The sequence below is a fragment of the Parashewanella sp. 2210YD4-3 genome (genome assembly GCF_056591735.1).
Genome location: NZ_JBWQOG010000001.1, coordinates 57,672 through 288,357 on the forward strand (window position 1 = coordinate 57,672; position 230,686 = coordinate 288,357).

204 protein-coding genes, 4 tRNA genes, 1 other RNA gene and 1 pseudogene (2 of these 210 only partly in view) are annotated in these 230,686 nt (G+C 40.0%); 100 read left to right on the forward strand and 110 right to left on the reverse strand.

Going from position 1 to position 230,686, the window contains the following annotated elements; translation table 11 throughout:
• The 10 genes from AC1EU0_RS00210 to glyA all read right to left on the reverse strand — a co-directional run.
• Window positions 1–581, reverse strand: partial view of a hypothetical protein gene (locus tag AC1EU0_RS00210; RefSeq protein WP_480299873.1) — the 5' portion only. The gene continues 1 nt to the left of window position 1, outside the view; only the first 581 of its 582 coding nucleotides appear in the window; it begins with the start codon at window positions 579–581; the stop codon is cut by the window's left edge — 2 of its three bases fall inside, at window positions 1–2.
• 123 nt (window positions 582–704) lie between these two features.
• Window positions 705–1,196 (reverse strand): phosphatidylglycerophosphatase A family protein, encoded by a 492-nt coding sequence (locus AC1EU0_RS00215; protein ID WP_480299874.1) that lies wholly within the window; start codon window positions 1,194–1,196, stop codon window positions 705–707.
• Complete coding sequence (gene thiL / locus AC1EU0_RS00220) at window positions 1,196–2,155, reverse strand: thiamine-phosphate kinase (RefSeq protein WP_480299875.1); 960 nt, start codon at window positions 2,153–2,155, stop codon at window positions 1,196–1,198. The genes AC1EU0_RS00215 and thiL overlap by 1 nt, the downstream gene beginning before the upstream one ends.
• A gap of 131 nt (window positions 2,156–2,286) precedes the next feature.
• Entirely contained in the window at window positions 2,287–2,694 is a 408-nt protein-coding gene (nusB, locus tag AC1EU0_RS00225; RefSeq protein ID WP_480299876.1) for a transcription antitermination factor NusB, read from the reverse strand.
• Window positions 2,695–2,781: 87 nt separating this feature from the next.
• Window positions 2,782–3,261: a 6,7-dimethyl-8-ribityllumazine synthase gene (gene ribH, locus AC1EU0_RS00230; protein WP_480299877.1), complete on the reverse strand. Its 480-nt coding sequence runs from the start codon at window positions 3,259–3,261 to the stop codon at window positions 2,782–2,784.
• Between the two features lie 84 nt (window positions 3,262–3,345).
• A complete protein-coding gene (gene ribBA, locus AC1EU0_RS00235; protein WP_480299878.1) occupies window positions 3,346–4,449 on the reverse strand; it encodes a bifunctional 3,4-dihydroxy-2-butanone-4-phosphate synthase/GTP cyclohydrolase II in 1,104 nt (367 codons plus the stop codon).
• A 38-nt stretch (window positions 4,450–4,487) separates the two neighbouring features.
• Window positions 4,488–5,144 carry a riboflavin synthase gene (locus AC1EU0_RS00240; protein WP_480299879.1) on the reverse strand — a complete coding sequence of 219 codons (657 nt, stop codon included), beginning with the start codon at window positions 5,142–5,144 and terminating at the stop codon, window positions 4,488–4,490.
• 69 nt (window positions 5,145–5,213) lie between these two features.
• Complete coding sequence (ribD, locus tag AC1EU0_RS00245; protein ID WP_480299880.1) at window positions 5,214–6,332, reverse strand: bifunctional diaminohydroxyphosphoribosylaminopyrimidine deaminase/5-amino-6-(5-phosphoribosylamino)uracil reductase RibD; 1,119 nt, start codon at window positions 6,330–6,332, stop codon at window positions 5,214–5,216.
• 29 nt (window positions 6,333–6,361) lie between these two features.
• Window positions 6,362–6,811, reverse strand: coding sequence for a transcriptional regulator NrdR (gene nrdR / locus AC1EU0_RS00250; RefSeq protein ID WP_480299881.1), 450 nt, complete (start codon window positions 6,809–6,811; stop codon window positions 6,362–6,364).
• A 101-nt stretch (window positions 6,812–6,912) separates the two neighbouring features.
• On the reverse strand, window positions 6,913–8,166 hold the full coding sequence (gene glyA, locus AC1EU0_RS00255) for a serine hydroxymethyltransferase (RefSeq protein ID WP_480299882.1): 1,254 nt from the start codon (window positions 8,164–8,166) through the stop codon (window positions 6,913–6,915).
• Window positions 8,167–8,819: 653 nt separating this feature from the next.
• On the opposite strand from glyA, the gene ettA reads away from it, so the two are divergent.
• The 4 genes from ettA to AC1EU0_RS00275 are packed head-to-tail and all read left to right on the forward strand — an operon-like array spanning window position 8,820 to window position 11,979.
• A complete protein-coding gene (gene ettA, locus AC1EU0_RS00260; protein ID WP_480299883.1) occupies window positions 8,820–10,487 on the forward strand; it encodes an energy-dependent translational throttle protein EttA in 1,668 nt (555 codons plus the stop codon).
• Window positions 10,488–10,537: 50 nt separating this feature from the next.
• On the forward strand, window positions 10,538–11,083 hold the full coding sequence (locus AC1EU0_RS00265; RefSeq protein ID WP_480299884.1) for a hypothetical protein: 546 nt from the start codon (window positions 10,538–10,540) through the stop codon (window positions 11,081–11,083).
• Window positions 11,080–11,553, forward strand: a complete 474-nt coding sequence (locus AC1EU0_RS00270) for an NYN domain-containing protein (RefSeq protein ID WP_480299885.1) — start codon at window positions 11,080–11,082, stop codon at window positions 11,551–11,553. The genes AC1EU0_RS00265 and AC1EU0_RS00270 overlap by 4 nt, the downstream gene beginning before the upstream one ends.
• 12 nt (window positions 11,554–11,565) lie before the next feature.
• Window positions 11,566–11,979 (forward strand): thioesterase family protein, encoded by a 414-nt coding sequence (locus AC1EU0_RS00275; protein WP_480299886.1) that lies wholly within the window; start codon window positions 11,566–11,568, stop codon window positions 11,977–11,979.
• Here the strand turns inward: AC1EU0_RS00275 and AC1EU0_RS00280 are convergent.
• Complete coding sequence (locus AC1EU0_RS00280) at window positions 11,936–13,465, reverse strand: putative bifunctional diguanylate cyclase/phosphodiesterase (RefSeq protein WP_480299887.1); 1,530 nt, start codon at window positions 13,463–13,465, stop codon at window positions 11,936–11,938. The genes AC1EU0_RS00275 and AC1EU0_RS00280 overlap by 44 nt on opposite strands.
• Before the next feature lie 269 nt (window positions 13,466–13,734).
• On the opposite strand from AC1EU0_RS00280, the gene trhP reads away from it, so the two are divergent.
• From trhP to AC1EU0_RS00315, 7 genes are all read left to right on the forward strand, one after another.
• Window positions 13,735–15,120: a prephenate-dependent tRNA uridine(34) hydroxylase TrhP gene (gene trhP, locus AC1EU0_RS00285; protein ID WP_480299888.1), complete on the forward strand. Its 1,386-nt coding sequence runs from the start codon at window positions 13,735–13,737 to the stop codon at window positions 15,118–15,120.
• Window positions 15,121–15,264: 144 nt separating this feature from the next.
• Window positions 15,265–15,702 (forward strand): hypothetical protein, encoded by a 438-nt coding sequence (locus AC1EU0_RS00290; protein WP_480299889.1) that lies wholly within the window; start codon window positions 15,265–15,267, stop codon window positions 15,700–15,702.
• A 92-nt stretch (window positions 15,703–15,794) separates the two neighbouring features.
• Window positions 15,795–16,220 (forward strand): hypothetical protein, encoded by a 426-nt coding sequence (locus AC1EU0_RS00295; RefSeq protein WP_480299890.1) that lies wholly within the window; start codon window positions 15,795–15,797, stop codon window positions 16,218–16,220.
• 180 nt (window positions 16,221–16,400) lie between these two features.
• Complete coding sequence (locus AC1EU0_RS00300) at window positions 16,401–16,661, forward strand: YfhL family 4Fe-4S dicluster ferredoxin (protein WP_480299891.1); 261 nt, start codon at window positions 16,401–16,403, stop codon at window positions 16,659–16,661.
• 168 nt (window positions 16,662–16,829) lie between these two features.
• Entirely contained in the window at window positions 16,830–18,170 is a 1,341-nt protein-coding gene (locus tag AC1EU0_RS00305) for an SLC13 family permease (protein WP_480299892.1), read from the forward strand.
• 43 nt (window positions 18,171–18,213) lie between these two features.
• Window positions 18,214–19,650, forward strand: coding sequence for a class-II fumarase/aspartase family protein (locus AC1EU0_RS00310; protein WP_480299893.1), 1,437 nt, complete (start codon window positions 18,214–18,216; stop codon window positions 19,648–19,650).
• 33 nt (window positions 19,651–19,683) lie between these two features.
• Window positions 19,684–21,027 (forward strand): OprO/OprP family phosphate-selective porin, encoded by a 1,344-nt coding sequence (locus AC1EU0_RS00315; protein ID WP_480299894.1) that lies wholly within the window; start codon window positions 19,684–19,686, stop codon window positions 21,025–21,027.
• A gap of 32 nt (window positions 21,028–21,059) precedes the next feature.
• Here AC1EU0_RS00315 and AC1EU0_RS00320 read toward each other — a convergent pair whose 3' ends face one another.
• Complete coding sequence (locus tag AC1EU0_RS00320; protein ID WP_480299895.1) at window positions 21,060–21,599, reverse strand: prepilin-type N-terminal cleavage/methylation domain-containing protein; 540 nt, start codon at window positions 21,597–21,599, stop codon at window positions 21,060–21,062.
• Window positions 21,600–21,948: 349 nt separating this feature from the next.
• Between AC1EU0_RS00320 and yiaY the strand changes: the two genes are divergently transcribed.
• The 5 genes from yiaY to AC1EU0_RS00345 all read left to right on the forward strand — a co-directional run bounded on the left by yiaY (window position 21,949) and on the right by AC1EU0_RS00345 (window position 24,512).
• Window positions 21,949–23,097 carry an L-threonine dehydrogenase gene (yiaY, locus tag AC1EU0_RS00325; protein ID WP_480299896.1) on the forward strand — a complete coding sequence of 383 codons (1,149 nt, stop codon included), beginning with the start codon at window positions 21,949–21,951 and terminating at the stop codon, window positions 23,095–23,097.
• A gap of 505 nt (window positions 23,098–23,602) precedes the next feature.
• Window positions 23,603–23,678, forward strand: a tRNA-Phe gene (locus tag AC1EU0_RS00330).
• 18 nt (window positions 23,679–23,696) lie between these two features.
• A tRNA-Thr gene (locus AC1EU0_RS00335) sits at window positions 23,697–23,772 on the forward strand.
• Window positions 23,773–23,817: 45 nt separating this feature from the next.
• A tRNA-Phe gene (locus AC1EU0_RS00340) sits at window positions 23,818–23,893 on the forward strand.
• Window positions 23,894–24,053: 160 nt separating this feature from the next.
• Window positions 24,054–24,512 (forward strand): hypothetical protein, encoded by a 459-nt coding sequence (locus AC1EU0_RS00345; protein ID WP_480299897.1) that lies wholly within the window; start codon window positions 24,054–24,056, stop codon window positions 24,510–24,512.
• Window positions 24,513–24,573: 61 nt separating this feature from the next.
• Here AC1EU0_RS00345 and AC1EU0_RS00350 read toward each other — a convergent pair whose 3' ends face one another.
• Together AC1EU0_RS00350 and glnB are read right to left on the reverse strand one after the other, a co-directional pair.
• Entirely contained in the window at window positions 24,574–25,872 is a 1,299-nt protein-coding gene (locus AC1EU0_RS00350; protein ID WP_480299898.1) for an NAD(P)/FAD-dependent oxidoreductase, read from the reverse strand.
• Between the two features lie 306 nt (window positions 25,873–26,178).
• Window positions 26,179–26,517: a nitrogen regulatory protein P-II gene (gene glnB, locus AC1EU0_RS00355; RefSeq protein WP_480299899.1), complete on the reverse strand. Its 339-nt coding sequence runs from the start codon at window positions 26,515–26,517 to the stop codon at window positions 26,179–26,181.
• A 130-nt stretch (window positions 26,518–26,647) separates the two neighbouring features.
• On the opposite strand from glnB, the gene AC1EU0_RS00360 reads away from it, so the two are divergent.
• From AC1EU0_RS00360 to AC1EU0_RS00375, 4 genes are all read left to right on the forward strand, one after another.
• Complete coding sequence (locus AC1EU0_RS00360) at window positions 26,648–27,154, forward strand: GspH/FimT family pseudopilin (protein ID WP_480299900.1); 507 nt, start codon at window positions 26,648–26,650, stop codon at window positions 27,152–27,154.
• 146 nt (window positions 27,155–27,300) lie between these two features.
• Window positions 27,301–27,864: a GspH/FimT family pseudopilin gene (locus AC1EU0_RS00365; protein WP_480299901.1), complete on the forward strand. Its 564-nt coding sequence runs from the start codon at window positions 27,301–27,303 to the stop codon at window positions 27,862–27,864.
• Between the two features lie 94 nt (window positions 27,865–27,958).
• A complete protein-coding gene (locus AC1EU0_RS00370) occupies window positions 27,959–28,438 on the forward strand; it encodes a DUF2947 domain-containing protein (protein WP_480299902.1) in 480 nt (159 codons plus the stop codon).
• Window positions 28,439–28,521: 83 nt separating this feature from the next.
• Entirely contained in the window at window positions 28,522–29,082 is a 561-nt protein-coding gene (locus tag AC1EU0_RS00375; RefSeq protein WP_480299903.1) for a chalcone isomerase family protein, read from the forward strand.
• A 42-nt stretch (window positions 29,083–29,124) separates the two neighbouring features.
• Here AC1EU0_RS00375 and hpf read toward each other — a convergent pair whose 3' ends face one another.
• Window positions 29,125–29,481: a ribosome hibernation-promoting factor, HPF/YfiA family gene (gene hpf / locus AC1EU0_RS00380; RefSeq protein WP_480299904.1), complete on the reverse strand. Its 357-nt coding sequence runs from the start codon at window positions 29,479–29,481 to the stop codon at window positions 29,125–29,127.
• A 370-nt stretch (window positions 29,482–29,851) separates the two neighbouring features.
• Here hpf and AC1EU0_RS00385 point away from each other — a divergent pair, with 370 nt between their 5' ends.
• Window positions 29,852–30,289, forward strand: coding sequence for an OsmC family protein (locus tag AC1EU0_RS00385; RefSeq protein WP_480299905.1), 438 nt, complete (start codon window positions 29,852–29,854; stop codon window positions 30,287–30,289).
• A 61-nt stretch (window positions 30,290–30,350) separates the two neighbouring features.
• Here the strand turns inward: AC1EU0_RS00385 and AC1EU0_RS00390 are convergent, their stop codons facing one another.
• Window positions 30,351–32,141 carry a M61 family metallopeptidase gene (locus tag AC1EU0_RS00390; RefSeq protein WP_480299906.1) on the reverse strand — a complete coding sequence of 597 codons (1,791 nt, stop codon included), beginning with the start codon at window positions 32,139–32,141 and terminating at the stop codon, window positions 30,351–30,353.
• Window positions 32,142–32,530: 389 nt separating this feature from the next.
• On the opposite strand from AC1EU0_RS00390, the gene AC1EU0_RS00395 reads away from it, so the two are divergent.
• The 6 genes from AC1EU0_RS00395 to AC1EU0_RS00420 all read left to right on the forward strand — a co-directional run bounded on the left by AC1EU0_RS00395 (window position 32,531) and on the right by AC1EU0_RS00420 (window position 38,001).
• Window positions 32,531–34,084: a GGDEF domain-containing protein gene (locus tag AC1EU0_RS00395; RefSeq protein WP_480299907.1), complete on the forward strand. Its 1,554-nt coding sequence runs from the start codon at window positions 32,531–32,533 to the stop codon at window positions 34,082–34,084.
• 117 nt (window positions 34,085–34,201) lie between these two features.
• A complete protein-coding gene (gene ppnN, locus AC1EU0_RS00400; protein WP_480299908.1) occupies window positions 34,202–35,557 on the forward strand; it encodes a nucleotide 5'-monophosphate nucleosidase PpnN in 1,356 nt (451 codons plus the stop codon).
• Entirely contained in the window at window positions 35,554–36,309 is a 756-nt protein-coding gene (gene xni, locus AC1EU0_RS00405) for a flap endonuclease Xni (RefSeq protein WP_480299909.1), read from the forward strand. Before ppnN ends, xni begins: the two co-directional genes overlap by 4 nt.
• Before the next feature lie 35 nt (window positions 36,310–36,344).
• A complete protein-coding gene (locus AC1EU0_RS00410; RefSeq protein ID WP_480299910.1) occupies window positions 36,345–36,731 on the forward strand; it encodes a DUF3192 domain-containing protein in 387 nt (128 codons plus the stop codon).
• 338 nt (window positions 36,732–37,069) lie between these two features.
• Window positions 37,070–37,420: a DUF3147 family protein gene (locus AC1EU0_RS00415; protein WP_480299911.1), complete on the forward strand. Its 351-nt coding sequence runs from the start codon at window positions 37,070–37,072 to the stop codon at window positions 37,418–37,420.
• A gap of 152 nt (window positions 37,421–37,572) precedes the next feature.
• A complete protein-coding gene (locus AC1EU0_RS00420) occupies window positions 37,573–38,001 on the forward strand; it encodes a hypothetical protein (protein ID WP_480299912.1) in 429 nt (142 codons plus the stop codon).
• 98 nt (window positions 38,002–38,099) lie between these two features.
• Here the strand turns inward: AC1EU0_RS00420 and AC1EU0_RS00425 are convergent, their stop codons facing one another.
• Entirely contained in the window at window positions 38,100–40,907 is a 2,808-nt protein-coding gene (locus AC1EU0_RS00425; protein WP_480299913.1) for a S9 family peptidase, read from the reverse strand.
• Window positions 40,908–41,127: 220 nt separating this feature from the next.
• Between AC1EU0_RS00425 and AC1EU0_RS00430 the strand changes: the two genes are divergently transcribed.
• Window positions 41,128–42,135 (forward strand): isocitrate dehydrogenase, encoded by a 1,008-nt coding sequence (locus AC1EU0_RS00430; RefSeq protein ID WP_480299914.1) that lies wholly within the window; start codon window positions 41,128–41,130, stop codon window positions 42,133–42,135.
• Window positions 42,136–42,199: 64 nt separating this feature from the next.
• Here AC1EU0_RS00430 and AC1EU0_RS00435 read toward each other — a convergent pair whose 3' ends face one another.
• Window positions 42,200–45,232 (reverse strand): hypothetical protein, encoded by a 3,033-nt coding sequence (locus tag AC1EU0_RS00435; RefSeq protein WP_480299915.1) that lies wholly within the window; start codon window positions 45,230–45,232, stop codon window positions 42,200–42,202.
• 170 nt (window positions 45,233–45,402) lie between these two features.
• On the opposite strand from AC1EU0_RS00435, the gene AC1EU0_RS00440 reads away from it, so the two are divergent.
• Window positions 45,403–45,921: a DUF2799 domain-containing protein gene (locus AC1EU0_RS00440; RefSeq protein WP_480299916.1), complete on the forward strand. Its 519-nt coding sequence runs from the start codon at window positions 45,403–45,405 to the stop codon at window positions 45,919–45,921.
• Window positions 45,922–45,943: 22 nt separating this feature from the next.
• Here AC1EU0_RS00440 and AC1EU0_RS00445 read toward each other — a convergent pair whose 3' ends face one another.
• The 6 genes from AC1EU0_RS00445 to AC1EU0_RS00470 all read right to left on the reverse strand — a co-directional run bounded on the left by AC1EU0_RS00445 (window position 45,944) and on the right by AC1EU0_RS00470 (window position 52,299).
• A complete protein-coding gene (locus AC1EU0_RS00445) occupies window positions 45,944–46,351 on the reverse strand; it encodes a thioredoxin fold domain-containing protein (RefSeq protein ID WP_480299917.1) in 408 nt (135 codons plus the stop codon).
• An 83-nt stretch (window positions 46,352–46,434) separates the two neighbouring features.
• Window positions 46,435–48,567, reverse strand: a complete 2,133-nt coding sequence (locus AC1EU0_RS00450; protein ID WP_480299918.1) for a TonB-dependent receptor plug domain-containing protein — start codon at window positions 48,565–48,567, stop codon at window positions 46,435–46,437.
• Between the two features lie 664 nt (window positions 48,568–49,231).
• Entirely contained in the window at window positions 49,232–50,314 is a 1,083-nt protein-coding gene (gene rlmM, locus AC1EU0_RS00455) for a 23S rRNA (cytidine(2498)-2'-O)-methyltransferase RlmM (RefSeq protein WP_480299919.1), read from the reverse strand.
• Window positions 50,315–50,385: 71 nt separating this feature from the next.
• Window positions 50,386–50,775: a DUF423 domain-containing protein gene (locus tag AC1EU0_RS00460; RefSeq protein WP_121838764.1), complete on the reverse strand. Its 390-nt coding sequence runs from the start codon at window positions 50,773–50,775 to the stop codon at window positions 50,386–50,388.
• Window positions 50,768–51,394: an alpha/beta fold hydrolase gene (locus tag AC1EU0_RS00465; protein ID WP_480299920.1), complete on the reverse strand. Its 627-nt coding sequence runs from the start codon at window positions 51,392–51,394 to the stop codon at window positions 50,768–50,770. Before AC1EU0_RS00465 ends, AC1EU0_RS00460 begins: the two co-directional genes overlap by 8 nt.
• Complete coding sequence (locus AC1EU0_RS00470) at window positions 51,391–52,299, reverse strand: transcriptional regulator GcvA (RefSeq protein ID WP_480299921.1); 909 nt, start codon at window positions 52,297–52,299, stop codon at window positions 51,391–51,393. The genes AC1EU0_RS00465 and AC1EU0_RS00470 overlap by 4 nt, the downstream gene beginning before the upstream one ends.
• 186 nt (window positions 52,300–52,485) lie before the next feature.
• Here AC1EU0_RS00470 and AC1EU0_RS00475 point away from each other — a divergent pair, with 186 nt between their 5' ends.
• Complete coding sequence (locus tag AC1EU0_RS00475; RefSeq protein ID WP_480299922.1) at window positions 52,486–52,725, forward strand: hypothetical protein; 240 nt, start codon at window positions 52,486–52,488, stop codon at window positions 52,723–52,725.
• Window positions 52,726–52,797: 72 nt separating this feature from the next.
• On the opposite strand, the gene AC1EU0_RS00480 is transcribed toward AC1EU0_RS00475, so the two are convergent.
• The 3 genes from AC1EU0_RS00480 to thiI all read right to left on the reverse strand — a co-directional run bounded on the left by AC1EU0_RS00480 (window position 52,798) and on the right by thiI (window position 58,361).
• Entirely contained in the window at window positions 52,798–54,984 is a 2,187-nt protein-coding gene (locus AC1EU0_RS00480) for an OsmC domain/YcaO domain-containing protein (RefSeq protein ID WP_480299923.1), read from the reverse strand.
• A gap of 167 nt (window positions 54,985–55,151) precedes the next feature.
• On the reverse strand, window positions 55,152–56,783 hold the full coding sequence (locus tag AC1EU0_RS00485) for a KAP family P-loop NTPase fold protein (RefSeq protein ID WP_480299924.1): 1,632 nt from the start codon (window positions 56,781–56,783) through the stop codon (window positions 55,152–55,154).
• Between the two features lie 126 nt (window positions 56,784–56,909).
• Window positions 56,910–58,361, reverse strand: coding sequence for a tRNA uracil 4-sulfurtransferase ThiI (gene thiI, locus AC1EU0_RS00490; protein ID WP_480299925.1), 1,452 nt, complete (start codon window positions 58,359–58,361; stop codon window positions 56,910–56,912).
• Window positions 58,362–58,528: 167 nt separating this feature from the next.
• Here thiI and yegD point away from each other — a divergent pair, with 167 nt between their 5' ends.
• The gene (yegD, locus tag AC1EU0_RS00495; protein ID WP_480299926.1) at window positions 58,529–59,887 is read left to right on the forward strand and encodes a molecular chaperone; all 1,359 of its coding nucleotides are present in this window, start codon (window positions 58,529–58,531) and stop codon (window positions 59,885–59,887) included.
• A gap of 257 nt (window positions 59,888–60,144) precedes the next feature.
• Here the strand turns inward: yegD and AC1EU0_RS00500 are convergent, their stop codons facing one another.
• The 3 genes from AC1EU0_RS00500 to pomA form a co-directional block, all read right to left on the reverse strand.
• Complete coding sequence (locus tag AC1EU0_RS00500; protein ID WP_480299927.1) at window positions 60,145–60,684, reverse strand: RNA methyltransferase; 540 nt, start codon at window positions 60,682–60,684, stop codon at window positions 60,145–60,147.
• Between the two features lie 76 nt (window positions 60,685–60,760).
• Window positions 60,761–61,690: a flagellar motor protein MotB gene (locus AC1EU0_RS00505; protein WP_480299928.1), complete on the reverse strand. Its 930-nt coding sequence runs from the start codon at window positions 61,688–61,690 to the stop codon at window positions 60,761–60,763.
• 2 nt (window positions 61,691–61,692) lie between these two features.
• On the reverse strand, window positions 61,693–62,460 hold the full coding sequence (gene pomA, locus AC1EU0_RS00510) for a flagellar motor protein PomA (RefSeq protein ID WP_480299929.1): 768 nt from the start codon (window positions 62,458–62,460) through the stop codon (window positions 61,693–61,695).
• Between the two features lie 270 nt (window positions 62,461–62,730).
• Here pomA and xseB point away from each other — a divergent pair, with 270 nt between their 5' ends.
• The 4 genes from xseB to AC1EU0_RS00530 all read left to right on the forward strand — a co-directional run bounded on the left by xseB (window position 62,731) and on the right by AC1EU0_RS00530 (window position 66,788).
• The gene (gene xseB, locus AC1EU0_RS00515) at window positions 62,731–62,973 is read left to right on the forward strand and encodes an exodeoxyribonuclease VII small subunit (protein WP_121838775.1); all 243 of its coding nucleotides are present in this window, start codon (window positions 62,731–62,733) and stop codon (window positions 62,971–62,973) included.
• 11 nt (window positions 62,974–62,984) lie between these two features.
• Complete coding sequence (gene ispA / locus AC1EU0_RS00520; protein WP_480300495.1) at window positions 62,985–63,863, forward strand: (2E,6E)-farnesyl diphosphate synthase; 879 nt, start codon at window positions 62,985–62,987, stop codon at window positions 63,861–63,863.
• A gap of 8 nt (window positions 63,864–63,871) precedes the next feature.
• On the forward strand, window positions 63,872–65,737 hold the full coding sequence (gene dxs, locus AC1EU0_RS00525) for a 1-deoxy-D-xylulose-5-phosphate synthase (protein ID WP_480300496.1): 1,866 nt from the start codon (window positions 63,872–63,874) through the stop codon (window positions 65,735–65,737).
• A 412-nt stretch (window positions 65,738–66,149) separates the two neighbouring features.
• Window positions 66,150–66,788: an ankyrin repeat domain-containing protein gene (locus AC1EU0_RS00530; RefSeq protein WP_480299930.1), complete on the forward strand. Its 639-nt coding sequence runs from the start codon at window positions 66,150–66,152 to the stop codon at window positions 66,786–66,788.
• Between the two features lie 86 nt (window positions 66,789–66,874).
• Here AC1EU0_RS00530 and grpE read toward each other — a convergent pair whose 3' ends face one another.
• Entirely contained in the window at window positions 66,875–67,471 is a 597-nt protein-coding gene (grpE, locus tag AC1EU0_RS00535; RefSeq protein ID WP_480299931.1) for a nucleotide exchange factor GrpE, read from the reverse strand.
• Window positions 67,472–67,657: 186 nt separating this feature from the next.
• Here grpE and nadK point away from each other — a divergent pair, with 186 nt between their 5' ends.
• The 11 genes from nadK to AC1EU0_RS00590 all read left to right on the forward strand — a co-directional run bounded on the left by nadK (window position 67,658) and on the right by AC1EU0_RS00590 (window position 80,142).
• Entirely contained in the window at window positions 67,658–68,536 is an 879-nt protein-coding gene (gene nadK, locus AC1EU0_RS00540) for an NAD(+) kinase (protein ID WP_480299932.1), read from the forward strand.
• Window positions 68,537–68,668: 132 nt separating this feature from the next.
• A complete protein-coding gene (locus AC1EU0_RS00545; RefSeq protein WP_121838780.1) occupies window positions 68,669–68,965 on the forward strand; it encodes a c-type cytochrome in 297 nt (98 codons plus the stop codon).
• Between the two features lie 291 nt (window positions 68,966–69,256).
• Complete coding sequence (gene nosR / locus AC1EU0_RS00550; RefSeq protein ID WP_480300497.1) at window positions 69,257–71,353, forward strand: transcriptional regulator NosR; 2,097 nt, start codon at window positions 69,257–69,259, stop codon at window positions 71,351–71,353.
• 303 nt (window positions 71,354–71,656) lie between these two features.
• On the forward strand, window positions 71,657–73,552 hold the full coding sequence (gene nosZ / locus AC1EU0_RS00555; RefSeq protein ID WP_480299933.1) for a TAT-dependent nitrous-oxide reductase: 1,896 nt from the start codon (window positions 71,657–71,659) through the stop codon (window positions 73,550–73,552).
• Between the two features lie 88 nt (window positions 73,553–73,640).
• On the forward strand, window positions 73,641–75,002 hold the full coding sequence (locus tag AC1EU0_RS00560; RefSeq protein WP_480299934.1) for a nitrous oxide reductase family maturation protein NosD: 1,362 nt from the start codon (window positions 73,641–73,643) through the stop codon (window positions 75,000–75,002).
• A complete protein-coding gene (locus AC1EU0_RS00565) occupies window positions 75,002–75,964 on the forward strand; it encodes an ABC transporter ATP-binding protein (RefSeq protein WP_480299935.1) in 963 nt (320 codons plus the stop codon). The genes AC1EU0_RS00560 and AC1EU0_RS00565 overlap by 1 nt, the downstream gene beginning before the upstream one ends.
• Window positions 75,961–76,779 carry an ABC transporter permease gene (locus AC1EU0_RS00570; protein WP_480299936.1) on the forward strand — a complete coding sequence of 273 codons (819 nt, stop codon included), beginning with the start codon at window positions 75,961–75,963 and terminating at the stop codon, window positions 76,777–76,779. Before AC1EU0_RS00565 ends, AC1EU0_RS00570 begins: the two co-directional genes overlap by 4 nt.
• Window positions 76,779–77,264, forward strand: a complete 486-nt coding sequence (locus tag AC1EU0_RS00575; protein WP_480299937.1) for a nitrous oxide reductase accessory protein NosL — start codon at window positions 76,779–76,781, stop codon at window positions 77,262–77,264. Before AC1EU0_RS00570 ends, AC1EU0_RS00575 begins: the two co-directional genes overlap by 1 nt.
• 125 nt (window positions 77,265–77,389) lie before the next feature.
• On the forward strand, window positions 77,390–78,040 hold the full coding sequence (locus tag AC1EU0_RS00580; RefSeq protein ID WP_480299938.1) for a thiopurine S-methyltransferase: 651 nt from the start codon (window positions 77,390–77,392) through the stop codon (window positions 78,038–78,040).
• Window positions 78,041–78,116: 76 nt separating this feature from the next.
• Entirely contained in the window at window positions 78,117–78,827 is a 711-nt protein-coding gene (locus AC1EU0_RS00585; RefSeq protein ID WP_480299939.1) for a hypothetical protein, read from the forward strand.
• A gap of 598 nt (window positions 78,828–79,425) precedes the next feature.
• Window positions 79,426–80,142, forward strand: a complete 717-nt coding sequence (locus AC1EU0_RS00590; protein ID WP_480299940.1) for a hypothetical protein — start codon at window positions 79,426–79,428, stop codon at window positions 80,140–80,142.
• Window positions 80,143–80,179: 37 nt separating this feature from the next.
• Here AC1EU0_RS00590 and der read toward each other — a convergent pair whose 3' ends face one another.
• The 8 genes from der to rlmN all read right to left on the reverse strand — a co-directional run bounded on the left by der (window position 80,180) and on the right by rlmN (window position 89,085).
• Window positions 80,180–81,652, reverse strand: coding sequence for a ribosome biogenesis GTPase Der (gene der, locus AC1EU0_RS00595; protein ID WP_480299941.1), 1,473 nt, complete (start codon window positions 81,650–81,652; stop codon window positions 80,180–80,182).
• Window positions 81,653–81,778: 126 nt separating this feature from the next.
• Window positions 81,779–82,957, reverse strand: a complete 1,179-nt coding sequence (gene bamB, locus AC1EU0_RS00600; RefSeq protein WP_480299942.1) for an outer membrane protein assembly factor BamB — start codon at window positions 82,955–82,957, stop codon at window positions 81,779–81,781.
• A 14-nt stretch (window positions 82,958–82,971) separates the two neighbouring features.
• Window positions 82,972–83,592: a YfgM family protein gene (locus tag AC1EU0_RS00605; protein WP_480299943.1), complete on the reverse strand. Its 621-nt coding sequence runs from the start codon at window positions 83,590–83,592 to the stop codon at window positions 82,972–82,974.
• Window positions 83,593–83,603: 11 nt separating this feature from the next.
• Window positions 83,604–84,878, reverse strand: coding sequence for a histidine--tRNA ligase (gene hisS / locus AC1EU0_RS00610; RefSeq protein ID WP_480299944.1), 1,275 nt, complete (start codon window positions 84,876–84,878; stop codon window positions 83,604–83,606).
• Window positions 84,879–84,982: 104 nt separating this feature from the next.
• Window positions 84,983–86,098, reverse strand: a complete 1,116-nt coding sequence (ispG, locus tag AC1EU0_RS00615) for a flavodoxin-dependent (E)-4-hydroxy-3-methylbut-2-enyl-diphosphate synthase (protein WP_480299945.1) — start codon at window positions 86,096–86,098, stop codon at window positions 84,983–84,985.
• 72 nt (window positions 86,099–86,170) lie between these two features.
• The gene (locus tag AC1EU0_RS00620) at window positions 86,171–87,154 is read right to left on the reverse strand and encodes a RodZ domain-containing protein (protein ID WP_480299946.1); all 984 of its coding nucleotides are present in this window, start codon (window positions 87,152–87,154) and stop codon (window positions 86,171–86,173) included.
• A complete protein-coding gene (gene pilW, locus AC1EU0_RS00625; protein WP_480299947.1) occupies window positions 87,154–87,936 on the reverse strand; it encodes a type IV pilus biogenesis/stability protein PilW in 783 nt (260 codons plus the stop codon). The genes AC1EU0_RS00620 and pilW overlap by 1 nt, the downstream gene beginning before the upstream one ends.
• Before the next feature lie 27 nt (window positions 87,937–87,963).
• A complete protein-coding gene (gene rlmN / locus AC1EU0_RS00630) occupies window positions 87,964–89,085 on the reverse strand; it encodes a dual-specificity RNA methyltransferase RlmN (RefSeq protein WP_480299948.1) in 1,122 nt (373 codons plus the stop codon).
• A gap of 201 nt (window positions 89,086–89,286) precedes the next feature.
• Between rlmN and AC1EU0_RS00635 the strand changes: the two genes are divergently transcribed.
• Window positions 89,287–91,005: a hypothetical protein gene (locus tag AC1EU0_RS00635; RefSeq protein WP_480299949.1), complete on the forward strand. Its 1,719-nt coding sequence runs from the start codon at window positions 89,287–89,289 to the stop codon at window positions 91,003–91,005.
• Between the two features lie 3 nt (window positions 91,006–91,008).
• Here the strand turns inward: AC1EU0_RS00635 and AC1EU0_RS00640 are convergent, their stop codons facing one another.
• From AC1EU0_RS00640 to AC1EU0_RS00660, 5 genes are all read right to left on the reverse strand, one after another.
• Entirely contained in the window at window positions 91,009–91,386 is a 378-nt protein-coding gene (locus tag AC1EU0_RS00640) for a ribonuclease E inhibitor RraB (RefSeq protein WP_480299950.1), read from the reverse strand.
• Between the two features lie 45 nt (window positions 91,387–91,431).
• Window positions 91,432–91,656 carry a DUF3820 family protein gene (locus AC1EU0_RS00645; protein ID WP_480299951.1) on the reverse strand — a complete coding sequence of 75 codons (225 nt, stop codon included), beginning with the start codon at window positions 91,654–91,656 and terminating at the stop codon, window positions 91,432–91,434.
• Between the two features lie 74 nt (window positions 91,657–91,730).
• Window positions 91,731–93,524, reverse strand: coding sequence for a diguanylate cyclase domain-containing protein (locus AC1EU0_RS00650; RefSeq protein WP_480299952.1), 1,794 nt, complete (start codon window positions 93,522–93,524; stop codon window positions 91,731–91,733).
• A 34-nt stretch (window positions 93,525–93,558) separates the two neighbouring features.
• The gene (locus AC1EU0_RS00655) at window positions 93,559–93,771 is read right to left on the reverse strand and encodes a hypothetical protein (RefSeq protein ID WP_480299953.1); all 213 of its coding nucleotides are present in this window, start codon (window positions 93,769–93,771) and stop codon (window positions 93,559–93,561) included.
• Between the two features lie 42 nt (window positions 93,772–93,813).
• Window positions 93,814–94,605 carry an SAM-dependent methyltransferase gene (locus AC1EU0_RS00660; protein WP_480299954.1) on the reverse strand — a complete coding sequence of 264 codons (792 nt, stop codon included), beginning with the start codon at window positions 94,603–94,605 and terminating at the stop codon, window positions 93,814–93,816.
• A gap of 401 nt (window positions 94,606–95,006) precedes the next feature.
• On the opposite strand from AC1EU0_RS00660, the pseudogene AC1EU0_RS00665 reads away from it, so the two are divergent.
• Window positions 95,007–95,390, forward strand: a pseudogene (locus tag AC1EU0_RS00665) (outer membrane protein assembly factor BamE); the annotation flags it as partial.
• Window positions 95,391–95,450: 60 nt separating this feature from the next.
• Here AC1EU0_RS00665 and AC1EU0_RS00670 read toward each other — a convergent pair.
• Window positions 95,451–95,786 (reverse strand): RnfH family protein, encoded by a 336-nt coding sequence (locus AC1EU0_RS00670; protein WP_480299955.1) that lies wholly within the window; start codon window positions 95,784–95,786, stop codon window positions 95,451–95,453.
• Entirely contained in the window at window positions 95,783–96,223 is a 441-nt protein-coding gene (locus AC1EU0_RS00675; RefSeq protein WP_480299956.1) for an SRPBCC family protein, read from the reverse strand. The genes AC1EU0_RS00670 and AC1EU0_RS00675 overlap by 4 nt, the downstream gene beginning before the upstream one ends.
• 112 nt (window positions 96,224–96,335) lie before the next feature.
• Here AC1EU0_RS00675 and smpB point away from each other — a divergent pair, with 112 nt between their 5' ends.
• The 5 genes from smpB (at window position 96,336) to AC1EU0_RS00700 (ending at window position 100,066) form a co-directional block, all read left to right on the forward strand.
• Window positions 96,336–96,824: an SsrA-binding protein SmpB gene (smpB, locus tag AC1EU0_RS00680; protein ID WP_480299957.1), complete on the forward strand. Its 489-nt coding sequence runs from the start codon at window positions 96,336–96,338 to the stop codon at window positions 96,822–96,824.
• 84 nt (window positions 96,825–96,908) lie between these two features.
• Window positions 96,909–97,272, forward strand: a transfer-messenger RNA (tmRNA) gene (gene ssrA, locus AC1EU0_RS00685).
• 195 nt (window positions 97,273–97,467) lie between these two features.
• Entirely contained in the window at window positions 97,468–98,709 is a 1,242-nt protein-coding gene (locus tag AC1EU0_RS00690; RefSeq protein ID WP_480299958.1) for an integrase domain-containing protein, read from the forward strand.
• Between the two features lie 193 nt (window positions 98,710–98,902).
• Window positions 98,903–99,160: a hypothetical protein gene (locus AC1EU0_RS00695; RefSeq protein WP_480299959.1), complete on the forward strand. Its 258-nt coding sequence runs from the start codon at window positions 98,903–98,905 to the stop codon at window positions 99,158–99,160.
• A 186-nt stretch (window positions 99,161–99,346) separates the two neighbouring features.
• The gene (locus AC1EU0_RS00700) at window positions 99,347–100,066 is read left to right on the forward strand and encodes a hypothetical protein (RefSeq protein ID WP_480299960.1); all 720 of its coding nucleotides are present in this window, start codon (window positions 99,347–99,349) and stop codon (window positions 100,064–100,066) included.
• A gap of 200 nt (window positions 100,067–100,266) precedes the next feature.
• Here the strand turns inward: AC1EU0_RS00700 and AC1EU0_RS00705 are convergent, their stop codons facing one another.
• The 5 genes from AC1EU0_RS00705 to AC1EU0_RS00725 all read right to left on the reverse strand — a co-directional run bounded on the left by AC1EU0_RS00705 (window position 100,267) and on the right by AC1EU0_RS00725 (window position 103,649).
• Complete coding sequence (locus AC1EU0_RS00705) at window positions 100,267–101,613, reverse strand: ATP-binding protein (RefSeq protein ID WP_480299961.1); 1,347 nt, start codon at window positions 101,611–101,613, stop codon at window positions 100,267–100,269.
• 111 nt (window positions 101,614–101,724) lie between these two features.
• On the reverse strand, window positions 101,725–102,234 hold the full coding sequence (locus AC1EU0_RS00710; RefSeq protein ID WP_480299962.1) for a hypothetical protein: 510 nt from the start codon (window positions 102,232–102,234) through the stop codon (window positions 101,725–101,727).
• Window positions 102,235–102,293: 59 nt separating this feature from the next.
• A complete protein-coding gene (locus AC1EU0_RS00715; protein ID WP_480299963.1) occupies window positions 102,294–102,557 on the reverse strand; it encodes a Txe/YoeB family addiction module toxin in 264 nt (87 codons plus the stop codon).
• Entirely contained in the window at window positions 102,550–102,804 is a 255-nt protein-coding gene (locus tag AC1EU0_RS00720; protein ID WP_480299964.1) for a type II toxin-antitoxin system Phd/YefM family antitoxin, read from the reverse strand. Before AC1EU0_RS00720 ends, AC1EU0_RS00715 begins: the two co-directional genes overlap by 8 nt.
• A 197-nt stretch (window positions 102,805–103,001) precedes the next feature.
• Window positions 103,002–103,649, reverse strand: coding sequence for a hypothetical protein (locus AC1EU0_RS00725; protein WP_480299965.1), 648 nt, complete (start codon window positions 103,647–103,649; stop codon window positions 103,002–103,004).
• Between AC1EU0_RS00725 and AC1EU0_RS00730 the strand changes: the two genes are divergently transcribed.
• Both AC1EU0_RS00730 and AC1EU0_RS00735 read left to right on the forward strand, forming a co-directional pair.
• Complete coding sequence (locus AC1EU0_RS00730; RefSeq protein ID WP_480299966.1) at window positions 103,642–103,848, forward strand: helix-turn-helix transcriptional regulator; 207 nt, start codon at window positions 103,642–103,644, stop codon at window positions 103,846–103,848. The genes AC1EU0_RS00725 and AC1EU0_RS00730 overlap by 8 nt on opposite strands.
• Before the next feature lie 129 nt (window positions 103,849–103,977).
• The gene (locus tag AC1EU0_RS00735; RefSeq protein WP_480299967.1) at window positions 103,978–106,752 is read left to right on the forward strand and encodes an FG-GAP repeat domain-containing protein; all 2,775 of its coding nucleotides are present in this window, start codon (window positions 103,978–103,980) and stop codon (window positions 106,750–106,752) included.
• Between the two features lie 458 nt (window positions 106,753–107,210).
• Here AC1EU0_RS00735 and AC1EU0_RS00740 read toward each other — a convergent pair whose 3' ends face one another.
• From AC1EU0_RS00740 to AC1EU0_RS00800, 13 genes are all read right to left on the reverse strand, one after another.
• Window positions 107,211–109,721 (reverse strand): hypothetical protein, encoded by a 2,511-nt coding sequence (locus tag AC1EU0_RS00740; protein WP_480299968.1) that lies wholly within the window; start codon window positions 109,719–109,721, stop codon window positions 107,211–107,213.
• A 40-nt stretch (window positions 109,722–109,761) separates the two neighbouring features.
• Window positions 109,762–110,031 (reverse strand): hypothetical protein, encoded by a 270-nt coding sequence (locus tag AC1EU0_RS00745; RefSeq protein WP_480299969.1) that lies wholly within the window; start codon window positions 110,029–110,031, stop codon window positions 109,762–109,764.
• Window positions 110,031–110,384 carry a hypothetical protein gene (locus tag AC1EU0_RS00750; RefSeq protein WP_480299970.1) on the reverse strand — a complete coding sequence of 118 codons (354 nt, stop codon included), beginning with the start codon at window positions 110,382–110,384 and terminating at the stop codon, window positions 110,031–110,033. The genes AC1EU0_RS00745 and AC1EU0_RS00750 overlap by 1 nt, the downstream gene beginning before the upstream one ends.
• Before the next feature lie 30 nt (window positions 110,385–110,414).
• On the reverse strand, window positions 110,415–111,101 hold the full coding sequence (locus AC1EU0_RS00755; RefSeq protein ID WP_480299971.1) for a hypothetical protein: 687 nt from the start codon (window positions 111,099–111,101) through the stop codon (window positions 110,415–110,417).
• A 174-nt stretch (window positions 111,102–111,275) separates the two neighbouring features.
• On the reverse strand, window positions 111,276–111,941 hold the full coding sequence (locus tag AC1EU0_RS00760; protein WP_480299972.1) for a hypothetical protein: 666 nt from the start codon (window positions 111,939–111,941) through the stop codon (window positions 111,276–111,278).
• Window positions 111,905–112,285 carry a hypothetical protein gene (locus AC1EU0_RS00765; RefSeq protein WP_480299973.1) on the reverse strand — a complete coding sequence of 127 codons (381 nt, stop codon included), beginning with the start codon at window positions 112,283–112,285 and terminating at the stop codon, window positions 111,905–111,907. The genes AC1EU0_RS00760 and AC1EU0_RS00765 overlap by 37 nt, the downstream gene beginning before the upstream one ends.
• 472 nt (window positions 112,286–112,757) lie before the next feature.
• Window positions 112,758–114,194, reverse strand: coding sequence for a class-II fumarase/aspartase family protein (locus AC1EU0_RS00770; RefSeq protein ID WP_480299974.1), 1,437 nt, complete (start codon window positions 114,192–114,194; stop codon window positions 112,758–112,760).
• 134 nt (window positions 114,195–114,328) lie between these two features.
• Entirely contained in the window at window positions 114,329–115,663 is a 1,335-nt protein-coding gene (locus tag AC1EU0_RS00775) for an SLC13 family permease (RefSeq protein WP_480299975.1), read from the reverse strand.
• 323 nt (window positions 115,664–115,986) lie between these two features.
• Window positions 115,987–117,111: a lyase family protein gene (locus AC1EU0_RS00780; RefSeq protein WP_480299976.1), complete on the reverse strand. Its 1,125-nt coding sequence runs from the start codon at window positions 117,109–117,111 to the stop codon at window positions 115,987–115,989.
• A gap of 4 nt (window positions 117,112–117,115) precedes the next feature.
• Entirely contained in the window at window positions 117,116–118,642 is a 1,527-nt protein-coding gene (locus AC1EU0_RS00785; RefSeq protein WP_480299977.1) for a tripartite tricarboxylate transporter permease, read from the reverse strand.
• A gap of 15 nt (window positions 118,643–118,657) precedes the next feature.
• Entirely contained in the window at window positions 118,658–119,110 is a 453-nt protein-coding gene (locus AC1EU0_RS00790; RefSeq protein WP_480299978.1) for a tripartite tricarboxylate transporter TctB family protein, read from the reverse strand.
• A 102-nt stretch (window positions 119,111–119,212) separates the two neighbouring features.
• Entirely contained in the window at window positions 119,213–120,562 is a 1,350-nt protein-coding gene (locus AC1EU0_RS00795; protein WP_480299979.1) for an OprO/OprP family phosphate-selective porin, read from the reverse strand.
• Between the two features lie 25 nt (window positions 120,563–120,587).
• Window positions 120,588–121,559 (reverse strand): Bug family tripartite tricarboxylate transporter substrate binding protein, encoded by a 972-nt coding sequence (locus AC1EU0_RS00800; protein ID WP_480299980.1) that lies wholly within the window; start codon window positions 121,557–121,559, stop codon window positions 120,588–120,590.
• Window positions 121,560–121,826: 267 nt separating this feature from the next.
• Between AC1EU0_RS00800 and AC1EU0_RS00805 the strand changes: the two genes are divergently transcribed.
• The gene (locus tag AC1EU0_RS00805; RefSeq protein ID WP_480299981.1) at window positions 121,827–122,735 is read left to right on the forward strand and encodes a LysR family transcriptional regulator; all 909 of its coding nucleotides are present in this window, start codon (window positions 121,827–121,829) and stop codon (window positions 122,733–122,735) included.
• Window positions 122,736–122,898: 163 nt separating this feature from the next.
• On the opposite strand, the gene AC1EU0_RS00810 is transcribed toward AC1EU0_RS00805, so the two are convergent.
• From AC1EU0_RS00810 to AC1EU0_RS00825, 4 genes are all read right to left on the reverse strand, one after another.
• The gene (locus tag AC1EU0_RS00810) at window positions 122,899–124,041 is read right to left on the reverse strand and encodes an SIS domain-containing protein (protein WP_480299982.1); all 1,143 of its coding nucleotides are present in this window, start codon (window positions 124,039–124,041) and stop codon (window positions 122,899–122,901) included.
• 33 nt (window positions 124,042–124,074) lie between these two features.
• Complete coding sequence (locus AC1EU0_RS00815) at window positions 124,075–125,352, reverse strand: D-tagatose-bisphosphate aldolase, class II, non-catalytic subunit (RefSeq protein WP_480299983.1); 1,278 nt, start codon at window positions 125,350–125,352, stop codon at window positions 124,075–124,077.
• Window positions 125,353–125,852: 500 nt separating this feature from the next.
• The gene (gene agaR / locus AC1EU0_RS00820; protein WP_480299984.1) at window positions 125,853–126,620 is read right to left on the reverse strand and encodes a transcriptional repressor AgaR; all 768 of its coding nucleotides are present in this window, start codon (window positions 126,618–126,620) and stop codon (window positions 125,853–125,855) included.
• Between the two features lie 268 nt (window positions 126,621–126,888).
• Window positions 126,889–127,398: a cytochrome b gene (locus AC1EU0_RS00825; protein WP_480299985.1), complete on the reverse strand. Its 510-nt coding sequence runs from the start codon at window positions 127,396–127,398 to the stop codon at window positions 126,889–126,891.
• Between the two features lie 234 nt (window positions 127,399–127,632).
• Between AC1EU0_RS00825 and AC1EU0_RS00830 the strand changes: the two genes are divergently transcribed.
• The 3 genes from AC1EU0_RS00830 to AC1EU0_RS00840 all read left to right on the forward strand — a co-directional run bounded on the left by AC1EU0_RS00830 (window position 127,633) and on the right by AC1EU0_RS00840 (window position 132,674).
• Window positions 127,633–129,066 carry an OmpA family protein gene (locus tag AC1EU0_RS00830; protein ID WP_480299986.1) on the forward strand — a complete coding sequence of 478 codons (1,434 nt, stop codon included), beginning with the start codon at window positions 127,633–127,635 and terminating at the stop codon, window positions 129,064–129,066.
• Window positions 129,067–129,381: 315 nt separating this feature from the next.
• A complete protein-coding gene (locus AC1EU0_RS00835; protein WP_480299987.1) occupies window positions 129,382–129,852 on the forward strand; it encodes a hypothetical protein in 471 nt (156 codons plus the stop codon).
• Between the two features lie 413 nt (window positions 129,853–130,265).
• Entirely contained in the window at window positions 130,266–132,674 is a 2,409-nt protein-coding gene (locus AC1EU0_RS00840; protein ID WP_480299988.1) for a Lon protease family protein, read from the forward strand.
• A 3-nt stretch (window positions 132,675–132,677) separates the two neighbouring features.
• On the opposite strand, the gene AC1EU0_RS00845 is transcribed toward AC1EU0_RS00840, so the two are convergent.
• From AC1EU0_RS00845 to AC1EU0_RS00855, 3 genes are all read right to left on the reverse strand, one after another.
• Window positions 132,678–132,998, reverse strand: coding sequence for a hypothetical protein (locus AC1EU0_RS00845; protein ID WP_480299989.1), 321 nt, complete (start codon window positions 132,996–132,998; stop codon window positions 132,678–132,680).
• 70 nt (window positions 132,999–133,068) lie between these two features.
• Window positions 133,069–133,311, reverse strand: coding sequence for a TIGR02922 family protein (locus tag AC1EU0_RS00850; RefSeq protein WP_480299990.1), 243 nt, complete (start codon window positions 133,309–133,311; stop codon window positions 133,069–133,071).
• Window positions 133,312–133,503: 192 nt separating this feature from the next.
• Window positions 133,504–133,746, reverse strand: a complete 243-nt coding sequence (locus tag AC1EU0_RS00855) for a DUF2375 family protein (RefSeq protein ID WP_480299991.1) — start codon at window positions 133,744–133,746, stop codon at window positions 133,504–133,506.
• A 135-nt stretch (window positions 133,747–133,881) separates the two neighbouring features.
• On the opposite strand from AC1EU0_RS00855, the gene AC1EU0_RS00860 reads away from it, so the two are divergent.
• Window positions 133,882–134,607, forward strand: a complete 726-nt coding sequence (locus tag AC1EU0_RS00860; RefSeq protein WP_480299992.1) for a YebC/PmpR family DNA-binding transcriptional regulator — start codon at window positions 133,882–133,884, stop codon at window positions 134,605–134,607.
• A 162-nt stretch (window positions 134,608–134,769) separates the two neighbouring features.
• Window positions 134,770–136,014, forward strand: a complete 1,245-nt coding sequence (locus AC1EU0_RS00865) for a hypothetical protein (RefSeq protein WP_480299993.1) — start codon at window positions 134,770–134,772, stop codon at window positions 136,012–136,014.
• Window positions 136,015–136,282: 268 nt separating this feature from the next.
• Here AC1EU0_RS00865 and AC1EU0_RS00870 read toward each other — a convergent pair whose 3' ends face one another.
• From AC1EU0_RS00870 to AC1EU0_RS00920, 11 genes are all read right to left on the reverse strand, one after another.
• On the reverse strand, window positions 136,283–138,217 hold the full coding sequence (locus AC1EU0_RS00870; RefSeq protein ID WP_480299994.1) for a hypothetical protein: 1,935 nt from the start codon (window positions 138,215–138,217) through the stop codon (window positions 136,283–136,285).
• 281 nt (window positions 138,218–138,498) lie between these two features.
• Window positions 138,499–142,380 carry a phosphoribosylformylglycinamidine synthase gene (gene purL, locus AC1EU0_RS00875; RefSeq protein ID WP_480300498.1) on the reverse strand — a complete coding sequence of 1,294 codons (3,882 nt, stop codon included), beginning with the start codon at window positions 142,378–142,380 and terminating at the stop codon, window positions 138,499–138,501.
• Between the two features lie 579 nt (window positions 142,381–142,959).
• The gene (locus tag AC1EU0_RS00880) at window positions 142,960–143,901 is read right to left on the reverse strand and encodes a hypothetical protein (protein WP_480299995.1); all 942 of its coding nucleotides are present in this window, start codon (window positions 143,899–143,901) and stop codon (window positions 142,960–142,962) included.
• 49 nt (window positions 143,902–143,950) lie between these two features.
• Window positions 143,951–144,481 (reverse strand): tRNA adenosine(34) deaminase TadA, encoded by a 531-nt coding sequence (gene tadA, locus AC1EU0_RS00885; protein ID WP_480299996.1) that lies wholly within the window; start codon window positions 144,479–144,481, stop codon window positions 143,951–143,953.
• A gap of 53 nt (window positions 144,482–144,534) precedes the next feature.
• Complete coding sequence (locus tag AC1EU0_RS00890; protein ID WP_480299997.1) at window positions 144,535–146,109, reverse strand: hypothetical protein; 1,575 nt, start codon at window positions 146,107–146,109, stop codon at window positions 144,535–144,537.
• Window positions 146,110–146,249: 140 nt separating this feature from the next.
• Complete coding sequence (gene guaA / locus AC1EU0_RS00895; protein WP_480299998.1) at window positions 146,250–147,827, reverse strand: glutamine-hydrolyzing GMP synthase; 1,578 nt, start codon at window positions 147,825–147,827, stop codon at window positions 146,250–146,252.
• Window positions 147,828–147,975: 148 nt separating this feature from the next.
• Complete coding sequence (gene guaB, locus AC1EU0_RS00900; protein WP_480299999.1) at window positions 147,976–149,442, reverse strand: IMP dehydrogenase; 1,467 nt, start codon at window positions 149,440–149,442, stop codon at window positions 147,976–147,978.
• Between the two features lie 159 nt (window positions 149,443–149,601).
• Window positions 149,602–150,075, reverse strand: a complete 474-nt coding sequence (locus tag AC1EU0_RS00905) for a hypothetical protein (protein ID WP_480300000.1) — start codon at window positions 150,073–150,075, stop codon at window positions 149,602–149,604.
• A gap of 62 nt (window positions 150,076–150,137) precedes the next feature.
• Window positions 150,138–150,605 carry a hypothetical protein gene (locus tag AC1EU0_RS00910; protein ID WP_480300001.1) on the reverse strand — a complete coding sequence of 156 codons (468 nt, stop codon included), beginning with the start codon at window positions 150,603–150,605 and terminating at the stop codon, window positions 150,138–150,140.
• Between the two features lie 22 nt (window positions 150,606–150,627).
• The gene (locus tag AC1EU0_RS00915; RefSeq protein ID WP_480300002.1) at window positions 150,628–151,095 is read right to left on the reverse strand and encodes a hypothetical protein; all 468 of its coding nucleotides are present in this window, start codon (window positions 151,093–151,095) and stop codon (window positions 150,628–150,630) included.
• Between the two features lie 9 nt (window positions 151,096–151,104).
• The gene (locus AC1EU0_RS00920) at window positions 151,105–151,629 is read right to left on the reverse strand and encodes a hypothetical protein (protein WP_480300003.1); all 525 of its coding nucleotides are present in this window, start codon (window positions 151,627–151,629) and stop codon (window positions 151,105–151,107) included.
• Window positions 151,630–151,894: 265 nt separating this feature from the next.
• Between AC1EU0_RS00920 and asnB the strand changes: the two genes are divergently transcribed.
• The 3 genes from asnB (at window position 151,895) to AC1EU0_RS00935 (ending at window position 156,410) form a co-directional block, all read left to right on the forward strand.
• Window positions 151,895–153,568 (forward strand): asparagine synthase B, encoded by a 1,674-nt coding sequence (asnB, locus tag AC1EU0_RS00925; protein WP_480300004.1) that lies wholly within the window; start codon window positions 151,895–151,897, stop codon window positions 153,566–153,568.
• A 160-nt stretch (window positions 153,569–153,728) separates the two neighbouring features.
• Window positions 153,729–155,075 carry an exodeoxyribonuclease VII large subunit gene (xseA, locus tag AC1EU0_RS00930; protein ID WP_480300005.1) on the forward strand — a complete coding sequence of 449 codons (1,347 nt, stop codon included), beginning with the start codon at window positions 153,729–153,731 and terminating at the stop codon, window positions 155,073–155,075.
• A gap of 144 nt (window positions 155,076–155,219) precedes the next feature.
• A complete protein-coding gene (locus AC1EU0_RS00935) occupies window positions 155,220–156,410 on the forward strand; it encodes a hypothetical protein (RefSeq protein ID WP_480300006.1) in 1,191 nt (396 codons plus the stop codon).
• Between the two features lie 57 nt (window positions 156,411–156,467).
• On the opposite strand, the gene pncB is transcribed toward AC1EU0_RS00935, so the two are convergent.
• From pncB to AC1EU0_RS00950, 3 genes are all read right to left on the reverse strand, one after another.
• Window positions 156,468–157,628 (reverse strand): nicotinate phosphoribosyltransferase, encoded by a 1,161-nt coding sequence (gene pncB, locus AC1EU0_RS00940; protein ID WP_480300007.1) that lies wholly within the window; start codon window positions 157,626–157,628, stop codon window positions 156,468–156,470.
• Window positions 157,625–158,290: an isochorismatase family protein gene (locus tag AC1EU0_RS00945; RefSeq protein ID WP_480300008.1), complete on the reverse strand. Its 666-nt coding sequence runs from the start codon at window positions 158,288–158,290 to the stop codon at window positions 157,625–157,627. Before AC1EU0_RS00945 ends, pncB begins: the two co-directional genes overlap by 4 nt.
• Window positions 158,291–158,433: 143 nt before the next feature.
• Window positions 158,434–158,796, reverse strand: coding sequence for a diacylglycerol kinase (locus tag AC1EU0_RS00950; RefSeq protein ID WP_480300009.1), 363 nt, complete (start codon window positions 158,794–158,796; stop codon window positions 158,434–158,436).
• Between the two features lie 225 nt (window positions 158,797–159,021).
• On the opposite strand from AC1EU0_RS00950, the gene AC1EU0_RS00955 reads away from it, so the two are divergent.
• Window positions 159,022–160,236 (forward strand): hypothetical protein, encoded by a 1,215-nt coding sequence (locus AC1EU0_RS00955; protein ID WP_480300010.1) that lies wholly within the window; start codon window positions 159,022–159,024, stop codon window positions 160,234–160,236.
• 8 nt (window positions 160,237–160,244) lie between these two features.
• Here the strand turns inward: AC1EU0_RS00955 and AC1EU0_RS00960 are convergent, their stop codons facing one another.
• Window positions 160,245–163,358 carry an efflux RND transporter permease subunit gene (locus AC1EU0_RS00960; RefSeq protein ID WP_480300011.1) on the reverse strand — a complete coding sequence of 1,038 codons (3,114 nt, stop codon included), beginning with the start codon at window positions 163,356–163,358 and terminating at the stop codon, window positions 160,245–160,247.
• The gene (locus tag AC1EU0_RS00965) at window positions 163,355–164,443 is read right to left on the reverse strand and encodes an efflux RND transporter periplasmic adaptor subunit (RefSeq protein WP_480300012.1); all 1,089 of its coding nucleotides are present in this window, start codon (window positions 164,441–164,443) and stop codon (window positions 163,355–163,357) included. Before AC1EU0_RS00965 ends, AC1EU0_RS00960 begins: the two co-directional genes overlap by 4 nt.
• 602 nt (window positions 164,444–165,045) lie before the next feature.
• Between AC1EU0_RS00965 and AC1EU0_RS00970 the strand changes: the two genes are divergently transcribed.
• The gene (locus tag AC1EU0_RS00970) at window positions 165,046–166,734 is read left to right on the forward strand and encodes a ricin-type beta-trefoil lectin domain protein (protein ID WP_480300013.1); all 1,689 of its coding nucleotides are present in this window, start codon (window positions 165,046–165,048) and stop codon (window positions 166,732–166,734) included.
• A gap of 68 nt (window positions 166,735–166,802) precedes the next feature.
• Here AC1EU0_RS00970 and AC1EU0_RS00975 read toward each other — a convergent pair whose 3' ends face one another.
• Window positions 166,803–167,945 (reverse strand): DUF1501 domain-containing protein, encoded by a 1,143-nt coding sequence (locus AC1EU0_RS00975; RefSeq protein ID WP_480300014.1) that lies wholly within the window; start codon window positions 167,943–167,945, stop codon window positions 166,803–166,805.
• 13 nt (window positions 167,946–167,958) lie between these two features.
• Complete coding sequence (locus AC1EU0_RS00980) at window positions 167,959–169,311, reverse strand: DUF1800 domain-containing protein (protein ID WP_480300015.1); 1,353 nt, start codon at window positions 169,309–169,311, stop codon at window positions 167,959–167,961.
• Between the two features lie 182 nt (window positions 169,312–169,493).
• On the opposite strand from AC1EU0_RS00980, the gene azu reads away from it, so the two are divergent.
• On the forward strand, window positions 169,494–169,946 hold the full coding sequence (gene azu / locus AC1EU0_RS00985) for an azurin (protein WP_480300016.1): 453 nt from the start codon (window positions 169,494–169,496) through the stop codon (window positions 169,944–169,946).
• Between the two features lie 89 nt (window positions 169,947–170,035).
• Here the strand turns inward: azu and AC1EU0_RS00990 are convergent, their stop codons facing one another.
• The 6 genes from AC1EU0_RS00990 to AC1EU0_RS01015 all read right to left on the reverse strand — a co-directional run bounded on the left by AC1EU0_RS00990 (window position 170,036) and on the right by AC1EU0_RS01015 (window position 177,272).
• Complete coding sequence (locus AC1EU0_RS00990; protein WP_480300017.1) at window positions 170,036–170,248, reverse strand: YgaP family membrane protein; 213 nt, start codon at window positions 170,246–170,248, stop codon at window positions 170,036–170,038.
• Between the two features lie 26 nt (window positions 170,249–170,274).
• On the reverse strand, window positions 170,275–171,570 hold the full coding sequence (locus AC1EU0_RS00995; protein ID WP_480300018.1) for a hypothetical protein: 1,296 nt from the start codon (window positions 171,568–171,570) through the stop codon (window positions 170,275–170,277).
• A 5-nt stretch (window positions 171,571–171,575) separates the two neighbouring features.
• On the reverse strand, window positions 171,576–172,364 hold the full coding sequence (locus tag AC1EU0_RS01000) for an outer membrane lipoprotein-sorting protein (protein ID WP_480300019.1): 789 nt from the start codon (window positions 172,362–172,364) through the stop codon (window positions 171,576–171,578).
• Window positions 172,361–174,874 carry an efflux RND transporter permease subunit gene (locus AC1EU0_RS01005; protein WP_480300020.1) on the reverse strand — a complete coding sequence of 838 codons (2,514 nt, stop codon included), beginning with the start codon at window positions 174,872–174,874 and terminating at the stop codon, window positions 172,361–172,363. Before AC1EU0_RS01005 ends, AC1EU0_RS01000 begins: the two co-directional genes overlap by 4 nt.
• Before the next feature lie 183 nt (window positions 174,875–175,057).
• Window positions 175,058–176,257, reverse strand: a complete 1,200-nt coding sequence (locus AC1EU0_RS01010; protein WP_480300021.1) for an FAD-dependent monooxygenase — start codon at window positions 176,255–176,257, stop codon at window positions 175,058–175,060.
• Window positions 176,258–176,288: 31 nt separating this feature from the next.
• Window positions 176,289–177,272: an ankyrin repeat domain-containing protein gene (locus tag AC1EU0_RS01015; protein ID WP_480300022.1), complete on the reverse strand. Its 984-nt coding sequence runs from the start codon at window positions 177,270–177,272 to the stop codon at window positions 176,289–176,291.
• 256 nt (window positions 177,273–177,528) lie between these two features.
• On the opposite strand from AC1EU0_RS01015, the gene miaB reads away from it, so the two are divergent.
• From miaB to AC1EU0_RS01050, 7 genes are all read left to right on the forward strand, one after another.
• Window positions 177,529–178,953, forward strand: a complete 1,425-nt coding sequence (gene miaB, locus AC1EU0_RS01020; RefSeq protein ID WP_480300023.1) for a tRNA (N6-isopentenyl adenosine(37)-C2)-methylthiotransferase MiaB — start codon at window positions 177,529–177,531, stop codon at window positions 178,951–178,953.
• A gap of 106 nt (window positions 178,954–179,059) precedes the next feature.
• On the forward strand, window positions 179,060–180,115 hold the full coding sequence (locus AC1EU0_RS01025) for a PhoH family protein (RefSeq protein ID WP_480300024.1): 1,056 nt from the start codon (window positions 179,060–179,062) through the stop codon (window positions 180,113–180,115).
• Entirely contained in the window at window positions 180,105–180,560 is a 456-nt protein-coding gene (gene ybeY / locus AC1EU0_RS01030; protein ID WP_480300025.1) for an rRNA maturation RNase YbeY, read from the forward strand. The genes AC1EU0_RS01025 and ybeY overlap by 11 nt, the downstream gene beginning before the upstream one ends.
• A 28-nt stretch (window positions 180,561–180,588) precedes the next feature.
• On the forward strand, window positions 180,589–181,449 hold the full coding sequence (gene corC, locus AC1EU0_RS01035) for a CNNM family magnesium/cobalt transport protein CorC (protein ID WP_480300026.1): 861 nt from the start codon (window positions 180,589–180,591) through the stop codon (window positions 181,447–181,449).
• Window positions 181,450–182,997, forward strand: coding sequence for an apolipoprotein N-acyltransferase (gene lnt, locus AC1EU0_RS01040; protein ID WP_480300027.1), 1,548 nt, complete (start codon window positions 181,450–181,452; stop codon window positions 182,995–182,997).
• Window positions 182,998–183,526: 529 nt separating this feature from the next.
• Complete coding sequence (locus tag AC1EU0_RS01045; protein WP_480300028.1) at window positions 183,527–185,434, forward strand: DUF1800 family protein; 1,908 nt, start codon at window positions 183,527–183,529, stop codon at window positions 185,432–185,434.
• Window positions 185,435–185,436: 2 nt separating this feature from the next.
• Window positions 185,437–186,912 (forward strand): DUF1501 domain-containing protein, encoded by a 1,476-nt coding sequence (locus AC1EU0_RS01050; protein WP_480300029.1) that lies wholly within the window; start codon window positions 185,437–185,439, stop codon window positions 186,910–186,912.
• 353 nt (window positions 186,913–187,265) lie between these two features.
• Here the strand turns inward: AC1EU0_RS01050 and AC1EU0_RS01055 are convergent, their stop codons facing one another.
• The 3 genes from AC1EU0_RS01055 to AC1EU0_RS01065 form a co-directional block, all read right to left on the reverse strand.
• A complete protein-coding gene (locus AC1EU0_RS01055; protein WP_480300030.1) occupies window positions 187,266–188,618 on the reverse strand; it encodes an ankyrin repeat domain-containing protein in 1,353 nt (450 codons plus the stop codon).
• Window positions 188,619–188,718: 100 nt separating this feature from the next.
• On the reverse strand, window positions 188,719–190,044 hold the full coding sequence (locus AC1EU0_RS01060; RefSeq protein ID WP_480300031.1) for an ankyrin repeat domain-containing protein: 1,326 nt from the start codon (window positions 190,042–190,044) through the stop codon (window positions 188,719–188,721).
• A 137-nt stretch (window positions 190,045–190,181) separates the two neighbouring features.
• A complete protein-coding gene (locus AC1EU0_RS01065) occupies window positions 190,182–190,682 on the reverse strand; it encodes a zinc ribbon-containing protein (protein WP_480300032.1) in 501 nt (166 codons plus the stop codon).
• Window positions 190,683–190,816: 134 nt separating this feature from the next.
• On the opposite strand from AC1EU0_RS01065, the gene leuS reads away from it, so the two are divergent.
• From leuS to nadD, 4 genes are read left to right on the forward strand one after another with little or no spacing between them, the layout of a single operon-like run.
• Window positions 190,817–193,396, forward strand: a complete 2,580-nt coding sequence (leuS, locus tag AC1EU0_RS01070; RefSeq protein WP_480300033.1) for a leucine--tRNA ligase — start codon at window positions 190,817–190,819, stop codon at window positions 193,394–193,396.
• Between the two features lie 23 nt (window positions 193,397–193,419).
• Window positions 193,420–193,911 (forward strand): LPS-assembly lipoprotein LptE, encoded by a 492-nt coding sequence (locus AC1EU0_RS01075; RefSeq protein WP_480300034.1) that lies wholly within the window; start codon window positions 193,420–193,422, stop codon window positions 193,909–193,911.
• Window positions 193,912–193,924: 13 nt separating this feature from the next.
• Entirely contained in the window at window positions 193,925–194,956 is a 1,032-nt protein-coding gene (gene holA, locus AC1EU0_RS01080; protein ID WP_480300035.1) for a DNA polymerase III subunit delta, read from the forward strand.
• Window positions 194,953–195,576 carry a nicotinate-nucleotide adenylyltransferase gene (gene nadD / locus AC1EU0_RS01085; protein ID WP_480300036.1) on the forward strand — a complete coding sequence of 208 codons (624 nt, stop codon included), beginning with the start codon at window positions 194,953–194,955 and terminating at the stop codon, window positions 195,574–195,576. Before holA ends, nadD begins: the two co-directional genes overlap by 4 nt.
• A 307-nt stretch (window positions 195,577–195,883) precedes the next feature.
• On the opposite strand, the gene AC1EU0_RS01090 is transcribed toward nadD, so the two are convergent.
• Both AC1EU0_RS01090 and AC1EU0_RS01095 read right to left on the reverse strand, forming a co-directional pair.
• Window positions 195,884–196,834: a hypothetical protein gene (locus AC1EU0_RS01090; protein WP_480300037.1), complete on the reverse strand. Its 951-nt coding sequence runs from the start codon at window positions 196,832–196,834 to the stop codon at window positions 195,884–195,886.
• A gap of 74 nt (window positions 196,835–196,908) precedes the next feature.
• On the reverse strand, window positions 196,909–197,814 hold the full coding sequence (locus AC1EU0_RS01095) for an alpha/beta fold hydrolase (protein ID WP_480300038.1): 906 nt from the start codon (window positions 197,812–197,814) through the stop codon (window positions 196,909–196,911).
• 221 nt (window positions 197,815–198,035) lie between these two features.
• Here AC1EU0_RS01095 and AC1EU0_RS01100 point away from each other — a divergent pair, with 221 nt between their 5' ends.
• The 4 genes from AC1EU0_RS01100 to deoD all read left to right on the forward strand — a co-directional run bounded on the left by AC1EU0_RS01100 (window position 198,036) and on the right by deoD (window position 202,377).
• Complete coding sequence (locus AC1EU0_RS01100) at window positions 198,036–199,256, forward strand: hypothetical protein (protein WP_480300039.1); 1,221 nt, start codon at window positions 198,036–198,038, stop codon at window positions 199,254–199,256.
• A gap of 84 nt (window positions 199,257–199,340) precedes the next feature.
• Window positions 199,341–199,952 carry a hypothetical protein gene (locus AC1EU0_RS01105; protein ID WP_480300040.1) on the forward strand — a complete coding sequence of 204 codons (612 nt, stop codon included), beginning with the start codon at window positions 199,341–199,343 and terminating at the stop codon, window positions 199,950–199,952.
• A gap of 135 nt (window positions 199,953–200,087) precedes the next feature.
• Window positions 200,088–201,518 (forward strand): YfcC family protein, encoded by a 1,431-nt coding sequence (locus AC1EU0_RS01110; protein WP_480300041.1) that lies wholly within the window; start codon window positions 200,088–200,090, stop codon window positions 201,516–201,518.
• Between the two features lie 157 nt (window positions 201,519–201,675).
• The gene (gene deoD, locus AC1EU0_RS01115; protein ID WP_480300042.1) at window positions 201,676–202,377 is read left to right on the forward strand and encodes a purine-nucleoside phosphorylase; all 702 of its coding nucleotides are present in this window, start codon (window positions 201,676–201,678) and stop codon (window positions 202,375–202,377) included.
• Window positions 202,378–202,419: 42 nt separating this feature from the next.
• Here the strand turns inward: deoD and AC1EU0_RS01120 are convergent, their stop codons facing one another.
• Complete coding sequence (locus AC1EU0_RS01120; protein WP_480300043.1) at window positions 202,420–202,932, reverse strand: hypothetical protein; 513 nt, start codon at window positions 202,930–202,932, stop codon at window positions 202,420–202,422.
• A 171-nt stretch (window positions 202,933–203,103) separates the two neighbouring features.
• Between AC1EU0_RS01120 and AC1EU0_RS01125 the strand changes: the two genes are divergently transcribed.
• The 8 genes from AC1EU0_RS01125 to AC1EU0_RS01160 all read left to right on the forward strand — a co-directional run bounded on the left by AC1EU0_RS01125 (window position 203,104) and on the right by AC1EU0_RS01160 (window position 211,346).
• Window positions 203,104–204,303 (forward strand): ankyrin repeat domain-containing protein, encoded by a 1,200-nt coding sequence (locus AC1EU0_RS01125; RefSeq protein WP_480300044.1) that lies wholly within the window; start codon window positions 203,104–203,106, stop codon window positions 204,301–204,303.
• 91 nt (window positions 204,304–204,394) lie between these two features.
• The gene (gene rsfS, locus AC1EU0_RS01130; protein WP_121838563.1) at window positions 204,395–204,724 is read left to right on the forward strand and encodes a ribosome silencing factor; all 330 of its coding nucleotides are present in this window, start codon (window positions 204,395–204,397) and stop codon (window positions 204,722–204,724) included.
• A 90-nt stretch (window positions 204,725–204,814) separates the two neighbouring features.
• A complete protein-coding gene (gene rlmH, locus AC1EU0_RS01135) occupies window positions 204,815–205,285 on the forward strand; it encodes a 23S rRNA (pseudouridine(1915)-N(3))-methyltransferase RlmH (protein ID WP_480300045.1) in 471 nt (156 codons plus the stop codon).
• Between the two features lie 21 nt (window positions 205,286–205,306).
• Window positions 205,307–207,166 (forward strand): penicillin-binding protein 2, encoded by a 1,860-nt coding sequence (gene mrdA / locus AC1EU0_RS01140; protein ID WP_480300046.1) that lies wholly within the window; start codon window positions 205,307–205,309, stop codon window positions 207,164–207,166.
• Window positions 207,163–208,269 (forward strand): rod shape-determining protein RodA, encoded by a 1,107-nt coding sequence (rodA, locus tag AC1EU0_RS01145; protein ID WP_480300047.1) that lies wholly within the window; start codon window positions 207,163–207,165, stop codon window positions 208,267–208,269. The genes mrdA and rodA overlap by 4 nt, the downstream gene beginning before the upstream one ends.
• 18 nt (window positions 208,270–208,287) lie before the next feature.
• Window positions 208,288–209,283, forward strand: a complete 996-nt coding sequence (mltB, locus tag AC1EU0_RS01150; protein ID WP_480300048.1) for a lytic murein transglycosylase B — start codon at window positions 208,288–208,290, stop codon at window positions 209,281–209,283.
• A complete protein-coding gene (locus tag AC1EU0_RS01155; RefSeq protein WP_480300049.1) occupies window positions 209,270–210,052 on the forward strand; it encodes a septal ring lytic transglycosylase RlpA family protein in 783 nt (260 codons plus the stop codon). Before mltB ends, AC1EU0_RS01155 begins: the two co-directional genes overlap by 14 nt.
• Window positions 210,053–210,191: 139 nt before the next feature.
• Window positions 210,192–211,346 (forward strand): serine hydrolase, encoded by a 1,155-nt coding sequence (locus AC1EU0_RS01160; RefSeq protein WP_480300050.1) that lies wholly within the window; start codon window positions 210,192–210,194, stop codon window positions 211,344–211,346.
• Between the two features lie 60 nt (window positions 211,347–211,406).
• Here AC1EU0_RS01160 and AC1EU0_RS01165 read toward each other — a convergent pair whose 3' ends face one another.
• From AC1EU0_RS01165 to AC1EU0_RS01175, 3 genes are all read right to left on the reverse strand, one after another.
• Window positions 211,407–211,535 (reverse strand): hypothetical protein, encoded by a 129-nt coding sequence (locus tag AC1EU0_RS01165; RefSeq protein ID WP_480300051.1) that lies wholly within the window; start codon window positions 211,533–211,535, stop codon window positions 211,407–211,409.
• A gap of 265 nt (window positions 211,536–211,800) precedes the next feature.
• Window positions 211,801–212,223: a hypothetical protein gene (locus AC1EU0_RS01170; protein WP_480300052.1), complete on the reverse strand. Its 423-nt coding sequence runs from the start codon at window positions 212,221–212,223 to the stop codon at window positions 211,801–211,803.
• A 23-nt stretch (window positions 212,224–212,246) separates the two neighbouring features.
• A complete protein-coding gene (locus AC1EU0_RS01175) occupies window positions 212,247–212,606 on the reverse strand; it encodes a glutaredoxin family protein (protein WP_480300053.1) in 360 nt (119 codons plus the stop codon).
• Window positions 212,607–212,795: 189 nt separating this feature from the next.
• On the opposite strand from AC1EU0_RS01175, the gene AC1EU0_RS01180 reads away from it, so the two are divergent.
• From AC1EU0_RS01180 to AC1EU0_RS01210, 7 genes are all read left to right on the forward strand, one after another.
• Window positions 212,796–212,872: transfer RNA gene (locus AC1EU0_RS01180), tRNA-Trp, on the forward strand.
• Window positions 212,873–213,046: 174 nt separating this feature from the next.
• Entirely contained in the window at window positions 213,047–214,186 is a 1,140-nt protein-coding gene (locus AC1EU0_RS01185) for a hypothetical protein (protein WP_480300054.1), read from the forward strand.
• A 164-nt stretch (window positions 214,187–214,350) separates the two neighbouring features.
• Window positions 214,351–215,859: a hypothetical protein gene (locus tag AC1EU0_RS01190; RefSeq protein WP_480300055.1), complete on the forward strand. Its 1,509-nt coding sequence runs from the start codon at window positions 214,351–214,353 to the stop codon at window positions 215,857–215,859.
• Between the two features lie 119 nt (window positions 215,860–215,978).
• Window positions 215,979–217,589, forward strand: a complete 1,611-nt coding sequence (locus tag AC1EU0_RS01195; protein ID WP_480300056.1) for a hypothetical protein — start codon at window positions 215,979–215,981, stop codon at window positions 217,587–217,589.
• A 124-nt stretch (window positions 217,590–217,713) separates the two neighbouring features.
• Window positions 217,714–218,283: an alkyl hydroperoxide reductase subunit C gene (gene ahpC, locus AC1EU0_RS01200; RefSeq protein WP_480300057.1), complete on the forward strand. Its 570-nt coding sequence runs from the start codon at window positions 217,714–217,716 to the stop codon at window positions 218,281–218,283.
• Between the two features lie 77 nt (window positions 218,284–218,360).
• Window positions 218,361–219,920, forward strand: coding sequence for an alkyl hydroperoxide reductase subunit F (gene ahpF / locus AC1EU0_RS01205; protein ID WP_480300058.1), 1,560 nt, complete (start codon window positions 218,361–218,363; stop codon window positions 219,918–219,920).
• Window positions 219,921–220,095: 175 nt separating this feature from the next.
• On the forward strand, window positions 220,096–221,049 hold the full coding sequence (locus AC1EU0_RS01210; RefSeq protein ID WP_480300059.1) for a hypothetical protein: 954 nt from the start codon (window positions 220,096–220,098) through the stop codon (window positions 221,047–221,049).
• 34 nt (window positions 221,050–221,083) lie between these two features.
• Here AC1EU0_RS01210 and queG read toward each other — a convergent pair whose 3' ends face one another.
• From queG to AC1EU0_RS01230, 4 genes are all read right to left on the reverse strand, one after another.
• Window positions 221,084–222,241: a tRNA epoxyqueuosine(34) reductase QueG gene (gene queG / locus AC1EU0_RS01215; protein ID WP_480300060.1), complete on the reverse strand. Its 1,158-nt coding sequence runs from the start codon at window positions 222,239–222,241 to the stop codon at window positions 221,084–221,086.
• A 103-nt stretch (window positions 222,242–222,344) separates the two neighbouring features.
• Window positions 222,345–224,033 carry an NAD-dependent malic enzyme gene (locus AC1EU0_RS01220; protein WP_480300061.1) on the reverse strand — a complete coding sequence of 563 codons (1,689 nt, stop codon included), beginning with the start codon at window positions 224,031–224,033 and terminating at the stop codon, window positions 222,345–222,347.
• A gap of 38 nt (window positions 224,034–224,071) precedes the next feature.
• Window positions 224,072–224,533 (reverse strand): YehS family protein, encoded by a 462-nt coding sequence (locus AC1EU0_RS01225; RefSeq protein ID WP_480300062.1) that lies wholly within the window; start codon window positions 224,531–224,533, stop codon window positions 224,072–224,074.
• Between the two features lie 148 nt (window positions 224,534–224,681).
• A complete protein-coding gene (locus AC1EU0_RS01230; protein WP_480300063.1) occupies window positions 224,682–225,923 on the reverse strand; it encodes an ankyrin repeat domain-containing protein in 1,242 nt (413 codons plus the stop codon).
• A 144-nt stretch (window positions 225,924–226,067) separates the two neighbouring features.
• On the opposite strand from AC1EU0_RS01230, the gene AC1EU0_RS01235 reads away from it, so the two are divergent.
• Complete coding sequence (locus AC1EU0_RS01235; protein ID WP_480300064.1) at window positions 226,068–227,576, forward strand: S10 family peptidase; 1,509 nt, start codon at window positions 226,068–226,070, stop codon at window positions 227,574–227,576.
• Between the two features lie 93 nt (window positions 227,577–227,669).
• On the opposite strand, the gene AC1EU0_RS01240 is transcribed toward AC1EU0_RS01235, so the two are convergent.
• A complete protein-coding gene (locus tag AC1EU0_RS01240) occupies window positions 227,670–229,169 on the reverse strand; it encodes an ankyrin repeat domain-containing protein (protein WP_480300065.1) in 1,500 nt (499 codons plus the stop codon).
• Between the two features lie 198 nt (window positions 229,170–229,367).
• Between AC1EU0_RS01240 and AC1EU0_RS01245 the strand changes: the two genes are divergently transcribed.
• Both AC1EU0_RS01245 and ung read left to right on the forward strand, forming a co-directional pair.
• Window positions 229,368–229,937, forward strand: a complete 570-nt coding sequence (locus tag AC1EU0_RS01245) for a LysE family translocator (protein WP_480300499.1) — start codon at window positions 229,368–229,370, stop codon at window positions 229,935–229,937.
• A 3-nt stretch (window positions 229,938–229,940) separates the two neighbouring features.
• Window positions 229,941–230,603, forward strand: a complete 663-nt coding sequence (ung, locus tag AC1EU0_RS01250) for a uracil-DNA glycosylase (protein WP_480300066.1) — start codon at window positions 229,941–229,943, stop codon at window positions 230,601–230,603.
• A gap of 12 nt (window positions 230,604–230,615) precedes the next feature.
• On the opposite strand, the gene AC1EU0_RS01255 is transcribed toward ung, so the two are convergent.
• A protein-coding gene (locus AC1EU0_RS01255; protein ID WP_480300067.1) for a hypothetical protein crosses the window boundary here: on the reverse strand, window positions 230,616–230,686 show its final stretch. Its footprint extends 637 nt past the window's final position; 71 of the gene's 708 nt are visible here — the last part of the coding sequence; the start codon falls outside the window, past its right edge; the stop codon is at window positions 230,616–230,618.

Sequence of the window (230,686 nt, forward strand, 5' to 3'; positions counted from 1 at the left end):
TATGAATATTTCTTTTGTGCTTCACCAATACACCATAGAGCACATGCAGGGGCACACATTTCCCCTACAAATGTTACCAAGCAGTTATAGAGAAAAATTTCGCCACTTGTACCTTGAGTTAGGCAAAGTGCATCACTACATCCCACCGCAGCTAAGCCTTGACCGATCGCTTGTGCAACCACAGCTCCACAAACTGAACAGCCTAACATAGCTATTGTCCTTGCCATAATTTGTCGAAACTCAGGGTCTTTTGTGATCTGCTTTACTCCCTCCAAACCTGACTCTACATAAATGGACTTAACCAAGTTTATAATCTTAGCTTTAATCACAGTTTCGTATTCGACCGTCGAATTTTCTCCTCTAAGCATTGCTTGTGAACTAGGAGCGCTTAACATTCCGTCTATCGAATGTTTTTTATGATTTAAAAATTGGTCACTGGGCAGAGATTGGTATGTTTTCGGTGTAGAGGTGGAGTATTTACCAAAAGCCAAGTTTTCCTCATCAGAAGAAGGTGTCTTTCTTGCGTAAAGTAACTCTCTTAACCAGCTGCAGCAACCAGCTTCAACTTTTTGAACGGCCATAAGCAATAATATTCATTGGAGAATAATGACCAGAAGATACTCTTTTAATTGCAAAAAAACATTACGGCTTAATGAAATTTAATTTAGAGATAGCTTAAGGGAAAAGGCTGAGAACACAGCCTCTTATACCAATCCTGCCAAAATTTGCAGACACACAAGAGCAAAAAAACCAGCTACAACATCATCAATCATGATCCCAAAGCCACCAGAGACTTTAGAGTCTAGCCATTTAATCGGCCAAGGTTTGATAATGTCAAAAAAACGGAACAAGGCAAAACCAATCGCTAACCACGCCCAACCAGCAGGCGCGGCTATCATAGTGATCAAGAGCCCTGCCACTTCATCCCATACAATGGCTCCATGATCATGCACCCCCATATCATTGGATGCTTTGCCACAGATATAAATACCAGCAATAGTGGCGATAACGGTTACCAATAAATAAATAGGCAAGGAAAACTGACTGAGTATTAAATACAAAGGAATAGCAGCTAAAGTACCAAAAGTACCTGGTGCTTTAGCTGCTAAACCCGAGCCAAACCCTAAAGCTAAAAAATGAATAGGGTTCGTTAAGCTTAACTTTTTAACGTTTTTATCTTGAGTGAAAACAGCCATTAAAAGTGTTTAAATCCTTGCTTTACTGGATGATAATTTAATTTGCCTTGCTTAAATGTCAGCTCAGAGCCTGAGGTGATTTGTCCGATCTTGGTAAACTTTACACCCGCCTGTTTTAACGAAGTGATAAGTGAGCTTTCGTCATTATCCGAAACAGTAAATAACAATTCGTAATCCTCTCCACCTGAAATTGCATACTCAATAGCATGCTCTTTACCCACAGTATCAATCAACGCTTCTGATAATGGTAGAGTATCAACATCAATTCGAGCGCCAGTGCCTGAAGCCTTATTGATATGGTTAAGGTCAGATGCTAACCCGTCAGACAAATCAATTGCAGAACTTGCTATACCACGAATTGCCTGTCCTGCTAACACTCTTGGTGTTGGGCGATAATGACGTTTAAGTAAATAGTCTCGATGCTCTTCATTTTTGGTTTGTAGCTTATCAAGCAATATATCTAAACCTAAAGCAGAATCACCGAGTGTCCCTGTTACGTATATCCAATCACCAATCTTGGCACCACTTCGTGTCATAGCTAATTGCGATGGAACAAGCCCATTAACAGTTAAAGTTAAGCTTTTTGAACCATAAGTTGTATCACCGCCAACCAGTGCAATGCCATAATACTGAGATATTTCACACAAGCCTTTGCAATAAGCTTCAAGCCATGCTTCATCAATATTAGGCAAGGTTAACGCTAATGTCATCCAAGCAGGTTCTGCACCCATAGCGGCAAGATCGGATAGGTTTACTGCCAATGATTTATAGCCTAAATCTTCAGCTGGCATGCTGGGTAAAAAATGGGTACCCTCGACTAATGTGTCACAAGAAATAGCAATGCTATTGCCTTCGGCAGGGTTAACCAAAGCACAGTCATCTCCAATGCCTACAGCAACATCCTTGCGACTAGGGCCTAATTCGGAAAAAAATTTTTCGATAATGTGAAATTCTTTCACAACGACTTCCATTGATCTTGATAAGTTAAAAAATGATTAATCACAACTTGCATTTTTATTGTGATCTTCTTGATTGCAAAGAGGTATTAATCATAGACAAAAAAAACGGTATCGTATGATACCGTTTTAATTTATTTTTGGCTGGCAGCCAGTTTATCTAATACACCGTTAACAAACTTATGACTATCATCAGCACCGAAGGCTTTAGCCAACTCGATACCTTCGTTAATCGCGACTTTGAAAGGTACACTTTTTTGGTAAGTCAGTTCGTAAGCACCTAAGCGAACAATCGCTTTTTCAACAGGTGATACATCTTCAACTTTACGGTCTAGAAAAGGAGCAAAAAGCTCATCTAAAGCTGCTGCTTTTGTCGCAACTCCTGAGAGCAGCTCTCTGAAATAGCTCACATCAACACCTTTAACATCTTGCTCAGTTAAAAATTGATGCTCTACATCGGCAATATTATTACCGCTTAACTGCCAAGAATAAATGGCTTGAACCGCAAGACGACGTGCTTTGCGGCGTTCAGAAGGCTTCATGGGGTTTCCTATTACAATTGTTGCTCTTGGATATTCTCAATTTCGCTACTAAGGCAACTAACGTTGAATTAGATGCCTCGGCAATCATTAATCAAGAAGATTTTCCAAATCGTCTAAAACATTAACCATTTCCAGCAAACCTAGAGCAGCTTCGCCACCTTTGTTGCCCGCTTTGGTTCCTGAGCGTTCAATTGCTTGCTCGATAGTATCGGTGGTAATAACACCAAATGAAACGGGTGTATCAAACTCTAGAGATACTTGAGCTAATCCTTTATTACATTCACCAGCAACAAAATCAAAATGCGGAGTACCACCTCGAATAACGGCACCTAATGCAATGATACCATCAAACTTACCACTGGCTGCTACACGACGTGCCGCAAGTGGCAACTCATATGCACCTGGCACACGAACTACAGTGATGTTGTCATCGCTGACGTTGCCAAAACGCTTCAGGGTGTCAATAGCACCACTCAACAAGCTCTCAACTACAAAGCTATTAAAACGTGATACAACGATTGCCACCTTGGCATCTTTAGCTTCAATCTTACCTTCAACTAGGTTCATTAAATTACCTTTGACGTATTCGACGGGCTGAAAATTGGCGCAATTGTACCATAACTCCAACCCGAGTTTTCAAATTAAAATTTATTATTCTGACACATACTCAGTGACTTCTAACCCAAAGCCAGAGAGAGAATGGTAGCGCTTAGGCGAGCTTAATAAGCGCATTTTGCTAACGCCCAATTGAGCTAATATTTGCGAGCCTACACCCACTCGGCGTGATGTACCTTCCCACTTAGCTGCCGGTGGTAATTTACCTTTATCTTCCAGTTCAAAGGCTTTTACTTTTTCAAGTAAGTCGCTACCAGATTCATGATTACCTAGCAGAACTAATACACCGTTTTCCTGTGCAATTCGCTCCATAGCTTTGTCTAATGGCCAGCTACGACTTTGATTGCGCTCAGAGTAAAGCAAATCGTTAAAGGTATTTTGTAAGTGAACACGCACTAAGGTATTGTCAGTAATTTCACCTTTTACCAGCGCAAAGTGAGGTTGATTATCAATGGTGTCGCGGAACGTCACCATTTTAAACTCACCAAAACGAGTTGGTAGTTTGCATTCTGACTCGCGCACGACGGTCGTTTCTTTGGTGTTACGGTATTCAATCAAATCCGCAATGGTACCGATTTTAATATCGTGTTTTTGACTGAACACTTCTAGCTCAGGGCGACGAGCCATAGTGCCGTCTTCATTTAGAATTTCAACAATCACACCTGAAGGCTCAAGCCCTGCAAGCCTCGCTAAATCACAGCCAGCTTCAGTATGGCCTGCGCGAACTAATACGCCACCTTCTTGTGCCATCAATGGGAAAATATGACCCGGCTGAACCAAGTCAGATGCTTTTGCATTTTTTGCTACTGCCGCTTGAACCGTTACAGCACGATCATGAGCAGAAATACCAGTGGTTACCCCACGGGCTGCTTCAATAGAAACAGTAAAGTTTGTTGCAAACTGTGCATTATTATTGCTCACCATTAATGGCAAGTTTAACTGTTCACAACGTGCTCTTGTCATGGTTTGACAGATCAAGCCACGGCCGTAAGTTGCCATGAAGTTAATGGCTTCAGGAGTCACAAGTTCTGCGGCCATGATTAGGTCGCCCTCGTTCTCTCTGTCTTCATCGTCCATCAAGATAACCATTTTACCTAATCGAATATCTTCAATGATTTCTTCTATGCTGTGTAACGCCATGTTAAGACCTTTACTTCATTAGATTTTTTTGAGTGGGTTCAACGCATAAATCCAGCTTTGGCTAGAGTTTCTATGGTTAAACCGGATTCAGTTTGAGTTTCTGTAGATGCTTGCATCAATCGCTCTAAGTAGCGGGCAATCTGATCTACCTCAATATTAACTTTATCGCCTGCTTGTAAATCGATAAGTGTTGTTTCATCGGCAGTATGAGGCACTATGGTTAGCCTAAATTTTGCACCTTGCACTTCATTTACCGTCAAGCTAACACCGTCAATAGTGATTGAACCTTTATGTGCAATATATCTTGCCAACTCGCTTGGAGCTTGAAGCCAAAACTCAATGGCTTTACCACGATTCTCACGTTTAACAACATGAGCGATACCATCGACATGGCCTGAAACCATATGTCCACCAAGTCGTGTTGTTGGTGTTACTGCTTTTTCTAAATTGAGCTTTTCACCCACTTGGTAACGGTCAAAGCCTGTTAACGCCACTGTTTCGGCAGATACATCCGCAACATAACCGTTCGAATTTAATGACACCACAGTCAAACAAACACCGTTAGTTGCAATACTGTCACCTAATTTTACATCCGAAAGATCAAGCTTGCCGCTTAATACGGTAAGCCTAATATCATCACTATTACGGTCTATATGTTTAATGTGGCCTACGGCCTCGATAATTCCGGTAAACATAGTTCTCACTACTCATTTATCCCCTCAAATAAAGTGGAAGATTGGGGATTGGTGATAAATGTGTCTCGATTAATTCAGCTTAAATCGCATTCTCAAGTCTTGCCCTAGTTGCACTCGTTCTAATAAATTCAACGATGGCAATTCCGACATTATCTGAAAATCAGGTAGCTGCATCATACTTCTTCCGCAACTTCCTAGTATTTTAGGTGCTTGATATAAATATAACTCATCAGCTAACTGCTCTTTGATAAAACTGCCAATTAAGGTCGCTCCAGCTTCAATCATTACGCTATTGCAGCTTTGGCCAAGAAAATCCATTAATGCAGTTAAGCACACACGTCCGTTTTGTTCAGGCAGAACCTCATATTGGACATGGCTTGGCAGCTTATCTTTAAAATCTTGCGGGTACTCTTGTGTCGAAACTAATAATACTGGCGAGGTTATATTGAGCAACTTCGCTGTTAAAGGCATACGACAATGTGAATCAAGTACTACTCGCATAGGTTGCTTAATATCGGCACCTGTTAAATCTTGAGCTAGCAGTCCTAACTCACTATGACGAACATTAAGGCCACAATCATCTTCAAGTACGGTATTAATACCTGTGATCACAGCACAATGCTTTAAGCGTAATTTTTGTACATCTTGACGAGACTCAGTACCAGTGATCCATTTTGACACACCATTTGATAATGCTGTTTTTCCGTCTAAGCTTGCAGCGACTTTAAGGGTTACCCAAGGTCGTCCAACTTCCATTCTTTTCATGAATCCTAAGTTCAAAGCACGAGACTGTTCTGCATACAGGCCTGAATCGACCTGAATGCCCGCCTCTCTTAGGATTTTGATTCCTCGACCAGAAACTTGAGGATTGGGATCATCTGCAGCAATGACAACTCTGGCAACTTGAGCTTTCACTATAGCTACAGCACACGGGCCTGTTCTACCATAATGACTGCATGGCTCTAAAGTGACATATGCAGTAGCACCTTGAGCTTGTTCTTGCGCTTGATTAAGCGCATGAACTTCGGCATGAGGTTCGCCAGCACGAAGATGGAACCCTTCACCAACGACCATTTCACCTTGAGTGATAACGCAGCCAACATTTGGATTAGGGCGAGTGGTATATTTACCTTTAGCCGCTAGCTGTAAGGCTCTGGTCATCATTTTTCTATCAAAAGTCGACCACATGATATGGAATTCCGGTGAGTATCTTGGGGTTATTTTTCTAACTTAGCGATTGCTTCGCCAAACTCAGACACGTCTTCAAATGCTCGATATACTGATGCAAAGCGAATATAGGCAACTTTATCTAAGATCATCAATTGCTCCATCATTAGATTGCCAATCATTTGAGATTTAATTTCGCGTTCACCTGTAGCTCTTAAAGTCGATTTAATTTTTGCCAAAGCTTGCTCAATCTGCTCTACTGAAACAGGGCGTTTTTCAGCTGCAATGCTCATCCCTCTACGAAGCTTTTCTTCATCAAAAGGCTGGCGACTTCCGTCACTTTTTATAACCTTAGGCATTACAAGCTCAGCACCTTCAAAGGTGGTAAAACGCTCATGGCAACAGGTACATTCACGACGACGCCTAACTTGGTGTCCTTCTGATACCAGACGAGAGTCAATCACTTTCGTATCTGTTTTATTACAAAATGGACAATGCATTGTGCCCCCTGTGTTGCCATGACCAAAAAAAGTGGCCGAAAGGGTTCCCTTTCGGCCACAAGATTTTATCTTATTTCAAGAGCTTCTGCTACTTATGCTTTTTATTTGTAGACAGGAAAGCGACCGCAAAGCTCAAGAACTTGTTGCTTCACACGGTTAATCACATCTTCATTATGAGCATCATCTAGAACATCACAGATCCAATGCGTTAATGTTTGAGCTTCTGCTTCTTTAAATCCACGACGGGTAATTGCTGGTGTACCAATACGAACACCAGAAGTTACAAATGGCGAGCGAGGATCATTAGGCACTGAGTTTTTATTAACAGTGATGTTAGCACTACCTAACGCAGCATCAGCTTCTTTACCTGTTAGTTCGCGCCCAATCAAGTCAACCAGCATTAAGTGGTTTTCAGTTCCACCAGAAACGATTTTGTAACCGCGCTCTAGGAATACTTCCACCATAGCTTTAGCATTCTTAACAACTTGCTGTTGGTAAGCTTTAAACTCTGGTAATAATGCTTCTTTAAAGGCTACCGCTTTACCTGCGATAACGTGCATTAATGGGCCACCTTGACCACCTGGGAATACCGCAGAGTTTAGTTTTTTGTGTAAATCTTCATCTTGTTCAGCTGATAAGATGATACCACCACGAGGACCTGCCAATGTCTTGTGAGTGGTTGAGGTCACAACGTGGGCATGAGGTAATGGGTCTGGATAAACGCCTGCCGCAATTAAGCCAGCAACGTGAGCCATATCGACAAATAAATAAGCGTCAATTTTATCAGCAATTTCACGCATTTTCGCCCAATCAACAATACCTGAATAGGCAGAGAAACCACCAATGATCATTTTAGGCTTATGTTCAACAGCTAATTGCTCAAGCTCTTGATAATCAATTTTACCTGATTCGTCGATACCGTAAGGCACGATATCATACAATTTACCTGAAAAATTTACTGGTGAACCATGAGTTAAATGACCGCCGTGTGCTAGGTTCATACCTAATACTTTGTCACCTGGTTTCAGTAAGGTCATGTATACGGCCGAGTTAGCTTGTGAACCTGAATGTGGCTGTACGTTAGCGTAAACTGCACCAAACAGTTCTTTTACTCGCTCAATGGCCAAAGTTTCAACAACATCTACGTGTTCACAACCACCATAATAACGTTTACCTGGATAACCTTCTGCGTACTTATTAGTTAATACAGAACCTTGTGCTTCCATCACTCGAGCACTGGTGTAGTTTTCCGAAGCAATTAATTCAATGTGTTCTTCTTGACGTACTTTTTCTTTTTGCATCGCTTGAGCCAATTCTGGATCAAAATCAGCGATTGTTATGTCATGTTGTTGCATTATTTTCTCCGAAAAAAATAACGTAAGTGTGGGTGTAGGTTTAAATTTTTATTTTGGGCGGCATTTTACTCTTTCATGTAACATAATCCCAGTAAATTAAACCGTTTTTTCACACTGTTTTCTATTGAGAACATTCAACTCTATTCTTCATTGATAACAATAATCTCATTCAGTCGAAGTATTAATAGTGCTAAAAAGATCTTCAACGATGTTTGAACTATTACCATAGAATTACGAAATAAAAGTTAATATCGATCTTAATTGATACAACAAGTATTAGACAACGCAGGAGTTCATAAACCTTGTATTATTTAACCTGAGCTCTGTATAAAGAAATCAGCACTTTTCTAATTTTACAAATAAAATATAAATTCAATCTACAGTGCGGCTAATTTTGTGTAGTTCAAGGCTGAGCAGTTCGTAATAGCCAGCCTATTTCGAGCTGTTCTAACGCAGAAATACGCATAAGTAGCTGTGCTGTAGAGGTTTGCTTATGCAGAGCTCAGGTTATTTAGTCATAAACTATCTATTGGGCTTCTGACTTTTCACTGGTATTGATTTAGATAAAAAGTGTCAATTCGGCCTTCGGGTTTAAGTTTTCCTAGGATTACAATACAATTTAATTCACTTTACTCCTATTTTAGAAATAACCAATGGCACAATTCGTATATAGCATGTTGCGTGTGGGCAAGGTTGTTCCACCCAAAAAGCAAATCCTTAAAGACATTTCTTTAAGCTTTTATCCGGGCGCCAAAATCGGTGTTCTTGGTCTAAACGGCTCAGGTAAATCTACTTTACTTCGTATTATGGCGGGCATTGATACCGAAATTGAAGGTGAAGCTCGTCCAATGCCTGGGCTTAAGATTGGTTACCTTCCTCAAGAACCTAAGCTTGATGAAAACAAAACAGTTCGTGAAACCATTGAAGAAGCCGTATCAGAAGCGAAAAATGCGCTAACTCGCCTTGATGAAGTGTATGCCGCTTATGCCGAGCCTGATGCCGACTTTGATGCGTTAGCAAAAGAACAAGGCGAACTTGAAGCGATTATTCAATCTCAAGATGCTCATAATCTTGATGTGATTTTAGACAGAGCAGCAAATGCACTTCGCCTTCCAGATTGGGATGAAAAAATCGAGGTGTTATCGGGTGGTGAGCGTCGTCGAGTGGCGATTTGTCGTCTTCTGCTTGAAAAGCCAGAAATGCTGCTTCTTGACGAACCAACCAACCACTTAGATGCAGAATCGGTAGCTTGGCTTGAGAACTTCCTGCACGAATATTCTGGTACTGTTGTGGCGATTACCCACGACCGTTATTTCTTGGATAATGCCGCAGGCTGGATTTTAGAACTTGACCGTGGTGAAGGTATCCCATGGGAAGGCAACTACACTTCGTGGCTTGAACAAAAAGATGTACGTTTGAAGCAAGAATCTTCAGCAGAAAGTGCTCGTCAAAAAACCATTGCTAAAGAATTAGAATGGGTTCGCCAAGGCTCTAAAGGTCGTCAGTCTAAAGGTAAGGCGCGTATGGCTCGCTTTGAAGAGCTGAACACCAACGATTACCAGAAGCGTAATGAGACCAACGAGCTGTTTATTCCACCTGGTCCACGTTTAGGTGACAAGGTTATTGAAGTCAATAATCTGACTAAATCCTATGGCGACCGTGTCCTGATTGACAACCTTTCATTCAGCGTACCGAAAGGCGCTATCGTCGGTATTATCGGTGCTAACGGTGCGGGTAAATCTACCCTATTCCGTATGCTTTCAGGCTCTGAGCAACCAGATAGCGGAAGTGTCGAGCTAGGTGAAACGGTTCAACTGGCTTCAGTTGAGCAGTTCCGTGACTCAATGAATGATACCAACACCATTTGGGAAGAAATCTCTGGTGGGCAGGATATTATTCGTATCAACAATATGGAAATTCCAAGCCGTGCTTACGTGGGTCGTTTCAACTTTAAAGGTGGTGATCAGCAGAAAATCATTGGCAGCTTATCCGGTGGTGAGCGTAATCGAGTTCACTTAGCCAAGCTACTTCAAGCAGGCGGCAACGTATTGCTACTCGATGAACCAACCAACGACCTTGACGTTGAAACCTTGCGTGCACTTGAAGAAGCCATCGTCGAATTCCCGGGTTGCGCTATGGTGATCTCGCATGACCGCTGGTTCTTAGACCGTATTTGTACCCATATCCTTGATTACCGTGATGAAGGCCAAGTGAACTTCTACGAAGGTAACTACACTGAATATTCTGCATGGCTTAAAGAGCATTTGGGAACTGATGTGATTGAACCACATAGACTGAAATACAAACGTATTAGCAAGTAATTCAGATATATCAACAGAGGCCTAAGTGCCTCTGTTTTTTTAGGGACATCATGAATATTTTTGTCAGCGATATTTGGGGCATAACTCCCTATCTTCAAAATCTCGTATATGAAGTTAGCCCGGAAACCGTAATCCACGATCCTTATGATGGTCAGTTACTAACCTTTGAAAATGAGCAACAGGCATACTGCCACTTTATGGAACACTCAGGGATAGATTCGTATACGAAATCGCTTACCAAATTATTGAGTGAGTTAAAGTCTCCTGTTAACTTGATTGGATTCAGTGCTGGCGCATCAGCCATTTGGAATATTACGGATAGTGTTAATCAAGATAAAATTCAAAATGCGATTTGTTTCTATGGTGGGCAAATTAGGCATGCTTTGGACATAACCCCTAAATTTAAAACCATTCATATTATGCCAACTAAAGAAATGCATTTTGATTTAGCAACTGTTTTAGATAAGCTCAACACCAAATCCAATACTGATGTTATCCAAACGGAATATTTACATGGTTTTATGAATCAATGCTCACCTAACTTTTCTCAAAAGGGATATCAAGAATACCTAACATTCATTAAGGAGCGTATGTGAAGAAAATTGCAATTTTTGTCGATGTTCAAAATATTTACTACACCACAAGAGAAGCTTTTGGTCGCCAATTCAACTATCGTAAATTTTGGACTCAACTTAGTGAGCAAGGCGATATAACCATAGCAAACGCATATGCCATTGCGAGAGATGATGATGGTCAAATTAAGTTTCAGGACGCACTAAGACATATTGGATTTGATGTAAAACTCAAACCCTTTATTCAACGTGCAGATGGCTCTGCAAAAGGAGATTGGGATGTCGGTATAACCATAGATGTGCTAGAATCAGCCCCAGAAGTTGACGAAGTTGTTTTACTTTCTGGTGACGGAGACTTCAGCCTTTTACTCTCCAAAATATCTTCTAAGTACAATATCCAGACTAAGGTTTTTGGTGTACCATCTTTGACGGCTAAATCCCTGATTGATTCTTGTAATGAATATATAGAAATCAATAACTCACTCCTAAGGTAGCACTAGAAACACATGCACAATTTGAGTCAAACCTTTCACTTCCCAGTCCAGATTTATTACGAAGATACCGATTTTTCAGGTGTCGTGTATCATCCTAATTTCTTAAAATACTTTGAAAGAGCGAGAGAGCATGTGATCGGGGCAGCGCGATTAAAGCAACTGTGGGAACAAGAACAACTGGGCTTTGCCGTTTATAAAAGTGAAATGACTTGCCAAGAAGGTGTTGAATTTAGTGATATCATCGATGTAAGAACTCAATTTTTCATCGAAAGCCAGTACCGCACCGTCTGGCATCAAGAAATTTACCGCCCAAATGCGACTAAACCAGCGGTGATAGCTAAAATTGAAATGGTGTGTATGAACACCAAAAGACAGCTAACCGCTATGCCAGATACATTGATGGCCGAGTTAACTCAGCAATTCTAGTTTTACTGAGTTCGCCCCACTTTAATTCAAGTTCAAAAGGTTTTAGGGGTTCAGAATAAAATTTACCTTGGATTTTATTTACTCCCATTCTTAAGAGTAGCTCTCGAACCTTTTTGCTTTCAACACCTTCAACGGTCACATCTAACCCTAGCTTTTTAGGCAAGCTAATACTGGTTTCAAGGATAAAAAGTGAAGCCTTGTCATTAAAGATATCCTCTAAAAAGGAACGATCCACTTTCACTTCATCAATGGGGAGTCTTTTTAAATAGGCAAGTGAGGAATGACCAGTTCCAAAATCATCAATGGCAATCGAAATTCCTAAATCACGTAATGAATGTAGTGTTTCAGTGGCTTTTAGAGTATCTTCCATCAAACTGCTTTCCGTCAGCTCTATGCTTAAACACTCACCTGGTAAATTGTGTCTTTTTAAGGCTGATTCAATGTCCTTAACCAAATTGTCAGAACACAAATCAGAAGAAGACATATTTACACCTACTTGAGTATATAACCCTGCGCTGCGCCATAACACCTGCTGTTCCAGTACTTTCTCCAATACCCATTGGCTAACGATATCTATCATCCCCGCTTGTTCAGCCAACGGAATAAATTCCGAAGGAGAGATAAAGCCAATATCTGAATGTTCCCACCGGATCAAAGCCTCCACTTGTGAAAAACCACTGCAAGGTAATGACTCTTTAGGTTGATATACTATGTACATTTGGTCTTTTTTTAAGGCTTTTGGAATCGCAGCAATAATCGCGATTTCACGATCTTGTATTCGGTCATCACCAGCTTGATAACTTGAAAAGAGCAACGGGCTAGTTACAGATTTTTTTAAAGCAAGATCTAATCTTTTCAGCATGGTACTAACATCAGAGTGATGTTCTTCTAACCCTAAAACCGCCATTTTTAACTTTACAGTAATGGGGGTATTGTTGATTCTTATCGGTGCTTGTAACTGCTGCTGTAGTTCAAGTAACTCTTCGATTGGATAATAGTGCTCAAAATACAAAAAAAACTCAGCGCCACTCATTCTTGCCATTAGCTTAGGACGCCTTGGCATAGTTTTTAGTCTGTCTGTAAACCGCTGTAAAAGTTGATCGCCTAACGAAAAACCAAACATATTATTTACGAACCTAAAACGATGAATATCGAGTAAAACAAAGTACCCTTTTTTCACTGGCATTTGCATCGCTAAACGACTTTTTAAGCCTATACGATTCATCAAACCTGTTAGTTTATCGAGGCCTGTTGGGGGTGGAATAACTTTTAAGAAATTGTCAATTGCGGAGTAAAGTATTCTATAACGTAGGGGGACATCGTACATTTTTAATGGCGTACGATGCTCAATTTGTTGTGCTATTTTACTTGAAAGCTTACTAATGAACTCATCTTCAAGATTAGATTCTCTGTACTTGCTATATAACACCCAGCAAAGCATCACTAACGCTATGGCTAGAGTTGTAGATATCCCTAAAATTAACACGCCTATTATCCTTATTGGTCGCTGATTTTTTTATTATTTATGTGTTGCGCAAACTTTGTTCAATAAAATATGGCTCTAAACCCCTTAAATGACAAGTCGTTTTCTTAGAAAATTATCGATTTCCTCCTGAATATTTGGTTACTCGCAATGACATAAATCAAAAACCTAGTAATTTTGTCGGATTAATTTGCATACTACTGGCTGGATTAAGTAAAATACGCTCCCTCCCGCAAGTGGCGGTGTTGTTACTAGAAAATTTGAGAGTATTTATGTTTACACCTGAGCTATTGTCTCCTGCAGGCACCCTTAAAAATATGCGTTACGCTTTTGCCTATGGTGCAGATGCTGTATATGCTGGTCAGCCTCGTTATAGCTTACGAGTGCGCAACAACGACTTTAAGCTTGAAAACCTGAAAACAGGAATTGACGAAGCTCATGAGCTAGGCAAAAAACTGTACGTTGTAAGTAACATTGCCCCACATAATGCCAAACTAAAAACTTACATCCGCGATATGGAACCTGTGGTTTCTATGAAGCCAGATGCACTAATCATGTCCGATCCAGGTCTTATCATGATGGTTCGTGAAGCGTTTCCCGATCAAGAAGTTCATCTATCTGTGCAAGCAAATGCTATCAACTGGGCTTCAGTTAAGTTTTGGGAACAGCAAGGCATCAAGCGTGTGATCTTGTCTCGTGAGTTATCACTAGATGAAATTGAAGAAATCCGTCAACGCTGTCCAGATATCGAATTAGAAGTGTTTGTTCATGGCGCACTTTGCATGGCTTACTCTGGCCGTTGCTTACTTTCGGGTTACATGAATAAACGAGATCCTAACCAAGGTACTTGTACCAATGCTTGTCGTTGGAAGTACGATGCTCATGAAGCCAAAGAAAATGATAGTGGCGATGTTGTAGCGGTAAACCCTAACGGTAATGGCGTTCAAATTGAAACCCCAACCTTAGGTGAAGGAGCTCCTACTGATAATATTTATCTGCTTGAAGAAGCCAATCGCCCTGGTGAGTATATGCCTACATTTGAAGATGAGCATGGCACCTACATCATGAACTCAAAAGACTTACGTGCAATTCAACACGTTGAGCGACTTACTAAAATTGGTGTGGACTCATTAAAAATTGAAGGCCGTACTAAATCTTTCTATTACGTTGCTCGCACAGCTCAGCTATATAAACAAGCGATTGCAGATGCCGTAGCAGGTAAAGAGTTTAATCCGAGTTTAATGCGTCAGTTAGAAGGTTTGGCTCACCGTGGCTATACCGAAGGTTTCCTTCGTCGCCATGTTCATGATGAATATCAAAATTACGATTATGGTTATTCAGTCAGCGATACCCAGCAATTCTGTGGTGAACTTACAGGTGTTCGCAACAATGCTGGTCTTGCTGAAATAGATGTAAAAAACAAGTTCTCAGTCGGCGATAGTGTTGAGCTAATGACTCCGCAAGGCAATATGAACCTTAAAATTGAAGGCCTTGAGAACCGTAAAGGTGAAGCAGTAGAATCAGGTAAAGGTAATGGTCACATTGTGTATCTTGATGTACCTAACGAAGTGGATCTAAACAAAGGCATTTTGCTGCGTAACTTGCAAAGTGGGCAAGATACTCGTAATCCACAAGCTGAAAAGCAAGCCACTGTTTAGGCTTCCTCTGTAGTCAAAACTTAAGGCACTCATCGAGTGCCTTTTTTATTAAAAAGTGTTAATTAAAAGCACATGAATAGGTAATCATTGTCTAATTACTACTTGATATAGTGCTTTGAAATAAACCACTACAAAGCCAGTAAAATGTCATTTCTAAAACGTGTATTCCCACTATTGTTTTTGCTTTTATACTCAGCGTTTTCATATCCTGTTTTAGCATCAGACCGGACTAGGGATGTGTTCACCAAACAAATGCACTTCAACAATAACTTTGCCCAAAATCCACCTGAGAATGGAATGGAGCTTTGTAAAGAAGCAAACCTCGCCAGTTATAAAACTTGTATGCCAATCTTTGTTTACGGTGCTAATGATAAATTAGAGGCTCACATCGTATTTGGTATTCACGCAGGAAAAGTACACATTCAAAACAATGATGGTGTTTTATATTTCTCTCGACGATTTTTCATCCCAGAATTTGCAAAAGTGGTAAACCCAAAAACTCATAAACTACTTTTTTTAGGCTTTCTTCATAACAAACAAGGCATTATTTGTAATGATATTCAATGCCGACGTTGGAAGTGATGAGTGAGAAAATTGTTAAAGTGTATAGCATAGCTCTTTCATCAAACCTGATTTTATTATGGCTATTTCAATAAACTCATAAAGGTATCGATATGCAAAAATCAGCACTGTTAATATGCCTAACCCTATTGAGCTTTAATTCATTTCCTGCAGACAATATTCTTACTCCGCAGAACTTAGTGAATAACTTTTCTCTACACAGCATCACATCGACAACTGGAGCTGAAACCTGCAATAACGAACAAAAATCAGATCCCAACATCAAAACCTGCACCCCAATACAAAATGCGAGTAATGATATTCTTACTACTACTTGGAACGTTACTTCACCAGAGCCAGATCATATGACGTTGGATATTACCCCACAGTCGGAAAAAACATTCGGCAATGATAAAGTAGTAGAGGAAGTATCTGCAGTTGTTCTCGATAAAACGATAAACAAGCAGATATTTTCAGGCCCAATAAAAAACTGGATGGGACTCATATGTGATACTAGCCATTGTTCAGACTGGCAATAAATCCTATTAGATTTGGTTTACGGCTTGCAACGATAAACGTGTGTTATTAATTGTGTTACGCAAAATCGACTTTTATAGTAAAATACCGCTTTTCAAGGTAATCAATAGTAACCACGCTTGGTTGGTGCATATTCTCTGAAACCCTTGCTGTAACTAATTTTTTGTAGGAATATCAACAACGTGGCATTACTTATTAATGACAAATGTATCAACTGTGATATGTGTGAGCCTGAGTGCCCTAATGAAGCAATCACGTTTGGGGAAGAGATCTACGAGATCGATCCCGACCTTTGTACAGAATGCGTTGGTCACTACGATAAACCTACCTGTATTTCAGTTTGCCCGATTGATTGCATTGACCCCGATCCAAACCGAGAAGAGTCTGAAGATGAGCTTTTAGTTAAGTTCGGTATTTTGACAGGTAAAATAAAACTGGATTGATTTTATCTCTCTTGCAGTATTTACTAAATAATCAAGACTTTTTGATACTATCTAATTCCTCTAACTTAGCCGCTATTTTGTGATTATAATCACAAAATAATATGACAGAATAAAACAACATACTCCTCCCGACTTCCTCCTAAAATTGACCACCTAAAGGCTTTCTTTATGAAAAAAAGCTTCGTTGTGGGATTTGACATTTTACTGTATGCATTATTATTCAATACTCTTCCGTTTGAGCCACTGTTAGCTAAGGGGTTTAGTGAATTTATCTTTATCGCTATTCTGTGGCTGACTGAAGCGATTCCTATCAGTATTACAGCATTACTGGTGCCGTTGTGTGCAGCCGTCAGTGGGATATTCCCTCTAAAACAGGCTTTATCGAATTTTTCATCTCCAGTAATTTTTCTTTTTCTCGCGGGTTTTTCACTAGCTGCTTGCTTAAAAAAGCAAGGGTTAGACTTAGTGTTGGCCGATAAAGTCATTTTGTTGGCTAAGGGAAAACTACTCAATGCCGTCTTCTTGATTTTTATATTCACGGCTTTTATGTCGATGTGGATGTCAAACACAGCTACCGTTGCAGTTATGACTCCTTTAGCTCTGAATTTGATTGAAAGAAGCACCAAAACGCCCTCAACTAAACTTTATGTCTTTACCTTACTCGGCTTAGCTTATTCATCCAGTGCAGGCGGTGTTGCTACGTTAGTCGGTAGTCCTCCCAATGCCATTGTGGCTAATGAAATGCATTTGGGTTTTATGGATTGGATCTGGTATGGATTACCGGCTGCAACGCTTTTGCTCCCATTGGTTTTAGGAATACTTTGGCTGTGCATTAAGCCTGATCTTAATCATGAGTTTGATTTTTCTCCTCAACCATTTGAATTTACTCGCTCCCGTCAACTAACTATTTTAATTGCGCTAGCCACGATTGTACTTTGGATTTTTTCCAAACCTTTATCGGCCTTACTCGGTGGCATAAAACATATTGATGTCGTCATTGCACTTTTCTCCATTGGCATGATGGGTATTTTTCGAGTTGCAGATTGGAAGGACATAGAAAAAGAAACTGAATGGGGGGTATTAATATTGTTCGGCGGAGGTTTGGGGCTATCTGCCGTTTTAAGAGTAACTGGTGTCAGTGATTATATCGCAGGCTCAGTGAGCGCTTATCTAATTGGAACAACACATTGGGTTGTTTTTTCTGCGGTAGCCTTATTGGTTGTGTCATTGACAGCGCTCTCAAGTAATACGGCTAGCGCTGCCATTTTAATTCCAATATTCACTCCCGTCGCCAAAGCGATGGGAGTAAACCCTATGATCATGGCCGCCATGATTGGCGTCGCGGCTTCATGCGCCTTTATGCTACCCATTTCAACCCCACCTAATGCCATTGTATTTGCAACAGGCAAAGTTCCGATGAACAAAATGATGCTGTATGGACTGCTGATAAGTTTAAGTAGCATTATCTTGTTACTGCTTCTAGCTGAATTCGTCTGGAGGTTCATATGAAGCACGCTTTCTCAAAGACAATTGATCCAATTGAGGAATGATTATGAAAAAAACAATCTCAGCCGTATGTACAACCATTTTTCTTCTAGCCGGGCATTGTGGATTGGCACAAGCTAAAACATCGACGAACACCTCTGCTCCAAATGTTTCAGTGTTTGATTCTGCAATTTATCGTGACTTATTTGGCACACCAAAAATGCGCGCTATCTTCTCGGATGAAAACCAAATTAAAAACTGGTTACTTTATGAGAGAGTCTTAGCGAATGCTCAGGCAAAGTATGGTGTCATACCTAAAGCCAACGCTAAAAAAATTCAGCAGGCTGCGCAGTATAAAAACATCAATATAGAGGCTTTACGTGCCGGCACGAATAAAGTAGGTCGGCCTATTAAAACACTCATTAAACTGGTGAATAAAAAGGGCGGTCGAGCTGTCAGTAATTACCTGCACTGGGGAAGCACAACTCAAGATGTGATGGATACTGCCACAGTGTTAGAAGTCAGGGATGCTTTAAAACTCCTCGATAAACAACTGGCTGATGTTATTAAGCTTACTGCACAGTTATCGGAGAAATATAAACGAACAGTTATGGCGGCAAGAACTAATGGTCAACAAGCCACCCCAACCTCTTTCGGTTTTCGCATGGCCACTTATATGGTTGAGTTTTATCACCATAGGCAGCGCATTGCCGAGCTTTTACCTCGAGTTTCCATTGGCCAATCTACAGGAGCGGTAGGTACCTTAGCCGCTACTGGGCCTAAAGGGTTAAAAGTCGAAGCCGAAGTTAATAAACAGCTTAATTTAAACGTTCCGATAATTCCTTGGAACGCAAGCAGAGACCACTTTGCAGAAACCCTTGCGGTAGTTGGCCTGATTAATGGCACTCTTAGCCGTCTTGCTACTGACATTAATAACTGGTCTCGCATCGAAGTTGGGGAAATAAAAGAAGGCGAAGGTGGTGCAAGTAGTACCATGCCTCAAAAGAAAAACCCTAGAGCATCTGAGTTTATGAGCGGCCTCGCCAGAATGGCAAGAGTCAGAATGTCTGGCATTCTAGAAATCACGGATCACGCTGATACTCGAACGGGTTCACCATGGATTGCTGAGTGGTCTCTTATCCCTGAAATGTTCTTAATCACGTCTGAATCGCTAGATAGAGCAGAAAGAATGTTTTCGAAACTTAAAGTGTACCCAGAACGAATGAAACGCAACCTCGATTTATCTCAAGGTTATTCAATGTCTCAAGCTGTCATGCAATTTTTAGCGGTAAAAATTGGTCGAGCGAAAGCTTACAAAATGGTTAAAGCTGCGATAAAAAAAGCCAAACCCAATCAAACATTTCGTCAAGTGATCTTATCTAATCCAGAACTCAAGAAGAATATCGGCAACAACTTAGACCGGATACTTAATCCCGAAAACTATCTTGGTGCAGCACCTGAGATGGTGGATAGAGCCGTAAGGACAGTAACAAAAGGAATTTGATTGCTTTTAACCAACTGACATAAGAAGTTTGTTATGACTATCAATAAAAAAATGCTAATGAGCATAGTTTGCATTGAGCTGCTAGCGAGTCATGTAGCCTTTGCTCATTCTAGAAATGATGAAATCAATCAATTAAAACAACGCATATCGAAACTTGAAAAGAGCGCCACAAAGATAAAAACCACTGGAGGTGGGTTACGAATATCTAATAAAAATTCTGGTTCAAGTTTTAAAATCAACGGTCGCTTTCACCTCGATTACGATAACTTTGATGGCGCTTATAATGGGATGAACGAAGGAAAACGTGCCAGCGATTTGTTTATTCGACGGGCTCGAATTGGTATATCTGGCAATATGAATCCTATCTGGAGTTACAAGTTCACACTTGCTTTTGGTGGTGGAAGTCGCTCAGGAACCAACAGAGAAGACGGACGAATTCAAAATGCCATCCTTAGCTATAACGGCTTCAAAAAAATAGGCGGGCCACAAATTCAAGTTGGTAAAATAAAAGAAGACACCACACTTGAAGCCACCACCAGCAGCAATTACATCACGACGATTTCTCGCTCAACTATCGTCAATGCTGTCTCTCCTTTTTTCAACTGGGGCTTACGCGTAAACCAAAACTTTAAGTCATACGGACTTCGTTACGCTGTTGGTATGTATCAAGCTGCTGATGGCTCGAGTAATGGTCGAGAAGATGGCAACGGTAAAAACCTTTGGGCATTTACCGGCCGTGCTAATTTCGCACCAATAGCAACAAAAGATAAAGTTGTTCATTTCGGTGTTTGGGGATCGTACCGAGACAATGGTGATGCCAACTTTAGAAATCGTGCTCGAGGTGAAATCCGAAATACTAATATTAGACTGCTGGACTCTAGAATGGGTGGTCAAGATGTTGCGGTTAAAAACATTACAGAGGGAGGGATAGAATTCGCAGGTGTCTATGGGCCACTCTCGCTTCAATCAGAATATATCAAACGCAATGCCGACACGGTTGATTCAGCCGATTCTGAGCCAAAGCTTTCAGGCTATTATGTCACTGGTAGCTACTTTATCACGGGGGAATCTCGATATTATGATCAAGCTAAAGGGGTATTTTCACAGCCTAAAGGGGTTCGACATGCACTTGAGGCTTATGTCAGATTCAGTAACGCAGACAGCAAATTCGATAACGCTGAGCTGGATAACGAATCTCAAGGAACTGAGGTTGAAGTATTAACTTTAGGTATGAATTATTACGTTAATCCACAAATCAGGGTCATGTTCAATTATCTAGACACTAAGGTTTCAGGAAACAGTGATGCTTTAACTGCCTTAACAAACTCCGAAGATAAAGGCAAAGGGATTGTAGCTCGAGTGCAGTACCTATTCTAAAACACGATCAGTACTGATGAGCAGCAGTAAATTCAGCATTTGGTAGTTATAACTTCTATTTCTACAGAATTATCTGCTGTTCCAACACTATATTGAACGAAGCAACCTGTATTTTGTGGTTGTATTCCATTTGGTGCCTTACCTGATAATTCGCCAAAAGTGACATTTAATTTACCAGTTCCATTGTATACCAAATCATATATAGTATTATCGGCTCCTGTTCCATTTCCATACCCTTTAATATCATGATCCAAAAGCTTCAAAATCCCATTGCCATTTTGGTACGGATACTGGTTTATAAACCTTATTTGTGTCCCATCAATATCAACAAAACCGCTATACTCCTTGCCAATCCCTTGCATTACAGCCTTTGCATGCGCCATTTCTGCCGCACTTTTCATAGAAGCCGCTAATCCATTCAAAGTCGCAATTCTTGCATCTCGTTTAAAGTCCATAAATTTAGGCAGCGCAACAACGCTTATGATTCCTAAGATCACAATAACCATTACCAACTCTATTAGAGTAAAGCCTTTTTCTGCTCGGTTAACCGCAATTTTTAAATCAAACATCATTCTTAATCCATTCTAGAAAATGTAAAGCCATAAGCCCGTTAGTTAGAATGATATAGAATATTTACTCCACACCAAAGCACAAAAGAAAAATTTCTTAATTTGTGATTTTAAAACACACCTAATCAATAGCGTGATAACGAGTCAAATTTTCATAAAAAGCAGACTTTGCTTACATAAACTTCATCATTATTTTTAACTATTTAGAACATTTGATCTAAATCACAGCGTAGTCATTTTGACCCTGTTAATTTAGTACCCAAGAAAAGAGGCAATTCCACTAGGCTTTCGATGAAAACTTAATGGAATTGCATTTAAACATTCAATTTAAACTTTTTAAGAGGAACGCATCATGGCGGCTAAATTTTTTATTCCTTCAGTCAATGTACTTGGTCAAGGCGCAGTTGATGACGCTATTGGCGATATTAAAACCTTAGGGTTCAGACGTGCGCTTATTGTTACTGATAAGCCATTAGTCGAAATCGGCATTGCCGGTGGTTTAGTTGCTAAGCTTGCCGATGTCAGCATTGAATCTTTCGTATTTGACGGTACTCAACCTAACCCAACAGTAGGCAATGTTGAAGCGGGTTTAAAAATTCTAAAAGAAAATGACTGTGACTTTGTTATTTCTTTAGGTGGTGGTTCTCCACACGATTGTGCGAAAGGTATTGCTTTAGTGGCTACTAACGGTGGCAGCATTAAAGATTACGAAGGTGTTGATGTTTCTGCAAAACCACAATTGCCTTTGGTCGCGATCAACACTACTGCGGGCACTGCAAGTGAAATGACTCGTTTCTGCATCATCACTGATGAAGACCGTCATATTAAAATGGCAATCGTTGATAAGAACACTACTCCTATCTTATCTGTGAACGATCCTGAGCTAATGATCAAAAAACCAAAAGCACTAACCGCAGCTACTGGTATGGACGCATTAACTCACGCCATTGAAGCTTACGTTTCTATTGCGGCAAACCCAATCACCGATGCTTGTGCAATCAAAGCGATTGAACTTATCCGTGATAACTTAGAAAACGCAGTTAGAGATGGACAAAACATCGAAGCTCGTGAACAAATGGCTTACGCTCAGTTCTTAGCGGGTATGGCATTTAACAACGCAAGCTTGGGTTATGTTCACGCGATGGCTCACCAGTTGGGTGGTTTCTACGACCTTCCACACGGTGTATGTAACGCACTACTTCTGCCACACGTTCAAGAGTACAACGCACAAGTGGTTCCTGCTCGATTAAAAGATGTAGCAATTGCAATGGGCGTAGATGTAGCAGAAATGAGTGACGAGCAAGGTGCTGCAGCTGGTATTGAAGCGATTAAAGCACTTTCTGTACGCATTGATATTCCAGCATCATTGACTGAGCTAGGTGTTAAAGAAGAAGATATTCCTACTCTTGCTGATAACGCCTTAAAAGATGCTTGTGGTTTCACCAACCCTAAGCAAGCAACTCATGAAGAAATCTGCCAAATCTTCAAAAATGCACTTTAATGGATAAGTGTAGATTTAATTAAGGTCGCTCCGGCGACCTTTTTTTATTTCCTCATTATACTAGGGCCTGTAGATCTTTCAGGATTAAATTTTGTGCTATTTGAGCGCTTATCTGTTCAAGGCGTGAGCAGTGAAGCTTAGCCATCTAAGTAAGCTGGTCACAACACTGAACAGGAAGTGCTCAAAAGCATCGAAGACAGCGTAAATTGGTACTTACTTTGAAAACAGAAAGCTGCTGCGTTATCGTTTGTTTATGTGGAGTAACCACACTTTACAAACTCCGCCTTGCATAAGATAACCAATTTATCGCTGCAAAAATAATCACGAAAGTTCAATAGGCCCTAGAGACAGCTAGAAACTGTGACATTACAACAAGATTGAACACTTACTCATCAATCAAACATTCTTTTATTAAAAAGAGCTTGCGAGCTTGAACTCCCCGCTATATGATTACGCCCGCTTCCACAGAGCAGCTTTGAAAACAAAGTTATATCTAGTGAAAGAAGCCCGAATAGCTCAGTTGGTAGAGCAGAGGATTGAAAATCCTCGTGTCCCTGGTTCGATTCCGGGTTCGGGCACCATTTTTATTTAGAGAATGTGCCGACATAGCTCAGTTGGTAGAGCAACTGACTTGTAATCAGTAGGTCCCGAGTTCGACTCTTGGTGTCGGCACCATTTTTCTATTTTAAAGATATAAAGCATACTGCTTATCTCAGATAAGCCCGAATAGCTCAGTTGGTAGAGCAGAGGATTGAAAATCCTCGTGTCCCTGGTTCGATTCCGGGTTCGGGCACCATCTTTTATCTTAATTAAAGATTCCAATTTTCAATCTATAATCAATATGTTGGTTTATATTTTCACTTAATTGATACCAAAATTAAGAATACTTAACTTACCTATAATTTTTTATCCTGTAATATTTTCATGTCACTTTCCTTAAAATTTAGGAACGTCATATGAACACATCATCCAAAGCTCTTTGCTTAGTCTTAGCGACTTTTAGTATTCCGTTTGCTGTAGCGAGCACTCATGCTCCTTCACAACCACAGTCATATTTTCACCTTGATGGAATGCATATTCTTAAGAGTAAAAGTGAAAATAACTTTTCAGCCCCCGATTTACCTAAAACTGGGGCAGATCTTTGTAAAGTTGCACACCTAGCATCAGATTGTTACGTCATTAAAAATGCATCAGCTAATGAAATTGAGCTCGTGTGGGAAAATAAAACGCCTCTGTATCTCCCTCCTGAAAATCAACATGGGGAGGTTGTATTGAGCAACCCCAAATTTTTTCATCAAAAAACAACTCACATTGTCGTTACCAACACCCAAACAAAACAGGAAATTTATAACGGTGATATCAAAGATCAGGTGGGTTTAAGCTGTAGCGAGGCTACTTGTAAGGATTGGAATTAATACCACAGTGAGTCCTAACAGCAGCAATCAAAGTTGCCTCTTTAATTGCTGCTTATAAAAACTAATGTAATTTCAACTTAGGCCGTTGCCAACGAAGTAATTTTTGCGCTAATCGGTAAACCAATGCAGAAAAGTACCCGAATAAACTAGATAAATGACGTTGGTATAAAGACATGTACATTAGACGAGCTACATGTCCTTCAACGAAGAACTGTCCAGATCTAAGATTTCCCATCAAGTTACCTACCGCAGAAAATCGGCTTAATGAAACTAATGAACCATAATCTTTATATTCAAATGCTTTTTCAGCACGAGTACCGTTAAATTTACCGATGAAGTTTTTATAAAGTTGGTGTGCCATCTGGTCTGCTGCTTGTGCTCTTGGTGGAGCAAACCTACCGTCAGACAATTTTAGTTCAACACAGTCACCAATAGCATAGATATCTTCTACACCTTTCACTTTCATAAACTCATCCACTTGGATTTGATTACGCCCAGTGATAGGAAGTTGAGTAAAGTTTTGAAATACTTTAGGCCCTTGAACACCTGCCGCCCATACTTTGATATCAGAAGGAATAACATTGTCATCATGGGTAACAAAGCCTTTTTTGGTTACCTCTTTAACATGAACCCCTATATGCAGCTTCACGCCAATTCTATCAAGTAATGACTGTGCTCTTGCGCCGATTCTTTCTGGTAATTGCGGTAAGATTTTAGGTGAAGCTTCGATCAAGTGGACATCTAAATGACCATCTGAAACATTTTGATAGCCGAATTCATTAACGGTGTCGATGACATGAAATAATTCGGCAGCCAATTCCACACCTGTTGCTCCAGCCCCGACTATGCCAATACCCAGTTTTTTATTTTCACCGGATTCGCTTAACTGCAACAATGCATCTAGCAGTTTTTGATGAAACAACTCAGCACTTTGAAGATTATCAAGCAAAATGCAGTTTTCAATGGCACCCGGTGTGCCGAACGTATTCGATACACTTCCTAAAGCTAATACAAGATAGTCGTATCCAATCTCACGCTCAGCCAATAGTAACTCACCGTCTTCTGCAAATACTGGGGCTAACTGCAATTTTTTAGAGTCAACATCGCAGCCTGTCACTTCCCCACGCATGAAGCGATAACCATTTTTTAAACCATGGTCTCGATACAACAAACCATCTAGAGAGCGATCTACTGCACCTACTGCAACTTCGTGTAGTTTCGGCTTCCATATATGAATTGGACTTTTGTCTACTAGGCAAATATCAAGTTTCTTCTTTTTACCTAATTTTCGCCCTAATTTGGATGCCAAAGCTAAACCACCAGCTCCACCTCCAACGATCACCATTCGCTTAACTGTCATATCAACTCCGCATGGTAAATTGGTCTGACCTAGATTTAGAGTTACTCTAATCTACCAAAAAAAACTTAACAGTGTAAGAATAATAGAAAAAGTTACTAAAAGAGCGAATTTTGCTAGATTGTTCCAAAACACTGCTACAACTAGCTAGAATCATCGAAGTACTAGTTTTTTAAGCTGCAGACTATGAACAAAAAATAATACTTAGGATGGAAATTAAGTAAGTGTTCAAATTATAAATTGAATGCAATCACTGAAATGGGAATAACAGCCACCTACCCAGAGCATGATAGGCAGCAATTAAAATATTTAAACAGCATCGTCGTTTTCTTCACCTGTACGAATACGGATCACACGCTCGACATCGGTCACAAAAATTTTACCGTCACCAATTTTTCCGGTGTGGGCAGTATCAACAATAGTTTCGACAGCTTGTTCTAGTAATTCATCCTGCACTACGATGTCGATTTTTACTTTTGGTAGAAAATCCACCATATATTCTGCACCGCGATACAATTCTGTGTGCCCTTTTTGACGCCCAAAGCCCTTAACCTCAAGAACCGTCATCCCTGTAATACCGACTTCCGCCAGTGCTTCCCTAACATCATCAAGCTTGAACGGCTTAATGATTGCTTCAACTCTCTTCATCGAAAAACTCTCCGGTTTCGAATATTTTGAACGATTTTAACGCGTAATCTTAATATTGGTATAGGTTACTCTTTCTATTAACCCAATAAGAGGTTAAAATTTAAACAAAAGTTACCTCATGGATGATGGTATGAAATCTATACACGGATTAACCCTAGTAGAACTCGCCGTTACAATTGCTGTGGCAGCAATTCTACTTGCTATTGGTGTTCCATCTCTTACTAACCTGTATGATAACACTCGTGTTGATAGTAATATCGAACGTATTCAAAATACTTTTCACTTTGCTCGAAATCAAGCTATGTCTCTTGGTAGACCGGTAAGCATCTGCCCTTCGATTAATAATACCTGTAGCGGTGACTGGCTTAAAGGAATTATCGTTTTTATTGATGATAACCGAAACCTTAGGAAAGATGGCGACGATGCAATACTAAACCGGATTCCTTCATTTGATGCCAGTGATCACATCAAAAGCTCCCAGGCTTCCTATACATTTTTAGCTACAGGTTTTCTATCTAGTCTTGCCGGAACCCTAACCTATTGCCCTAGTAAGAAAGAGCATGAAGCGTCACAACAAATAAGAATTAATAATAATGGCCGAGTTAGACGAAATACTGAACGTGTCGATTGCAAATAACCCATTTTCGCAGGAATTTAAAAGAAACCAGCCTGTTTGTACAACTTTCAGGCTAGTAATTTAGAGTAATAGCATTATTTTGTGGTTTTAATGAACATAATCTGGATATACTAGCCCGATGTGCAGCTTTGGTAGTAAGTGTATCGATGGAAAAGACAAACGGATTTACCCTAGTGGAAATGATGGTAACCATTGCAGTTGCTGCAATTTTAATTGGTGTAGGTGTTCCCTCACTCACTTCTTTTTACCAAAACACCCGTGCAGAACAAAGTATAAAACAAATTCAATCTCTATTAACTTTTGCTCGAAATCAAGCCACTAGCTACCATCGCTCTGTAACGGTTTGCCCTAAATCAGATTCAAAGGGAACTATTTGCGGCAATGATTGGCGCAACGGAATGGCAGTTTATACTATTATTGCTCCTGCTGGTGCAGGAGGCCCTAGCGTTTCTGTAAAATCAAAAACATTACGTCAACTCCCTAAATTTGAAGATGGCGATATAATCAAGTTTCGCTTTTCGAATATCACCTATGATGCTCAAGGGCAGGTTTCTTCATTTAATCCACAAGGTATTTTTGCCGTTAACTCAGTAGACTTGATTTACTGCCCTGATAACAACGCGTCCTTAGCTAAAGGCATCAAAATTTTTACAAGTGGCCAAACTAAACTCATTGATTCAACTCTAAGTTGCTCCAATCAAACAAAGTAGCTCATATTGATAATTTGATGCCCTCAGATAACGAAACAGGTATACTCAACGGGTCTCATATCAAAGGGTCTGTGATACCCAAACGGAGTTTTTTTTGACTGCTAGCTACATCCCTCTTGAACTCTATAAACGAAAATGGATATTCAACAACCACGAAATTCCAGTTTCTGAACAAGAAAAAGCATTAATCAAGCCATTGACTGAAAAAAGCTCAATGTTGTTGTGGAATCGATTCATTAGCAATAAAAGTAGCCACTCTGAGCAATTTACCAAAGGCGATTGGGCCGCTCGCAGCAACAGCTGGAAAAAAGAAGATACATGGCAGTCAGCATGGGATAGCCAAGATACTAGCTTGCCTTTATTGTTAGCCGAAGACATTACATGGCCTGATGAGGCCTGTGTATATTTTGCCTACGATAAATACAACCTTATTGAAACTGATTGGAAGACCTTTAAAAATAATTGGAAATGCTTTTTGTTTTTCGATGACGGTCCACTACTCTTTTCTCAAGAACAAAAACAAGTAGTTTGGTTCCACCAAAACGGTGAATATCAGTTAGGTCATAGAGGCTGATTTTCTTCGATTAAATCTTGTACTATTTTAATAACCACATAAAATAGACAACTCCTAATGAGCCTTAACCTTTTGAGGTCAATATGAAAATTACAAAGTTAATCCTACCACTAACGATATTAATGAGCTCTTTCCAGCTTCAAGCAAAAACCATTGAAGGTGTAGATGTGCCTCAGCAATCGGTTATCGCTGACCATAAAATGGAGCTGAAAGGTGCTGGTGTTCGAAGTAAATTCTTTTTTGATTTATATGTTGGTAGCCTTTATCTCCCTGATGGTGACGACAATTTCGCAACAGCGTTTGAGCAGGGATCTGTGGCGATTAGACTGAATATTATTTCAGATATGATCACTCAAGAGAAAATGCAGAATGCTATAGCTGAAGGTTTTGAAGACGCGACTGACGGAAAAGTTGCACCAATCAAAGCAGAAATTGACAAATTTATGTCTTTGTTCGATTCAGGTATCAAGGTTGGCGATCAGTTCACTTTTGTTTCAAACAAAGGCCAAGACGTTGTAGCCTACAAAAATGGCACCTCGCTAGCTGACATTAAAAATCAAGCATTTACTAAGGCATTATTTGATATTTGGTTAGGTAAAAAGCCAGCTCAACGTAGCCTTAAAAAGAAAATGCTTGATCAGTAATCACCTAGTTGCATATCGCAACTAGGACCTGATAACACTAAATTAAGTCAGTTTCATTTGCTGAATATATTCGTGGGCTATTTCAGGGGTCGTACAGCTGGGTTTTTGATGTCTATCAGCCTTTAAATGACCTTTCCTATGCTTGAGGGCGGCATCCAGTTTTTTAGCCGCCTCAGCTATCGCTGGATACATAACGTCATTTTTACCCGAAGCAGAAATTGCTGCGCCTTCGTAATTCGTTCTAATTTCTACTTCGTACTCGCCGTGTTCTTGGGAGATGATCACATCAAGTGAAATAAGACTAGGGAAATGATTGGAAATTTTTGAAAACTTTTCGTTAACGTGTTCTCTTACCGACTCGGTAACATCAACGTGGTGACCGGATAAATTTATTTTCATAGAGTTTCCTTCTTACGGGTGATGTAGTCTTTGACCCATCGTTGATACGAACGTTCGTTATATCATTCAGCCAATATTTGTAATGTGATCTTGATCGACTTAAGCCATCTAGCCTTAGAAAATAAAATAACAAATAGCACTAATTCTTTTTACCTATCTCTACCTAACTCCCTTTAACTAATGCTTTTTCGCTAATATTTTTCTTATATTTGCTGTTCAAGGTATCTCGACATATTGGGTACAAAATAGCTACTCAATGTACATTACTCATAGGAGTGTTGAGCTTTAAGGATTAAATTTTGTGCTATTTAATACACGAAGTGATATAACCCTACAAAAAATAGCTAAAGCTAAAATTCGGAGTTTTGAAATGACATTTACAGTTTCAATCAATTGGGAAAAAGATAATTCAGATACTGGCGAATTTACTCGCGATCATAAGATTGAATTTGGCAGTGGTCAGATTGTTAGTGCTTCTTCTGCTCCAGAGTACAAAGGCAATCCTGAAATGGTCAATCCAGAAGAAAGTCTACTTGCCGCACTTTCTTCTTGTCATATGCTGACATTTCTCGCAATTGCGCATTTAAAACGCTTGCCTGTACATAGTTATCAAGACAAGGCTGTGGCTACTTTAGGTAAATTAGAAACTGGAAAGCTAGCAGTGACAGAAATCACTTTATCTCCCAGAGTGACGTTTATTGAAGGAACTGAAGTCAACGATGAAATCTTACAAAAGATGCATGATAAAGCTCACGCTAACTGTTTTATCGCTAACAGCATAAACAGTAAGGTGCTGATAAATGTTTAGATGATCAAAAACAGCACCACTATGGGTGCTGCTTTCACTAGAGGGCATTAACGCAAAGTCATTACTTTTTTAAGTATTTCCCTTTTGCATCAAAAGGCCAATTAATCCCTAACCATGCTTTCATGAATGCTTTTTGTGCTTTAGTGGGGTTAGCCACGGCTTTGATTTGCACTTTTCCTTCTGGTTTAGCATCTAATTTAACCTTGAAGTGTTGGAGTTTATCATCTTTAAATGCCGTCACTTTAATCGTGTCATCGGCTTTAAAATCCTCTAAACGCTTTTTGAAACCTGCTGCGGTAACTTTTAGTCCGTTAATGGCAATAATTTGATCTCCTGCCCCTATACCAGCATTCCAAGCAGGGCTATTTTTAGAGACTTTTGAAAGTGTCAAACTTCCGCTAGATAACGTCATCCCTGAATAAACTTTCTTCTTACCAAACTTCAACTTTAAGCCAGCATTTGCTAATAAGGCTTTAAAGTTCAAGGTAGAAGGCTCACTAATATGAGACTGCCACCACCTTTCATAAGACTTACCCGTTAGGTTTTTAATGATATTTTTTACATCATCATTGGTATAGCCTTTAGGCAGTTTATAATCACGATAAAGCTCACGATGAACGTCACGGTAGCTGTGCTTAAGCTTAGTATCATTCAACATCGACATATCTAACGCCAACGAGGCCATGTAGCCTTCAGAGTAGATATTCACGCTGTTATTATGAGCGTAATCACCACCTGTTGACGTCCACTCATTCGCACTCGATTGCGCCACAGACTGAACCTGCTTGCCAGGCTTATTCATGTTTGAAGTAATACGTTTAGCTAAATCAGCAAAGTACTCTTTTGGCGTCATCACTCCCGCAGTCAATAACAATTGATTTTGGAAATAGCTGGTTGAGCCCTCAGCTAACCAAAGTAACTCAGTCAGTTTTGGATGCTGGTAATCATAATTCGCAATTTCAGCTGGACGATAAGCTTTCACATTCCATGTGTGAATAAACTCATGCGAAGCTGTGCTGATAAAGCGTAAATAATCTTTACGCTCCCTAAACATAAATCGAGGCAACTGAATAATGGTCGAGTTTAAATGCTCAGTTGCCCCTCTTGCACCACTCGTTGCGTGCACCATATAAACGTATCGCTTAAATGGGTAACTATCCCACCAACGGTGAGCTTGACCACTGATCTTTTTTAGATCCGTCACAACTTGGTCAATGTTGTAGTTCCCTTCTCCCCAAATGACTAACTCATAATCTCTACCATCAGCTTTAAAGCTGCGATGGTGACTGATCCCTGTTTCAATCGGAGAATCTACTAATACGTCATAATTTGGAGCAACAAAGGCATTTTTGCCATCAGAATTTAATCCTGAATAACTTTTCCACTTTCTAGGAACCTTAAGCTCAACATTTAATTCATCATTCTTGAACTCAGGGCTATACATAAACACCGCACTAGCATCTAAATAAGCATGGGTACTGCTAATATGGCGAGTACGTGTACCTAATTCATTGGCATATAGGTTATAGCTAACGGTAACTTTAGAAGGTTTATCAAGCTCAATTTGCCAAGAACCAGTCTCTGTTCGAGTCCAATCTAACGTCTTACCCTTAGCATCTTTTGCCACAAAGTTACGAACGCCATCAGCCGTTGGCAAAACTTTGTACTTGCCTGTTCGCCATACAGGAAGATTCACAGTAAGTTCGTCAGAGTTTACTTTCGGAAAAGCCACTTCCACTTTTGCCATATGATGCTCAGGCTGAGTTAAATCTATGGTGTAAGTTACTTGGGAGAATACTGGAGCTGAAAATAGCAGAGAAACGGGAAGCCAAAACTTGTTGCCGATATTCACAAATCTATCCTTATTATTTTTAGCAAACTAATCTAGTCGCGAGTATAACAATCTTGGTTCAAATTCAATAACCAGAATCACAGTTCCGAGTAAATTAAAATGGATAGACATAAAAAATTTCAAAAAGGATACATATTATCAACATTTTTCATCAACAATGATTGACCCAAATATTCATTTCGATACCATTAGGTTCAGGTCTTTTTATGTTCTTTATAATGATTTTTTAACTAACTCATCATAAAACTTGTGACAAGGGTAACAAACTCTCATTTATAATAACGAGGAAGTTTGACAACCAGATAAGACCTACGAAAATGAATCATTTTATTCACACTCACCATCCCCGAGTATGATTTTTTAGTAGCCTTTTAGAAGGGAAGCAGAGTATGAAGGATACTGCAGTACAAATTACGACTCACGAACTAAAGCAACAACTCTTAGACTGCAAATCAGAATTAAAAGCAGTACTTCAAGACAGAGATGATAAGTACAAGCGCCTATTAAATTTTATTTCTGATCTCAGCATTGCGAGTAAAGGTCAAAACCTTGAGCTTGATAACAAGCTAGCAAAATTGCGTAGGCAGCTCACCAGATTTGAAGATATTGGCACCTATCAGCAAGACATCAATGATATTGAGCGTGCATTGCAAACCCAACACCGGCAATTAACTTTAAGCCTTGATGAAAGCCGCCATGGCTTAACCAGAGTTGCCAGCCAACTTCAACGGGTAAAGTCTTTACCTGAAAAAAATAAACGCGAGCTTATTTACTTCAAAAATGAAATGAAAAAACCTTTTCATACCGTATGGGAGTATTTACCTAAAATAGAGCAACTTATCGAGCATTATGAAAAAGTATTAGAGTTGCAATTCTCTCAAGAGCTTGAATTTGAACTTGAAGAAAAGCACATTGCTTTAGCTCGTGAGCTAGACAGTATCATTGCCGATATAGAATTTAAGGCCGAGCAACGAGATAAAGTTTGTACCATTCAAGCGGTATTGGCGAATAAAATTGATTTTAATGAACTGCTCTCTGCCTATCATGATATTTTAAGCTTGGTCGTTGATAATTTACTTCGGGAGAAAAGTTCTGCCCAAGAGTTTTTAAGCATCCTAAATCAAACGCTTTCAACGGTTGGTAACATCACTAGCACCATGCAAGTGCAAAGTGAAAACTGTCACTCCATCCAACAAGAATTGAACCAAGCGGCGAGTAATCATATAGCCAATGTGGGTGTATCTCTTTCAATTACAGACGATATTAACGAGCTAAAGCAACAAATTAGAAGTCAACTAGGCGAATTGCAGACTGTTCTTACACAAAAGCAGCGAATAGAGCAAAGAGATAAACAACAACTGCAATACTCTATAAATTCGATGCAAAATGAGTTAAGCCAGTTAACCGATGAAGTTTCGTTTTATAAAGACAAGCTACAAGAACAGCAAAAACTTAATTTACTTGACCCTCTAACTCAACTTCCTAACAGAACAGCCTTAGAGGAAAAGCTCAACATTGAGTATCAAAAAGTCAAAAGACAACATTCAGATCTTTGGATCGCGGTAGCTGATATTGATCACTTTAAGAGAATTAATGATGACTTTGGCCATAGCACTGGAGATAAAACCCTTCAAGTTATCGCTAAAGCCATTAAAAGTGCATTAAGAGACAGTGAGTTTGTTGCCCGTTATGGTGGCGAAGAATTCGTATTAGTCTTACCAAATGTTCGCAATGATAATATCCAACCGCTATTATCAAGGGTAAAAGACAGAATAAAAAGCATCCCCTTTAAATTTAAAGGTCAACCTCTCACCGTTACCCTTTCAATCGGGGCAGCCAAAGTATCATCTGGTGAAAGTGTAGACAACACGTTTAACCGTGCTGATGCATCACTCTATCAAGCGAAAGAGCAAGGAAGAAATAAAGTAATCATTGATTTCTAACCCATAATTTCAAGCTCTGACGTTGACGTTCATAACCTTCGCTCTGTATAACGAAATCAATAACATTTTGAATTTAAATACAGAACTCAGGTTAAAATAAGAAGACTTGGAGGAAATATGAGAAAGTACATCAGTCCCCGAGGAAGTATGGAGCTTATGTCTCAGTTTGAGGCTAAACGGCTCAAACACAGTGCATCCAGTGAGCTATATCAATTATTCAGACGTTGTTCTTTAGCCGTTCTTTGTGCTGGTTTACAATCAGACAGCGATGAAGACCTTTTTTCGCTCCATCAAGACTTTGATATTCATGTTATTCAACGAGCTAGAGGTGTAAAACTTGAACTCGTTAACCCTCCAGCGAAAGCTTTTGTAGATGGAAAAATTATCGCAGGTACACAAGAATTGTTATTTAGTGTACTGCGAGATATCGTTTACTTAAGCAACAAATACGACAACATTAAAAACTTAGATCTGAACAAGCCTTTTCACATAACCAATGTCGTGTTTGATATTCTGCGCAATGCTCAGGCTATAACAAAAAAACAACTCCCCAATGTTGTTGTTTGCTGGGGCGGCCATAGCATTAAACAACACGAATACCTTTACACTAAAGAAGTGGGCTATCAAATCGGCCTCAGAGGCCTAGATATCTGCACAGGTTGTGGCCCGGGAGCCATGAAAGGCCCCATGAAAGGAGCTACTATTGGCCATGCTAAGCAGCGTAACTACCAAGCTCGCTATATTGGATTAACTGAGCCAAGTATCATCGCCTCTGAGCCACCGAATCAAATCGTTAACGAGTTAGTTATTCTTCCTGATATCGAAAAACGCCTTGAAGCTTTTATGCGATTAGGCCACGGTATAGTCATATTTCCCGGTGGAGCAGGTACAGCCGAAGAATTACTCTATTTGTTAGGTATTTTATTGTCCCCGAAAAATAAACATAATCCTATGCCTGTCGTTTTAACAGGCCCAAAAGAGTCGGCTGATTACTTTAAAGAAATTGATAAATTTATAGGAAGCACTTTAGGCGCTGAAGCTCAAAGCAAATATAAAATTGTTATTGATAATCCCAAAGAAGTGGCACAATTAATGGCTAAAGGTATGGCCGAGATTAAACAGTACCGTCGCTCTTCAGGTGACTCTTACCACTTTGCTTGGGAGCTGCATATTGACGGTCAATTTCAGCAACCTTTTAATCCTAACCACAAAAATGTCAGTGAACTTTCACTCGACTTTAATATGGAAAAGTCAGAGCTTGCGGCTAACTTAAGACGAGCCTTTTCCGCCGTTGTGGCAGGGAACGTAAAAGGTGAAACCATCCAACTTATAAAAGAACATGGACCATTTCATATCAATGGAGACAAAAAATTAATGACGATGATGGACAAACTGCTTACGGCGTTTGTAGTTCAAGAGCGTATGAAACTACCAGGAAGTAAATACACACCTTGTTATCAGGTGAACAAATGAATCGTTTACTGATAATAGATGCGCTTAATTTGATCCGCCGTATGCATGCTACTCAACCGGATGAGTCAGATATGGATGCCTTAACTTTGAGGCTAGTATCAGCAACTCAAAAGCTCATTAGCTTTCATACCCCGACTCATCTAGTGTTTGTTTGGGAGGGTAGCAAAGAGTCGTGGAGAAAAGAGCTTTACCAAGACTATAAGAAAGGTCGTAAACCTATGCCAGAGGCTCTAAATCAAGGTCTCAAGCAAATAAAAACTGAGTTTAATGAAAGAGGTTGGTTTAGCCTTACCGCTGAATCAGAAGCGGATGACGCGATAGCCACCCTTGCCACCAAGTTAGCCGAACATGGTGATGAAGCAATTATAGTCTCAACCGATGCTGGCTTTACTCAATTATTGCACCCTAGCATAAAGCAGTGGGATCACTATGCTCAACAATACTTTGATGTTAAAAAACTAGAGCAAAAATATGGCGTAGAACAAAACCAATTCCTAGAATTTTGGGCTCTCGCTGGCTCCAGTGGTAATAAAATACCCGGCATTGCTGGCATAGGTCCGAAGTCTGCTGCTGAGTTATTAAAAACGTTCAGAAATATCTCTAATATCTACAATTCACTGGATACATTAGGCGAAAAGCAAGCTAAGAAGTTGGCTGACGGCAAAGATATGGCAAGAGTAAGCTACAAGCTTTCAAAAATGGTTACAAACTCACCATTGAAAGCTCGGCTGAGCGACTTTAGAATAAATTAACTTTATCTCTATATAAACAGAATACGGAAATCAAAATGAAATCAAAAGTCCCCTTAATTATCGGCATTGGTTTTGCTGTTTATACCGTCTTTGTTGCTATTGCGGTCACTAATTATGAACCCACCATCGCCGATATGGATTGGGAAGATAGACAAGCTCATAATCAACATGCCCTGACACAATTAAGCCTCGGTCAACATATTGAACTCGTCAGAAGCAAATTAGGTGCAGCCGACTTTAGCGAAGCTAAAACCAGTGATGATAAGAAAATGCTAGTACTGTTTTATCGCACTCATCATGGTAAGTCTGACGGTAAAACCACAAAAGATGAATGTACACCATTACTATTTGTCGATGATCATCTTGTAGCTTGGGGCCCCGATACCTACAAACAATATCTTGATGCCAAGTTAACAATTTAAATAAAACTAGGGCGTGTTGATCTTTCAGGATTAAATTTTGTGCTATTTGAGCACTTTTATGTTCAAGGCGTGAGCAGTGAAGCTTAGTCATCTAAGTAAGCTGGTCACAACACAGAACAGGAAGTGCTCAAAAGCATCGAAGACAGCGTAAATTGGTCACTTCTGCTGCGTTATCGTTTGTTTATGTAGAGTAACTACACCGCACAAACTCTGCCTAGCATAAGATAACCAATTTATCGCTGCAAAAATAATCACGAAAGATCAACACGCCCTAATTGAGAGTTGGTATAAAATAGTATAAAACTGCAGTTATCCTTTGATTTGTATGAACTAACGAGATGTATTGGATAATCACCAAATATTTGATCACGGCAGCAGTCATTGTTGCTGTTTCTGAAATAGCTAAGCGAAGCGATAAACTCGGCGCCCTCACCGCAGCCTTACCTATGGTTACAATTTTAGCTCTCATATGGATGTATATTGAAGGTCAAAGTACCGAAAAACTTGATAACCATGCTTGGTATACCTTCTGGTACGTTGTACCCACCTTACCTATGTTTTTGGCGTTTCCATATCTTCATGCCCGTTTTAGCTTTTGGGTGACATTGGGAATATGTGCTCTTATCTCTATTGTCTGCTTTTGGGGCTTTTCAGCTTTTGCAAAGTTGTTTGGTGTTAACTTGCTATAAACAGCAAGTTAATCATAGTTTAAGCGCTGCCACACCATGCCTTATTTAACTTATACCCATGGTTTTAAACATATTTTATGCATTTTAGTAATTAGTAATATGAACCTAATTCGCAGAGTATTAAAGACAAATTTTTAAAATAGGTAAATACAATGGCAGCGGATCTGATGACTCCCCCTGCAGGGGAACCAAATTTAGCTCAACAGATATCAGAGCAATACGACAGAAGTGAAAATCCCTATTTATTAATGGCAAAACGGTGGAGTGTTAACCTTGTAAGTCACTCATTAGCGGCCTCAACTTTTTTACCTTTACCCGTCGCTCTAGGGGCTGGAACATTTAGTAGCACAGCTCAAACGGCTATTGAGTTATTTTTTTCTCAAGAATACGAACCGCAACATGTTGCAGTTGATGCAACCAAAAGCTTTAAAGCTTCAATTGCATTCAAAACAGCTGGCGGAACAATCCTGTTCTTCTTCGCTAAATCAGCATCCCCAACTTTGCAACTTGCAGGTGCTGCTCAAGGCATCATTTCGACACTAACTACATGTGAAGTATTGGAGCGTGTTGCTAGATCTTAGCATTAACGTAATGAGCAGTTTAAAAGAACTTCCTAAGCAACGAAATAGTAGGAAAGCCCCGTCACAGAGCAATCCTACTGTTTAATTTAACCTCTAACCTAATGTTTTTTATATTCGTAGTATGGCTCACCTTGCATTAGCCATTTAGGCGCTGGTTTGCCTTTCAAATAATGATCAAAGTACTGCATCATCTTTATAGAGTAATCCAATTTATTTGGATATTGTTTAAGGTGGTGTGGTTCACCTTGATATTGAAGCATCACTACATCCTTGCCAGCTCGGCGCATAGCCAAATACATTTCAATACCTTGCTCCCATGGTACAGCGCCATCTTTATCACCAAACATGATCATCATAGGCGTCTGAATACGATCAGCATAAAACACAGGGGAGTTTTCAATGTACTTTAACGGGTCTGCATATAATGGTTTACCAATACGGCTTTGCCCTGTTTCATACTGGAACTGACGAGCCAAACCCGAGGCATGACGAATACCACTGTAGGCACTAGTCATGTTCGATACTGGCGCGCCACTCACTGCTGCGGCAAAGATATTAGTTTGAGTAACCGCATAAGCCGTTTGATAGCCAGCCCAAGAATGCCCTTGAATACCAATGGCTTTTGGATCGGCCACTCCCATATTAATTAAGTGCTGTACACCCGAAGTGAGTGCTTTAACAGATGAAGGTCCGGGGTAACCGACTTCAAAACGAATATCTGGCAAGAATACCGCATAGCCATTATCGACAAACCAAGCGAAGTTCGGTCTATGATTTAATTTCATATCTGGGAATGAATGCAACCTGTCACTCATAAATCGATAATAATATACAAGCACAGGAACACGCTTACCATCTTGATAATTTGTAGGCTTTATCAGAACGCCATCTAACTGTTTACCATCTGAGTTAGTCCAATGAACTAATTCAGCGCTGCTCCAGTTGAATGCTTCAATCTGCTTGTTCAAATTCGTTTGTTGATCGGCTTGCTGAGGATTTAAATAATCTTTTGCCGCAAAAAGATCAGGGAAGATGTCATAACGCTCTTTAGAGTAAATCAAAGTCTTGGCATCTTTACTACGCGCAAGCACTTTTAATTTCACTGGTTCAGCGGTTAACTGCTCCGTTCCACCAGCTAAGTTAAGGCGATAAAAGTCATCAGACTTAGTGCGGTCGTTATATCCTTTTAACAACACTTTTTCATCAGACTTCAACCATGTTGGTTCATCAGCTTTCGCTAAGCCAGTAACTCTATATTGAACCTTTTGTTTGCGCCCACTGGTAAGTTTAGTCATCTTACCGCTAGCAATATCTAGACGCCAAATATCGTATTTGTCATAGACTAAGAGCGCCTGTTCGCCGTCAATCCACGGTCCAAATCCATATCCAGGCGGGTTAGATGGGTAATCATGGTCTTCGTTTGCAAACCCAACTTTTAAGCCTTTAGATACATTGGTTTTGGTTTTGCTGGCAACATCATAAAGATAAATATTACCAAGATAATAGTACGCTAAGTAATTGCCTTTAGGTGACAAAGACGGCTGCCAATACGTTGGATATTGGGTTAGCACCTTAGTTTGTTTACCAGAGTCGATATCAACAAGGTAATAATCACTATAGAAACCAGCCCAAGTGATCATTTTTTGATATGGTTTATCGGTTTTGGCTAATAAGCGAGTTGGCTGCTCACTCATTTGCACATTTTTAACCTGAGTATCACCCAGCTGAACAATGTCCTGTTTATCAAGATCAAACACGGCTAAATATGTGCGCTTTAACTCTTTTTTATATTGCTTGATTTCATTTGGCTTAATGAGCGGATCATCACCATTCCACACTCTAAGTTTGCGTTCATCATCAATGATATTGACATTGTATAAGTCATCAACATTGTTAATTTTCGCTAAACTTAATTGCTGGCTGACTTCGGGGACACGACCAAAAAACAAACGCTTACTATTTTTCGAAAACGATAACTTACTATAACGGTTTATTTTCCAATCTGAATTATTGCGAATCGGAGTAACTTTGTTATCGGTTAACGACACAAGATTTAATTGATATTCTCGTCCATAAGGTAAGTCTTCGGCTTTACCTGAGGTAAAAGCGGCCCATTCACCATTATTTGATGTTGCTACGCTACCGACTTGAAGGCTATCAGACTTAAATAATGTTTGTGTTTGGTTACTCGATAAATTAATTCGGTCTAACCTATGGACTTGGCTTTTAATGTTATTAATAGCTAAAACTAGGTTTTTGCCGTATTTATCAAAATGATAAGCCGTGACATCTTTGTATTCTCTGGATTTACCTTTTGCCAAGGCAATTAGTTTAATCGTGTAGCCTTGATCAAACTTATCAACCTTTGCTTTATCATTAGAAACCGACTTATCTTTTTCAGTTTTTTTAGATTCGACAGCTTTATCGTCTTTATTTTTGTCTTTGCTAGTACCATCAAAGCGAACTAACAGATGCGACCCCGTTTTATTAAATTCGAACGATTTTACTTTTTCGAATACTTGCTGCTCACCGGTTTGCGTATCCAATACGATGAGCCCGGACTTTAATTTTTTCTTTTCTTTCGCATCAGCTGTAACCTGCTTGAGTAACGGAACAGCTTTAACCATTGCCACAAATCGGCCATCAGTACTGACTTTGGGGTTGGATGCCAGTTTTATGTCAAAATGCTTTTGTGAAGAAAGCAGCTTAACAATTACCCGGCTATCACCTCTATCAGGCTTAGCTTCTACAGCCAAAGTTATACCATTATCCGAAACCACAGGTTTGGCTAATGATTCGAATTTCATTATATCTTGGAGTGTCAGCGGCTTTGCAGCCTCACTCACTGGAACCATGACTACAGAAGCAGTCACCATTAGTGCAGCGGCGAGTTTTGAAAACTTCACGTCATCCTCTCTTTTTTCTGGGAATAGTTTTAATGAGATAATCTCACAATATTGAAAAAAGAACGATATAGCTCACTATTTTCTGTAAAAAAAAGTGAAATCTGTTTAAAATATGTGGTCATACCATAAGGTCATAAATTATTTTGGTTTGCATAGAAAATCAAAATAGTGACATTCATTTGCACAATAAATTAAAAAATAAGCTGTTGAAGGAAATTTCATGTCTAAACGTACAATTACCGTGATCCCTGGCGACGGGATTGGTCCAAGCATTATTGATTCTGCTCTAAAAATCCTAGATAAAGTCGGTTGTGATTTTGAATATGAATTTGCTGATGCCGGTTTAGTCGCTCTAGAGAAGCACGGTGAACTACTTCCGCAACAAACTCTAGATTTAATTGAAAAAAACAAGATCACCCTTAAAGGTCCATTAACGACTCCAGTTGGTGGCGGTTTTACTTCTATCAACGTAACGTTGCGTAAAAAGTTTTCTTTGTACGCAAACGTACGTCCAGTGCTTTCATTTAAAGGCACTCAAGCTCGTTACGAAGACATTGATATCATCACTATTCGTGAAAACACGCAAGGCATGTACTCAGGTCTTGGTCAAACCGTTTCTGAAGATGGTTGCACAGCTGAAGCAATGTCAGTTATCACCCGTGAAGGTGCAGAAAAAATTGCCACTTTCGCTTATGAGCTTGCTCGTAACGAAAACCGCAAGAAAGTAACCATCGTTCACAAAGCCAACATCATGAAGTCGACTTCTGGTCTATTTTTAAAAGTAGCGAAAGAAGTGGGTGAGAAATACCCAGACATCGAAACTGAAGAAATGATTGTTGATGCAACGTGCATGAAGTTGGTTATGAACCCAGAAAATTTCGACGTGATCGTTACGACTAACCTGTTCGGTGACATTCTGTCTGATCTATGTGCGGGTCTTGTTGGTGGTTTAGGTATGGCTCCTGGTGCAAACATCGGTAAAGATGCGGCTATCTTTGAAGCTGTACACGGCTCTGCACCTGACATCGCTGGTCAAAACCTAGCGAACCCTACTTCAGTGATCCTAGCTTCTATCCAAATGCTAGAACACTTAGGTATGGCTGATAAAGCAGAGAATATTCGTAAAGCTGTTGCTGATGTGATTGAATCTGGTGATCGTACAACTCGTGACTTAGGCGGTACTCACGGTACTACTGATTTCACTGATGCTGTATTAGAAAGACTATAAGCGTTTAGCTTTGAATATATTAGCCTCGATTTATTCGAGGCTTTTTTATTTAACCTGAATCCGGTTATTTATATTCTCTGGCCTTTAAGGTTTTATATATGTGTTGGAGGGTTTCTTTATTTACGGGCTTGCCAATAAAGTCGCTCCGCTTTAATCCTATCGCATAAAAGAATTCACTTAGTTCTGCATACATATCAGCATGCAATGAAATATCCAATTCGTCCGATATCTCTTGTTCAAGAAAATCTACCATTAATAGGAACATGGATTCCATCAATCGGCAGCGCAAATCATGTTTATCTTCATTAGATTTTCTATCATGTTTATAGTTGTGATACAGCCTTTTCATCAACTTGATCCCTTCTATCGTAGCTGATGTTGCGGTAACACCAATTTTGACGCCTTCGCCTGCTTGAGCCGTTACCCCTCCTAACACTAAACTTTCACCTACAATTTTTGAGATATCAAAAAATATCTTGTAAGAGTTTCGAATGATGCGCTTAGCACAAAGTATTTTAAGTTCACGGATAAGCTCATATCGTCGAGCTTCCAACATATCTTCTTCTGAAGCATCATATACCGTCCCATCACCAATCCCTTTCAATTCAATCGGCTTAGTTTTTCCTTGTTCATTAAACGCATTACCCAGTACAGGATCATCAATCAAAATATCTTTAACTCTGGTTTTCATTTCAGAAAGCACACCATAAGAATGAGCGCTATTGGCCAGATAGATTGAGCGTTGTAAAATATCAAGTAAATTAACGACAATACTAAAGCCAGGAATGGCTTTTCCCACTGCACCTGAAGCATTACCCACTAAATCTAAAATCCCTTTTGTTGCTTTTAATAAGTTCTTAACTATTTGTAACAGGCGTTTTGCGAACTCTGCCGACTTTGCGAGTACATCTTTAAGGCTAAGGTCATCTAACGAGAGTATTTCACCATCCTTATGTAAAAACTCTTTCGCTAGACCACAGATGTCAACGGTCATTTGCTGGGCTTCGTGTAAACTGGCTTGCAAGGTGTTGATAACATCACTGCTTTGCGCAACTTGAGAAGCAATTTCAGCGACGTTACCTGAAGAAAATTGAGCAGTAAGCCCAGCGCCTACTTGAGTCATATTGGCGGCTATTCCCGTAAGAGTTGAAAGTCTCTGAGTCGCCTCTGAAATAGTGTCAAATTTCCATTCTTTAATGACATCTTTACTTTCAATTAATTGAGACAAAAAGCGACTTGATTGCTCTGCAATGACAGCAGCGTTCTGAAACGTGTCCTCAAAATTTAATCGCTCTAGATGATCACACATACTGTCTAAGGTATTGTTACATGCAGTTGTCATATCAGTGCTTGACTGATTTTCCTCCTTAAACTTCTTAACTTCACTCTTCACCTGTTGAGATAACTGGGTAAATTCAGACTCCGTTTCAAACGTTAACTGTTCAAGTTCTCCCGATAATTTCTTTTCAACCAAAAACATTGTTGGGTTCCAACCAACTTGGTGCTGAGCTTTAGCCGCCTGTACTCTGGTAATCGCTTTTTTCCATTTTGTTTTATATTCGTCACAACGCTTACGATGAATTTTGTATTGCTGAGCTTCTTCGAACGAGTCCATAAAAGCGTCATCTGCAATAAGAGAGCCTGTAGGTGATGTAGGTGATGTAAGTGAGTGGACTGAATATAAGCTTGAACGTCGAGAGCTTGTCGATGAACTTGAAGAGTGACGTTCTTTTCTTCTCCTACTTTCCCTTCTTTCCCTTCTTTCCCTAATAGCATTTTTTAGTTGAATTTTTTTGGCATCTCTTAATACTTTTCTCTGTTCTGCCACCTTTTCAGTTCGGGCTTCTAGTGCCTTGCGTTTTTTTTGATGTTCCCATAAGACCCTTACTTTAGCCTTCATTATTTCTTTTTCTTTTCCTGTCATTTCTCGTATAGGTAGTAAAGATACGGGATCACCTTTAGAGGTTTTTATTAAAGGAGCTGTACGAGGGACTTCTACATTTAATAACAAAGGCTGCTTATCTTCCGGAAGTGGGCGCCTACTCAATTTTCTTTTTAATTTTTCACTGCTCACTTTTAATCGTAACTTAAGATTTGCACCCAGTTCTCTAAGTTTGTGTTTTCGGTCTTCTAGAGGTGACGGTAATGGTGATGGAAGAGGTGATGCAGACATTTCTACCGTTGTAGGTAGGTCACTTTCACTTTTCCTCAGCACGGCAGGAAGTGGTTGATACTCTTCATCAGAAACTTTAAGTTCAAATTTTGGTTTTTCTTCAACTGGTTTATGAATGTTTCTTAGACGCTCTTGGTTCTTAGGTTTATTTAATTCATCTAACTTAGAAAATGAAAAACTCCGCCTTCTAGAACTAGCCATGTAACTCTCTCGTTCTTTTTTTTCCTTTTGAGTTTCGCCTGGCAATCCTGTCACTTCTAGCTTCAAATCTTTCAAATCTTTCAAATCTTTCAAATCATGTTCACAGATGACTGCAAAATGCTCTTTTAATAGTTGATCCAGTAATTCCATCGAATACTGTTCAGCATGCTCTAACACGAACATGATTAAAGGTTCTCCTCGAATCAAACAAGTCTCACATTCAAATTGCTGGCGTAATTTATCAATCACTTCAGCACGTAGTGCAACTTGTTGATCCCACTCCGATTTTAACGCAAATTCCAAAACTAAGTGCTTTTCGCCATCGGCTCTCATCAAATCAAGATGAGATAGCAGTTTTTTCATTAACGCAATTTGATTCGGTGAAGGGTTATTAGAGTCTTGAAACAGAATATGCAACAAAGTTTGACTTTTTTCAGAAGATACAAAATCCAGATTTTTATTTCGCCTAATCATGTGATCAACAATCAGGTTTAGTTTTTCGTACTCTCTTTTCTTCGCTAAATGTATGGGCAACAGTTCATCTACCCCTGCCATTCTCATTTTAAAATTCGCTTTTGGATTACCCTGTATGTATGTGGCTAAATCATCAACACTTGAAAAAAGCACCGTTTCTATTAGTTCTTGAGCACACGAATCTTCTCTCGAAACAAGTCTATGAGTAGGCGGGGGCGGCGAGATTAAAGGAACTTTTGGTGAGGACATAGCGGCTTTTGTATTCGAAAGACCATGTTTTATCACAAAAAAACACAGAATTATTTGCCATTCTTTATCTCTGACAGCTTTTCTTCAGCTCTGTAAACACACTGCAAATCTTTTATTATTTATTGAAACATGTGAGTATTCATAAACGTTACAAGTATCAAGGATTCGATATGACCAAAAAAATGTGTATCTCAGTGTTGGTAGCTCCTCTTTTACTTTCGGGCTGCCAACTTTTTAAACCTTGGGAATGTAAACCAACAGACTGGTACTTACAGGGATTTGATGATGGCTATGCTGGTAATCCGTCATCCAGTGTTACGACATATCAAGAGGCTTGTGCCAAGACTCCAATCAAAGTCGATACTCAAGAGTGGCAACGGGGCTATAAAAAAGGGCTGACAAAATATTGCCGCGCTGATAACGGCTATCGAATAGGAAAATCAGATATAACATACCATGGTGTTTGTTCAAATTCTGACTTCATTAAGAACTTTGAATTGGGTCGACAGCAATATGAGGTTGAGCAACGTAAACAACAACTAAGAAGCGAAATCAGAGAACTTCGTAATCAAATAGCGAATGAGCCAAGTTTTAAAGAAAAAGAGCGGCTACAAGAACAAATAGACAAACTCGAAAAACGAATAGATAACTTATCTAAACCTGATGTATCTGTGCATATTGAGTTTTGACTTTTTTAACCCAAAAGAGTGCCTAGATTTGACACTCTCCCTTTGACAATAGTTTTATTGCATTTTTGAACTTATCTGGCTGAATAAAGCCTCTTCGCTTTGCGACTTCACGGCCATTTTTATCGAAGAAGATCGTCGTGGGTGAAGCCTTAAAGCCACCAATTTTTCTTAAAAAAACATTGCTGGCTTTCGCTGCAAGCAAACCATCATCGTAATGTTTAAGGCTTCTTTTTAGTTGCTGCTTAGAGCCATTGGTACCAATCAAACTGATATGAAATTGTTGTTGGCACTGTTGCTGAAGCTGAGTCAGTTGCTGTGCTTGCTTTTTGCACCAGCTGCATTCGGGTTGAAACAGCATCACCACAGATAGCTTACCTACTTGAGCAACGTCAATCTGCTCTTGCCCACCTCTAAGTGAATGCAAGGTCATATTCATTGCATGAATATTGAGCGAAAAAACACAAGTACTCAAAATGAGCACTTGTAATATTCGACTAATAACAATGGTAAACATTAAAGCTTAACTTCAACACCTGCATAGATTTCACGACCGTGAAGTGAGCCATAAATGTAGGCTACGTCATAGCCACCATTGGCATCGAAGAACAATGGTGAATCACCACGTTTGATTTGAGTTTCTTCAAAGATATTCGAAACTCCGGCATAGATTTTTGTGCTTTCAGTTAACTGATATTGCACTTTGATATCAGATGTTGAGAACGCTGGACCGTGAAGCGTTTTCTTGGTGCTCTTATCCCCTTTTTTGTTGTAACCCTCGTAACCATATTTAGCCAAATCTTTACTACCAAACCACACGGTTGACCAAAAGACTTTTAGGTTCTCTTTTTCATATTGAATTTCAAAGCTTGCACGCTCTTCGACAGGCGCAATAGAGTAAGACGAGCGAAAGTGTTTGTCGTATACGAATTTCTCGACGCTAGCATTTACTGTCCAATTATCATTGATGGTATAACCCGCTGTAATATCGAAGGTGGTTACCGAAGCACTGTCTTTCAGCTGAGTGAGTAAAGGCACACCTGCATCCGTTTCTTCGAGGCTGGCAAGGTTATCTACTTTAGAATGAGCCACCGAAGTGGTAATGGCTAAATCATCTGCGTCATAGGCTAAAGAGTAACTGGCTGACAGTGATTCTTCTAAAGAATGGATATCGATTTTATAACCTTTATTGGCATCCAAAATACCGTGATCCGTTTCAAAAAATGAAAGTGGCGCACGGTAACCACGCCCAGCTGAGAAGCGAGAGGTTAGTTCATCACTGTGAAAATAACGTATGTCTAAACGAGGAGCGATAAAGGTTTCTTCGATCTCTACTCCTGTTTTTTTAGGGTCAACAAAGTCAGCCATTACTCTATCGACACGAACAGCTGTCGCTACCTCTAGTTCATCTATCGGCGTCCATGTGCTTTGGAAAAATAGACCTTTGGTTTCATAGTCGAATGAATCACTTTGATATTGCGGGTTATTTTCTAAAGCTTTTGTAGAAGAACGCATTTTTTCATGACGAATGTCTAAACCATATGTGAGCGATAACTCATCGTTATACTCAGTATCAAACTTGGCTCGAGCATAAGTCATCTTATCATTAGCCTGATAATCAATGCCCTCATAGAATGAGTCTTGCAAATGCTTAGCATAACTCACAGCAAACTCAGCAACGGTTGCATCCGTTAATTCAGAAAGATATTTAACGTAAGCTTCATCACGAGTGGTTTTGATCCACTCTGTCGTTTCCCAAGGCTTACCAATGTATTTTTTACGAACGTCATCATCTTCAAACAAATGCTCAGATTCTTTTTTATCGTAACTGGCAATGGCTGCACCAATGGATTTCACATTCTTGCCAATAACTGGGCCACCAAAAATTTCAGACTGAACCTTAGAGAGTCGTACTTGAATATTGCTGGTATCTGCAACATCTTGGCTGATAAGTGCAGTAAGAGATTTATTTTCGATAAACGGCGCTTCACTCACACCATTATCATCATGATCTTCCTGATCTTGTTTGTCATACTGACCAACCAAAGTGAGACCCGTTGTACCATCTTCTGACACGCCCGTCGCCATTGTTTTTATTGCGGTAAAGTCATGAGAGCCTTTAGCGACATCAACAGCCACTTGATTATCATACGCTTGCTTAGTAATGATATTCACTGTGCCACCAATAGCCTCTGGCGCAATTAAAGATGCACCAGCACCACGAGCGACCTCAATTCGATCAATACCTGTTGTAGCAATGGCATCAACACCGTAGAAGCCAGAAATTAGAGTATGGGTTGGCAAACCATCAACCAGAATCGTGGTATGTTCACCTTTCATGCCGTTAAGCATAATGCGCTTAACACCACACATAGAGCACTCATTAGAAACGTTAACACCCGGTTCGTTATTAATCGCAGCAGTCAGGTTTAACGCATTCTTATTTTCAATCATTAACGAATCAAGCACTTCAGTCTGCTGAATAACATCTTTTAGGCGACCCGCTTGTTCGAGCTTACGACGCACACCTTGCACTTGAATCACTTCAATGTCTTTATCAGCAGCTTCCTTTTCTGCGGCTTCAATTAAGGTTGGAGTTGAAAAAAATGAAACGGCCAACATGGCAGAATATAGAGGTGATAACTTCATAATGGACCCATACTTTTTATTGTGGTGTCAAAAACGAGCGTTAATGTAATTCATTCTCATTAACGTTAAATTGACCAATATCAAGTTAGGGAATTATTTAGGGGCTATTTATCTTTCGAGATGATTTTTGCAGCGATAAATTGGTTATTTTATGCAAGGCGGAGCTTGTGAAGTGTGGTTACTCCACATGAACAAGCGATAACGCAGCAGAAATGAACAATTTACGCTGTCTTCGATGCTTTTGAGCGCTTCCTGTTCTGTGTTGTGACCAGTTCACTTAGATTGCTAAGCTTCACTGCTCACGCCTTGAACCTAAAAACATCAGTTGAGCGCTAAGCTAGAGTTTAACCTGATAAATGATAAAGACATTTCGTTTTTTGTTGGTTCACCCATTAGATGAATCGCTTCACGCTCACAAGCTTGCTAAAACTGCCCCTAACTGCGTTGAACCTTTTGCAAGTAGAACAACTACTTGCTACAAGTTTCGCCTTGTTATCAACAATTTTATCTAAGCCTGAGAACGTTCCCAACTGATGTTTTTAGGTTGAACAGAAAAGCGCTCAAATAGCACAAAATTTAATCCTGAAAGATAAACAGCCCCTATAAACAAAAAGCTATGATTTTCACCATAGCTTTACATGTGTCACAAAATACAACCCTTAATTTAAAATCCTTTAGAAGGGTTTAACCAAAGATGAACAGTGACTTCATCTCTGTCATGGTATAAATGCTTACATTGGATTTTAAAATCCTCTACACCATTATCACGAAGTACTTCATCCATTGTGGCTAATATTTGTTTCACTTCTTTAAAACGGCTTTTCATCGGCAATTTTAAGTTAAAAATAGCTTCTTTAAACCAACCTCTTACTGCCCAGTCTTCAATTAACTCAGCGACACGAGAGGGTTTCTCTACCATGTCGCAAACTAGCCAGTAAATATTCTTTCTTGGTGGCTCAAATTTAAAACCATCAGCACGATAATGTTTGACCTGCCCTGTATCCATGAGTTGTTGGTTCATTGGGCCATTATCAATTGCGGCCACAAACATTCCTCTGCGAACCAATTGATAAGTCCAACCACCAGGACATGCCCCTAAATCCACCGCATTCATACCGCTTCTAGCACGAGTTTCCTGTTCTTCTTTGGTTAAGAAGTGAGAAAATGCTTCATCTAATTTGAGGGTTGAACGACTTGGCGCATCAGAAGGAAACTTAAGTCTTTGGATCCCCATGAAATGAGGAGAAGTATTATAACTTAGTGAATAACCGCAATACGCTTGTCCGGGCGCGATAAAGCACACATGGATAATTGGACGTTTTGAGTGTTCTTTATTAAGAAGTGAACCAGACTTTTTTAAGCCTTGACGCAAAGGAACGGTTAACTTTCGGCAAAACGTCGACAATTCTTTGGCTTCATTGGTATCAGGGGTTTCAACTCTGAGTTCACCTGCTTTTTCAACGTCTGCCAGTGATTCAACAATTGGAGTCACTCGGTCATTTTCTGGTAAAGCTTTGAGTAATTCGCCAGCCGCAAACATTTGTCTCGCAAACACCAAGTCATTGAGCTTGATTTGCTCCATCAACTTATCAGCGCCATCGGCTTCGAAAGTCTGAAATACTACGTAGGCATCATTAGGCTTGGTTTTTACAAAGCCACCAATATGTAACTCTTCAGCACGCCATTGGATCTCAGCCGCACAGTCTTTTTCATAGCCTGCACGACAATACAATACTAAGTTCTGCATGAATCTTGTAAACGGTAAATCGAAAAGATGCGGCAGTATAACCGAAAATCACTAGACGAGCAGAAAAGTTATTACTCTGGATGAACCTCAGAATTACTCTGATAAACAGCTGCAGCAAGCATCAACCAGCCAATCAAAAAACCCATTCCCCCCATTGGCGTCAGCATGGCAAAGAACTTAGTTCCCGTCAGAACATAGCTATACAAGGTGCCAGAAAAAAGCAAAATCCCAGCGATAAAAGCATAACAGGCATAATCTAACAACTTGGATTTAACCCAATGTCCAGCTAATGCCGCAGCAAGTAGCGCAAGGGTATGATAAAAATGATACTCAACCGCCAAGCCGAAAATTTGTAACATTTCACCCGATGCCACCGTCTTTAAGCCATGTGAACCAAATGCTCCAAGAGCTGTGGCTAAAAAACCGCTTAAACAGGCTATCAAAAATATTCCTTTACGCATGAATCTCTCCGATGAATTGCTCACAATAGTCTATCGCTTGTTTTAAGTTCTGCTCCCAAGTATAGCCCGACATTTTACGAGGCTGCAGACTATGGTCGCCATCGTTCACCCACTGCATCTCAACATTTTCTGGTAAATTCCACTCTGCTACCTGTTGACGGTTACCAAACCGGTCGCGCTCGCCTTGGATGATACAAATGGGATGAGACGCTCCTTGAAGTGGCTCTAATCTTGGATTCCCTCCCTTAATAGGTATAAAGGGATAGCCCACACAAAGGATACCTAGAACAGGAACATCAAGTGCTTCTGATAAAATTGCTGCAACTCGACCTCCCATAGATTTACCCATCAAGAACACACGTTTAGGCTGGTGTTCTTCAACCACTTGCTTCAAAGTACTCTCAAAATGCGCTAACAACCTCGGCATACGCTCGGGCGGTCGCTTTTTTCCATCATCTTTATTGGCTTGCATATAGGCAAAATTAAAACGCACGACTTTGTAATTTCTACTGGCAAGTGTTTCGGCAAACTCCTGCATAAAGTCTGAGTCCATTGCGGCACCAGCACCATGAGCAAACAGTACTAGCGTATCCCCTTCACCGTTAACGATAAGATTCATTGTAACAACTCACTTCGAGATTCTTCTGCGAACATCTCCAGCATCCATTCTCGAAATGCCACTACTTTCCCCAACTCAGCTTGGCTGTTTTGACAAACTAAGTAATAGGCATTTGGACTCAATAAAGCCTCTTGAAACGGTACCACTAAACGCCCTGCTTGGATATCGGGCGCAGCAAGAACACTGTAACCTAGCGCAATACCTTGACCATGAACAGCCGCTTGTAATACTAAAGATGAATGGCTGAAGATAGGCCCTTGGTTCACATTAATATTTTTAAGGCCACTTTGCTTAACCCATCGCAGCCAATCTTCACGACTCATATCATGGAGTAAAGTATGATGCTTAATATCAGATATCGAGTCTAACGGTTTTTTTCCGTTAAGTAATGCAGGAGAACAAACGGGCATCAACACTTCATTGCGCAGTTTATCTAAGCGAACATCAGGCCAGTTTCCTTTACCATAATAAATAGCGACATCGACATCATCCGTTAAGGATTCATCATCACTGTCGACCGCTTTGATGCGCACATCAATATCAGGATTCTTTTCACTGAATTGAGCTAAACGAGGCACTAACCATTGAATCGCAAAACTCGGAGACATAGCAACAGTTAAAGCACCTGTCGCACTTCGAGCCAATAAGCGCTCTGTCGATTCGGCTAATTGAATAAAAACATCTTTGATATCGAGAAAGTAACCCTGCCCTTCTTCGGTTAACAATAAAGAGCGATTCTTTCGCCTAAATAATTTTAATCCTAAATACTCTTCTAATGCTTTTATTTGATGGCTGACTGCAGCCTGTGTAACGAATAATTCATCAGCAGCCTTAGTGAAGCTTAAGTGGCGCGCAGCCGCTTCAAAAGCCTTTACAGCGTTAAGTGGAGGAAGACGTCTTGGCATAATTATTCACTCTAAATGACCGATGATTTTAGATTAGTTTTTCTAATCCAAATTATTACATTTAATCGCTTGTGAACACCAGTATTTTCGAATAAATTTTGCGCCATCGAGAAAGGAATTCTGAAGCACCTCAAGTAGTAGCGAGGTCAATCAGGAAACAGCGACTATTATTTTGAGGCAGCAATTATGAAACAACTTACTACACTATTCGGCATCATGGCTCTTAGCTTTTCTGCAACTTCTTTTGCTAATGACATCCCAGAAACGGCCATTGACACCAATCAACTACATCAAGACATCAAAGTCGATCTTAATCGCTCAATGGACAACCTGTTTACAGGCTTGATGGATGAGTCATCATCAGCAATCTTAATTGCCAAAGTTGAAAAAAAGCAGCAAACTGACGAAACAACGTCTGAAGAATAATACTATCGGTATCTTCTTTCAGGCAAACAAAAAACCGCACATTGATGCGGTTTTTTGTTATTCAAAATGAGCCTACTCTTTAGCTTTATTTGCTCTCGCCTGATGCAACTTCTTATAGCTTTCAATTAAGCGCAAGTGCGGCTCAATCCCTTCGAGTTTCATGCTCGTAGGTGTTAAGCCGCTAAAGCTCACTTCACCAGTAATAGAGCCAACCACTTGCTCCATTACTTCTTCACCAAACATACGAGTAAAGTTATCAATAAAGTGCTCTAGCTCAAGTTCATCATCTAATACCACTTCTAATGCCGCCTGCATCGCTTGATAGAACAAGCGACGAGCCACAGTGTTATCGTTATATTGTAAGAACTCTTCTGCCAACTCAAGTGCCGCCTCAAACTCACCTAATTCGAGATAGATAAGCAATTTAAGCTCAAGAATGGTGAGCTGTCCCCACACGGTATTTTCATCAAATACGATACCAATCAAAGTTGGAATATCCGTGTTATTGTCTAGTTCACTTTCTTCTAAACGCTCAACTAACGCAGCAAGCGCATCTTCATCTAAAGCATGAATATTGAGAATGTCACTGCGGAACGCTAGGGCCTTATTGGTGTTATCCCAAATCAAATCTTCTACTGGATACACTTCTGAGTAATCAGGCACCAGAATGCGGCATGCCGAAGCACCAAGCTCGGTAAACTCAGCCACATACACTTCTTTGCCTATCTCTGACAAGATGCCAAATAAGGTTTCAGACTCTTGTTCATTAGTGCCAGAGAAATCCCATTCACAGAAATCATATTCAGCTTGGTTGCTGAAGAAACGCCATGAGATGACACCGGTTGAATCAATAAAGTGCTCAACAAAATTTTCTGGCTCTGATACCGCCATACTATTAAAGGTTGGCTTAGGCACATCGTTTAAGCCTTCAAAACTACGGCCTTGTAACAACTCAGTTAAGCTTCGCTCTAACGCCACCTCAAAGCTTGGATGCGCACCAAACGAGGCGAACACACCGCCTGTTCTTGGATTCATCAAGGTCACGCACATCACTGGGAACTGACCGCCTAGCGAAGCATCTTTAACGACAACTGGGAAACCTTGTTCTTCTAGCCCTTTTATACCAGCCAAGATACTTGGGTATTTCTCTAAGACTTCTTGTGGTACATCAGGTAATACAATTTCTTGCTCGATGATTTGACGTTTAACTGCACGCTCGAAGATTTCAGATAAACACTGCACTTCCGCTTCTTGCAGGTTATTGCCTGCACTCATACCGTTACTTAAGAATAAGTTCTCAATCAGATTGGAAGGAACATAAACCGTTTCACCATCTGATTTACGCGTATACGGGATCGCACAAATACCGCGGTCGATTCGACCTGAGTTGGTATCAATTAAATTTGAGCCTGCAAGCTCACCCTCTGGGTTGTAGATTTCTAAACAATAGTCATCCATCAAGCCTGCTGGAAGTGAATCATCTTCTTCAAGCGGGAACCACTTTTCATTCGGGTAATGAACGAATTCACTATCCGCAATCTCTTCACCGAAGAACTGGTCGTTATAGAAAAAGTTACAGTTCAAACGTTCAATGAATTCACCGAGTGCCGAGCAAAGCGCACTTTCTTTGGTCGCCCCTTTACCATTGGTGAAACACATTGGCGATGCGGCATCACGAATGTGCAATGACCAAACATTAGGTACAATATTGCGCCATGAAGACACTTCAATCTTCATTCCAAGCCCTTCAAGGAGCTCAGTCATATTGGCAATGGTTTGCTCAAGCGGTAAATCTTTACCCAGAATAAACGTGCTACTGTCACCTTCAGGTGCGCCCATTAGCATCGCATGAGAGTCCGCATCAAGGTTCTCTACGGTTTCGATTTTAAACTCTGGTTCGGTTTGCACTACTTTCTTAACAGTACAACGGTCAATAGAACGTAAAATACCTTGGCGATCTTTTTCCGATAAATCTTCTGGTAGTTCAACCTGAATTTGAAAAATTTGGTTATAGCGATCCTCAGGATCAACAATGTTGTTCTGCGACAAACGAATATTATCCGTCGGAATATCACGCGCTTTACAGTACACCTTTACAAAATAGGCGGCACATAAAGCAGAAGATGCAAGAAAGTAGTCAAATGGGCTTGGTGCTGAGCCATCACCTTTATAGCGAATAGGCTGATCTGCCGTTACGGTAAAGTCGTCAAACTTAGCTTCAAGACGAAGGTTATCAAGAAAATTTACTTTGATTTCCATTGAGTTTGTCCAAGGAAGTGCGCTTTAAAAGCGAAAAACAAGAATGAAGAGGATTATCCTTGTTTTTGAAGCAAGTGTCTTGAAGAAATTAGCATTGATGAAAAAAGCCAAGTCAGCATGATGACATGGCTTATAACAAATAGGCTTACTTAGAAGTTCGGATTGAATTACTCGCTCAGGTTTACCGCTAACTCAACCCAATCAATATAATTTTCATTGGATACTTGCTCAAAACCCAAATCATAATAATTCACTTTAAGTAAGTTATGTTTAAATGCCACTAAGTTCTCTTCTCGAGCATTTTTTCTTGTTAACATTGAATCCATTATCGCTTGCTCTAAAAGAGTCAGCACTCTTTGATTAACTGTCTTTGTTTTTTCTTTCCTTGGGGTACAATCAAAAATACTAGCAAAAGAAAACTCTAGATATGATTCAAGCCCACTTTCATATCTACCTTCTCTGATTCTTTGATTGAATTGGTAGTCCCTTTCAACCATTTGGGCGACACCTCCAAATTCATACAACAGATTTAAATCCGTAAAACTTACATTTTTTCGAGTAACCAAGTAACTTGTAATTGAGATACTATCGAGTTTATTGATTGTACGTTCTCTTGTAACATCTCGATACAAAGACTCATCCAATTCTCGAATACAAAACAAAGTCGTAAGCATCAATAAATCGAGCTTAGCCCCCTCACGAAGATTACTCACAATAGCCGTTATTCGATTGATAATTTGAATCGCTGTTCTTGCTGGAATTTTAAAGGCATACAAAATACCCGTTAAGTTTTTTGTATGATTTTCAGATGAATTAAAAGGCCAAAGTGTAATGTTGCGATTATCTTTTAATGAGACAGAATCGAGCGAATCAATATTACAATGAAGTGGTAATAGCTTTTCTAACTCAGCTTGCTTTAACGTAAATCGGCTATGAAAAAATCGTCCTAGATATCGGTTTGCATCAAACCCTGAACCATACACACTTTTCACAGTATGCTGAAGCTGTTCGGTATCCGTCGCAATTACAAAAACAATGCCTTCAATATCGAAGATATGTTTAATGACCTCAAGCATTTCTACAGCATAACTTGGACGGCAACGATCTAGTTCGTCAATTAATATAAAAGCTGGGTACTGTATTTGTTTTTTCCCAACCACAGCTTCTATCCACTCTTTTACATCAGTCTTTAAGTTTCTAATAGCTTGGGCTTTGGTTTGATGCTCCTTTAACAATGCATTCGTTAAGTCTTTCGCAACATTCCCATAATCCGCTGATTTTGATGTTTGGGATTCATCTTCTGATTTGACGTCATGTTCGGTACCAAAAAGTTCCCTTATATCAATTCCTACATATCGTTTAGTCAAAGCACCAACTAAAGCGGGCGCGGCTGCTTTACCTATCTCGAATAAGTTTTTTGATGCTTTGCTCACCGCATCATCACTAACCCCAGCTTGCTCCTTTAACTGGCTAATCATTGATGAAACAACGGTTAACAGTGGATCATCAGAGTAATCCTGCTTCCAAGCATCAATATATACAACAGGGTGAGATCCCTTGAGAGATTGATAAAATCGCTTGATAAAATAGGTTTTACCTGCGCCCCATTCCGCATTCAGGTTAAGAACGTAATCCTTTTTCTTACCTGTTTCTGAGTTATAGCCTTCGGCAGCTAAAAAGTTAGCAATAAATTCAGCGTATTTACTTCTGTCTAGGGCATCTTTCGGCAAATCTTCTTTAAGTTCTTCAAGCTCAAATTCAATAGATTGATCCCATACAAAGCATCCTTGATTTGCCATTAAAATATCCCTTTATATGTGATTCAAATTTTGGAAAATATCAGAAATAAATTGGAACAAAGATAAGGAATAAGCAGACTGAAAGCTTATCCTTATCTCTATTTTTGATGATGAATTCAGACTTAATTAAGGACGATAAACCTTAACATTCTTATACCCTTGCTCAAGTAAATAAAGAGCTTGAAGTTTACTCATCACGCCACGGTCACAGTACAGTAAATAGCTATGGCTTTGGTCTAAGTCCGCAAATTGAGTACCCAGTTTAAAAAATGGAATGTGCTTAACTTCAACACCTTCAATTTCTAATGGTTTACGCTCTTCTTCTTCAGGTGAGCGAATATCAATTACGACCTCTTGACCTTTTAGATCAGACACCACTTCGGTCTCTGTGACTTGCTCATCCATCTCAGCGGCAATATCACGAATATCCATCACAATGGCTTTTGCCACTGTTTCTTCAATAAGATTTTCGGAGAACTTTTCTTCTTCGGATTCAATTTTTGATAGAACAGCTTTAACGGTTGGCTTTTGTGAAATCACACCACAGTATTCAGGGATCGATTTAGCAAAGTCTTCAGTGCCAATTTCACGACTTTCATCAATGATGTCTTGCTTATCCATGGCAATTAATGGACGAAGGATAAGCAAGTCAGTCGAACGATCAATCACGTTCAAGTTAGTCAGGGTTTGACTAGATACCTGCCCTAAGCTTTCGCCTGTAACCAAAGCTTGGATCTTCATTCTATCTGCCACTTTAGCCGCACAACGCATCATCATACGTTTGAGTACAACACCCATTTGACCGTTATCGATTTTTTCCAAAATCTCAGTGACCACATCTTCAAACGGAATAGTAATAAACTTAACGCGATGAGATTCGCCGTAGTTCTTCCACAAATGATACGCAACTTGCTTCACACCAATTTCGTGTTGAGCTCCACCAAGATTAAAGAAGCAATAGTGAGTACGCGCCCCTTTTTTGATGAACTGGAAGCTAGAAACGCCAGAGTCGAAACCACCTGAAATCAGCGATAACACATCTTCTTGAGTCGCCATAGGGAAGCCACCCAAGCCTTTAACACGCTCAACCACCATGAACAATTTTTCTTGCTCAATTTCAAGGTTTACGGTGATGTCTGGATTCTTCAGTTTTACGCCTTTCGCTTCGGTAAACTGGTTTAAACCACCACCCACATAACGTTCAACTTCATTTGAGTTAAACTCATGTTGACCATTACGCTTTACACGTACACAAAAGGTTTTGCCAGCCAGCCGTTCTTTGTAAACTGGCAGCACTTGCTGATAGATATGATCGATAGACTCAAAGGTATACTCTTCAACCTGTAAACTATGAGCAATACCCGGAATGCAACTCAATCGAGTTTTCACTAAATCAACGATTTGTGAGTCATTTGGGGATTGAACCACAATACGATCCCACTGACGTTGCACCCGCACGTCATCATCCACTCGTTTTAAGACGTTACGCATATTCGTCTCAAGCATTTTAGTGAAACGTAGTCTCACTGAGCGGCTTTTCATCATGATCTCTGGGTACAACTTAACAATAAACTTCATCGGGGTTCCGCAAACTTAACAGGTCAAAAATAAGTGGCGGGATTATACCCAAGAAGAGTATGAATTCATAATGTAAGAAGCCAGTTTTAGAGAAAGCTCGCTTTTATCTTAATGTAATCTCATGTAATGTACTGCACCTTTTTCATCAGCTTTAGTAGGCATAAACAATGTTAGTGGGTTTTGATTACGGCAGCGCCAATTGCTCCATTGGTTACATGGTAAACAACACAGTAAAAATGGTGCCATTAACCGACAGTGGTAACTACATCATGTCGACGCTTTATGCCATGGATAGAGAACTGATTGCCGAAGCTGTATACCAAGATCTCCCTGATGCTCAAAAAGCAGAGTATGCCAAGTTACGCGCATCACAATTAAGACGAGCTAAAGCCGCTCGCCATGAACTGGACTTAGAACCGAACGAGCAAGCGGTTTTTATTGGTGAAGAAGCCTTTAATGCTTATTTAGATATGCCAGAAGAAGGGTTTTATGTTCGTTCACCTAAATCTTTTTTAGGTGCTAAAGGGCTTCGTGCAGATCAAATTGCCTTATTTGAAGACATCGTTACCGTAATGATGCAACGAGTAAAGCAGCAAGCGGAAAAGAAACTGCAAGCAACCATCACTCATGCCGTAATTGGTAGACCAGTAAACTTTCAAGCCATTGGCGGTGAAGAAAGCAACCAACAAGCCGAAGCTATTTTGAGTATTGCCGCTAAACGGGCTGGCTTTGAAGCGGTGGAATTCTTATTTGAGCCCATTGCCGCAGGTATGGATTTTGAAGCGAGCTTAAAAGATGAAAAGTCCGTTTTGATTGTCGATGTTGGCGGTGGTACCACTGATTGCTCATTGATAAAAATGAGCCCTGAGCGTTTGATGGAGACCGACCGTAACAATGACTGTTTAGGACACAGCGGTCAACGTATTGGCGGCAACGACATTGATATCTCATTGGCTATGCAAGGACTTATGCCAGAGTTTGGCTCAGAATCCTTATTAAACAATAACCGTAAAATCCCACAACAACCGTTTTGGAATGCAGTGGCAATTAACGATATCAGCGCTCAACGAGAGTTTTCGGCTTTAAGCTGTAAAACCCTACTTGCCGATTTGATGAAAGATACGGATTCTCCTGAGAAGCTGTCTAGACTGCAATGCGTGCAAGAACACAGGCTGAGTTATCAAATCGTAAAGTGTGCAGAATCAGCAAAAATAAGGCTTTCCGACGACGATAATCATATTGCTGCACTTGATTTCATTGAGCAAGACTTAACCGTAGATTTAAGCCTTGCCACCTTTGTTCAAGCGATTGAATCTCCAGTGGCTAAGATTGAAAACTTAATGAAGCTTGCCGTTGAAAAGGCTGACTGCAAACCTGAAATCATTTACGTTACCGGCGGCACAGCAAGAAGTCCGGCAATTCATGATCGCATCAAGCAAGTGTATCCAAACATCGAAATCATCGTTGGTGATCACTTTGGTTCAGTAACGGCTGGTCTAGCTCGCTGGGCGCAAAGAGTGTTTTGATAAACGTGCTTAGATTCAACCTAAAAACATCAGTTGGCTACGTTCTCAAGCGTAGAAAAAATGATTGCTAGCAAGGCGTAGCTTGCAGCAAGTAGTTGCTCTACTTGCAAAAGTTACAACGCATCTAGCGGGCATTTTAGCAAGCTTGCGGGCGTTGAGCGTTTCATCCATTCGGTGAATAATTAAGACATTGAAATTATTGCTAACTCAAATAGATATTAACTTATTGAGCGTTCAACTGATGTTTTTAGGTTCAATCAAGCCTTAACCTTAACTCGATTTCGATTATCTCGACTTTGCTTGATGAACTCATCACCAGCTTGAATCGAGTTACAATCTTTTTGCATCGCTTTTGCCAAACGATCGTAAAGTAATACATTCACAGAAGCCGCTAAGTTCATACAACCGACAGTAGGGACATAAACCACGCTGTCGGCTCTATCAATCAGCTCTTGGTCAATCGTTCCATCTTCTGGACCAAAAATGTATAACGCATTTTCAGGATGCTCGAACTCTGGTAATGGCGTCGCACCGACCACCAAATCAACACAAACAACTTTGTGATCTTTAGGCACGGTGTCAAACAACGCTTCGACACGCTTGAGAGGAATGGTTCGAGCCGCGTTTTTAGTATCGATGTTAGGCTGTTGTTTTTGCTGCTTAACCGCCCTATCGTAACGTGCGCCAGTATAGACAACCGCATCGACTTGATAGCAGCCACAGGCTCGCATTACCGCATCAACATTAATAGGCGTTTTGGGGTTTTGAAGGCCAATGGCAACATGAGGTGTTTTCATAAAAATCATTCCCAAGCTATAAAAAAGAGAGCCTACATATCTGCAAGCCCTCTTAATTATTCTATATGAGAATGGGTTATTGCCCAACGTTAATCTCGTCAGACTCCATCGCCTTTCCTTGCTCAATCGCAATTTCAACACGCCGGTTTTTGGCTCTATTAGCTGCTGAAGTATTTGGAAATAGTGGTTTTGTCGATGCCATACCAACAACTTTTAAACGAGACTCATCAAACCCTTTCGCTTTGATCATCTCATGAGCAACAGAAAGTGCTCGCTTACTGGATAGTTCCCAATTGGAACGATAAAGCTCATTACTGATTTTCGTATCATCCGTATGCCCTGAAACCGTAATAATACCCGGAATATCTTTCAGCACTTTACCAACTTTACGCACTATAGGTCTAAATCTAGGTTGTAAAAATCCAGAACCTGATGCAAATGACCCTTTCTCACGAATACGGATGATAATTTGCTGCCCTAGTGATTCCACTTCTAAAGCACCATCTTGAATTTGCTGTTCAAGTTGTTGAGCAATTTTCTTCACTTGCTCATTAATCTGATCTTGTTGCGCTTGTGCTTCTTGAGAATGTTTTGCCACTTCTACTTCTTGAGCCGTGGCAATCGAGTCACCACCACGTTTTTCACCTTGCTGCTCTTGCACACCACCAGCACTATCAGCATCACCTGGTTGGAACTTCAAGGTTTGCTGAGTCATATCATCAGTTTTTTGATTGATGGTATCAATAGGTGTTGGCTCTGGACGCCCAGGGCGAAACTCTAACGCGATAACAGAGGTACCTTTAGGAATGTCTTTCACATTCACTTGGTTTTGCACACCAAAAGCAAATTTCATTGAACCAGCTAATTGTTTAAACTTAAGCACGTCCATTTCAGAAAATGCTAACAGCAAAACGAAAAAGCACATTAATAGCGACATTAAATCGGCAAAGGTAGCCAACCACATAGGAGCACCTGGCGGTGGGCAGTCACATCCCTTCTTCGCCATGCTTATTCTCCCTCTGCGCTACTTTCACCACGCTTTTTCTCTGACAAATAACTTTTTAAGAAGCTTTCAATTACTCGTGGATTTTGACCATCTTGAATGGCTAATACCGCATCCATAATAAGATTACGATTTAAGGTTTCTTCGCCCATTCTCAGTTCTAATTTATCCGCAATAGGTATTGCCACCATGTTGGCAATAACGGCCCCATAAAGCGTGGTAAGCAATGCTACAGCCATTGAAGGGCCAATGGTTTTAGGATCATCCATAGATTGCAACATGGCAACCAGTCCAATCAGAGTTCCGATCATGCCCATTGCTGGTGCTACATCGCCCATGGCTTTAAAGATACCAACACCGATTTTATGGCGCTCGGCCGTCAAATCGATTTCTTTCTCTAGCGCAGTTCTAACCATTTCACCATCATGGCCATCTACCAGCATATCAATGCCTTTTTGCATAAAACTATTTGAAATTTGAGCTTCTTCAAGCGCCAAAAAGCCACCTTTTCGTGCTGCATCTGCCATACTAGTGCATTGTTCAATCAGCTCATCCGGTTTATCCAGTTTGAACATGAAGGCTTTAATCGCTACTTTAACAGCACCAAAAAACTGTCCAAGGTTGTACTTCATCATTACCACGAATAATGAACCACCAATAACGATAAGCAGCGACGGCACGTTAATAAAAACCCCGATACCACCACTGGTGACCATCGACGCAATTACGAAGCCAAAAGCCCCAAGAATTCCAATCAGCGTAGCTAAATCCAAAACCGTCCCTCAAATATTGCTTTTAAATCGCGTCTATAAACTGCGGCATAGTGTATCTAAAGCCAAGTGTGAAGTCGTGGCCTTGACGCACAATCTTTAACCAGTCAGATTACATTTCGCTCACATATTTATCGGTCATGGTTTCTAAAGGTTTAGAAATAATTAAATCTCTGCTCTTTATTGAGCAATTATTCCACGAGGAAATTTGACCCACATCGCCTGCTGATATACCTTGTGACAGTTTCAACGGCTGCTTAGGGAGCGAAAATTTTGGCCAAGAAATCTGAAAGTTTAACGTTCGAACAATCGTTAACTTCATTAGAAAAGATTGTAACCGAACTTGAAAAAGGTGATATACCGCTAGATGATGCGCTAAAGCAATTTGAGCAAGGCATTGCGCTTGTGCGCCAAAGTCAGCAAAAACTGGAACAAGCACAACAAAAAATTTCAATACTGCTTGATGATAACGGCCAAGAACAATTAGTTCCTTTTGACAATAATGGTGATCAGTAGTGAATCAACCCATCTTGACTGATGCTATTGCTCAATACCAAGACCGTATTAATCATTATCTAGAGCAACAATTAGCGTGCTTGCCCGATCACGCTGCAGGCTTGAAAAGTGCGATGCAACACGGTGCGCTACTGGGCGGAAAACGTATTCGTCCCTTTCTTGTTTACAGTGTTGGCGATATGCTGGGTGTGTCTCTCGATAAGTTAGACATTTGCGCTGCCGCTATTGAATGTATTCACGCATATTCATTAATCCATGACGATTTACCAGCGATGGATGATGATGATCTACGCCGTGGGCAGCCTACCGTTCACATCGCCTATGATGAAGCCACTGCTATTTTAGCTGGTGATGCACTTCAAACGTTAGCTTTTGAGATATTATCTGGCGACACCGAATTTACGCCACAGCAACAACTCGCTATGATCCGTTCAGTATCAAAAGCAGCAGGTTACCTTGGAATGTGTGGTGGTCAAGCCATTGATTTAGCATCCACAGATAAACAAATTGATTTAGAACGACTGACTCAATTGCACGCCCTAAAAACAGGAGCACTCATTTCTTGCTCTGTTGAACTGGCGATAATTGCTGCTGATGCAAATGACGTTGACCGCGCGTCTTTAATGAAATATGCACAATCTCTAGGGTTAGCCTTTCAAGTTCAAGACGATATTCTTGATATTACGTCTTCAACAGAAGAACTTGGAAAGCCACAAGGGTCGGATGAAGAATCGAATAAAAGTACATTCCCACAATTACTTGGTTTGCAAGGCGCGCAACAAACCGCAACACAATTAATTGAGGATGCACTATCCGCTTTAAGTAAATTACCCTACAATACGCAGTTAATCGAACAATTCGCCCAGTATATCGTGGCACGTCGAGTATAAGATTCAGTATAAGCATGGATATTTCGCAATTTCCGGTACTGGCAAAAGCTAATACCCCTGAAGAACTCAGGCTTCTCCCTAAAAGTCAGCTGTCTCAGTTGGCTAATGAATTACGAGAGTTCTTACTAAAATCTGTTGGTAAATCCAGCGGACATTTTGCTTCTGGCCTTGGCACTGTAGAACTAACAGTGGCACTTCATTATGTCTATAACACACCCTATGATCGTTTGGTGTGGGACGTTGGTCATCAAGCTTACCCACATAAAATTCTAACCGGTCGTCGTGACCGTATGCATACCATTCGTCAAAAAGACGGTTTGCATCCTTTTCCATACCGTGAAGAAAGTGAATTCGACACTTTTAGTGTCGGTCACTCCAGTACTTCTATTAGTGCTGCTCTAGGTATGGCAATCGCTGCGAATAAAGAGCAATCTGGTCGTAAAGTGGTTTCTGTTATTGGTGATGGTGCAATTACAGGTGGTATGGCGTTTGAAGCCCTAAACCACGCTGGTGCCCTCCACAATGACATGTTAGTCATTTTAAATGACAATGAGATGTCAATTTCTGAAAATGTTGGCGCCCTAAATAATCATCTTGCTCAAATTATGTCGGGACGCTTTTATAGCACCATCCGTGAGGGTGGTAAAAAAGTGCTCAAAGATATGCCAATGGTGAAAGAGATGGTTCGCCGTACTGAGGAACACCTCAAAGGTATGGTCGTGCCGGGCACCTTATTTGAAGAGCTGGGCTTTAACTATATCGGCCCCATTGACGGACACGATGTTAATGCTTTGGTGGAAACACTTGTCAATATGCGTCAGCTCAAAGGGCCACAATTTTTGCATATTATGACCAAAAAAGGTCGTGGTTATGCTCCTGCCGAGAAAGACCCTATTGGCTGGCATGCTGTACCTAAATTTGACCCAAGTGAATTTAAAAAACCTGCGAGTAAGGCCAGCAGCCCAAGCTTTTCTCAGGTATTTGGTAAGTGGCTTTGCGATGTTGCCACCAATGATGAGAAATTACTAGCAATTACACCAGCCATGCGTGAAGGCTCTGGTATGGTGGAATTTTCTCAGCGCTTCCCTAAACAATATTTTGATGCCGCCATTGCTGAGCAACATGCCGTAACACTAGGTGCAGGTTTTGCTGTTGAAGGCTTCAAACCAGTTGTCGCAATCTATTCGACTTTCTTACAGCGTGGCTACGATCAATTGATCCATGATGTTGCCCTGCAAAAATTACCCGTGTTATTTGCAATTGACCGTGGCGGCATTGTTGGCGCTGATGGTCCAACCCATCAAGGTGCCTTTGACTTAAGCTACTTACGCTGTATTCCTAATATAGTGATTATGGCGCCTGCTGATGAAAACGAATGTCGTCAGATGCTATATACCGGTTATCGTTACAACGATGGCCCAACGGCGGTTCGTTACCCTCGCGGCAGCGCAACAGGGGCAGAGCAGATTGAGGAAATGACGGCTCTAGAAATTGGCAAAGGCCGCATGATGCGCCAAGGTAAAAATATTGCCATTTTAAATTTCGGTACTCGTTTATCTTCAACACTTTCAGCAGCCGAAACCTTGGATACAACGGTTGCAGATATGCGTTTTGTAAAACCGCTAGATGAAGAATTGTTAAAAGACCTAGCCGCTTCTCATGATGTGATTGTGACCGTGGAAGAAAACGCCATTATGGGTGGTGCAGGTTCTGGTGTCATTGAGTTCTTTGCTAAACACAAGATACTTAAACCCACCTTGCAGATTGGTTTACCTGATGAATTTATTAAGCAAGGCACTCAAACAGAAGTTGCAGCAGAGCTTAATATTGACGCAGAAGGTATCATTAAACAAATCAACGAGTTTTTAAAATAGGAGCTGATTTTCAGCTCCTTTTTTTTATCTGTTTTCCATCCCACGGTCAGGATTAATCATAATTAACCCAATGGACTTTTAAAAAAGACTCAACTGTAAGATAGTCCTGTTTACAATTTGATCATTGCTAACTTTATTTTTCATGTCCGCTGAATCTACCTTAAATCTTGATCTAGAATATGCAGTCACAAATTACCTAGGCTCCGTTCATAGTGTAGATTTGACCACAATTGCGCAACATGAAGGAAAGCAATTGTCAATCACCGCCAATGGGATAACGAGAATCTATAAAGTCTCAGCATCGTCGACAGCCTGTGGAAGTAATTCCACTTGGTCTATACGCCCTGTAGGCTGGAAAAACTTTTTTGTCGCTTCTGAACATCAGCGGTTAATCGAAAAGGCGATTACTCAATTGGATTCAAGTGTAGAGATTATCTATTTCGTCAAATTTAAACTCGATGAAAAAGTTTATGAAATGCTTAAATTTGGTGTAAATCTAGACGTTTTTGCTCCCATAGCCCCTAATGAAACTCCTTTATGGGTCGCTGTAGATAAACAAAACTCTGCCATCGTAGCTAGGCTACTCAAAGAAGGTGCCTCCCCTAATACAGCAGGAATGAAAAATCAAATAACTCCACTCCATATCGCTGCCTACAAGGGGTACGGAGAAATAACGAAGTTGTTACTTGAAAATAATGCTGATCATTGGGCTTGTGATCAACACGGACAAACTCCAATTCAGGTTGCATACACAAAAAAACATTTTCACATTGTTGAATTACTTGATGAAAAAATACAAAAAGAGCCTAAAGCTGAAATTTCTAGTGCATTAGTATCATTGCAAAATGATAGTGTTGACAAAGATGGCGGCTGGAATTGCGTTTTCGTACCAGAGCAGAAAGCAACAATTCAAGCAAGTGAAGATGATGACAATCACACAGAAGCAATTGAAAAAATACAAAAAACTGAAAGTGGAAAAGAAGCTCAAACTGACGACCGCTTTGAGACAACAACCTTTGAAAATACTTTCGATGATCCTTTATATAGCTGAGTAACTATGATGAACGGCGACATAAAGTCGCCATTTATAATCATGATGCCTTGATTTTCATCTGCAAGTATCACAAGTACAGTAAATTAACCTTGAGACACCATCACCATTGCTGGGCGCAATAGGCGGTCATTCAACATATAGCCTTTTTGCATCACGGCCATCACAGTATTAGCAGGGTGGTCATCGCTAGGTTGCATACCAATGGCTTGATGTTGATCTGGATTGAAAGTTTCTCCGGTAGGGTCAACCACTTTCACTCCAAACTTTTCTACAGCGCTCATTAAAGTCTTACGAGTTAGGTTAACACCTTCATGCAACGCTTTCATTGGGCCTTCTTCATCTTCGATGTTTAGGCCTGCTACTGCGTGATCCATGTTGTCCATAACTGGCAAAAGCTCATTCACAAACTTCTCTAATGCAAACTTACGTGCTTTTTCAACATCCATAGCTGCACGACGACGAATGTTGTCAACTTCAGCAGCAGCACGTACAACAGAGTCTTTTTGCTCATCGACCTTAGCTGTAGCAGCAGCTAGAGCTTGTTCTAACTCTTCGATACGAAAATTAGCCTGAGTCAATTCATCCACTAATTCAGGAGACTCAACGGTTTCAGCTTCTGTTTCAGGGGTAGCCACTTCATCCATTTGTTCTTCTTGTACCTTTTCTGCTTCTTTACTCATCTTAACTCCAGCTATACAAGCTTTATTACGACCATTAGCTACGGGATACCCTAGTAATGGTATTTTATCTACTATGCGCTTATTATGGGGATCATTTTTATCGTTTCAACCCCAAATCACTGTACTCTAGTAGTTTAACGGTACTAAACTAAGTTAAATCAAGGTAACCAGAACTTTAATATCTGTATGAAGGCAAAATTTACCACCATAGGACTTATTGGCAAACCTCAACATTCTGGGGCTAATGCAACCCTAACGGCACTGAATCACTGGTTAAAATCTCGTGGTTTGAAGGTATTGGTTGAATCAAGAGTCGCTAAAGATATTGGTGAAGGCGTCGAAGCGGTTGAACTGATAGAAATAGGCAAACGTTGTGACTTAGCCATTGTCGTTGGCGGTGATGGCAATATGCTGGGAGCAGCTCGAGTCTTATCTCGGTTTGATATCGGAGTAATAGGTGTCAACCGTGGAAATTTAGGCTTTTTAACTGATATATCTCCTGATGACTTTGAAAGCACACTCGCTGCGGTTTTAGAAGGTGATTTTGAAGTTGAGCAGCGTTTTTTGCTGGAGGCAGAAGTTCATCGTCATGGTAAGTTAAAAGCCAGCAATAGCGCTGTTAATGAAACGGTATTGCACCCTAACCAAGTCGCACACATGATTGAGTTTGAAGTCTATATCGACGACAAATTCATGTATAGCCAACGTGCTGATGGTATGATTATTTCAACTCCAACTGGATCAACGGCTTATTCATTGTCCGCAGGTGGAGCGATATTAACGCCCAATTTAGATGCGCTAATTTTAGTTCCTATGTTTCCACACACAATGTCATGCCGACCTATTGTTGTGGATGCGAAAAGTACAATAAAGCTGTTGGTATCACCCGAGCATGAAGACAACTTTGAAGTAAGCTGCGACGGTCACGTACACCTATCTGTTCTCCCCGGTGATGAGATCATCATTCGAAGAAGCCCAGAAAAATTAACGCTAATCCACCCAAAAGGCTATAGCTACTTCCATGTCCTTCGTAACAAGCTAGGTTGGGGAAGTAAATTATTCTAAGCTGATCACAGTTTTAATCCTCAAACTTGTCCAAAGTCAATTTTTCTTATTTTCAACTTGTTATCATCAAAAATGTGAGAATAGGAACAAAATACTGCTCAATGTACTTTTGAACAGTTTGAGGAAAATGAAATGAAAAAAATTATACTCCTAGCATTAGCTTGTGCTGTATCGGCACCAGCACTATCTGCTGACATTGCCGCAGGTAAAGCAAAATCAATGATGTGTGCAGCTTGCCACGGTACTGACGGTATGTCGATGATCCCAATGTACCCAAACCTAAAAGGTCAAAAAGCACAGTACCTTGAAAAACAATTGAGAGACTTCAAATCTGGGGCTCGTAAAGACCCAACCATGGCACCAATGGCAATGCCTTTATCGGATGCCGATATCAAAAACATTTCAGCTTATTATGCAAGCTTGAAGTAAATTTGAGTCGCCCAAAAATTATGGAGACCCCCCCCTCTCAGGTCTTCATAATTTTGTCTTTGTATTTCCTCTAATTACTTATTCTTGAGTAAATTACTCAACTAAATTTTGATCTTCGTCAAAACCTCAGTACAAGACTCAACCAAACATTGATTTCGATCATTACCTGACTGATTCAGTCAACTTATGATGCCTCTATCAAAGTGCGACATTTTGTCGCACCCAGTGTTAGAGGACACGATTGTGGGCATTAAAGGATGGAAGTTTCAGCAATCATCATTAGCGTTAATCATGCTATTTATGTCTTTGCTGATCATCAGTTTTACGAGTCACGCACTATTTGTCAGCCCACCCAAAGATCCGATACCTATTATCGAGAAGACCTTTCCAGAAGCGACCCTAATCACCGATAAGCAAGGTGAGTATCATCTTAGAAAGATCCTCAAAAACGATACTCTGCTGGGCTATGCTTTTGAGACCAATGACATAGCAAAAATTCCAGCTTATTCAGGTGAGCCTGTAAATATGTTGGTTGTTATCGATCCACAAGGAAACTATGTCACCGCTAACGTATTAGAGCACCACGAACCCATTATTCTTGCTGGTATACCTGAAAGTAAGCTTGATGATTTTGCTGACCAATACAAAGGGCTTTCTGTCAGAGACCGTTTAAAAGTCGGTGGCAATAGCTCTGAAGGTACGATCAACATTGATGGCCTTTCTGGTGCAACCGTGACGGTAATGGTAATGAACGTTGCCATCACTAAGGCAGCCAATAAAGCCGCGATTTCTTTAGGTATTATCGAACCTAAGTCCAATGTTATCCAACCAATCTCAACCATCAAACAAGATGTGCTTGAAAAAGCCGACTGGCTGAAACTGACTGGCGATGGCTCTATTCGCAAGCTTTATCTCAACCGCGCTAAAGTCGATGACGCGTTTGTTGGTACTGAAGCCGAAGATATCGAAAAAGCGAAGCCTTCACAGAAGGAAGATATGTTCGCTGAGGTGTATTACACCGTAGCGGATATTCCAACTATCGGTCGCAACCTTCTTGGTGACGCTGAATATGAATACCAAATAAAACATCTTAAAAAAGGTGAGCACCTTATCGCCTTGCTCGGAAATGGTTATTCATTCAAAGGTTCTGGCTATGTGCGTGGTGGTATTTTTGACCGCATCCAAGTGCATCAAAATGATGAAGCCATTGCCTTTCGTGATTTAGACCATCAACGTCTGACGGATATTTATATTGCTGGTGCGCCTCAGTTCCATGAAATGTCGTTGTTCAGAGTGCAAGACCACTTTGAATTTGATCCCGGTGCACCTTGGCAATTCGAACTGTTAGTTCGTCGCCAAACAGGTCCTGTTGACAGTATTTTTACCAGTTTCAAAGGTCAGTATGACCCACTCGAAAAGTATGTTGATACGCCACCAGCAATCGTACCTGAGCCAGAGCTAACGCTCGTTCAGCAAGTATGGAAAGACCGCACGCCTGAAGTCATCGTATTGTGTGCTTTAATTGGCGTATTACTACTCGTCCTATTCTTCCAAGATGTGTTGGTTAAGCACCCAACCTTTATGCACCGCTTACGCCACAGCTTCTTAATCATCGTGGTTGTGTTTGTCGGCTGGGCTTGGGGCGGTCAGTTATCTGTGGTGAATGTATTTACTTTCTTACATTCATTAATGAGTAACTTCTCTTGGGATTTATTCCTGCTCGACCCAATCATCTTCACCCTATGGTGTGCCGCTGCGGTAACCATCATCTTATGGGGACGTGCGGTGTACTGTGGTTGGTTATGTCCATTCGGGGCGCTACAAGAGCTAGTCAACGTCGTTGGACGCTGGCTGAAACTGCCACAAATCGAATTACCATTTGCCGTACATGAACGCTTATGGGCGATTAAATACCTCATTCTTCTGGGCTTATTTGGACTGTCTTTAGACTCTCTAGCCCTTGCTGAACAGTTTGCTGAAATTGAGCCATTTAAGACCACTTTCTTACTGAAGTTCGATCGTGAGTGGCCATTTGTTCTGTACGCATCAGCCCTGATTTTAATCAACTTGGTTAACCGTAAAACCTTCTGCCGCTACTTATGCCCACTTGGTGCCGCCCTTTCAGTGGGTAATGGTATCCGTTTATTCGACTGGCTTAAGCGTCGAAAAGAGTGTGGTCAACCATGTCAAACCTGTGCCAAAGAATGCGAAATCCAAGCCATTTACCCGAACGGTGAAATCAACATGCGTGAATGTCACTACTGCTTGGATTGTCAGGTGACTTATTACGATGAGGAGAAATGCCCTCCTCTGAAAAAGAAAGCTTACAAACGTAAGAAAGAGACCCGAGAATCCCCAAAGAGCTGCGCTTCAGCGAGAATTCTTTGAGGAATAGGCAAGGCATTTAAGAGAAGGAATAGCGGGACTATTTAGAGCTTAAATAACGCAGCATATTGCTCAAAGAAACTCGCACTTCGTGGGCTTCTCAGCGTCAATTCTGCTGCATTGTGCGAGTTAACAATAGAAACCATTATTGCTGCACTCACACGCTTTGCATAATTAACGCTGAGATAGCCCTGAAGCCAGCAATTAGGGGAATCTCGGGTCTAATAAGAACAAGAAATACCAACGGTATCTGTTTAATAAAACTAATGCGGCTGCAAAGGGTAGCCAAATGATGGAGATTGCAATATGCAAGACAAAGACAACAACACGGAATTGCACCAAGAAGTGCAAAATGCCGATAGACGTCGGTTCATGGGTAAAACAGCTTTACTTGGTGCAGGCGCTGTTGCTGCTCCAATGTCAGCCGCAATGTTTGCCTCTATGGCAAAAGCTCAAGCTTCTGAAGCTGGTAAAAACAGCCCATTTGTTCACCCAGGCGAGTTAGACGAATACTACGGTTTTTGGAGTGGTGGTCACTCTGGTGAGGTTCGTATTTTAGGTATTCCTTCAATGCGTGAACTGATGCGTATTCCAGTGTTCAACACTGACTCTGCAACAGGTTGGGGTATCACCAACGAAAGTAAGCGCATCAAAGGTGAAAGTGCTCACCTTCATGCGGGTGACTCTCATCACCCTCACATGAGTATGACGGATGGTCGTTATAACGGTAAGTATGTATTCATCAACGATAAAGCCAATACACGTGTTGCACGTATTCGCTGTGATGTAATGAAAACCGATAAGATGATCACCATCCCGAACGTACAAGCTATCCACGGTTTACGAGTTCAAAAAGTACCATACACCAAGTATGTGATTTGTAATGGTGAATTCGAAATCCCAATGGACAACAATGGTAAAGAAACGTTGGAAGACGTTGGCACTTACCGCTCATTGTTCAACGTGATTGACGCTGAAAAAATGGAAGTGGCTTTCCAAGTGATGGTTGACGGTAACTTAGATAACACCGACGCCGATTACGACGGTAAATACTTCGCATCAACCAGCTATAACTCAGAAATGGGTACGAACCTAGGTGAGATGATCACCAACGAGCGTGACCACGTTGTAGTATTCAATCTAGCCCGTTGTGAAGCAGCAGTAAAAGCTGGCAAGTTCAAAAACTATAATGGCAACAAGATCCCTGTTCTTGATGGCCGTAAAGGTTCTGAATTAACACGTTATATTCCAGTTCCTAAGTCTCCACATGGTTTGAATACGTCTCCAAGTGGTAAGTATTTCGTAGCAAATGGTAAATTATCGCCAACCGTTTCAATCATTGCGATTGATAAACTGGACGACCTGTTCAACGACAAAATCAAGCCACGCGATACCGTTGTTGGTGAGCCAGAACTTGGCTTAGGCCCATTACACACCGCCTTTGATAACAGAGGTAATGCCTACACGACCTTGTTCCTTGATAGCCAAATTGCTAAGTGGAATGTTGAAGACGCGATTGCTCATTATCAAGGTAAAAAAGTTAACTATCTACGTCAGAAGTTAGACGTACATTATCAACCAGGTCACAACCACACCTCTGCGGGTGAATCTCGTGATGCTGATGGTAAATGGCTAATCTCACTATGTAAGTTCTCGAAAGACCGCTTCTTACCAGTAGGTCCACTTCGCCCTGAAAACGATCAGTTAATTGATATTTCAGGCGATGAAATGAAGCTAGTTCATGATGGTCCAACTTATGCTGAACCACATGATTGTATGATCGTGCACCGCAGCAAATTGAAGCCAAACAAACTTTGGACTCGTGATGACCCAATCTTCGCTGACACAGTAGCAATGGCGAAAAAAGATGGTGTTACTCTAGAGACTGATAACAAAGTTATCCGTGAAGGTAACAAAGTACGTGTTTACATGACATCTGTTGCACCTAACTTTGGTTTAACTGAATTCAAAGTAAAATTGGGCGATGAAGTAACGGTTGTTGTGACTAACCTTGACCAAGTGGAAGACGTTACTCACGGTTTCTGTATGACCAATCATGGTGTTCAGATGGAAGTGGGCCCTCAAGCTACTGCATCTGTGACATTTACCGCAAACCAGCCGGGCGTACAATGGTACTACTGTAACTGGTTCTGTCACGCACTTCACATGGAAATGCGTGGTCGTATGTTGGTTGAAGCATAAGCTTCTACTCATACTCAATTGCCGAAGCACCTTTGTGCTTCGGCTTTTCCCCGAACTAGTATCAACAGGGCTTAAAAATGATATGACAATGCGCTTATGTTTTTTTGATTCCAATCGACCCAATGGGCGTCGACTTTTTTCTTGCATTTCTACGACGCTAGCACTTCTTCTTACGTCTTCTTTTGCTTACAGCGCAACCATAACTGTCTCACCAAACCAAGACTTACAACAATTGCTTGATAACAGCCAAAGTGGCGATGAGATTTTACTCAAACAAGGTGAATATCAAGGCAATTTCTCAATCAAACACCCGTTAACACTGAAAAGTATTCAACCTCACAAGGCCGTTATTAATTCCGGCGGTAAGGGCAATGGCATTTATGTCAAAAGTGAGCATGTCACTCTTAAAAACTTAAAAGTGATCAATTGGGGTGACGATCTTACCGAACAAGATGCCGGAATTTTTGTCGACAAAAACAGTCACCACTTAGCGCTAATCAACAACCAGCTACAAGGTGATGCCTTTGGTATTTGGGTGGATAAATGTGACGACGTTAAAGTGATTGATAACACAGTTGTCGGCAATCCTAAATTACGCTCAGCCGACAGAGGTAACGGCATTCAACTGGCTTCTGTCACCAATGGTACTATCCGAGGCAACACCGCCAGTTTAGTGCGTGATGGCTTATACGTTATTGCCAGTAAAAATAACACGCTCGAACACAATACCATGCACGACCTACGCTATGGTATTCACTACATGTATTCCTATGACAATAAGGTGCAGTACAACCTTTCGTACAACACTCGTGCGGGCTATGCCTTAATGAGTTCGCGACGCCTTATCGTCAACCACAACGTCACTCGAAACAGTGAAGATTACGGCTTTTTACTTAATTACATTACTCAGTCAGACATCAGCTACAACATTGTTGACCACGTTTGGACTAAACCTGAAAACAAAGTCTTAGGTCGAGAAGGTAAAGGCTTATTCGTTTATAACTCAGGTTATAACACCATCAGCCACAACATTGTTGATACTGCTGAAATCGGTATTCACCTCACCGCAGGCTCAGAAAAAACCAAAGTTTTTGCAAATTCCTTCATCAACAACCCAGTACAAGTGAAGTACGTTGTGAATCGTGAAGAAGAATGGAGCAAAGACGGTGTTGGTAACTACTGGAGCAACTATTTAGGTTGGGATCTCAACCATGATGGTCGTGGCGATAGCCCATTTGAGCCAAACGATGGCATCGACAAAATGGTTTGGCAATACCCAGAAGCCAAAATGTTATTAGACAGTCCAGCCGTACTGATTCTACGCTGGATCCAAAGTCAATTCCCTGTATTAAAACCAGCCGGAGTGAAGGACAGTCACCCACTGATGAAGCCGCTTGCCGTTGACGACGAAAAAGACGCTGGCGCTATGGCAATGACGGAGAACAAATAATGATGACAACACATTCTCATCCCATTGTAGAGCTGACAAACGTCAATAAGCACTACGACAAAGTAAAGGCATTACAAGGTATCAACCTCAAGGTCATGCCCGGTGAAGTACTAGGTTTATTCGGTCACAACGGTGCCGGTAAAACCACAATGATGAAACTGATCTTGGGCATTATCAAAGCCACCAGCGGCACAGTTAATGTGCTGAACGCCGATCCTATGTCTTCACAAGCCTTTGAAAGCCGTAAGCACATTGGATATCTGCCTGAGAACGTCAGCTTTTATGATCACCTAACGGGCAAAGAAGTTCTCACTTATTTTGCTCGTCTCAAAAAAGTGCCTAAGCAGCAAATTACCGACCTTCTTGAGCAAGTGGGCATAACTCACGCCATGAATCGTGCGGTGAAAACCTATTCCAAAGGGATGCGTCAACGTCTTGGTTTGGCTCAAGCATTCTTAGGGCAACCAAAGCTATTACTACTCGACGAACCAACGGTAGGCCTTGACCCAATTGCTACTCAAGAGTTTTACCAAAGCGTAGATAAGCTCAAAAGCACAGGTGCGAGTATTATCCTTTGCTCCCATGTTCTCCCCGGTGTTGAACAGCACATTGATAAAGCCATCATTATTTCGGGCGGAAAACCGCTGGCTCAAGGCAGTTTACAAGAGTTACGTCAGCAAGCTCAACTGCCTGTTACCATCAAGACACAGGGCTTAAATGGCGCATTAGTGACTGATGAACGTTTTGGTGATTTTGTTGTTGCCGCAGACGAACTTAAAGTGCCAGAAGAGAAAAATCTTGAAGTAGTAAAACAGCTATTAGAAATGAATAACATCTCCAACCTGCAAGTATTACCAGCCGATTTAGAGCAGGTGTATCAGTATTATCTTTCACATGAGCATTTGTCTCATGAGCATCTTTCTCAAAAACCAGCCAACACTACAGAGGAGGCAAAAGCATGAGCCCAGTTTTATCTGTAGCCATTAAAGAGTTTCAAGACGGTTTACGCAACCGCTGGTTAATCTCTATTACGCTCATTTTTGCGATTTTATCACTTGGATTAAGTTACTACGGTTCGGTAGCATCTGGGGAAATTGGCTTAACCTCAATTTCTTCGACCATAGCTAGCTTATCGAGCTTAGCGGTATTTTTGATCCCACTGATAGCACTCCTGCTTGCCTATGACAGCTTTGTTGGCGAGCAAGAATCTGGCACCTTATTACTGCTGCTCACCTACCCTATCAGCCACTCACAACTGCTGTTAGGCAAGTTTGTCGGTCAAGGTGCAATTATGGCTTTAGCCACCGTTCTTGGCTTTGGCAGTGCAGCAGTACTGCTTGGCTTCCAAATGGATTTTGCCATAGTGATGCACAGCTTTGGTTTGTTCATCCTCACCGCCATTTTGCTTGGCCTTTGCTTTATCTCTATCGCTTATGTCATCAGTTTGGTTGTAAGCGAAAAATCTAAAGCTGCAGGACTGGCTTTAATCCTCTGGTTCTTCTTTATTTTGGTATTCGATTTAGGTTTATTAGCCGTTTTAGTTGGTATGGAAGATGGATTGTCACAACAACAGCTTGTTAATTTGATGCTGCTCAATCCAGCCGATATCTTTCGTATGGTAAATTTAGCGAGTCTTGATACTTCAGACGTAAACGGTGTCTTAGCCGTTGCTATTAATGGCAGTATTTCGCCATTGGGTTTACTAGGCTTGCAGCTGGCATGGATTATTACGCCACTTGTTGCAGCAGGATTGATTTTTAATAGGAAAACACTGTAATGAAATTGGCGACTAAAATCTTATTGCTGGCTATTGGCATCATGTTAGCCGCTTGCAGTAAAGAACCAGAAACCTTGTCGGCTCGTGAGGCACAAGCGATTCACGCTGGCGAAGAATGCCATCTATGTGGCATGTTCATTAAGAACTTTCCCGGACCTAAAGGTGAGCTGTACCTTAAGACGTCTGACAAGATAAATAAGTTCTGCTCAACCCGCGATATGTTTACCTTCTTACTTGATCCTGAATATAAAAAACAGGTGAAAGAAGCGTTTGTACATGACATGAGCAAAGCCCATTGGAAAACCCCCGATGACAATCATTTTATCGATGCTCGCAAAGCTTGGTACGTGATTGGCTCAAGCAAAAAAGGCGCAATGGGTAAAACCTTAGCTAGCTTCGGCACTCAGCAGCAAGCTCAAGGTTTTGCAACTGAGTTTGGTGGTAAGGTTTATTCATTTGATCAAATTACCTTAAGCATTCTTTAAATACCTTTAGGTAGCAAAAGGCTGTAAAACCTTCTGCTACCTTCTGTCGAGGTGACTGGCAATCATATTTAAAGCTAAGTTATTATAGGCACCATAAACTCTGATAACGCCACAAATAAATACCTATGCAGCAACACAACGAATGGATAAATCGCTGGAAAGAAGGCCGTATTGGCTTCCATAAAATAAACGTTAACCCCCACCTTTCCGAATTTTGGCCTAGAGACTTACCTGAAGAATCTAAGGTTTTTGTTCCTCTTTGTGGCAAAAGCGTAGATTTGGCTTGGCTGACTCAATATCACCAGCAAGTCATCGGTAGCGAGTTAATTGAAAAAGGCGTTAAAGATTTTTTTAATGAACAACAATTAGAAGCGACAATAACCCAGTCTTCAACTCACAATACTTGGTCATCTGAAAAAATTAGTGTCCTTCAAGGTGATTTTTTTAAGTTACCAGCATCATTAATTGATTGTGAATACTTTTACGATAGAGCCGCGCTTATTGCCTTACCGAAAGAATATCGACAAGCCTATGTAACTCAATTACTCAAGGTCGCACCTCAATTAAAACAAGGTTTATTAATCACTCTTGAGTATGATCAAAACATTGCTAATGGCCCTCCTTTTGCTGTTCTTGAATCGGAAGTTAATGAGCTATTTGGACATCATTTTGTAATTGAAAAACTCACTCAAATTGTCGAACCAGCATTTCCTTCTGCCGTAGAAAAAGGGATAAAAGAATTTAATGAAGTGGTTTATCGACTCTCAAAAAAATAACCTTGGACTATAGTCCTAAGTCAGAGTCAGTGAACTTTCAGCTTGTAATTTTTACCATTGAATCAAATATTTTTTGATGGTGAAAATTATGAGCGCAATTAACTCTATTACGGAAGAATCTTTAGTTCGCTTCTGCAAACTTGATTTAGCAGGCCAAAGTTCAAGCGTATTGCGAGTGCAAGGTCAAGTTTATCAAGTAACAAAACTTGATGGTTCAAAGTGGGAGCTAGAGCACTTATCAGCGCCAACAAAATCAAACGATTCACCAATATTTCGATTATTTAAAAAATCATATCATTCTGTATTTCATAACAGAGCAAGCACTGTCCTTAAAGCACTATCAAAAGAAAAAGCTATTGTGCTTGATGATCATAAACATTTTTCAGTTAAGCCTTTATCTTCGCTTTATAAAGACGCTGTCTATAGACTTGCCGCAACGCCAAGACCTAAAAGCATTCCGCAATTAGACTTCAACTTTGATTTACCTAAACATGGTGATATTTATGTTTGCCGCCTTACTGGAGAATTATTAACTCCAGAGAATGCGATATTCGTTCAGTTACCCATAAGGAGTCGAACAGGAACAATTCATTATATAAATGAAATCGTTTCAAGAAGAGGATTAAGGCTTGCTGTTCTGAATTCCTCCGAAGAGGCAAAAGAAGGCTTGGCTATGACGGCATTTTCAATAGATAGTATAAAAGAGGTGACAAGCCGCAATATTCGTGGGGCTTTACACGCTAGAGGCCGTTCCCAATTAAAGACTTTTGGATTTGTTACAGCCTAAAATTTGCAAAATCTAGGCACGAAGAATGAAATTTAGTGGACTAAATGAATGATGAGTAACGCAGAGTTTGCAAATTTTAGGCGTAACCCGAAGGGCTGAGTTTCTTTTTTGTTTAAACTGCGTTGTCAAATGTTCGTGTAGAGCAACTACACTTCACATTTTCCGCCTTGTTTAACCTAAAAAATTAACAGCAGCAAATCAAAAGTCTAATTGGGAACGGCCTCTAGGCAACACAAATACTCTTCAGTTCCAATGGCAGCCAGCTTTCGTTTAACCTAAAAACATCAGTTGGGCACGTTCTCAGGCTTAGATAAAATTGTTGATAACAAGGCGAAACTTGTAGCAAGTAGTTGTGCTACTTGCAAAAGCTTCAACGCAGTTAGGAGCAATTTTAGCAAGCTTGTGAGCGTGAAGCGATTCACCTAATGGGTGAACCAACAAAAAACGAAATGTCTATATCATTTATCAGGTTAATATCTAGCTTAGCGTTCAACTGATGTTTTTAGGTTTAAAGTTTACTTAGAACCTAAGTCAGACAATGTTAAGCATTATACTTTTACCATCAAGCGTATTGTTTTATAAATTGATGGTATAAGTCATGAGTTTTCCTACGTCGCCTCAAGAACAGGTCATTGCATCTTTCTGTGCTCTAAATTTAACCAGTCAAGCTCCAGAAAGCTTATCGTTCAAAGGGCAAAATTATCAACTTATCAAAGTTAATGATAATGTTTGGCGATTACAGCATGTGAGCCAAGTGAAAGCATCTAAATTACCATTTGGTACATTATTTAAAAGTGGATATGAATACTTTTTTACAAACCAGACTTCCACAATAAAAAATACATTAACCAAAGAAGGGCTAATCATTCCAGAAGATCGTGAGCAATTTTCTATTCCTCCCATGTCCCAAGAATATAAAGAAGTAGTGGCTGCTTTGGCTAGGACTCTAGAACCCAATAATGTATCTGAAATGTCTTACAACATTTTTTGTTCACACGGCGAGGCTTTATATAGGTGTAGGCTGTCAGGTGAAGCACTTTGTGTTGAAAATGCCGTTTTAGTTAAATTACCCACAAAAACCATAAGTGGCGGTGTAGCGCTTGCTAATGAAGTTGTTTCTAGGACAGGCATTAGACTAGCGGTACAAAAACCTAATATGTTCTTAAAATATAATATCGCTATGGGAGAATTCCACTCAAGTAGTATTCAGCAGGTGACGAAATCCAATGTTAGAAATGCAATTCACAACTCCCCATTTGATTTATCTCCGGTACCTATATCAGTTGACTTTCATCTTCCTAAAGCCATTAATTGATTCATTAAAAAAGGGACTTAACAGTCCCTTTCTTTCATTACTCTTTGTTTTTACGACTATTCAAATGTGCCATGGCACGTTTGCGTCTTCGCTCTTGGCTTAAGGTTAGCTTCTCTTTTTTACCCTCAAATGGGTTTGAGCTTTCATGGAAACGTAACTGAATTGGCGAACCCACAACGTTCAATGAACGGCGGAAATAGTTCATCATATAACGCTTGTAAGAGTCTGGTAGCTTATTTACCTGATTACCATGCACAACAACAATTGGCGGATTGTAACCACCTGCGTGAGCATATTTAAGCTTCACACGACGACCGTTGATCATCGGTGGTTGGTGATCATCTTGTGACATCTGCATAATACGAGTCAGCATAGAAGTGCTTACACGCTTAGTCGCACTGTCATAAGCCTCTTCGATAGATTCAAAGATATGACCCACACCAGTACCGTGTAGTGCAGAGATAAAGTGAATACGAGCAAAGTCAATAAACCCTAAACGACGATCAAGTTCGCTTTTAACACGTTCTCTGTCATCGTTGCTCATGTTGTCCCATTTGTTTACCGCAAGAACCAGTGCTTTACCTGCGTTCAATACGAAACCTAATAGACCTAAGTCTTGCTCACTGATCCCTTCTCTAGCATCAATAACAATCAATACTACGTTAGCGTCTTCAATGGCCTTTAGGGTTTTAATTACCGAGAACTTCTCAACAGCTTGATGTACTTTTGAGCGACGACGAACACCAGCAGTATCAATAACAATGTATTCGCGATCATCACGTTCCATTGGGATATAAATACTATCACGAGTCGTACCCGGTTCATCGTAAACGACAACGCGGTCTTCACCGAGAACACGGTTTGTTAGTGTTGACTTACCAACGTTCGGCTTACCGATAATCGCCAATTTGATCGGCAATTCTTGCAAACGCTTTTGTTCTTCTTCCGCTTCTTCTTCAGTGTACTCACGGATTTTTTCAGGATCTTCCAGCTCTTTATCACGGTCAATTCCCATGGCTTCAGCATAAGGTGCTAAAGCCTGATCAATCATTGAAGTTACACCACGACCTTGTGAAGCCGCCATTTGGTATACATTACCAATGCCTAGCCCCCAGAACTCAGCAATGGCAGAGTCACCATCAATGCCATCAACTTTGTTCGCGACTAAAAAGGTCGTTTTATCCCGCACTCGAAGATGGTCGGCTAAGGCCTGATCCGCTGCAGTTAATCCTGCTCTAGCATCTACCATGAATAAAACCACATCGGCTTCTTCAATCGCCGCTAATGACTGTTCTGCCATTTTGGTTTCAATACCTTCTTCTGTACCGTCGATACCGCCAGTATCAACCACGATAAACTCATAACCTGCCAAAAAGGCACGACCATATTTTCGATCACGGGTTAACCCGGGGAAGTCGGCAACAAGTGCATCTCGAGTACGAGTAAGACGGTTAAACAGGGTCGATTTACCAACATTCGGACGACCAACAAGCGCCACTACAGGGATCATTTTATGCCTCTATCTACTACTGGGTTTCTAAACTGGCTGTCACTGAAAAGTGCCACCTTAGAAACAAAATAAGCCCTCGGCACTTTTGAACCAAGGGCTTTAATCTAATTTTGTTCAATATAAGTCTTAAGGAAGCGTTACTTCAGCAAGAGTTCCACTTCGACCTTGAACGTATATTTTACCATCAACCACTACAGGTTGAACATACAAACCGTCACTATCAACTCTGACGCGACCTTCAATCACACCTGATGTGCGGTCGATAAAGTGTAAATAGCCTTCGTAATCACCAACGACAATATATTTATCAATAACCGCTGGAGAAGTGAGTGAACGGTTGAGTAGCTCCGAGTTACTCCATAGCTCTAAGCCGTTACGCTTATCAATTGAGTAAATTCGGCTATCGCTATCCACCATAAATAAGCTTAATCCAGACTCGGATAACTCGTGGAAACTGGAGTATTTACGTGACCATAAAATACGGCCACTACGTGCATCCATAGAGACTAAGTTACCGTTATAGCTAACCGCATAGATTTTGCCGCCAGATAACAAAGGTTTCATATCTACATCGGCTAAGCGGCTAAATTCATTGCCACCTTGAGGTTTATAAATTGGTGTTTCCCAAGCAATCTGACCGTTTTGTTGCACAATAACTTGTACTTTGCCATCAGCGGTACCAACGAAGAAACCACCACCTTCATAATTAGCCGCGCCAGTTCCACGCAAAGTAAGCGGCGGTAATGGATTATCAAGCACCCATTTTTGTTTACCTGTATCAACGTCAAACGCTTCTATCGAACCATTGCCGGTGGTTACAACAACAAGATCATCACCTACCGTTGGTGTAGAAGTAAGCTCGCCACCAGTTTGTACATGCCACAATAGCTTACCTGTTGCTTCATCAAGTGCAACCAACACACCAGACTCACCACCAGCAAACACTTTATGACGGCTTACCGTTAAGCCAGAAGCCAATAGAAAATCTTTCTCGATGCCAGCATCATTAATGACTTGATTTAAATCTTGCTGCCATAATTGCTCATGGGATTTTTGATCATAAGCAATGACTTCACCATCTCGGCTACCAGCATAGATTTTGCCGTAATTGATAGCAGGTCGTAAGCGAGAGTAATAAGCACCAACGCCATCACCAACCGAAGTTTCCCAATTAATATTTGGAGAAACTGTTTCCTGAATTTCAGGTAATGGATTAATTTTTACTTCATCATCTTTTGATGAGCAAGCCGACAAGAGCGCTACACTTAAACTCGCCGCAAGCAAATTTTTACACCAAGACTTCATGCTGTTCCTTACTATTAAGCTTTTGGTAGGTTATCCAGCTTCATTTTCAATACTGGATTGTTGGCATTTTTTTCTGCTGCTAGTGCCGATTCATAGGCTTCTTTTGCTAGCTTTACGTCACCTTGGCGTACCAACAAATCTCCCTTTAATTCATCACGCTGAGGTGCAAAAGCTTCATTGGTTACCTGAGAAAGAGTGGAAAGTGCCTCGCTTACTAATCCTTTTTCAGCTTGAATTCTCGCCAAACGTAGTGTGGCCATTTCCTCAAAGCCATAGCCAGGTTTTGCTGCAATCACACTTTTAAGAGCGGTAACCGCTTTATCAAGTTCACCGGCAGTAACTGCTGCTTTAGCCAGTTGCAGTTGCAACATGGCTTGGTAACCCTTTTGATCATGCTCTTTTGTAAATTTTGCGATGTCACCAGCTAACTTAGATTCGTCAGTGGCATCATTAACTGCTGCTTGATAGGCATTAGAAGCGTTTTGAGCCTGACCTACTTGATGGTCAGAGTAATAATTCCAACCATAAAGCCCACCTAAACCAACAACGGCACCAATAATGATCGAGTTACCGTACTCTTTCCAAAAGCGTTTGATAGCATCAACTTGTTGTTCTTCTGAGCTATAAATTTCCACGCGTTGACCTCTTAAATCCGTTCTCTAAGAAAAGCTGCCAATTCATCACGGGCAACCATTTGTTGTTCGTTTCCACCTCGAAGATCTTTTACGCCAACTTCGTTATTCGCTAGCTCATTTTCTCCGATGATTAAGGCAAACTGAGCGCCACTTTTATCCGCACGCTTCATTTGCTTTTTAAAATTACCACCACCACAGTGGCTCATTACTCTAAGGCTTGGCAATGATTCACGCAAGTTTTCAGCAATTTGCACGGCTTGCGGATAACATCCAGCCCCCATTGCCGTTACGTATATATCAACAGCAGGTGCCACATCTTGGTCTAATCCCAACTCTTGCAGTAACAAAATAATGCGTTCAATACCCATGGCAAAACCAACCGCTGGAGAGTCTTTACCGCCTAATTGACTCACCAGTCCATCGTATCGACCGCCAGCTAAGACCGTACCTTGCGCACCTAAGCTCGACGTTACCCATTCAAATACAGTGCGATTGTAATAGTCTAACCCACGAACTAATCGAGGATTCACCGTGTATTGGATACCAACAGTATCAAGTAGTTCACATAATTGTGAAAAATGTTGCTTACTATCGTCAGCTAAATAATCCATCAGTTCTGGCGCATCAACAAGAATAGCCTGAATGTCTTGATTTTTAGTGTCTAGAACACGTAATGGATTACTGTACATACGACGTTTAGCGTCTTCATCCAATACATCGATGTGCTTTTCTAAAAACCCGATAAGCGCATCTCGATAAGCTGCACGTTCTTCACTGTCACCAAGAGTATTAATTTCAAGTGAAACATGCTCTTTGATACCAAGCGTTTCCCATAGTCTTGCTGAAAGCATTAACACTTCAGCGTCAGCATCGGCACTACCAATACCATAAACTTCAACACCAAACTGATGAAATTGACGATAACGACCTTTTTGTGGACGTTCATGACGAAACATTGGTCCCATGTACCAAAGTCGTTGTTCTTGGTTATATAGAAGTCCGTGTTGGTTACCTGCACGAACGGTTGAAGCCGTACCTTCTGGACGAAGTGTTAAGCTATCACCATTATTATCGGCAAAGGTGTACATTTCTTTTTCGACGATATCGGTCACTTCACCGATAGAACGCTTGAATAAATCAGTACTCTCTACAATCGGGGTTCTTAGCTCGGTATAACCATAGCTAGCCACCGATGCACGCAGGATGGACTCTAATTTTTGCCAAAGGGGAGTTTGAGTAGGCAGAATGTCATTCATTCCGCGAATCGCTTGGATCTGTTTTGCCACAGTTAGACTCGAATGATTTAATAAAACAAAAAATAAAAAAACGCCTCATTATAGGCGTTTTTTTAGTGAAGGTGCAAAAACTTAACTAAAAGTCGGTTTGACGGTTACTCTGATGCATCTTGTACATCAATTCGGTTTGACAACATAGCCGCTTTCGCTCGGATCTTAGCTTCGAGTTTATCCACTAAGTCATCGTTATCAAGACGTTCTTTTTGACGTACACCATCTTCATAAAATCCGCTTTTACGATTGCTACCCGCTAGCCCCAAATCAGACACTAAAGCTTCACCCGGACCATTAACTACGCAACCTATGATAGAAACATCCATTGGTGTTAATACGTCTTCAAGTCGTTGTTCTAATGAATTCACGGTATTGATCACATCGAACTCTTGGCGAGAACATGATGGACAAGCAATAAAGTTAATGCCTCGGCTCCGAATGCGTAGTGATTTTAGAATATCAAAGCCTACTTTGATTTCTTCTACAGGATCAGCAGCTAATGAGATACGCAATGTATCACCAATGCCTTCAGCGAGTAGCATACCTAAACCAATAGCAGATTTAACAGAACCAGTTCTCATACCACCCGCCTCGGTAATACCAAGGTGTAATGGCTGATCAATTTTCTTCGCTAGTAAACGATAAGATTCTACTGCTAAGAACACATCAGAAGCTTTAACTGAAATTTTAAATTGGTCAAAGTTGAAACGGTCGAGATAATCCACATGACGCATGGCCGATTCAACTAGAGCTTCAGGTGTTGGCTCTTTGTACTTATCCATTAAGTCTTTTTCTAACGAACCGCCATTAACACCAATGCGGATTGGAATATTTTTATCTTTAGCACAATCAACGACACTGCGAACACGCTCTTCGTTACCAATATTCCCTGGATTGATACGTAAGCAATCTACGCCGTATTCGGCCACACGAAGCGCAATACGATAATCAAAGTGAATATCGGCAACCAACGGTACTTCAGTTTGCTTACGGATTTCTTTAAAGGCTTCAGCAGCATCCATGGTTGGAATTGATACCCTTACGATATCAGCGCCCACATTTTCTAGGGCTTTAATTTGCGCCACCGTAGCTGCAACATCGTTTGTATTGGTATTTGTCATGGACTGCACGCTGATAGGTGCGCCATCACCTACAGGTACTTTTCCCACATAAATACGTGTTGATTTACGTCTTTTGATGGGATTTTCGCTATACATAAAATTTCTCCGTACTGCCTGCAACTTGTGTAAGGGCACTCAAGCCACTCAGTGAAGTCTAGTTCACGATGATTATGGGTTCTCGGCTAATGTCATTCTGGCTGTTTTACCAGCTGGAAACCTATCCATATCCACAGTCACACCATCGACTTTAAGTTGGATTGACTCTGGCGCGCCAAAAATGGCTTTTAAAGGAGCTTCACCTTCGGCAGTGATCACTCGGCCAGATTTTTTTAGTCCAGAAACAATAACCTTTCCTGTAGCATCTTGAATATTTATCCAGCAATCTCCAGTTAAAGTTAGATTAATTTCTGTTAACTTCACTGGTTCATCACTATGATCTTCCACAGAAATAGCTGATATAGGAACGTCTGCGGCGCTTTCTAACTCTGTTAACAGACTAGGTTTTTCAGTTTTTTCTTGAATGTTATGACTGCTGTTGGAGTTTACCGTTTGAAGTTGTGGTTCTACTTTTTCAGCTTTGTCTTTAACTGTCTCAGTTTTAGGCTCAACAGAAGAACCCACATGAATTTCTGTCGATGATGATTCAGCTTGTGTGCTTTGCTTATTGACTAATTCTTGCTTCTCTTCTGGGCTAGGCTTTGATAAGTCGACTAACCCTGAGAACATTGTGGATTTTTGTATTCCCCACCAACATAACATTGCCACTAAAATGGCAACGATAAGATACGTTATCCACATCCATTGGCTATTAGCCGCTTGCATAGATGTCTTATTCGAAAAGCTTTGCATACTAGGTGATACAGGAGTCGCTAATTGCCTTTCAACACATTCATTGATTAAAAAAGGGTCGGCAGATACATAGCGCGCATAATTTTTAATATATCCTCGAACATACGTCGAAGAGGCCATGTTACTAAATTCATCGTTTTCGATATCTTCAATGATTGCAATTCGAAGATTAAGGGCTGTAGCGATATCTTCAATACTTAAGCCTTTATCTTTTCTTGCCATTTTCAATAATGAGCCAACAGTATGTTCAGGCTCGGAATTGTTTTGGTCTGTTTCAGACGCTGGATTATTTGAATCTGTCATTAGTGCATACTTGCTCGATATTGCTTAGCCTGTTGTGATTTTGGATACTTAGCTAATAATGTTAATCCATACTGCTTAACTGCATCATTGTCATTTTGCGCTCGAGCAATATCAATCCCTAGTTGTAGACTTAGAGGAGTGGCTATCGCCAGCCTATGATATTGTTCAAGTTTCGCTTTTGCCGCGGGCAGTTGCTTTAATGTTAACTGAATTCTAGCTAATTCCAAGAGTGAATTGGCTCGCCGAGGATCATATTTTAAAGCTAATTCGAAGTATTTCGCGGCTTTAGATAAATCGCCGCTGGCTTCCATGCACAGCCCTAGATTTTCGTAACTGTCTGCCGTTCGAGTGTATTTAGGCATGTTAATGGCTTTGAGAAACATGGTTTCAGAGCGGTTAAACTTCTTTTGCTCACATAAAAACACACCGAAGTTATTATACGCATCACCTGTGACATTACGACTATTTATCGCATTTTCATAAGCACGTCCAGTGCGGGCCGTATCACCAACTTTTTGATAGTAATAAGCCATGGCAATATGCACTTCTTCAAGATTTGGTGCGTACTCCATGGCTTTTTCTAAATTATATTTTGCTTGTTCGGTATTGCCGCGTTTTAAATAGGTCAAACCAAGTTGCATTCTTTCTAATGCGGCATTGTCTTTATTAAAACCAGGATCAGTTACTGGACGTTCTGTTCCCTTATAAGTCCTTTGCGTCACACATCCAGATGTGAGTACAAGCGCCGTAACCACACAGCCAATAAGCCATCCTTGTTTCATAACATACCTAATTTATTTGCAATATGATTAGGCTATTGTGACTGATATCTTATCTTGTTGCATGCGTTTTTTTGCAAGACGTTTGGTACGGTCTCGAATGTCTCCGGCCAACTGTCCACAAGCGGCATCAATATCATCACCACGGGTTTTACGAACAATAACCGTTAGCCCATACTCCATTAATACTTTTGAAAAACGGTCGATGCGAGAGTTTGAACTTCGCCCATAAGGAGAACCTGGATATGGGTTAAATGGGATTAAGTTGATCTTACACGGTGTATCTTTCATTAGCTTAGCTAATTCGTGTGCTTGATCAGTGCTGTCATTGATATGATCTAGCATTACATACTCTAGCGTCACTTTACCGCGGTTGGCATTAGATATTGCAAGATAACGACGGATTCCAGCCAAGAAACTCTCTAAGTTATATTTTTTGTTAACAGGCACCAATACATCACGTAACTCATCATTTGGTGCATGAATACTAACCGCCAAAGCTACGTCGAGTTCTTCGCCCATTTTATCCAACGCAGGCACAACACCTGACGTTGATACTGTCACTCGACGTTTAGATAAACTAAATCCAAAATCATCTAACATGACTTTAATCGCGGGGATCACATTGGCAAGGTTCAATAATGGTTCACCCATTCCCATCATTACAACATTGGTAATTGGACGTTCACCCGTTTCTTTTTGAAAACCTAAAAAGTCAGATACGCGCCAAATTTGTCCTACAATCTCTGCAACACTTAAGTTACGGTTAAAGCCCTGCTGAGCAGTAGAGCAAAAAGTACATTCCAAGGCACAGCCCACTTGTGATGATACACATAGCGTAGCTCTATCCTCTTCAGGAATGTATACGGTTTCGACTTCTTGGCCATCACCAACATTAATTGCAAATTTAATCGTGCCATCAGATGATTTTTGATAGCTGGAAATTTCAGGAGCAACAATTTCGCAGCGCGCAGCCAATTTTGCACGAAGCTTTTTATTGATATTGGTCATTTCTTCAAAATCAGACACGCCAAAGTGATAGATCCACTTCATTAACTGATCGGCACGAAACGGCTTTTCACCCATGTCGGCAAACAGTTCTCGCATCGCGTTGCGATCCAAATCCAGTAGATTGATCTTGTTATCACTCATTGTTGTCTAACCTCAAAAAACTATAAACATACCCAACACTGACGACTCAATTGTTGGGGCGCTGGATTATACTGCGTTTAGTTTTCAATCGCTACTCAGATTACTTGTATTTACTGTAAATGAAGCTTTATTAAAGAAGCTTGAGACTTTTATGTATTAGGTGAATGCTATACCTAACCAAGGCAACGTTTTGAGGTTAGCTTGCTATTCACATGGGATTTTATAAACGAACGACTTAGCCGTTGTGTCGACTTATCTTGCTACCCAGCACCTACTGATGGTCAAGAAGTCACATTTGCGGTTTGTGAGCAAAACAAAGGTTTGGTTCAGCAGTTTGTAACTTACAAAGTTAAGATAGTGAAAACAACAGAGGGAGACAGAATTAAGCTCAATGAAGTGGGTTTTGAAAGAGTGTTACAACTATTTCATATTGGAGCATCAATGAGAAATGCTATTCAACAGAAATACAATTTAACCATCACTAATACACCAAATTATTTCTATCGCTCAACAGCAAACTTAGTTCACTTTAAAAGATTAGAGCTCTATGAAGTTACTGCCGATGGAGCCTGTTTTCCTCGCTGCTTTTTAGCCAGTCACTATAGAACTCCCTATTGGTTAACTAATGGAAGCCCAAAAAAGATCTCTAAAGCATTGCTAGCCTGTAATACAAAGCCTTATTTTTTAAATGCCATTAACACTTCATTTGCCTTGGCTATCAGTCATGCCCATCAATTACCTGACTATATAGTTGAGTATTTTTCCTGCAACCCTAATTTTGCAGAGAATATTTATAATGCCACCTTTGCAATAGCCAATTTCAAACTTTTTTCGCCACTTTACGTTAGAGCTTGTTTGCATGAATTTCCACAATCGAGATCGCGTATGGATCAGGTCGCAATTCAGAGGTTTTTTATTGATTTTGTAGATGGTATTTTTTTAGGTTGTCAAAAAGGATTAGCGTTTTTTACCAACTCTTATTCACCAGAGCATCACGTTCAAAAAGGTGAACCAATTGCATTATGCGTTGCTGAAAGTGATCATTACGAGTTGCTTGCAAGCCCTGATTACTTTGAAGAAAATTATATAGCTGAACCTTTGCCTAACGTTCAAACCTCGCGCGTATTCATGCCCCAAACTTGCTCAGAAAGTTTACTTAGATGTGCAATAGCTTACAAACATAAAGACCTCAATTGGCTATTATTGGATGCCAAGAATAAAAAAGCAGTTATTGCTGAGTTTGAACGACTTGAATACAAAGGGATGTTTCTTGCTGCATTCCAAGTAGAAATAGTGAAACGTTTACAAAATAAAAAGGAAAACCCAAGTTTTTATCTTCCCTCATACATTCACTCTATTGAATTTAATGACAAAACATTTTTAGATAAAATTTTCGATACTCTATTCTTAGAAACCGGTACCGAGTCCAACCATGTATGGAAATTACAATACTTCCTATGCCTTGAAGAGCAAATTCAAAAGGAAACTCAAGCCATTACTGAAGAAAATAGATGCGATTGGGAAGAAGTTGATCTCACGTTAAAGTGTAAAGACGGAAAAAATGAAGAATGGGAGCATTTTCAATTTAGAAGAGTCAAGAATCAAAATGCAGAATATGAAAAGCCATTTCCGTTCCCAAGAAGCACTTTTGAGCAAGAAGTTTTATGCTCTATTCTTGAAGAAGTTACCAAATTGTTTTTTGAGGTTTCTGGTATACTAGACACCCCTTCAGAACAAAACGACCGAGCATTTATTTGTGGCAATAACGGAAATTATTGTATTTATGCACCTGATGATTTTTTTATAAAAGACGAATCTTCTGATCCAGCAACAGATAATGATCGCGTTGAAAACTTTACGCCCGGTATTTCTTTGGAAACCGAAGAGCAACAGGCGCAAGCTTTTTCTCAGAAACATTAGAGGTTATTCAGCGGTAACCTCATCAATAGGGCCTACGTCCATACCTTCATAAGTTTCCACATCGTAAGCTTTTACCAAGGCAAAAAACTCTTGGTTTCGTATATGCAATGTCTCTACTGTATGCTTTTCTTCCATATCTACGCGTAAATAAATCAAATCCGGATTTTCATCATCTTCAGCGGCTTCAATAAACCCAATTGGTTCGAACCCTTCACTTTCAAGGTGACTACCAAGTTTTGTCAGCTTCTGTTCACTGGTATCACCAAAAAAGTACGACCAACGACACACTTCATCAATATCAAAGTTCGCTTCTGCTTGTTGGGTAAACTCACGAGTTTCGGCAAAAAATGCCTCAATGGTTTCTTTACTGATTTCAGACATCTAATAAATACCTAATTAACCTTTAGTTCGGCGAAGAATATCATCTTATTTGGAGTGCAAAAAGCACATCAGTTCTGACTCTAATCCATTAAGCTTAATTTCATACATTAATGCTAACTGTTCACCTAACTTCCCATTAGGAAACCCTTTTTGCTTGAACCATACTAAGTAGGGTTCAGGTAACAACAACAAAGGTGTACCTGCGTACTTGCCGAATGGCATTTTTTGATTAATGGCATCGATTAATTGTTGCCCTAACGGTTCATTCATAAAAGTAAAATCTAGAAAGTGGGTTGAAGTACTTTAACCACAAAATAAAACCGATCCAACTTTAGAATCGGCTTCTATGATATTAGCTTTCCTGCGGGTCCCATTAATTTAGGGTCGATGAACTGCACAAAACGCAACTGACGAGAGCATTCTTCATTGTGAGTATCAATATCTTTAGAGTATTGAATCAATTTATTGCCGCCCAACTTTTTAGCTTCATCCAGCGCGGTGCTCGCTTGAGAAGTTGCATTATTAAACGTCTCTTTTTCTAATCCACGTTCAAGTGTGTCATACCCTATGCTTGCCCTAACTTGAAATGGTAGCTCTTTAAATCCACCATTAATTTTACCAATTTGGATAAGTACGTTCTCTAAGGACTGAGAAATTTGTTCTTGTTCGTCTAATAAAAAATACGCATAAAAACGAGCAAAGTCTTCGCGATAAACTCTGCCTTTTCCTACGGATTTTTTTAGCAAAATAGCGATATCTTTTAAGATTTCATTTCCAACATATACACCATAGTGGTCTTTAATTGGCATAATGTTATCGAGTTCAATAATAGCGATACCAAAGCTTTGTTTTGATTGATCTGAATGACGATAAACTGTCAAGCCACGCACATTGCCATCAGATGTTCTTGGCAGACCGGTGACTTTATCTTTTCGGTTATGCACAGCCAATGCAACACCAATGCCCCAACTGCCTATAAGTAACCCAGCCAAAGTAACAATTAGAATGTTCCTGTATCTTTGGCTCGACTCAAAGGTTTTGATTTGTTGACGATGCTTTAACTCAAGTCCCGATACCATATAGCTGCGACTTTCGGCAAATATAAGATCCCTTTCAAGCTCCTCGAAATTGAACTTTGCTGCTTCAATAGCTAACTTTTTAGCTTTATCATCATCATACAACCATTTGTGATAAAACTGTTCTTTTTGGGAGTGGTAATAAGCTGCCTTATAATCTTGCTTATGATGGGCTATTTTGCCTGATATTTGATGAGCAATGCGTATTGAATCATATAAGCTGATATCTTCAGGTAAGGTTAATACCGTTTTGGCTAACCCGATTGCTTTATTATGCTGCTTTAACTCTAAATATGCTTTAGCTTGGTAAACATTAACTCTTGCTATTTCAACCTGAAAATTCAATTTTTCGTAAATAGCTTTAGCTTGCTCCAGATAATCAATACCATTCAAATACTGATTACTATCAATCTTGAGTTCACCTAGCATTCGATAACTTAATCCACTAAGTACAGGAGCCGCATTTTTACCGCAGTCAGAGACAATATTAAGGAGTATACTTTCTGCTTTTGAGTCGTTGTTTTTCGCTCTGTGCGCACTGGCTAAAAATAAGTCGGTAGTACACTCTTCATTTTTAAACTTTCCATTTGAAATTTTTTTTAGTTTATCTGCATACTTAAAAACTTGCTCAAATACTTCAAAATTATTAAAAAAATTAAGCAATCTAAAATAAACACTAATTTGAATTGGAACATCTTCAATGAAACGCACCAGTTCAAGTTGCTTTTGTGCCATTTCCAAAGCTTGTTTATAATTATTTAAACTAATATAAGCAATGTATTTACTATTTAACGCATTGACTAATTGTTTTTTACTACTTTTTTCCCAGTCCACTTCAGATAAAACTTTTAATGCATTTTCAAACTTACCCGAATATAAGTTAGCTGTGGATTTTAATAATAATAACTCAATATTTTGATGCTCTGACAGCACTCTTGTTTGCAATAACTCTTCAATCTGCTTTTCTGCAGATAGCACATCCGTCTTTAACAATGATTTAATATCTAAAAGATCTTGGTCATTGACACTTTCTTTTTCAAAAGAGAAAGCTACATTAGCCATTAACACCATGACTAACATAGCTATTTTGCAAAGTTTATTCTTCATCTGATGCTTGATATATATATAAAATCCGATGGCTTGTTCTGTAAGGGAGGCGTTCTTTCAAGCTTTTTTCATCACCACTCATCATCACTGAAATATCATCTTCAGATAACCCATATTCTTCCATTACTTTTTTAGGCTCTTTCTTATAGCGTTCCAAAAATTCTGTATCTTCACCCAATTGAGCTAAAAACTTATCTAACATATTGCCTCCATACACATATAGTTTAACGATAGAAATTGAGTATCAGCCTATATCACTAGGCATTATCCCAAGCTTATTTAATACTTTTTGATTAAATTCCATTTTTTTTGCAGGCGGAATCAATAAAGTACTGATACAGGTTAAATCAGCAAAAGGAAGATCTTTTAATTGAATGCGGTCAATTCTCGGTTTGAATGTTGGCAGGTTAGCAGCTTCATAAATAACAATTTCATGATCAAGCGGATACCATTCATTTAATTGCTCAACCAAAATTTGTAAGCGATCTGAATTAGTGTGGAATTCAGTAAAAGTATGCTCTCCTGCCAATCCTATCTGCCATAACAATAAATAAATCGCAGGATCGGGAGTATGTTGATAGAACATAAATTGGGTTGCTTCGTACCCCTGATGCCCACAAGAGCCAGGATCGATACCTAAATCTGCCCACAAGCATGCTTCTGCTGAAATTCCAGGCTCCATATGCGCATCAAAGCCTTCTTTTCTCAGCTGATTGATCGCTAGATGAGAGACACAAGCAAAAACACCAGGGTGACCATAAAGCGCACAAACGACTTTTTTGCCATCTCGTACTGCTTGGCAAATAGCAGCAACCATTTCATTGTATGTATCGCGGCGATTTTTTACTTCGCCCTCTTGAGCGTAATATGGTTGCAAATTCACAACATTCGAATTGATACTTTCTAGCCAACTTTGAGCAAAACTCTCGGGCATTAACGAGAAAACCACATCGGCATGCTCAATATAACTTTTACTACGAACACTGATATGGCCAGCCAATTGTAAGCCAGTCCCAACGCAAACTAATGAGCCCAAAAATGTTACCTCTATGTACTTGTTTTTATTCTTTTGCTGCGTAACCTACCTAAAATAAAATCATTACACAACAACATTTTTTTGTAGTAAATCATAGAGTAATTCACTAGCCCACCTTGAATATTCAGTATTCATTACTGTTGAATGGGCTATAAATAGTGTCAACACTCTAACTCAACATCTTGTTAACAGCGTATCATTCTAGCTATTGTTCTAAATTACGAATTTTATTTTATCAAACTTAACTGAAATACGGAGTAATTCGATATTTAGAAAAAATGAATACTCGCATCTTATTGGAACTAATTCCCAATATATGACTCCAATGCCTCATCGCCCTTGTAATCATAAGGATAGCTTGGGTATGATTGCCCAAATAATTAGACAAAACCGTGGTTGGTATGATCAATAAAAAACAAGGATTGACCCTTTTGAGCGCAGCAGCGCTTTCAGTTTCATTGAGTGCTTGTAGTGTATTTGATTGGTTGATCTATAAACCAGATGTTGCTCAGGGCAACTACATGGATCAATTGCAAGTTGATAAACTGCGCATTGATATGACCAAAGCCCAAGCTGAATACGTACTTGGCCACCCAGTTTTACGCGATAGCTTTGCAGACAATACTTGGTACTATGTTTACCACTTCAAAAGTGGACGTGATGCCAGTGTCATTCATAAAGAACTCATTTTACACTTCAAAAATGACAAGCTTGAAAAAATCACAGGTGATTATGAATTAAGTAAAGAATTCAATACGCCTCTTGAGCAAAGTCAGTTACCTTCTCAAACTCAAAAGTAGTAATTCATGCGGCTGAAATTCAGCCGCTTTTCAAAGACTACGATATTATTTGATTTTACTGCCTGTGGTTTTATTGGCTCGTCCTTCCTGAACCGCTTTCTCAGCTCGACGACGACGTACATCTTTAGGATCGGCAATTAATGGACGGTAAACCTCCAAACGTTCACCAGCTTCCATCACTCTATCGTGCTTTATTAGGTTACTAAAAACACCTAGCTTTACATTGTCATAATCAATTTCAGGAAAAAAAGTTTGCATACCGCTTTGTTTTAGTACTTCAATAGCCGTGGTATCCGGACTCGTATTTACTGAAATTATTTTTTGTTGCTTTGGTAACGCATAAACCACATCGATCATAATGTGTTCAGGCTCGTGATTCATGATTCAACTCCATAAACAACTTTGGCTCGCTGAGTAAAGGCCGTAACCATAGACCCCATCAATTCTTTAAACACCCTATTAAAAGCAAAATCAATCAATGAACTAGAAAATTCAAAATCTAACTCAAACTCAACTTTACATGCATCTTCTGCAAGTTCTATAAACTTCCATTCACCACTCAAATACTTAAATGGGCCATTCTCTAACTCTAGCTTTATAGACTTGCCAGTAATTAAAGCATTACGCGTAGTAAATGTCTTTTTCATTCCAGCTTTACTGACATCGACCGATGCAACCATGCTTTCATCATCACAACTTATCACCTTACCACCGACACAACCGGGTAAAAATTCTTTATATGATTCAACATCGTTAACCAATTCATACATCTGCATAGCACTGTATCGAACTAGCATACTTCGAGCGATAATAGGCATGACATTCCAAAAGTAAAAATTTTGCCAAGATTTTACCACGAATCCCAAAAATCTCATCTACATCAAGTGAATCCAATTTAACAATTCATTTTAGAAGCGTATAATACGTCACATGGGAAAGAAAAAATCAAAGCAAGCCGCGCCCGGAAGTATTGTCCGTAATAAGCGCGCCACCTTCGAATTTAAAATCGAAGAGAAAATAGAAGCTGGTCTTGAACTTCAAGGCTGGGAAGTCAAATCACTCAGAATGGGTAAAGTTACCCTTGCAGACACTTATGTATTCATCAAAAACGGTGAATGCTGGATGCATGGTTGTACCGTTACGCCACTCAATACGGCATCGACTCACACTTACTGTGAACCTGCTCGCCTGAAAAAATTGCTATTAAAGCGCCGCGAGATCGACAAACTGGAAGGTTTAGTTGAACGTCAAGGCTACACCATCATTCCTCTATCTCTATATTGGAGAAAAGGCGCTTGGGTGAAAGTAGAAATCGGTTTAGGTAAAGGTAAAAAAGAACACGATAAGCGTGATGCCAGCAAAGAACGCGACTGGCAACGTGAAAAATCGCGTACTATGAAAGATTCGTTGAAGCAATAATTTGCTTGATTAACGAACACTTAAGCGTAGACCTTTTAATAACTTCTGGCTGAGTCGAGCCTAAAGGGTTATACTTCCAAGTCTGGGGGCGATTAGGATTCGACAGGATTCACGAAACCCTGGGAGCATGTCGAGGGGCGGTTGGCCTCGTAAAAAGCCGCACTGTTATACTTGCTAACCAAGATAACTACAACGCTAGAATAGCTGCTTAAACCCAGCGCTAGCCCATCCTGCTTACGTTTATCAAATGGGCAGAGTATTTGGATGGTCATCTAACATTTGATAGCGAGGGAACCTTGTTTGGGGGTGAACCGCGAAACAGTACCAAACTCGCCTGACGGTATCCTGTCTTTCGGAGACCCAAAGGTTAACTAAATGAAAGACTAAACATGTAGCGCCTTGGATGTAGGCTTTCTGGACGGGGGTTCAAATCCCCCCGCCTCCACCAAATTTAGTAACAAAGACGTCTTCGGACGTCTTTTTTATTGCCTAAATCAATATAAATTTAATCACTTAGCGTCTATTAACATCCAGTAACTTCCACCTAGTTTTTATTACAACCATTAAATTTAGTATTCCTTGTGGTATTCACTCACAACTAGGAGTAATTTCTGTAATACACGTTTCTACTAAGGTGATGAAAATGGGTAACAAAGTAACTCGACTCACCGATAAGGAAATCAAGGGAGTCAAACCTTCGTCCAAAGATAAAGTGCTATGTGATGGTGATGGACTGCAACTCAGAGTACGTACAACGGGTACTAAGTCTTGGAACTTTAACTATCTTCATCCGCTAACCAGAAAGCGGATCAATATGGGACTTGGTGCCTACCCCAGCGTAACTCTTGCTATGGCAAGAAAGCAAGCCATAGATGCCAGATCTATCTTGGCTCAAGGCATCGATCCTAAAGAGCATCGAAACCAACAAAGACAAATAGAGAAAGACCTTGCTTATAACACGCTAAAACGAGTGAGTGAGCAATGGTTCGAAATCAAAAAGCATAGTGTCTCTGAAAATTATGCCGAAGATGTTTGGCGTTCATTAGAGCGTTATGTTTTCCCCAAGTTTGGCAAAATACCAATTTCCACCATTACAGCACCAAACATGATCCAGCTACTGAAGCCCATCGAGGCAGCTGGACACCTAGAAACAGTCAAACGCCTTTGTCAGCGGCTCAATGAAATCATGGTGTTTGCCGTAAATACTGGGCTTATCTTTGCTAATCCACTTAGTGGCATTAACGCTGGCTTTAAGAAGCCAAAACCTGAAAATATGTTAACTCTAAAGCCAGAAGAACTACCAGAATTAATGATGACAATTGCTAATGCTTCTATTAAGCGAAGTACCCGCTGTTTAATTGAGTGGCAATTGCACACTATGACTCGTCCAGTTGAAGCCGCCATGACTCAATGGAGTGAAATTGATCTTGAAGAAAAAACTTGGACAATTCCCGCTGAAAAGATGAAGCGCCGCCGTGTGCATGTTATTCCTTTAACTGACTCTATGATTAGGATTCTACAAGTAATGCATCCTATTAGCGGTCACCGTGAATATGTGTTCCCTTCAGATCGTGATCCCAAATCTCACTGCAATAGCCAAACAGCCAATATGGCTTTAAAACGAATGGGCTTTGCTAACCGTTTAGTCAGTCATGGATTAAGATCACTCGCCAGTACCACGTTAAACTCAGAAGGTTTTAATCGTGATTTAATTGAGGTGGCATTATCACACGTGGATGATAACCAAGTAAGAGATGCCTACAATCATGCTAAATATCTCAAACGCAGAAGACCAATGATGGAATGGTGGAGTAACCGCATTGAAAATGCCTCTAAAGGCAATGTTTCTGTTACAGGTTTTAGAGGGTTTAAGGTGGTGAGTTGACTTATTTTTGGACTACTTTCTTATTCAGAATGAGGCGAGTAGCTTTTATGGAGAGGGGGAGTAAAAACATTTTTAAACATTGAGGTAATTATGACTCCTACAGAATCGATTAATCCTATATTAGCAACCTATTGCCAAACTGTAGATGGCTTGAAAATCAACGTGATAAATATTGGCGATTCCGAGCTTATTGTTGAAAAAACTGGCAGCATCATCAGGAAGAGAACATAAGTTAATCATTCCAATTCACTTATCACCCGCTCCCGAAGCCTGTGGTTCAGAGAAAGAATACACTGTTTCACTTTTTAACAACGGCAATAAAATCTGTCGAGCTAGACAAAAAAAGCTTTGTGATACATTTTATGAGAGTGTTTATCAATCAATGCTTAAATTCTTTAACGACAAAATGGATGAGCATCTAACACTCCAAGAATATATTAGAGTTTTATGATGTTGTAGTAACCGGCCACGCTGACCTCCCTTAAGTTCATCTAATGCTCAAACCAGAAGTGGGCTAGTTAGAGAGTGACGTGTAAAAAATGGCCATAAATTAATCATCATTCATTTTGTTGAAATTACAACTCAGCAAGATTTAGATTGTTACTTGAGTTTAGAGTTACTGTGTAGAAGGTTTGATATGACTACAGTGACAAATATTTGTGGCAATAAAACTGATAATTTTGCTCATTGTCTCTGGGAAAATCCTACAGAGCACCAATTTGTAGAAAATGGTAAAACTTACGAACTTAGTAACTATGCCAATATTAAGTGTTCAAATACCGACCACATATTAGTTAAAAGAGTGTCACCTTACGAGCGCAATGTTACTGGAATGCTTGAATATACAAGCGGCTTCTTTAAGGGAATAATTGCAAAAAGGAATAGAGATGAACTTCAAACAATTCTCATTGATGAAGGAATAAAAGCTGTTGGAGAAGATGGCCTTGGCTTTTGGGGTGGCTTTAATGTTGATTCAAGTTTCCACTCAAACCTTCACAAGTTTTTTCTTGAGCAACCAGATTTAGCCCGACTAGCACAAGCTAAGGTAAGAGAATTAAGAGACATTCCAGAAGCTGAAGCCGGATACTGTGAAGTTTTAAGCTATCTACCTATATGTGGAAGCACTTTATCTACCTATGGAAAAGTACTGATGGAACATAATGGTCGCTCACTCATTGTTCCTAGACAGAGAATAAGGCGCCTGCTTCTGAATGATGATAGATTATTCGGAAGAATAACCCGATACATGGTCTTACAGTCAGAGTTTAAGCAATTATCTACTGAAAACTATCGGCAAGCTAATTTTTCTACACATCTCGATAACATCCCATTATTTATAGCGTCTTTTTCGCAGTGAGCTCATAATTAAGTAATCATAATTTTGTCAACATGACTGGGTGGATTTGAGGTCGTTATAAAGACTAAATCATCACGGTGTTGATTACTTAATTGGTGTGGTGCTCCTGCTGGTACATGAATACATAGTATTGCAACGATAGCTAAATGCTTAGTGATAGACAAACAGTCTATGACTCAAAAATAATTTCTATACACCTCCTAACCTACAAACTCACCCATCACTTCAACTAGGTTATCTAGTGAGAAGCCACGGTAGGTAATCTCATAATTTTTAAGCTTTAACTTTTTAAGGAGATCATGAGATTTCTCAATGAGCTTGGCTTCTTTGTACTTTTGCTGGTTTCGTTTAACTTCGACAATGAGTATTTTCTTATCAAGATCATTAATAGCAACGATATCAATTTCATTTTTGCCTTTGCTATCCCAATAACCACCAATGCGACCGAACTGATTTGATTCCATCAAAATAGCTTCAAACAAAGATTCAAGTTCCCAGCCTGAGTAGGTTTCAAAATCTCTGGCTATGTGTCGTCTGATGTACGCGTAGTTCTCCATCTCGACAGCACTTTTATTGGCATGGATAAAGCGAAACCAGAATTTCAAAAACGGATCAGAAATTGAATATCTAACATCTCGGGATGTTTCCTTTGACGTTATTGGGCGCATCTTTGTAATAGAGTCGAAATCTTCTTCTAGCTTTTCTAAATGCACACCAACACCAATTCCTAGATAATTTTCAATTTGTGAACGACTGGTGTTTCCCTGCGAAATAGCTCCTAGAATATCGAAGTAGATACGATGCTCAGAGCCAAAGTCTTCAACTAGGCGATGTGTCCCTTCTTTTATAAAAGGTGAAAAGTCTGAAATAACCTCTTCAAAAATATTGGCGTTCTCACTCGCAAAGTTAGCTAACCATTCTAGGTATTTAGGGATACCACCAGATAAACACCACCAGTTAAGCATGGTTTCAGCATCAAATTTACCGTGGTCTTCTATTACAGAGCGAATATAAGTTGGCTTTAAAGGCTGAATTTTAAAGAAGCGATCGTCTCTGTTGAGTAGTGGTTCATCCTTACCTTTAAAGATCCGAGTCATCATGTTGTAGAGAGAGCCACAGCAGATCAAATGCATCATAGAAGACTGCTTTGATGAGTCCCATAAGTTCTGAATATCAGAGAACAAACTTGGGTTCACTCTTTGAATATCTTGGAATTCATCCACAATCACAGTGATTGGATTTGTTTTTGCGTAATCCAGCAAATACTCAAAAATATCTTTTAAACTCTGCGGTTGAAAGAACTTAGCACCGAGTTCATTTTGAATGATTGCCGCAAACTCATTAACGAGAGAGCTTTCTGTTTTACGGCTAATAAACAAGTAGAGGTACTTAACATCTTCTCCAGCAAAGGCTTCATTGAGTAGTCGAGTTTTACCAACACGTCTTCTACCCACCATAACGCTAAGCTGACCTTTATGAGTGGTAAGGTTTTGTGAGATTTTTCGAAGTATCTTTAACTCTTTTTCACGGTTATAAAATTTTTGCATTGGGCATCGACCAGTAAAAGGCTTTTACTAATCTTAAACCACAAACCTTTTACTGTAAATTTTATTACAGTAAAATAAATTACAATAATTATTTTTATTCAATAGCCTGATTCATAACTTCATCAGGAATCTATCTTTAATTACATCTTTTGCATCAAGATTTTTGTATTTTGAAAATAATAATTCTAAGTCTCGGCTACTTTCATCAGATGAGCTAACAAGTACTTCTTTCTCCTGAAAATTCACATGCAAATTTCCCATATATACTATTTTTTCAGCTTTGGCTTTAAACGGAATAGACATCGTAAGACTGACTCCTAGTTTAATTTCATGAAACTCATAGCTCCCCTCTTCCAATTCAACAACAACCAACCTTCCTTTGGGTTGATCATGCCAGTCAAACGTATCATGGATAGTCCATAGCACAATATCACCAGTGTTATTATTTCCTACACCTCGATATCGTAAAAAATAATTATCTAACAAGCCTTCATTTGTAAATGAAAAAACAACCAAGCCTTTTTTCGAATCAGGCTTGATACTGTATTCAGTAGACACATTCAGATTGGCACATGCAGTGATGAATAATAAAGGGAGAAGAAGTAGAACTCGTAAAAACACAACACGCTTCCTTTCAAAGATTTTTTAATTTTAGGAGTAGTTAATATACAAAGATGGTATTAGTAGTGATAGCGACAAGAAATAATCACAATAGCACTATCTTCAACGGCATAAACTAAACGGTTAGTATCATCAATTCGACGAGACCATAAACCCGTTAGATTTTCTTTTAAAGGTTCTGGTTTTCCTATCCCTTCAAATGGAGAACGTTTAGTATCATTAATTAATTTATTGATGCGCTTTAACGTCTTCTTATCTTGAGTTTGCCAATATAAATAATCAGACCAGGCTTCATCCGTCCATGAAAGCAATCGACTACTCATCAATCAGCTCTCTTGAAGTAACTTTACCTGCTTGATACTGGGCAATTGAGCGACTTAAACGGTTGGCATTTTCAGGAGAACGTAAAAGATGAACAGTTTCCATTAAGCTATTATAGTAATCTAAAGACATAACCACAGCGTCTTCTGAATCTCTTCGAGTGATAACCGTCGTATCAGCATCTTCAACTACATGATCTAAAACAGATTTCAAACTATTACGAGCTTCAGTGAAAGATACAATTCTCATAACAACCTCACATGTACAATTTATAGAACAAGTATAATCGAGCTTATTTCACTTGTACAGCTTAAAGAACATGTTGTTAAAATACCCTATACTCTAACTCCCGTGGGCAACGGGGTCATCGTGGGCAAGCTTTAAATATCAGTACATTACAGTGGGCATAAAAATCCCCTTGCCCCTAAAAACCACTACAACAGCGATCAATGTTCATTCAGGATACTTTTCTTCACGCAATACAAACGGGGTCTTGAACCATCCGGTAGTTTCATTTTCTTTTGTAGTTTGTCGGTATCTGAGATTAGATACCCTGCGTTTGCTAACGCCCTAGCAGCTCTGCTGGAGTTCAAACCATTTAAAACTTCACGCCAACCTTCCTTGTAAAAACAATAAACATCTTCTGTTGAATACTGGCGACGATTATCAATGACTCCTACGCAATTTTGTACAACATTGCTCCAAGTGGGCTTTAACGTAATAAATCGGCTGGTACCATATTGTTGAATGAAACTACGGACTCGCTCAATGGCTTGTAGCTCTTCACCAGAATTAGCCCCGCCTCGTCCATCAAGCCATTTGAAAAATAGTTTACGGCATGCATAAAAGCAGGTATTTGGCTCCCAGTCCAAGATATTCCATTTAATCGCCAACTCACCTGCTGCGGCAAGTAAAGCGAACTTATTGGCAACTCTCAAAACCTGTCCGTCAGCGTGTGTAGGTATATCACAGTAAAAGCGATTCCTTATCTCATGACAAAATGGACTCACCTCACTTTGACGGCTCACCAATTCATTCAACCACTCATAATAAATAAAACCATAACAAGCTTGGCAGGCCTTGCACATGGACATTATTGGATTAAAGCAAGATGCGTACGCTAACTTGGTAAAAGTGTCTCGTAAAACTATTTCTGAGATTGAAAATGACCGTGGCAATTATACCGCTGAAGTGGTCAGTAAAGTCTTTAAGCCGTTTGGTTTGAAAGTAGGTTTGATGCCAAGATCGCCTCAATTATTAGAAGCACTTTTAAATGAGCATAAATTCAATTAAATCCATCTCTTCTAAAAGTTGAATTTCAAGCTAAAACAGTGGGGTTAACAAAAAATAAACAATATGCTTTATTCTCATCGGTCAGTTAAGTAATATCAAAAAATAACCTCTAACATTGGATGTTGTTTCATGAAACAAAAGCTCCTAAGTACTTCTCTCATTCTTCTTGCTACGCTATCTATTCAGGGCTGTGGGGGTGGCGGAGGCGATGACAAAAATAATGGTAATTCGTCAAGTACCCCGCCTCCAGCTCCGATGGTAACTAACAAGGTAATTGGTAAATGGATTGAGTATAACCCTGAACAAAACTGTAAGTCAGTATATGAGTATAAAGCTGACAAAACGTTTGTTTTATCAGGAAACACTGCTGTTTTAAAGGGAACTTATGACGTTAGAGATTTAACTAATAGCAACAGTCAGTCAGTAACGCTAAAATTTACACAATATAATGGTGGCACAGACTGCGAAAATGAGACTGGTGACCAAAGTATTATTGGTACAACAAGAACATTAAATGCAACCGTTTCAGAACTAAAGCTCATCTTCAGTGAACCTTCTTCGAACGAAAAGGTTTTTGAGTTAAACAAGGCAGTAGATTTACTTAAACAAACAGCTTCTGAAACTCTTAAACCGCAAGAAGAATTCTCTATCAATCTGCTAGAAGGCAATATTAACCTCTTGCATCCTAAGGTTATTGACGGTCCTTCAAATTTAATATGGACAGAAGATGGGAAGCTGAGCTGGGTTGCTCCAGACATATTGTTTGACAAACAGCTCAATTATTCAGTTAAAGTAACGGCAGACAATACAACCGATGTATTTGATGCTGAATTTTTGGTAAAAGATGAGTCATATTCGATTCCTCAAATACGTTCATTCGACTACACCAATGAGTTTAAGCATCAGGTATCAAAAGGTGATTTTGATGGAGATGGGAAAGATGAATTTTTATTTCTTCAAGATCAAATTTTAAAACTCGTCAATATTTCAAAAAATCGGTTTGAAGTAAAATGGACTTACCCTTATAGCTTAGGATTTTTAAATGAACGATTATATGTAAGAACTGCTGACATTAATGGTGATGGGAAAGAAGATATTGTCATCAGAGAAGGTAATGGAATATCAATAATTACTGACATAACGAAAAAAGCAGAGAAGGTATTTCAACCTAAATCCGGAGAGATTAAATTTTTTGATCTTGCTGATGCTAATAATGACGGTAAAGAGGAAATTATTTATACCAATTTGGGCGTAATTAACGAAGAGCATATCGGAATTTTTGATATAGCATCACGTTCGGTATTAAAAAAAATCCCTTTCAACAAAAGGCCATTTTTAGGTTTTATAAAGGCAGGAAATGTAGATGCAGATCCACAGCCTGAAGTTATCACCTCTAACGGATATGTAATAGATACAGTTTCAGGTGAAGCGAATAAATTTTACGACTTTGATAACCTAGATATCATTAATGACATTAAATTCATTGAGTTAGAGAATAAAAGTTACAAATCAGTTCTGTTAGTCCGAAATGAAGCTTTCCATCCAAAGAACGGTAATATACAAGTTTGGGATTTAAACCAAAATCAGAAAACCTTTGATTATCGAACTGCAAAAAACCTTTGCTTTACTAAAGTAGCAAATATAACTAGTGATGCTAACCAAGAGATTATCGTTGGAGAGTGTTCAAATCATGACAGTCAAACAGGAAAACTGATAATACTGGACAATATTGATAATAAACTACAAGAGACACACTTTACGACCTTTGATGACGAATTATCTAATTTCCATCGAGTATTTATAACTGAATCAGAAATAGCTGAAGTCCATCAGCTTGTATGGACAACCAAAGAGCATTTCATGTTTAGTGACTTTAATAACAGCCTTGGTTCTATCACAAAGATAAAAACACCACAACTGAGGTCAGACGTTTATTATTTAGGTTATGGAAAAGTATCAGGGGATCACAAAAAAAATATCAGTGTATCTTCCAATGATAAAGACAATTTATTGTTGCTCCATGAAAATAATGGGCAAACCACAATTATTGAAACATCAGTAAAGGCTCCCTTAGGTAGCGAACTGAGAAAGTTAATTCTGACTGATATTGAAGAAGACGATCAAAGTGAAATAGTGTTTCATAGAGATTCAATTCAAGACCCTAGATATTCAGAAATTCTAATCCTAAATGCAAATACTGGTTCAGAACGCTTAAAAATAGAAATTCCATTCGACGACTCTGATATCACTCGTTTAGTGATAAAGGATGTTAATCAAAATGGCACCAAAGATGCTCTCATCTTTATCGACAACAAACTAATGATCTTTGACTTAATTTCAGGAAAAAAAATCACAAATTCTGAAATCGAGTTTCCAGCAAAGTTTGGAGACAAAATTCAAACTGTTGTTTCCAGTTCAGGTGAAATCAATCTTTTTGTAGGAGATTCAGGAAGTTCTAGTAATGTGCCTAAAAATGGGTTTTCCATATACAAATTAAATAAAGATTTTAGTATCGTTCAGACAAACACGTCGAACAATAAGTGCTATGACTTCGTACTGGAAAAAAGTAGCAACAAACTTATCTGCTTAAATGTAATTGATGTTACTGCCCATCTCATCACATACGACCTTAACTTGAATGTTTTGAGTAAGGTGAAGCTCCCTCTGAGTATCAGTGAACATTTAACAAAGAATGTGGATATGATTTACGAGCAAGGGAGGTTATTCATTCCTACTTTCAATAAGGTGCATGAAGTATCAACCTACAACGGAAGTATTTTGTGGGAAACCCCATATATTAACGGACACTTAAACAGCAAATTTAGCTTCCAACTTAGAAGCGAAAACTCTGAGAGAGAGCGACTTGTTTTATCGACAAGCAGAGGACTGTACACCACAAATTAATTAATGTTTAATCTGTAGGTAAGCTACCTAACTCTTTGTAGCTTGCCTACCTAAAATATTATATTGAAGGCTGAACAAATTTTAGCAGTGAGCTATATTCCTTTTTTATAATTTTATTTAATTCATTATAAATATCTTGTTGCTCTGCCGGTGAAACACTTCCGTCTTTAAATGCAACTCTCACCGAATCAAAAAATCTGGCATAGCTTCAATTAAAATTGTAGTTATATGAATTACATGTGTGCTTTTAGCGTTTTTAGTATTGCCATCATCCCCTATACTCCCTTTCTTTTTTTTCTTAAGTTTAATCATATTTCCTGTCATATCCCTGATTGTGGGCCACAAAACTCTATCAATTAAATTTCTAATATATAAATGAGTTCTTACATCAATTTTTCTTGGTCAACTAATGGCTCACCATTATCACCTGGAGTAATTACCTCAATTAAACAATCCGATTATGGACAAACATCTAGATCTGTATCTTTCGACCAATATGGTATTGAAAAAGCAATGTAGTCTACAGGAGCCATCATGTTTCTATCTAAAGTTGATTCGATATGTTTATATTCTTTTTCTTTGGAATTATCTGCGGGGTCTTTACCTTTTACTGGCTTTTGATTTAACTCTCCATTTTTATTGATAGAGTATACTGCAGCACTTAAATACATTTGAGTGCTATTTTGTAGTTCAGTATAACCATCATAATCAAACAAGTCAGTAATCCCCTTTAAAGTAGGTTCAATCTTAATATTATCTTGTGCTTCTTTAGGGAAAATTACAGGTCTTTGGTCTGAATTTGACGAACTTTGATTGCTAACTGCTAGCCCTAATTGATCATTAAAGTTTCCAGTTTGAGTACCCGAATTATTCATTGATAAATGATTACTAATTAAATTCTGTATCGCAATTACCTTTTTATAAAGTTCGATATTGGTAGCGTCTAAAAAATCTGGGTTGTTTATTAATCCTTGCTCAATAGTAATTTTGAATTCTTTGAATTTGTCATTCTCCTTCAAAAAACCCCTAACATTATAAAAAGTTGGTAAAGAATATTTTTCTATAAAGCCATTTAAAACAACAGCTTCTGCTGTGTTGTCCATATCGAAAACTAGTGAGTTTTCGCCTTCAATTAAAAATGATTTATAAATAAAAGCTTTCTCTGACTCAGAGTACACAGAAATAAGATTATATTTTTCTCTAACTATTGATATTGTACTTTTTTCAATATCACTTATATTAGAAAACTGATTATTCTGTATTGAGATACTACCATTTATGGATAAATAGCTTTCTGGAATTGTCGATGAAATTTGTATATTTTCACTTACATCAATATCCAATTCATTACTTGTTCCATATTCATTAAATACTCTTAAAACACCAGATTTCGATCCTGCAGGAAGCGTAAAATAGGCTTCAGTTTCAGAGTTTTTTTGCATTATAACTTCAATATCATTAATTTTGGCTCTTAAATCTCCTGTAAGGTTTATACCTTCTACAAAAACTTTTTCACCAATTACATTTGCTTCAGAAGCTATTTCACGTAGTAAAGGAGCATCTTCATGAGTCAAGTTCAATGTTATCTTGTTTGTTCTCAAGCCATTGTAGGCTAAAAACAAATCAATATTATTTCCTCCCTCATCAACTTTAGGGTAGTTAGGGATCACAAAATTCAGGCTATCAGTTGAGCTCTCTGATAAACTCAACTTGATATTCTTAACTGAAGGAATACTACCTGATTTAAGCAAAACTAAAACAACTTCTTGCTCAAGATCGCCTCGAAAAAGTAGCTCAGCGGGATAAAAATCCTTTACTTGGTTTATCAAATCTATATTTTGGTAGTTAGTTATAGTATTAGTAATCTTTATTTCGTTACCTAGCGGAATGGATTGTCTATCATCATTATCAAAAGAGTTAATTAAGCCATCTCCATCATCGTCAATATCTTGATAGTTTAAAATACCATCGTTATCTAGATCCTTGATAAGATTATTACCCGCCACCTCATTACTATCACTTGTTCCATTATCATCACTATCTAAGTCAACAAAACTGGGTTTTATATCAAAATCTTCGTTAATTAGTCCTTCTTGATTATCAGGAATATTATCTCCATCACTATCTTTATCAAGCCAATTTGGTATTCCATCTGAATCAACATCAACAATTAACTCTCGAATGTTTCTGTATATATAATACTCGTTACCATCAAAAATACTATCTGAATCAGAGTCTTGAATTTTATAATTACTTCCAAGAGCCTTTTCTTTTTCATCAGAGATCCCATCCATGTCCTTATCTTTGATTGCAATGACTTTGTAGATCAGATTTTCATTTGCTTTTTCATTTTTATTGCCAATTGTAAGATAGTAAATGCCAGCTTTTTTAGGCCAAAATAAGCGTGAATTCTTTATCAAGCCTACATTTTTCATATTACCATCAGATGTGTTAGTTAATTCAGCTCTTCCATCAGCATTAAGCACGCCTAATCTAGGTGATAATGTTGAATTTTCACTAAGCACAATAAAATGATAAGGAGTCCCCTTTTCAACATCAGCTTCAGTAACTAAAAATTTAAAATCATCGATATCAATGTCTAAACCAAAGCTCCCTTTTGCAATAAATGGCACTTGCCCTACATCATTAGCAACTGAAGGGTTGTTATTGAATTCCTCTTCTTCAATTGTTGGGTATGTTGATTTATCTGCATCAAATGGATAATCATCATTTTCATCAAGTACACCATCACCATCTTCGTCTTTCTTCTCCCAAGTACCAACAGGATCGGTAGGTGGGGTTACCACTGGTGGTGGAGGGGTGACCACAGGTGGTGGGGTAGAAGGCTGCTCTCCAGAGGAGCCTTTATCTTCATCTGTTAACTCTCCATTGCAGCCTGAAATACTGATTGATAAGCTTAAAATCAGTGATAACCACAAGTATTTTTTTAGGCACGGTTTATTCGTCATGTTGCTATTTCCCTATAACTAACTTCCAACTTAATTTTTATTACTTTCTAAATGGCGTTTGCATTCTTTTTATCGCTCTCGAATTGAGAGCCAAATATCTTTTTTTAGTAGTTAAACCAAGACTATTACAAGCTATTTGCTCTGCACTTGGTTTATACCATGTCGATGTTACAATCTCCTCAATGACATAATTGGCTACAGGAACAATTAATTCCTGACACCATCTGACATGGATTTGCAATAAATTTGCATCTTGTATATTCAGTTTACGAGAATCTCCTATTTCAATAAGCTCAGGGTTCCGGTACATTAGAGCATCATTTGGAATTTCATTAATTCTACCTGTTGAAGATTCAAATATTGCTGTGATAATTCGAGTAGTCGATTTAAGTCTGGTTGCATATCAGCAACACCTGCACTTTTCAGTACTGTCCTTGCATCCTGTGTATTCTCTAAGACTTCTATAATCTTCGAAAATTGTGGTTCCATTTTCAGGTTCAACTTCCGAGTTTCCTTAATAATGGTCTCCGTTTGCTGTTTAAATATCATTAGCTTATGGTAGGTATCAGCATTATTAGGCTCTGAGGTTTGTGCTTGAGCCTCAGCAAAAACAGAGAACAAGTAAATAACTGCAAACACACTACAAACTTGAATCAGGCGCATCCATTCTTCCCTTACTCATTTAGATAATCGTTATAGTTGAAATAATGTGTAAATTCCGTAGACAATTAAGCAAGAAAATATCACCGCTATAGGCATAAAGAAAAAGTTATGAAAATCTTTTGCGGGTTGCGTATCGACTTTTTCAGCGGTTAATTGGTAGTCCTCTTTTGCCAGTTTACAAAGAAGTACTTTGGAATCTAGGCAATTGGACGGGATCTCTATTTGGGTTTGATTATGCAGCTTGATAACAATCTTGAATATCGCATACGACTCTCGATAAAAAGAATAACTGGATGAGCCAAGGTACCACGTATTCCAAGGCACAGTGATTTGTTTAATGTTATTTTTAGCAACTCTTAATCTCCGCCTTGATTCAGTCAATATTGCAGGTATTTCAAGGCCATCTTCATTTACAACAAAAATAGGATCTTCGAGTAAAACATGTAAATAATGTTGATCGCAAAATGACTTTCTAAAGACAAGCACCATCACTAAACCAAATATCAATACACCTGCTGCAACTTCGGTTTGATTAAAGTAAAAGACAACCAGCAAAGCCGATATGATGGAAAGGTATATCAACATATATAACGTTAATACTTTTTGTCTTGGAAGCGGCATAAGGAATGAGCTGACTTTTAAAGTCTGCCTTGCATATTTTGCCGAGTTATCAATGAACCTAGTGCGAGTAAGCGCTTTAAATAAATTTTCATCCATGATTATTTTTCTTCAATATTATTGTTTATTGTTCAAGAGGCGCCAACATTCTCAGCAACCGGTAACTATTGTGCCAGTAAATAAGTGCTAAGCCATTTTGAATACTTCTCAGTATTTGTAGTCATCACACTAATTGGGGCAAAGCGACTTACCCCAATTAAATACGTAATTGAATCAACGATACTCCCAATGATTCGGGATTATCTCTCTAAAACTGCAACCCGTTCCGCCTTTTCCGCTATTAACATCATACTTAATAACAACACGTGCAGTCTTTGGTTTAGTATTTTTACTCATTCTAATTTGCCGCACTTTATAACCATCCCGAGAAATCTGTCTCTTTAATCTTCTAATCTTTGACCAGACAGCTTTTTCAACAAGCTTTGGTCTCTGTTTTACTTTTTCTGGGTCTAAAAAAGAAATGGCTAATGCAACATCTTCATTTTTTAATGCGCTACGCCATAGCTTACATTTTTCAATAAACAATGGAGAAAAACGGTTTTCGGCATAAAAGCCATGATTACCTTGAGGGTCGATGTGAACCTTCTGTTTTTTCTCAACACGCTTAGTCCTTGACTTAATTTTACTTAGCGTAAATTTAGTGATTTCATTGCTTACTTGGTGTTGAATTAATATTACTTTTTTCCACAATTCTTTATTCTCTATATTTAAAAACGCACTATTCGCTTCAGCTCCATTTCTAAGATATTTTTTGAAATTGTTGTAATCGACATTCGATGCAAGAAAGTGTCGAACATGCTCAAGAATTTCATATGAACGATGTTCAATGAATCCATTCATGATTAACGCTTCAGCAGTAGTACCAATATCAAAATCCATGATTTTTCATTCTCTAATACCATCGAGCTTAAAATCCAAGTATCAACCGAAGCCGAATGAAGAAAGATAATATTATATTTTTGTTTGTGAAGGAGGATTTCAGCATTATTAAGTTCGTTTATATTAGAAAACTTGTTCATCTCTATAGAAAAGGAGCCTTTTAGAGATAACAAGTTTTTAGGTATATCTTTGCCTAGTTTTACGATAACTTTTTGTTGCTCATCCTCAGAATGGTTCGATTCAGAGGCTAAAGCACTTTTTGTTAAAGTGAGTATGGTTAGAACCAATACATATAATAATTTTTGTAAGGTGCTATTGCTTTTGATTAACAACATTGTGCGCATATAAACTCTTCCCTGATGCAATATTTTGATTTATTTTTATACTAATCAGAACATCTACTCAATATCAAGAGAATGAGGAGAATTACTGTAAGTAAGACAATAATTCTCTAAAAAAAGTGGCGGCACTTACGCTAAAAATCTTATACAAACATGAATTATCAAGCTTTGAATCTCACACAATCAATTGAAAAAATTAAGAAATAATCAACTCATAGTTTCTACGCCCAGAAATAACTATCCATGTACCAAATAGAATTTCACTTTCTAGACGTTAGGTCTTGGAATACATGGTAATGCTCTTCATACTAATTAAATGTTGAAGTAGAAATTGATGCTACCTTAATCCATAGAAAGTGCCTTGATTGGATTCGAGCACAAGTGTTTCAACAAGCGATTACAGCATTACAAAAGGAGGGGATATTGAGGAAAAAAGCCGCTAAAGAAAAACTCAAGCGGCTTGAAGTTTGGAAAGTTAAACGCCTTTACGGACAACCTTAACGGCACGTTCAACCATATCTGGTGCCGCACCTAAGTAGTTATTTGGATCTAAAACCTTATCTAAATCTTTACCAATCTCTTTTTTAAGCTCAGGATTAGCAAGAATGATTTCACGTAAGGTTTGACCAGGCTCCGCCTTTTTAATCGCTGTCTTTACGGCTTTATAAGCTTTATTGCGACCAATTTTAACGGCAAGATATTGCATGACCGATTCAGACATTGAGTAACCTTCAGATAAATCAAGGTTGCGTCTCATACGCTCAGGGAAGACTTCAAGTTTAGAAAACATGCGCTCAGCACGATTTAGCGAAGCTGAAGTGATCAAGAACATTTCTGGAATTAAAGACCATTCAACGATCCATGGTGAGCCTGTGCGAGTGTCGGCATGAGCTGTGATTTCAAGAACACCAGACATACGTAAACGAGCCATTTGCGCTAACCCCCCCATAAACTCAGAAGCTCGAGGGTTTTTCTTTTGTGGCATGGTACTGCTTGCGCCGCCCTCACCTTCTTTCACTTCACCCACTTCAAGGCGTGACCAGTTATTAATATCAGTGGCTAAACGGCCAAGAGTACCGTGGATCATGCCTGTAACCGCTACGGCCTCAGCAAGGTGATCACGACTTGCGTTCCATGCCATTAAAGGCGTATTTAAGCCAAGTTGCTTCATCACTTCAGCTTGAACTTTTAAGCCTTTAGGGCCAGTTGCTGCTAAAGTACCGACAGCACCTGTAGATTGGCCAATGGTTACACGAGGCATTAAATCAGCAATACGCTTGCGGTGGTTGTGTAGTTCAACCATATAAGTGGCAATACGGAAGCCAAAAGTGGTTGGAGTCGCTTGTTGACCATTGGTTCTTGCAACCATCAGAGTACGCTTATGCTTTTCAGCCATATCAGCCGTAAGTGCAATAACATCTTTAAGCTGATTATCAATTAGCTCTAACGCCTGCTTAACTTGAAGAACTGTAGCAGTGTCCATCACATCTTGAGTGGTACTACCCCAGTGTAAATAATTGCTAACTTCCTTTCCGCCAGCTTTACGAATATTTTTTGTTAACGTTGAAATAGAACGTCCAGTCTTATTGGTGCCTTTACGAAGAAAATCTAAGTCAATGTTTTTCCATTGTGCCGCTTCGGCAATGGCTTTGGCATTTTTTTTAGGGATCACACCATATTTAGCTTGAGCGTTGGCAAGAGTGCGCTCGTATAGCAGCCAGTTTTTAATCAAATTCTCGTCGGAGAAAACTTGACGCATTTCTTTGGTGCCAAATAAGTCACGATAAATGACAGAGTCAAATACAGATACATTGGGAGCATATGGCTCAGCCATCGTTTCTGCATGAGCATAGTTGCTATTACCAGCAAATAAACTGGCGGTTAAACATAGAGAAAGAAATGTTTTTTTCATGATTGCTTCCTTTGCTACAAGTTAATTGCAAGATGTCTTTGCTCGTGATACCTGTATATAGCAAATTAAGCATCACGAATATTAGCAGCCCTTACTTATTGTTGTATTGTTGAGCAAGGGCTATGTTTCCAGTGTTATTGCCAGATGAAATGAACCATCAGTAGTAGCAACAACACGCAGAGAATATTGAGAGTGAAGCCTTTTTTAACCATTTGAGGTATCGGTACATGCCCTGTGGCATAAACGATGGCGTTGGGAGGCGTTGCAACAGGCAGCATAAAGGCACATGATGCAGCAATACCAATGGTTGCAGCCATAAATATTGCAGGAACGCCAAGGGCTTCAGCTACTGGTACAAAAATAGGCACTAGGATTGCCGCACTTGCCGTATTACTGGATAGTTCAGTTAAGAACACTACGAAAATCGCAATTGAGCCTATTACAATCCAGCTAGAAGTATCGTACAAAGAGTTACTGATAGCGGTTGCGATAAAATCACTTACACCAGTGAGCTTTAATATTGCCGATAACGCCAAGCCGCCACCGAATAAAAGTAATACGCCCCATTCGACTTCTTTTTCAATGTCTTTCCATTCGACGATTCGAGTGATCCCAATCATGGCGATGGCAAATAACGCTACCACAACATCAAAGCTAGCTATCCCACCGAATGCAGCTGAAATAGGTTTCGAGAAGCTCCAAAGGAAAATGGTGATAAAGAAGATGCTGATAGTAAGAATGCGTTCTTTAGTGAAGACGAACTTTTTTTGCTGGAATTCGAATGTGTGATTTAGATCTGGACGAATACTAAACCAAAGCACAGTCAAAATAATGGGTAGCATTATCAGCATTGCAGGAATGCCATACTTTAGCCAGCCAGTGAAATCTAGATTCATTTCAAGAGCGACAATGGCATTTGGTGGGCTACCAACTAAAGTACCGATACCACCGATACTGGCAGAGTAGGCAAGCCCCAATAACGTGAACAGATAAACTTTCGCTGATGGTTTCTCTGCGCTTTGTTTGATTAACCCTAATGCCAAAGGAGTCATTACAGCAACAGTAGCGGTATTGGACATCCACATTGACATAAAGGCGGTTAATCCAAACAGTAACAGTACAGCGTAGAGCAGCTTGCCCTTTGCTAAATGCACCACTTTATCCGCGAGTACGACATCTAACCCTTGTTTTTTTAATGCTGCGGCTAGGGTAAAACCAGCTAAAAACAAGAAGATGATTGGAGTCGCAAAGCTAGATAATGCTTGTTTTAACGGAAGGATCCCAGTAACTGTGGCACAAAGTGGAACAAGTAATGCGGTAACGCTCAGTGGAACAGCTTCGGTAAGCCAGAGAATTGCGATGAAGATGAATAAACTCAACCCTTTAACTAACATCGGATCGAAAGGCAGTGTATTGAGCATCAAAATATAACCAATGATGTTCAATACGATAATATGATTTTTTCTCATAAGGATTGCTTCTTTTAGTAATAGTTTGCGCTATTCGGAGAAGCTCTCGCTTCCTAAATACCGCTGCAAGTAAATGGCTTTTTATCTCTACTTTCTTGTGTGAAGTGAAGAGCATTTAAAAACCACCCTTAAGTGATAGCGATCACTCTAATGTTTGTTAATGCTTTTAAAAAGTGCAAAGAATGAGGTTGTAGTTGCGCAAAACGCAACAATTGGTCTGAGAGAGTGCTTTATTAGGGAGGGAATAACCTCTTTGAAATATTGATGTTTCTATGTTCAAAGAGGTTAATGGTGGTTATATTCCACACCAATACATGAGCTTATCAACTCAAAATATTTTGCTCTGACTTCGAGTTGTCTTTCTCTGAGTAAAATTTATCTAAGTTGGATTTTACCTTTTGATTATCTATTTCAAGTTCACAAAATGTGCGCTTGATCCATTTTAACGCTCCAGCAGTTAGCATGAATACTTGTGGCACGAGATACCATTCACTCACCCAAACTCCACCTTGGCGTTGATGTTGATGTAAGGTCAGTTCATTAATTTGCTCACAGTGCTGTCGAGCGAGCCGAGCAATCGCTTCTGCCATTTCTGAATTACGCTGATTTCTTTTATGGGGCATCGAAGATGATGCGCCTTTACCGCTTGAGATAACTTCTTTAAATTCGGCAATATCAGATGAAGACAGTAAATTAATATTGTGAGAAATCTTAGTTAAGGTTGAGTTGAGTAATCCAACTGAACCGATAATTTCAGCAATTCCATCTCGTGCGTTTTGCCAGTGTGGCTCTATAACATTTAACCCTAGTTCACTGGCAACCTTATTTCTTAGTGATTCTGCATGCTCACCGAAGTCGTTTGAAGCACCAACCGCACCACTTAGCTGTAACCATAAAAATTGACTTTGTACCCGCTCAATGGATTCAAGTCTTCGCTGCAATTCAGATATCCAAAGAGTGAATTTATGTGATAACTCCATTGGCATGGCGTATTGCCCATTTGTTCGAGCAATGGTGCTTGTGCCTGTAGTCGAACGCTCAAGCGGTTCAATGCTAGATATTAGCTCCGAAATGGATCTTTTGATGAAACTAAGAGAGTCTTTTAACTGAATCGCTGTACAAGTATCCATGATATCTTGAGTCGTTAATCCAAAGTGGACTTGCTCTTGCAACTCTGGCGGCACTTTACTTTTTAACTGTTTAACGAGTCCAAGTATTGGTCGCCCAACAAGTTTCATATCATCAAATAGCGCTTGATGGTTAAGGTCTGTTACTTGAATTTTATCGAGATAATGCACACAAGTTGGCGAAATCAATCCGAGTTTCGCTTGCTGTTTAGCAATAACTTTCTCTAAGTCTAACCATAGATGAAGTGTCCTATTTTCATCCCATATCGAATTCATCGCATCATCAAAAAACAGGTGGCGATAACTTTGCCAGTGAAGCATAAGGCTAGTTCCTAGTGTGATCCGCACTCGTCATTGTTGACGGTTGTCGGTTTAAAAAAACAAAGCATCGAATTAAGACTATTAAGGCACTTAATCCAATAAAGGTTAGGGCTATAGGGCGGGCTAAGATGACATCAATGCCACTTTCTGAGAGTAATTTGGTTTGCAAGAAACTTTCTTCAGCACCTTTGGTTAAGATAAATGCAATGATAAAAATAGGCGGAGAGAGTTTTGCTTTTTTCATTAACCATCCAGCTATTCCTGCAATTAGCATAATAAGAATGTCAAAACTTGAGCCTGATAGTGAGTAAACCGAAATTAAACAAATAATAAAAATGGCTGGATAAATAATAACTTTTGGGGTGCTGGCTGTGAATCTTGCAAGATAGGGTGATAGGCAATAGCCCATGATGGCATAACACAGAACACCAAGAAGCCCACAAACAAATACCTGAAGTAAAAAGTCATGGGAGCTAACTAAAAAAGCAGGACCAAAGTCGGAACCATGGATAAAAAGCGCACTTAAAAGAACTGTGCCCATGGTTGAACCGGGAATGCCCAGTGTTAATAATGGAATCATTGATGGTCCAGAAACCGCATTATTAGCTGATTCAGCACTTGCAATTCCGGCTATTTGCCCTTTTCCCCATAAGTGAGGTACTTTGGAGCGAGACTTAGAGAATGAGTAAGATAAATAAGCGGCAACCGCAGAGCCAATGCCGGGTAATAATCCAACTATTGAGCCAATAATACTTCCAGAAAGAACAGGTAATGAGCACTGTTTAATATCTTTGTTACTGATATTACAGTCTTCTTTTTTTATCGGACTTTGCACATGCTTAGGTTTAACTTTATTAGTTTTGGCATGTTCAGCTTGATTGAAAACCTCTGAAACGACAAAAACACCAATCATTAAAGGCACTAAATTGATACCATTTGCCAGTTCGCTGAAACCGAATGTCAGTCGTTCTTGTCCTGAAATTGGATCGAAGCCAATGCTAGAAACCAACATGCCTAATAAAACGCAAGCAATTGAGTTTATAGGGTGTTTATCAACAACTAAGGCAAGTACAGTAAACGTTGTAAAGTAAATCGCGAATAGCTCAGGAGGGCCTAGTTTTAATGCTATTGAAGCTAAAAATCCAATGCAAAGAAGTAAAACAAAATCACCAAACAAATCACCAGCAACAGATGACAGTACGCTAACTTTTAATGCTTTTTCAGCTTGCCCTTTTTGAGCGAGAGGATAACCATCAAGTTGAGTAACTGTCGAAGCTGTTGTTCCTGGGGTATTGAACAAAACCGCTGCAATCGAGCCACCGTATCTTCCCGCTTTCCCCATCACATATAGAAGTGCAATACCAAACAGAGGGTCGACATAGTAAGTAAGAGGTAAAGTGATCGCCATCGCCGCAGAAATAGTAAGACCGGGGATTGCTCCCACCAACATGCCAAATACAGAAGCGAGAACAATTAAAAGCAATAGCTCGGTATTCTGAAATATGTGAAAAAAAGCACTGATTATTTCCATAATTAACCTCTAAGCCTATTCAAGTAAGCCAAGTGGATCGCTGAGCGTTAAATCAAATACTTTATATAAAAGAACATAAGCTAAGCTAACAGAAATTACGGTTGCAACGGTGATGGTATAGGGGTTGCGAATACCGAAGATAAACATACTTAGCGGGCTAAAAAATAGCATCGAGACAATGAAGCCCAATTTCGGGATCAAAAAGTAAAATGCAAGGCTTAAGCTAAAGAGGAAAATTGGGCGCGCATAACAGCAAAGCTCAATAATGGGGACATGTTTTTTTTGCTTAACCCCTTTAAAAAACCAGTAACCACCAATAACGCATAAACAGATAGATAGGCTTGAAGGTAAGGTTCCCACCCAAAGTTCTTCTTTCACTATGTGTGGAATAAGCATAGATTGCCAAAGCGCGGTCAATCCAATAATAAATATTAAGATACCTTTGAGCACTACAATATACCGTTTCATATTACATTGGTGTGTCCATTTTATGTTCTTGCGTGGGTAACGTGAAGTAAAAAAAAGGGCTACGTTTTGATAGCCCTTATTAACTAACTCTTTATAGCTAATTTAGAAAGTATATTGAGCACGGGCTGTAAACCCTTTACCCGAGCTTTGAGTTCCAACTAAGCTAGTAACGGCATTATCACTGCCTTTAACTTCAGCATCTTGATAGTTCAACATGAAACGCAACTGGGAGTTCACATAGTAATTCACCCCTAAAGTCATCACGTCGATTTCGGTGCCTTGAGATTGATTACCTAAAGCTGCGTTGTTAAAAGTTGCATCTGCATTGGTTAAGCGAGCATATACTTCCCAAGCATTTTTAACGCCTTTAGGTTGTTTAAATGCACCTTTTGCTTGGTCGTAATAACGTGATTCACCTGTAAGGAAATAACTACCCGTTACGTAGTAACCAGACAATTCAGGAGCCGAATCTGCACTATTCGTTGTGTCGGCATCACGCATGATGTATTCAGACTGAATCGAAAATGGCCCTTTTACGCCAGCGAACTCTAGTCCGTACTCATTAATTTTGCTCACTGCAACGCCTTTACCACCAGCATTGGAATCAAGTAGGCGAACATTCGTATTGCGGATTTCTCCACGAGCACGATTACGAAGCTGAGCATCACCATGTTCACGAATAGAGCCCCATGCACCTAAATGAATAACGCTATCTTTAGTAGCAATTGGTGCGTAGTTAACACGACCAGTCACAGCCCACAAGTTATTGCCATTGCCATCTTTACGACCATTACTTGCGCCATCTGCAGCTTGATAAACACCAACCGCATAACGAAGACCAGTGTCTTTAAAGTTTTGGTTTACACGTAAACCCCAGTTGAAAAATGGAGATACTGCATTCACTATTGCAGAGCGTGACATTGCAGTGACGTGATTACTACTCGTCACTGCCTCTAAAGTCACGTCTTCTTTAATTTTACCGATTTGAATTTGAGGGCCACCGTTTCTTTTGAAACCGTTATAGCTCAAAATAGCATTTTGAAGGCGACCATCTTCACGGTTTTTCCCCTTGCGGTTACCACCGCCGAAAGCCAAAACCATCTGGTAACCCCAGTCTTGATTTAGATTTCCTGAAAAGCCAATACGTGCACGACGAATGAACAAGTCGCTTGAGTTTTCGCCATCTTCTTTAGCGTTATAAGCGCCATCAAAGTTGTCATAATCTAAGTGAAAACGACCATTAAGCTTAAAGCTCGTGCCTGATTTCTTATCTTTAATACGAAGACCTGCACCAGTATTTTTTACTTTAGCAGGCTTCTTTTCTAAATTTTTTTCTAGCTCGGCCAGTCGAGTTTTAAGCGCTGCAATTTCAGATTCTGTAGAATCTGCAAATACTGAAGTGCTAGCAAACATGGCAACACATAAACTACTGAGCAAAAATGTCTTTTTCATTATTATTATCTCCATAAGGATATATTTAAGGGGATATAGAAGTCTTATTTTTTTGATTTATAAGATTCGTTATCTTGATAAGCTGACTTTGAGCTTGTTTTGCATTAGCGAAAGAAGTGTTCAGCCCTTGCTTCGCTAGTCTTTCTTTAAAGGAGTGAACCTGTGATAAGTCTTGAAAAATACTTTGTAATTTCTGAGTGATGGATTCAGGTGTTTTTTTGCGTGCAAGTACTATTACAGGTGAAGATACGTTAACGTTTTTAATACCTAACTCACTAAATGTGGGTATTGAATTCATTGCTTGATCACGTGACTTTGCATTTACGGCGAGCCCTCTCAATAGTGACTCGTATCCTTTCAGTTGTTGAACGCCAATAAAACCAAAGTCCACTTGGTGGCTTATCAACGCCGCTCTTGCAGGACCTCCACCTCGAAAAGGAACATCTCGAACAGTTAAGTGGTTAGCTTTCAGAAAGTTCACACCACTGAAATGATGAAAGCTGTTTCGGCCAGAGTGTCCCCACCGCATTTTGGATGGCTTATTTCGTAGTGCCGCTATTAATTCATAAATATTTTTATAAGGGCTATCTGCTGGTACAACCAAAGCGGTATTTAACTCCCCTACTTGAGCGATAACCTTAAAATCTTTGAAGGGAGCAATATCAGGTTTACGCTGAAGAGAAGATAAAAGTAATGAACTAGCAGACACTAAAAGCAGAGTATGACCATCGGGTTTGGCTTTTTTTAATGTTACAGTCCCATTTAGGCCGCCATAACCGGCTTGATTGATAACTACAAATGGCTGAGTTTTATGGGAGAAGGGTGTAGCTGCTATCGCTCTTGCATAGCTGTCTACCCCCCCTCCCGCTTTGTAGGGTACAATCAACTTTATTGGCTTTAAAGGGAAAGGCTGGGAAGAGCCATAGGTCGGGGTGAAAATAGCACTGAATAAAATCAGCAAGGTCAATTTAAAAATAAAAAAAGTTTTAGCTTTCATTTTATAACCTCCTCCAATCAATTTAGCGCCATATGGTACAACACCATCCAAACCAATTAACTTAATCTTGGTGAAGCATTAGTTTTGAAGTAGTTCATCACAGCTAAGACCATGATTTATTCTCGTGCTTCATCTTTCTTTACTAATGCTCCCATAAAAGCACAGTTAATTGTTTTGAACGGTGTAACTCTAAAATGAACTGATGATTTCCAAAAGTGCAAATAAGTAATATACTCTTGCGTAATTTGCATACAGCTGGAGGCATCTATGAATATAAAAGCGCTGAGGGCTTTCCGTATTACTATGATTGAAGGCTCGATAGCTAAAGCTTCTGAAAAGATGCACTTAAGTCAATCTGCTATCAGTCGTTTGATTTCTTCTTTGGAAGGCGAACTGAAGCTTGAATTATTCTTACGTAGCGGCAGACGCTTAATCCCAACTCAACAAGCGATTGCATTTGACCGTGAAGCACGACGTATTTTAGATAATTTAGATGAAATTAAACGTATCGCCGATGAAATACGCACTGCTCAAACTCAGAGGTTAAGAGTACTTGCCATGCCAAGAGTTGCACCGACTCTTGTTTCTCCCACCGTAAAGAACTTTTTAACCTTGCACTCTGATGTCCATTTAAGTGTTGATGTTCGTACACGTCGAGATGCAGAGCAGTGGCTGTTGGGGAGAGAATATGACCTTGGCATTGGACCATTACCGATAAATCACCCTGATATTAATAGTGAAGTGCTATTAAAAGTTCGTGCTGAAGCAATTTTGCCCTTGAACCATCCGTTGAATGAAAAATCAGAGATCAGTGCCAGTGACTTAAAAGATGAAGCAATGATAGCTCTATTACCCAACCTGTTATTAAGGACTCAAATGGAAGATTTTTTTCATTCTGAGGGGCAAGAGAAATCATTTGCATGTGAAGTTGCCTCTTCTCAGCTAGCTTGTTTCTTAGTTGCAGATGGAGCAGGGATCACTATTGCTGATTCGTTGACGGCAAAAATTGTCGATAAACAAGTTGTAACTCGCCCAATCGTCCCTGAACGCTGGATGTCCTTCGGTATTTTATACCCAAAATCGGTACAGTTATCTCATGCCGCTAAAAGTTTTATTGAATTGCTGAAATCTGATTTGGCTCACCTTGAAAATGAGCATATTCTGATTGAAGAATAGGGAACTGCTTGGTTCCCTATCGAAAATATTGTGATAGAGACCTGCCATGCTTCACAAGATACATTCACTATTACTTAGGCAAATTGAGCATAATCTTCAGTAGGTGTTTCTCCAAGAATCAAAGAAACATAGTGATAACTTAGGATTGGGCTCTTTTATTTAGCTAGTGACATTCTTCACTATCAGAGTTTTCTAGCCTGTATATAGTTACTCCTTGAACGACACGGTTTACTTCACCCGTAGGACAGGGATTATCAGGTGTATGACCGCCATTGAAGGATTTGAAAAACGCGATTATCTGACAGTAAAGAATATAGGGTAATGCACACCATACATCATCAATCTTCTCTGGAATGTTGAGAATTTCGCTATTGAGTTGAGTAACACTTAAAGCAATACCATCGTTGACCAACTCTTTATATATGTCTTGTTCATACAAAGAGCAGTATGGATCACTGGATGAAAACAGAATGATTTCGGTTTTTTCATTCACTAAAGATTTTGGTCCGTGACGAAATCCCAAAGGTGATTCGTAATAACTCATAACATCGCCAGCAGTAAGCTCTAAAACCTTTAATGCAGCTTCTTTTGCTATACCTTGTACCCCTCCAGAACCTAAAAACACCATTCTTTTCGTTGGTAAACTGGCTTGTGCTTTTATTCTTTCGAGTCCTCCCCCTAAAAGCCCTTGCGAAGCCAGAACCACTGATGCCAATTGCTCTTCATCTGGTTGAAATATCGATAAACTTGCAACGATCATTGAAGTAAAACTGCTCGTCATCGCAAAGCTCTGATCTAGGGTCGGTGAGGGTAAAACCAAAGCAAACATATTTTCCGAGGATGCGGCTTTTAAGGCTAACTCACCTTCGGGATTACAAGTAATGACTAAATGGTAGCAATTTTCAATACACTGATCCGCTAACTCAACGCTTGCAACACTTTCAGGACTACTACCTGAGCGGCCATACGAAACCAACAGAGTTGGCCTTTTTTTATGTAAATACTGATTCGGTGCACTAACAATATCTGTAGTGGCTATCGCTTCAAATTTCCCACCAGCTTTGACATTAAGTAAAGGCGCAAGAGTTTCACCTATATAAGCAGACGTGCCAGCCCCAACAAGTAAGATACGTAAATCATCCGTGACCAAAAGTGGCTGAAGCCAAGTATTTATCTTGTCTTTAGAAGCATTAACTTGATCCATGGTTTGCAACCACATTTCAGGTTGTTGTGCGATTTCTCTAGCCGTCCAATACCCATTAGCGTCTTTGAGTTCTGATTCGTTTATCGATAGATATGAAGACATTTTTATCCCTAGTATTTGATATGACTGTATTAATTATTGCTTCCAGCACGCTTGTGCATAGGCCTCAGTAACTTGTTTTATTTTGCTTTTGATCAGAGAAACAGGAGTAAGCTCTAATTCATTTTTTCTTATTTGTTTATATTGTTCTGGGAAAAACTGACTTATCAAAGGCAATGGAATTGCATTGGAGTTAAGATTACTGAGTAATTGGTCAACTGCATTTTTGATGCGTGGATTATTCCAGTAGTAGCGGATTCGGTCGCTGTAACTGAAGCGGCGATAAAATTTAGATTGGTTATTTAAGGGGTAAAATTTTTGCCAATTTTTTGGATTAACCTGCATTTCCTCATCACAAACATTTCTTAAACATGAGCGTTCTTCTATAGGGATCAACTCATCTTCAATAAATGACAAAGCAAATAACGCTTCTCTCAGTGCAAAGGTTAATTGTGGGCCAACTTTCAAAATAGCAAAGTGGTCTTGAATGAGTTGGCAGTAAGCTTCATCTTTTTGGTAGTCAGAAGAGTGGGCCTCATAAGCTATATTAGGAACACTTTCGATAAATTGTTTAAGTTCAACAGCTGCATTAGGTTGATAGTCAACAATACCAACATGGTCGAATTCAACGCCTGGTTGTACAACTAAACCTACGACTCGCTCCCAAGCCTTTATCAATGATAGTTTTTCGAACGCTTTTTTGTGTAGTTCGATTGTGTCTTTAACCCTATTTACGGGAGTAGGATCGACTTTCAAAAGCTCCTCGCTTGCTCCACCAGGTGGCGGAACTTCTGTTCCTACAACGTAAACAATGTCACTGTTCCCAAAATGTTTAATTGAAGTTTTCTCTGCAATCATACAAAGATGCGCAGCTCTTTGAGCAATAACGTTATCATCGAGAACTTCAGGATCGTTAGCACAGCGCATGCTAGTATCTAAATGTATTTTTTTGAACCCAGCTGCAACATAGCATGCAATCAACGTTTCGGCTTTAGCCATTGCTTGCTCTGCTGGTTCATTGACCCAACAAACTGGTCCAAGATGATCTCCACCAGCAAAGATAGCTTCTTGAGGAAAACCTAATTTATTTGAAATGGCATATACAAACGCAAGAAATTCATTGGGGGTCATTCCTGTATATCCACCAAATTGATTCACTTGATTCGCAGTCGCTTCAATTAATAGTGGAGTTCCGTCTTGCTTCGCTTGCTCTATGGCAGCTTCAATGACTAGAGGATGAGCAGAGCAAATAGAGTAAAGCCCATTTACTTTACCTCTTTTATTTGACTTTATTACAGAGCAAATATCTTTCATTACCTTTCAACTTGTTTTTATCTTTTGAAAGACAATACAACACCTTTTAATCACCTTCAAATACTTTCAATTACTTTCGGTTGGTTTTGCAGGTATTTTCATTTAAAGGAGCAAACACTTAAATATGCAAACAAACGGGGATAACAAATGCGTGCACAAACAAGCTGTGACACACATTAAAACGATGGAGAGAAGGAGGGTTAGAGGGCGTTCCCAATTAGATTTTTGATTTGCTGAAGTTAATTTTTAGGTTAAACAAGGCGGAAAATGTGAAGTGTGGTTACTACCGACATACACAACTGTCGTTACTACGTTTCTACATGAACATTTGACAACGAAGTTTAAACAAAAAAGGAACTCAGCCCTTCGGGTTACGCCTAAAAATTGCAAACTCTGCGTTACTCAGTTTTCGTTTAGTTCACTAAACTTCATTCTTCGTGCCTTGATTTTGCAAATTTTAGGCAGTAACAAATCAAAAAGTCTTTAATTGGGAATGCCCTCTAATCTACGATGATTAATTTTACATTAGCGTTTGTAGCAAAGGTTTTAAACGATTCAGGTATTTTACTATCTGTAATTAATACATCGATGGCCGATAAATTTAAAATGATATGAAAGCCGCTTTTAGCAAATTTAGAAGAATCAGCAACGACTATTATCTGTTTTGCCGATCTACACATCACTCTATTAAGCGATGCTTCTTGTTCGAAATGTGTTGTAATGGAAGCCGTATCATCAATTCCATCTACACCTAAAATAAGTTTGTCGAAACGAAGGTTTTCAAGGCTAGCCTCAGCTTGCTGCCCATAAAAAGATAATGATTTTTGGCGTAACTTACCACCAGTCATCATGACTTCTACATCACTTAAGTTGGCTAACTCATTGGCTATATTTAGACCATTAGTCATAACGACAAGATCTTTATGCGATACTAACTTTTTCGCCACCTGTTCGGTTGTTGTGCCCGAATCAAGCAATAATACTTCACCATCATTTATAAGCTTTATCGCCGCGTCTGCAATTTTTCCTTTGACAATATGGTTTTCGCAATGCTTTTCTTTTACTGAAAGTTCTTTTGCTATATTTTTCGCAGCAATCGCACCACCTCTAGAACGGATCAATAATCTCTTGTTATCCAAATCATTAAGATCTGCTCTAATGGTAACTGTTGAAACGTTGAATTTTTCAGCTAGCGTTTGAACCTCTAGCCTCCCTACTTCATTGATCATATTAACGATTTCGTTTCGTCTCTCTATTGTGCTTAGCATAAATAATAATTTCTATTTTGACAGTAATAGTATGTTATCAACTCTAATCACCTCACACAATGAAAGTAAATGAAAGCAGTTTTTTTATTTCATTGATAACATAAGACTCAGGGGTAAGATCATCGCCAATATTCGTACACAAACGTTTCTTCTTATAAAAACAGTTCAGTTGTTACTTGAGCGGTAACATATCAACACCACCATCGGCCCTCAATTTATAATGGCGGAGCATTGTTCGTTGAAATCACTATATTTTCTTAAAATGGATTTATCGATGTAGATACAAACCACCAATTATATGGACACCTAATACTGCATACAGCCATGTTGTAAGCCATTCGTGACTTTCAAACGCGAGGCCAAAAAGATCTCTATCTACTGGTGTAAATGGAACTGACAGAATGCCAAAAAAGTCTAATGGTAATTCACCATTTATTAGAGAAACGAAACCTGAAGCTGCAAGTAATGCGAAAGTTAAATAAAGGGAGTAGTGCAATCCATAAGTCATAACCTTATGCTTGACACTTTGGAAAACCATTTTCGTATCACGGTTTGGATATATGCGATTCCATAAAATGCGGCCACCTAACAGGAAAAATAAGGCAATGGCTTCAATGAGGTGATAAGTCATTGCGTCTTGCTTGTGAATCAAGTCGCCCTTTATTCGGTAATCAGTTATGTGTATTGAGGTTCCCATTCCCCAAAGCATATCAATGATGATAATTGCGGATAGCCAGTGCAGCCCTCTGTCGATGTAATAAGCTTTTGTGTTTGTCATTATCAGTCCTTTTTGACGCCACATTTTTATTCAGTACACGATATCACTATATTTAACAGTCAGATAGCAAGATACGGTTTAACTTGGAAAACTTAAGTAACGTAAAAATTACGATGATTGATAACATCTATCATCCGTTTGTTTGATTGTTTACAAACTTAATAGCCACGAGCTTGCCTTGATTTATTGTTCAAATTACTATGAATTTGAATTAACAAAAATAAGGACATTCATGTGCGAATATGGAAATTAGGCTTAGTATGCATTGCTTTTCTCATGAGTAATGCTGCTTATACACAAAATATTTTTACTCCCTTTCCCGACAGTAAACTCGAGAAATCAGAGCAACGCCATTTCATTCATAAAAAATTTATTGCGGCGATTGAAAAAGGAAAGATCCAACCTTTAATAAAATCAGGATCACTAGAGCGATTCGGCTATAAAGTTGACCGCTCACACGAGCCTAGCAATATTTTTCAAAACTATCTGGGTCAACTCAAAAAACAGAATGCCGAGATTATATTTACTTGTCAGCTTGAAACTTGTGGAAGATTCAAAAAAATTGAACGGTTCTTAGATCCCCTCCAAAGCATCGGAAGTGATCATACTCATTTGATAACGGCTAAGTTAACCAACAATAATCAAGTATTTTATGTTTCAGTTCTCGCATTTGCTTGGGCTCGTCAAACCGAATTAAATATTGCTGTACTGCATGAAAAGCCTGAGCCATTAGGCTTAATAACAATAGATGAGAAAGCGCTCGAAAAAGCGGCTAAAGAAACAGAGTTTGAATCCAAAGAAAGTAAAGACGCCAGCGGTAGCAATGATCATCCTATGTTTGGGCGATTACAAGGTGCTTATATTAGAGACTATGTTGCGAACAATTACGTTAAGACGCATCTCATCAAAAGCGTTAAAAACAGCGACTATGAATTAATGCCTGTGGAGGGAAAACTCACATATATTGAGTATAAATTACCAAGAGAATATTCGGAATACGAGGTTTTTCGGAATTATCAGCAAGCTTTTAATAAGCTTGGGTTTAAGCAAATATTCCACTGCCAAGGGCTTGATTGTGGAAAAGCAGGCGCACTGGAAAGAAAACTAAATTTGCTTGCGAACATTGGCAATGATGAAAGTCAATTTTACACCACTTATCAACTAGAACGCCCGAACGGCAATATCTATGCTCACAATTATGTTCTTGGGTTCAAAGGTGGACTTTGGACTGAGCTTAAAATTGTTGAAGCTAAGCCACTAAACACCGACAGAATAGCGTTTGATGCCGACGGCCTTAGTAAAAGTATTCAAGCTACCGGTCATGCGAGTTTAGATGGTTTATTGTTTAAGTTTGATAGCAACGAATTGCTGCCTGAATCAGTGCCGTTATTATCAGAACTAGCCCTCTATTTAAAAAAGCACCCCAAGTTAACATTTTACGTTGCAGGGCATACTGATGATCAAGGAAAGCGCTCCTATAATCAAACTCTATCAGAGCGCCGAGCAAACAAAATCGTCGAGCTACTCATAAAATCACATCAGATATCCAAATCTCAATTAACGGCCATTGGGGTGGGCGAATATGCGCCAGTAGCCAATAACCAAACGCTAGAGGGCCAAAAACAAAATCGTCGTGTTGAGTTGGTACTACGAAGCGACAACAAATAGCCTAAAACATCCTTTTAACTTAGGCTCTTATCTATAACGAGAGCCTAAGGTTCAATGCATTTCCCACTGTAGTAAACGCTTCCAGCTCAATCTTGTAGACCTAATCCTTATTACTCGATGTAACAATGTATTTATAACGTATTTCCAGATGCTCAGGTACAAATTGTGATTTTTATATAAATCCATTCAAAACCATTTGTTTTTTAATGAATTAACCTACGATTTCCAACACATTAAAGCTCGATCATTTTACTGGCATTAGCTCTATTAGACAGCTAGTTTTAAGGCATAGGCTGATTTTAGAAGGATTTAGTTATGTCAGGTATTAATTTACAACAAGTTCAAGAAGCCCTTGTTCATCATATTGAGACTGAGGGAAGTTACTCACTAAATTGCCATACTCATATTGATATGCCCAACGGCAAAAAATATGAAATCAAATTTGATACAAAATCAGAAAAATATAGTGTTTCTAGAATTACAGATAAAAAAGCTGGATTTAGCTTACGTGATTTTTTTGCTACTGCTATATCATGGTTTAGGGGAACCCGAACTACGGATCATATTACAAATTCGTTAAATCACCCAGAAGCAATACAATACACAGCTCGCTTGAATGCAACTTGTGTTTCGGCCTCTAGGGCAGGAAAAATGAAAATTACTCATTCATGGTTTAATTCAAAACATGAAGACTACCACATGCTACATGTAAATCATGGAACCTATCATTCTGGTTCTCATATAAATATTGCAAACAAATTAAAAGAGGTTTATGGCTTAGCCTAGGTAAACCCACCACAAACAAAGCCGCTCAGGGTTCTTTCCTTAGCGGCTTACTGAATCAAAATATATCACCCTTGGTTGTGGTTATTTTGATACTGCTTATCAATGTAAGTCACTAGTAACATTGCTAAAAAAACACCGATGTATGTGGCTGAAATTATCCAAATAAAATATTCTTGCATAACACACTCCTTGTGATTAATTATTTTATTAATGAGGTACGAGCACTCATTTAAGTTATAGCAAGATTCCTTGCATTTACCTCATTTTTGTGATGAAAATCATTACGTTCATCTTTGATGAATCTATACTAAGATGGTAATAATTATCGAATAATATTATCCATTCATACTTTGATCTAAGGTTTAAGCTGTACCGCTTTTCAAAGGAAAACGCCTTAAACATCAGGACGGACTATGACTCAAACTGACGCGCTGCATTCTTCTTTTTATGTTCCTGTAAAAAAGCTTTCTGCTTCTCACGTTTATCGTGCAAGTAAACTCAAATCGTTAAAAACTAAGAACCAAACTACGGCACAGTTAATCCCTATCAATGAAATCGTTGGACAAGAGCGAGCTCAGCAAGCTGTTGAATTTGCAATGGGAATGGAAGAGAAAGGCTATAACATTTTTGCAATAGGTCAAAATGGATTAGGCAAACGCACCATGATGCTGCGTTACTTGAACCAATTACAGTCTCACAGAGAATTATTTGATTGGTGTTATGTCAGTAACTTTGACGAACCTCGAAGCCCGAAAGTACTAAAACTCGATATTGGTCATGCTAACGAGTTTAAAGAAGATATCGAAAAATTGGTGTTACGCTTGGTTAAAGCACTTCCACTTTCCTTTGAAAATGAAATGTATTTCAATCGCTCTGATCAGCTTAAAAAGCAGTTAGCCGATCAGCAAGAGGAAGAACTCTCTAAGCTCACCAAGGAAGCCGAAAAGCAAGATATTCAGTTAGTGGTAACCCAGCAAGGTGATTACCAATTGATGGCACTTAATGGTAAAGAGCCACATACAGAAGAAAGTTTTGAGAAGCTGCCTAAAAAGAAAAAAGATGCGATAGAAAAAAGCATTAGAGAACTTGAAACTAAGCTAAGGCAAGCCGTTCGCACTTTTACGAAGTGGGAAGAAGAGTTCAGCGATAAACAACAAGAACATAATGAGCAAACCGCTTTAGAAGTCATTTGCCACTTTATTCAGCCTTTGTTGGATAAATACAAATCCAACGATGAGGTTAGCCATCACCTTGTTGCCATGCAAAAAGATATGGTGACGAATGTTGATTTGTTCATCGAGCAAAGTGAAGATCAACTTGGACTTGCTTACGCGACGTTAGAAAAAAAGATGCCCCGCCGTTATCAAGTCAACGTGCTTGTTCAGCAGCAAACCGAACACTTCCCCATTCAAGTGGAAGAAAGCCCCAGCTACCACAGTTTGTTTGGTTATGTTGAGAACGCCACTTTTAAAGGGACTGTTTTCACCGACTTCTCATTAATCAGAGCCGGCAGCTTACATAAAGCCAATGGTGGTGTTTTGATGATCGACGCGATGAAGGTATTAGAACGTCCATACGTTTGGGATGGTTTAAAACGAGCCCTTCGAGCACGAAAGCTCGATTTAAGCTCATTAGAGCGAGAAGTTTCACTGTCTGGCAGTATTTCAATCGAGCCTGAGTCCATTCCTCTTGATGTCAAAATCATAATGTTTGGTGATCATCAAACCTATCACTTACTCCAGCACTACGATCCGGATTTTAAAGAACTGTTTCGAGTCACGGCTGACTTTGAAACTCATATGCCAAGAACCGAAGAAAGTGAACAGCATTACGCTCGATTTATCGCTTCTATTGTTCATGACAATGGCATGCTTCATTGTGACAAATCAGCCATCGAAAGAATCATTGAATACAGTTCTCGTCGTGCGGATGATCAAAACAAATTATCTCTGTACTCTGCAGATATCGCTAACCTGCTACGTGAAACCAACTTCGTTGCCAAAAATGATAATGCGAAAAAGATTAGCGCAAGCCATGTTCAGAAAGCATTAGATAATCAAGAGCATCGTGTTTCAAAGCTTAAAGATATAATGCAAGAAGATTTAGATACAGGTCGCACTTTGCTGCAAGTACAAGGCTCGACAGTTGGGCAAATTAACGCGCTAACCGTTATATCCACTGGTGAGCATCGTTTTGGATTACCTAGTCGCATCACTGCAAATACAGCCTATGGCGAAGGTGAAGTGCTTGATGTTGAACACAAAGTCAAACTTGGAGGACAAATCCATAGCAAAGGCGTTTTGATTTTAACTTCATACTTAGCTTCTATGTTAGGAAAGAGCGCTGAAATTCCACTAACGACCTACTTAACTTTTGAGCAATCCTACTCAGGTGTAGATGGTGATAGCGCTTCATTAGCGGAATATTGCGCAGTATTGTCAGCGATTAGTGAAGTTCCATTAAGACAAGATATAGCAATAACAGGCTCAATGGATCAGTTTGGAGTTGCACAACCTATCGGTGGAGTTAATGAGAAAATCGAAGGTTTCTTTGATGTTTGTATGGCTAAAGGTTTCAGCAAACAACAAGGTGTGATTATCCCTCAAAGTAATGTTGATAACCTGATGCTAAGGGAAGACATTATCGAAGCCATAAAAAGAAAGCAATTCCACATTTGGGCAATTAGTCATGTTAGCCAGGCTATAAAGCTATTAACAGGAAAAGCGGCTGGTGAGCCGAATCATAATGGCTTTACTAAAGATTCTGTCTATGAATCGGCTAATAGCAAACTGATATTACTGAGAAATATTGATAGCGAGTAATCGCTATTTTTTTCTTTTATTCAATATTTCAGAAAAAAAGACACTTAAAGAGGTTTGTTTAGCTGGCTTTCTTGGATCATTCTCAGTCACAGTATAATCTCCCCTAAAATAAGCTGTGACACTGAGTTTGTGCGTTTTCATTTTAGTAGAGATTGCATTTTGAACTTCCGCATGAAAAGATTTGGTTGAGCTTTGGCCACGAGTAGGTTTAAGTTTGGCCACAAAGCCGTTGAAAGTACTTAATTCTGAACCTTGTAAATCAGCATAACCACCATGCATTAGCGCTCTAACATGAACTACAACAGAAGAAGATCCTTTAGCCATAAAAACAACCCTATTAAAATCAATGAGGTATTAGACTAACAAAAAAAGCTGACGGTAAACTGAATAAGCATTACTCATTAACTGCATGAACAACTGAAATGCGCTCGCCCATTCCATTTAATAAGCGACAATCGCCTTCCATCACTGCAATAATATTTTTACCCTGCCTAAACTCATTAGGTAACATTATACGACCGCTACCTCTATGGGGAAGTTCATGGAGTACTCGTGAGTATAAAATCACCCCAGCTGGTGCTTCAAAATACAATACCGTTACAGTATTAGTGTTTTTAGAATTACCACTCTGGTGCATGATGCTTCATTCCTTGTTAGTTTTTGCCTACTCCGATGTGTCGCAGCGGCGTAAAAAATTCAAAACAGAAGCTAAAATTATCAAAAAAAATAAATTTTAATACAAGAGGATAGGCGCAAACAAACTAGCTTAACCAATGAAAATTTAACATAAATCAAACCGATTTATAATTACGTTGATTACCCACTTAACTTATTGATTAGCAGCATGAATAAATGGTTGCCTTTCACCAGCGCCATTGAGTAAGTCACATACACCATTAAAGACGGTAAGGATATGCTTATTTCGCCTAAAATCATCGGGAAGAATGACTCTACCATCATCACTAACGGGCATCTCATGCATCACTAATCGATAGACTTTATCACCCTTTCTTTCATCAAGATAAGTGACAGTGATCGTCGCAGTCTTTGGTGTAATGTTACTTTGAGCCATAACTTCCTCTGAGGTCAAATAATGCTAACTCTTTAGTTATAGTTCAAAATCGTTGGCTCTCAACTATACACCTACAAATAAAAATTGAACCTGTTAGAATTAATGAGTTTTTTGATTTGAGATACAGAGACTAAGATGGGAAGAGCTTTCCAAAACCGTAAAGAGTCCATGGCCAAAACGGCTGGCATGAAAACTCGCTTATACTCACGTTACGGTAAAGAGATTTATATATGCGCCAAAAACGGTGGTGTTGAGCCTGACGGTAATATCGCATTAAAACACTTGATCACTAGAGCCAAAAAAGACCAAGTTCCTGCACACGTTATTGATAAAGCCATAGATAAAGCCAGAGGTGGCGGCGGTGAAGATTATGAAGGCGCGCGTTATGAAGGTTTTGGCCCGAATAACTGCATGCTAATCGTTGACTGCCTTACAGATAACGTAAAACGCACTTATACCGAAGTTCGCCAAGCTTTCGTTAAAAATGATGCTAAGTTAGGTGGACCGGGTACGGTTGCTCATATGTTCGACCATGCTGCTGTATTCGTATTCGAAGGTGATGATGACGAAGCTATCTTAGAAGCTCTGATGATGGCTGATGTAGACGTTACTGATGTTGAAGTTGAAGACGGTTTAACCAGTGTTTATGCCCCTCATACTGAATACAACAAAACTCGAACTGCATTAATTGATACTCTAGGTGAGATCGAATTTAAAGTCGAAAACATTTCATGGGTTCCACAAACCATGACTGAAATCGCAGACGCTGAGCAAATCGAGCAGTTTGATAAGTTAGTTGCCGCTCTTGAAGATTGTGATGATGTGCAAAACGTCTACCATAATGCTGAAGTAGTTGAATAAAAATTCCTCTCTCAATAAATACAAGCAGCCAACTGGCTGCTTTTTTGTCTTCTCCTTATAGAAGTTACACACCAACTTAATGATTAATAAACTTTAATCATTCACTAATAAAGCCTGTGATAATTTATTTGCAATGAAACCTTAGATCATCAAGGTATGATAATGGCTGGAAATTCACCACCTCTAGACCCAAGTAATGCTCATCTATATCAACAACAAGTACTTGCTGAGGATGCTCATCCTTTAGGAAAACCATCAGCTTATTTACCAACAACTCAATATTCTTCAGGGGGATACCAATATGGTGTAGCCCTGCTACAACATAATCAACCACCAGTGGGCTCAGATTATTTTCGTCTTGGTGGACTCTCCGTTGAAACTGACAGTTCATGGAGACAATCATGGAGACAACAAAGACCAAGTAGCTATCCACAGCCCCCCTCTATGCCTCAATCATACTCAGGCAACAATGCCTCTTCTGCTTATGCTAGTTATAACTCAAGTGCTGAAAAATATTCGGCAACAAATGCAATTCAAAAGCCAGATGCACTAGAAGTAGCAGCTGCACTACCTAAACAAGAAACAAAGCCTGAGCTAATAAATCGATTATGCTTTTTACTGAGAAATAAAATGAGCAGTAAAAACTGGGCCGATGCCAAGCATATGTTGAGTGCATTTGTAGGAGATATTTCTGCAAAATCGCTTGAGCCTTTCGCAAAAGGAAATCCTGATACAATTACTACTAAGGCAATTGTAGAGTTTTTAAAGCAATGGTTTGATCAAATACAAGAAACACCAATTAATTTCCTAGCTCAATGCATACAAGAGGTTAACTTCGAAGTTTCTCAAAACATATTAAATGGCGATAGTGTCACAAGCGATATTTCAGAATCAGAATATGAAGCGTTCCTTAGTTCACTTTCTAAAACCGAGGCCATTCCTGTTCTTAATCTTATTGCCCAATTAAAAACAAAGCTTTCAAACCGACTGGATAAAGATAATGTGCAGAGCTTACTCGTTTTAGCTTGGTCAAAAAATATGATGAGCGATTCTAAAATGGACACTTTGCTAAATGAAGACCAAATAAGTTATCAAGTTGGCGAACTGATTGATGCATGGTTTAACACACAATTAAAAGCAGGAACAGACTCAACAGAAGACTCACTAAGTAGCTTAAAAAGAGCTTTATATTTTTATATTCGTAGACTTGATATCATCAGGATTCTTCCTAACCCTGAGGTAATCATTTTACCAAAAATTGCTCCCTCAGCACCGCCACCAAGCGTTGCCTCAATGACCTCTAGCTCGAGTACTGATGATAATTCAACAACTCCCTCCTTAGTAACTGATGATGAAAACTCGAGCATTAATACCAAAGTTGACGGAAAAAAAGTAAAAAGCCAATGAGCGATTAAGCTCATTGGTTTCAATATGGTGTCTAATCCTACTTCACTCGTGCATTTTTCAACATAGGCATCTATGGAGTAAAATCAACTTTACTCCATCTATAATATTATACCATTCACATCAATTAACTGTGGTTAAAGGGGAGCCTTAGCAAAGTAAATGCAAGGCGCAATGACGAATCATAGCCATAGCTATGGTGAGGAGTTGCAACGATGTAGTTGCAAAGCTAAGGCTTCATCTAAAACATAGTTAATTGGTACGAATGGTATTACTTATTCAGTGCTTTTTTCATTTCATTAAAAGCTTTTTGATTTACGGCAAATCTTTCACCCAAAAAATTAACACCTTTAGACAAAAACTGACCAGTTCGATCATATAAACCTACTTTAGAAATGGTTAATGTTTCTGGCAAACCTGGTATTTGTCTTCTGTAAAAGTTGGGAATATTTATGATTGCGGTATCAACGCCTCTCACTTCTTTCCTTTCCCAAAAAGCGGTGCCATAAGTTGGAAAGGTGGCATTACTCTTGCCTTGTTTAAATGTTAAAAAGCTGCGATTATCTCTCTCTTCTGCATCAATAATTATATTGTTAATGTCACCCGTAATAATGTTGAATCGAACCGTGTTAAATCCTTTGCTGTTTTTTCCTTGAAGATAAGCAACAAGATGAGTATTTGTAAATGAAGCCCCTAAACTTTCACTCAAATTTCCTAAATAAAGAATATCCGGAATTCCATTGGGAGCAGCTTGAAATATAAAACCAGACTTGGTGTTTTCTTGAAAAGATGTGCTTATATTTTTTGCTCCAAGGGTTCTATCATGTACGCGTAAAATATCAACATAATTACAAAGTCCAGAGATAGTGTCATCTTCGAGAGGTTTGCAATTGGTTTCTTCTGCAAAAACCACCTGATCTTTAAGCAATTCAATCGTTAAATCATACCCATAAATACCATTGCCTGAAGGAAATCGCCCATTATGCCCATCTTTAGGAGCAAGCGCATTTGTCCAAGCACCGTATTCGTGAAATGAGTAGGTGGCTGCAGACATTGACGTATTTTGTAAATCCAATAATCGACCTGAAACTCCTATCTCGAATTCAACCCAGCCATTGTTGCTCACACTTACTTTGGTGTTCGATGGAGTGTCAATACTCAACGTAGATATCAGGCGATTTACTTGCTCTGAGTCCACAAGGCCAAATCGCTTAAACAGTTGTTCAAAATAAACTTCTGTTGTTTCATTTTCGGCTCCTACGTTGATAACTAAGCTTTTGGCTACTTCAGGAACTTCGAATAGAATTTTATAAGAAGAATAAGCTAACACTGAAGAAGAGTTTTGAAATGAAATCAGTTTTTCATCGGTTATGTCTGAAAACAAATAGGATTTAATATCAAAGTCAGTTTTGCTCTTGTTTCGTATATCCATAATTGCCGAAACATCTATTTTTGAGGGAGTGTAACTACTCGGGCTTGCACTATTTACCTTTTGATATACCAGCTGTTCGCCTGTCATTAATTCAGGTTCAATTCGTATATTGGAAGTATATTGTTCTAACCGATTGTGCAAGTCGTGGATCGCTAAATGGTGTTTTCTCGAAGCTGGAAGTGTTTGTAGCTCTCTCGTAGATTCGACTTCTGACATTCCAGACTCATATTCATCAGGATAATCTTCGGCGATACTTTGGTAAGCTTGTGCCTCAACAATTGAAATCGGCGTTGAATTTTTGTTGTTTTTCTCTGCAAGGTAATCATTGCAAGGCGGTAAATCGGTAAGAATTTGACTTAAGAAACCCTCTTCAGCTTTTTGTGTTGTTAAGCCCAGATACGACTTATGCTCAACCATTGTTGTGATTGGGCTGATGACTCCACAGTCTTTATGAGCCAATAATTTATACTCATGATTAATCGGCTTCTGACTGTTCGCCAGTATTGAGTTCATGGTTACTTCGGCAAGCAAACGACAGCTAGAGTCTAAAGAGCTGGTAAAAACAAAACCTTGAGAGTCTGAGATTGCAGCAGGTTCGGATGAGTCACATTGTGCATTATTGTTGCAGTCTGAGCAGACATTCGCATTTTGGATATAATCATTATGAGCCAGTACCCGCAGCATTGTGACTTCTGAAGCATTATCACTTTTATCGTTACAACCAGCCAGAAGAATCATGCCAAAAACTACCAAGCCAAACGTTTTAAAGTCCATTTTCTTAATCCTACTTCTATATTGTTAACCGTACTAATTAACTAAGTTACATAGGGAACATTAGCTTCGCTCTTCATTGCAGTTTCTCGCCATAGTTACAGCTATAATTTGTCACTGCGTTTGAAACTAGCCTTGCTAATATCTTCTAAAATAAATAGTTAATCAGTGTGATTGATAAATTAAATCTAAAGTAAGAATAGTTGACGCTAAGAGAATTGATTGGAAAACATTGATAATAAAAAGGCACCATGATGGTGCCTTTGAGAGGAAATAAATGGCTTTTAACCTAACTTCACTCGCGCATTTCTAAACATGCGCATCCAAGGGCTATCTTCGCCCCACTCGTCAGGGTGCCACGAGTTAGCTACCGTTCTGAACACACGTTCAGGGTGCGGCATCATAATGGTTACTCGACCGTCTGTTGTGGTTAAACCAGTAATACCATTTGCTGAACCATTCGGATTTTGCGGATACTGAGTCGCCACTTGCCCATGACCATTCACATAGCGAAGCGCAACAGTTCCTGTCGCTTCAGCGCTTGCAAGCGCTGAAGCATTAGCAAATTCAGCTAAACCTTCACCGTGAGATACCGCAATCGGCATTCTTGAGCCTTTCATTCCTTCAAAGAATAACGATGGACTTTCTTGCACTTCAACCAAGCTGAAACGCGCTTCAAAACGTTCAGATTGATTACGTACAAAGTGTGGCCAATGTTCACTACCCGGAATGATTTCTTTCAGGTTAGATAACATCTGACAACCGTTACATACGCCCAATGCGAAACTGCTTTCACGGTCAAAGAAAGCGCTGAATTCATCACGAGCACGACTGTTGAATAAGATAGACTTAGCCCAACCTTCACCTGCACCTAATACATCACCGTAAGAGAAACCACCACAAGCTACAAGACCTTGGAACTCTTCTAAGCTAATACGACCAGAGAGAATGTCTGACATATGAACATCACGACTTTCAAAACCAGCACGGTCAAATGCGGCAGCCATTTCAATGTGCGAGTTCACCCCTTGCTCACGCAAAATCGCCATTTTAGGAGCATTGCCTTTAAGAATGTAAGGCGCAGCGATGTCTTCTTTTGTATCAAAGCTTAGATCTACGGTTAACCCCGGTTCATCGGCTTGAAGTTTTAAATCAAACTCTTGCTTCGCACATTCTGGGTTATCACGTAAAGCTTGCATGCGGTAAGTGGTTTCTGACCACAATTGACGCAGAGTAATTCGGCTTTCTGAGTAAACCTCAGTGCCATCTACATTGATAGCAATTTGCTCATCCTGCGACAATTCACCAATCACATGACAACCAACGCCACCAGCATTGTATTGTGCAGTAATCACTGCGGCTTTATCCGCTGGCACTTGAATCACCGCACCCAATTCTTCATTAAACAGACGCTCAATATGAGTCCCTGTTATTGCAGATAAATCAATATTTAAACCAGTGTTACCCGCAAACGCCATTTCAACTAATGTAGTAAACACACCACCGTCACTGCGATCGTGGTAGGCAATCACCGACTTATCAGCCACTAATTGCTGAGTAGTTTCAAAGAAATGACGAAGTAATTTAGGGTTAGACAAATCTGGTGCTTTATCGCCTAATTCACTGTACACCTGAGCTAAACACGAACCACCTAAACGATTATTACCTTCACTTAAATCGATAAGCAGTAACCTAGTATCGCCTTTATCAGTGCGTAGTTCTGGCGTTACGGTATTGCGAATATCACGTACCACACCAAAGGCTGTAATGACCAGTGACATTGGTGAGGTAACGGCTTTGTCTTCACTCCCTTCTTGCCATGCCGTTTTCATCGACATAGAATCTTTACCAACAGGAATGGTTAGCTCAAGCTCAGGACACAGCTCCTCACCTACCGCTTTTACCGCTTCATAAAGACCAGCGTCTTCACCTGGGTGCCCTGCTGCTGACATCCAGTTAGCCGATAGCTTGATTCTCTTCATCGAACCAATATCAGCACCAGCAATATTCATAATGGACTCAGCCACAGCCATACGAGCTGATGCGCCAAAATCTAACAATGCTAATGGTGTACGCTCACCCATCGACATAGCTTCACCAGTGTAGCTATCAAAGCTCGACGCAGTAACAGCACAGTCAGCAACAGGCACCTGCCAAGGGCCTACCATTTGGTCACGGTTTACAAGACCTGTTACGGTTCTGTCACCAATGGTGATAAGGAAAGTTTTATCAGCAACCGTTGGCAATGAAAGTACACGTTTTACAGCATCAGCAACATTAATCTTGCTTTGATCTAATGCAGGGCTTTGTGCCAACTTAGATACCACATCACGGCTCATTTTCGGTGCTTTACCTAAAAGAACGTCTAGGGGTAGATCAATTGGCTGGTTATCAAAATGAGGATCGTCTAATACTAGATCTTGCTTAACCGTTGCTTCACCCACTACAGCAAACGGCGCACGTTCGCGCTCACAGATTTTAGTGAAAATTTCTAAATTTTCAGGTGCTACTGACATCACATAACGTTCTTGTGATTCGTTACACCAGATCTCAAGTGGGCTCATGCCACGCTCATCTGATAACACTTCACGTAAGTTAAAGCGTCCACCGCGACCACCATCACTCACTAGCTCAGGCAACGCATTGGATAGTCCACCAGCTCCAACATCATGGATAAATTGAATTGGGTTATCGTCACCCATTTGCCAGCAGCGGTCGATAACTTCTTGGCAACGACGTTCCATTTCGGGGTTTTCACGCTGAACAGAGGCAAAATCTAAATCTTCTGATGACTGACCCGATGCCATTGACGATGCGGCGCCACCACCAAGACCGATATTCATCGCAGGACCACCAAGAACGATAAGCTTAGCCCCTTCGGTGATTTCGCCTTTTTGCACGTGATCTTCACGAATGTTGCCTAGGCCACCAGCCAACATAATTGGTTTGTGATAACCGCGGACTTCTTCACCGTTATGGCTTGAGACTTGTTGCTCGTAGGTTCTGAAATAACCTAATAGCGCAGGACGGCCGAATTCATTGTTGAATGCAGCACCGCCTAATGGGCCTTCAGTCATGATGTCTAAAGCGCTAACGATGCGACTCGGCTTACCGTAATCCCCTTCCCAAGGTTGAACAAAGTTAGGGATTTTAAGGTTAGATACACTAAAGCCCGTTAAGCCCGCTTTTGGCTTAGAGCCGCGACCGGTTGCGCCTTCATCACGGATTTCACCACCAGAACCAGTTGCAGCACCCGGATATGGGCTGATTGCTGTAGGGTGATTGTGGGTTTCCACTTTCATCAATACATGCATTGGTTCAGTATGATAATTATAAGTGCCGTCTTGAGCAGGGAAGAAACGACCTGCAACAGAACCTTCCATTACTGCGGCATTATCTTTGTACGCTGACAGAACATGTTCAGGTGTCGTTTCAAAGGTATTTTTGATCATTTTGAACAATGATTTGGGCTGTTTTTCGCCATCAATTGTCCAATCTGCATTAAAGATTTTATGACGGCAATGCTCAGAGTTCGCTTGAGCAAACATCATTAGCTCAATGTCATTTGGATTACGACCGAGCTGAGAAAAGTTCTCAACCAAGTAATCAATTTCATCTTCCGCCAGAGCTAAGCCCATAGATACATTAGCTTGCTCTAAAGCGACACGCCCTTCTTCTAAGATATTTACGCTAGTAAATGGCTTAGGCTCGGTTTGTACAAACAAAACATTGGCTGATTCAATATCAGCAAAAACCGCCTCAACCATTCGATCATGCAGTAAGCCAGCTAAAACCGTTTGTTGATCTGTAGTTAATACATCACTTTCAACGTAATAAGCCACACCACGCTCTAAGCGGTTTATTTTGCTTAAATCACAGTTATGAGCAATATCGGTAGCTTTAGAGGACCAAGGTGACATGGTGCCGGGGCGAGGAGTAACAAAGAATAATTGGCCTTGTGGCTGATGAACTTCTAACTTCGGACCATAAGTAAGCAGTTTTTGTAATTGTTGTTGCTCTGTGGTTTCGAGAGGAGTGCTGATATCAGCGAGGTGGATAAATTCGGCATATATACTTTGCACCGGAAGGGATTGGCTGCGACATGCTTGCAGCAATTTTTGCACATTGAAATCCGATAGTGCAGGGGCTCCGCGGATGATCTCCATCACGTCTGTTCACCTTATGTCTATGTTGGGGTACAGGGTGTAGTGAGTTGTTAATTTTTTCGGTTAATATTAAGCCGATAAAATCAGCAAACACACCTTATTTTTTGCGCGCCATTATAGAGAATTTAGTCAATTAATTCACCTTATCTGATGCCATATCAAAGGCTTTAAGGCCGATTTCTAAGGCTTATTTTCAAAAAACAGTTTTCTTAATGTGGATAATAAGTTGTTACTTGTTTGATCCAGACTTGAAAAAAGCATCTTTGAATCTTATTTCTGTAACATTAGCTACCTAGATTACGCTATAGTCCATATCGAAGATAAAGGAGTAAATCATGAGAAGAAAAATTGTTAATACTGCGAATAGAAGACGTATGCACTTAAAACAACGACATATGCGTGTGATTAAGCGCCAAAAATTATTTTTTAATTTTCTTATACCCGAGGATTAACCTTCCTTGATGTAAGCCTATCATTTGAAAATTAAGACTTTTAGCGATAGAAAAGAGTATCTAGGTTTCAGCTTTCAATTTAATTGAAGAGCCATAGCCTATTCCTACAAAACAACCCCAATATTAATTATTTTTCTTTGGTTTGAGCAATTAGACTTTGCCGGATAGAACCATCAAGAAAAACTAATGACGCTTCTTCCAAAATATGTTTTACGATGCATAATTGACCAAGCAATTGCTTCTGTGATTCTAAAACAGGAGGTACACCTTTAAATTCTTTTTTTATAAGGCTATCTGCCTTGAGATTATTACAATTGACTAAGGTATATGCACTGCATTGTTTATTTATTCCATAAGCAGATACAATCTTCATCAATTCACAAATATTACCAGAACAAAACACGGTAAGTTTTATCGTTTTTTTTGTTTCATTGAGCTTTTCTAGTAAAAAATACAGTGCCGCTATTTTTTTCTGAGTGATGGTTCTTTCTTTTAGTTCTTGAGCACATTCAAAAGTTTCTTCGCTAGAATATGACTCTGATAGCTCGCTCATTCTTTCTACAGTTATGAAATCATCAATATTTTCACTTTCAACTGAATCATTTCTTAAATCTATGACGACATGCGCTGAAATACCAACTTCTTTAAAGCGTCCTACTATATCTACCGACTCAGCAGAGCTTAAAGAGTCTAATGAATGCACTTTATGTAAAAGCGGACTCATTGATTTCGCTAAGGCAAGACATTCAGGGCTTGTAACAACGTTGAGAATTTGATGGTGTTCACCAGCATCGGCTACGCTGAAAGCTTGAGACCTTTTACGAGTTAAGGGATTGTTTATGCCATCAACTGTTGCAGACCTTTCTATTGGTTTCGAGGAATGAGGAGCAAGCGGTAACTTATCTTTAATGTCGTGAAAGTTAACTTGTGAGGAATTAAATGATGCTCTACGACAGCCACCTATCAACCAACTATGACTAGCTACCTGCCATCTAGTTAACTCTATAGCCTCGGTAGGGCTTGAGCTGTATGGGACAGAGCACAAAGGGCGCTCTACAAGTGCTGTCATATTTTTTAGCTATCCATCAAAGCGAATACTCTATATTTTAACAGTAGGCTCACTTTTTATGATTAACATCAAATGAGCAATTATTAATACAGTGTCCTTTAAGTTTTTGCGCCTTTTTCTCTTTCCTGCGCCGCTTAAAAAATTGGCTGAGTTGTTGACTGCATTCTTCTGCCAATACACCAGAACATAGTTCAACAACATGGTTAGCCGATGGATGATGAAGCACATTACTTACAGTTCCAGCAGCACCTGTTTTTTCATCCTTGGCGCCATACACAACTCGCCCAACTCTACCATGAATAATCGCGCCTGCACACATGCTGCAAGGCTCGAGGGTTACATATAAAGTGGTATCAATAAGGCGATAGTTTTCAAGTATTCGTCCCGCTTCTCGTAAACAACGGATCTCGGCATGACCACAAGGATCATGAGCGGCAATACTCAAGTTATAGGCCGATGCAACTTCTTCATCATTCAGCACTAATACAGCACCAACAGGTACTTCGCCTTTAGCTTCAGCTTCACTCGCAAGCTCCATGGCTCGCTGCATCCATTTTTCGTCTTGTTGTTGCCTAGCCACTACTGTTTACTCGTTTCGATTAAGTGCATTTTGATATATTTTATAATGACACTTTACTGTTCAGGAAGTGTTTCTAACCATTCAATTAACTCTTTGTTTAATGGCGTGAGTAAGTCACCCACTTTTTTGTAAAGTGGAGCCCTCACCAAGTCCATTTTTGGATTGCCGAATTGAGACACCTTACATACTTTAACGTAGGCTCTTGTCAATTCAGGATATAACGGCATCTTCCTTTCCAAAAGCCAATAATCAATGTATTGGCTTTTGGCATATTTGTACGCCCTGCAAGATTGGCAGGCGACCAAATACGCATTCATACAGTACTCATCAGGCTTTTCCCCTAGACGAGACTCAATGCTTTTAAAAAAAGCAATGACGGGACGAATATCGCCACGAGAAGCAAATGCCAACAGCAAGTAAGCGCAGCTATCTTGATCTGGTACTAATTGAAAATCACTACGCAACCTTCTTGTGACTAACTCATTAGCTCGATCAGAATCACCGGCTTTGATTAATACAAGCAAATAGCTTCTGATCACCGACATCGAGCAAGCATTGTTCAGTTCGCGTTTACAATCCGTATAGACCATGTGCCACGCTTTATTTGAATTTAAAGGATTAATACAACACAAAAGAAATAAGGAGGCGATATTACTATCTAACTCTATATTGTGTTCCGGCATGGTTGTATAAACCATTTGATAAGCATAATCGAATGACTCAGAAGATTTGCAAGAAAGGCATAATTCTAAAAAGGCAATGACGACTATACCTCGTATTGCACTATCATCCGAATGTGTCTGATTCAAATAAACAATTGCGGTTTGTAATGCTTTATCAATATCTGTTTCTTCTGAGAAAACATCTTTTTTTACTTTGTTGTACCAATTCTGATGTTTAATACTTGATGTAATTAGATTGACTTCATTTGTCACCAACCCGTCAACATCAACTTGAAATATGCCCCCCCTTTCTCTATTTTGAGAAATCCTCATATCATCCCGAATGATGGGGATCACTGTTTTTCTCCCAAGGTTTGGCTTTCTTTGTTTAAAATCGCCATCAGCATGTACATGCCCCATTCTTGGTACTCTTTTATTTGATAGATCTCTTCCGCCCCTACGAGCCGAGGCTATCCCCCACTGCTGTTGATGTGTATTGGTGACTTTTGGTTGACCGTTTTTTGGAAAATAAGTGTGGCTTTGTAACGACATCTCAGAGCTTGCTTCAGAATGCTGCAATGGAAAATCTTTATCTACGGTTGAAGTTGTTCGAGTCCCTTGCACCAGAACAGAATTAGCCTTTGTTGATGTTTCATACTCTTTATCCCAATTCTCAGGTTCACTCTTTTCTCGTCCTTGATCAGTGTAGCTAGTCGTATGCCAAGTAACCTCATGCAATCGTCTAAGTCTCTGATCCTGTTTTTTATCATTTAACCAAAAAGTCGTTGATACAAATGATTTTTCAGGGGAGTTATGTAACTCTGTCCGAGATACCAGCGCTGTCACTGACCATTTACCAGCCCCTTCCGCTTGGTATGATGGGCGTTGATATGGTTCATCACCGACTAACTGATGGACATACCTTTGAGTAATTTCATTTGAGATGTCAGCTGCCTTTGATGTCATAACCACCTGTATACTATAAGAAAATAAGGTGGTAATTTTTTATGATCTTGACAAAAAAAGAAACTTAAACAGCATATTCATTAAGCTTACGTTAATAAAAAAGCAGCCATTTAAGGGCTGCTTTTTTAGTGTAAAATAAATTATTCCCATTCAATCGTCGCTGGCGGTTTACCTGAAATATCGTAAACCACACGTGAAATACCATCGATTTCATTAATGATTCGATTTGATACTCGACCTAAGAAATCGTAAGGTAAATGCGCCCAATGTGCTGTCATAAAGTCGATAGTTTCAACTGCACGCAGCGATACAACCCAATCATATTTTCGACCGTCACCCATTACGCCAACAGAACGTACCGGCAAGAATACAGTAAAGGCCTGACTGACTTTGTTGTATAAATCAGCCGCATGAAGTTCTTCAATAAAAATGGCATCAGCACGACGTAATAGATCGCAGTATTCTTTTTTGATTTCACCAAGAACACGTACACCAAGACCTGGGCCAGGGAACGGATGACGATAAAGCATGTTGTATGGCAAGCCTAGCTCAAGACCAATCTTACGGACTTCGTCTTTAAACAGTTCACGTAATGGCTCAACTAAACCAAGTTCCATATCATCTGGTAATCCACCTACGTTATGGTGAGACTTAATCACATGTGCTTTACCTGTTTTACTGCCAGCCGATTCAATCACATCAGGATAAATCGTACCTTGAGCCAACCATTTCGCATTTACACATTTCTTTGATTCTTCATCGAAGATCTCAACAAATACGTGACCAATGATTTTACGTTTAGCTTCAGGATCAGCTTCACCTTTTAAGGCTTCAAGGAAACGGTTTTCAGCTTCAACATGAACAATGTTCAAGCCGAAGTGATCGCCAAACATTTCCATCACTTGTTGAGCTTCGTTTAAACGCAGTAAACCGTTGTCCACGAATACACAAGTCAGCTTGTCACCGATAGCACGATGAAGCAGCATAGCCACAACCGATGAATCTACACCACCTGAGAGACCCAGAATAACTTCATCATCACCCACTTGTTCTTTGATACGAGCAATGGCATCTTCGATGATATTTGCAGGCTTCCAGTTGGCTTCACACTGACAAATCTCTAGTGCGAAGTTAGATAAAATCCGAAGACCTTGGCGAGTATGTGTCACTTCAGGGTGGAATTGAACACCGTAAAAGTGCTTGTCTTCATTCGACATAATCGCGAATGGGCAAGTGTCGGTTTGTGCAACCGCTTTAAAATCAGCAGGGATCTCAGAAACTTTATCACCATGACTCATCCATACATCAAGTAGTGGCTTGCCATGTTCAGATACAGCATCTTCAATGCCTTTGAAAAGCGCAGATTCTGAAATCATCTCAACTTGAGCGTAACCAAATTCACCTTCGCCAACACCTTGGATAACTTTACCACCCAGTTGCTCTGACATGGTTTGCATGCCATAGCAGATACCCAACACTGGCACGCCAGCATTAAATACATATTCAGGAGCACGAGGAGAGTTATCAGCGGTTACACTCTCAGGGCCACCCGCTAAAATTATACCGTTTGGAGCGAATTCACGGATATCTTGTTCAGATACATCCCACGCCCATAGTTCACAATAAACACCGATTTCACGGATACGACGGGCAATAAGCTGAGTATATTGAGAGCCGAAGTCTAAGATGAGGATCTTATGCTCATGGATATCGTTCATTTTTGACCTTTATTTTTAGAGTCATACCAACACAGAGGCATCTAGTATTAGTCACTAGACTCCTGCCTTCGCAGGAGTGACGAAAATTTTATAAATTCAGAATGTGATAATTTGCACAACTATTCAGTAATAGTTAGATGAAGCGAAATTAGACACCAGTACGGTAATTAGGTGCTTCTTTGGTCATGGTCACATCATGTACATGTGATTCACCCATGCCTGCTGAAGTCACTTTCACAAATTCAGCTTTGGTATTGAGCTCTTGAATTGTGGCACAGCCAGTCAATCCCATGCATGAACGTAAACCACCCATTTGTTGATGGATAATTTCTTTTAAATGACCTTTGTACGGCACTCGACCTTCAATGCCTTCAGGCACTAGCTTGTCAGCCGCATTATCGGTTTGGAAATAACGGTCTGATGAGCCTTGAGACATAGCCCCCAATGAGCCCATACCACGGTATGACTTATAAGTACGCCCTTGGAATAAAATGGTTTCACCCGGTGCTTCTTCAGTACCCGCAAACATAGATCCAGCCATGATGCACGATGCACCAGCGGCTAAGGCTTTTGCTAAGTCGCCAGAGAAACGAATACCGCCATCGGCAATCACTGGAATATCAAGATCTTTTAATGCTTCAGCCGCATCAGAAACAGCGGTAATTTGAGGCACACCCACACCAGTAACAATACGTGTTGTGCAAATAGAACCAGGACCAATACCCACTTTAACGGCATTCACACCAGCTTCAACTAAGGCTAAAGCACCTTCTGCCGTTGCTACGTTACCACCAACAATTTGTAAGTCAGGGTGTTTCGCGCGCGTTTCACGGATGCGTTGCAATACACCTTCCGAGTGACCGTGAGATGAATCAATCAATAATACGTCAACACCGGCTTTAACCAGAGCATCAACACGCTCTTCATTGCCAGCACCAGCACCAACAGCAGCACCGACACGTAATCGACCAAGCTCATCTTTACATGCGTGAGGTTTACGCTCAGCTTTTTCAAAATCTTTTACTGTGATCAAACCTTTCAGCTTAAAGTTATCATCGACCACTAAGACTTTTTCAATACGATTGCTGTGCATCAAGGCTTGTACGTCAACCAGAGCTGTACCTTCTTTTACGGTAACCAAGCGCTCTTTTGGGGTCATCACTTGCTCAACAGTGATGTTCCAATCTGTGATAAAGCGAACATCACGACCCGTGATGATCCCCACTAACTCATTAGAGTCATTGATAACAGGATAACCAGCAAAACCATTTCGGTGAGTTAATTCTTTCACTTCTTTTAGGCTTGTTGATGGCGAAACGGTAACAGGCTGTTGAATAATTCCCGCTTCATAAATTTTTACTTTTCGAACTTCTTCAGCTTGTTGCTCGATACTCATGTTTTTATGAATGAAACCTAAACCGCCTTCTTGAGCCATTGAAATCGCTAAGCGAGCTTCAGTAACGGTATCCATAGCAGCCGATACGATTGGCACATTAAGGTTGATGGTTTGGGTTAGGCGAGTTTTTAAATTAGCTGTGTTTGGGAGGACTGTAGAATGGGCAGGCACGAGTAATACATCGTCAAACGTGAGCGCTTCTTTTTTGAGTCTTAGCACGGCAACATCTCCCTTGGAGTGTAGGGTTAAAGGTGAAATATTGCGGACGGATTATACCCAGATGTAAAGGCAGGGTAAATGTATAATAATCAAAAATTCATTTTTGTTTTTAAAACGACAAAACAAGCGACCTCTGCCTCTTGTCATTAAAACGTCTATTCAAGAATTGAAATTATTCAGCCCACCTTCAATAGCCACAATGGCTTTTTTTACCCCTCTGATACTAAAAGTATAGTGGACATCGCTATGATCTAGAGTTATCGAGAAAGGCTTCTTTGTGTTAAGTAGCTTATCAAATATCGTTTGAATAAAGGGTAAGGGATACCCCGATACTTTCCACTGTTTGTTTTTACAAACACTCCCAATAAATCCGTCAGTTGAATCAATATTTAAATACAAAGGCATTTTAGAGCCTGTTTTACAGGGATTTTGAGCAGAAAACTGAATGAAACAATCTTGATGGTCTGCGCTACAAACTAAACTCAACGCACCTTTGGGGTTGCTCAAGGATGCTGAGCGCGCAATTATAGCATCAGTAGAAGTAATGACCTTCCAATCCCCATAGTGCTCATCAACACTATTTGCCATGGCTGGAAACATGACTATCAACATGCTTAAGAGTAAGCCTTTCACCTTCTTCCCCTTTTTATAAATGAAATAAAGCCGCTTAATCACAACATCTGAATTCATAAAATTTAAAAGCTAAAATTATTTTGTTGTCCCTCAAGGATATTGATGACTTTAGTCAAATTTACCGTACTGTAATTAGCAACTATTCCATAACCAAAATTGACGGCTAGAGAAGAAACTGTAGCCTTGAGTGAATCATAAACTTCTCCGTTATATAACTCCGAAGCATCAGCAATCCAAGTGTTACTTTTACATGTTGTCTTGATTTCAAAATAATTTTTATCAGCAAAAAGAGGAACCGAGTTTACGTCATAATCTTTGCACCCATGCGGATCAGTAAAAGAGATAATGCAGTTTTTATGGTCTAAACCACACTCCAATACAATAAAGCGCCCAGGCAGGTTCGTTGAATCAGAAAGCGCAGTGATTGATTGGTCTGAATAAGTAACGAACCATGAGCCATATGGCTGAACAGGGCTATTAGCCATTGCAGGCAACGCCATCATTGATAAACTCAATAAAACGACTTTCATCTTACCTCCTATAGTATTTTAATTAGTAATTAAAATTACTTTTCTGTCCTTCAAGAATATTCATTACTTGATTTAAACCTTTAACACTATAGTCAGCCACTATCCCATAACCGAATTCAACCTTCAGAGAAGATGTCGTGGTTTTGAGAGCGTTAAACACTTCGCCTTTGTATAACTTAGAGGCGTCAGCCGCCCATCCATTACCAACGCATGTCGTCGAGATACCGAAATAATGCTTGTCTGCAATAAGTGCTATTGTGTTTACTGCACCAGCATTACAGCCATATGGGTCGGTGACAGCTAGAGTGCAGTTTTTATGATCTAAACCACACTCAAGAACAATAAAGCGCCCCGGCTGATCATACGAGTCTGCAAGCGCTTTGTTTGATTGATCTGAATTAACAACGAGCCAATCACCATATTGCTGAACAGGGTTACTGGCTAATGCGGGAATAGCCACCAGCATTAGTCCTAATAGTGAATACTTCATAATGCCACCTCACTTTGAAGCTAACTGAGAAGATGTTGATGTATTAAAGTTATTCTGTTTCATGCCAGAGGGAAGCAGTTGCATTATCACCTGTGTGCCGCCCTTTAAGCTGAAATCCATTTTTCCTCTTGGCCTTTTCAGCCAAAAACGCACGTCTTGCTTAGGTTCACGAAATGCCTGCTCTACAGAGGTGAAAATAGATTGTACGACTTTGAAGTCTTTTGGATTATCAGTATCCCAATGGAATTGGTCTTGAACGCACTTCTGTTTTATTTTTATTTTTTGAGGAAAGCCATCAATATAAGTAAGGTTATAATTCACATCATTCTTACAACTCTTGCCCTTAACGTTAAGCCAAACCGCACATTCTTGTTTAACTTGGCTACAACCTAACTTTAATTGATTATTTGAGTTTAACTTGTCTGGTGTGGTGGCATAAATCCAATCATCTTGCACATTGGTATTCCAATCGTGATACGTTGATGCCATAGCTGATGTTGCAAATAACGCAGACACCAGAATCAAAGCCTTCATAATATGCCCTCTAAGTTACATTTCGGCTTCCTGAATACTATTCCTAAAGCGGCTTATCGTTAAATGATAAAAAAATAAAAACACAGATTTCTTCAGTTTTCATTCAACTTCTCTTCTTGGTGTTATGGCGAATCGCCCAGAAAATTAAACGCATATAAAACACTTACCCTTTGTTTAAATTACAATAATTATTCACTTTATCTTGGAATCTATCTCAGAGTATGCGAATTTAGGACAATGTATTACGAATAAGAGACAGGGAATTATGTGTTCGATTTTTGGCATTCTTAATATTTCTACTGATGCAGAAAAGTTAAGAGAAAAAGCAATAGAATTATCCAGTTTAATGAGACACAGAGGGCCAGACTGGTCTGGCGTCTGGTCAAATGATAATGCGGTTCTAGCTCACGAGCGTCTCGCTATTGTTGGTCTAGAAAACGGTGCTCAACCGTTGTTAAATCAAAATCGAACCAATATTTTGGCCGTAAATGGAGAAATTTATAACCACCAAACCTTACAGGAACAACTTACCCCAGATTACCCTTATCAAACTCGGTCTGATTGTGAAGTCATTTTGGCTTTATATGAACAAGAGGGTAATGGCTTTATTGACAAGCTTGAGGGGATGTTTGCGTTTTTACTTTACGATACAGAAACAAACAGCTTCTTAATCGCCCGTGATCATATTGGTATCATTCCACTGTATTACGGTTACGATGCAAAGGGGCAAATTTTTGTAGCCTCCGAAATGAAAGCACTCGTTCCTGCTTGCACTTCTATAAAAGAGTTTCCTCCAGGTCACTATTGGGATTCCACCGAAGGTGAAATAAAACCTTATTATCAAAGAGACTGGCAGCACTTCGACACAGTCAAAGACAATAGCGGCAACGCACAAGACATCCACGATGCATTAAGCCATTCAGTAAAAACACACATGATGTCAGATGTACCTTATGGTGTTTTGTTGTCAGGAGGCTTGGACTCTTCTGTCATTTCAGCAATTGCTCAAAAATACTCACAAAAACGTGTAGAAGATAACGACAACAGTAAAGCATGGTGGCCGCAATTACACTCATTTGCAGTCGGTTTAGAAGGCGCTCCCGATCTTAAAGCGGCACGCTTAGTAGCGGATCACATTGGCACCATACACCATGAAATGAATTACACGGTACAAGAAGGCATAGACGCTGTTCGTAAAGTGATATATCACCTTGAAACCTATGATGTAACAACCATTCGAGCCTCAACCCCAATGTATCTAATGGCAAGAAAAATCAAAGCTATGGGCATCAAAATGGTACTTTCTGGTGAAGGCGCAGATGAAATCTTTGGTGGTTATTTGTATTTCCACAAAGCACCTAATGCCAAAGAGTTCCATGAAGAAACAGTCAGAAAACTCAAACGTCTCCATATGTTTGATTGTGCCAGAGCCAATAAAGCTATGTCAGCTTGGGGGGTTGAAGCACGCGTGCCATTTTTAGACAAGACCTTCATGGACATCGCCATGTCCATAAACCCTGAACTGAAAATGTGCGGTAATGGCAAGGCTGAGAAGCACATTCTTCGTGAAGCCTTTGAAGGTTATTTACCAAACGAAGTGCTATGGCGCCAAAAAGAACAATTCTCAGATGGTGTAGGTTACAGCTGGATTGACTCGCTAGTGGCAACAGCCGAAAAATCAGTAAGCGATCAGATGATGGCCAGTGCCGAACATCGCTTTCCACACAATACACCTGATACTAAGGAAGCTTATTATTACCGAGCTATCTTCGAAGAATTATTCCCGCTAGAAACCGCCATCAAATGTGTTCCGGGCGGTAAATCTGTCGCCTGCTCAACACCTGAAGCTATTGCTTGGGATGAAGCCTTTGCAACAAATGCTGATCCTTCCGGCAGAGCTATGTTTGATGTGCATAATGATGGGTATCAAGAAAAATAGGTCATCGCTTCTCAAAGTGCGTTAATTGACGCACTTTGAGCTTAAGTTAGCTAACCTGCGTAGGTATTAATGAATTTTTTAAAGCAACAGCAGCAAAAAAGAAAACAGGAGTGAAGAAATTACTAAAAAAACGCAGTATGATTAATCACATATTCCATTAATGAACCTTGCTGTGTCTACAACCAAAACAATTTTTACGGTTTCGCGCTTAAATGGCGAAGTAAGACGAATTTTAGAAAAAAAAATAGGTGAAGTTTGGCTGAGTGCTGAGATATCGAATTTTTCAGCTCCAGGTTCGGGTCACTGGTATCTCACGCTAAAAGATCATTTCTCGCAAATTCGTTGTGCCATGTTTAAAGGCCGTAATAGAAACGTGAGCTTTCGCCCTGCGAATGGTCAGCAAGTGCTGGTAAAGGGCAACATCAGTGTCTACGAGCCTCGTGGTGATTATCAGCTCATCATTGAGTCTATGCAGCCCGCTGGTGATGGGTTGTTATCGCAACAGTTTGAAGCGCTAAAAATGCAATTAGCCGCAGATGGTTTATTTGCCGCTGATTGCAAACAAGCACTGCCCTCAAATATGCAGCGCATAGGAATCATCACTTCTCCAACAGGTGCCGCTATCCGTGATGTTTTGCACGTTTTAAACCGCCGAGACCCGTCATTAGAAGTCATTATTTATCCAGCTCAAGTTCAAGGAGAGCAAGCTCCATTGCAAATTCGTCATGCCATCGAAACAGCAAATGAGCGCCAAGAAGTAGATGTAATCTTACTTACGCGTGGTGGTGGTTCTTTAGAAGACTTATGGTGTTTTAATGACGAACTGCTGGCACACACTATTTTTAATTCAGAGTTACCTATTGTTAGCGCGGTTGGTCATGAAATAGATACCACCATAAGTGATTATGTTGCCGATGTGAGAGCACCAACGCCTTCAGCCGGAGCAGAGCTATTATCTAATGACAGTGAAAGTAAGCGACAATATTTGCATCAATTGAAGCAGCGCCTAAATCAAGCGGCTCGACAAACCCTAAACATTCACTCTAGACGACTAGAGCAATTGTCTCATCGATTACAACGCCAAGAACCAGAATATCAACTTCAGCAATGGCAACAGCGCTTTGATGAAATGCAGTTACGTTTAACGGCTTTAATGCAAAAACAACTGGATGCAACCAAGCTAAGACAGCATAATTTAGCGGCACGACTTCAACAGCAGTCGCCAGAGCACAAAATCAATATTGCGCAGGAAAAAATGAGCTATTTGAAGAATCAAATGTTAAATGCGATAGCTCAAAAGATGCAACAAGCTGAATCAAGGTTCCAACAAGCTAGCCATCAACTCGAAATGGTAAGCCCTTTAGCTACACTAACACGTGGTTATAGTATTACGACTAACGCAGACAAAGAGGTAATCTCAAACTCAGCCCAAGTAAAGTTAGGGGACAGCATCCAGACACAATTTAATGATGGTAACGTTATTTCCGTTGTATCTAAAATTTCTTAGTTAAAAGAATTACCTATTAAAAATAGTAGGTAATTCTGGCTAACTCATTTACATAACAAGTAATGATTAAACTTTGTTTATTTTATTGAAAGCTGTAGTCTCACCAATAGAATCATAGGCCAAATCTAATCTTGGGGATATCATATGGCTACAGCTAACTCTCTCCCCCCTATTCCAATTCGCTCTCGTTTTAACGATGACTGCTTATCTCCAAATGAAATTTGGGAAATCCAAAATGCCAAACAATTAACAGACCTCAATAAAAACTTTACTTCCATCTACCACCGTTTTATTAATTGGGTTTTGGGTAGAAAAAAAGCCGACCTTGCTATTGCCTATTTTCATCTAAGCCATGCACAAAACGGAATGGATACTCGCCCACATCTGGCTAAATTAAAAGATTGTGTTAAACCTAATGTGGTTATCGATTATGAAGTGATTCAAAAACGCGTTGCTGAGCACGATGGTAGAATAATCCGATATCATGTGGAAGCGAATATTGGTATTACTATCCCGAGCCGGCCAAATAGAACCTATCATTTATATCAATCTCCCTTTATATGGGCTCCTATTAGAGCTAACTCTACAGAAGCTATCCCTGAAGTAGGTGTTTCTGAGCAACATGTACAATTAGAGCGACCAAGAGCGGCCAATAGAGTGCCAACTGATGTCCCGCCCTCCTCAAACAGAAACCATGAGCAAAACCATATCAGCACAGTAGAATGGTCAAATTTCATGCTCAATCAACAAAATGCTCCAGGAAGTTCACTACGGTTATCAGACATTCAAGGAATGGACATAGAGCAACGTCAAAATAACCTTAATTTTTTCCATTTTATATTTCCGAGTACAGAAGTAAGTGAAGACTCACCAAGTGCCCCACTACTGACTAGAGAAATGGTAATTGAAATTCAATCAAATGATTCTATAAGACATAACATGGCTACAAACCTTGATAGAGCGCTTAATACTTGGGGCCTCGTTGATGTTCAAGGAAACTACCAAATAGCCGATGAAACAAAGTTTGATCGAACCCTCAACAGTCAAGGCTTGACCCAAAGTCAAAAAAACATGGAGCGACTATTGCGTTTTCTCGCTGCGATTAGAGTCGGAAACACCGCATCAGCTATCCATGAATGCCTTATGGCAAATTGTGAGAATACTAATCCAAGCGTAAAGGAAGCATGGACACAAGCGGTATCAGAAAACAAACCTTCTTGGTTCAGTGTAAAGACCAAAAAGAAAGCCGCTCCAGTAGCTTATTCACTTGAGCCTCCACAATTAGATGAGGATGCAGTAAAACCGAAACCCAAGAGGTGGTGGAAACCAAAGTAACGATGCAGCAGCAAAGCTAACGATTTTCTATGGCACAATTAATTGATACCAAGAATACTACATACCAAAAGCAGATTTCAGCACTTTCAGATACTCAATGTCTTTGCTCAAGGTTTTTCCTTGAGCATCTGATATCTTTGCTACAGGCTGACCATTACATTTCACTATTTTCAAAACCATATTTAATGCTTGTTGGCCTACATCATTGGTTAACCAAGTACCTATACCAAACTGGAGATTAACTTGGCCATAAAATCGCTGATAAATTGCCAGTGCCTTTTCAAAATTTAAACTATCACTGAACACAAAAGTCTTACTTATTGCATCAATACCTAAACTCTCAAAGTGGCTTAGGGCTATTTCTCCCCACCAAATTGGATCACCTGAGTCTTGTCTCAGGCCTTGAAAAGTCTCAGCTAGTTCAAAATCAAAATCTCTCAAAAAAGCTTTCATGCCAATCGTATCCGTCAAAGCAATACCAAGCTTATGAGGGTATTCTTGCAGCCAGATTTTTAATGCCAGTTTTTGACTATCAGCCAAGTCGCCAGCTAAAGCCTGATGAGCTTGCAACCATTCGTGCCCCATCGTGCCCGTTACAGGCAAGTTTAAGGACTTAGCCAACCACATATTGCTAGTGCCCGCTAAAACCTCTGGCATTTGATGCTGAATCGTCTGCAACAGCTCCTTATGCCAAACTTTACTATGGCGACGACGAGTTCCGAAATCACTAAAACTAAAACCTGAATTGGAGTGTTTTTTTAAATCAGCTAACTTGGCATTTAAACGACTTTGGCCTTGTTCAATGACATTTTTGCTTTGTGTATTCTTACCATATAATTCGCTGATGATAGCCAGTATATATATTTCAAATAAAGTGGTTTCTAACCACCCACCTTTTACGCTAATACTCAGTTGACCATCAGTAACTCCAACACTTACGGTCTCTGGCTGCAAACGAAATTGAGCAAGCCACTCTATATAATCAGGGGCGAATACACCTAATTGACTTAACCATGAAGCTTCATCTTCACTCAATTTCAAATTAGATAACGCATCAATTTGTAACCTTACATCATCGACCAACCATGATAAATCCACGTTTGAACGGCAATGAAATTTAGCTTCAATTTGCGTATTGGGATAATGATGAAATATCGCTTGCTGCATGGTGAATTTATAAAAATCAGTGTCCAGCAAGGAGGTGATTATCGGCTTCACGATTCAGTTACCATCGGGGCCAGTTGCTCACAGCCATCAATGAACCTGACGTTTTTGGTTTGCATGTGTTTGATCGCTTGTTCAATTGCGAAAGAGTCAAGTCCTTTCGCCGCCTTGAGATTGACCACAACGTCAAATCCAGCCTTTGACAACTGGAGGGCTGAAGTCATAACACAATGCTCTAACGCCAAACCACCGACTAAAATGGTCGTTATCCCTTTGGCAGATAAATACTCGATGATTCCCGTACTTAAAGATTCCGTAAGATCATGATAACAACATCCATAAGGATGAAGGTCTCGCTCAACGCCTTTCCAAACAAAGTAATCGTAGTCTTCAGGTTTTGGTAAACCCTCGATAAGCTCACTACCAAAGGTTCCAACAACTGCATGCCGAGGCCAATGAAAGTCTACGTTTTTAGCCGATACCGGTGTTAATATTGGGTTTTCTTCTGTTGCTTCCCATAGTGCACTTTTGGGATGAGCATCTTTTGAACCGACTCTTACAGCAGCAAAGCTAGCCTGAAGATTCAATTCATCAACAATCAAGTGACCATCAGGAACGGGTAATTCATCAGGGCAGAACGGGGTAAAACAATTCTGGGCATCGACATCTAAAGAGGCAATCTGTGACCGTTCGGGTAAATGCAGCGTATTTGTCATAATTCGTGTATGTTTATGTTAGCTAGGGCAATAATGAAAAGGTTTTGTTTGTGCGTCAAGAAAAGCCTTATTCTTGGTAAGTTTAAATTGAGTTACTTCAAAAATAGACTCACTGTATCAATTTTCGTTGCTTCAACTGTGCTTTAATAATTTTGAATAATCACATAACACCATGCAAGAAAACAAAGCAAAAGGCTGATTAAAACAGCCAATGAACCAAGATCTTTTGCCAAACCAGAAAGTTCATGGTGCTCAAGTCCAACTCGATCAACTACCGCTTCAATTGCGGTATTTATCACTTCTGCAAACATTACAAAAACGACACTAGAGATCAATAACAATTGTTCTGCAATTGAGTTGGAGATAATGAAGCTTACAGGGATAGAAATAAGTAACAACCATGCTTCTTGCTTGAATGCCATTTCATTCTTAAGAAGCCAAGCTAATGCTCGATTAGAGTTTTGAAAAGCAGAAATTAAGCGTTTAAATCCTCGTTGTTTTTCCATATAACTTCCCTAAAACAAAGCCTTGTCAAAGAAAGTAGATATTAGCATAACAATCTAAGAGTGAATATAAATTGGCCCTTATATGCCGTACAGCACAATATAAAATGCTTTCATAAAATGAAAAAAATAAATTACGGTACAAGTACTCATTAAACATTTTTTAATTGTTGATGTAATGAATAAAAGCTATAAGAACTTGTTCCAGCCCAAGATTATGAGGTTCTTATGGCTTCTGTTACTACCAGTCCAGCAATTCCGTTACGATCTTTTTGGGGAACAGCATCATTGAGTGCTGAGGATATAAAATTCATCGTCAACGCCAAAAAGTTATCAGAACTTAGTGATAACTATACATCCCTTAGTCATAGGCTCTTTAACTTTTTTTGCAGAAGAGATACAGCCAAAGCAGCCAAAAACCTATTCCTGATTAGTCACGCTGATTATGGAAGTAATGCCAGAGAAAATTTAGCTAAATTGAATAGCTGTTTAAAAAACGGGACCTCTGTTCAGTACAGTGCGCAGATTGATAAAACTTTCAATGAAAACAAAGAACTGGAACACACCAACATTATTGTTGGGTTTGAGCTAACCAAAGCTCCCTCAACGAATCAGGAAACTTCAGGAATAAAATTACCAATTAAGCGTCTTTACTGGCATTCTCGCCCTACTCCAGCTAAGACGCCTGTTAATCAGACAGCTAGGTCATCATCTAATGTAACAACACCTTTAGTGGGAGCAGTTACACAACCAAGAATACCAGACAGCACTAAAAGAAGTTGTGAACAAGAGCTGCAGATATCAAAAGCTTGGGTGGCGTTTATGCTAAGGGAGCAACCAGCCCCCGGTAGTGGATATGATTTATCTAAAATTCAAAGATTTGAAGCCAGACAGCTACAAAATCACGCTAATTTGCTTTTCCCGATCCCCACTCCGTGCTCTAGATTTCCCAAAGCCCCATTGCTTACTAGAGAAATGATTATCGAAATGAATCTAAGGCACGAAATGATCGATTCATTGAAACAGAATTTGGAACTTTTTCTCAAGCACTGCGGAATTAGCAGAGAAGCTGATACTAATAGATATATTGTTCATGAAAATTATTTCAGAGTATTCTCTCAGAGCGTTAATCGTGCAGAGAATACTCTTGCTCAAGAAAACCTTTTAAGAGTTCTGCACTTTCTAAATGAAGCGAATTATTATTCAACTGCTCAAAGTCTTTGTGAGTGCCTGATTGAAAATGGCACTCAAGTCAGTCAAGCTGTAAAAGATAAATGGAAAGCAGCTGTAGATAAAGAAAAATGCTCTTGGTTAAAAACCTATCATATTACACAACCGGTAGCTCAAGCAGGGAAGCAGGAAAACCCCACCTCCCCAAAACGCCAAAAGACTGAAAAAAATAAAACCTTTTTATTCAGCCCTAAGTTAAAGCTTAAACTGTGAGCTAACAGTTAATTTTTAGGGTTATTCAGGCGAAGGGTTAACTCTTTTTCCAATTGTTTGGTTACAACACCAGGAACGCCAGTATTTCGCGCTAGCAAGCCATAAGCAGCAGGCACAACCACTAAAGTAAAGAAGGTCGCTAGCATGATGCCAAACAGTACTACCACGCCTATTACAAAGCGAGTTTCTGCGCCAGCGCCAGTTGCCATAACTAAAGGTACGGCACCAGCGGCAGTTGTGATACCCGTCATTAAGATTGGGCGTAAACGCTGACAAGAGGCTTGAATAACGGCTTCGTTAAATTCAAGCCCTTTATCTCGTAGCTGATTAGCAAACTCAACAATCAAAATACCATTTTTAGCGGCTAGACCAATGAGCATAATAATCCCAACTTGGCTGTAAATATTGATGCTTTGACCTGTGACATACAAGCCAATTAACGCACCAACAATGGCAAGTGGAACCGTCAGCATGATGATGGCAGGATGAATATAACTCTCAAATTGAGCGGCTAATACAAGGAATACCACACCAAGAGCCAAAACGAATACAAAGTAGATAGAAGAACCCGATTCTTGATAATCCTGAGATGCACCTTTATAGCTAACAATAGCTTCATCAGGTAAGTAACTATTCACCAACCCATTCATATAACTCAATGCTTCACCAAGGGAGTAGCCATCTGCTAGGTTAGCTGAAAAGGTAATCGCACGCATACGGTTATAACGGTGCAAGGTACTGGCATCAGCAAACTCTTGTACTGTCACTAAGTTCGATAATGGGATTAATTTTTGCGATGTGTCAGAGCGAACATAAATGTTCTTCATGTCATCCGCAGTATTTTGCTGCTTGCGAATACCTTCTAACACCACATCGTATTCTTTACCGTCTCGCATAAAGGTCGTCACAACCTTAGAACCCAGCATGGTTTCGAGTGTACGGCCAATTTGCGAAACTGACACTCCCATTTGAGCAGCACGGTCATGGTTGATTACCACTCTAAGCTGAGGCTTGGTTTCTTTGTAATCATCATCTAAGCCAATTAAATTTGGATTATCTTTAGCTTTCTCCATGATGATGTCACGCCAATGGGCTAACTGTTCATAATCAGGACCACCAATCACAAATTGCACAGGCTTATTCAAACCTCGACCAAAGGCTTGGCGCATAATAGGGAAAGCACGAACACCAGATAAATCCGCAACACGGCTACGAATGTCGTTGATAATGGCATTGGCCGGACGGCGTTGACTCCAATCATTTAACACGATAATGCCGAATCCACCTGAGAAGTCAGCCGTTCGTCCAAACCCTCTTGGCGCTCGCATTAATAGACGTTTGATATCGCCAGATTTAACCAAAGGCATCAGGCGTTTTTCGATTTCATCAATGTATTCTTTAGTGTACTCATAACTGGCACCTTGAGGGCCTGATACGATTAAGAATATCGAACCGCGATCTTCTCTTGGTGATACTTCTTGCGGCAGCTTTTTAATCAAGCCATAGCTCAAGCCGACTGCAATCAAAGCGATGATAGAAATCAGAGCAGGACGACGTAATGAAAACTCCAATGCCCCACGGTACTTTTTGATCAGCCAATTCATGCCACCATCAACTTTGCGTACCATCCACGTATCTTCACTGGCTGGACGCAATAATTTTGAGCACATCATAGGACTGAGGGTTAAAGCAACGATACTTGAGAAGAACACTGCTGCACTCATGGTCACCGCAAATTCTTTAAAAAGTTGCCCTAAATCACCATCTAAGAATGTGATCGGCATAAATACCGACATCAATACTGCAGTCGTAGCAATAACCGCAAACGACACTTGCTTTGAACCTAAAAATGCTGCGACTAAAGGCGATTCACCACCTTCAATTCGGCGGTGTATGTTCTCAAGCATGACAATAGCATCATCTACCACCATACCAATCGCAAGGATCATCGCCAGCAAGGTCAATAAGTTAATGGTGTAGCCAAACCAATAAAGAACAATAAAGGTCCCCATCAAAGATACGGGCACCGTTACCGCAGGAATAAACATGGCTCGCACGCTACCTAAAAACAGGTAGATCACAATAATCACTAAGGTAATGGCGATAAATAAGGTGTTATAGACCTCTTGCACCGACTTTTCGATGAACACAGAGCTATCGTATGAGCGAATGATAGTCATGCCTTCAGGTAAAGTTGGGTTGATTTGATCCACCAGCTTATTCACTTGGCGTGCAACGCCTAACGTATTCGCTGTAGACTGTTTGGCAACCCCAAGCCCTACCATGTTTTGGCCGTTGCCACGGAACATCACCCGATTTTCTTCGGCTGCGACTTCAACTTTTGCAACATCGCCCAACTTTACAAGATAGCCATCACTGCCTTTTTTCAGTACTAAGCCTTTAAAGTCATCAGCGGTTCGAAACCCTCGCTGCAGTCGAACGGTAAATTGACGATCTTTTGATTCGATTGAACCTGCTGGTAGCTCGACGTTTTCCGATCTCAGTTTATTTTCAACATCGTTAACCGTGAGGTTACGTGCCGCTAACGCTTTTCGGTCTAGCCAAACTCGCATGGCGTATTGCTTACCACCACCAATGCGAATGTTCGATACACCATCAACCACTGAAAATCGGTCTTTTAAATAACGATCAGCATAATCAGTAAGTTGTAACGTATTCATGTTAGTCGAGACAAGGTTCAACCACATAACAACATCATCACCAGAATCTGCTTTTTCGACTTCAGGTGGGTCGGCCTCAACAGGTAAGCGATTTCTAAGCCCTGAAATCCGATCTCGAATATCATTGGCCGCAGAATCTAAATCGGTTTTCACCGTAAATTGCAGTGTAATGCGAGAACGCCCATCTTGACTCGAAGAAGAGATGGTTTTTAAGCCTTGAACGCCACTAATACGGTTTTCAATAACTTGAGTAATACGGCTTTCCACTACGGCCGCACTGGCACCACGGTAACTGGTCGAAATAGAAACGACTGGCGGGTTAATGTCTGGATACTCGCGCAATGGTAGCTTATCAAAAGCAACCAAACCGAAAACCACCAAGAGTAAACTGATTACCGAAGCGAGTACTGGACGCTTAACGGAAAGATCGGTCAATATCATGCCTCTTCCCCTTGGGCGCTTTTCTTATAGGTAAAGTTTTCTTGTGTATGCGGTTGCACTGTCGAACCCGGTCGAACTTTAAGCTGACCGCGAGTGATCACTGACTCACCTTCTTTCAGGCCTGAAGTGATTTCAACAATACCAAACTTACGGATCCCAACAGTCACTTGCTTTTGTACAACTTTATTACTTTCATCAACTACATAAACATAGTGACGGTTTTGGCGAGGAATAATCGCATCTTCTGGCAAAACCAATGATGTTTTGTGATCTTTAATAAGGTTCACAGTCATCAGCATACCCGGTAATAGTTTCATGTTAGGGTTTTTCAACACTGCACGAATGACCACTGCACGAGTTTCTGGGTCAATACGACTATCAATAGATTTAACCTTTCCTTTGAAGGTTTCCCCTGGGTAAGCGATGGCTTTGGCTTCAACTTCTTTGCCAATTTGTAAGGTCTGCAAATAACGCTCTGGTACAGAAAAGTCGAGTTTTACCGTAGACAAGTCATCTAACGTCGTAATGACTGTTGATGGTGTCACTAACGCCCCAACACTCACTTGCCTTAGCCCTAGACGGCCTGAAAAGGGAGCCACGATTTTACGATCTCTAACATCAGCAATAGCACTTTTCACTTGAGCTTTTGCAGTGTCAATTTGAGTTTGAGCTTGATCTTTTTCGGTTTCAGCAATGGATTTATCTTTTACCAGTTGCACGATACGGCGCATATCCCTTTCATCATTTGCCAACGCCACTCTAGCTTGTCGTAATGCAGCTTGCTGACTGGCATCTCTAAGTTGAACCAGCAGTTTCCCTTTTTGCACCATTGCACCATCATCAAAATACAGGTGGGTGACTAATTCACTGACCTTAGAAGTTAAATCAATCGATTCATTGGCTTTGATATTGCCTAAAGCTTCAAGCTCATCGGTCAGTTGTTTGGTTTCAACTTTAGTCACAACAACTGGAGTGATGATATTGCCGAAACGTTTTTGCTGAGGAGACTGAGATTCCGGATTTAAGAAGTAATATCCCAAAGCACAAAGTACAACAACAAGAGAAACTAGAAAGAGCTTTTTCATAAAGTCCTATACGAAAAAAGAGTGAGATTTTGTTCATTTTTACTGAACCCGATAACGCACGCAAGCAGCTTTACTTTTGCTTACAAATTTAGACCTTTTTTGATTAAGAATCATTTCATTGAATTGGAAGTTTAATCTTTGATTTTCATTTACGGACTTAAGTAAAGCTTGGTTCAATTGAGTTTAGATACAAGCCTTCAATATAAAAATATCGCCACCAAGATGTTAAAACTTTTAACAAATGGATAGATTTAACATTTATAAATGGTAATTAACGCTGCCTATTTGAACTCATAAAAATTTATTTTCACTTTTAAAATCTAGCTAAATATTTGTCATAGTTAAATAAAGTTTTTAACTTAGTATTCGAGCTCTAATAAAGTCCACTTTCTAGTGTGATTGCTCTCTAAAAAATAAGATAAAATTACGTGAAAATTAGTTAAATAAAGCATTTTTATTTAACCAATAGATAACCAGTAATTAGTATTTTGAAAAGTATGACCGTTGCATTACTGAACTTGTCTCAATGCCTCCTTGGTTTGATAAGAAATAGTGCAATCATTATTACAAATTTCAATTAGCAATACTTTAGAGGGGAAGTAATGTTAAAACCTACCACAAAAAAGTTTAAATTAAACGCCATTTTATTAAGCACATTGCCACTGATAGGGGCGCAAGCCTTTGCAAGCAATACAGATTCAAACACAATAAAAACTTGCCGAACAATGCAAGACTCGGGTGAAGTGACCCAGCTAAATCATTTTATAGAACCAACTCGTCATACTTTTGAGAATTTTAAACAGAGATATGGAAGCCCAACTTTCGGCCATAGTGCAATTACAAGCTCTCTAGCTCAAAGAGGATGGGCAACTTTTTACAAAGGTAAAGGCGATAACATTAACTCTGTAAAATGGTATGGTGTATTTCGTGTAGAGTATAAAGATAGAGCTGCAGCTGAATCTATTGCAGATGGAATAGCATTGCGTGACAGCCTAATAAAAACAAATTTCAAGTTAGATATGAAGGCCCAATCAGGGAGTCTTAATGGCTCAAATGGGGGGGAATTTGCTCAGTTAAGTATCGAAGATGCGAAACAGTTTATTGGTGTTCCTAAAGCAGTGCTTAAAGAGCACTGGATCATGAACATCCCAGAAGACGTTACACCTAACATTAGCCAACATCCTGATATAAAAATCGAAAAGAATCCAAACTATGACAATACGTTGACAGGTGTTATGCACGCTTATGTTATAGAGTACTCAGTTAACCTACCTCAAACGTGTATGCATGATGTGGCTCGACACTCTAAAAACTCACCACTGTTTGTATCAACTGCACCTATTCTAGATGAAAAGCCGAGTCATGTTAGCTCCATGACCTGGAATTACATCATTCCCGATGAAATTGGCACTGGACCGTCAGGACATAGATTAATCGAAAGGCAAGCCAATGTTGACTCTCCTAAACCACTCGACTTTAGAGTTAGAGGTAGGGAAGGAAACTCCTTCAATGGCTCAGTCATTGATGGACTTGATTTTGATGTTCCTTTCCCTAGTACTGTTAAAGGATTCAGCATTTCTATGGGCTTATTTGCAGACAAGCTTGCAGATACCCCTACGCTAAAACCGATTACAGAATCGGTTAAAAAAGTCGTTACTTTAACCCAAAAAAATACTGAGCTTAAACGTTCTCTTGAAACAGAAACGTCTCTTAAAAACCAAGAACGTGAACGTGCTGAACGATTAACAACAGATCTAGATATCGCAACAGTAAAAGCAGTTCAGTTGACCATAAAAAATCAAAACCTTAAGCAATCAGCTGATCGTATTGCTGGTCATTTAGAAACAGCAGAAAAGCGCGTTTTAGAGTTGACTACTTTCTATAATAAAGCTGATTTCATGCTTAAAAGCCATTCTTCTCAAAGATGCCTTGATGTCCCTGGAAGCCGTTTAGGAAACAACACTAACATCATGGGTTACCAATGCCATGGCAACAAAAACCAGAAGTGGGTTTACAACGAAGTTACAGGTCAAATTAAAACAAAGCTTGGTAATCAATGCCTTGATATTGGTGGTCATCCACACAGCGGCACAAACTTAAAAACATGGACTTGTTTGCCATTTGGCCATAGTGCTATGAAAAACCAAAGCTTTACTATTGATGGAAACCTTATCAAGCTAAGATCAAACACTAACTTAGTGATTGACTCAACAGGTAACCATAATGGTGCGAACATCATTATTCATCATCAAAACGGTGGTAATAACCAGAAATGGAGTAGAGTTAAATAAGATTTTTAACTCTTCGAACTGGCTGATACGATAAGTATCAGCCTTTTTGTTTTTAAGGACATGAAAATTTAGACAACTCTATCCTTATAAATTTTCCCAGTAGGAAATACATGCTTAATTTGCTCAGAATTAAGCTGCCAATGTTGGGACAATGCCGTGGCTAGCCAATCAAAAGTATTGGTTGTTGGCATTAAATCACGTTGCTGAAAAAGTTGCTCTTGTTTTAGTCCTGGCCAACTCCCTAACACCTGACCACCTTTTACACCGCCACCAGCCAAAAACATCACACCGCCAGTACCATGATCAGTGCCACCTGTGCCATTTTCTTTCGCCGTTCGCCCAAACTCAGTAGCAATGGCCACAACCGTATTTTTCCATTCTTTACCCATCGCTTGTTTTAGGGCTAACAAACCTGAGTCTAACTCTCTTAGCTGTCTATCTAAGCGATTATGCTGAGCATTATGAGTGTCCCAGCCCACGGTTTCTAACATGGCACAATCCATGTCCTTGCTTTTTAATAGCAAATTAGCGCAATCTGTTGTCAACTCAGACAAAGAGCCTTTTTTAGCTTTACCATCTTTCATCCCACCAGTACTGGCTTTGAGCTCTAATCCACCTTTCAAGCTAGCCGTGAGGCGATCATCTCCTTGATATAGTTTCTCAAGGGTGGCAAACACATCATTGTCAGCTTCTTTAAGTTTAGAGGGATACCAAGTGGTCACTTTGCTCGAACCGCGTAAACTAACGGGTTTGGCATAATCGATTGCAACGGCTTCAACTTGCTTTTGATCGACGGCTCTAGCTAACCAGCCCGATTTTATATTTTGTGACCCCATTCCACCTTCTAAGAAATCCTGCCCATCAAAATGTGAACGACTTGGATAACCACTCCCCACCGCCACAATAGGTAACAATTCTTTCTGTTGATAAAGCTTGTGCATATTTTGCATCGCAGGATTAAAGGCAAAACCTTTATCAATTTTTAATGTTGGCTCGGTGATCTGCTTTGAAAGCTTAGGACGCAATTTAGTGTACTCACTGTCAAACTCAGGGATCACCGTATGCAATGAATCCATTGCGCCACGAAGAATGATCCAAATAAACTTTTTGTTGCTGTCACTCGCCACAGATGGAGAAGCGAACACCAGTCTAGGGCTCTGCATCAATAGAATCGTGCCACCAACGACTTTAAAAAAATCACGACGTTTCATATTACTCTCCTCATTAGCGGCGTAAGAACTCTGGACTCATTAACATAACGGTCAACGCTTGAGGGCGACTTTCGGCACGTTTAACCGCTAACTCGGTGGTGTGACTCACTTGCTCTCCAAGTAACTGCTTTATGGTATAGACTGGATCGAGAAAACCACGGCTTTTCGATATTTGTGATGACCAATTTGCCCTCGACATAACCGCACTAGGGCCATTCCAATCGGCTTCGATATCGCCATAGCCTTCAGGTGAATTTGCCTGAAACGGGCTTTGCCCCAAGCTTTTTAAAAACCACAAAAACGCTTGCTGCTTTTTAGGCTGAAAATTTAACGCTCTACACGTTGATATCACATACTCACGCGGAGATTTAAATTTTTTACGTTCTTGATGCCATGCTTCGTCGGATTTTATTAAGGTGATCATCACTTCTTTCAAATTGCCATCCGTTGCCATCCAACGGTTAGTCATTTTTTTGATAAGCGATTCGGGCGGATTATCTGAGACAAAATGACGGGCAAGTTGAGTAGAGACATGTTTTGCGGTTGCTGGATGACGAGCAACGGCTTTAATCATGGCAATGCCTTGTGCTTCTCCATCTTGGCGATAGGTTTTCCCTAGTAACACTCGATGGCCGGGTTCGTGGCCATTGGCTCTAAACATAAATCCAGTAGTGTCGTCTCGCTGTGGTCTTGCTACACTCCACCCAGTTATGCCTTTTGCCATTTCAATGACATCAGCTTGTGTGTAGCCAGAACCGACGCCCATGGTATGCAGCTCCATCAATTCACGACCTAAATTTTCATTGAGGCCTTTACCCCGTTTACCGATTTTGGAATTAGGCCCAAAAGATTTGTCATTATTGAGATATACCAACATCGCAGGGTGATGCATTACTGCCAACACCATGTCATGGAAATGACCAAACATGTTTGGAGCAATCGCTTCACGCTCAAGTGTTGGCGCTAATACTCGCATCATTTGCCCTTGAGCCGTCACACTAAAATGATTCGACCAAAAATCCAGTAACCGCCACGCTAATGATTGGTCTGAGTGAATTGACCTCAATAACGTGTCACAACACAAGGCTCTAAAATTACCACCAAGATATCTACGGATTTGCTTTTGTTGTTTGGCGAAATCTTTCGCTTGCTCAGATTCAGGCTCTTTCTTCATCAAGCGTTTTTGTTGTTGATAATTGGATAAATGAATGGAGAGTTGATCAGAGTTCGGCAGCTTTTCATTAAAGCTGATTGGCTTTAATTGGTCGATAAGATATTGAACAGGATCACGACTGGCCTTTTCCAATTCCCCTTTTCTTGCCCCCATTCCAAAACGATTGACCGCTATAACGGCATCCGCAGACATGATGATATTCTCCGCAAAAATGGCTGTTTATTTGACCATAGAGAATTTGCCTTAGAAGTCGAGCAGCTTTACATGTCTTTACTTTTGTTTAAGTTGTTGTATCTAGGTAAAAACTCTACTTTGATCGCTTTCACTCTCTTGAGCGTATTGACGTTTGATTAACTGAATAAGGAAGTGAAGTTATGAAAATCAAATTATGGTTAGCATCTACAGCCTTAGCTTTTTCGTTTAATGCTTTTGCAGGCACTTGCTCTTTTGATATTGCCGTGATGGATGCCCTCAAATTTAGCAAATCTAGCATAACAATCTCAAAATCCAAATGTGACAAGGTCACTATCAACCTCATGCATACTGGTAAACTACCTAAGACAACAATGGGTCATAACTGGGTGCTAACAAAATCAACTGATGTTGAAGCTTCAGCAGTAGCAGGTCAAATGGCTGGGGTCGCAAGTAATTTCGTGCTAATGGGCGATAAACGTGTATTGGCTGCCACTAAAATCATTGGTGGTGGAGAATCTACAAGTGTCACCTTCGACACTATGAAGCTGATGGAAGGCGGAGATTATACCTTTTTTTGTAGTTTCCCCGGACACCACTACATCATGAAAGGAATGTTTGTCGTTAAGCCATAAAGCTCTATTCTGGTTTGATGTAAAAATGGAGCAAGTTAGCGGTGTATGCCTGACCAACACCGCTAACAGCTTCAATTTTGGAACATAAATCATTCTTCGAGTGCTAACTGCCTTTCGGTTTTTACTCCCATTTTCTTGAAAACCAGTGCCATTGGGCAAAACCCTGTAAAGCTAAATTGCAACAAATTGGCACCGACAAAAACGGTGAACCAAATGAAATAAGGGCTGACATAAACCGTTAGTGCCACTGATAACAGCACCATAATACCTGCAAAGCGATAAATGGCTTTTTCTATACTCATTTTTTTCTTCCTTATATTTTCAGATATTAGTAACTTGCTCTTACTCGTAACCATAGGTTTGAGTTATCTCTGTGTTGCCCAAAAAAGCTGTGATTTTTTGAGCCACCAAATAGGTTTGCACCAAGGTTTATTTGCCACTGATCATTCATTTGATAAGTCACACTAGGCTTTAGGTAAAAATCTTTATCCGTTGGCGACCAAAAGCTGAACAGTTTCCAAGTAAGGGTTTGTTGTAGGGTTTGCCAAGTCAGTCTCATGATCATAACTTGACGGTTTTGTTTCGGTTCAAATTGAGGGAAACGACTATGATTAATCAGCCTTGTATAGTTTAAGGTTCGTTCTAAATAATACTGACCAGACAGGGTTAGATTAGAGATCAACTCTCTTTCATAACCAATCAGCGCTCGGAACTGGGAATTAGCAATGGCAGGGTTATTACCCGATCTGTCTTCTCGACTGTCATACCAAGCGACTTCTGAATTAAACACACCAGATGCAAGTGGAGTGAGGATACTGGCTCCCAACACAGAAAGCTTGGGAAAATAGGGTTTACCAACGGTATTAACACCAACAGGCGTATTCCACCTTCCCCAATATCCATAGAATGCATACTCCACATGATTATGGCTTGATGCGATTTTCATTGCCCAAGTGGGATCATTGGCTTTATCAGCACTTATTTTGTTTGCCACTTGAGCAGCATTTCTCGGTGAAAAATACGAGAATCGTTCACCATTAATATATTGATCGGGTGTAAACTCTGGAGTTGACACAATGTGGACACTGGCATCATTGTGGTACCAACTGAGCTTAATACTATCGGAGCTAGCTTTTAGATATTCATCATCACGACCAGAAAAAAACGATTGCCAATCTTTAGGGAATAAATCGTTAAGAAAGACATAATCTCCCGTTCCCCAAGTTAACACCTGACGACCTAATTTAATGTCCATTGAAGAGCTGAGTTTGTGATCCAGACTGGCGACTCGAACATCAAGCTTAGTTTTGTTGAGTACATCATCAAACAGCAGATCCGTTCGTGATTCAAAACGCCATTCTGGATACTCTGGATTTTGATAATTCAGCGCCAGTCGACCACGGAGTTCTTTTAAGCTTGAAGTTTTATGGATGACTGAATCCGTTTGAATTCTGCGACCGTACGCTCCTTCTACAAACCCGTAATACTCCCATGATATTGTCTCTTCAGCATCACCCCAATCTTCCCACTCATCATTGCTTTCACTAACAGTTGGATCATTTGCATAGGCAGTAAATGAGCCGCAGCCTAGTATCAAAATGAGTGATAACAAAAGTTGATTCATGGCTCTTACCTCAACCACTTTATAGGAGGGTTTTTCATGCTCCGTTCAGAGAAAATGGCTCGTGGTAACCCCAAATCAAATTTGATCCGACGCATTTGCATTAACGTAGTACTGCCAGTATCGAAGTTCTTCATTTCAGCACTAACAGCAATTGGGTACCCCTGAATCACTTTAGTCTTTAACACTTTCATCTGGCGATAGAGCTTGCCATTTTGGTCGTAATACTTAACCAGCATGGGTAAGAATGTCTGCTTATCAATCCATGACTCGTAACGACTAAATTCAACCAATGATTGATCTTTCGGCGTGCTAGATAAATGGAATTGCTCACTGTTATCATCCAGTAATTTGTGAGTATCGGCATTAGTGTTACGACCAGAGATGTCTTCGTAAAAGAAATCTGCACCAACAAATGACGTTCGTTTATCTCCTGACGAAATGCGTTTAACTAAATCTAAACTGGGTAAAAACAGCCAACGGCTATCATCCGTTGCTGGCTGACGGATCACTCGAAAAGCGGTATTTTTAACATCTATTGGGCGCGAGAAAAACACCAACATTTGCTGCTGCCCCCCCTCTTCATCATCTCGACGTAAAATGGTGAATTGACGCAGTCTTATTCGTCCTTGAGCGTCAGTGATTTTCATTCTGGCCTCAGCTCGACCATCGTCACCCGCATAATAAGAACTTAAGTTCGCTTTGCGAATGATGTCATCAGCCGTTAGCTTGTCGGCGCTGCTAGTAAAGCTAACCAGCGAAAGTACAACAACACTTAACCATTGAGTCATTTTCATATTTCACTCCTTTTGAACGATAAAATGGCGGGAAGTACAAGCAGAGTCACTAAAGCGGAAGCCGCCATAATACTGGCGAGGAATAAGCCCACAGTGATATATGGAACCAAAGGCGCGAATAATAGCGGTGTGAATCCAACCGCAATAACGATGGCATTGCGAGAGATGGCTCTAGCAGGTTCTTCAAACATGGCCGCTAGGGCTTCTTTAACTGAACCTAATTCTGCTAAGTTCCCCCTAAAGCGTTCAATAAAGTGAATAGCAAAATCCACCGACAGGCCCAATGTCAGTGCCGACAGTACCGCAATTGGCATGTCGTAATCTTTACCAACCCATCCGATCAGCCCGTATATCATAGTGATGGTTAGTGTGAGCGGTAACATGGCTAATAGTCCGTACTTTATCGAGCGAAATAGTAATACCATCATCAAAAACACCACCACAAACGAAGACAATAAGCTCTCCAACATTCCGTTTACCATGGCTTTTTGCCAAATCACATTGATGTAGGCTTTACCCGCCCAATTTAACGAAATATCTTCTGGTAATGGGTGCTGCTTTATATAGTCATCCACAAAATCAATCACTTTTGACATATGCTGGTTATCACCGCTGGTTAGCTGTAACCACATCAAGCTAGAGCGATAATCTGGAGTAACGAAATGCCACAAATCTTGTGGACGGTGAGATGATTGGTACTGTAGAAGCGTCTGTGCAATCGCGGGTTGCGTATGTGGTAAGACAAATTGTGATTGCTCACCACCATTCAGTTCACGATTAACTGTTTTGATAATATCGGGAAGCCCATTAACTTTACCCACTAACGGAGAGTCCAACAAAGTTTGGTTTAATCCCTCCATCCACTTAAGTACTTTCGGTGACAAAAAACGTTGTTGTTGAGAATTTAATCGCTCCAAAACGGTAGAGAAAGCTTCAAGTTTGGGCAAGCGCTCACTGTCAGCATCAAACATTGTGTCATCTACTAAATTTATAATAGATTCCAACCATTGAGGATCATTATCAGTGCGAGCCTCTCTCAATGCTTGATGAATACTCTCATCATTCAGCTGGATAAAATGAAGCTGTTTACGTATTTCGTTAATGTTTTTTTGCTTATCATCACCTTGATAACTAAGTACCAGCCATGCATCGTAAGTGCCTGCGAAATGCTGGTTCAAAGTTTTATCCGCGACTCGAATCTCATGGCTGGATTTAAACCAATTGATTGGGTTGTCATTAACCTGAATTTTGCTGATGCCGATAATGCTAATGACAAACAAGCCCACAAACGTGATCAGTATCACCTTACGCTTACCAACAGCTCCAGCCCCAATTTTAGCGACAACACTATCTAATTTACCTTTACGATTCATGGCTTGTTGTAGATTAGCCAGCGCTTTAGGCGACATACGCCCGATATAAGCAGGAATAAAGAAAATCGTTAGAATAAACGCCAATAAAATCCCAAAGGCGATAAAGCTACCAAATACTTTTACAGGTGGGATTGGAGTCAAAGTCAACGATAAAAAGCCCACTGCCGAGGTTAACGACGTAAATAACATCGGCTTATACAGCTCTTTGATCACCTTCTTAATGACCTTTTTAGCGTCTTGACCTTTTCGATAGTGGTCGGCAAATTCGGAAAGAATGTGGGTTGAGTCCACCACCGCAATTGGCATTAAGAAAATGGCAATCATTGATGACATGATATGAACCGTAAAGCCCATACCAATTAAAGTGCCCATAGTGATGATTACCGTAGCCATCGCCACGATCATTGGACCAATCACTAATGGCAAACTTCTAAAGAACCACCACATCAAAATAAAAATGGCGACGCCAGCTAAAGGCGCGGCTATCGCCATTTGCACAAACATTTCACTGCCAAATTGATCTTCGGCAATCGGTAAACCCGTGATGTAATACTCGTCATTAGAATTCAAACTCGGAAGAAACTGACGAATGTCTTCAGCGATTTGATAGCTGTACTTTTTATCTTCAACAGCCACATAAATAGCCGCTGCTTTGCCATCATTTGACACTAAGGTATTCGCCAGCAAAGGTAAGCGTTCTAATGCACTTCGTATTTGATTGGATTGTTGCTGAGTTTTGGGCGCCGTTTTCATCAACCACTGAAATCGTATTCCGCCTCTTTCTGCCTGAGTAATGTTATCAACGGTATCTAATGAAAGTTGATCGCTGGCTCTTACATGCTCAATGGATTGAATATAACGAGATAACTTGTTGAGCTCAGCCAGTGATTTAGGATTGTAAATTCCAGAGCTACTGTGACTGACTGCACCGATTACAATCATGTCATGCATTGCGAATGTATGCTTGGTTTGATTATGAAATAAACGTGCAGGATCGCTTGCAGAGAGCATGTTTTCAGGATCGGTATCAATTTGTATCTTTGGAAACATGGCTAAGCTAAGCGTAGTGACCAATAGCATGAAGACGTAAATCGTTTTTGGTCTATGCAACGCTATGTTTGTGATGAAATCTTTCATAGGACACCAATATTAGATATTTCTAATATAATTTACATTAGAGAAAACTAATATTCAATATGGAAATGAATTAGACATAGATAAAAAGGATTTACTACAATTGGGAACTTAGAAGAACGAACCAATAGATAAACAGAATCGTATTGGTTCTAATTGTCGAAATGAAAAGTAGTGGCTAAAAAGTTAAAAGCCTAATGCGTACTTAAGTATTTTCTGTTTAATCGGCGAATCTATATTGGCCACCTTCAATGCAAGGTTTCTCATCGCTTTGACTGGCATTAAATTGTTACTAAAAGCTTTGTAAAACACATCCATACCGGTTTGCATCAACAAGTTATCTTTATATCTTAAGCCTTGATATTCAGCTAGCACAGAGTTTTGATACCAGATTTGATTTTCACCCAAAGCCTTAGCGACCACTGACAATAAAGCATCAACGTCTTTAAAGCCTAAGTTAACCCCCTGCCCTGCTAACGGATTAATGGTATGAGCTGCATCACCTAATATCACTACATTATCCGCATAATATTGGTTGGCGTGTCTGCGAGTCAGTGGAAAGCTACCTTTATCTAACACGATAAAGTTTGGATCTAATCGCTCAGGGAAATGCGCCCGAATTTGCTCAGCTAGCTGCACAGGATTCAATTGCATTAATTTAGCAATGGTTTGTGGCGAGTCATACCACACCAATGAAGCATGGTTATCTGGCAGTGGCAGTAAACTTCTGGGTCCATTGGGCGTAAATTGCTGCCAAGTCACATCTTGTTGTAGCGTTTGGGTTTCGATATTGATAAGCATACAAGCTTGCTGATAATCCCAACCAGTAATGCCTATTCCAGCCCATTGACGAACACTAGAGTTGGCACCATCGCAACCAATTAACAAATTAGCAATACGCTGTTTGCCTGACTCAAGGCTGACCTTAACCTGCTGATACGAACCTTGTTGATACTCAATTTGAGAGACTTTTTCGGGACAAAGGATTTCCACATTATCCATTAGCTCAAGTTGTTCCCATAAGCCCAATTGAATAACTCTGTTCTCGACGATGTGTCCTAAATGATCTTCTTGGATTTGCTCGCTATGAAATTGAGTAATAAATCCGTCTAATTCCCACGTTTCTAATCCACGATAAACAGCATGTCGCTTTTTAAACACACCTTCCCAAGCACCTAAGCGATTCAGTAGTTTTTCAGAAGCGTTACTAATCGCCGAAACTCTAACATCTAGTGGCTGACTGGTATCATAAGCTTGCGGCTCAATGCTTTCGACAACAGTTACAGATAACCCCAGTTGACCTAAACCAAGTGCCGTAGCTGCACCAACCATTCCACCGCCAATAATAACAGCGTCTTTGTTTTTTAATTGAGAGTCCGTGGTCACAAATATCAAATCTTAGGAAGTTTGAGTCAGTTTACACTTCTGGAATGGTATTGTTAAGGAAGCCTTCAAGCAAAATCTTTGTCATTTTTTGATAAGTATCATGTAATTGTTGTCTTTGTTCTTGATTCAAATTACTCATTTGACTCTTAGCTAAGTACGCATTATCGAGTCGTTGTTGACAAGTGCATTGACGACCTTGTGAAATTGAATAACCAGGCTTTGCACGGTAACTCATTAGAAGTTTTAGCATTTCAATATCAAAATTATCAACCGCAAAATCAACGGCATTACAGTTATAATCAGGTATTTTGGGGTTGGTTCGCGGGTGAACATTTGCACCAATAGCAAGGAGATTTTTTACCGTATAATAACGGCTATTGATAACGGCTAGGTGTAAGGGTGTCAGACCTTCACTGTTGTATGTCGATAATCTACTTGGTAACAGTAGAGAAGAATAAACAGGTATCAATTGAAAATATCCATTCTGAGCTACTGTATGCAGTTCAGTCTGCCCATATTGGTTCAGATATTTCGGAAAGAATTTACCTTGATTAACAACATAATCCACCCCCTGAACAGCTCTTTGCCTTTCTTCTTTGGTGTTGGCTTCATTAACAGCCGAAATAGCATGCTGTAGAGGTGTACGACAATCGGATTGGTATTCTTTTACAACCGAGAGTGAGAGGCCACGTTTCTGTAAAGCTCGAAAAAAATCACCTTCACAACTGTTATATACATCTCTAATTGCATCGGATGTCCTTACCCCAAAGTATTTACAAATGGCAGTGGAAATAACGTCAGCAAAAGGCAAATCATCAGATTCAAAGCTATCTTGACGAATAACATCATAACAACGGTTATTTGATATTCTTATTTTATAAGCCCTCAATCCAAGGCGAGTTTCTACCTGTACTACATCTCCATCTCGAATTGCCCCTCTTCTACATGTAGCAAGTTGTAAGCTATTAGCAACTGTTGAATATTCATTAAATCTTGCTGATATTGCTTCTGCCATAACTTATTCACTTGTTTAGGTTTATATACTCGAAGCACCGATGGTGTCGGGCAAAAGTTGAACGACTACCGACATTTACACACACAGCGATTTTTTTTCAAATTAATTAATATTCATTAAGGTAAGAATTAATTCTGAGCAATTAACTCAAGTATTTATAAGCTAAATCACAATCTCAACGTACAAAAGCTGGTCAGGCGGGAAATCTAGCGGTAAAATATGTCGCTATTTTTTGAGGTATGAGTAACGCAAACTGATGAGTAAAAAACTCCACATTAAAACCTGGGGCTGTCAAATGAATGAGTATGACTCAGCTAAGATGGCCGACTTAATGGATGAATACGAAGGTTATACCCTAACCGACGAAGCAGAAGAAGCGGACGTTTTGCTTCTGAATACTTGTTCTATCCGTGAAAAAGCACAGGAAAAAGTGTTTCATCAGTTAGGACGTTGGAAAAACCTTAAAGACAAAAATCCTGATTTGATCATCGGGGTTGGTGGTTGCGTAGCTTCACAAGAAGGTAAGCACATTAAAGAACGTGCTCAATGTGTTGATTTGATCTTCGGCCCACAAACCTTACATCGTTTACCTGAAATGGTTGACCAAGTTAAGCGTGGCGAAAAAGCGGTGATTGACGTGAGTTTCCCCGAAATTGAGAAATTTGACCGCCTGCCTGAGCCAAAAGCTGAAGGCCCAACGGCGTTTGTTTCAATTATGGAAGGTTGCAGTAAATACTGTTCATTCTGCGTAGTGCCATACACTCGCGGTGAAGAAGTCAGTCGTCCATTAGATGATGTAATCCTTGAAGTAGCCCAGCTTGCCGCGCAAGGCGTACGTGAAGTAAACCTACTTGGTCAAAACGTAAATGCCTTCCGTGGTTCAACGTTTGACGGTGACATTTGTACCTTTGCTGAATTACTGCGCTATGTTGCAGCCATTGATGGTATCGACCGCATTCGTTTCACCACCAGTCACCCAATAGAGTTTAGCCAAGACATTATTGATGTTTATGCTGATACCCCTGAATTGGTGAGCTTCCTTCACTTACCTGTGCAATCAGGTTCCGATCGCATTCTTGCGGCAATGAAGCGTGGACACATGGCACTTGAGTATAAATCTATCATCCGTCGTCTGCGTAAAGCTCGCCCTGACATCCAAATCAGCTCTGATTTTATCATTGGCTTCCCGGGTGAAACAAAACAAGACTTCGAAGACACCATGAAGCTGATTGAAGATGTTAATTTCGATCACAGCTTTAGCTTTATCTATAGTGCTCGTCCTGGTACTCCAGCATCTGACTTACCTGATGACGTAAGCCTAGAAGAGAAAAAACAGCGCCTTGCTATTCTTCAAGATCGCATTACACAACAAGCCTTACGTTATAGCCGTCATATGATGGGCACTGTGCAACGTATCTTGGTAGAAGGCCCTTCTGTTAAAAATCCAATGGAGCTTCGCGGCCGTACTGAAAACAGCCGTGTAGTGAACTTTGAAGGTCAACCTCAACACATAGGCAAATTTGTCGATGTTGAGATTGTTGATGTATACACCAACTCTCTTCGTGGTAAGTTTGTGCGCGCTGAAGAAGACATGGATTTACGCCGTGAATTGCGCCCATCTGACGTACTGGCGAAGCACAAAACTGAAGACGATTTAGGGGTTGGTACATTCCAACCTTAGCTTGATACAAAAAAATTAACTAAACTTAAGGGCAGGGACACTGCCCTTTTTTATTAAATTTGATAACATCAACAGTGTATCATTTTAAATTGCTTTGGAGACTTGCTTGTCCAGTAAACTGACTACGCTAAACCTGTACTTAGAACCTGCCGAACCACGCCGTCTAGCCTCACTTTGTGGTCCTTTTGACGATAACATCAAACAAATTGAACGCCGTGTTGGTGTTGAGATCAGCTATCGAGATAATCACTTTACTATTGTTGGTCAGCCACAAAGTACCTTAACGGCTAACAATCTGTTACGTGACTTATACGTTGAAACGCAACCCGTTAGAGGCAGCACACCTGATATTGAACCAGAACAAGTTCATATTGCGATTCAAGAAGCGGTCTCAGTAGAAGCCTATGACAGTACTGGTGATAAAGAGCTGTTCATCAAGACCAAGCGCGGTGTTATCAAACCAAGAAACCCGAACCAAGGTCAGTATGTGGCTAACATTGTTCGCCATGACATTACTTTTGGTGTTGGACCTGCGGGAACCGGTAAAACCTATTTAGCTGTTGCCGCTGCCGTCGATGCTTTAGAGCGACAAGAAGTTCGCCGTATTCTTCTTACTCGCCCTGCTGTAGAAGCTGGTGAGAAGTTAGGCTTCTTACCCGGTGATTTAAGCCAAAAGGTCGATCCTTATCTTCGCCCACTTTACGATGCACTATTCGAAATGCTGGGCTTTGAAAAAGTAGAACGTTTGATTGAACGTAACGTTATCGAAGTGGCACCATTGGCTTATATGCGTGGTCGTACATTAAACGATGCCTTTATCATTCTGGATGAAAGCCAAAATACCACAGTTGAACAAATGAAGATGTTCCTGACCCGTATTGGTTTTAATTCTCGTGCGGTGATCACAGGCGATGTTACCCAAATCGACTTACCTCGTAGTACCAAATCAGGTCTGCGTCATGCCATTGAAGTGCTGAGTAAAGTGAATGAAATCAGCATCAACTTTTTTGCTTCTCATGATGTGGTTCGTCACCCTGTTGTTGCTCGAATTGTGGAAGCTTACGAAGAACATGACATGCACCAACAAGCTGCCAAAGCACGTCGCGAGCAAGCCGAAAAGAAAGCCCAACAATCTGCAGAAGGCGATATAAATGAAGCTTGATGTCGATTTACAATTGGCTTGTGATGCCTCAAATATACCATCGCAAGCTGAGTTTGAACTTTGGGCTAGCACGGCTATCCAACCTCATATGTCGTTAGCAGAGCTAACGATTAGAATTGTTGAAGCGGAAGAAAGTCAGCAACTCAATTATCAATACCGAGGCAAAGACAAACCTACTAATGTGTTATCTTTTCCATTTGAAGCACCAGAAGGTATTGAATTGCCACTACTTGGTGATTTAATAATCTGCGCTGATGTGGTAAAAAAAGAAGCGGAAGAGCAGAATAAACCATTACAAGCCCATTGGGCGCATATGGTTGTACATGGCTGTTTGCATTTGCTAGGGTATGATCATATTGAAGATAACGAAGCCGAAGAAATGGAATCGTTAGAGACTGAGCTGATTGAGAGCTTAGGATTTGAAAACCCGTATAAGGAACAATAACAGGTCGTAACACACCTAATGAAAGACTATGAATGACGAAATCCCCCCGAGTACCCACGCCCAGAAAAAGGGCTGGTTTGATAAAGTAAGCCAACTATTTCAGGGCGAACCTCAAAATAGAGAAGAACTCGTTGATGTGATTGAAGATGCTGAAGAGCGTGATTTGATCACCGAAGACACTCGCGAAATGATCAAAGGTGTTTTAGAAGTCTCCGATTTACGCGTGCGTGATATTATGATCCCACGGGTTCAAATTGTCACTTTAGACATTGATGACTCCATTGAAAAGCTTCTCAATACCGTTATTTCCTCTGCTCATTCACGCTTTCCTGTGATCAATGATGATAAGGATCACATCGAAGGTATTCTCCTAGCGAAAGATTTACTCAAGTACGGCTTTAATCAAAGCGATGAACCTTTTGAACTCAGTAAAGCAATTCGTGCTGCGGTTGTAGTCCCAGAATCAAAACGTGTTGATATTCTCCTAAAAGAATTCCGCAGCGAACGTTACCACATGGCCATCGTTGTTGATGAATATGGTGGCGTATCTGGTCTAGTGACCATTGAAGATATTCTTGAAGAAATCGTGGGGGAAATTCAAGACGAATTTGATCACGATAGCGAAGAAGACTGTGAAATTCGAAAAATTAATGAATCGGCTTATATGGTCAAAGCATTAACGGCCATTGATGACTTTAATGAATATTTTGGTACCGAGTTTAGTGATGAAGAATTCGATACTGTCGGTGGTTTAGTTTCCCACGCATTCGGTCATCTTCCTGAACGTGACGAAAACATCACCATAGGTAGTATTAACTTTAAAGTCACCAGTGCTGATACTCGTCGTTTAAACCAATTAAGAGTTAAGTTTTTGAAGGATCAAACTTAAGTGAGTTTTATTTCTAAATTACACGGCCACAAGTGGACACGCTTTGTGGCCGCTTTTTTAGCTGGTGCCTCTTGTACCCTTTCTTTTGCCCCCTATGATCTTTGGGGGATTTTGCCAGTTGCATTTGCGATAAGCCTTTACCTTGGCCGTGCACTGGATGCCAAACAAAGCTTTAAGCATTGGTTGAGCTTTGGATTTGGCTATTTTGTTGTAGGCATCAGCTGGGTCCATGTGAGCATGGCGGAATACGGCGGAATGCCATTAATCGCTTCAATGCTGTTGATGGCATTATTGGCGCTCTATCTCGCTCTTTATCCAGCTCTCGCAGGGTATTTAAGCCGCCGAATTTGCAAGAATAATCATTGGCAGCATGATGTCCTTTTATTTCCTGCGCTTTGGGTATTAATGGAATGGGCAAGAGGCTGGGTATTAACGGGCTTCCCATGGCTTTGGGCAGGCTATAGCCAAACTCAAGGGCCGTTAGCCCCTGTGGCAGCTGGATTGGGTGCAATTGGGTTAAGCTTGCTATTAGTTACGATAGCTGGTGCATTAGCACAGCTATTCCAAAAGCGCTGGCAAGCGATTGCTGTTTATGCACCATTACTATTAGTACTCATTGTTATAGCTCCCAAATTCTCAGATGTCACGCCAACTGGAAGCAACATGAAAGTGGCGATGATCCAAGGGAATATTCCACAAAGTACAAAGTGGCAACCTGAAATGTTGTGGCCAACCTTACTGAAGTACATGGATCTATCTCGAAATAACTATGATGCAGATGTAATTATTTGGCCTGAAGGAGCGATTCCTGCACCAGAGTATCAAGTTACTGATTTTTTAGCGAACGCAAACCAGTCAGCTAATTTAAATGACAGTGCGATTGTTACAGGCATTATCAGTCAAACAGGGCCAGAAACCTTTTACAACTCGCTTATTGTCTTGGGTAATGCTCACAAAAAACATCAAGCTAATGGTGACTATACCCCTCATAGTGACAACGAATACCGTAAGCATCACTTGTTACCTATTGGTGAGTTTGTGCCATTTGAAAGCATACTTAGACCTATTGCACCGTTATTTGATTTACCTATGTCTTCGTTCACTCGTGGGAATTATGTTCAGCCAGATTTACTTGCTTTGGGTTATCACATTACACCCGCCATTTGCTTTGAAATCACTTTTCCTGAGCAAGTAAGAGACAACCTAAAAGCCGACAGTGACGTGATCCTTACTGTGTCTAATGATGCATGGTTTGGCACTTCAATTGGGCCATTGCAGCACATGCAAATCGCTCAAATGCGTGCCATTGAATTAGGTAAGCCCGTACTTAGAGCAACGAACAATGGTGTTACCGCGGTTGTTAATCCTGAAGGTAAAATCACAGATCAATTACCACAGTTCAAAACTGGAGTGTTAAGAGCTAACGTACCGCTAATGAAAGGGGAAACCTTATTTTATAAGCTCGGCCAGTTGCCAGTATTGCTGTTTTGTGGACTCCTTGTCGCCATTGGTTTTGTTTACAACCGTAAAAAAACTAAAATTCATTAGGGCGTGTTGATCTTTCAGGATTAAATTTTGTGCTATTTGAGCACTTTTCTGTTCAAGGCGTGAGCAGTGAAGCTTAGCCATCTAAGTAAGCTGGTCACAACACCGAACAGGAAGTGCTCAAAAGCATCGAAGACAGCGTAAATTGGTCACTTCTGCTGCGTTATCGTTTGTTTATGTGGGGCAACCACACTTCACAAACTCTGCCTTGCATAAGACAACCAATTTATCGCTGCAAAAACAATCACGAAAGATCAATACGCCCTAAACAACTCTATTCACATGAATAAAATGACCCATAATGTCTGCGCTATGGGTCATTTTGATAAAATTCCTCATGCTTCACAAATTGAACTTCTCGCTATAAATTTTCACAAAGACAATATTTCTTTAAAATCATAAAGATACGGTTACAACCCCCGATTTAATTGATATTTATCAATAAAAACATAAATTTTCAGCTTGAAAATTTAAATTATTGTTGTAACTTTGTTCAGACATTTCATGCATTGTTATAAACAGAGTCAAAGATATGAACGCAAAAGAGCAAGCCTCCCGCTTTTTAATGCAAGCTACCTTGGGAGCGAACTACCCATTAATTGAAATGGTCAGTCAAGATGGCATTAATAACTGGCTCGATCAGCAGTTAGAGCATCAAGTTAAAGAAGAAAGTGGTTTTGTAAAGGACGGTTTCTACCAAAAAACTCATGATATATGGCGCGGAAAATCAAAAACAAAAGGCTTTAAGAAAAAACTGATCGATGCCTATACAGAGTCCAACATCAATGGCGCAGGCAATAATCCAGCTCTTCCATACAATTACTACTTTAGACAAGCTTGGTGGCATAAAGCTCTTACTCAAGGCAATCTAGCCGAAGATACAAACCTTGATAATGATTTTACTGAGCAGCCAAAAGTCTCAGAAGCTGAAGCCAGTGCTGATAACTTAGTTCGCCACAGAGTAGCTCAAGCACTAAGCGAAATTCTCGTTATTTCTGATAATTCGATCCTCGAATTAGATGCGGAAGGCATGGCCAGCTACTATGACTTGCTTTACAAACACGCTCTAGGTTCATACAAAGACTTATTAACAGATGTGTCATTACACCCTTGCATGGGCGTGTACCTCACTCACATCAACAATCGCAAAGCTGAACCAACTAAAAATATTCACCCAGATGAAAACTACGCCCGTGAGATCATGCAGCTGTTTACCATTGGTTTGTTTGAACTAAACCCTGATGGCAGCCATCAGCAGGCGAATGGTAAAGACATACCGACTTATGATAATGACGACATTAAAGCAATGGCGCGTGTATTCACTGGGATAAAAGCCTCGAAATATAGTTATGAATACCCTAATGCGGTACTCAACTTTGATGGCGAAGATGTCAAACTTGGCGACATTGAAGGACGAGAAATTGAATTTACTGACAATGTAAATAATTCAGTCAAAATGATCCCATATGTTTCTATGACGGAACCTATGACCACCGAAGATGCTTTCCATGATCTTGAACCTAAAAAGCTTCTGAAAGGTTGGATTGATCTACCAAAACGCACAGCAAGCGGTGGTTCTGCAACCTTAACCGACATCAAAGCTGCTGTTTCTCGATTGGTTGAGCACAAAAATACTGCCCCATTCATCGCGAAAAAACTCATTCAGCAATTGGTCACATCAAACCCCACCCCAGCTTATATTAGAGCCGTTGCCAGCGCTTTTGGTGCATCAGGTAATCTTAAAGCCGCGGTAAAAACCATTTTGACTTACCCTCTTTCCAATAACGTAACCATTGGTAATTCCGCTACTGGAAATATCCAAAAACTAAAGTCTCCTTTATTGCGTGTTACCCAATTACTTCGTGCTTTCAATGTAAGTAATGAGCAAAAGCGTTTATGGTTGATCGGGAGTGATATTAAAGACGATTTGAATCACCATATTCTATCTTCTCCGACAGTATTCAACTTTTATAAGCCTGACTTTATTCCCCATGGTGATATTGAAAAAGAAAACAAAGTTGCACCAGAGTTTGAGCTTTACAACGCCCATACTTCAATTAGTTATGTGAATATGGTTTATCGTTGGTTATTTGGTGAAGCATTGCCTTTAGTTAGCACTCAAATCAAAACAGGAGCAACCCCTCCACACGTTGTGCCAGAGCTTGATGCCGAAACATTACTGGCTAATACACAAAGTAAATTGAGCCTTAACTTTGATGCTGAACTTCCACTAGCGGCCGATAAAAACAAATGGTCACAGTTGATCGAGCGCGTGTCGCTAATTTTGACAGGTAAAGAGCAAAGCTCAGTCAAAACCAATATTCTTGATGCACTTGATAAACAGAACACTCCGAGTAATCCAAACAACAGTCTTTGGATTGTCCAAACAGTGGTATTTATGATCGCCGTATCACCTGACTTTGCTATTCTGGAGGCTTAATCATGTCGAACAAAAATTACACTAGACGTCAATTTTTACACACCTCCACAGTATTTATGGTAGGAACAACCGCAATGCTTACCGGCTGCGGTGGTGGAAGCAGTGATGCAGAAACACCTCCAGTGAATCCGCCTGTAAACCCACCTGTTAATCCACCTGTTAACCCTCCGGTTGTTGGCCCTCTAAAAGTTGCTAAGCAAGCTAAAAGCCTAGTGTTCATTATGCTCGATGGCGGTAATGACAGCTTTAATATGCTAGTGCCGCGTACCGCTGCTGACTATGCCGAATACAAAGCCACTCGCGGAGCATTAGGTTTAGAGCAAAATAAGCTACTAAGTCTCAATAACGTAAGCTCTCAGCAAGGTAAACAGTTCGGCTTGCACCCTGCACTGCCAAAAACCCAGAAATTATTTAACGATAAAAAATTAAGCTTTATCGCTAACGTTGGCCCTATGGTAGAGAAAGTGACCAAAGCCGAATATAAGGCGAACTCTAAACCACTTCCTCTTGGCTTGATGTCACATTCAGATCAATTTAAACACTGGCAAACGTCTCGCCCAAGTGAACGCTTAAATTCAGGTTGGTTTGGCACCATTGCTGATGTGGTTCAGCCTGCTAAAGCCAATGATGCTATCTCAATGAATATATCATTAGCTGGCAGTAACATTATGCAAAATGGCGTAGAAAGCCGTGAATACGCCATTACTAAATCGGGTAGTGTAGGCTTAACCGTTAAGGACAATTCAAACCCAGCGCTTAGAGAGCTTAACGATGTTCTATTGAAAGGCTTTAACGATATGCTTGAGTCAACCTCTGGTTCAAGTTTCGATAAAACCTACGTAAATGGCGTGAAGTACTCTCAAACTCAATTTGAAAAGTTTGAAGAAGCCACTAAAACCATCACTGTTGATTGGACCGGCGGTGATTCAGAGCTAGCACAACAACTCGAAATGGTAGCTAAAGCCATTAAAGCCAGAGCAGCTTTAGGTATGGCGGGACAACAGCAAACCTTTTTTGTGCGCTATATAGGCTGGGATCACCACAGTGAGCTACTCAAAACCCATAATAAGATGCTGGGTATTGTTGACGATGCGCTTTCTGGCTTCCAACAAGCACTGAATGATTTAGGGGTTGCCGATGAGGTGGTGACTTTTACAGGTTCTGATTTTGGTCGCTCATTAACATCAAATGGTAATGGTACTGATCATGGCTGGGGTGGTAACACTTTAGTCATGGGAAATGCGGTAAAAGGTGGTGAGGTATTTGGTCAATATCCGACTCTTAACCTTGGCGACGCTAACCCATTAGATGTGGGCGGTGGAGTTATGATCCCAACCACTTCAACCGATGAAGTTTATGCTGAGTTAGCCATGTGGTTTGGTGCAGAAAAAGCTACGCTACCTAAACTATTCCCTAACTTGGGTAATTTTTATGATGTAACCTCAAGTGACAAGCCTCTTGGGTTTATTAAATCATAAAGTTCGATGATTAAGGCTCGAATTACTACGAGCCTTAATTTGATTTTTTGACCTTATACCAATTACAGTAATTAATCTCTCACTCAGCAAGAGCTAAAGGTTTTCAGTACAAAGCGCAAGCTCGAAGTACTATATTCCCTACGGCCGTCATAAAAAACTGACGTTCAACGCACTTCGTGCTTTTGTCGGGATAATTCAAGAGGTTGTAATGCAGTAATGAAAACCTTTAGCATTGCCCTTTGGGAGCTTGTATGCGGTCAAACTCCTGCTCAAAATTGATTTGACGTAGAATAACTATGTCTGCATCAATTTCGATTGCACTTTGACCGCATACACAGCTCTGAGTTGAGCATTTAATTACTGTAATTGGTATTACACTTTTGATCTAAAAATTCTTTTACTTCATGAATATCATTTAACTTAAGCCTAATAGCTTCAATTTTGATAAGAGTATTTAGCAGCAAATAATCTCCTTCTAAAGCACCATCAATGAGAACGAAATTTTTTTCGTGCAATAAACGGTACAAGCAAAATAGCAATAAACCATTAGGTTGCTCATCAATGCTTCTCAAGCCCGCTAAAGGTAAAAACTCTTTAACAGTCCTGAAACCATTTATAGTTTTCATTTCATGAGGCTTAAGACTTACAGGTTGCTGTAGTTCATAATTATCAATACAGAGTTTTAAAACTAAGCCCCAGTTTCTATCTTGGGCCGCTTCATAGATCAATTTTTCACAAGATACATTTCTGCACGCATGTAATCCCGACTGAATCAATTGGTTTCCAAAGGCTTCTAAATACCCCTGACTTTCTTCATGGTGGCTTCCCATAACTAACCTCTGCCCAATAACTTGAAAAGCGGACTTACCTTGAAAATTTTTTTCGTCTAATTTTGAGCCATTTTTAATTAATATTGCGGCATTATTTATGCAACCACTAGCCAGAGAAAAGTGAAGTGGAGTATTACCCTTGTTATCCTTCGCAAGTGGATTAGCTCCTTTTTCCAAGATAAGTCTTAGTACAGCTGGGTTTTCGTATTGAGCTGCAAACATTAAAGGAGTTATGCCTGTCTGTTGTTCCACTACATCAACTGAAGCACTATGAGTAACTAATATTCTAACAAGTTGCTCTCGATTAGTAGGGCGTTTTAACATTACTCTTATTAATGGTGTATTACTATCTGATTTACAAGTGTTCGGGCAAAATCCAGCTTCTAAGACCGCCTCTAACTGAGTTGGGAAATGTAATTGAGAACACAATTCAACATAGGTTTCATGCTCTGCCTCTTTTACTGGTGAATTTTGACTATTGGCGTATTCAACAATCGCTTTGATCATTTTTTTTGATGCCTGATGCCGACAAGCTAACACCAAAGGAGGTTGATTTAGATACAAAGCGTCAAATCCATTTGCTTTGATAACTTCAATAGCTTTTTCTACGTTATCCTTGGACAGTGCTTCTAAAAGTGTTTCTGATTCTGTATCTGAAATTGAGGTAACTGTGAGAGAGGCATGATTCGAAGTTATTGTTGTCACATAATCATCCACAAGCTGGTTGTGGGCTTCAACGCCAGAGCCTTGAGTTTGAATTTGATATTGAGCCTCATCTACAGTGAAATTATCACTTGTATTCGAGGGAACATTTTCATCTAATATTCTATCTGCTTGAAACGTTAACTCACCTCTTCCTTCTACCAAACCAGCCATAACCACCTCAATATGGGATAGAACAAACCATTAGCATTAACCGGAATTGAGATGGTTGACAAGTTAACTCTTGTTTATACCAATTAGTTCCAACTCGTGCTCACACATCTGTGGATATTGATTTTGCAGTGGTACCAGTTACTGGGCTAGCACTTAATTTTGAATCAATAAAATGCTTCGTCTCTGCGCTAAAGCTTTTCCAGACTTTTTTACGTTCTTTAAACACCTTAAGAGCTACAAAATCTCCTTTAAGCAACAAGTCAATTAAGTCGAAAAACTTTTGTTTGACTAAGCAATAAACAAAGCAACATGAAAGTTCGTCCACATTTTGCTCAACTTTACTACCGATTAATTTATAGTACTCCTTAACCTCTCTTAAACCTTTAAACTGATCGATTAGAGCTTTATTTTCTTTTATATTCTTTGCCGAAAATCGATTATCTTTGAATAATCGAAAAGCGATCCCCCAGTACTGCTGTTCCGCCGCTTTGGCGATAAGGCTGTCACAAGAAAAACTCGCATCCGCTCTCAATCGGCTTCCTTCCATCATATGCCCAACGACTTGGAACGGCGTATACCCATTACTGTTTTTGCACTCTAGCCGTGCCCCATTCTCGATAAGCACCATTGCACTGTTGAAACAGCCATACGATATAGCAAAATGCAATGCAGTATTGCCCCATTTATTCTGCTCATGAATACCGGCTTTCCCATCGAGTAGCGCAGTAGTTAATTCAGAAAAATTCCGTTTTGCCGCCAGCATTAAAAGACGATTTCCGGACACTTGGCATTGAAGATCCAAACGAGCACCAGCTTCTATCAGTATTTTGGCTACACATTCTGGATGCCGATAGTCGTCATTAAGAAGTCTAAATAGTGGTGTGAGTTGTTGCTCTGAACAGTGGTCAGGGACATAACCTCTTTCCAAAAATACCCTTAATTGATCAGGTAAATTTAAAAATACACACAGCTCGATGTATGTTTTCTTTGTTGGCTCAGCTAATTTTTCGCCAGTTTCATCAGCATGTTCAAATATGGCCTCAATCATAGTTCGAGATGCCTTTTGATGGCAGGCAAGCTCAAGCGGTAAAACGGTATCGCAGGGAGTATTTATCCCTTGTCTACGAATTATGGCAATTGCACGATCGACATCATCTTGAGTAAATGCCAATTTTAATGCCGCATTATTATCTGTAGAAAGTTTATAATCTTTTATCGTTGAAGTGCTCGATGTTTTTTTAAGGGAAGCTTCGGCAGAAGCTACTGAAGATGTTCTATTAGGTGTAGTGATCTGATAGTCACGCTCGTTTATTGTAGCCTGCTGAGCCGTAGGATTTTTACTGCCCGTTTTTCGTAAGGTTTGATAATAATGAGGATCTCCATAGCTACTATGGAAACTCACTTCTCTAGATTCAACCCCAGCCATAAATACCTCGACTAGTTAACATCAACTCGAAGTACTTTTTGTTCTTTAAAGCAATTCAAGCTCTCTAACAACCTACGCTTTTGAGCTGAGAAGGTAAAGGCTAGATCAATTTAAAACCATCAGCATAAAATCACAATTTATGGATTTAAAGGTCGTCTTATAAACTGAGTACTATCACATTCAGGGCAGCTGGAAATGACCGATGGAAACTCGATATCCACCCCATGCCCACAGTCTTCACAAATCATTCGACCTTGGCTGACTATTTCCCCTGCTTTGTATGCACCAGCCATTTCAAGCTCTTTAGATAACTCATGCCATTCCACTTGACTACGGTCTGTGATTTCACCTAACCAATGAAATAAGCTATTTTCCAGCATCAGGAATGTTGGGCTAGCACTGATCTCTTGTTCATGTTGGTGTTTGACGAATTCAGAGATTTCACGGTGCAGAAACGCTTTAACCAAGTCCAGTTCAGCATCGTCAATATCTTCTTTTAAAGATAGAAACGTCGCCCCTTGCTCCACCGACTGTATTAGATCATTGGCTGTTAACGAAGTGTCATTTTCATACTTATGCTTAACTTGCTGAATAAGCTGCTGGTATAAATCTAACAAGGCTTGTTTTTTTTCTTTCATCGTCTTCACTCCTTAATTTAGAGGAATTCATCAAAATATTGTTCAAGCAGACTCATATATAGTTTATCCTATGCTCATTTCCTAACACTAACCTAGTGTTAGATCAAATTAATCAGCATTGCCGGAAGAAATTGATGCAAGAGCAATATACTCCCTCAGAAATCGAATCGAAAGTTCAGCAACACTGGGCTGAGAAAAAAACCTTTGAAGTCACCGAAGATCCAAGCAAAGAAAAATTCTATTGCCTGTCTATGTTCCCATACCCATCAGGCCGTCTGCACATGGGTCATGTTCGTAACTACACTATTGGTGATGTGATCGCCCGTTACCAAAAACTTCAAGGTAAAAATGTACTTCAACCAATTGGTTGGGACTCTTTCGGTCTACCTGCTGAAAACGCCGCCATCAATAACAAAACAGCTCCAGCACCTTGGACATACGAAAACATTGATTACATGAAAAACCAGCTAAAAATGCTTGGTTTTGGTTATGACTGGAGCCGCGAACTGGCGACCTGTACTCCAGAATACTACCGTTGGGAGCAATGGTTCTTCACCAAGCTTTATGAGAAAGGTTTGGTATACAAAAAGACCGCTCAAGTGAACTGGTGCCCAAACGACCAAACAGTGTTGGCCAACGAGCAAGTACAAGATGGTTGTTGCTGGCGTTGTGATACCCCTGTAGAGCAAAAAGACATTCCACAGTGGTTCATTAAAATTACCGCTTATGCCGAAGAACTCATTAATGATTTAGACAATCTACCAGATTGGCCGGATCAAGTTAAAGCCATGCAGCGCAACTGGATTGGCCGCAGTGAAGGTTTAGAAATCACTTTTAATGTGACTGACAGTGAAGAATCATTTGATATCTACACGACTCGTCCAGACACCTTAATGGGCGTAACCTATGTTGCTATTGCAGCAGGTCACCCATTAGCAGAGCAAGCTGCAGCGAATAATCCTGAACTGGCCGCTTTTATTGAAGAGTGCAAAAACGCTTCAAGCTCGGAAGCTGACATTGCCACTATCGAAAAGAAAGGCGTGTTTACAGGCCTATACGCTACTCATCCAATTTCAGGCAAGCAAGTTCCAATTTGGGCAGCGAATTTTGTATTGATGAATTATGGAACTGGCGCAGTAATGTCAGTTCCAGCACACGACCAACGTGATTACGAATTTGCTAAAGCTTACGGTCTAGACATTGAAGCAGTAATTAAACCAGCCGATGCTGAACTAGACATCAGTGAAGAAGCGTTCACTGAAAAAGGTGTGCTATTCAATTCTGCTGAATTTGACGGTTTAGCATTTGATAAAGCGTTTGACGCGATTGCCAATAAGCTAGAAGCTGAAGGTAAAGGCACTCGTAAAGTTAACTACCGTTTACGTGACTGGGGCGTATCTCGTCAGCGTTACTGGGGGGCACCTATCCCAATGGCAACATTGGAAGATGGCACTGTAATGCCAATTCCAGAAGAACAATTGCCAGTTGTACTTCCAGAAGACGTAGTAATGGATGGCGTTCAAAGCCCGATCAAAGCCGACAAAGAATGGGCGAAAATTCAAATCAATGGCCAAAATGCACTGCGTGAAACCGATACCTTCGACACCTTTATGGAATCGAGCTGGTACTACGCGCGCTACTGTAGCCCACACGCCGATCAAATGTTAGATCCAACAAAAGCCAACTACTGGTTGCCTGTGGATCAGTACATTGGTGGTATCGAACACGCGTGTATGCACCTATTGTACTTCCGTTTCTTCCACAAACTATTGCGTGATGCTGGTTTGGTTGACTCAAATGAGCCAGCTAAACAATTACTTACTCAAGGTATGGTGCTGGCCGAAGCCTTCTACTACACCAATGAGAAAGGCGGTCGTGTTTGGGTTTCTCCACTGGATGTAACCGAAATAGAGCACGATGAAAAAGGCCGTATCACTAAAGCGGTAGACAAAGACGGTAACGAGCTGGTTTACACTGGCATGAGCAAGATGTCGAAGTCGAAAAACAACGGTATCGACCCTCAAGTGATGGTTGAAAAATACGGTGCTGATACGGTTCGTCTATTTATGATGTTTGCTGCACCACCAGAGTTAACGCTTGAATGGCAAGAATCTGGCGTTGAAGGCGCACACCGCTTCTTACGTCGTCTATGGAAATTAGCTGCCGATCATATTGCGGCTGGTAAAACTCCGGCACTAAATAAAGACAGCTTAACTGGCGACCAAAAAGCACTTCGTCGTGAGCTTCATAAAACGATTCAGAAAGCGACTGATGATATTGGCCGTCGTCAGATGTTCAACACGGCCATTGCTTCGGTAATGGAATTGATGAACCATCTACAAAAAGCGAAAAAAGACGGTGAACAAGATCGCGCTATTATCGGTGAAGCCCTATCGGCAATCGTACGTTTACTTTACCCAATTACGCCACACATGAGTTTTGAACTGTGGAATCAATTAGGTAATACTGGAGCGATTGAAGACAGCCGTTGGCCTGAAGTTGACGAGTCTGCGTTAGTTGAAGACAGCAAGCTTATCATTGTTCAGGTAAATGGTAAACTGCGTGCTAAAATCACAGTTGCGGCCGATGCCAGCAAAGAAGAAGTAGAAGCCGCTGGTTTAGCCGATGACAACGTAACGAAATTCACTGACGATAAAACGGTTCGTAAAGTAATTTATGTTCCGGGCAAACTGCTTAATATTGTTGCCAACTAATACAACAAGGAAAGCGAACACTGATGCTAGTTAAACGCATAGGTTTCGCCATGATGGCAGTGAGCATAATGCTCACTGCCGGATGTGGCCTCAAATTACAGGGCAGTTACTCTATACCGCAAGAACTGCAAACGATGAGCCTAACCAGTCAGGATAAATACAGTAAACTGACTCGATTAGTTCATGAACGTATGCAACTCAACAACATTTCAATTGTTGACCTGAACCAATCAGAACCAAGATTGAATTTGATTTCTGATTCATTAGAACGCTCAACCCTTTCCTTTTATCCAAGTGGTAACGTCGCAGAATATGAGTTGATGTATCATGTTAACTTTACGATTCAATTACCAAATCAAGAAGCAAAGCCTTTTCAAGTCGAGATCCGTCGAGACTACCTTGATGATCCACGTACTGCCTTGGCAAAGAGTCGAGAAATGAATCTTCTAGTTAATGAAATGCGCATTCAAGCAGCTGACAGAATCGTGCAAACCATCGCTGCTTTTAAGCAATAAATAAGGAGAAAAAATGAAGCTGTTTCCCGATCAGCTGTATAAGAACCTTTCTCCTTTAAAGTCCGTTTACCTACTATTTGGTGATGACCCTTGGCTGATTGATAATTGCAAAAGTCAGATCCTTTCCGAAGCCAAAAAACAAGGCTTTGAAGAACGCATACAGCTTCACCAAGAAAACCAATTCAACTGGAATGACTTAGTAAACGAATGGCAAGCTATGAGCTTATTTTCCAATCGTCGCATTATTGAGTTATCTCTACCTACATCTAAGCCCGGTACTGAAGGAGCAAATGTCTTAAAGGAGTTAATGGCTCAGCCTAATCCAGATACCTTGCTGATCATTCATGGCCCTAAAGTTACCGCTGAGCAAACCAATAGTAAATGGTTTAAAGCACTTGATACACAAGGCTTATATTTGCCGTGCAATACACCAGAAGGACCACAGTTTCAGCGTTGGTTAGATGGACGAATAAATTACTTCGGTTTAAGTTTACAGGCCGATGGGCGTGCTATGTTAGTCACCTTATACGAAGGTAATTTATTAGCCGCTGATCAAGCACTACAGCTGTTACAACTGCTATCCAGCGAAGACCAAATATCAGCAGAGCAATTGAGCCTATATTTTGAAGATCAATCTCGCTTTAGTGTATTCCAGCTTGTTGATGCATTGCTGATCAACAAAAAGAAGAAAGCCATGCATATGCTGGCACAATTAAAAGCTGAAGATACGGCGATGCCAATTATTCTGTGGGCGTTGTTTAAAGAGTTATCGACCTTACAGCAACTAAAGCAAGCACAAAAGAATCGAGAGAACTTAACTGTACTTTGGAAAAAATTACGTATATGGGACAAACGCAAACCCATGTATCAAGATGCCCTTAATCGTTTAAGTCTTTCTAATATTGAACACATGCAAGCCATGGCTTCCGAGATCGAACTCAACCTAAAACAACATGGTATCGAAGATTGGACAGCCACCAGCCACTTGTGTTTGCTGTTTGATCCCGTTGCCCATAATTCACTTGCCCATATAAAATTATCATGAAAATAGGCATCCTTGGTGGCACATTTGATCCTATTCATTACGGCCATATCTGCCCAGCTATAGAAGTAAAAGAAAAATTAGGCTTAGATAAAATCTGGCTAATGCCTAACCACATTCCACCTCATAAACAAAGCGCTCATGCTAGCACTGAAGATCGCATAAAAATGGTGGAATTAGTCTGTGAAGAATACTCAGAGTTTGAGCTTTGTGATATTGAATTAAAACGAGCTACACCAAGCTATACGGTAAACACTTTAGAAGAATTGATCGCAACTTATTCTGAACACCGATTCACGTTTATTATGGGGATGGATTCGTTGCTTTCATTAGAAAAATGGCATCAATGGCAACGCTTATTTGACTTGTGCAATATTGCAGTAACCCACCGCCCTAATTATCAATTAGACACAGAAGTCAGTGAAAAAGATTGGTATAAGCAACGCATATCCAACATCAGTAAGTTCAAGATCAATGATGTTGGTCTCATATTCGATGTAGAAGTATCCCCCAAAGATATATCATCGACGGAGATCAGAAAGATGGTTAAACACAATAAACAAGAGCATTGTTTGACCACTAAAGCCATTAATGAATATATAAACCAAAACAAACTGTATTAGGGTCTATTGGTCTTTCGTGTTTATTTTTGCAGCGATAAATTGGTTATCTTATGCAAGGCAGAGTTTGTAAGGTGTGGTTATTTACCGACATACACAACTGTCGTTACTTCGTTTCACATAAACAAACGATAACGCAGCAGCTCTCAGTTTCAAAGAAAGTACCAATTTACGCTGTCTTCGATGCTTTTGAGCACTTCCTGTTCTGTGTTGTGATCAGCTTACTTAGATGGCTAAGCTTCACTGCTCACGCCTTGAACAGACAAGTGCTTAAATAGCACAAAATTTAATCCTGAAAGATCAACAGACCCTAACTAAACAACTCTCTCCAAAGTGCAGCAACTACTCCCTCATTTTGAGTTCTAACAGTAGGCAAGGCTGAATATTCAGAGCTAGGATCGGGTTGCACAGAGAGCACCTGTACAGTTCTTTGGTTTAATAACGCTCCACTATCATCCCATTCTTGCCTTAACATAGGCCTACGAACATACATATTTCTTGAGTAATGTGGTTTCAGATCCCAAAGAACATTATATGGCTCATTTTGTTGCCTTATCTTATCGCCAAACGGCAAATAGGCTGCTTCTTGGCAATGATGAAAAGCACGAATCTTTTCATTAAATTGACCTACCCAGTTTGGATCGCCTTTTTGTTGAGGTAATGGCTTTAAAGACGCAAATTGATGACACTTCGATGCAAATCGCTTGTTTGCTTGTTCACTTTGAGTTCTCAGGGGATCCCCCATCCGCTTGAAGTCGCAAGTAGCACTCCTTGCTTCACGAAAAAGTGTATTTAAATTTGCAACCCCAAATGAATCGGTAAGACTATAATTCAAAGGATCATTAGTATTTTGATAGGTTTCTGGAGCACCTCTTATTTCCCTAAAACCGGGAATATTATAACCAATACGCCAATTTTTATATGGCTCGCCTTGACGATGATTTCTGCCTTTCTCAGGAATAATCAGTACAGTAACTTCATGCGGGCTACCTTTTGTTAAACGAGATAATACTCTCAGCCCCTCTGCTTGCTCCATAACCTTCTCAGGATTATCACGTCTCAGATAATTTTCATTAGTTAGGCAATACAGTGCCTTATATACTTCTGCACGTTTAGAACCTGTCAACCTATCCATAGCTCGATCAATCCAAGAATCAATCGATTTGACTGCATTCAAATCTTTAGCCTTTGCTATTTTGTCAAGCGAAGCTTGACTCACTAACTTATTGGGCGTGAAAGAACCACCGACAAAGAGAGACATTGCTGTACCTAAAGAAAAGAGATTTGCTTATAAGTAAAGCCGATTTATTACATATTTTCTATAAGGTGTTCACCTTAAATTTGTTTATACCATTGCTTTAGCTCAATAAAATGATCGTATTCAGCATCCGCATGAGTAAGCATATTGGCATGGTCATAATCATGCCTATTACCATTAAGCTTACTTAAAACTAAAAACCTCCCTTGCTTAAATTGCAGTTCATCAAAAGTAGACTTTACATCCTTAGGATTCCCTAAGACTGCATCATTTTTCGCAGCAAAGAACCATGATGGTGGTAGGTTAGCATTAGATAATTTAGCGCCATAATCAAACCCATCTTCAGGATCCACCCAATCACCATCAAGCCAAGGAAAGGTTTGTGTCAAACTAAGAAAGCTCTCGTTATCCATACCTATCCCCAAACCTGCAGCAGGAAAATAGCCTTTAAGTTTCATTAAAGGGATAGACAAGCGCTTCCAAACCAAATCAAGCATCAAAGTTCGGTGTACGTTCTTCACACTCACACGACGTTTAGTACCAAAGGTGACAAATGAAGCTACCTGAGATTGCAGTTCAGAATAACGCAGCATAGTGGCGGCCATTAGTACACCGCCCCATGAATGAGCAAGCCAATGCACTTTATCGGCCAAAGGATTCGCTTCTAAGATAAATGCTTGAATACTGGGTATCACTTCTCGAATGACTTCAGTTTGACTAGGGTTAATCCCACGTGCAATTTTAGGGGTGCTCAGTCCTCGCCCCGGCATATCCAGCACATAAACTTCATACCCCTCTTTAGCGATGGAACAAGCGAGCCCTTTTCCCGATTTTGTATAAAATACCCTGCCATTGGAAATAGAGCCATGAAGCATAAAAAATGGGGTTAAGTGCGGTTTACCACTTACAGGTGCGATTTTTCGAAGATGAAGATGCCCTTCTTTATATGGATAAAATATCGATTCTTGCTGGATTTCTCTCACGGATAATGCCTTAAAAATGTCCAGCTACTAACATGCCTTTCAAACTCAATTAATGCAAGTGCTTTACTTCCACTTAAGATCCATTCTTTCATAGACACGATTTATTTCATGTCTCACAAAATAATTTATTCATTAACAATCGTTTACCTTTGTTTTTTTTCTGCTTTTCTTTGATACCTTGTTGCTACTCAACCACTTTCGTATTGATTGATGAGGTATATATGTCTACCGAACTTGCTTCAACGACTAGTACAACAGTTAGTGAATACCCTAAAGTTCCAACACGATATGAAGAAAAGTCATGGTGGCCATATGAAAGAGGTTATAAGGTTGAAGAAAAAGATAAATTGCACCGCGAAATGCTAGTAACTTTTAACAAGGCCACAGCTGATAAAGACCCACAAGCTTTACACGCAGAAACCTCAAGAAAATACACTCATACCCTTAGTGATTCATTTAACCTAACAACGTTAGGGATTGGAGCAACCGTTTTTGTTGGCGTAGTAAGTATCCCTGCTGCATTTAGAGCGTTCTGTCGAATAAACGAAAAACCAAGCGCTAACGAATTAAAGTGGACACTGGGAATAGGCACAACATTGGCGGCAGGAGCAACGTTAATCGTAGGAGGTTTTGATTATCTTCAATCTCCAGAGCAAAGAGTAAGGGAATCATATAACCAAGCTATGAAAGAACTCGTGCCTTATTTATCCGAGAAAGTGAAGTTCGAGCAAGAAGTGGGACTCCTAGAGTTCAAGCTAAATAGTAAATTGCGAAAAGAAAACTTACCACAGGTTAATGTATGGGATAAGAAAGAGCTTGAAGCTGAAATTACTCATTACGAAAATGTATATAAACGAAACGAACATTTCAGCCACTTTACTCAATTAGTGGAAAAAAGAAATATCGCCAAAAAAGCCAGTGAAACCTGCGAAGATGAGTTAACAGCTTTAAAGTCTCAACATAGTGGACTTAAAAACAGTCTAACGAAAGTAAAACGAGATATTACTCGCTTATCGCCCCATAAAGAAGCGGGTAAAATAAAGATGCTTGATACTGAAAAAAATAGTTTAGAGTGGCATATTGAGATATTAATACGGCAGATTACCACAAAAAGCAGTGAATTAGCGGATAAACAAAAAGATAAAACTACTGCCGATAAAAACGCAAAAAAATATGAACAGACACTGCAAGAGGAACACCCTCAAGACTACAACAAAATCATAGTTCCCTATCTTTGTCTTGTTGAGCTGAAAAAGCGATTTAATAATTATAATGGGAGACCCTATCAGCAACACTTAGAGCGGGTATTAGAAGTTGGCATAGACGACTGGATACTGAATGGCCAACCAGAGATTCCCGATGAAACCCCACCAATGCATGCTGATGAGATCGTTTCTATTTTGGACGAGATTGATAAAACAACAACACTAGTAAAATTATGAGGAAATCCCCTACTGACTAATCCCTCTAGCTTTGACTACTTCATACGTTTATTCATCGGAATGTAAAATATAGGTTTGTGAAATATGGAACAGGTAAGCGCGACTTCACATTCAGGAACAGAAATTTCTTATCAACAAAGTTCCGCGTTAGCTGATAGGTTAGGTTCCCATACAGTGCAGCCCAATTTTGAGCATTCAATACTGCCATTTCTAGACACATCACCAATAAAAACTGAAAGCAAAGCTGATGCTAAAGCTCTATCTGATTTGGGTATCGTCAATCTGAAGCAAATATCAGAGCTAGAGTTTTCTTCGGGCTTCGTAGCCGCAGATAAACTAGAAGCCATAAAAAAGGCGGGGATCTCTTCAATTATTAGTTTGTTGCCTGATCTTGAGGCTGATGCAAATGAAGCCTCAAGTGCAGTAAAACAGGGGTTGGACTTTCATAAATTACCAATTTCTGGCCTTGATGACATCAGTTTTGAAAGCGCAATAAAACTAGAAGAACTTATTCGCCGAGTACAAGATCAGCCTTTTCTGATCCATTGCAGGTCTGCAAATCGAAACGCCAGTTTGATAACTTTAATCGCCTACAAATACAACGGCAAAGATCCTAAAAAAGCATTGACCTTAGGCAAGTTTTGGGGACCTATCCAGCCGAAATTTGAAGAAAAACTTAAACAGTTAATGCAGTAATGACAAGCTTTTTATGTCGGTCATTCAAAAATCTAATTGAGAACGACTTCTCCGCAATCACAATGAGAGCATAATTGCCCTCTCAAGCATCTTTCTGTACAGTGATGTGATTTTTTAGCAAATAAAAAGATCCCAATGAAAGAAGGATTTAAAGTACCTCATACGCTAATTTTGCTGCTTTCTATGATGCTGATTGCCTACATAGCCACTTGGATAGTTCCACAAGGTTTCTTTGAAACAACAACTTTAGACAATGGCCGCCAGGCTGTCATTCCCGGCACATATGCGTTAGCCGACACCTCTACCCACTTGACTCCAATGGACTTCCTTGTTGCTATACCAAGAGCCTTCGCGGCCGCTCAAGATGTGATTTTCTTTGTTTTAATTATCGGTGGTGTACTAGCGATTGCACGAGCGACAGGGACGATTGATGCATTAATTGGAAGGTTATTAGAAAAGTTTGGCCACAAGCCGAATCTGCTCATTTTTATGGTGGTATTCTGTTTTGCAATGGCCTCTGGAGCCATTGGAACGGCAGGAGAATACATCCCCTTTGTTTTGATCCTTGTTGGATTGTGTAAAGCCATGCGCTTAGATGCAATGACAGCAGTAGGGATGACCATTGCAGGTTATGGCATAGGCTATGGCGTATCTGCTTTTAATCCATTTACAGTAATGGTGGCACAAAACGTCGCGGATATTCCTGTGTATTCAGGTATAGAACTACGTTTAGCTATCTTCATTCCCTTCGTGTTGATTGGCTTTCATCATGTTTGGAGCTATGCGAAGAAAGTCTATGCCGATCCCTCTCAATCGCTAACTAATCATTTACCTTGTCCGCTCGCAAACCATGATGAACAGGGTTATCCAGCACTCAATAGTCGCCACAAATTAATTTTACTGGGACTCATTGCGACCATCTGTACCGCGGTTTGGGGAATTGCTCAAAAAGGTTGGTATTTGTATGAGCTAGGTGCCGTGTTTATCTGCTGGGGTATTTTTACGACCATTATCGGTCAGCTAAGCGCTGATCGTGCAGCGAATGAATTTATTGAAGGAGTGAGAGATTTAGCCAGCACGGCTCTTTTAGTGGGGGTCGCACGCGGTATTGCGCTTATTATGGAAGACGGACAAATTTTGCATACTCTTGTACATGCAATGTCTTCACCTCTTTCTCATTTAAGCGCCGAACTTGCTGCGGTAGGCATGTTCATCATGCAGACCGTGTTAAATCTATTTATTCCATCTGGAAGTGGTCAAGCTTATGTCACCATGCCATTGATGGCGCCAGTAGGAGATATCATTGGTGTTAACCGTCAAGTTGCCGTACTCGCTTATCAATTTGGAGATGGATTTTCTAATATGATCATCCCGACCAATGCAGTGTTAATGGGTATTATCGGTATGGCTGGTGTCCCTTACCACCTTTGGTTTAGATTCTGCCTACCTCTTATCGGTAAACTGACCGCAGCCGCTGCTATTGTTTTAGTTTTGGCCGTTACCTTTGATTATGGCGCTGATGTCCAACCCAAAGTTGACCTAGATAATCTCAACACCACACAATAATATCGTTTAGGGTTACTCTCATTTAGAGTAACCCTTTCCTCTTATGTAATACTTTCTAAAAAATTGGTATATCCAAAGCCTATTAAAGCTTGACCTTTTAATGGTACTTTTTCTCTTTGAGGACAATCGTCCCCATATTTGATGAGGAGAAGTAATAATGACCCCACACATAAATGCAAAAAAAGGTGATTTTGCTGACATCGTATTTATGCCGGGCGACCCACTTCGTGCTAAATACATTGCAGACAATTATTTAACCGATGCCAAACTGATAACTGATGTACGAAATATGTTTGGGTATACGGGGTATTTCGAGGGTAAGAAGATATCGGTAATGGGGCACGGTATGGGCGTACCTTCCGTTTCAATCTATGTTCATGAACTTATCACTCATTACAATGTAAAAACCATTATTAGAGTAGGCAGCGCAGGTGGTATTGCCGAGAATGCAAAAGTTCGTGACATCATTGTAGCTACTGGGGCTGGTACGGCATCTGCGACTAATCGAGCCAAATTTGCAGGTTACGATTGTCCAGCAACGCCTGACTTTGCTCTAGCTATTCGTTGCCATAAAAAAGCCGATGAGCTTGGGCTAGATGTGAAATTTGGAAATGTCTTTACCAATGACTTATTTTACGGTTGCGATACAAACCTAATCCCCGCCCTACAAAAAATGAACATTCTAGCGGTAGAAATGGAAACTGCCGCATTGTATACCTTAACTATGGAACACAAGATCAAAGCATTGAGTATTTTGACTATATCTGATCACGTGATCACCGGAGAAGAAACATCAAGTGAAGAACGCCAAAATGGTTTTAATGACATGATGAAGTTGGCTTTAGCAACTGGTTGTTAATTTCATTGAGCCATCACAAAAAATGGATGGCTTTGGAAGCTTTTAATTCTTTAATAAAGGACTCGTCTCTGAATAACTGTGAGTTTCAAGCCAATGTTTTTCCGTTTCAAAATCACCTTGTTCAAGAAACGATTTAACTCTCTTGCTAGATAACATAGCTTTTTTAAGCGAACCATTTAGAGTTGTAGCTATGTTTTTAGCATCTTGATCAGAAACACCCGTAGCATTACTAGAAGTGCCTGCAACATGAAAAAAATAGCTTGAACTCCAACACGATTTTTTCATCGTTAAATCGTATTTTAGGTCAAATGTCTGGCCCCCTATGCCCTTGAGCTCTAGGCGTAAACTACCTGTTCCAGCCAAATCATCAACACGAGACTCCCAAACTTCTTCATTAAGTGCGGTTAGTAAAACTTTATCTTGGTTAAACACAACCGTACTTGGAATAACTGGAATTTGTGTGGCCATAAGCACCTCTTCAATAAAAATCACGCGCTCAACATATTGTTGAAAATTGGTTAATACACCAACTTTAAAAATATCACTAAATACCAATAAAACTGTTAAACCTTATTAACCTCAATTTAATTCAACTTACAGATAAAATAAAAATCATTAAGTTGAAACCTCTAATCTCAACAATTAATTATGTTTAATCTGTATTAATTATTTTTTCATACAGCAAACAACTAATATGCCAGTAACCTCAAATAAGAGATATGTATTATGGCCGCTTGCGCACCACAAACAGATTCTACTGAAAAAATTCAAATCCAAACACTGAGTAATGGTGAGCATGAGTTTAATACGCAGCTAATTACCCGTTTTTCCACGTTAGAAGGCAAAATATTTAGGGTTGAATTCGAAAATGATGACAGAATAAGCGCAAACGTAGAACTGCGAAGAAGCACAAACGCATTACTTTCTTTTTATATGGATTCGAATGCGTATTGTTGGATGGCTCATACTTCTAGCAATAAAGCCTCTTTGGCCGGTGGAAAATCATATAGGCAATACTTTGTTCGAGTGGAAGTTAAACTAAATAAGAGCAACAAAAAGTTAGCCCATTGCTGTGAAGCAGGCTTAATAGATAAAGCTAAACATAAACTCGCTAAGGGCGTCGATGTAAATAAACTCACCTCAGACGGCCGCACTCTGCTTTCTATAGCCACAAGAGCTGGTCATTCGAATATAGTCAAACTTCTCATTGATTCTGGTGCCAACCCCTCAAAACTAAACTCGGATGGAACAGTGCCATTAATGGCAGCTGTTAGCAGCAAAAATGAAGCTATGTTTCAGCAGCTCGTTGATGCTTCTGCTGATATTCAGTGTAAAAATAAAGATGCCCAATCTTTACTTCATTTAGCTGTGAAAGCTCATGATCTGAATATAGTTAAAAAGGCATTACAGGCAGGTTTAGAGATCAACTATCAAGATAAAAAAGGGCGGACTGCATTGCATTTAGCTTGTCACAGTGGGCAACTCGATATCCTCACCTACCTATTTTTTAAAAATGCAGATTCGAGTGTGGTGAGTAACAATGGAGCTAATTGCATCCATTTTGCTGCAGCTTCAGATTCTCTCAGCTGTATTAAGTTTTTATTACATCAAGGAGCAAATATTCATGACAAAGATTCAGCAGGCTCTTCTTGCTTACATATTGCAGCTCAGACAAAAAGTCTGAGCGTTATAGATTATTTAATCTTAAAGGGATTAATGCCAAATGCAACAGACTCTGCCGGCTGCACACCTTTGCATTTTGCAGCGATCAAAGGCCACTATCAGGTTGTAGATAAACTCCTTAAAGCTCAAGCTGATCCAAGTATCAGAGACTCAAAAGGAAATACGGCATCAGATTATGCAGCCGGCAACGGTTATGTGGATTGCGTTATGCTTTTAGGAGAATTAAACCTTGAAGATATATAGTCTCAACAAATTATGTATCATTCAGTTCATATAATTTCCTACTTATTCTTGCTATACTGCGCCGCTACTCCGTTTCATTGAGGTATATGGCGTGCAGAGCGCAGAGTTAAAAGCATTTATTGTTGATAAGATTGAAGATCTTAAAGCTAGAGATATCGTTGAACTAGACGTAAAAGAAAAATCCACCATCACTGAATATATGGTCATTTGCTCTGGCACATCCAAAACCCACGTTAAATCGATCGCAGAGCATGTTGCACTAGAAAGCAAAAACGCTGGCATTCCTCCGCTTGGCGTTGAAGGACGCGATGGTAGCGAATGGGTACTCGTTGATATGGGTAATGTCATTTTGCATGTGATGCAAGATCACACTCGTGACTTCTATCAGCTTGAAAAACTATGGTCAGATAACCACGCCTAATGGTTGAATTGATCAACTTCACCTTTCAATAAGAAAAGCATTGTGGTGCAATTCTCCTTTCAATGCTTTTTTACTTTTTCTTAGAATATTATGAAACTTCAATTGATCGCTGTTGGTACTAAAATGCCGGCTTGGGTTACCCAAGGCTTCCAAGAATATCAACGTCGTTTTCCAAGAGATATGCCACTAGAATTAATCGAAATTCCAGCTGGTAAGCGTGGGAAAAATGCTGATATCGCCCGTATTTTGCAGAAGGAAGGCGAACAAATGTTGGCCGCCATCCCTAAAGGCAATCATATTGTTAGTCTAGATTTACCGGGAAAAAACTTTACGACACCAGAACTTGCAACCACATTAAATAAGTGGCAACTTGATGGTCGAGATGTCAGTTTATTAATCGGTGGCCCTGAAGGCTTAGCCCCCGCCTGTAAACAGGCTGCACAACAAAGTTGGTGTTTATCTGCCCTAACAATGCCGCATCCATTAGTGCGAATTGTAGTGGCCGAGAGTTTATACCGCGCTTGGAGCATTAATAATAATCATCCCTATCACAGGGAATAGATTTAAAGATGGAGATATTCTGTGTCGCCTAAAAAGCGAATGACCATACATGATCACGCCGCTGAAGCGTCCTTATTTAAACGACGAGCCTTATTCACTTTCGTGTGCGTGCTCTTGATGATCAGCTTGCTGCTTTTCAATCTTTATCATCTTCAAGTAGAAAGCTATCGAGATTACTCCACTCGCTCTAATGACAACCGCATTCGAGTCGTACCTGTTGGCCCTAACCGTGGTCTAATTTATGACCGCAACGGCGTATTATTAGCTGAAAACCGACCATTTTACTCATTACAAGTACTCCCAGAAAAGGTCGAAAATCTTCCGGATACATTGCAACGCTTGCAACAAGTGGTTGATTTATCCAGCGATGAGGTTGATACGTTTAATGAGTCAATGAAGTATCAACGTCGCTTTAAACCTCTTACTTTAAAAACGCGTTTAACTGAAGAGCAGGTAGCGGTATTCAGTGTAAACCAATACAAATTTCCTGGTGTTTATGTTGAGGCAGGCTTAAAACGCTATTACCCTTTTGGCCCGATGATGACCCATGTTTTAGGGTATGTAGGGAAAATCAATCACAGAGACAGAGCCAAGCTTGAAGATAATGGCGAATGGAAAAATTACGCAGCAACTAAAGACATAGGTAAGCAAGGTATAGAGCGCTATTATGAAAGCTTGCTTCATGGCACTCCAGGCCACTTAGAAGAAGAAGTCAACAACCGTGGCCGGACCATTCGTACTTTAGAGAGCACTCCCCCAACCCCAGGGCAAGATATATATCTTACGATTGATATCAAATTACAGCAAAAAGCAATGGAAATGTTAGCTGGGCGTCGCGGATCTGTTGTAGCCATAGATCCTCGTGATGGAGGTATTCTTGCGCTCGCTTCTAGCCCCAGTTATGACCCTAACCAATTCGTTCATGGTATTTCAGGTAAGGCTTATCGCTCATTATTAGCTGATAAATCTCGCCCTCTTATTAATCGAGCAACTCAAGGGCAATATGCCCCAGCTTCGACTATTAAGCCTTTAATGGCTTTAGCGGGGCTTGAAGATGATGTGGTTGATGAAAAAACCCGAATTTGGGATCCGGGCTTTTGGCAAATCCCTAATGTCGAGCATAAGTACCGCGACTGGAAACGCTGGGGACACGGCTGGGTAGATGTTCATCATGCCATTATTGACTCTTGTGATACTTTCTTCTACGAGATGGCCTATAAATTGGGAATTGACAGGATTTCAGAGTTTATGATGCCGTTTGGCTTTGGTGAAAACTCTGGCATCGACATTTTTGAAGAATCCCCAGGCAACATGCCAACTCGAGATTGGAAACAACTAAAGTATGAACAACCTTGGTATATTGGTGATACGATTTCTATCGGTATTGGACAAGGCTATTGGACAGCAACGCCACTGCAAATGGCAAATGCCACTGCTATCTTGGCTAATCACGGTCGACGCTATATGCCACACCTTTTGCGCTCAATGCAAAATAGCCAAAGCAATGTACCGGCCCCCGTCGACGAGCTTCCTCCTATTACCCTTAAGGACCCTCAAAATTGGGAAATCGTGAACGACTCAATGTTCCGAACAGCTGATAAAATGCGTTTTAAACATTCTCCATACAAAGCAGCAATGAAGACGGGAACCGCTCAAGTGGTCAGTGTTGCTCAAGATGCTAAGTATGATGAAAAAGCCATTAAAGAACGACATAGAGATAACGCACTTATCGTCGCTTACGCTCCCTATGAAAACCCTACTATCGTTGTTTCGGTTGTACTAGAAAATGCGGGCTGGGGTGGAGAAAACGCAGGACCTGTAGCGAAAGCCATGCTAGATGAATATCTGTTACGGCCACAAACATCGGGTAAACCAAAATGAACTCTCAACACTATCGCCCAAATATCTGGCGCCGAATGCATATTGATTTACCATTGCTAATAGGCCTTATGGCCCTGATGATTTATGGCGCATTTGCGATTTACTCTGCCAGTGGTACCAACATCGCTATGGTGGAGAGACAGGCTGTCCGCATGGTACTTGCACTTGGAGCCATGCTATTTATGGCACAAATCAATCCAGAAGTACTAAGGCGGTGGGCTTTACCTATTTATATCACGGGGGTTGTGTTACTTGTTGGTGTGCACTTTTTCGGTGAAGTGAATAAAGGAGCTCAGCGCTGGCTAAATATCGGTTTTATGGAATTCCAACCATCAGAGCTAATGAAGCTCGCTTTCCCGATTACCATGGCTTGGTATATTAGCAAGTTCCCATTACCACCCAAAAAACGCTACCTTGCAGGTGCCGCGGTGCTCTTACTGGTACCAACACTTCTGATCGCCAAACAACCCGACTTAGGCACCTCTATTTTAGTTGCCTCATCTGGTATTTTTGTACTGTTTTTATCGGGGATGAGCTGGAGAATTGTGCTTGGCCTTATTGGTTCTGCGCTCGCATTTCTGCCTATACTCTGGTTTTACTTAATGCACGATTACCAACGCACTCGTGTACTCACTTTACTTGACCCAGAAAAAGATCCTTTAGGCGCAGGCTATCATATTATTCAATCACAAATAGCAATTGGCTCTGGTGGATTATGGGGGAAAGGTTGGCTGCATGGCACTCAATCTCAATTAGAGTTTTTGCCAGAGCGCCATACCGATTTTATTTTTGCCGTGATTGGAGAAGAGTTCGGCCTCATTGGTAGTCTTATTTTATTAGCCATCTATCTTTATGTGATTGGACGAGGTCTCGTTATCGCTTCACGCGCTCAAACCAGCTTTGCTCGCTTATTAGCAGGCAGTATCACTTTGACCTTTTTTGTTTATATCTTCGTTAACATTGGAATGGTTTCTGGTATTTTACCAGTAGTGGGAGTCCCCCTACCATTGATCAGCTATGGTGGAACTTCTATGATTAGCCTAATGATTGGTTTTGGTATTTTAATGAGCGTAAGCACTCATAGACGCTTTATTAATCGTTGATAAAAAGGACTCTTTGTTATGCGCTTCATTCGCTCTATCTTCCCCATACTAGCGTTAGCGGCATCAGGTTGTGCAAGCTCCTCTGTGCCACCAGCTCCAGAATTAAAGCTAAAAGATGACTTTATTCAGCAGCAAGTGGATAAAGGCATGGACAGAGCTGAAGTTCAGCAGTTACTTAAACAAGCAAAATTTAATCAAGAAGTCATTGATGCCATCACTCGTCCGTGGGAAGCAAAGCCTTGGTACAAGTATTACCCACTGTTTTTAACCGAAAAGCGTCTCAATGCAGGATTGAGGTTTTGGAAGCAACACCAAACGACCATTGCTAAAGCCTCTAAACAGTTCCAAGTTGATCCCGAAGTCATTGTCGCTATTATTGGTATTGAAACCTTTTATGGGAATTACTTAGGACGTTATTCAGTTTTAGACTCCCTTTATACGCTTGGATTTTACTACCCTCCTCGTGGTAAATTTTTCCGAAGTGAACTCAGTAATCTAATGCAATTAGTCAAAGAAGAGCATCTAGATATCAATAACCTTAAAGGCTCATATGCAGGCGCGATGGGATACGGTCAGTTCATTTCATCCAGTTACCGCCATTATGCTGTAGATTTTGATAAGGACGGAAGCCGTGATCTTATTGGCAGCCCGATAGATGCGATAGGAAGCGTTGCAAATTATTTGCACAAGCATAGATGGCAATTGGGTCAACCTGTGACTCTACAGCTAACCACTGTTAACAATGTTGCTCCCAAAGCTAAGGTATGGAGTGGTGAACGTTTGAAGTTGAAGGCCAGTGATATTTTGTCTTCACAAGTATTTTTAAAACACAATATGGACATTGATGTTTCCCAGCCAGCTATGCTTATTGCTTTAGATCAGCCTAACGCTAAAGAATACTGGCTAGGGCTAAACAATTTTTATGTCATCACGCGTTATAACCGCAGTCCTTTATATGCAATGGCGGTATATCAATTCAGCCAACAGCTCAAGCACGCTCATGAAAATCAGTAACCTATTCATTGGACTTACGCTCATATTGATCCTTGGCGGCTGTAGCAGCAGCCGCTACCATTTGTCAGATGACAAAGCGCCGGTAAATCCTCCCGATTTATCACAAATCAAAGATGCACACCCCAAATATGAGCCTCACTCGCGCCAAGGTAATAAAACCTATGAGGTATTTAATAAAAAATACCAAGTATTACCATCGTCCAAAGATTATGTCGCTATTGGTAAAGCCTCCTATTATGGCAAGAAATTTCATGGCTACCACACCTCGAACGGTGAAATTTATGATATGTACTCAATGTCAGCCGCCCATAAATCGCTGCCTTTACCGAGCTATGTTAAGGTTACTAACCTCGAAAACCATAAATCTGTAATTGTAAGAGTGAATGACCGTGGCCCTTTTCATAATGGAAGAGTCATTGATTTATCTTATGCGGCGGCCTACAAATTAGGAATGCTTAAACAAGGCGTAGCGAATGTTAAGTTGGAAGCCATTCATTTTGATTCCCCTTCTGCACTCAATACGAACCTTGAGTCCGCGACTCGAACCCAATTGTATATTCAGCTTGTCGCATCAAAAGATAAAATTCGACTGACATCGCTTGCTAACCAAATACAGTCGAAATATAAACTGTCAACTCGATTACAGGCCGTTAAAGGTCTATTTCGTTTACAAGTTGGCCCTATGAGTGAAACCACTTTAGCTGAAAAAATATTAGAAAAACTTAAAGCTGACGGCTACCCCAAAAGTTTCATTTTGTCTGAAAAATAGAGTTATACCAACTTATACTTTCGTAAGTTTTATTTGTTATTTCGCTGAACCTTATGATTTTATAACAGTCATAATTAACTGAATTAATGTTATACTTCAGCCAACTTTTTTAATTTTTAACTAAAAACGTGCCTTATTAATGATGAAATTTTCTTGTAAAGCTTTGCTGCTCTCTTTTGTTTCCTTTTCTTCTCTAGCAGCCCCAGTTGTCATACCCGATGCTCCTAAAGTCGCCGCCAAAGCCTTTGTGTTAATGGATTACAAAACCGGTAAAATCATTGCAGAGGAAAACGCATACGAATCACTCAACCCTGCCAGTTTAACCAAGATGATGACCAGCTATGTCATTGGTCACGAAATGAAAGTTGGTAACATCAAAGACGCAGATGAAGTGACTATTTCAAAAAAAGCATGGTCTAAAAACTTTCCTGACTCCTCAAAAATGTTCATTGAGGTTGGAAAAAAAGTCAGTGTTGCAGATTTAAACCGCGGCATTATTATTCAATCAGGTAACGATGCTTGTGTTGCTATGGCTGAGCATATTGCAGGTACTGAAGACGGTTTCGTTGACTTAATGAACTCATGGGCCAAGCAACTTGGCATGCAAGACAGTCACTTTGAAAATTCTCATGGCTTAGATTCAAACCAACATAAAACCACCGCTTATGATATGGCATTGCTCGGCGCTGCTCTTATTCGAGATGTACCTGACGAGTATGCTATTTACAAAGAGAAATCATTTAAATTTAACGGTATCAAACAATATAACCGCAATAGCTTGCTGTGGGATAAAAGCATGAAAGTGGACGGCATAAAAACCGGTCACACATCTGGCGCAGGCTTCAACCTTGTTGCTTCAGCAACCAAAGGTGATATGCGTTTGATTTCAGTGGTTATGGGTGCAAAAAGTAGCACGGCTCGCAAAGCTGAAAGTAAAAAACTGTTAAATTACGGCTTCCGTTTCTACGAAACGCTAACACCTTATAAAGCTGGCGATACTTTTGTTACTCAAAAAATCTGGTTCGGTGATCGCCCAAATGTTGATTTAGGTGTCAATATGGACACGCCTATTACGATTAGTCGTGCCAATGCTAAGAATATTGAAGCGAAGTTTGAATTAAGCAAACCAATCGAAGCGCCTATCGCCAAAGGGGAAACCGTTGGTCGCTTATATTTTCAAGTGAACGGTAAAGAAGTGGCACAATTCCCACTGGTCACATTAAACGAAGTAAAAGAAGGTAGCATTTTTAGTAAAGCGGTTGATTACTTTAAGAAAATGGTTTCAGATAAATAATCGAATTCTCAGATAAAAAAAGGCGCTTAGAGCGCCTTTTTTTTATTCTGTTTTAAAAGGTTAAGAGCAAGAACCACAACAGAAAGACGGTGCTTCTTTTTCTTCTGATTGTGTTGTCTCAAGCTCAGGGCTTTGCTCTAACTCTGCGGCTTCATGGTTTTGAGTTTCAGTATTTTCTTGCTTAGTCATTGGTGATACCTCTTTCAATAGATAAAGCGAGACTATCAATCCCGACTATTTCACTCAAGTATTATCACCCTAAACTTTGATCTCGATTAAACAAACCGCAATATAACGATTTATACCATTCACATTAATTAACTATGTTTATAGGAGAGCTTTAGCAAAGGAAATACAAGGCGCAATGACGAATCATAGCCGTAGCTATGGTGAGGAATTACAACGCGGTAGTTGCAAAGCTAAAGTTCAATCTAAGGCATAGTTGGTATTAGAGCTATTCTTCACCATCTCGGCATTCACCTCGTATCATGACTTCTTTATCTAACACAGTACGATCTAGTTCAATATAACCATCTTTACAGTAACGACTTTGCCCGAGGGTACGCGTTAACCCGTATTCGACTGCCGCCTCCCATTGAGCAATTCGCTTTTCTCTAGCCCGCAGCTCACGAAGTAACTCCGAGCGAGATTTCATCTTCACATTTAATCGCTGTCGGTTAGGTAAAGAACCACTCCTTTCTAACGGAGAAGTTCGCCACACTTTATAAGTAAAAAGCTTTATACCACCTGTTCTCGTTTCAGTGGTAAAGCTATCTCTTACTTGGCCAGCGTAATCAGCATTGGTTACTGTTGGCTTGCTACTACAAGCAGATAGACTAGCAGCGAGGAAAATTGGCATTAGTCTCAGTACTGTCATAGTAGCTCCTTTCATGCTTTATTTTATTTAGATGATAGATCTTCTAGATAAGCGATAATATCCGATGATTCATACATCCAGGTTACTTTGCCTTCTTCTTCAATACGTAAACAAGGTACCATTGAGCGTCCACCTAAATTGGTCAAATCTTGTTGATGTTGATCTGCCTTAGCGTCCACCACCTCGATATTTAAGCCTAAGCGGCGAATAGCACGACGAACTTTTACGCAAAAAGGACACGCATTATATTGATAAAGCTTAAGGTTTCTCGTTAGCTCGTCTAACTTGGCTTGAGTCTCTGAGCTATGATTTGGTTTTGCAGGAGCAAAGATAAAATTAAAAAATAAAATGATGCGACCTAGCAGCCAACGAATGATAAACATGATTTACCTCTCAAAAATAGTTTCATCAAGTTTACCTAATTGACCGCTGTTCTGTATAGAAATGCACAAAAGTTAATGCTAAAAATAACTCAGCTTCTTCACTTGCTTGAAAAAACTGCAATTAACAAGCCTGAAGTAAAAAAGTCCTTTACCTTTATAAAGGCTTTGAGCATAATGCACCTCGTCCACAGGGGTGTAGCTCCAATTGGTAGAGCGCCGGTCTCCAAAACCGGATGTTGTGAGTTCGAATCTCTCCACCCCTGCCAAAATTTAGAAGGCCTTGCAGCAATGCGAGGCTTTTGTCTTTCTGAATCTCAGCTTTTCTTAATATACTTCAGTCCTTACAAGCTCAAATCAGCGCGAATGATTTTTGAGCAATTATGTCAATCTATGTATATTAATCCTCATAGTACGTAAACTACATCATTAAAGGATTAATAATGAGACAAGCAATTTGGACTGCTTCATTTTTGGCTCTAATTCTGGCTTTGTTTACATTTTACCTTGTCCATACAAAGCCCATATTCAATACCATTGAAACACACAATACCTCGCTAGATAAAGCAACTCTAATATCTACGCTAACAGCTAGTTACAAGCCTAAGACTTTGGCAAAACATGCCGAAGTTGAACTCACCACTTATCCCCAAATTCGTACCTGTGATGAATCAACAATAGCCCAGCTATTTGAGCAACTAGAGCAATATTCATTAGAAAATGACTTACTCAAGATGCCAAGACTCGTTAATGAACTATCAAAATTGACCACTTTTGAAGCTAAATTTGCATTTATTATTCTCACAAGCAAAACACAACAAGAAACGATAGAAAAACTTAGAGCTTTAAGTAACGACTACCAAAACAATAAATACCTTTCATTTCAATTGCTTTCAATGTGTGTTGTTGAACAGCAGGATCAGTGTTCTGCTTCGTTGATTGATTCCGAAATAGAAAAAGACGAACAAAATGCTGCAGTATGGTTACTTAAAGCCATGTATGAGCTAAACAACAATAACCTCAATAAATTACATGAGGCAATAACAGAGGCTGCCAATGCTCCCCTAATGGATTCCTTTTATGGGGAAAATCATCATGTATTTCACACTGCGATCGAGCAAGTGGGGGTGGCAAGTTCTCTTCAAAGCCAAGTAGCGACCATAGGTATGGTTGCAGCGCTTCCCATACCCTCTTACCACAAACTTATTCAATACTGTGAGGGATTAGATGCAGAGCAATCTGAGATCATAAACTCCTGCCTACTTTTGGGAAAACAACTTAGTAATGGAAAAGTCACTTTACTCGAAAACCATATAGGCTTGGGCTTACAAGAGCGGATTCATGAAAAACTCAACAACACTAAGCAGTTGAATGAACTAAAACGGGAAAAGCAGAGACTTAATGAAATGACATCATCATTTCATCAAAGCAGTAATTTACTCATGTTAAAACATAGAATGACTTCTGATTGGCTCCAAAAACTTAAAGAAGTCGGAGAAGTTGGAGCCTTTAGCTACGTACATGAAGAAGCCATTCGTCTTTCAGCTGATCCTAATTTTGATCCTTGCGAAGTCGATTGGTAATTGGAGGCTATTCTCAATTAAAATCTTCCAATTGATTAAGGCCAAACTGCAGACCGAATCAATCACAGAACACTCTTAGATAGTACTTTTGATTATTTATAATAAACTCTATTAATTTATATCATTAGTCATAAAGTGGTTTCTTAGTTTATTGAATAACACAAATGGCTTCAGCTACTCAAGGTGACATCCCCCCCTCTCAAAGCTTTGATCCAAATGCTCCTATTTTTCCGGCCTCTTTATTGAGTGGATTAAACTTGAAAGGTACCAGTGAACCTACACACGAATTAAAGACATATGAAGCAAGTTTCCCTATTCCACCTGTGCCTAAACCAATAGAAGCATTTGCTAAATTTCATAGTTATCAACCAGCACCAACGCAGGCACCAGAAAGCCCACAGTTGCTAGATATGATATGGACTGATGAAGATGATTTAGAATTTACGACTTACTTAGATAAGTTGCAAATCGAGAAAAGACACGAAGTTTCTCCGACTCATCATGCACAGAAATCGCTCTCTGTTCAGGTGACATTACCGAATAACTCAATTTCACCAAAAAAAAGTACTTATGAACGCCAACAAGCAATGACAAAACCAACACCTAGGTTATTCAGCCAAGTGCTCCTCTCTCAAAATAAAAGTAATCATAGCCAACCATTACAGAAACAAAAACAACCTACTGATATGGTTTTGAATATAGAACTTTTCGATGCCAATATGCTAGAGGTAAAATTGCACAGTAGTGCTCCTGAGCAAGAATATGTTGAAGTTACCTTACCTCTCAAAGAAATGAACTTTCATAAGTGGTCGAATCACTATCACTATTTAGGTATGAAAGGAAAATTGCAAGATCATCTCAGTCCAAAAAAAGCCAAAGAGTTTACATTACAAGAAATAAGTAAAATTTGCGTACCTAGAAGAAGAGTAAACACCAGTGACCTTGTTGCGATAGTTATCGCTTTTTTTCAGTTTTGTATTGAAAATAAAACGCCGGATTCATTAAAGGAAGCAAAGGATATGCTATACAATCAAATACCGAAACTCCCCTTAATAGAAATCACTGAGACGATATGCAGCATGTACATCGCTTGTTGTATTGAACCGGCCAATGTTTCTGAAGCTAAGCAAATGTTACAGGACATGCTGAGTAAATTTAAAACAAATCTCAAGGCTCATACAATTTGTAATATGTTGTTCGTATTTATCAAATCTGGAGATTGTCGATCAGCTTATCAATTGATATTGGGAGAGACTCTATATAATTCCAAAATTAATTGGTCACCAAAAATATTTAAATATCTACTGTTAACCTATATAGTTGACCGCAACGCAACACTAGCACTTGGATGCTTAAAAAAAATACACTCCCTCTCCTCAACATATATAAATGAACAATGTTTTTTAGTATTTTTAACAGTATGCAGAGTCGCAAACAACCCCTCTTTAGCCTATGAGGCAACAACAGAAATATGGCTAACTGAAAACGATATAACAAAACACATCACTCAAGCTTTTATTGAATTATGTACCTGTAACAAAGCGCCTGAGCTAGTATCTAGATTTATAACTGCAGCAAAATATGAGCGGATTGAAGACTTTTACAATGATTTATCTTCGACACAAATCATCACGGTTAAGCTGTTAATGGGGTTTCCGATTAAATCTAGTTAATTCAGTTCCAAAGATTAAAAAGTAACTATTAGTTATGTCATAAAAATCTATATAAAAATGACATGTTCGATTTACTATTGTCGTAACTATCTCTTTTTGAACAACTGTTTAGGGGCACAATGGCTTCGAGTCCTCAACCACCACAGCAGCCAGTATACACATGGAAACCTCAACTCACACAGCCCTCGATATCTATAAGTCCACAACTCCCACTAACAATGTCTAATCATGGAAACTCAGGTCAATATGAAGTTACGATTACTTATCGAGGGCCAGCCCCAGTGCTCCCCAATGCAATTTTTTCACCGGAAATAATTTCCGCATTCCATACTTCCACAGGTCAACAAGTATTGCCTAATGCTTTAGCATCCCCTCCTGTACCTGAGGCAACAGGCGAAGTTTGGTTTGACTCAAACGATGACCAAACATGGGGTGACCCTCTAGAAGATATGAAGAGTCAATTCGTGAAGCGGTGGGCCATCCCCTCTGATGCTCCACAAATGGAAGCCCCTCAACCTGAATCGATAACAACTACAACTACTCAGCCAGATCCTTGGCCATTGTTCATCGAACAACCTTCCCGTCTCCATCCTCAAATGCCAAGAGAGGAGCATAAAAAACGCCCCCCTTCTTCCTCGGTAAAGCGTCATCAAAAAATAATGAGTAAACCTGATAGACTCTCATACACAGGGGACTATCAGCGTTCTGCCAGAGAAATACAATTATTCAATGATGGAGTAATTGAAATAAACCTTGTTTCAAATTTGAAAGGTGAAAATAGCGTAAACGTGTGTTTCTTTCTTGATAGTGTACCTTCTCATACATGGTATGAAAATATTCACTATAAAAACGCATGTGAGTACTTAAGTAAAGCAACAGGAATATCTCACGCAAAGCTTATGACTCTCCGAACCCTTGAGTTCTTGAAAAAAAGGAATGAAATAGGGTATATCACAGAACAAGCTTTCACTCAGAGAGGAACGGCCGCGGTTATTGCTTTTCTACAGAACTGTATAAGCGACAAAACTCCCAGCTCAGCGATAGAAGCACAAGACCTGCTTTATAATCAATTAAAATGTATCCCTATCTCAAAGACATTTTGTAGTATGCTCGTCGCGGCTTGTATTGAACCGTTAAATACCTCTGTCGCTAAAGACTTGGTATTGAGGGATTCTACTCAGAAGTTTGAGCAAAACCCTACTGTTTTTACAGTGAAAAATTATTTGCTCGTTTGCATTAAGTCTGGAGACTATTTAGAAGCATATCGACTGGTATGGGGACAAAAGTTACGAAAATATGGTATTCATTTCTCATCAACCATTTTTAAGTATCTGCTACTCAGCTATGCACAAAGTCAAGAGACTAAATTAGCGTTCGCTTGTCTTAAAAAAATGAATACTAATTGCTCCGAACTCATAGATGAAGATTGTATGTTAGCTTTCTTAACCGTGTGCCGAGTCGCTAGAGATAGTTCAAGAGCGGAAATGGCTATCAGAGATATCTGGCTTAAGAGCCACTGCCTTTCTCGATTGATCACACAACATTTTATCGATATCTGCATCGATAAAGAAGATACAGCTGCGATTCAAGGCATTATAGACGTATCAGATCATCGAAACCTAGATTCTTTATATGGACAGTTAACGACAGAGCAGGTTAAAGCCGTTAAGCAAATGATGATTTCTTCACGTCCTACTAAAACTAAATTTCACAGCCATCACAGAAAGTAATCGGAAATTCAGATTATAACAATTCGTTTTATCCGTTATACAAGATAAGCTCATCATTCTATTATTTGCTTCAACGACACGGCACTAAGCCAAATTAATTTATACCTACACTGGAGCAAACACCATGTCTCAATCATTGATTAACACAAAAGTAAAACCTTTTTCAGCTACAGCATTCCATAACGGTGAATTTGTAGAGCTAACGGAGCAAGATCTTTTAGGTAAGTGGTCTGTAGTATTCTTTTACCCAGCTGACTTCACTTTCGTTTGTCCTACTGAGCTAGGCGACATGGCTGACCACTACGCTAAATTGCAAGAAATGGGCGTTGAAGTATTTGCTGTATCGACTGATAAGCACTTCACTCACAAAGCATGGCACGATACTTCTGACACCATCAACAAAATCAAATTCCCAATGATTGGTGACCCTACTGCAGCTATCAGTCGCAACTTCGGTGTGTTAGTTGAAGAAGACGGTGTTGCACTTCGCGGTACTTTTGTTGCTAACCCTGAAGGCGAAATTAAAATCGCTGAAATTCATGACCTAGGTATTGGCCGTAGCGCTCAAGAGCTACTTCGTAAAATTCAAGCAGCACAATATGTGGCGACTCACGACGGTGAAGTTTGTCCAGCGGCTTGGACTCCGGGTGAAGAAACACTTGCTCCATCTCTAGATCTTGTTGGCAAAATCTAAGCTAGATTTCCATTTCCCCTTTGGGCACCAGCCTTGGTGCCCTACTTTTTCCCTCAGCATTTTTATAGGGCTTTGATATGTTAGATACCAATTTAAAAAACCAATTATCCGCTTATCTATCAAACTTGCGTCGCCCAATTGAGCTTCACGTCAGTCTTGATTCTTCGCCTACTGCAAAACAACTTAACGAAATGGCGAATGAAATTGCCGAGCTTTCAAGTTTGATCAGCCTTAAAGAAGTCTCTGGCAATCGCACTATAGAAATGACCGTATACTCACCTGAAACTCAAAGTCGAATAAGCTTTGCTGGCATTCCAACAGGGCATGAATTTACCTCATTGGTACTGGCTTTATTACACTCTGGCGGTCACCCAATGAAACTTGATGAAGATATCATCGAGCAAGTTCGGCAATTAGAAGGCACCTTTGAATTTGAAACCTTCGTCTCATTAAGCTGCCAAAACTGCCCTGATGTCATTCAAGCACTGAATATGATGGCAGCTATCAACCCAAACATTACCAATGTGATGATTGATGGTGCGGTATATCAAGATGAAGTTGATGCTCGTAATATCATGGCTGTGCCATCTGTATTTTTAAATGGTGAAAGCTTTAGCCAAGGGCGAATTACTTTAAAAGATATACTAGCCAAAGTTGATACGAACTCAGAAACTAAAGCAGCAGAAAAAATTAATCAAAAAGATGAGTTTGATGTACTTGTTGTGGGCGGAGGTCCTGCTGGTGCAAGCGCAGCCATTTACGCTGCCCGTAAAGGCTTGAAAACGGGCATCGTCGCCGATAAATTTGGCGGTCAAGTGAGTGAAACCGTTGGCATCGAAAACTTTGTTTCTGTAAAAGCTACTGAAGGACCTAAGTTAGTAGCAAACTTAGAAGAGCACGTTAAAGATTATGACGTTGACATTATGCAGGGGCAACGAGCCAATAAACTGCTTACTGATAACGGTTTTACTCTTGAACTTGAATCTGGTGCCTACTTACAAAGTAAGACCATTTTATTAGCCACTGGCGCTCGCTGGCGTGAAATGAACGTTCCCGGTGAGCAAGAATATCGCGGCAAGGGAGTTGCTTATTGCCCACACTGCGATGGTCCATTATTTAAAGGCAAGCGCGTTGCGGTAATTGGCGGAGGTAACTCAGGCATTGAAGCTGCTATCGATTTAGCTGGCATCGTTGAGCATGTGACAGTACTTGAATTCGACTCAAAACTTCGTGCTGACCAAGTACTACAAAACAAAGCAAAATCTATGGGTAACATCGACATTATTACCCAAGCACAAACTACAGAAGTGCTAGGAAATGGCACTAAAGTGACAGGACTGAGTTACACAGACAGAGCAACCGGTGATAGTCATCATGTAGAACTGGCAGGAATTTTTGTTCAGATTGGTTTAGTACCCAACACAGAATGGTTAGATACCATCGAACTGACTAATCGTGGTGAAATCGTTGTTGATAACCAAGGTCAAACTAATATTCCTGGTGTATTTGCTTGTGGTGATGTAACCAACAGTGCTTATAAGCAAATCATTATTGCGATGGGTAGCGGTGCTACCGCTTCATTAGGCGCTTTTGATTATCTGATCCGTCAAGTAGACGCTGAAACCCAAGCAGCCTAATAACGTCTAAAAATGATTCGTTCTGTTTGAAGACAGAGCGAATCACCTTCAAATGCTCACAAACACACATTTACATAACATATCAGTTACTTACAGGTTAATCTTATTTTAATTTCATTGCCAAAGTACGACTTTACTGCTAAACAATACTCATCGGAATAATTAAGGTACCGCAATGTCTTGGTGTAAAGTAATTACTGATTGCCTTCGGTCTAATCCATTTAAAAATGAGATGTTGGAAGAATATCTTCAACAGGTCTCTGAAAAAGGCAGACAAGGCACCCATGATGACTTTATTTATAATGGCTTACACTTTTGCGTTGAAGAAGTACCTATATTTTTACCTAAAGACAGAGGAAATGTTGTATACAAAGTAGCCGGACCTTTTAAGAATCACGTCAATTTAGCAGGGAAACCACTTATTCAGGAAAGACTATGTCTAACTCCAACGCCATTAATCAAATATGGCACAAATATCAGGGCTACAAAGTATAAGGGAAAGGCTGACACCCAAGGAAAAACTTATTATGACGTTAAATGGGATATACCTACTAGAATTTCATTATTTCATCATCAAGCGAATCAAAACTACGGTGAACTGAAGAGCCAATTTGATTCACAACAATTGCGTGCGCCTGCGTATGTCTTGTATAGAGAAAGACTAGAACTAATAGTAAACGATAAAAGCATTCATGCTGATGTTAAAAGTAAGCAAGAAAAATATGAAGAAAACGAACAAAAAGAATTAGAGAGAAGTAGACAAAGAAACTCTCAAGGCATCACCACACACACAATTAATACTAACGATCCAGCCCCTTCATCAAATGTTGTTCAACCTGAAACTCAAACTCAAGTTCAAAGCCCGTTACAACAAAACAATACTTCTGAGCAGCAAATAGAACCCACACAGCCCAACCTATTAAGAACTCTCTGGACACGAACAACATCAGTAGCAAAATGGGCAGTAGAGAAAGTCAAAACAAGTCGTGCACAAACAACCAGTGACATTGCTGCTAATTATGTTTATATAGATGTTCATTCCCCTCTAGAAAATCCCCCCCCAACATCTCAGCCACTCTCCTCTGGTCTGGAGATGTTTCAAGAGCTAGAGCTTAGAAGACGAATATAGTTTCTGTTAATACTAGAGTAATACACTGTGGGCATTAACTATCACGCGTTAAGCCTTTTTCAACCGTCTTTATAATACGCATCGTTTTACGCTCTAGCGCATATTTTTCATTAGATTTATTATTCTGTTGTTCTAAAGCCCATTCTATGTGTTCTTGCACCATATCACTCACGTCTTCAGCCTGAGATTTCATCTCTAATACTGCAATTATTTCTTTTGAATACGGAGCATTACCGAGGGCTATGGCGATATTTCGTAACCATAGTGAATGACCAATACGGCGTATCGCACTGCCTTGCATTCGAGTTAAAAATTCCTGTTCTGTCCACTGGAATAAGTCCACCAGCTTGGGCAGTTTTATGGAGTCTCGAATATGAAAATCCCATTCTTCAGTCAGTGGAGCTTCACTATTAACGGGACATACTAATTGACAGTCATCACAACCATAAATTCGATTCCCCATTAACGGACGAAACTCTTCAGGAATAGAGCCTTGATGCTCAATGGTAAGATAAGAGATACACCGACGCCCATCCACTACATAAGGTTCAACAATGGCATTAGTTGGGCAAGATTTAATACAAGCTACGCATTTTCCACATTCATTATTAACAGGTTCATCAACTGGCAAAGGGACATTAATTAATAACTCCCCTAGAAAAAACCAGCTACCCGCATTGCGACTTAGTATTAATGAGTGTTTACCTGTCCACCCAATCCCAGCTTTATCGGCTAAAGGGCGTTCAAGAATAGGAGCAGAATCCACAAATGGGCGATATTCAGGTATAGCTTCACCAAGCTCTTGTAGATGGCTGGCAATTCTATCCCCAAGCTTTTTGATTCGATTGCGCATCATTTTGTGATAATCACGACCTCCCGCATAACGCGAGATATAACCTAAATTAGGATCTTTAAGGTTAGTGGCAAATCCAGCTTCTGGCGGTAGATAATCCATTCTGACACTGATCACTCTTAGGCAACCCGGCTGTAGCTCCTGAGGTCTTGCTCGCATCATGCCGTGATTCGCCATGTAGTGCATTTCACCGTGATAGCCTTTATCTAACCATTCTTGCAGCTTTGGCTCTTCATCTGCTAAGTCTGTATCGCAGATCCCGACATGAGCAAAACCAAGCTCTTTGCCCCAGAGTTTAATCTTGTTGGCTAATTTTAATAATAAGTCAGATGAAAGCATGGATGTGTCGAAAATAAAAAACCGAACTTAATTTTATCATCAAGTTCGGTTTAATGCTCTGAGTTCAATCCCAGAAAAAATATAAATTACAACTATAAGCGTTCTAGAAAGAAGTACGCTTATAACTGCGGTATTCCGGCTTCCAGAAACTCTTTTCAATACTTCTAAGGATGTGCTCATCCGTAATTGGACGAGCCACACCATCTTCAATGGCTGCTTTGGCAACAGCGAAAGCAATTGTTTTACTCACTTCATGAATTTTTTCCAATGGAGGTAACAATTGCCCTTCACCGTCTTGCGCTAAAGGAGAACATTCTGCTAAAGCACGGCTTGAAGCCATTAGCATTGAATCGGTTACACGTTTAGCTTTAACTGCTATCACACCAAGGCCAATGCCTGGGAAGATATAGCTGTTATTACATTGTGCAATTTCAAATGTTTTATCATCCAATACTACAGGTTTAAATGGGCTACCTGTTGCGACTAATGCTTGGCCATTTGTCCACTTCAAAATATTTTGCGGCGTTGCTTCAACGCGGCTTGTTGGATTAGACAATGGGAATACAATTGGACGTTCACAATGTTGATGCATGGTTTTGATCACTTCTTCAGTGAATAAACCTGGAACACCAGATACACCAATCAAGACCGTTGGTTTTGCATGAGTCATCACTTCAATAAGTGAAATATCTTCACCTGAACCATCCCAATCTTTAGCTACATCAGCTGGTTGCGCTAATTTTTGCTGGAATGATAATAAGTTAGGCATCTTATCTAACAATAATCCCCAACGGTCAACCATGAATACTCTTGCGCGAGCTTCTGACTCTGAAATACCTTCAGATTCCATTTGTGCCACGATAGCTTCTGCGATACCACAACCTGCACTACCTGCTCCAACGAAGGTGACACGCTGCTCACTTAATTTAGTGCCAGCCGCTTTACACGCTGCCAATAATGACCCAACCGTTACTGCCGCCGTACCTTGAATATCATCGTTAAAGCAGCAATATTTGTCTTTATAGCGCTCGAGAAGTGGCATTGCATTCTTTTGAGCAAAATCTTCGAATTGAATTAGAGCTTCTGGCCAACGCTCTCTTACCGCAGACATAAAGTCTTCAATGAATTCAGCATACTCATCACCAGTAATACGAGGGTGACGCCATCCCATATACATAGGATCATCCAATAATTGTTGATTATCGGTACCAACATCTAAGGTAATCGGTAAAGTGTGTGCTGGAGAGATACCACCACAGCTAGTGTATAGTGCAAGCTTACCAATTGGGATCCCCATTCCACCAATGCCTTGATCTCCCAAACCAAGAATACGCTCACCATCAGTGATCACAATCACTTTTACTTTATGACGAGTAGAGTTATTAAGAATATCACTGATACGCTCACGGTTTGGGTAAGAAATAAATAACCCACGATTTCGGCGGTAATTCTTAGAGAATTGCTCACAAGCTGAACCAACCGTTGGTGTGTAGATAATTGGCATCATCTCTGTAATGTGATTTTGCACCAAACGATAAAACAAAGTTTCATTGGTATCTTGAATATTTCTTAAGAAGATATGCTTATTAACATCACTATCAAAACGACTGTATTGTGCATAAGCTCGAGAAGCCTGCTCTTCAATCGTTTCAGTGACTTGAGGTAATAAGCCTTCTAAATTAAAGAAAATGCGTTCTTCTTCAGTAAAAGCTGTGCCTTTATTAAGCAAAGGCGCTTCTAGAATTGCTGGACCAGCGTAGGGAAGATACAGCGGACGTTTTTTATCACCCATCGGATAGACCTTTAACTTTGGTTGTAATGAATGGGAAGTTACTTCCCTTGATACTTTAATGATAACCCTTTGATGAAATTACGTAACATTTGATCACCACAAGGTTTAAAATTCTTATGCTCTGGATTGCGGAAAATCGCACCAAGCTCTGATTTACTCACTCTTAAATCAGCTAAAGCCAAAACTTCAATGACATCTTGCTCTTTAAGCTCAAAGGCGACTCTTAATTTTTTAAAAACAAGATTATTATTAATTTTAGTCGGTTTTGGAATTTCACTACCTTCTTTCAAGCCACGCTTTTCAATAATAAGGCCATCTAAGAATCGACATAAATCTTTATCAAGAAAAGAAACAAACAGTTGATCATCTTCTTTTCTCAGAAAATGATGAAGCTCAACATTAGTTATTGAATGTCCTGCATGTGCAAAAATGGAAATCATCTTAGCGTCGTCGTAATCAAGAACGAAACGCAGACGGCGCAAAATATCATTGTTATTCATGGTAAATCTATCTGTAAGAGCATTGGGGTGGCATTATATACTGAAAATAGACTTTTAATGCTGCATTTTGATGGATAACTTATGCGTGATTTAACACAAGTCTTAACTCCTTATAGGCAATCAAGAAAACATTCTGTTTAGATATTAGCTAACGAAACGTTTTCCTCAAATAATTTATTACTGTTCCTACAACGGTCAGTTCATTATTTTTTACTGATTCATAATCTTCTTTGTGATCCTCTGCCTGTGATTCTTGCTGCACGCTTTCCCACTCTTCTAGAGTCTCATCAGAAACAGCGATATTGCTAACTAAAGCTACAAGTGATGCTCTATCATCGATATATTCATATTTTCTCGCCATTTCAAGAGCTGTTTGTCCGAAAGAATCTCTCAATTGTGCATCAGCTCCAGCATCAATAAGAGCCTTTATTATCCCTTTATCGCCTCGCCTTACAGCAGTATGCAGAGGAAAATCGCCATTAGCGTCCATCGTATTGACTTCAGCATTATGCTTGAGCAAGGCTTGTACCGTTGTCGAGTATCCGTTGTTGCACGCAAGCATCAATGGTGTCTCTCCCTGATGACTAGTAACACTGAGTAATTCCTTATCTCGGGATAAAAAGCTATCTATCATTGTTTCTGATTGAATGCGACAGACACTAAAGAAGACATAATCCCCTTGGTGATGAACCACTCTTGTTGAAGCTTTTTGGTTTAGCAATAGCTCAAGCATATCCGCATCGAAGTGCTCAATAGCATAGACAATAGGCGTAATGTGCTCTGCATTAGGACGGCGCGTTGAGGCATCATAATCTAGCAATAAGCGAACACAGTCATACTGCTTGTTCTTAACCGCCATCATCAAAGCGGTATCACCTGAAGTTTCATCACGTTTATCAACACTCACTCCAGCTTTTAACTGTTGCTCCAAAGAACTAATATCACCACGACTGGCAGCCACCCAAAAATCCCCATAACGCCCTTCATTATTCAGCTCTGACACCATTTTGTTTAATGCCGTTTTAACCGTTTTTTTATCGCTCCACTTATCTAAAAAGCGCTGTTTATCTGACAGCTCTTGCATAGGAATATCATTGGATTGCTCAGAAGTATCGCGACCGCTTCTCAAAGTGACTGCTTCTACGGTTTGAGAAAAAAATTCTCTAAAACCAGACGAAACGTCACAGCTGTACGTGAATGCACTATAAGATGAGGACACTTGATACTCTACCGATAGTGTTGTTTGTGGATCAACAAATCGAACTGTAAATGATGAGTCTGCTCGCTCAATACCATTGGCAAGCTTTGTTAGCTCTGATGTAGATGCATACTCATTGACGTTAATTTCGACTACTTTGTTTTTTTGTGTCGATACAGCTGAACTGGCCATACTCTTTCTCACTGGTGTTTCAATATAAAAAGCATAGTTGAAGCAAAAGGTTAGAGATAATTCTAATAACACCTTTGTTTACAAAAAGTCTTTTTATTTTTGCTGCCAGTTCAGTAAGCTAACAGCAATTAATAGGAGATCATTATGTCTTTAGGAAAAGATTTGAGCCGTCAAGCATTACTACTTGCCGTTTCATTATTGTTCATTACCCCAAATGCGTTAGCAGCTAAAAACCCAACTGAACCTATAGCTAAACCAAAAGTTTCAACGACTAATCATAAAGTTGAAATTGCCGGAGAAACAGTGCGCTATAAAACCATTGCTGGCGGAACTTTATTAAAAAATGATAAAGGTGAAGCTACGGCCAATATCTTTTCGACCACGTATCTACGTACTAATTCAGATAGTGATAAGCCAAGGCCAGTAACTTTTGTGTTTAATGGTGGCCCAGGTTCTGCTTCTATTTGGTTACACCTTGGTATTTATGGACCCAAACGAGTTGTCGTCCCGTCTGACGCTAAAGATGATGGTGCTGCACCTTATCAATTAGTTGAAAACCAATTTTCATTACTAGACGTGACAGACCTAGTATTTATTGACCCTGTAGGAACTGGCGTTAGTCATGCTGTTGGAAAATCCAAAGACAAAGATTTTTGGGGCGTAAAACAAGATGCTAAGTCAATCGCTCAGTTTATTCGCCAATGGTTAACTGAACATAACCGTTGGAATTCTCCAAAATATTTAGCAGGTGAAAGCTATGGTACTGTGCGAGCCGCAGCGGTAACAAATGAGCTCCAAGGTAGTTGGACTGACGTATCTCTTAACGGCGTTATGTTGATATCTTCTATTTTAGACTTAACCCACGCACGTTATCAGCCGGGCAATAACCAGCCTTATATTGGTTTCTTACCAACCATGGCGGCAACTGCATATTATCATGGCAAAGTATCACAAGCCGATAAAGCACTAGGTCTTGAAAGGTTTGTAGAAGCCTCTCGTCAATTTGCACTTAAAGATTATGCCCTTGCATTGCTACAAGGCAGCCGATTATCCACGAAACAGCGTCAGCAAACCATTAAAGAACTCGCTCGCTTTACCGGACTGAAACCAAGTTACTTAGATGCAGTAAATCTAAGAGTCAGTGCTCATCGTTTCCAAAAAGAGTTACTAAGGGATCAACACAAAACTGTAGGACGTTTAGATAGCCGCTATATTGGTAAAGACTATGACTCTGGCGGCGAGCGTATCGATGCAGACCCATCAGGTTATGGTATTGACGGCGCTTATACTGCGGCCATTAACCACTATTTAACTAACGATTTGAAAGTGAAACTAGATAGACAATTTCAAGTGTTATCAGGAAAAGTATTCGCGGGTTGGGATTGGCGTATGAGCGGTAATCGTCTGCACTTTGTCAATGTAGCCCCTTATTTAAGTAGAGCTCAACGTGAAAATCGTGACTTCAAGATATTTGTTGCTAATGGTTATTTTGATATGGCTACGCCTTTCTTTGCAACCGAAAACACCATCGCCGACAACGGTTTTGATGCCACTCGTGTTGATATGAAATATTATCCAGCAGGACACATGATGTACGTTGAAGATAAATCTCTTAAACAACTTTCTGATGATTTAAGACATTTTTATAAGTAATGTTTTAGGGCTGATGATTCCCATCAGCCTTGCTGACTCATTTCAACATAAAAGTATTTATGACAACTCATATGTCTCAGTGCAAAAAAGCAGTTAATAGCCGTGTTTTCGTCGCCTTGTACTTTGCGTTGCTTTTATTTGAACTTTGTCAAAATTATTTTGAAGCTTTATGTGCTGAAGATCATGACCAAGATTATCTGTTACAGTCATATCCGCCCCCATTTTTTCTAGGTACGCTATAGAGTCTTGATGATCATGTTTTGCAGCGATTATTAAAGCAGTATTACCATCACCATCGACTTGTTCTAAGTCTATAGCAGCTTCACGTAATAGTAATAACTTTATGCCCTTTGTATTGCCTTTTTCAGCAAGAATATGGAGAGGCGTTTTACCATTTTGGTCAACAACGCTGGTACTGGCTTTATAGCACAATAATGCCCCTATGCATTTTAAATTCCCTTTTTCTATTGCTATATGTAATGGAGTAGTAACCTGTATGCTTTCATTAGGAAATAAGGAATAGTTAGGTTCTGCGCCTAGTTTAAGTAGTGTGGTAACGCATAACAAACTTTCTAATCGAGTCGCGATCATTAGAGGTGTATTATTGAATTTATCAGAGTCATTCACTGCCAATCCATGCTGATTAAGTAACATAACGCATCTAGCATTTTCACTTTCTACCGCCAGCATTAAAGCCGTTTGCCCACTGTGAGTTCGAGCCGTGATTTCTGCACCGTGATCAATTAAAAAATCAATACACAAATAATGACCATTTAATGTCGCTACCATCAGCGAAGACTTACCTTCTGTATCGGTATGGTTTATATCCGCGCCACTATTAAGCAATAAGTGTATACATGCTGTGCATCCAATACCTGCCGCATAGAATATTGGTGTTCTATTTGAGTTATCTAATGCATGAACATTAGCCCCTCTCTCAATTAACTCAAAAACTAACTTAAAGTTCCCCCTTTGAGCAGCATGGTGCAAAGCGGTCATGCTATGAGCACCAGTTTGATTCACATCGATATCGTCTCGAGACAATAGTAATTTAATACTCTTTTGAGAGTCTTTGATAATTGCGACTTGAAGAAGAGTATGACCCGCTCCGTACTTAAGGGTAAGATCAGCACCTTTTTCTATAATATATTTGACACAAGCAATTTTGTCATGGCAGACGGCGTGTACTATGGCACTGTTTCCCCACGCATCAACCCTGTCTATACTTTGACCTCTTTTTAAAGCTTGACTGATTAATTTTCGACTGCCAGTTGCACTTAAATTATCGAAGAAAAATAAATACCAATTAGTGAAGTAACCTATTTTTTTGCATAAGTAGTTTCGCTTCTTTATTTTAGAATCAAAATATTTAAGAGAATCAAAAGGAACAGCCTCATAAACCTTGTACTTTACGTGTGCTTTGACTCTGAACTCAACGACCTCTTCACCATCCATGCATCTAAAATGGATATAAACAGGATATAATTTTTCTTTTTTGGAATTGAAACCGGCTTTGACTATTTGAGTATCAATTTCCTGTGACAGAAATCTGTAATCCGATTGATCAAATGGAAGTGTGAGAGCATAACTCATCCTTCATTCCTCAGATAAATCACTATTCTTTAAATCTATTAGAATGCACTGAAAAGCAATAGCTTGAATTGTTATACCTTACAATTAATCAGCGTTATTCGTGTTTATGGTATATTGCAGCTCATTTAATAATATCTGGAGCACTTTTTGACACTCACGATTTGGTTTGGCCTTTTGGCGATTTGTTGTCTTGGAGCCATGTCTCCCGGCCCTTCACTTGCGATGGTTATTCGCCATACTGTCGGCAGTAGCCGTTTACACGGCATTGTTTGCGCATGGGCACACTCTTTAGGTATTGGTTTTTATGCATTGATCACCATCTTTGGCTTAGCGCTTGTGTTAAAACACTCACCCATTTTATTTAATACCATTGCACTAGCGGGTGCGGCATATTTAGCGTGGTTGGGGTATAACGCTTTAAAATCGAAAGGTGGAATGAGTGACAAACTCGCTGGAGGCACGCAATCAACCTTGTTGCAAGCAGCAAGAGATGGTTTAGCTATTTCGCTGTTTAACCCTAAGATTTTACTCTTCTTCTTAGCGTTGTTTAGTCAGTTTGTGCAAAATGCTAATGACCATACATCACAGGCCATTATTGTACTCACCCCTTTGTTAGTCGATGGTCTTTGGTACACCTTAATTGCACTGGTGCTTTCACATTCAGCGATTTTACCTAAGCTAAGAGACCATTCAGCACTTATTGATAAGCTATCTGGCATTATTCTTATTGCTTTAGCTGTTCGTGTTATTTTCACTTTGGAGTTTTAACATATGCCTAATCAATGGCAGACTTTTATTGAGTCTGAATCTCAACAGCAGTATTACTCTGAATTAATGAGCTTTCTAAAAACTGAAGCTCAAGTAGGGAAGGTAATTTATCCGCCACAAGATGAAGTTTTTAGTGCGTTTAAACTGACACCGCTAAGCCAGACCAAAGTGGTTATCATTGGACAAGATCCTTACCATGGACCTAACCAAGCGCATGGCTTGTGTTTCTCAGTGAATAAAGGGATCAAGGTTCCACCGTCTTTGGTGAACATCTATAAGGAACTCTCAACAGATATAGAAGGCTTTACCATTCCTGAGCATGGTGATTTACGGCCTTGGGCAAAACAAGGCATTATGTTGCTCAATACCGTATTAACCGTTGAGCAAAGTAAAGCACATGCTCACGCAGGGCGTGGCTGGGAAACCTTTACCGATAAGGTTTTGGTGAAACTCAATGAACAGTCACATCAAATTGTGTTTGTACTTTGGGGAAGTCATGCGATAAAAAAAACAAAGTTAATTACCAATCCAGTACATAAAATCTTAACGGCACCACACCCATCACCGCTATCAGCCTATCGTGGATTTTTTGGTTGCGGTCACTTTTCTCAGATTAATAAACTTTTAAAAGACGCTAATTTTGAACCAATAAATTGGCAGCTCTAGCGTTTAATGGTATTAACGTTTGCTGGTCTTATGTTCTTGATAAATATCATAGACTAGCCAACAAGGAACCCAAGTAATTACGA

Excerpts from the sequence above, each read along its gene's own strand:
- AC1EU0_RS00215 (WP_480299874.1), bottom strand. The coding sequence starts at position 1,196 with ATGGCTGTTTTCACTCAAGATAAAAACGTTAAAAAGTTAAGCTTAACG.
- nusB (WP_480299876.1), bottom strand. The coding sequence starts at position 2,694 with ATGAAGCCTTCTGAACGCCGCAAAGCACGTCGTCTTGCGGTTCAAGCC.
- ribH (WP_480299877.1), bottom strand. The coding sequence starts at position 3,261 with ATGAACCTAGTTGAAGGTAAGATTGAAGCTAAAGATGCCAAGGTGGCA.
- ribBA (WP_480299878.1), bottom strand. The coding sequence starts at position 4,449 with ATGGCGTTACACAGCATAGAAGAAATCATTGAAGATATTCGATTAGGT.
- AC1EU0_RS00240 (WP_480299879.1), bottom strand. The coding sequence starts at position 5,144 with ATGTTTACCGGAATTATCGAGGCCGTAGGCCACATTAAACATATAGAC.
- ribD (WP_480299880.1), bottom strand. The coding sequence starts at position 6,332 with ATGTGGTCGACTTTTGATAGAAAAATGATGACCAGAGCCTTACAGCTA.
- nrdR (WP_480299881.1), bottom strand. The coding sequence starts at position 6,811 with ATGCATTGTCCATTTTGTAATAAAACAGATACGAAAGTGATTGACTCT.
- glyA (WP_480299882.1), bottom strand. The coding sequence starts at position 8,166 with ATGCAACAACATGACATAACAATCGCTGATTTTGATCCAGAATTGGCT.
- ettA (WP_480299883.1), top strand. The coding sequence starts at position 8,820 with ATGGCACAATTCGTATATAGCATGTTGCGTGTGGGCAAGGTTGTTCCA.
- AC1EU0_RS00265 (WP_480299884.1), top strand. The coding sequence starts at position 10,538 with ATGAATATTTTTGTCAGCGATATTTGGGGCATAACTCCCTATCTTCAA.
- AC1EU0_RS00275 (WP_480299886.1), top strand. The coding sequence starts at position 11,566 with ATGCACAATTTGAGTCAAACCTTTCACTTCCCAGTCCAGATTTATTAC.
- trhP (WP_480299888.1), top strand. The coding sequence starts at position 13,735 with ATGTTTACACCTGAGCTATTGTCTCCTGCAGGCACCCTTAAAAATATG.
- AC1EU0_RS00290 (WP_480299889.1), top strand. The coding sequence starts at position 15,265 with ATGTCATTTCTAAAACGTGTATTCCCACTATTGTTTTTGCTTTTATAC.
- AC1EU0_RS00295 (WP_480299890.1), top strand. The coding sequence starts at position 15,795 with ATGCAAAAATCAGCACTGTTAATATGCCTAACCCTATTGAGCTTTAAT.
- AC1EU0_RS00305 (WP_480299892.1), top strand. The coding sequence starts at position 16,830 with ATGAAAAAAAGCTTCGTTGTGGGATTTGACATTTTACTGTATGCATTA.
- AC1EU0_RS00310 (WP_480299893.1), top strand. The coding sequence starts at position 18,214 with ATGAAAAAAACAATCTCAGCCGTATGTACAACCATTTTTCTTCTAGCC.
- AC1EU0_RS00315 (WP_480299894.1), top strand. The coding sequence starts at position 19,684 with ATGACTATCAATAAAAAAATGCTAATGAGCATAGTTTGCATTGAGCTG.
- AC1EU0_RS00320 (WP_480299895.1), bottom strand. The coding sequence starts at position 21,599 with ATGATGTTTGATTTAAAAATTGCGGTTAACCGAGCAGAAAAAGGCTTT.
- yiaY (WP_480299896.1), top strand. The coding sequence starts at position 21,949 with ATGGCGGCTAAATTTTTTATTCCTTCAGTCAATGTACTTGGTCAAGGC.
- AC1EU0_RS00345 (WP_480299897.1), top strand. The coding sequence starts at position 24,054 with ATGAACACATCATCCAAAGCTCTTTGCTTAGTCTTAGCGACTTTTAGT.
- AC1EU0_RS00350 (WP_480299898.1), bottom strand. The coding sequence starts at position 25,872 with ATGACAGTTAAGCGAATGGTGATCGTTGGAGGTGGAGCTGGTGGTTTA.
- glnB (WP_480299899.1), bottom strand. The coding sequence starts at position 26,517 with ATGAAGAGAGTTGAAGCAATCATTAAGCCGTTCAAGCTTGATGATGTT.
- AC1EU0_RS00360 (WP_480299900.1), top strand. The coding sequence starts at position 26,648 with ATGAAATCTATACACGGATTAACCCTAGTAGAACTCGCCGTTACAATT.
- AC1EU0_RS00365 (WP_480299901.1), top strand. The coding sequence starts at position 27,301 with ATGGAAAAGACAAACGGATTTACCCTAGTGGAAATGATGGTAACCATT.
- AC1EU0_RS00375 (WP_480299903.1), top strand. The coding sequence starts at position 28,522 with ATGAAAATTACAAAGTTAATCCTACCACTAACGATATTAATGAGCTCT.
- hpf (WP_480299904.1), bottom strand. The coding sequence starts at position 29,481 with ATGAAAATAAATTTATCCGGTCACCACGTTGATGTTACCGAGTCGGTA.
- AC1EU0_RS00385 (WP_480299905.1), top strand. The coding sequence starts at position 29,852 with ATGACATTTACAGTTTCAATCAATTGGGAAAAAGATAATTCAGATACT.
- AC1EU0_RS00395 (WP_480299907.1), top strand. The coding sequence starts at position 32,531 with ATGAAGGATACTGCAGTACAAATTACGACTCACGAACTAAAGCAACAA.
- ppnN (WP_480299908.1), top strand. The coding sequence starts at position 34,202 with ATGAGAAAGTACATCAGTCCCCGAGGAAGTATGGAGCTTATGTCTCAG.
- xni (WP_480299909.1), top strand. The coding sequence starts at position 35,554 with ATGAATCGTTTACTGATAATAGATGCGCTTAATTTGATCCGCCGTATG.
- AC1EU0_RS00410 (WP_480299910.1), top strand. The coding sequence starts at position 36,345 with ATGAAATCAAAAGTCCCCTTAATTATCGGCATTGGTTTTGCTGTTTAT.
- AC1EU0_RS00415 (WP_480299911.1), top strand. The coding sequence starts at position 37,070 with ATGTATTGGATAATCACCAAATATTTGATCACGGCAGCAGTCATTGTT.
- AC1EU0_RS00420 (WP_480299912.1), top strand. The coding sequence starts at position 37,573 with ATGGCAGCGGATCTGATGACTCCCCCTGCAGGGGAACCAAATTTAGCT.
- AC1EU0_RS00430 (WP_480299914.1), top strand. The coding sequence starts at position 41,128 with ATGTCTAAACGTACAATTACCGTGATCCCTGGCGACGGGATTGGTCCA.
- AC1EU0_RS00435 (WP_480299915.1), bottom strand. The coding sequence starts at position 45,232 with ATGTCCTCACCAAAAGTTCCTTTAATCTCGCCGCCCCCGCCTACTCAT.
- AC1EU0_RS00440 (WP_480299916.1), top strand. The coding sequence starts at position 45,403 with ATGACCAAAAAAATGTGTATCTCAGTGTTGGTAGCTCCTCTTTTACTT.
- AC1EU0_RS00445 (WP_480299917.1), bottom strand. The coding sequence starts at position 46,351 with ATGACCTTGCATTCACTTAGAGGTGGGCAAGAGCAGATTGACGTTGCT.
- AC1EU0_RS00450 (WP_480299918.1), bottom strand. The coding sequence starts at position 48,567 with ATGAAGTTATCACCTCTATATTCTGCCATGTTGGCCGTTTCATTTTTT.
- rlmM (WP_480299919.1), bottom strand. The coding sequence starts at position 50,314 with ATGCAGAACTTAGTATTGTATTGTCGTGCAGGCTATGAAAAAGACTGT.
- AC1EU0_RS00460 (WP_121838764.1), bottom strand. The coding sequence starts at position 50,775 with ATGCGTAAAGGAATATTTTTGATAGCCTGTTTAAGCGGTTTTTTAGCC.
- AC1EU0_RS00465 (WP_480299920.1), bottom strand. The coding sequence starts at position 51,394 with ATGAATCTTATCGTTAACGGTGAAGGGGATACGCTAGTACTGTTTGCT.
- AC1EU0_RS00470 (WP_480299921.1), bottom strand. The coding sequence starts at position 52,299 with ATGCCAAGACGTCTTCCTCCACTTAACGCTGTAAAGGCTTTTGAAGCG.
- AC1EU0_RS00475 (WP_480299922.1), top strand. The coding sequence starts at position 52,486 with ATGAAACAACTTACTACACTATTCGGCATCATGGCTCTTAGCTTTTCT.
- AC1EU0_RS00480 (WP_480299923.1), bottom strand. The coding sequence starts at position 54,984 with ATGGAAATCAAAGTAAATTTTCTTGATAACCTTCGTCTTGAAGCTAAG.
- AC1EU0_RS00485 (WP_480299924.1), bottom strand. The coding sequence starts at position 56,783 with ATGGCAAATCAAGGATGCTTTGTATGGGATCAATCTATTGAATTTGAG.
- thiI (WP_480299925.1), bottom strand. The coding sequence starts at position 58,361 with ATGAAGTTTATTGTTAAGTTGTACCCAGAGATCATGATGAAAAGCCGC.
- yegD (WP_480299926.1), top strand. The coding sequence starts at position 58,529 with ATGTTAGTGGGTTTTGATTACGGCAGCGCCAATTGCTCCATTGGTTAC.
- AC1EU0_RS00500 (WP_480299927.1), bottom strand. The coding sequence starts at position 60,684 with ATGAAAACACCTCATGTTGCCATTGGCCTTCAAAACCCCAAAACGCCT.
- AC1EU0_RS00505 (WP_480299928.1), bottom strand. The coding sequence starts at position 61,690 with ATGGCGAAGAAGGGATGTGACTGCCCACCGCCAGGTGCTCCTATGTGG.
- grpE (WP_480299931.1), bottom strand. The coding sequence starts at position 67,471 with ATGAGTAAAGAAGCAGAAAAGGTACAAGAAGAACAAATGGATGAAGTG.
- nadK (WP_480299932.1), top strand. The coding sequence starts at position 67,658 with ATGAAGGCAAAATTTACCACCATAGGACTTATTGGCAAACCTCAACAT.
- AC1EU0_RS00545 (WP_121838780.1), top strand. The coding sequence starts at position 68,669 with ATGAAAAAAATTATACTCCTAGCATTAGCTTGTGCTGTATCGGCACCA.
- nosR (WP_480300497.1), top strand. The coding sequence starts at position 69,257 with ATGCTATTTATGTCTTTGCTGATCATCAGTTTTACGAGTCACGCACTA.
- nosZ (WP_480299933.1), top strand. The coding sequence starts at position 71,657 with ATGCAAGACAAAGACAACAACACGGAATTGCACCAAGAAGTGCAAAAT.
- AC1EU0_RS00560 (WP_480299934.1), top strand. The coding sequence starts at position 73,641 with ATGCGCTTATGTTTTTTTGATTCCAATCGACCCAATGGGCGTCGACTT.
- AC1EU0_RS00565 (WP_480299935.1), top strand. The coding sequence starts at position 75,002 with ATGATGACAACACATTCTCATCCCATTGTAGAGCTGACAAACGTCAAT.
- AC1EU0_RS00570 (WP_480299936.1), top strand. The coding sequence starts at position 75,961 with ATGAGCCCAGTTTTATCTGTAGCCATTAAAGAGTTTCAAGACGGTTTA.
- AC1EU0_RS00575 (WP_480299937.1), top strand. The coding sequence starts at position 76,779 with ATGAAATTGGCGACTAAAATCTTATTGCTGGCTATTGGCATCATGTTA.
- AC1EU0_RS00580 (WP_480299938.1), top strand. The coding sequence starts at position 77,390 with ATGCAGCAACACAACGAATGGATAAATCGCTGGAAAGAAGGCCGTATT.
- AC1EU0_RS00585 (WP_480299939.1), top strand. The coding sequence starts at position 78,117 with ATGGTGAAAATTATGAGCGCAATTAACTCTATTACGGAAGAATCTTTA.
- AC1EU0_RS00590 (WP_480299940.1), top strand. The coding sequence starts at position 79,426 with ATGAGTTTTCCTACGTCGCCTCAAGAACAGGTCATTGCATCTTTCTGT.
- der (WP_480299941.1), bottom strand. The coding sequence starts at position 81,652 with ATGATCCCTGTAGTGGCGCTTGTTGGTCGTCCGAATGTTGGTAAATCG.
- bamB (WP_480299942.1), bottom strand. The coding sequence starts at position 82,957 with ATGAAGTCTTGGTGTAAAAATTTGCTTGCGGCGAGTTTAAGTGTAGCG.
- ispG (WP_480299945.1), bottom strand. The coding sequence starts at position 86,098 with ATGTATAGCGAAAATCCCATCAAAAGACGTAAATCAACACGTATTTAT.
- AC1EU0_RS00620 (WP_480299946.1), bottom strand. The coding sequence starts at position 87,154 with ATGACAGATTCAAATAATCCAGCGTCTGAAACAGACCAAAACAATTCC.
- pilW (WP_480299947.1), bottom strand. The coding sequence starts at position 87,936 with ATGAAACAAGGATGGCTTATTGGCTGTGTGGTTACGGCGCTTGTACTC.
- rlmN (WP_480299948.1), bottom strand. The coding sequence starts at position 89,085 with ATGAGTGATAACAAGATCAATCTACTGGATTTGGATCGCAACGCGATG.
- AC1EU0_RS00640 (WP_480299950.1), bottom strand. The coding sequence starts at position 91,386 with ATGTCTGAAATCAGTAAAGAAACCATTGAGGCATTTTTTGCCGAAACT.
- AC1EU0_RS00645 (WP_480299951.1), bottom strand. The coding sequence starts at position 91,656 with ATGAATGAACCGTTAGGGCAACAATTAATCGATGCCATTAATCAAAAA.
- AC1EU0_RS00650 (WP_480299952.1), bottom strand. The coding sequence starts at position 93,524 with ATGGCTAATGTAGCTTTCTCTTTTGAAAAAGAAAGTGTCAATGACCAA.
- AC1EU0_RS00655 (WP_480299953.1), bottom strand. The coding sequence starts at position 93,771 with ATGTTAGATAAGTTTTTAGCTCAATTGGGTGAAGATACAGAATTTTTG.
- AC1EU0_RS00670 (WP_480299955.1), bottom strand. The coding sequence starts at position 95,786 with ATGAATCACGAGCCTGAACACATTATGATCGATGTGGTTTATGCGTTA.
- AC1EU0_RS00675 (WP_480299956.1), bottom strand. The coding sequence starts at position 96,223 with ATGCCTATTATCGCTCGAAGTATGCTAGTTCGATACAGTGCTATGCAG.
- smpB (WP_480299957.1), top strand. The coding sequence starts at position 96,336 with ATGGGAAAGAAAAAATCAAAGCAAGCCGCGCCCGGAAGTATTGTCCGT.
- AC1EU0_RS00690 (WP_480299958.1), top strand. The coding sequence starts at position 97,468 with ATGGGTAACAAAGTAACTCGACTCACCGATAAGGAAATCAAGGGAGTC.
- AC1EU0_RS00700 (WP_480299960.1), top strand. The coding sequence starts at position 99,347 with ATGACTACAGTGACAAATATTTGTGGCAATAAAACTGATAATTTTGCT.
- AC1EU0_RS00705 (WP_480299961.1), bottom strand. The coding sequence starts at position 101,613 with ATGCAAAAATTTTATAACCGTGAAAAAGAGTTAAAGATACTTCGAAAA.
- AC1EU0_RS00715 (WP_480299963.1), bottom strand. The coding sequence starts at position 102,557 with ATGAGTAGTCGATTGCTTTCATGGACGGATGAAGCCTGGTCTGATTAT.
- AC1EU0_RS00720 (WP_480299964.1), bottom strand. The coding sequence starts at position 102,804 with ATGAGAATTGTATCTTTCACTGAAGCTCGTAATAGTTTGAAATCTGTT.
- AC1EU0_RS00730 (WP_480299966.1), top strand. The coding sequence starts at position 103,642 with ATGGACATTATTGGATTAAAGCAAGATGCGTACGCTAACTTGGTAAAA.
- AC1EU0_RS00725 (WP_480299965.1), bottom strand. The coding sequence starts at position 103,649 with ATGTCCATGTGCAAGGCCTGCCAAGCTTGTTATGGTTTTATTTATTAT.
- AC1EU0_RS00735 (WP_480299967.1), top strand. The coding sequence starts at position 103,978 with ATGAAACAAAAGCTCCTAAGTACTTCTCTCATTCTTCTTGCTACGCTA.
- AC1EU0_RS00740 (WP_480299968.1), bottom strand. The coding sequence starts at position 109,721 with ATGACGAATAAACCGTGCCTAAAAAAATACTTGTGGTTATCACTGATT.
- AC1EU0_RS00745 (WP_480299969.1), bottom strand. The coding sequence starts at position 110,031 with ATGTACCGGAACCCTGAGCTTATTGAAATAGGAGATTCTCGTAAACTG.
- AC1EU0_RS00750 (WP_480299970.1), bottom strand. The coding sequence starts at position 110,384 with ATGCGCCTGATTCAAGTTTGTAGTGTGTTTGCAGTTATTTACTTGTTC.
- AC1EU0_RS00755 (WP_480299971.1), bottom strand. The coding sequence starts at position 111,101 with ATGGATGAAAATTTATTTAAAGCGCTTACTCGCACTAGGTTCATTGAT.
- AC1EU0_RS00760 (WP_480299972.1), bottom strand. The coding sequence starts at position 111,941 with ATGGATTTTGATATTGGTACTACTGCTGAAGCGTTAATCATGAATGGA.
- AC1EU0_RS00765 (WP_480299973.1), bottom strand. The coding sequence starts at position 112,285 with ATGCGCACAATGTTGTTAATCAAAAGCAATAGCACCTTACAAAAATTA.
- AC1EU0_RS00770 (WP_480299974.1), bottom strand. The coding sequence starts at position 114,194 with ATGAAAAAAACATTTCTTTCTCTATGTTTAACCGCCAGTTTATTTGCT.
- AC1EU0_RS00775 (WP_480299975.1), bottom strand. The coding sequence starts at position 115,663 with ATGAGAAAAAATCATATTATCGTATTGAACATCATTGGTTATATTTTG.
- AC1EU0_RS00780 (WP_480299976.1), bottom strand. The coding sequence starts at position 117,111 with ATGCTTCACTGGCAAAGTTATCGCCACCTGTTTTTTGATGATGCGATG.
- AC1EU0_RS00785 (WP_480299977.1), bottom strand. The coding sequence starts at position 118,642 with ATGGAAATAATCAGTGCTTTTTTTCACATATTTCAGAATACCGAGCTA.
- AC1EU0_RS00790 (WP_480299978.1), bottom strand. The coding sequence starts at position 119,110 with ATGAAACGGTATATTGTAGTGCTCAAAGGTATCTTAATATTTATTATT.
- AC1EU0_RS00795 (WP_480299979.1), bottom strand. The coding sequence starts at position 120,562 with ATGAAAAAGACATTTTTGCTCAGTAGTTTATGTGTTGCCATGTTTGCT.
- AC1EU0_RS00800 (WP_480299980.1), bottom strand. The coding sequence starts at position 121,559 with ATGAAAGCTAAAACTTTTTTTATTTTTAAATTGACCTTGCTGATTTTA.
- AC1EU0_RS00805 (WP_480299981.1), top strand. The coding sequence starts at position 121,827 with ATGAATATAAAAGCGCTGAGGGCTTTCCGTATTACTATGATTGAAGGC.
- AC1EU0_RS00810 (WP_480299982.1), bottom strand. The coding sequence starts at position 124,041 with ATGTCTTCATATCTATCGATAAACGAATCAGAACTCAAAGACGCTAAT.
- AC1EU0_RS00815 (WP_480299983.1), bottom strand. The coding sequence starts at position 125,352 with ATGAAAGATATTTGCTCTGTAATAAAGTCAAATAAAAGAGGTAAAGTA.
- agaR (WP_480299984.1), bottom strand. The coding sequence starts at position 126,620 with ATGCTAAGCACAATAGAGAGACGAAACGAAATCGTTAATATGATCAAT.
- AC1EU0_RS00825 (WP_480299985.1), bottom strand. The coding sequence starts at position 127,398 with ATGACAAACACAAAAGCTTATTACATCGACAGAGGGCTGCACTGGCTA.
- AC1EU0_RS00835 (WP_480299987.1), top strand. The coding sequence starts at position 129,382 with ATGTCAGGTATTAATTTACAACAAGTTCAAGAAGCCCTTGTTCATCAT.
- AC1EU0_RS00840 (WP_480299988.1), top strand. The coding sequence starts at position 130,266 with ATGACTCAAACTGACGCGCTGCATTCTTCTTTTTATGTTCCTGTAAAA.
- AC1EU0_RS00845 (WP_480299989.1), bottom strand. The coding sequence starts at position 132,998 with ATGGCTAAAGGATCTTCTTCTGTTGTAGTTCATGTTAGAGCGCTAATG.
- AC1EU0_RS00850 (WP_480299990.1), bottom strand. The coding sequence starts at position 133,311 with ATGCACCAGAGTGGTAATTCTAAAAACACTAATACTGTAACGGTATTG.
- AC1EU0_RS00855 (WP_480299991.1), bottom strand. The coding sequence starts at position 133,746 with ATGGCTCAAAGTAACATTACACCAAAGACTGCGACGATCACTGTCACT.
- AC1EU0_RS00860 (WP_480299992.1), top strand. The coding sequence starts at position 133,882 with ATGGGAAGAGCTTTCCAAAACCGTAAAGAGTCCATGGCCAAAACGGCT.
- AC1EU0_RS00865 (WP_480299993.1), top strand. The coding sequence starts at position 134,770 with ATGGCTGGAAATTCACCACCTCTAGACCCAAGTAATGCTCATCTATAT.
- AC1EU0_RS00870 (WP_480299994.1), bottom strand. The coding sequence starts at position 138,217 with ATGGACTTTAAAACGTTTGGCTTGGTAGTTTTTGGCATGATTCTTCTG.
- purL (WP_480300498.1), bottom strand. The coding sequence starts at position 142,380 with ATGGAGATCATCCGCGGAGCCCCTGCACTATCGGATTTCAATGTGCAA.
- AC1EU0_RS00880 (WP_480299995.1), bottom strand. The coding sequence starts at position 143,901 with ATGACAGCACTTGTAGAGCGCCCTTTGTGCTCTGTCCCATACAGCTCA.
- AC1EU0_RS00890 (WP_480299997.1), bottom strand. The coding sequence starts at position 146,109 with ATGACATCAAAGGCAGCTGACATCTCAAATGAAATTACTCAAAGGTAT.
- guaA (WP_480299998.1), bottom strand. The coding sequence starts at position 147,827 with ATGAACGATATCCATGAGCATAAGATCCTCATCTTAGACTTCGGCTCT.
- AC1EU0_RS00910 (WP_480300001.1), bottom strand. The coding sequence starts at position 150,605 with ATGAAAGTCGTTTTATTGAGTTTATCAATGATGGCGTTGCCTGCAATG.
- AC1EU0_RS00915 (WP_480300002.1), bottom strand. The coding sequence starts at position 151,095 with ATGAAGTATTCACTATTAGGACTAATGCTGGTGGCTATTCCCGCATTA.
- AC1EU0_RS00920 (WP_480300003.1), bottom strand. The coding sequence starts at position 151,629 with ATGAAGGCTTTGATTCTGGTGTCTGCGTTATTTGCAACATCAGCTATG.
- asnB (WP_480300004.1), top strand. The coding sequence starts at position 151,895 with ATGTGTTCGATTTTTGGCATTCTTAATATTTCTACTGATGCAGAAAAG.
- xseA (WP_480300005.1), top strand. The coding sequence starts at position 153,729 with ATGAACCTTGCTGTGTCTACAACCAAAACAATTTTTACGGTTTCGCGC.
- AC1EU0_RS00935 (WP_480300006.1), top strand. The coding sequence starts at position 155,220 with ATGGCTACAGCTAACTCTCTCCCCCCTATTCCAATTCGCTCTCGTTTT.
- AC1EU0_RS00945 (WP_480300008.1), bottom strand. The coding sequence starts at position 158,290 with ATGACAAATACGCTGCATTTACCCGAACGGTCACAGATTGCCTCTTTA.
- AC1EU0_RS00950 (WP_480300009.1), bottom strand. The coding sequence starts at position 158,796 with ATGGAAAAACAACGAGGATTTAAACGCTTAATTTCTGCTTTTCAAAAC.
- AC1EU0_RS00955 (WP_480300010.1), top strand. The coding sequence starts at position 159,022 with ATGGCTTCTGTTACTACCAGTCCAGCAATTCCGTTACGATCTTTTTGG.
- AC1EU0_RS00960 (WP_480300011.1), bottom strand. The coding sequence starts at position 163,358 with ATGATATTGACCGATCTTTCCGTTAAGCGTCCAGTACTCGCTTCGGTA.
- AC1EU0_RS00965 (WP_480300012.1), bottom strand. The coding sequence starts at position 164,443 with ATGAAAAAGCTCTTTCTAGTTTCTCTTGTTGTTGTACTTTGTGCTTTG.
- AC1EU0_RS00970 (WP_480300013.1), top strand. The coding sequence starts at position 165,046 with ATGTTAAAACCTACCACAAAAAAGTTTAAATTAAACGCCATTTTATTA.
- AC1EU0_RS00975 (WP_480300014.1), bottom strand. The coding sequence starts at position 167,945 with ATGAAACGTCGTGATTTTTTTAAAGTCGTTGGTGGCACGATTCTATTG.
- AC1EU0_RS00980 (WP_480300015.1), bottom strand. The coding sequence starts at position 169,311 with ATGTCTGCGGATGCCGTTATAGCGGTCAATCGTTTTGGAATGGGGGCA.
- azu (WP_480300016.1), top strand. The coding sequence starts at position 169,494 with ATGAAAATCAAATTATGGTTAGCATCTACAGCCTTAGCTTTTTCGTTT.
- AC1EU0_RS00990 (WP_480300017.1), bottom strand. The coding sequence starts at position 170,248 with ATGAGTATAGAAAAAGCCATTTATCGCTTTGCAGGTATTATGGTGCTG.
- AC1EU0_RS00995 (WP_480300018.1), bottom strand. The coding sequence starts at position 171,570 with ATGAATCAACTTTTGTTATCACTCATTTTGATACTAGGCTGCGGCTCA.
- AC1EU0_RS01000 (WP_480300019.1), bottom strand. The coding sequence starts at position 172,364 with ATGAAAATGACTCAATGGTTAAGTGTTGTTGTACTTTCGCTGGTTAGC.
- AC1EU0_RS01005 (WP_480300020.1), bottom strand. The coding sequence starts at position 174,874 with ATGAAAGATTTCATCACAAACATAGCGTTGCATAGACCAAAAACGATT.
- AC1EU0_RS01015 (WP_480300022.1), bottom strand. The coding sequence starts at position 177,272 with ATGGCAGAAGCAATATCAGCAAGATTTAATGAATATTCAACAGTTGCT.
- miaB (WP_480300023.1), top strand. The coding sequence starts at position 177,529 with ATGAGTAAAAAACTCCACATTAAAACCTGGGGCTGTCAAATGAATGAG.
- ybeY (WP_480300025.1), top strand. The coding sequence starts at position 180,105 with ATGAAGCTTGATGTCGATTTACAATTGGCTTGTGATGCCTCAAATATA.
- corC (WP_480300026.1), top strand. The coding sequence starts at position 180,589 with ATGAATGACGAAATCCCCCCGAGTACCCACGCCCAGAAAAAGGGCTGG.
- AC1EU0_RS01045 (WP_480300028.1), top strand. The coding sequence starts at position 183,527 with ATGAACGCAAAAGAGCAAGCCTCCCGCTTTTTAATGCAAGCTACCTTG.
- AC1EU0_RS01050 (WP_480300029.1), top strand. The coding sequence starts at position 185,437 with ATGTCGAACAAAAATTACACTAGACGTCAATTTTTACACACCTCCACA.
- AC1EU0_RS01055 (WP_480300030.1), bottom strand. The coding sequence starts at position 188,618 with ATGGCTGGTTTGGTAGAAGGAAGAGGTGAGTTAACGTTTCAAGCAGAT.
- AC1EU0_RS01060 (WP_480300031.1), bottom strand. The coding sequence starts at position 190,044 with ATGGCTGGGGTTGAATCTAGAGAAGTGAGTTTCCATAGTAGCTATGGA.
- AC1EU0_RS01065 (WP_480300032.1), bottom strand. The coding sequence starts at position 190,682 with ATGAAAGAAAAAAAACAAGCCTTGTTAGATTTATACCAGCAGCTTATT.
- leuS (WP_480300033.1), top strand. The coding sequence starts at position 190,817 with ATGCAAGAGCAATATACTCCCTCAGAAATCGAATCGAAAGTTCAGCAA.
- AC1EU0_RS01075 (WP_480300034.1), top strand. The coding sequence starts at position 193,420 with ATGCTAGTTAAACGCATAGGTTTCGCCATGATGGCAGTGAGCATAATG.
- holA (WP_480300035.1), top strand. The coding sequence starts at position 193,925 with ATGAAGCTGTTTCCCGATCAGCTGTATAAGAACCTTTCTCCTTTAAAG.
- nadD (WP_480300036.1), top strand. The coding sequence starts at position 194,953 with ATGAAAATAGGCATCCTTGGTGGCACATTTGATCCTATTCATTACGGC.
- AC1EU0_RS01090 (WP_480300037.1), bottom strand. The coding sequence starts at position 196,834 with ATGTCTCTCTTTGTCGGTGGTTCTTTCACGCCCAATAAGTTAGTGAGT.
- AC1EU0_RS01100 (WP_480300039.1), top strand. The coding sequence starts at position 198,036 with ATGTCTACCGAACTTGCTTCAACGACTAGTACAACAGTTAGTGAATAC.
- AC1EU0_RS01105 (WP_480300040.1), top strand. The coding sequence starts at position 199,341 with ATGGAACAGGTAAGCGCGACTTCACATTCAGGAACAGAAATTTCTTAT.
- AC1EU0_RS01110 (WP_480300041.1), top strand. The coding sequence starts at position 200,088 with ATGAAAGAAGGATTTAAAGTACCTCATACGCTAATTTTGCTGCTTTCT.
- deoD (WP_480300042.1), top strand. The coding sequence starts at position 201,676 with ATGACCCCACACATAAATGCAAAAAAAGGTGATTTTGCTGACATCGTA.
- AC1EU0_RS01125 (WP_480300044.1), top strand. The coding sequence starts at position 203,104 with ATGGCCGCTTGCGCACCACAAACAGATTCTACTGAAAAAATTCAAATC.
- rlmH (WP_480300045.1), top strand. The coding sequence starts at position 204,815 with ATGAAACTTCAATTGATCGCTGTTGGTACTAAAATGCCGGCTTGGGTT.
- rodA (WP_480300047.1), top strand. The coding sequence starts at position 207,163 with ATGAACTCTCAACACTATCGCCCAAATATCTGGCGCCGAATGCATATT.
- mltB (WP_480300048.1), top strand. The coding sequence starts at position 208,288 with ATGCGCTTCATTCGCTCTATCTTCCCCATACTAGCGTTAGCGGCATCA.
- AC1EU0_RS01155 (WP_480300049.1), top strand. The coding sequence starts at position 209,270 with ATGAAAATCAGTAACCTATTCATTGGACTTACGCTCATATTGATCCTT.
- AC1EU0_RS01160 (WP_480300050.1), top strand. The coding sequence starts at position 210,192 with ATGATGAAATTTTCTTGTAAAGCTTTGCTGCTCTCTTTTGTTTCCTTT.
- AC1EU0_RS01165 (WP_480300051.1), bottom strand. The coding sequence starts at position 211,535 with ATGACTAAGCAAGAAAATACTGAAACTCAAAACCATGAAGCCGCAGAG.
- AC1EU0_RS01170 (WP_480300052.1), bottom strand. The coding sequence starts at position 212,223 with ATGACAGTACTGAGACTAATGCCAATTTTCCTCGCTGCTAGTCTATCT.
- AC1EU0_RS01175 (WP_480300053.1), bottom strand. The coding sequence starts at position 212,606 with ATGTTTATCATTCGTTGGCTGCTAGGTCGCATCATTTTATTTTTTAAT.
- AC1EU0_RS01185 (WP_480300054.1), top strand. The coding sequence starts at position 213,047 with ATGAGACAAGCAATTTGGACTGCTTCATTTTTGGCTCTAATTCTGGCT.
- AC1EU0_RS01190 (WP_480300055.1), top strand. The coding sequence starts at position 214,351 with ATGGCTTCAGCTACTCAAGGTGACATCCCCCCCTCTCAAAGCTTTGAT.
- AC1EU0_RS01195 (WP_480300056.1), top strand. The coding sequence starts at position 215,979 with ATGGCTTCGAGTCCTCAACCACCACAGCAGCCAGTATACACATGGAAA.
- ahpC (WP_480300057.1), top strand. The coding sequence starts at position 217,714 with ATGTCTCAATCATTGATTAACACAAAAGTAAAACCTTTTTCAGCTACA.
- ahpF (WP_480300058.1), top strand. The coding sequence starts at position 218,361 with ATGTTAGATACCAATTTAAAAAACCAATTATCCGCTTATCTATCAAAC.
- AC1EU0_RS01210 (WP_480300059.1), top strand. The coding sequence starts at position 220,096 with ATGTCTTGGTGTAAAGTAATTACTGATTGCCTTCGGTCTAATCCATTT.
- queG (WP_480300060.1), bottom strand. The coding sequence starts at position 222,241 with ATGCTTTCATCTGACTTATTATTAAAATTAGCCAACAAGATTAAACTC.
- AC1EU0_RS01220 (WP_480300061.1), bottom strand. The coding sequence starts at position 224,033 with ATGGGTGATAAAAAACGTCCGCTGTATCTTCCCTACGCTGGTCCAGCA.
- AC1EU0_RS01225 (WP_480300062.1), bottom strand. The coding sequence starts at position 224,533 with ATGAATAACAATGATATTTTGCGCCGTCTGCGTTTCGTTCTTGATTAC.
- AC1EU0_RS01230 (WP_480300063.1), bottom strand. The coding sequence starts at position 225,923 with ATGGCCAGTTCAGCTGTATCGACACAAAAAAACAAAGTAGTCGAAATT.
- AC1EU0_RS01235 (WP_480300064.1), top strand. The coding sequence starts at position 226,068 with ATGTCTTTAGGAAAAGATTTGAGCCGTCAAGCATTACTACTTGCCGTT.
- AC1EU0_RS01240 (WP_480300065.1), bottom strand. The coding sequence starts at position 229,169 with ATGAGTTATGCTCTCACACTTCCATTTGATCAATCGGATTACAGATTT.
- AC1EU0_RS01245 (WP_480300499.1), top strand. The coding sequence starts at position 229,368 with ATGTCTCCCGGCCCTTCACTTGCGATGGTTATTCGCCATACTGTCGGC.
- ung (WP_480300066.1), top strand. The coding sequence starts at position 229,941 with ATGCCTAATCAATGGCAGACTTTTATTGAGTCTGAATCTCAACAGCAG.